The sequence below is a fragment of the Xanthomonas sp. WHRI 6108 genome (genome assembly GCF_040202385.2).
GTDB classification, from domain to species: Bacteria; Pseudomonadota; Gammaproteobacteria; order Xanthomonadales; family Xanthomonadaceae; genus Xanthomonas; species Xanthomonas arboricola.
Window position 1 is genome coordinate 1,025,192 of the sequence record NZ_CP168198.1, and the last position, 226,954, is coordinate 1,252,145.

A 226,954-nucleotide genomic window follows, 5' to 3' on the forward strand; every position below is an offset into this window, starting at 1 on the left:
CGCACTGGATGCATTGCCGGCACTGCGCGAGTGGAAGCAGGACGCCGCGCGCGAACGCCTGGAGCGCGGCTGACATGCAGATCGCGTATCGCGCCAGTCACATCATCGACGCGCATCTGGCCAAGCACGCGCTGGAGGATGCCGGTATCACCGCCTTCGTGTTTGGCGAGTCGCTCTTGGGCGGTGCCGGGGAACTGCCTGCCTTCGGCGTGCTGCAGGTCTGCGTTGCCGACCTGCACCTGAGCCAGGCACAGGCGGTACTGGCAGAGATCGGCCTGTGCGGCGAGGTCACCCGCGCGCTGTAGCGCAGCGCCTGTCGTAGGAGCGCACCCGGGCGCGACGTGGCGTTCATCGGCACAGCCACGTCGCGCCCGGGTGCGCTCCTACGCTGGTGTTATCGGCACAGCTCCGGTCGCGCCCGGGTGCGCTCCTACGATGTGCGCGCGTCATTCCGGCTGGCGCCACCCTGGCGGCGCCGCATCCGGTGCGGCCAGCGCCCGCAGGCGTTTGAACAGCACGGTAGTTTCGGCCACGTTCCAGACCCGCAGCGCGACCTCGAAGGTGTCCAGCGGCTTGGTCAGGAAGTCCTTGGCGCCCAGACCCAGGGCGCGATGGCGCGCGCTGCGGCTGGGGTCGGCGGTGAGCACGATTACCGGCAGGAAGTGGCCGGGATCGGACAGCCGCGCCAGTTGTTCCAGTAGTGCATAACCGTCGAGTTCCGGCATCTTCAGATCCAGCAGGATCAGGTCCGGCGCGAATGCCGACACCAGCCCCATCACCCGCAATGGGTCGGTGGTGGCGATGACCTGCTGGAAGCCCTCGCGCTGCAGCAGGTCTTCGAGCAGCCGCACATTGGCCGGCTCGTCGTCGACGATGAGGATGCGGGAACCCAGGATTTCGTCGCGTGTCATGCCAGCAGTCCGTCGATCACAGTGAAGAATTCCGCCACATCGAGCGGCTTGGTCAGATACGCGCGCACGCCCTGATTGCCGACGCGCGCCAGGGTAGCGGTGGTGGCATCGGCACTGATCACCACCACCGGCACGCCGGCCGTGGCCGGCTGCGCCTGCAGCTCGCGCAGCAGTTCTTCGCCGTTGCCGTCGCTCAGATGCAGGTCCAGCAGGATCAGATCCGGCATGCCGTGCTGCAGCAGCGCGCGCGCCTGCGCCAGGCTGGCCGCTTCCAGCAGCTGCCATTGCGGGCGGCGTTCGCTGAGGGTGCGGATCAGGGCCTGGTTGGAGGGGTTGTCTTCGATGCTCAGCAGCCGGCACACGCCCGTGCCCGCATTACTCGGCGGCACGATGGCGCGCGCCGGCTCGCTGCGTTGCGGTTCGCCCTGCGGCAGCGAGATCCAGAAGCGCGCGCCATCGCGGCTACTGTCCACGCCGATGCGCCCGCCCATCGCCTCGATCAGCCGCTTGCTCAGTGCCAGACCCAGGCCGGTGCCTTCCACCGCCGAGCGCTCGGCACCCAGCCGCTCGAACGGCGTGAACAGCCGCTCGATCTGTGCCGGCGTCAGGCCCGCGCCCTGGTCGGCGACCGTGATGCGCACCTGCTCGCCATCCGGCCGCGCGCTCACCTGCACCTGGCCGGCGGTGCGATTGAACTTGACCGCGTTCGACAGCAGGTTGAGCAGCACCTGGCGCAGCCGCTGTGCATCGGCGCGCACCGTCCACGGCCCGTCGATGGCGGCCGGCTGCAGCGCGATGCCGTGCTTGTCCGCGTCCGGGGCGATCAGGCCCAGCGCCTCGTGGACGGCCGCGCGCACCGAGACCGGCTCCGGGCTCAGATCCAGTTGGTCGGCTTCGATCCGCGCGATGTCCAGCAGCTCGGTGATCAGCCCCAGCAGGTGTCGGCCGGCGCCGAGAATATGCTGCAGATGACGGCGATGCCCGGGCTCGGGCAGATCCATTTCCAGCACCTGCGCATAGCCCAGGATCGCGTTGAGCGGCGTGCGCAATTCGTGGCTGCTGCGCGACAGGAATTCGGTCTTTGCGCGGTTGGCGGTTTCTGCCTCGCGCCGTGCCAGTTGCGCTTCGGCGGCACGTGCGGCGAGCAGTTCGCTGGCCTGCGCCAGGCGCTGGCCGACCTGGCCCAGCTCGTCGCCGGCGCGCGGTTGCGGCGCCAGCGGCAGGCCTTCGCCCAGCCGGTCGGCATTGGCGGCCAGCGTGCGCAGGCGTCCGGACAGTGCCGAGGCGAACCACGCCACCGCGAACACCGCGCCCAGGCCGCCCAGCATCGCCGCACTTAAAGTGATGATGAGATTGCGCTGGCGCAGCCCCTGCGCCTTGGCGGTACGTAGCTGCAATTGCGCGGTTTCGTAATTGCGCAGTTCGCGCAGTTCGGCACGCAGGATGTCGAGCTTGTACTTGCCGTCCCACAGCTGGCGGATCTCTTCTTCGCGGCTCAGATCCGGTGCCAGCAACCGGCGCCACCCCTGCATTTTTTCCGCAAACAACGGTTTGATGCGCGCAAACCGTTGCGCCTGCCCCGGGTCGGTGATGCGTTGCGACAGCCGCTCGGCCACCCGTTGCAGGCGCGGCTCGGCATCGCGGTATGGGGTAAGGAATTCATCGCGGCGCACCAGCCGATACCCGCGCACGCCGGCCGCGGTTTCGGCCAATAGTGCGTGTGCTTCGTACAGATCGCTCAACACCTCCAGCGTCTGCCGCACATCGTTTTCGGCGGCGATGTTCTGCCGCTCCACGCTGTAGATCGCCATCAGGGCCACCGCCAGCAGCAGCAGGGGCAGGGTCACCACCGCCAGGCTCTTGCGGGTGATCGGCCAATCGTTCCAACGCACCGCCATTGCATTCATAGCGCGAGTCCGGCTTGGACCGCGTACACCGCGGCCTGGGTGCGATCTTTTACCTCAAGTTTCTGCAGGATTCGCTCCACATGCACTTTGACCGTGCCGGGAGAAATCCCCAGTTCAGCTGCCAGCGTCGCATTGGTGAGGCCGCGCGGCAGCAGGGACAGCACCTGTTTCTCGCGCTTGCTGAGCGCGGTGAGGCGGTCGTCCTGCACCGGCTTGCGCCGACGCGTGGCGAGCGGTTTGGCCGGTTCGGCCACCATCGCCGGCAGCAGCAATGCGAAGGCCTGCAGCGCCTGCACATCGTCGTTGCCGGGGGCGGGACGGTTGTCGTTCCAGGCCACGCACAGCATGCCCAGGGTGCTGCCCAGCGCCTGGATCGGCACCTTGGCCTCGCGGATATCGGCCGGGCGCGGTGGCATCAGCCAGGCCGCTTCATGACTGTCGCCGGCTGCGCTGGCACCGGGCGGCAATGCGCGGCCGCGGCTGGCCAGCACCTGCGCGCGTGGCCCACGCTGTGCCAGCACCGCGCCATGTTCCAGGCCCAGCAACAGCAGCACCCGGCCCAGTACCGCGTCGCAGGCCTGTTCCGGCGTCTGTGCCTGACGCAGCGCCACCGCGACCTCCCAGAGCGCCTGCCAGCGTGCGCTGTCGGATGCTTCGCGGCGTAGCGTCAGGCGCCAATCGCCAGCATTGGTAGGGGTTTCCATGAGTTCGCTCTAGGCCGATCAGCATATTTGAGTATATGCCAGTCGGCAGAATTGTTGGGCCCGCTTGGTTTCGATACTGCGCTTGCCCGATGCGGCAACCCCCTCAACCACACGGAGATTTCCCATGCGTCGCACTCTGTTCTCTCTGGTTCTGGCTCTGGCTGCCACCCCGGCGCTGGCTGGCGGCGTGATGCACTACACCGACAAGGCCACGTTGCCGGCCGGCGGCGAAGAACGCGAAGTCGCCGCGCTGTTCGACACCTGGAACGCGGCACTGGCTACCGGCAATCCGGACAAGGTGGCCGATCTGTATGCCCCGGATGGTGTGCTGCTGCCGACCGTGTCCAACGAGGTCCGCGCCTCGCGCGAGCAGATCGAAAAATACTTCGAGATGTTCCTGACCAAGAAGCCGCAGGGCGTCGTCAACTACCGCACCGTGCGTGTGCTCGATGACGACAGCGCGGTGGATGCGGGTGTCTACACCTTCACGCTGACCGACAAGGACGGCAAGAAAACCGACGTGCAGGCGCGCTACACCTTCGTGTACGAGAAGCGCGACGGCAAGTGGCTGATCATCAATCACCACAGCTCGGCGATGCCGGAAGTGGACACCGCCACCGCCTCGGTGACCAGGAAGTAACGCCGCATTGACCGTAGTGGCTTGAAAGCCGCTACGGCCGGCGCCATCCAGCAGGCAATCCTCACGATTGCGGAGTTGCACCATGCTGGGAATCGGCGCTTTCAAACAACGCATGCCACGTCCGGGCGAGGCCTTGCCCGGACGCGCGCAGGCACTACCGCTCCACAACACCCACCTGATCAACGGCCATCCGTTGCGCGGGGAGTTCACCGGCCTGGCCCAGGTGCAGTTCGGGCTCGGCTGCTTCTGGGGCGCAGAACGCAAGTTCTGGAATCTGCCAGGGGTGTACACCACGGCGGTGGGTTACGCCGGCGGCGAGACACCCAACGCCACCTACGGCGAAGTGTGTTCCGGGCAGACCGGCCATACCGAAGCGGTGTTGGTGGTGTACGACGAAGCGTCGGTGTCGTTCGCACAGTTGCTGCGCACGTTCTGGGAAAGCCACGACCCCACCCAGGGCATGCAGCAGGGCAACGACGTCGGCACGCAATACCGCTCGGCGATCTATTGCACGACACAGGCGCAATACGACGCTGCGCTTGCCAGCCGCGATGCGTACCAGCAGCAACTGGACGCCGCCGGGTATGGCGCGATCACCACGGAGATCCGTTTCCCGGCGCCCACGTTCTACTACGCCGAAGACGATCACCAGCAATATCTCGCCAAGCATCCCAATGGCTATTGCGGGCTTGGCGGAACGGGAGTGAGCTGCCCGATCGGGCTGGATGCCTGACGGAAAGGCGGGCCGGATTGAAGCGCTGTCATCCACGTGATCGTGGCGGCGTGCCGATGGCCGACAGTGACCGGCAGCGTCATCACGATCAGGCAGCGCATGGGAGTGCATGCCAGGCAACTTGAATGGCTACGCCGGAGACGGCGTGGCCATCTTTTTTTGCGACGCGCGCAAGCTGCGCCGGCACCGCCGCGGGTGGCCGAGCGGCGAACCGGCCCAGCGGATCATTGCGGTCAATCACGACCGCCAATCGGTGCGATGGATCGGTGCGGCGACCCACTGCATCCAGTCAGTGCAGCCAATGCGCCAGGCGTGCCTGAATCCACCGGATCAGACGAACTCGCCGGCGAACATGCCGCGCAGCTGGGCGAGCATGTCGGTGCGTTCCGGATGCAGCAGTCGCATGCAGGCAAGCGCGAAGCCGACCGGGCTGGTGCCGGGTGCGGTGATCACGCCGTCGGCGGTCACCACCTTTTCGTGCCGGTATTGCGCAGCACCGGCATACGGCACCACGTGTTCCTGCAGGAAGGCCAGCGCGTTGCTGGTGTGCGCGCGCTGGTCGAGCAGGCCGGCATAGGCCAGGGCGATGGTGGCGCCGCAGATCGCCGCGACCGGGCGCTGGTGCTGCACGCGCTCGACCAGCAGGCCGCTCAGGCCGGGGATTTCGCCGGCCTGCCAACGCTCGCTGCCGGGCAGGATCCAGAGATCGGCATCCAGCGGCGCCAGATCGGAGAGGGCGAAGTCCGGGGTGATGCGCAGCCCGCCGATCGACTGCACCGGCTGACCATCGATGCTGGCGATGGCGACCTGGTCGCCGAACCATTCGCGCGCCGCCGGCAGGACAACGCCAATTTCCCAATCGGCCACGCCGTCGACCATCACCACTGCAATGTTTGCCATTGTCCGCTACGCCAGTTGAGGAACCCGGATTCTAGGCAGTGCGGGTTGCGCGGGTGTAAGCGACGTGTGGAGAACGACGCCGAACCGCGCGCCGATCAGGCGCGCGCATGGCAGCTTGGTGGCGGCTGTGCGGGCGTCGATGCGTCCACAAGCTCGACGGTGACTGGAAAGTACGGCGGCCCAGGCCGGCCGCAGTTTCCAATGCCAGCATCGCGAGGGCCTTGCCTTACGCGTCGTGGCTGCATTGTGTGCTGCGCAGCCAGATTGCAAAAACCAAAACGCCCACAGCCACCAGGCTGCAGGCGTTGGTATTGCGACCCGCGGTGCTGCAATCAGCCGGCGAGCTTGTCGGTGATGGTCTTGCGCAGTGCCTGCAGATCCTTGGCGAAGGCATCGATGCCGCTGGCCAGCTTTTCGGTGGCCATCGGGTCGGCCGCCAGATCGGTGGCGAAGCTGTCGCTGTCGATCGGGGTGATCTGCGCGTTGTCGGCCTGCGCAGGCGAGAGCTTGCGCGGCAGTTCGCCGTGTTCGGCGTCGAGCTTTTCCAGCAGCTCCGGCGAGATGGTCAGCCGGTCGCAACCGGCCAGGGCCTCGATCTGCGCGGTGGAGCGGAACGAGGCGCCCATCACCACGGTGGACGAGCCGCGCTGCTTGAACTCGTTGTAGACCGTGCGCACGAACACCACGCCCGGATCTTCGTCGATGCTGGCCGGGGTCTGCCCCTGGGCGACGTAGTAGTCCAGGATCCGGCCGACGAACGGCGAGATCAGGAACACGCCGGCTTCCGCACAGGCCAGCGCCTGCGAGCGGTTGAAGATCAGGGTCAGATTGCAGTCGATGCCTTCGCGCTGCAGCTGGCGCGCAGCCTCGATGCCTTCCCAGGTGGCCGCGATCTTGATCAGGATCTTGTCCTTGGACACGCCACGCTCGGCGTACATCGCGATGAACTTGCGCGCCTTGGCGATGGTCGCCTCGGTGTCGTGCGCCAGGTCGGCATCGACCTCGGTGGAGACGCGGCCGGGGACCAGCTCGGCCAGCCTGACGCCGACGCCGATAGTGAGGCGGTCGGCCACTTCGTTGACGGTGCTGGTGCGGTCTTCGCCGCCGTGTTCGCGGCCCCAGGCCAGTTCGCGCTCGATCAGGTCGGCATACACCGGCAGATCCAATGCCTTTTTGACCAGGGTGGGATTGGTGGTGCAGTCGACCGGCTTCAGGCGCTTGATGGCGTCGTAGTCGCCGGTGTCGGCAACGACGACAGACAGGTCACGCAACTGGGCAAGCTTGGAGGGAGCAGTCATGCGGGTTCTCTCGAATCGTGGAACGGGTCGTGGATAGGACGCAGCGCGCTACGGTAGCGCGCCTGGCGTGGGAAGTCAGGCGCCGGCCAGGGCATGTTGATCGTGCACGGCGCTGACACGCAGACGCAGGTCGCGCCCGTCGGGCGTGCGCCAGTCGATGCTCTGACCGACCGACAGGCCAAGCAGCGCACTGCCGACCGGCGCCAGCACCGAGATGCGGCCGTGCTGCACATCGGCTTCGTGCGGATATACAAGGGTGAGCGTATGTCGTTCGCCATGCAGCTCATCTTCGCAATCGATGCGGGAGTGCATGGTGACGACATCGCCGGGAATCTGGTCGGGCGGCACGACGCGTGCACGGCCCAGTTCGTCACTCAGCGCGGTGGCGGCCGGGTGCTTGTTGAAAGCGGGGGAATCGAGCAGGGCCTCGAGCCGGGCGAGGTCGTGGCTGGAAACCAGGATGGACGGCGGCAAGCCGCTGTGGTGCTGCGAAGTCATGGCAATCTCCTTGACGATGACGGCCCGCCAACATGGCAAGCCTCACTGCCCAGATGAGGGCGCCGCTGCCCGATCGCAATGCATGGCGAGATGGTGCAGTGCCCCGGATGGGTCGCGCAATGCGGGCGCGGCACTACCAGTTGCGGGCCGTGGCCATAGAACCACCCAAGCACGGCAGTGTTGCAGCGCTCAGGTGCACGCCTTCACTCAGCTACAAGTGGCTGACTTGAAGTTTCCCGTCCGAGTCCACCACGTGCCAATGACACCACAACCGCCAGGTGCTTCCAGAGACATCGCGCCATAACCACCCACCAAACAAAAAACGACGCTTGCGCGTCGTTTATGTCCAAGAAAAGGTGAAAAAAAACACGTCAAGCAACCGCAGCCATGAAACGATTTCCCGATTCCCGATTCCCGATTCCCGATTCCCGAATCCCGAATCCCGAATCCCGAATCCCGAATCCCGAATCCCGAATCCTCAGGCCGCAACCGCCTTGGGCCCAGTCGCCGGCTGGTCCAGAGTAAACAGGCTCTCCGGCAGCTCCTTGAACAACTGCGCCAGCTGCTCCAGGAACGCGGTCATGGCCGAGCTGCGGCGCCAGGCCATGGCGATGCGGCGGCTGGGCTGCTTGTCTTCGCGGAAACGGATCAGGCGGATGTTCTCCGAGCGTGCAACCGGCGGCTTGACCGCCAGCAGCGGCAGCAAGGTCACGCCGACGTTGGCAGCCACCATCTGGCGCAGCGTCTCCAGGCTGGTGGCCTGAAATTCGGATTTTTCCAGGGCGCCAGCAAGATGGCAGACATCCAGCGCCTGCTCACGCAGGCAGTGGCCATCTTCCAGCAGCAACAGCCGCTGCTCGGACAGATCGTCCAGCGTCATGCTGTCGTGGCGCGACAGCGGATGGCCTTCCGGCACCGCCAGCACGAAGGGTTCCTCGAACAGGAATTCGGCATGCAGCTGCTCATCCTGCAACGGCAGTGCGAGCAGCGCCGCATCCAGCCGGCCTTCGCGCAGCTGGTGCACCAGCTGATCGCTTTTTTCCTCGATCAGCAGCAGTTCCAGGCGCGGGAATCGCTCGCGGATCCGCGGCACCACATGCGGCAACAGATACGGCGCCAGGGTGGGAAAGATACCCAGCCGCACGGTGCCGGCTTCCGGATCCTGGCTGCGCCGCGCGGCTTCCTTCATCTGTTCCACTTCGGCCACGATGCCGCGTGCGCGCATCGCCGCTTCGCGGCCCGCCGGGGTCAGCATCACCTTGCGCGGCGCACGTTCCACCAGCGGCACGCCGAGTTCGTCTTCGAGTTTCTTGATCTGTGTGGACAGCGTCGGTTGACTGACGAAGCAGGCCGTCGCAGCACGGCCGAAATGCTTGTGGTCGGCCAGGGCGACCAGATATTTCAGGTCACGCAGATTCATGTGCAACAGCCCTCATTGCGGTGACGGGGTACGACTGGAGCTTAGCGCCCGGGCTGGCCGGGCGCTGGCTTGAGTGCGCTTATGCTGCCTGGGCGACGTTGTCGGCGCTGACCGGTGCACTGGAGCGGATCAGGTAATCGAACGCGCTCAACGCAGCCTTGGAACCTTCGCCCATCGCGATCACGATCTGCTTGTACGGCACCGTGGTGGCGTCGCCGGCAGCGAATACGCCCGGAACGTTGGTCTGGCCACGGTCGTCGACGATGATCTCGCCGCGTGGCGACAATGCCACCGAGCCCTTGAGGAATTCGGTGTTGGGCAGCAGGCCGATCTGCACGAACACGCCTTCCAGATCCACGTGCTGGATGTCGCCGCCGGTGCGATCCTTGTAGACCAGGCCGGTGACCTTCTGGCCATCGCCCAGCACTTCGGTGGTCTGCGCGCTGGTGATGATGCGCACGTTGTGCAGGCTGCGCAGCTTGCGTTGCAGCACTTCGTCGGCGCGCAGCTTGTCGTCGAACTCCACCAGTGTGACATGCGCCACGATACCGGCCAGATCGATCGCGGCCTCGACGCCCGAATTGCCGCCGCCGATCACCGCCACGCGCTTGCCCTTGAACAGCGGGCCATCGCAATGCGGGCAATAGGCTACGCCCTTGTTCTTGTATTGCTCTTCGCCTGGCACGTTCATCTGCCTCCAGCGCGCGCCGGTGGACAGGATCACGGTCTTGCTCTTGAGCGAGGCGCCATTGGCCAGCTTGATCTCGATCAGGCCATCGGCACCGGCCGGAATCAGCTGCTCGGCGCGCTGCAGGTTCATGATGTCCACGTCGTACTGGCGCACATGCTGCTCGAGCGCGGCGGCCATCTTCGGGCCTTCGGTTTCCGGCACCGAGATGAAGTTTTCGATCGACATGGTGTCCAGCACCTGGCCACCGAAACGCTCCGCTGCCACGCCGGTGCGGATGCCCTTGCGCGCGGCGTAGACGGCGGCTGCCGAACCGGCCGGGCCACCGCCGACCACCAGCACCTCGAAGGCGTCCTTGGCGGCGATCTTGGCGGCGTCGCGCTTTGCGGCATTGGTGTCGAGCTTGGCGACGATCTGCTCCAGCGTCATGCGGCCCTGGTCGAACAGCTCGCCGTTCAAGTAGACGGTGGGCACCGACATGATCTGGCGGGTTTCGACCTCGTCCTGGAACCACGCGCCGTCGATGGCCACATGCTTGATGCGCGGGTTGAGCACGGCGGCAAGATTCAGCGCCTGCACCACGTCAGGGCAGTTCTGGCACGACAGCGAGAAATAGGTTTCGAACTGGTAGTCGCCATCCAGGTGCTGCACCTGCTCGATCAGCTCGGCGGCGGCCTTGGACGGGTGACCGCCCACCTGCAGCAGCGCCAGCACCAGCGAGGTGAACTCATGGCCCATCGGCAGGCCGGCAAAGCGCAGCGAGATGTCCTGGCCCGGCGTGGTCAGCGCGAACGAGGGCTTGCGCTGGTTGTCATCGCGGTGGATGTCCAGGCTGATCTTGTCCGACAGCAGCACCAGATCCTCCAGCAGGTCGAGCATTTCGCGCGAGCCGGCGCTTTCGTCGATCGAGGCATTGATCTGGATCGGACGGGTAACCCGTTCCAGGTAGGCGGTCAGCTGGGTCTTGAGGTTGGCATCCAACATGGAGAACTCCTGGGAATGGGCAAGGGGAGGGCGTGGCGTCGCTGCGCCGAGGCAGGTCGCCGGGGAGGAAGGGGATGAACCGCAGCCGGCGCGATGTCGGGAATGCGTGCTGGCGATGGCTGGCGGGCAGCCCGGCACCGGCTCCGGTTCACCCCCGGCCCTGTGCTGGGCCGGAGATGCTCCGGCCTCAACCACAGGCCGGAGGTGTCAGTCGGTTTAGATCTTGCCGACCAGGTCCAGCGACGGAGCCAGGGTCTTGGCGCCTTCCTTCCACTTCGCCGGGCAGACCTGGCCCGGGTTGTTGGCGACGAACTGGGCAGCAGTCAGCTTGCGCAGCGTCTCGGTGACGTCGCGGGCGATCGCGTTGTCGTGGATCTCGAGGGTCTTGATCACGCCTTCCGGATTGATGATGAAGGTGCCACGCAGGGCCAGGCCTTCTTCTTCGATGTGCACGCCGAACGCACGGGTCAGCTTGTGGGTCGGATCGCCGATCAGCGGGAACTGCGCCTTGCCCACGGCCGGCGAGGTTTCGTGCCACACCTTGTGCGAGAAGTGCGTATCGGTGGTGACGATGTAGACCTCGGCGCCTGCCTTCTGGAACGCGGCATAGTTGTCGGCGGCGTCTTCCACTTCGGTCGGGCAGTTGAAGGTGAAGGCGGCCGGCATGAAGATCAGCACCGACCACTTGCCCTTCAGGCTGGCCTCGGTGACTTCGATGAAGTTGCCGTTGTGGTACGCATTCGTCTTGAACGGCTGGACCTGAGTGTTGATAAGAGACATTGAGTTTCCTCGTGCGATGAAGGGGGCGGGGGATGGAACAGTCGCCATGGTAGGTAGGATCGATAGATTTCTCAAATCGATTGATGGAATTGTATAGATAGGCTGTGGCTATCGAGTTTGCAGACGGCGTCTGCCGCTGCAGGGGCCGATTCCATCTCCGATAATGGTCAGCCGATGTTGCGCATGAGTGAATGATCCGTATGAGTGAGGACCCAGCCGGTCTTGCCGCCGAGCAGTTGCTGCGGCGTGCGGTCGAGCGGATCGAGCGCTGTGATGCCGAGCCGCTGCTGCTGCACGCGCTGGGCCGCGACCGCGCCTGGCTGTTCGCGCATGGCCGCGATCCGGTCGAGCCGTCGGTCGCGCAGGCATTCGCGGCTTTGGTGCAGCGGCGCCAGGCCGGCGAACCGGTGGCGTACCTGACCGGCACGCGGGGGTTCTGGACGCTGGATCTGGCGGTCTCCACCGCCACGCTGATCCCGCGCGCCGACACCGAGGTGCTGGTCGAGCTGGCACTTGAGCGACTGGACGCCCGGCCGGGCCGCCGCGTTGCCGATCTGGGTACCGGCAGCGGCGCGATCGCGCTGGCCATCGCCAGCGAGCGGCCGCAGGCACAGGTGATCGCCACCGATGCCAGCGCGGCGGCGCTGGCGGTTGCCCGGCGCAATGCCGACAACCACCGCTTGCGCAATGTCGAATGCCGGCAAGGCAACTGGTTTGCGCCGCTGGCCGGCGAGCGCTTCGACCTGATCGCCAGCAACCCGCCGTATGTCGCCGCGCAGGATCCGCATCTGGGCGAAGGCGACCTGCGCTACGAGCCGGCCAGTGCGCTGGCTTCCGGCCCCGATGGCCTGGACGACATCCGCCTGATCGTCGCCGATGCGCCTGCGCATTTGCTGCCGGGCGGCTGGCTGCTGCTCGAACACGGCTGGGACCAGGGCGCGGCGGTGGCCGGGCTGCTGCAGGCGCGTGGCTTCGACGCGGTGGCCACGCATCAGGACCTGGAGCAGCGTGACCGGGTGACGTCGGGGCGCTGGTCGCCCGCTGCGGGCTAGCGCGGCGGGCCACGGAGCGGTCGCCAGGTGGAGGGGGGACGGCGCGCTCGGAGCTGAAACAGGACATGCCGCTTCCGGGCACCGACCGCGCCCGTCCGACGCTGCGTGCAGGAGCCTGGCTCCGTCGCTCCACTCCTTCGCGCTTCGCCGTGCGCCCGCTCTGGCTCGATCGCATGGGGCGCCCGCGTGTGTAGACCGGGTGCCGATACACTAGCGGTTTCCCGCAGGACCGACGCATGCGCACGCTCTATCCCGAGATCACGCCGTACGACCACGGCACCCTCCAGGTCGACGACCGCCATACGCTGTATTTCGAGCAGTGCGGCAATCCGCAGGGCAAGCCGGTGGTGATGCTGCACGGCGGCCCCGGCGGCGGTTGCAATGACAAGATGCGGCGCTTCCATGACCCGGCCAAGTACCGCATCGTGCTGTTCGACCAGCGCGGCGCAGGCCGTTCCACCCCGCATGCCGATCTGGTGGACAACACCACCTGGGACCTGGTTGCCGATATCGAGCGCCTGCGCGAACACCTGGGCATCGCGCGCTGGCAGGTGTTCGGTGGCAGCTGGGGCTCGACCCTGGCGCTGGCCTATGCGCAGACCCATCCGCAGCAGGTCACCGAGCTGGTGCTGCGCGGCATCTTCCTGCTGCGCCGTTTCGAGCTGGAATGGTTCTATCAGCAGGGCGCCAGCCGGCTGTTTCCGGATGCCTGGGAGCACTACGTCAACGCGATTCCAGTGGTGGAGCGCGCCGATCTGATCTCCGCCTTCCATCGCCGCCTGACCAGCGACGACGAAGCCACGCGTCTGGCCGCGGCCAAGGCGTGGAGCGTGTGGGAAGGTGCCACCAGCTTCCTGCATGTGGACGCCGACTTCGTCACCGGACACGAGGACGCGCACTTCGCCCTGGCGTTCGCGCGCATCGAGAACCACTACTTCGTCAACGGCGGTTTCTTCGAGGTCGAAGACCAGCTGCTGCGCGACGCGCACCGCATCGCCGACATCCCCGGCGTGATCGTGCACGGCCGTTACGACGTGGTGTGCCCGCTGCAAAGCGCCTGGGACCTGCACAAGGTCTGGCCGAAGGCACAGCTGCAGATCAGCCCGGCATCGGGGCATTCGGCCTTCGAGCCGGAAAATGTCGATGCGCTGGTGCGCGCCACCGACGGGTTCGCCTGAGCGCAACCGCGAGCGTGCACGGGAAGCTGCAGCAGCGCTCGCGCGCCAGCGGTAGGAGCGCACCCGGGCGCGACGTAGGGTAACGGGACGGCCTGTCGCGCCCGGGTGCGCTCCTACGAGGCAACCGTCGTCACCGAGGCTGCGGATCAGCGCGGCCGCCGCATGCTCCGTAGGAGTCAGTGCGGCAGCAGTGCCTGCGCCAGCGGCGGCAGGATGCGTGCCAGGCGTTGTGCCCACGCCTGTTGCCCGGCGGCATCGGCAATCAGGTCCTGGCGCAGTTCCAGCTCCACATGCAGCAGTCCGCGGCCTTCGCCGTAGACCGGAATCGCATAGTCGCTGGTGTCGCTGACCGCGTAGGGCTGGTTGTCGCCAACCACCAGATCCGGCTCGTCGCGCAAGGCCTGCAGCAGGCGGTGCGCCAGCCGCGTGTCGCGGTTGTACAGCACGCCGGCATGCCAGGGCCGTGCATTGCCGGCCATGATCGGCGTGAAGCTGTGCATCGACACCAGCACGGTGGGTTGCCCGCGCTGTGCGCGTGCATCCAGTTCCGCCGCAATGCGCGCGTGGTACGGCGCAAAGATCGCATCGATGCGCTGCTGCCGATCGTCGGCCGACAGCTGCAGGTTGCCCGGAACCGAGGTGCCGTCGCTGACCTCGGGCATCAGCGTGGCCGAAGCATGCGGGCGATTGCAGTCGATCACCAGGCGCGAATAGGTCTGCGCGATGGCGACCGCATCCAGCGCATCGGCCAGCAGGCGGGTGACCTCGGCAATGCCGATATCCCAGCCGATATGGCGGTTCAGTTCCTGCTGCGGCAGGCCCAGATTGTCCAGCCGCGCCGGCACGCGCTGACCGGCGTGGTCGGCGATCAGCAGCCACGGCGAGGCGGCCTGCGGGTTGTGCACGCTGAACGGTGCGGGATCGTCGGCACCGAGCAGGCGGGCAGCGGTCGCTTCAGCCACGCGGGGTGCCGTCCAGTGCGTGATCGACCAGATACAGCCCGGCCCACAGCTTGGGATCCATCTGATAGCCCTCGGCCATCTTCTGCACCAGCCAGGCGCCGACCTGCGCGCGCGGGATCTCGTGCACGGTGATGTCTTCGCTGGCATCGCCGCCGCCGGCGCCGACCTTGCGCAGCCCGGTGGCGCGCACGAAGGCGATCTTCTCGCTGCTGGCGCCGGCAGAGGTCGGGCCGATCATCAGCACTTCGGCGTGCTCGGCGGTCCAGCCGGTTTCTTCTTCCAGTTCGCGAATGGCCGACAGCTCGATCGACTCGTCGGCATGCACGTCGCCGACCAGGCCGGCCGGCATTTCGATGGTGCGGGCCTGCAGCGGCACGCGGAACTGTTCGACGAACAACATTGCATCGTCCGGGGTCACCGCCACGATGATCGCGGCCAGGCCGCCGGCGTGCACGCGTTCGGAATATTCCCAGGTGCCGCGCACGACCATGCGCTGGTACTTGCCTTCGTAGACCACGGTGGGCGGGGTGTCGTGTCGGTTCATGGATGCAGGCCTTGTTCCAGGGAAACGGGAGTGCGCGGTGACGGCGCGCCGCCGCAGGCGGCCAGCAACCGGCGCCGGGTGAGCGGGCCGAAGCGCAGGCTCTCGCACAATCCAGCCAGCATGTCGGTATCGGCTTGCGCGCGCGTGAAACCGGCATCGGTCAGCGCCAGCGGCGCATCAAGTGCGATGGTGGTGAGCTGACGCCACAGCAGCGCATGCTCGCGTTGCTCGCGCAGGCGCGCGGCCATCTGCGCCGCGCCGCGCAGGCGCAGGAACGGGATCTCGTCGATGCGCTCCAGCAAGGCATCCAGGCTGCCGAAATGCGCCAGCAGGACCGCCGCCGATTTGGCGCCGATGCCGGTGACGCCGGGAATGTTGTCGATCGCATCGCCGCACAGCGCCAGGTAGTCGGCGATCTGATGGGCGTGCACGCCGTGGCGCGCCTTGACCCCGTCCATGCCCCAACGCAGGTTGCGCGCGTAATCCCACTGCTCGTCGTGTTCGAGCAGCAGCTGCGACAGATCCTTGTCGGCCGACACGATCACCCCGCGCAGGCCGTGCGCACGCACGCTGTGCAAGGCGCTGCCGATCAGGTCGTCGGCCTCGTAATCGCGGTGCGCCAGCACGCTCAGGCCCAATGCCGCGCACAGCGCCTTGCAATGCGCGAACTGGCGCCGCAACGCATCCGGTGCCGGGGTGCGATTGCCCTTGTAGGCCGGGTAGAGCGCATGCCGAAAACAGCTGTCCAGCGCCTCGTCGAAGGCGATGGTGATGTGTTGTGGATCCTCGCGTTCGAGCAGGTCGAGCAGGAAGCGCGCAAAGCCGTGCACGGCGTTGGTCGGCCAGCCTTGCGCATCCTGGAATTCGTCCGGGATCGAATGCCAGGCGCGGAACACGTACAGGCTGGCATCGACCAGATACAGCGGGGTCGGGCGGCTGATCGCTGCCGGCGCGCCTGCAAGCACGGGGGCGTGCGTGGTCACGGGGTCCAGTCGCGCAGCAGCGCACGCGGGTCCGGGCGTTCGCGCTCTGGCACCTGCAGGCGCGGGGTGCCGATATGGATGAAACCGGCGATGCGCTCGTTCTGCTCCAGGCCCAGATAGCCGGTCACCGCCGGGTCGTAGGCCATCCATGCGGTCAGCCACTGCGCACCGAAGCCATGCGCCTGCGCGGCCTGCAGCAGCGCAAAACACACGCAGCCGGCGGTGAGCAGCTGTTCCTGCTCGGGCACCTTGTGCCCGGGGCGCAGCGCGGCGATCACCACGATCACCAGCGGCGCATCGTTGAAACGGTTGCGGTCTTTTTCGACCGCGGCGGGCGGCGTGAGCGGATCGGCGGCCAGGCTGCGCTCGGCCAGGAAATCGCCCAGTGCCTGGCGGGCATCGCCGCTGATGCGCAAGAAGCGGAACGGCACCAGCTTGCCGTGGTCGGGCACGCGCACTGCCGAGGTGAGCATGCGCAGCAGGGTGTCTTCATCCGGGCCGGGTTCGCCCAGCTGTTTGGAGGGGACCGAGCGGCGCGCGTCCAGCGCCTGGAGCGAATACGGTGCGTGCATAATTCCGGGTCGAGGCGAGGATGCAGGCAATTATAGACGGGCCCTTCCCAACGCCCGCCGCATCATGGGTGGCGGGCCGATGCCGGCCCGGTCGTGACATCCCTTCCATGTTCGTCCTGTGCGCCGCCCGATGACCCAGTTCGTATCCACCCCCGTGCTCCCCAGCCGCAATCCGCAGCTGCTCGATCAGGTACGCGAGATCGTGCTGGTGCCGCTGGCCGATGCATTTGTCCAATTCCAGGACACATTGGCCGAGGCGCTGTTCCGGCTGGCGGCCGATGCCGGCCCGGCCCAGAACGACTTCCTGGAAGCGATCCAGGCGGTGCGGCAGCAGCGCGAGCCGATCACCGCGCGTTTCCGCGGGCATCTGGCCAAGGCCTGGCAGGGGCTGGAATCCGGGCGGCCGTTGTCGGCCGATCGCAGCCTGGGGCGCGGTGCGGCCGGGCTGACCCTGCTGCCCGAGCAGGACCTGGAGGTGCGCCTTGCGGTGCGCAACCTGGCCGGCGCGCTGCAGCACCAGTGGCGCACGGAGCTGATGCGGCTCAATCGCTATCTGGGCTTCATTGCCGGCGGGCTGCGTATCGACGGCGACAGCAATCCGTTCGGGCCGGAGCATCTGGGCGTGGCCCTGTACGAGGCCTTTCAGGGGGTGACGCTGGCGCCCAAGGCGCATCTGGCGGTGATCAAGGTCTGCGAGCAGCACCTGATGGAACGCGTCGGCCAGCGCTACGGCGCGCTGGAACAGGCGCTGGCGCAGGTGGCGCGCTTGCGCGAGTTGCCGCAGCCGCGCAGCCGGCGGCGCGGCATTCCGCGCCAGGACGAAGGCGCCGGCGAGCAGGCCGCCGAGACGCCGGACTGGATCGCACGCTTCTTCGCCGACTGGTCGGGCGGGCAGGGCGCGTTGGCTGGCGTCGAGGCGATCGACGTGCATCTGCGCAGCGGCCGCGAGCTGTTGCCGGCCGGCCTGCACCATTTGCTGCAGCATGCACGCCGCCAACGCGAACCCGATGGCGACACACCCGCACCTGCCGGGCAGCGCCTGCTGTCGCCGCGCGAGGTGGTGTCGGCGCTGTCGCTGCTGCAGACCATGCCTGCGGCCGGCTTCGATGCCATCGACGGCACCGATTCGGGCCTGGCATGTGGCCTGCGGCAGCAGGTCAGGCGCGCCGCCGCCGCGCTTGGGGTAGATCCGGCCACCACCTGCCTCAACCCCGACGACGAGGACGCGCTGGATCTGGTGGCCCTGTTGTTCGCCGCGATCCTGGTGCAGAGCCATCTGTCGGATGCGCAGCGCAGCCTGCTCGGCCAGTTGCTGGTGCCGATGGCCAAGCTGGCGATGCTGGACGGCCACCTGTTCGTGCGCGACGGCCATCCCGCACGCCGCCTGCTCAACCTGTTGGTCGACGCCTGCGATGGCAATGCCGGCGAAACCGCGGCAGAGCAGGCCTTGCTCGGCCAGGTGCAGGCGGTGATCGACACGGTGGTGCGCGATTTCGACGAGCATCCGGGGCTGTTTCTGACGCTGGAGGCCGAGTTCGGCGCCAGCTACGAACAATATCGGCGCCGGGTGGAAATCGCCGAGCGCCGTGCCAGCGAATTGCAGCGCGCCGAAGAACGCCGCGAAGCCGCACGCAGCATTGCCGCGCAGGCGCTGGCAGAGCGCCTGGCGCGCGGGCCGCTGCCGCCGCTGGTCGAGCACTTCCTCGGCCGCGTCTGGCAGCCGTATGTGCAACAGGTGGCGTTGCGTTGCGACGGCACCGGCCAGGCCTTGGACGCGGCCGTGGCCCTGGGCGATGCGGTGTTGGCGCAACTGGGTGCTGCGCCTGGTGACGCCGCGCTGGAGCCGCAGCGTGCGCAGCTGCTGCAGGCTTTCGCGCTGGCCGGCCTGGCGCAACGCGACGCCGAGCTGGCCCTGCAGGAACTGCAGCGCGCGCTGCTGTCCACGTCATCGGTGCCGGCTGCTGGAGCGCCGGATCCCGCCCTGTTTGCGCCGACCTTGAGCGCGCTGCGCCCCAGCCCCGGTCCGGCCGAGCCGGTCGGCGAGCCGCTGACGCCGATGCTGGATGTCACTGCGCAGGTGGAATTCGATCGTGTCACCGCCGATTTCTTCCGCGGCATGGCGCTCGGCACCTGCCTGGAGTTCGTCGACCGGCACGGCCGTGTGCAGGCCGGCAGGTTGTGCTGGATCAGCCCGATTTCCGGGCGGCTGATGTTCGTCAACCGGCGCGGCGGGCGGCTGTGCGTGTCCTCGCCGGAGGAACTGGCGATGATGGTGTGGCTGGACCGCCTGCGTCTGCATCGCGACGAGGACGCGTTCTACAGCGCGATGCAGGATGTCGTCGATGCGCTGGACCGGCCGCACATGCTGAAGGCTTAACCCCCGCAGGCGGTTAATACGCGCTGGCAAGCGCCACCGCAGCGATGCACGCTAGGATGTCCGACTGACACGCAAACCCTGGGCGGTCACGACTAAAGTGCGAATTGCGTCACACTTAACAAACGAGCGAAACGCCTACCATGCGGTGGCGGAATTTGGGGCCGCGTCTGTTTTCTTTCGTTTGAATATTTTCACGCCTGCAGGGGCGGGGAGCCTTTGCGCATGACTTTTCAGCCCAGTCCGTCGGGACATCCGGGCCGTGACCAACGCTTGCTCGAACAGGCGCACGCCGTGTTCGTGCCCGCACTCGCGCAGGTTTTTGCCGCTGCAGTCGCACACTTTGACGATGTGCTGTTCGATCGCGCCGAATCCGCGGGCACATCGCAGTTGTTGTTTCTCGACGGCATGCGCGAGTTGCGCCGCAAGCGCGACGAAGTGGCCACGCGGTTCCGCCAGCAGCTGGACGACGGCTGGCAGGCGTTGTTGCTGGGCGAGCCGCTGTCGGCCGAGGTGGTCCTGGCAGGCGACATCGGCACCGGCCCGCTGAGTCTGGTGCCCGAACACGTGCTCGAATCGCGGCTGGCGGTGCGCAACCTGGCCACGGTGCTGCTGCGCGACTTCAAGCAGGTGCTGGCGCGGGTGGACCGCCGCCTGGGCTGGATCGCCGGCGGCCTGGAACTGGTGGCCGACACCAACCCGCTCGGTCCGGAACATCTGGGCGTGGCGATCCACGAAGCTTTCGCCACCTGCGACCTGGCGCCGGAAGTGCGCCTAGTGCTGATCAAGCTGTGCGAGCGCGACCTGGCCGAGCCGATCGGCAAGCTGTATGCGCGCCTGGACGAGACGCTGGCCAAGGCCGGGGTCATGCCGGAAATCTCCCAGCCCAAGCGCCCGCCGCCGCGCGTGCAGCCGCGTGGCGACACGCCCGAAGAGCGTGCCCAGGCCGAGGCCCAGGGCGCGGCTGCCGACATCGGCGGCGACGACCAGAGCGACCAGTACGCACCGGCCTGGGCCAACCGCTTCCTGGACCGCTGGGCGCACAGCCGCGGCCGCATGCAGGCCGCCGCCCAGCGTGGCCAGGCCGGTGGCGGCGCTGCCGGCGGCATGGATGGCGGTGAGGCCGATCACCCCGGCGGCAGCCAGGGCATGTTGCTGGAAGCGTTGCACGAACTGCTGCAGCAGACCCGCAGCGTGCGCGACAACACCGCCTCTGCCGCATCGGTGGCGGTGGGCCAGCAACGCCCGCTGAGCCAGCGCGAGATGATGTCGGTGCTGTCGCTGCTGCAGGCCACGCCGAGCGCGACGCTGCAGGCGGCCATCGGCGACGACACCGAGTCGCTGGCGCAGCGGCTGAAGAACGAAGTGCTGTCCAGCGCCACGCGGCTGGGCGTGGACCCGGCGACCGCGCGCCTGGACCCGATGGACGAGGATGCGATCGACCTGGTCGGCATGCTGTTCGACGTGATGCTGGACGAGCGCGATCTGGAAAACCGTTCGCGCGAAATGATCGGCCGGCTGGTGGTGCCCTTCGTCAAGGTCGCGCTGCTGGACCGCAAGATGTTCGTGCAGAAGACCCATCCCGCGCGGCGCCTGCTCAATTCGCTGGCCGAGGCCTGCGAAGGCAACACCGGCGACAGCGCTGCCGAGCGTGTGCTGATGGGCAAGGTCGAGGAAATCGTCGACCGCCTGGTGGCCGAATTCAACGAGAACCTGGCGATCTTCCTGACCCTGGAAGAGGAATTCCGCGATTTCCTATCGCAGCATCGGCGCCGGGTGGAAATTGCCGAGCGGCGCGCCACCGAAACCCAGCGCGGCCAGGAAAAGCTCGAGCTGGCACGCAGCCGCGCGCTGTCGGAGTTGGAACAGCGCACGCAGGCCGGCACGCCGCTGCCCAGGGCCGTGGAGGATTTCCTGCGTCAGCCGTGGCTGCACCATCTGACCATGGCGATCCTGCGCGACGGTGAGGAAGGTCCGGGCACCGTCGAGGCACTGGCCCTGGCCGATGGCGTGCTGGAAGAACTGGCCGAGGCACGTCGCCACATCGTCGGCAAGCCGTGGCTGCAGGTCTGGCAGCCGGCCCTGCATCGCGTATTTGCCAGCGTCGGCCTGCATGGCGATGCGGTGGTGGTGGCGATCACCGCATTGCACGACACCTTGCAGGCCATCGCCGAAGCGCGCCCGGAGCTGGAAAAGGCCTTGCCGGAACTGCCGCAGGTCAACCTGCCGCCGCCGGCTGCCGAAAGCGTCAGCGTGGTGCTGGGGGCCGAGGCGGTGGCGCAGAGCATCGACAGCGCCGATGCCGAGCGTTTCCGTGCGATGGATATCGGCACCTGGCTGGATTTCGTCGACAAGGACGGCAAGGTGCAGGCGGGCAAGCTGTCGTGGGTGAGCCCGATCTCGCAGCGGCTGCTGTTCGTCAATCGCCGCGGCGTACGCTTCTGCGTCGCCTCGCCGGAAGAACTGGCGGTGATGGTGCGCCTGGGCCGGCTGCGCGAACACATCAACGACGGCGCTTTCGACAGCGCCATGCAGGGCGTCATCGACCGCCTGGATCCGTTGCACAACAGCACCGTGCACTAGCGGGTGCCGCGCGATGCGCTTGCCGCATCGCGGTACGCTCAGGCCCGCGCCGGGCCGATAAAGTCCAGCGCCGCTTCGATGACCGAGGCATGGTCGACCATGCGGTTGTGCCCCAGGCCTTCGGTGGTCAGCAATTGCGCCTGCGGCCACAGCGCCGCAAAACGCGCGCCTTCGTCCCAGGGCGTCTCGCGGTCGCGGCGGTCATGGATGATCAGGGCCGGGCGCTGGAAACGCGGCAGATGCGGGGACGCATCGAAATCGGCAAAGCGTTTGCCGGTGATCGCATGCAGCAGGTTCTCGAACGGAACGAAGGTCTTGGCCGCGATGCCAAAGGCGCGGAACTGGCGACGTGCGGTCTCGGCCGGGGCCAGCAATGGCGCGATCAGCACGTAGCGCGCCGGCTGCCAGGCCGCTTCATCGGCGAACACGACCGATGCCGAACCCAGCGAATGACCGATGAAGGCCGCCGGCCGGCCGAAGCGCCGCCCGATCCGGCGCAGCACCTCGACAAAGTGCGGCATGTAGCTGATGCGCCCACCGCTCAAGCCGTGCCCGGCCTGGTCGAAGGCCACCACCGCGTAGCCCAGCGCCTGCAGCCGTGGCACCCAGGCGGCAAAGCGCAGGCCATAGCTGGACCAGCCGTGGGAGAGCAGCACATACGGTTGCTGCGCCGGATCGCCCCAGACATACACCGCGATCTCGATGCCATCGATGGACAGGCTGTCGCGGCCCACGTCGGACAGCGTCGCCAGGGTGGATGCGGCATGCCGGCGCGATGCCGCATCCGGCGTCACGAAGCGGCGCGCCAGCAGGCGGCCGGTCGGCCCGGGAGCCAGGCGGCTGGCCGACCCGAACAACGTGCGGGTCAGGCGCATGCGCCAGCGGGAGAATGCCTTGGCCATGAAAAAACTCACTGGGAGGGGCTGCATCCGGCGCCGATCTTGACGCTGGCAAGATGCGGGGGCGAGTCTGCACCTTCAATCTTGTCAGCGTCAAGATTCCCTGCTCCAATGACATCCCGATTTGCGAAGCCGCCATGTCCCACGTGCCGAAGTCAGCCACGTATCACCACGGCGATCTGCCCGCCGCCCTGCGCCGCGCGGCCTGGGAGATCGTCGGCGAATCGGGTCCGCGCGGGCTGAGCCTGCGCGAGTGCGCCCGCCGTGCGGGCGTTTCGCATGCCGCACCGGCACATCACTTTGGCTCGCTGGAAGGCCTGGTGGTGGAACTGGTCGCAGATGGTTACGAATGCATGGTCGAGTGGATCGTGCAGGCCCAGCGCGAGGTCGACCCACTGCTGGGTGGCGGCCTGGGCTACATCCGGTTCGCCATCGCCTACCCGCAGCAGTTTCGCCTGATGCAGAGCCTGGAGCCGCAGCGACGCAGCCTGCCGCGCCTGCTGGCAGCCACCGATGCGGCAATGGCCTGCCTGCGCGATGCCCTGCATGCGGCCTGGCTGGCCCGGCACGGCAGTGCGCCGGATGCGCACCTGCTGCATCAACGGGTGTTGCTGGCCTGGAGCGCGGCGCATGGTTATGCGTGTCTGGCCATCGACCACCGCACCGAAGCGGTGGCGCTGGCGCCGCCCGAACAGTTGCTCGCCCCGATGCTGCCGGCCTTGCTGACGCCCTGAGCGTGGCTGCTGCGCTCTGCTAGCATCGCCGCGACGACAGGCGCGCGAGCGGAGCAAGCCATGGCTGTGCAGGTGCTGGTGCTGAAAGAACACGCGGCAGGCGAGCGCCGTGTCGCCGCCACGCCGGAAACGGTCAGGAAACTGGTCGCGCTCGGCGCCAGCGTGTGGATCGAGCCCGGCGCCGGCTGTGCCAGCAGCATGGCCGACGCCGCGTATCTGCAGGCCGGGGCGCAGCTCGCCACGGCAGACACGCTGGCGCAGGCCGAAGTGCTGCTGAGCGTGCAGGCACCGCCCACCGAACTGCTGCAGCAATGCAGGCCCCACGCCGTGCTGATCGGCATGCTGGCGCCGGACGCCGACCCGGCACGTGCGCAGGCGATCGCCACCGCTGCGCTGGTCGCGTTTCCGCTGGAGCGCCTGCCGCGCACCACACGTGCGCAATCGATGGACGTCTTGAGTTCGCAAGCCGGTATGGCCGGCTACAAGGCCGTGCTGATCGCCGCGCAGCTGGCGCCGCGTTTCTTTCCGATGCTGACCACCGCCGCCGGCACCATGCGCCCGTGCAAGGTGCTAGTGATCGGTGCGGGCGTGGCCGGGCTGCAGGCGATCGCCACCGCCAGGCGGCTGGGCGCGCAGGTCGAAGGCTTCGATGTGCGCCCGGAAACGCGCGAGCAGATCGCCTCGCTGGGCGCGCGCTTCCTGGATCTGGGCGTGAGCGCGGCCGGCGAGGGCGGTTATGCGCGCCAGCTCACCGACGATGAACGCGCCGAACAGCAACGCCGGCTGGCCGAACACCTCAAAGGCGTGGACGTGGTGGTCTGCACCGCCGCCGTGCCCGGCCGGCCGGCGCCGAAGATCCTGAGCACGGAGATGCTGCACGGCATGCGCGCCGGCAGCGTGATCGTCGATCTGGCCGCGGAAACCGGCGGCAATTGCGCTGCCACCCGGCCCGGCGATACCTATGAGCGCGACGGCGTGGTGATCGCCGGGCCGCTCAACCTGGCCAGCCAGGGCGCGGTGCACGCCAGCGAGATGTTTGCGCGCAACGTCTACGCGTTCGCCGCATTGCTGATCAAGGATGGCGCGCTGTCGTTCGACTGGGACGACGAACTGCTGGCCAAGACACGCTGGTCGGCGCCAGCGACTGCGTAGCCCCGCCGAGCCCATGCGCCTTGCGCACTGGCGGGTAGGAGCGCGCTGGCGCGCGATGGCGCTTTATCGGTAACGCTCCGTCGCGCGATGGCGCTTGTCTGTAATGCTCCATCGCGCGCCAGCGCGCTCCTACGGGGGCTGCGCGCATGTTCGTCTGTGACCGGGATGCCGCCCGTGCGCTGGCGTGCTGCATCCGCCGCTGCAGCGCTGCGTCAATCGTCGGTGGGCGGATGCTCGTGCAGCCAGGTGCTGCGTTCGGCCGGGCTCATCTTCTGCCAGCGTTGCTGCAGCTCATTGCGTTGTTGCTGGTTGAGCGTGCGCATGCGTTCGAATAGGGCCTTGGCCTCGCGGCGTTGCTCAGGGCTCATGTTGCGGAAGCGGTCCATGCCGGCCTTGGCCTGTTTGCGCTGCTCCGGGGTCATGTCCAGCCAGCGGCGCGCATGGCGATACATGCGCGGGCGTTCTTCCGGCACATCGTTCCAGCGTTCGCGCAGCGCATCGATCAGCACCTGCCGCTGCTGCTGGGTGAGCTTGTCCCACTCGGGCATCGGCGTGTCTGCCTCGCGCGGTCCGGGTCCTCGCGGGCCGGGGCCATCCGGTGGCGGCGGTCCCGGCGGTCCGGGGGAATGGGCCTGGGCCAGCAGGGACGCGCAGGGCGCGGCGCACAGCAGCAGGGTCAACAACAGGCGGGTGGTGCGGGTCATCGTGCTTATTCCATGGCCAGGGCGGTATCGGACCCCAGCCAGACGTACAGGTCCGGATTCTGGGTCAGCATGTCGTCGGTATCGGTGGTGGTGCCGGCGACCGCCTGGGTCGGGGCGCGGTCCGGCGAGGTGCGCTCGCCAGGACGCAGCTGCAGGCCGATGCCGACCGCCAGCAGGCCGGAACACGCGGTCGCCAGCAACCAGTAGCCGCGCCGGGCGCGCGTGGGAGCGGCCGCATGACGGGCCTGGCGCAGGCGCGCCAGGGTCTGCGGCGGCAGGCTGGTCAGTGCGGAGGCATGCAGCTGGCGCAGGTGCGCATCCAGCTGGGCCGGGTCGTGGGAGCGGTTCACAGGAAATCCTCGAACTGTTTTTGCAACGCGTCGCGCGCACGCGACAGGTGGGTTTTGACCGAGCCTTCCGAGCAGCCCATCGCCTTGGCGGTGGTGGCCACGTCCAGGTCTTCCAGCACGCGCAGCGTGAACGCTTCGCGCTGGCGCGCAGGCAGGTTGCGCAAGGCCTCGACCAGCCGTTGGTAGGCCTGTTGATGCTGTTGTTCGTCCACCGGGCCGGTGCCGGGGTCGGCCCAGTCGATGGTGCCCTCGTCGTCGGCGCGTTCGGCCGGCGCCCAGAACTTCAGGCGAAAGCTGCGCCTGCGCTGCAGGTCGATGATGCGGCTGCGCAGGATGCTCCAGAACAGCGGCGTCCATTCGGCGGCCGGGCGCTCGCGGTAGCCGAGCAGCTTCACCATGGCGTCCTGCACGGCGTCCAGCGCATCTTCGCGGTGACGCAGGCCGGCCTCGGCAAAGCGGAACGCACGCGGGCCGATGCCGGCCAGGAAGGCGTCCAGCGAAACCGGCACGGTGGCGGCCGGTGCGGCAGGTTGCGGATCGAAAGGGGTTCCCACCAGCACAGCGTAGCTTCCGCGGAGACGATACGACGTCAACGGGCGAGTGCTGATTCGGTTGACACGCGCCCGGGCGCGCACGGCGTGGGTATGATCGGCGGGCCGCACCGGCCAGTGGAGCGAACGACGATGAGCGACGGATTCGTAGCGCTGTACATCTTCATGCTGGCGGCCATTGCCGGCCACGTGATCATCTCGCGGGTGCCGGTGATCCTGCATACCCCGCTGATGTCCGGCTCCAACTTCATCCACGGCATCGTGCTGATCGGTGCGATGGTGGTGCTGGGGCATGCCGATACCACGCTGGAAAAGGCGCTGGGATTTGTCGCGGTGATGCTGGGTGCGGGCAATGCGGCCGGTGGTTACGTGGTGACCGAGCGGATGCTGGACATGTTCAAGTCCAGCAAGAAGCCGTCGGGCGGGGACGCGCCATGAACGTCTCCACTGCCGAGCTGCTGGCATGGCTGGTGAAGTCCAGCTATCTGGTCGCGGCGACCTTGTTCCTGCTCGGGCTGCAGCGCATGGCGTCGCCGCTGACCGCGCGCAGCGGCATCCGCTGGGCCGGGCTGGGCATGCTGATCGCCACGGTGGCGACATTCTTCCTGCCCGAGCTGCATAACGTGCCGCTGATCCTGGCCGCGCTGGCGATCGGAACCGGGGTGGCGTGGTGGTCGGCCAGGAAGGTCGCCATCACCGACATGCCGCAGATGGTGGCCTTGTACAACGGCATGGGCGGCGGCTCGGCGGCGGCGATCGGGGCGGTGGAGTTGCTGCGCTTTGCCTTCTTCGCCAACCGCGACACCACCCACTGGAGCGCCCAGGCGATCGCCGAACTGGCGGCGCGGCGGCCGGACACCACCACGGTGGTGCTGGCGGTGGTGGGCTCGGCGATCGGCGCAGTGTCGCTGTCCGGGTCGATCGTGGCCTGGGCCAAGTTGGATGGCCGGCTCGACCGTCGGGTGACCTTTGCGGGCCAGCAGGCCTTCAATCTGCTGGTGGCGCTGGCGGTGCTGGTGCTCGGCATCTGGGCGGCCAGCAGCCTGCAGCCGCTGGCGATCATCGCCTTCTTCGTGGTGGCGCTGGCGCTGGGCGTGTTGATGACGCTGCCGATCGGCGGTGCCGACATGCCGGTGGTGATCTCGCTGTACAACGCATTCACCGGCCTGGCGGTGGCTTTCGAAGGCTATGTGCTGGGCAACGAGGCGCTGATCATCGCCGGCATGATGGTCGGCGCGGCCGGCATCCTGCTGACGCGCCTGATGGCCAAGGCGATGAACCGGCCGATCAGCGGCGTGCTGTTTTCCAACTTCGGCGGCGGCGGGCAGGCGCAGGAGATCGCCGGAGCGCAGAAGCCGATCGAGGCCGGCGACGTGGCGGCGATGATGGCGTTCGCCGAGCGGGTGGTGATCGTGCCCGGCTACGGCATGGCGGTGGCACAGGCGCAGCACAAGATCTGGGAGCTGGCGCAGCGGCTGATCGCGCGCGGGGTCAAGGTGAAGTTCGCAATCCACCCGGTCGCCGGGCGCATGCCCGGGCACATGAACGTGCTGCTGGCCGAAGCCGGCGTGCCCTACGACCTGATCGCCGACATGGACGACATCAACCCCGAGTTCGCCAGCACCGACGTGTCGCTGGTGATCGGCGCCAACGACGTGGTCAACCCGGTGGCCAGGACCGACCCGGCCAGCCCGATCTACGGCATGCCGATCCTGGACGTGGTCAATTCGAAGAACACGGTAGTGATCAAGCGCGGCAAGGGCACCGGCTTTGCCGGCATCGAGAATGCGCTGTTCTACGCCGACAACACCCGCATGCTGTACGGCGATGGCGCGGAAGCGGCCGGCGCGCTGGTCAGCGAGCTGAAGGCGCTGGACGGGGGCGGGCACTGAGGTGTCGTGCGGCTGACTTGGCGGATGAATTTGCGAAGCCACTTGGTCGAGGGGGCGGTGTTTTCGCTGCCAGTTCCTTGCAGCTGAGCCGCAGATCGGCTGCTTCACGAACGCTCTATCCGCACCATCCGGCCAGTCTTATCAGCCAGCCCGAAACAAGCCACCGAGCTTTTGAGTCACAGCAGTGCTTAGTGACAGTCAAACGCTCGGCTCTTCGAGTGCGCGGTGCCCTTACCGCTTGCGGGACACGCCGTGAATCCGTCCGTGGAGGCTCCTTGGCGGCATCCATGCCGCCAAGGGTCCCGCAACCGGCAAGGACACCGCACCAGGAAGTTGGTCGGTGGTCAGTTGCAAAACTGCTTTCGGTTGCGTTTTGCATTGGGACACTGAAAAGTTTGTAGGTTGCCTTGTTGAGCCGCTGCCGGTTACTCGGCTTGCGCTTGGGAAGCCGATCAAACGCACGGTGATCCGGACAACGCACACCATGCATTGCTTGCACCAGCGCACCGACCATCTCGCTTGGTCCTTGCCCGCCCATCGTCGCGGGACCTTACGCGGCATGGATGCCGCGTAAGAGCCTACATGGACGTACTTGCGGCGTGTCCTGCGATGGTGGGCCGGCAAGGGCCCTGCAGCAAACTCGCAGCGTCGAGGGCCCCGCAGCCAAGCCGCAGAGCTCCCCGGAAATCGCTGCGTCAGGAAAATAAAGCGCCAGCGCTAAGCAGGAGCGGCGTGGCTTGAGCTGTGCACATGAAGTATCAGCTTTAACGGATGCCTGTTGGCAGCCGTTGCGAACGCGTCCGACTCAGCGCGCCGCCCACCACGCCAGGACCAGCGCGGCGGCATAGCACAGCAGGTCGAAGCCGTTGTTGGCCAGTTGCAGCAGGGTCCAGGCCAGCCCGGTGCCCATCTTCTGTGCCGAGGTCCACGGGTCCAGGCCCAGTGCGCCACCCAGCTGCGCCGAGGCGATGCCCCAGTTGGCGCCGACGATGATCAGCGCGGTCGCCACGACCGCGATGCCGATGCGCAAGGGACCGGCGCCCAGCGTGCCCAGGCGCAGCATCCAGACGATTTCCAGCGCCACCAGCACCGCCATCCAGCCGGCCTGGTTGCCCAGCGCGAGCGCGATGAGCATCCAGGCGATCAGGGCGGTGACGCATCCCAGCAGCAGGAGCGGGGGCCAGAGCCAGTGGGCGGTTCTGGCGGACGCGGTGGTAGGCGGCATTGGAGCTCCTGACAGTGCGCACATGATAAAGCGCGCGATGTACTTTGCGCGGTGATGGACGCGCCGATGGAATGCAGCGTCGTCGCCGGCTCCATCCCGCAACGGCAGCGGCCTTGCCGTGGTCGGCTAGAATGGCGGACTTGCGCGCATCCGCCGCGGCCCCATATCCAGCCCATGTACTCCCGTAGCAGCGAACCCGTCCAGTTCGAACGCGATTGCGATGCCGTCATGGTGCCGCAGGGCGATTCGGTGACCCTGCCCGCAGGCAGTTACGGCTATATCACCCAGGCGCTGGGTGGCAGCTATACGGTCTTTGTCGAAGGCAACCTGTTCCGCATTGCCGGCAAGGATGGCGATGCGATCGGCAAGGAGGCCCCGCCGGGGCTGGAATTGCCCGCCGATGCCAGCGACGAAGAGGTGGAGGCACTGGTGTGGCAGCAGTTGCGCACCTGTTTCGACCCCGAGATCCCGTTCAACATCGTCGATCTGGGCCTGGTCTACGAGGCGGTGGTCAGCCATCGCGAGGAAGACGATCAGCGCCGGGTGGACGTCAAGATGACCCTCACCGCGCCTGGTTGCGGCATGGGCGAGATCCTAGTCGACGACGTGCGCAGCAAGGTGGAGATGATCCCGACCATTGCCGAGGCCGACGTCGAGCTGGTCTTCGACCCGCCGTGGGGCCGGCATATGATGTCCGAAGCAGCCCGTCTCGAGACCGGCATGCTCTGATCGTCAGGCGCCATGTCCAAGAGGTGGCGCCGCGTCCTTTCGCCCGCCATACAGGAATCTTCCGGTGTCCGTGTCCTTCGCTTCCACCCGTTCCCCGTCGCCGCGCAGTGCCGACGAGCTGTCCGTGATCCTGGCCGCGCCCGGCTTCGGGCTGCATTTCACCGACCACATGGTCGCCATTTCCTGGACCAACGAGCTCGGTTGGCACGACGCGCAGGTACGCGCGTATGGCCCGCTGCAGCTGGATCCGGCCGCCTCGGTGCTGCATTACGGCCAGGAAATCTTCGAAGGCATCAAGGCCTACCGGCATGCCGACGGCTCGATCTGGACCTTTCGCCCGCAGGCTAATGGCGAGCGGCTGCAGCGCTCGGCGCGGCGGCTGGCGCTGCCGGAACTGCCGGTGGACCTGTTCGTCGAATCGCTGCGCCAGCTGGTGGCGGTGGATGCGAGCTGGGTGCCGTCGGCCCCGGAAACCAGCCTGTACTTCCGCCCGTTCATGATTGCCGACGAGGCGTTCCTGGGCGTGCGTGCGGCGCACAAGGCCTCGTACTACGTCATCGCAAGTCCCGCCGGTCCGTATTTCGCCAAGGGCGTGGCACCGGTGTCGATCTGGTTGTCCACCGAGTACGCACGTGCGGCCAAGGGCGGCACCGGTGCGGCCAAGTGCGGCGGTAACTATGCCGCCTCGCTGCTGCCGCAGCAGAAGGCCTATGCGCAAGGCTGCTCGCAGGTGCTGTTCCTGGACCCGGTGGAAGGCAAATACATCGAAGAACTGGGCGGCATGAACGTGTTCCTGGTCTACAAGGACGGCACGCTGGTGACGCCGGAACTGTCCGGCAGCATCCTGGAAGGCATCACCCGCGACAGCATCCTGCAACTGGCCCGCGATCGCGGCATGCAGGTGATCGAGCGCAAGGTCGCCATCGACGAGTGGAAGCAGGGCGTGGCGTCGGGCGAGATCACCGAGGTGTTCGCCTGCGGCACCGCTGCCGTGGTCACCCCGATCGGCGAGCTGAAGGGCGATGGCTTTGCGGTCGGCGATCTCTCCGCACCGGCCGGCGAGGTGACCATGTCGCTGCGCCAGGAGCTGACCGACATCCAGTACGGGCGCGTCCCGGACCGCCACGGTTGGCTGGTGCGTCTGTCCTGAGCCAGCGCATCGCGTCAAAAAAGGCCTCTGCGCGGTCGCGCAGGGGCCTTTTTTTTGGGAAGCGCAGCAGGTGTGTGCCAATTCATGTCCCGATGTGTCGTCAACTGGCTGAACGGTGCCGTACGGTGTCACAAATCTGATATTTAATTTTTCGAAAGTGCGAACTTCTTATTGTCCAGTCTGGTTGTAGTGCGGTAGGTTCGCTGAACGGATCGATAACAGGGGATCGGTCCGGAACCTCGGTGCTGACCTATGGAAGGCGGCACCGGCTACCACCGCTACGGCGGTTCTCTTTGATCTAGAAGGGAATTCGATGTCGAACGAGTCTTTCCGCAAGCGCCCCCGCGCACTGACCATCCTGAGCGCAGCTGCGCTGACCTCGTTGTTGCTGGCAACCCCGGCCTTTGCCGGCGAGGTGTATCTGGATGGCCTGGCCACCGCCCAAACCCACCAGAAATTCATCGTGACCTATAAGGACGGCAGCACCGCGCTGGCCAGTCCAACCGCGCTGAGCACCTCGCTGCGCACCGCCGCGCGCGCTGTTCCGGCCAAGGCCGGCAAGGCGTTGGGCCTGAACTCGGTGCGCCGCCTGGCGCTGGGACCGGAGCTGGTCAAGGCCGACCGTGCACTCGACCGTGCCGAAGCCGAGACCCTGATGCGCCAGCTGGCCTCCGACCCCAACGTGCAGAGCGTGGAAGTCGACCAGATCCTGCACGCCACGCTGACCCCGAACGACACCCGCCTGTCCGAGCAGTGGGCCTTCGGCACCACCAATGCCGGCCTCAATATCCGCCCGGCCTGGGACAAGGCCACCGGCGCCAATGTGGTGGTGGCGGTGATCGACACCGGCATCACCACCCATGCCGATCTCAACGCCAACATCCTGCCGGGCTACGACTTCATCAGCGATGCCGCCACGGCGCGCGATGGCAACGGGCGCGACAGCAATCCCGCCGACGAAGGCGACTGGTACGCCGCCAATGAATGCGGCTCCGGTATTCCCGCCGCCAACTCCAGCTGGCATGGCACCCATGTGGCCGGCACGGTGGCCGCAGTGACCAACAACACCACCGGCGTGGCGGGGACCGCCTACAACGCCAAGGTCGTGCCGGTGCGCGTACTCGGCAAGTGCGGCGGCTCGCTGTCGGATATCGCCGACGCCATCATCTGGGCCTCCGGCGGCAGCGTCAGCGGCGTGCCGGCCAACGCCAATCCGGCCGAAGTGATCAACATGTCGCTCGGCGGCGGCGGTACCTGCTCGACCACCATGCAGAATGCGATCAGCGGTGCGGTCTCGCGCGGCACCACGGTGGTGGTGGCGGCAGGCAACGATTCTGCCAACGTGTCCGGTTCGCTGCCGGCCAACTGCGCCAACGTGATCGCGGTGGCAGCCACCACCTCGGCCGGCGCCAAGGCCAGCTATTCCAACTTCGGCACCGGGATCGACGTGTCGGCGCCGGGCTCGGCGATCCTGTCCACGCTCAACAGCGGCACCACCACCCCGGGCAGCGCCAGCTACGCGTCCTACAACGGTACCTCGATGGCGGCGCCGCATGTGGCCGGCGTGGTCGCGCTGGTGCAGTCGGTCGCGCCGAGCGCACTTACGCCGGCCGCCGTGGAAACCCTGTTGAAGAACACCGCGCGTGCGCTGCCGGGCGCCTGCTCGGGCGGCTGCGGCGCCGGCATCGTCAATGCCGATGCGGCGGTGACTGCCGCCATCAGTGGCAGCAATGGCGGCGGCGGTGGCGGCACCGGCAACACCCTGACCAACGGCACGCCGGTCACCGGACTGGGCGCGGCCACGGGTGCGGAGCTGAACTACACCATCGCAGTGCCGGCCGGTAGCGGCACGCTGACCGTGGCGATCAGCGGCGGCAGCGGCGATGCAGACCTGTACGTGCGTGCCGGCAGTGCGCCGACCGACACCACCTACACCTGCCGTCCGTACCGCAGCGGCAATGCCGAGACCTGCAGCATCAGCGCGCCGTCTGGCACTTACTACGTGCGCCTCAAGGCGTACAGCACGTTCTCCGGCGTGACCTTGCGCGCCAGCTACTGAGGCACGTCGGCACTGCCTGGCCCCGGCCAGGCAGTGCCGATCCGCTCCGCTGCAGCGGATCCGCTTCACCCCATCAGCGACCTATTGCCACGTCTGCCGCATCGGCAGGCGCCGGCGGTGTGTTGCCGCTCGACCGGAATGGACATCGGTCAGTCGTCTCGCCGGGCGCCCGCGCCCGTGCACTGCCTGACCCGATCCGCAGCACGTGGAACCGGTTCGGCCATCTCGCCGCAATTGCGGTACCTCTCAATTAAGGAACGATCGATGTCCAATGTGTCGCAACGTCGTGCGCCCACGCGCGCGCTGGTGGTTCTAGGTGTGTCCGCGCTGACTTCGCTGCTGGCAGTGCCGGCGTTTGCTGGTCAGGTCAATCTTTCCGGGCTGGATTCGCAGCCCACCTTGGACCGCTTCATCGTCAAGTACCGGGACGGTTCCAGCGCCGCGGTGAGCCCGACCTCGCTGCGCGCATCGCTCAATTCGGTCGCCACCGCCGTGCCGGCGCGCGCTGGCCGCGCGCTGGGCCTGAATCACGTGCGTCGCACCGCGCTGGGGTCGGAAGTGCTCAAGACCGACCGTGGCCTGGACCGTGCCGAGGCCGAGACGCTGATGCGCCGGATCGCCGCCGACCCGAGCGTGGAGTACGTGGAAGTCGATCAGATCATGTACCCGACGCTGACCCCCAACGACACCCGTCTGTCCGAGCAGTGGGGTTTCGGCACCACCGCCTCGAGCATCAACGTGCGTCCGGCCTGGGATACCGCTACCGGCACCGGCGTGGTGGTGGCAGTGATCGACACCGGCATCACCAGCCACCCGGACCTCAACGCCAACGTGCTGCCGGGCTACGACTTCATCAGCGACGCGGCGCGTGCGCGCGACAACAATGGCCGCGACAACAACCCGGCCGACCAGGGCGACTGGCGCGCAGCCAACCAATGCGGCTCCGGCGTGGCAGCGGCCAACTCCAGCTGGCACGGGACCCATGTGGCCGGCACAATTGCCGCGGTCACCAACAACAGCACCGGCGTGGCGGGGACCGCGTTCAATGCGCGCATCGTGCCGGTGCGTGCGCTGGGCCTGTGCGGCGGCACCACCTCCGACATTGCCGACGCAATCGTGTGGGCATCCGGCGGCACCGTCTCCGGCGTGCCGGCCAATGCCAATCCGGCCGAAGTGATCAACATGTCGCTGGGCGGCAACGGCACCTGCTCGAGCACCTACCAGAACGCCATCAATGGCGCGGTGTCGCGCGGCACCACGGTGGTGGTGGCGGCCGGCAACAGCAATGCCAACGTGGCCAACTTCACCCCGGCCAGCTGCGCCAACGTGATCTCGGTGGCGTCGATCACCTCGGCCGGCGCGCGTTCGAGCTTCTCCAACTTCGGCAGCACCATCGACATCTCCGGCCCGGGCTCGGCGATCCTGTCCACGCTCAACAGCGGCACCACCACGCCGGGCAGCGCCAGCTACGCCTCCTACAACGGTACGTCGATGGCGGCACCGCACGTGGCCGGCGTGGTGGCGCTGGTGCAGTCGGTGGCCAGTCGTCCGCTGACCCCGGCGGCGGTGGAAACGCTGTTGAAGAACACCGCGCGTCCGCTGCCGGGCGCCTGCTCGGGCGGCTGCGGTGCCGGCATCGTCAACGCGGCCGGTGCGGTCAGCCAGACCCCGTAAGACGCCTCGCGGTGCCAGCGGCCGAGCCGTTGGCACCGCTGCGGTCTGCGTGATGCGGTGTGTCTGCAGCACGCTCGATACCCCCATTGCCCCGCCAAAGTGCGGGGCAATGGCGTTTTGGGGGCAGCGCTGGAGGGTGGGACGGCGCGGTCCTGGCCGCCGCCGGCATCTGCCTCTCGAGCGGCCACCTTAACCAACCCGGTGGTTCGCCACGCCTGGCCAGCGATACCGGCTCAGGTCCGCGCATACCCGGTCGATAGCGTGGGCAGGTGGGCAGCGACGCCAGTCGGCGCGCCTCACCACGATGCAAGGGCGGCACAGATGTGCCCTCGTTTGCACCACGACATCCCGGGGAGGGGTCGATCCATGCGTTATTTACCGTTCAAGGGGCTGCGCCATGTCGCGCTGGCCTGTGCACTGCTATGCGGCACTGCGCCTGCATTCGCTGGCGACGTCAGCCTGCAGGGGCTGGGGTCGGCATCGGCCCATCAGCGTTTCATCGTCAGCTACAAGGACAGCAGCGTCGGCAACCGTGGGCGCCTGAGTGGCTCGTTACGCGAGATCGCCCGTGCGGTGCCGGCGCGGCGCGGGCGAGCGCTCGGCCTGTCGTCGTCGCGCTGGCTTGGAGTCGGGCCGCAATTGCTGGTGGCCGATCGCGCGCTGGACCGGGTCGATGCGGAAACCCTGATGCGTCGTCTGGCGGCCGACCCGGCGGTCAAGCGCGTGGAAGTGGACATGCTGCTGCGCCCGATGCTGGTGCCCAACGACAGCCGCCTGTCCGAGCAATGGGCGCTGGGGACCACCAGCGCCGGCATCAACGTGCGCCCGGCCTGGGACAAGACCACCGGCAAGGGCGCGGTGGTGGCGGTGATCGATACCGGCGTGACCGCGCATCCGGAGCTGTCGGCCAATGTGCTGGCCGGCTATGACTTCATCAGCGATGCCTTCATCGCCCGCGACGGCAACGCGCGCGACACCGATGCCGCCGATCCGGGCGACTGGGCCGCGGCCAACGAGTGCGGCAGCGGCGCAAGCGCGTCCAGTTCCAGCTGGCATGGCACCCATGTGGCCGGCATCGTCGCGGCCGCCGCCAACAATGGCGCCGGCACTGCGGGCGTGGCGTTCAATGCAAAGGTGCTGCCGGTGCGCGTGCTGGGCCGTTGCGGCGGCTACCTGTCCGACATCGCCGATGCGATCGTGTGGGCCTCCGGCGGCACGGTGTCCGGCGTGCCGGCCAATCCGACCCCGGCCAGGGTGATCAACCTGTCGCTGGGCGGCATCGGTTCCTGTTCCACCACCTTGAGCAATGCGATCGCCAGCGCGGTGTCGCGCGGCACCAGCGTGGTGGTGGCTGCCGGCAACAGCAATATCGACGTATCCAAAAGCGTGCCGGCCAATTGCCCGAACGTGATCGCGGTGGCGGCGACCACCTCGGCCGGGGCCAAAGCCAGCTTTTCCAACTTCGGCCAGGGCGTGGATATCGCCGCGCCGGGGCAGGCGATTCTGTCCACGCTCAACAGCGGCAGCACGGCGGTGGGCACCCCAGGTTACGCGGTCTACAGCGGCACCTCGATGGCGGCGCCGCATGTGGCTGGCGTGGTGGCATTGATGCAGTCGGTGGCGCTCAATCCGCTCAGTGCGGCCAGCGTCGAAGCGATGCTCAAGAGCACGGCGCGTGCATTGCCGGTGGCGTGTCCGCAGGGGTGTGGGGCAGGGTTGGTCAACGCCGATGGTGCGGTGGCTGCGGTGATCGCCTCGACCACCCTGACCAGCAATGCAGCACGCAACGGCCTGGCCGCAGCCACCGGTGGCTCGCTGTATTACCAGGTCAACGTGCCCGCAGGCACGCGCAGCCTGCGGGTGGCGCTCAGCGGTGGTAGCGGCAATGCCGACCTGTCGCTGCGTGCCGGCGCATTGCCGAGCGATACCGCCTACAACTGCCGCACTGCGGTGGTGGGCAATGCCGACAGCTGCACGCTGAGCGCGCCCGCGCCAGGGGTGTATTACGTGCGGCTCAAGGCCACGCTGGCGTTCTCGGCGGTCATGCTGGTGGCCACGTACTGAGCGTGCCCGGAGTCCTGCGCCGGTGGGGTGCAGGACTTCGGTCTTGCTTGGGGCGTGATCTTGCATCGGCCATGTGACGCCGGCGAACCCATCACGCCGCAGCGGAGGTGCGTGATCGCTGCCGCGAACCGGAGCCACCTTTGGATTTCCAGATGCCGGCTTGCGTCAGCCGGCCACGCGGCGCGGTGTCTCGCTGCGGCTAGTCGCAAACACTGCAGGGCCGCGCCTGCAATGCGGCAACGATGCCATCGCCCGGCAATTCCAGCAGCAAGCCGCGTTGCCCGGCGTTGATCCACAGCGACGGGGCATCCAGTGCACTGGCTTCGATCACGACCGGCGCCTGGCGTTGCTGCCCCAGCGGGCTGATGCCGCCGACCTTGTAGCCGGTGCGACGCTCGGCATCGGCCACCTCCATCATGCGCGCCGACTTGCCGTTGCAGGCACTGGCCAGTTTCTTCAGCGACACCCGGCGATCGCACGGGATCACCACGCACACCGCCTGGTCGTCGACCCAGGCCATCAATGTTTTCAGCACCGTGTGCGGCGCCAGTCCCAGGGCGTTCGCCGCCTGCACGCCCTTCGCGTCGGCATCGGCCTGGTAGGCGTAGGGGTGCAACACATAGGCCACGCCGGCGGCATCCAATGCCCTGGTCGCGCGGGTGGCCTTGCTCATGGCGTCAGAGCGATTCGAAGCGGTTGGCGGCGACGTTCTTGCGCACCTTTTCCGGATTCCAGATGCGCCCGTTCATGGCGATGTACACGCCCGCCGGCAGCGACTGCACCGCGCCGACCGCGCAGCCGATGTTGAACTCGGCATCGGAGCCGCGAAAGCGCGCCGGATTGAGCGCGCCGGTCATCACGATGGTCTTGTCTGCGATCGACTGCAGCACCTTGCCGGTTTCCACCATCGAGTCGGTGCCGTGGGTGATCAGCACGTGGCGGGTCGGCTGGGCGGCAATGGTGGCGCGCACAAGTTCGCGGTCGGCGTCGGTGATGTGCAGCGAATCCTTGCGGATGATCGGAATCACCGAGAAGCGGAAGGTCACGCCCAGCTCCTTGAGGATCTGGCCGATCTGCGGGTCGCCGATCTGGTAGTCCGATTTGTCGTCGAAGTAGATCTTGTCGATCGTGCCACCGGTGGTGACGATCAGGAGGTCTTCCATTGCTGCGGGTCCTTCAAACGGGCGCGGTGCAGGCCGCGCGAGGGCCGTCATGATACGACCCCGGCGCGGGTGCTGCCCAAGCGGGTCAACGTGGAGGGCGCTTGCGGCCGAAGCGCGCCGCCATGCCGGGGCCGCCCACCAATGCCACCACCAGCAGGGCCAGCAGTACTTCCAGCCAGGCCAGCCCACGTGCCTGCGGCTGGCTCCAGGCCGCCATCACGCCGTGACTGAACCAGCCTAGCGCAAACACGCCAGCCCAGAAACGCGCACGTGCGCTGCGCAGCGCCAGCGCGGCCATCAGCGCCGGCGGCAGTGCGAACACCAGCAGCGCCGCGGTGCGGTGGCGGTCGTCGTGAAACCAGCTCACGAACAGCACCGTCAGCGCGATCAGCGCGGCAGTCAGCAGCCAGTGCGTGGCACGCACGCTCATGGGCTGGCCAGGCGCCGGGCGATATCGGCCACCCGGCGACCCAGCGCACGCGCCAGCAGCGCTTCGTCCTCGCTCGGTTGCGGGTCGCCGCCGGCGCCGGAGACATGGCTGGCGCCATAGGGCGTGCCGCCGCTGGTGGTATGGCTGAGCGCCGGCTCGGTGAACGGGATGCCGACGATCAGGCAGCCGTGGTGCAGCAGCGGCAGGTGCATCGACAGCAAGGTGGATTCCTGGCCGCCGTGCATCGAGGCGGTGGAGGTGAACACGCCTGCCGGCTTGCCGGCCAGGATGCCGCTGGCCCACTCGGCGCCCAGGCCGTCGAGGAAATGCTTCATCGGCGCGGCCATGTTGCCGAAGCGGGTCGGGCTGCCCAGCAGCAAGCCGCTGCACTCGGCCAGATCGGCCTTGTCCACATACGGCGCGCCCTCGTCCGGCACCGGCGGGGCGCTGGTCTGGGTCACCGCCGCTACCGGCGGTACCGTGCGCAGCCGCGCGCCCATGCCCGGCACTTCGCCGATGCCGCGCGCGATCTGCCGCGCCAGCCGCGCCACCGAACCGCCACGGCTGTAATACAGCACCAGAATCTCCGCCATCGCGCATCTACCGCCTGTGTGAGTTGCCGCAGTATCGGCCAAGCCACCGCCTGCCTGCACGCCGCAGTTGCGGCAAGGCCGCGATGACGGCGCATCGGGTACCCTTGCGCGATGTTGCGCGTGAACAAAATCCACCAATGGAAAGAACGGCTGCGCGACCGCGCGCGGACGGTCAGCTTCGGGCGCTTCCTGTGGCGCCGCTTTCTCGACGACCGCCTGTTCCAGGCGGCCGCCTCGCTCGCCTACACCACGGTGTTCGCACTGGTGCCGCTGGCGATCGTGGTGTTCGGGGTGCTGTCGGCGTTCCCGGCCTTCAACGAGTGGAAGGACGCGCTGACCGACTTCATCTTCAACAACTTCGTGCCCGGCGCGGCGCGCTCGGTGCAGAACTACCTCAATCGTTCGCTGGAGGATCTGGGCAAGTTCACCGTGGCCGGTATGGTCGCGCTGGTGGCCTCGCTGCTGATCACCCTGCATAGCATCGAGCAGACCTTCAACAGCATCTGGCGGGTCGCCGCCGCACGCCCGAAGGTGACGCGCTTCCTGATCTACTGGACGGTGCTGACCCTTGGCACGATGCTGGCCGCCGCCTCGATGGCGATGGCCGCCTACGTGTTCGCGCTGCCGCTGTTCCGCACCACCGAAGGCCAGTGGCTGGCCGAATTCGCCTGGCGGCTGGCGCCGATGGCGGTGGAATTCGTCTGCATCGTGCTGATCTACCGCGTGGTGCCGCAGCATGGGGTACGCCTGCGGCATGCGCTGCCGGGCGCGTTGCTGGCGGTGATCCTGATGGAAATCGTCAAATGGGGCTTCGGCTTCTATCTGGGCAATTTCCAGACCTACCAGCGCATTTACGGCGCGCTGTCGGCGCTGCCGATCCTGCTGTTGTGGATCTACCTGAGCTGGGTTTCGGTGCTGCTGGGCGCCTCGCTGGCCTCCTCGATGGCGGCATTCCGCTACCAGCCCGAAGCGATGCGGCTGCCGCCGGGTTTCGAGATCTATGGCCTGCTGCGCCTGCTCGGCCGCTTCCGCCAGGCACGCATCCACGGCAACGGCCTGGATGAAGACCGCATCCTGGCGCTGGAGCCGATGCTCACCGACACGCTGATGCAGGAGTTGCTGTGCGAACTCAAACGCATCCGCCTGCTGCGCCGCGACGAGCGCGGCCAATGGCTGCTGGCACGCGACCTGGACGTGGTGCCGCTGGCCGAACTCTACGAAAGCTGCCAGCTGCGCGTGCCGATCGAAGACCGCCCCCTGCCGTGCCGCGACGATGCCTACGGCCAGGCCGCTGCCGCTGCGCTGGAACAACTGCGCCAACCCTTGCGCAGCGTGCTGGCGCAACCGGTCGGCGACCTCTACACCCACCTTCCCGGAGACCTCCCATGACCGTGCGCCTTGTGCGCGGCGCCTGTGCGCTGCTGTTGCCGCTGTTGCTGCTGACCGCCTGCAAGCCCACCGGCGAGGGCACGCCCGCCGCCGGCGGTGCAGCGCCGGCGACCACCGCACAGACGCCGCAAAAGCCGGCCGCTCCCGCCGACCCGGCCAGCCCAACCGACACCTCGGTGGTGCAGCAGACCGCCGAGATGCCCAAGCTGTCGCTGCCGACCGTGACCGGCGAGGCCTACGACCTGGCCGCGCATCGCGGCAAGTGGGTGGTGGTCAATTTCTGGGCCACCTGGTGCGCGCCGTGCCTGAAGGAGATGCCCGAGTTGTCGGCGCTGCACACCATGCGCGACACCGTCGAAGTGGTGGGCCTGGCCTATGAAGACATCAGCAGCGCCGACATGCAGGCGTTCCTCAAGGACCACCCGGTGTCATACCCGATCGCCATCCTCGACCCGTACCAGCCGCCGCAGGACTTCGCCACGCCGCGCGGCTTGCCGATGACGTATCTGATCGGGCCGGACGGCAAGGTGGCCAAGCAGTTCCTCGGCCCGGTGACCGCACGCGACATCGAGACGGCGGTGGGCATCACCGGCAAGGCCGGCTGATGCAGGCGGCGCGCTTTATCGTCACCGGCGTGGTGCAGGGCGTGTGGTTCCGGGCCTCCACCCGCGAGCGCGCGGTTGCGCTGGGCCTGCGAGGGCATGCGCGCAACCAGCCCGACGGCAGCGTGGAAGTGGTCGCCGCCGGGCCAGACGCCGCGCTGGATGCGCTGGAAACCTGGTTATGGCAAGGCCCGCCGGCGGCCAGCGTGGCGGCGGTGACCCGCACGCCCTGCGCGCCGCCGCCGACTGAAGAATTTGTAACTGGCTGAGTCGCCGCCAGCCGGGCAGGCCAACAGACTTGCGATGCGTCGCCGATAACCTTGTCAGCGCGATCAGGCGTGCAGGGGGAATATATGGCCGCTCCATCTCAAGATCACACCGACGGGCAGGAACTGCCTACCCGCAACCGTCGCCTGGCGCAGCTGGCGCCATGGCTGTACCTGGGCGTCCTGTCGGGCAGTGGCTGGCTGCTGTTTCTGCAGCCGCAGACCCGCGTGCTGCAGCCGGGGCAGGCGGCCACCAGCTGGCTGCTGGCCTGGATCTTCGGTGGCATCGTGATCGCTGCGGTGCTGTGGAGCCTGAAGCTCGCACGTCACGGCCTGGGCGCGTCCGCTGCCAGCTATCCGCTGTCGGCGCGTCTGCCCGATTCCTGGGCCGACGCCTACGCAGCCCTGTTGCGCCCGGCCCCCGCGGTGCCGCTGTCGGCCTCCAGGCCGGATCCCGCCGGCACCCAACGCGGCGCAGCCTGGCACCGTTTCGGCGGCGGCATGCTCAACGTGGAGAATTTCGATCCCAACGACGCCACCCGCGCGCCCTGGGACACCCTCGATGCCCAGGCCTGCATCGCGCGTCTGGACGATCTCCGTCCGGCCTGGCAGAACGCCACCGCCAACCGCGCGCTGCAACAGGAGCGTCGCTATTGGCTGGACGTGGTGCTGTCGCTGCTCGACCACGGCGTGATGCGCCCGCTGCAGGACGGCTACCTGCCCGACACCGCCACGCTGCGCACCGAACGTTTCCTGCTCGGCGCCGATGCCGGCCCGATCGTCCTGGCCGAAGTGCCGGCGCTGTTCGCACGCCGCCTGGCGCTGGCGATCGAGACCATGCCGGCCCCGCAGCGCGAGGCCGCCGGCGTCCAGTGGCGTCTGCTGCAGCAATTGCACGGCCTGGTTGCCGAGAGCCGCATGCTGGACGAGCGCTCGCAGGTCATCCAGGTGCTGGCGTGGAACCCGGATGTGGACCTGGACCAGGTCGAAGTGGCCTACATCCTGGCCGCCGAGTACCGCCAGGGCATGCGCGACTGGTTGCGCCGCGCCGCGCTGGTGCGTCTGCCCGACAGTGCGCTACGCCTGGACGAAGTGCTGCTGTCGTCCTGCAGCCCGCTCGGTGCGCAGGCCGACGACGTCGACTACATCGAAGCGATGCGCCCGCTGCACCGCGGTTTCATGCAGCTGTTCAGTCAGCGCCTGAGCCAGTTGGTGCTGCAGGCCGAGCAGGCCGAACGCCAGGCCGGCCTGTATCCCTTGCCGCGCGCCACCGCGGCCAGCGACGAGATCTCTCAGGACTGGCCGGCGTAATCGTCGATCGGTTCCAGCACGCCGTAACGTTCCTTGTGCGGCTTGCCGTCCAGTGGCGGCAGCTGCAGCGTGTCATCGGGCACCGCGGTGTCCGGGAGCCGATCCAGCAGATTGCGGATCAGGCTCAACCGGCCGCGCTTCTGGTCGTTGAAATCCACCAGCGTCCACGGCGCGTCCGGCGTATGCGTCACCTCGAGCATGCGCTCACGCGCGGCGGTGTAGTCCTCGTACTTGCTGCGTGACTGCAGGTCCACCGGCGACAGCTTCCAGCCCTTGAGCGGATCTTCCTGGCGTTCGGCAAAGCGCTGTTCCTGCTCGGCCTGATCCACGCACAGCCAATACTTGAACAGTAGGATGCCGTCGTCGACCAACAGTTGTTCGAAGCGCGGCGCCTGCTCCAGGAACGCGTCGTATTGCGCGTCGGTGCAATAGCCCATCACCCGTTCCACGCCGGCGCGGTTGTACCAGCTGCGATCCATCAGCACCAACTCGCCGGCCGCTGGCAGGTGCGCCACATAGCGCTGGAAATACCATTGCGTGCTTTCGCGATCGTTGGGTGTCGGCAACGCCACCACCCGGCACTGGCGCGGGTTCAGATGGCTGGCGATGGCCTGGATCACACCGCCTTTGCCGGCGGTGTCGCGGCCTTCCACCAGTACCAGCGCGCGCTGGTTGGTATGCCGCAGCCAGCGCGCCATGTTGACCAGTTCCAGCTGCAGCGGTGCCAGCAACTTCTTGTAGGCCTTGCGTTTCAGGTGCGACATGCGCGTTCCAACAGCGATGGAGCGCGCAGGCTATTCGCCCAGACGTGGACGCAGTGTCGCCAGATTGCAGGGCTTGGTCCGCGCATCCAGCTGCGCACGCACGATCTTTTCCCAGGCCGTGCGGCAGGCCGAGGTGGAGCCGGGCAGGCAGAACACGAAACTGTGATTGGCCAGCCCCGCAAACGCGCGCGACTGCAGTGAGGAGGTGCCGATTTCGTCGACACTGACCGCGCGGAACAACTCGCCGAAACCGGGCATGGTCTTGTCCAGCAACGGGGTAATTGCCTCCGGCGTGCTGTCACGGCCGGTAAAGCCGGTGCCGCCAGTGATCAGGATGCCGTCGACCTGCGCATCGGCGATCCACGCAGAGACGATCGCGCGCATGCGGTAGCGATCGTCCGGACACAGGGCGCGCTCGTGCAGCACGTGACCGTCGTGAGTGAGGGCATCGACCAGATAGTCGCCGGAGCGATCATCGGCCAGCGTGCGGCTGTCGGACACCGTCAGCACGCACAGGTGCAAGGGAATGAAGTCGGGATTGGAAGGCATGCCCCAAGCCTAGCGAGCCGGAACGACCGGGTACAGCACCACGGCGTGAAGCCGCACAACATTGATTGCCAGCGGGGTTCGCTGACACTGGCAATTAGCAACTGACAGTTCGTGGCAAATCGACCAGTCGCTCTCCCTGCGGGCGAGAAGGCGCATCTTGCGCGCCACTGGTGTGCGTTCCGCCGAGCGCCCACGCGGCAAGATTGGACGCCGGTCTCCCGCCGGGAGGAGGGGGTGGGGTGAGGGTACGGCGAAGCAAGATGCCTGTCGGTACTCGCTTCAGCGAGGGCGGCAGCGCGGCCGGGGATCGGCTCCTCGGCTCGGCAGACATCCTGTCTGACTCGCCGCCGCGGCACATCCCTGTGCCGCTCTCCGCCAATCCCCGGCCACGCTGCCGCTCTGCACGTTGTTTCCATGACATGAAAAGGTCTCGAAGAAACTCAATGACGCTTTCAAGCACCTCTCCCGCAGGGGCGAGGAGGGACAGCTGGGCGCGCGTGCCTTGGAGCGCCCGCGCCGCAAGCGCGGGCCGGGGCACGGACGCGCGGGTTTGGGTGGGGTGCGGCGGAAGACAGCCATCTAGCTTGAAAAGGCAAGCAGCCCGCTAGTCACCCAACCAACCATGTTGGCGCGCGAGTGCTTGCATCAGGTCCGCGAACCCGTCGGCAAACCCATCCATATCGAACACGCCCGACTCGCGCCGACGCTCCGCCACCTGCGCACGCAGCGCACTCAATGCCGCTGGGTCAGTCGCCAACGCCACCGCCTTCGCAACGAACGCGGCGTCATCGGCCACATTCATCTCATCCAGGCCCAGATGATGATTCAGGCTGCCGGCCACGCGCGCGGCAAATGTCTCGCCGGGCGTGGTCAACACCGGGCAACCCGCCCATAAGGCATCCGATGCGGTGGTATGCGCGTTGTACGGATGCGTATCCAGGAACAGGTCCGCATGCCGGTAGCGCGCCAGATACTGCGCGTGCGGCAGCTTCGGCATGAACACCAGGCGCTGCGCAGCCACGCCTTGCGTCTGCGCCACCGCACGCAGGCGTGCGTCGGCCTCGCCCGGTCCGGACAACAGCCACAGCACGCTGCCCGGCACCGCACGCAACACCGCCAGCATGCGCGCCATGCTGCGGGGATTGAGCTTGTAGCTGTTGTTGAAGCAGCACAGCACTACGCCATGCTCGGGCAAACCGCACTGCGCCCGCGACGGCGGCTCGGCTACCACGCGCGAGGTGTCCGACGGCTGAAACGCACCGTTCAGGCGCAACACGCGCTCGCCATAGAACGGCTGCAGCGCCGGCGGCAGCGCAAACGCATCGCCCAGCACATAGTCCATCCACGGCGCGCCCGATGTGCCCGGATACGCCAGCCAGTTGAGCTGCAGCGGCGCCGGCCGCAGTGCGAACACTTCCGGGCGCCCGCCACCGCCCCAGCCGCGCAGGTCGAACAGCAGATCGATGCCCTGGTCGCGGATGTGCTGCGCGGTGGCCAGGTGCCCGAGCGCGGTGACATCGTGCAGCGTGGTGGCTTGCGCCAGGCGCGCGCGGATCTCGCTGCGGTCGTCATGGCTGGTGGCGAACAGATGCGGTTGTAGCGCCGGCTGCCGGCGCTTCAGCGCTTCGAACAGCGCGACCGTCAGCAAGCCGGTGGGATGCGCACCAAACCCGTTGGAAACGAAGCCGAGCCGCAACCCGCCCTGGCTGCGCATGGCAGTCGGCGGTAACGGGCGCAGCATCGCAGCGACTGCCTGGGCGCGCGTCCGTGCACACGCCAGCTGTTCGGCAGCGCTGGCGTCCTCGCTCAGGAAGGCGAACGGTTCCACCGCGGCAGCGCCCTGGGCCACGGCACTGCGCACCTGCGCAGCAAGCGCATCCAGTTCGCGCCAATCGCACAGGCGGCGTCGCCAGTTGAGCAGTTGCGCAGCGATATATGGCTCGTCGGGCAGCAACTGGTGCGCACGCGTATACGCGGCCGCGGCCGCTTCGGCCTGGCCTGCATCTTCCAATGCGTGCCCCAGCCACAGCGCGATGCCCGGATGTTGCGGCACCAGGTCCGATGCCTGCTGCAACAACGCTGCCGCCTCGGCATGTCGTTGCTGTGTCCAGCGCACCCGGCCAAGCCGCGCCAACGCTTCCGGATGGCCCGGCTGCAGTGCAAGCGCGCGTTGTACCGCGGCCTCGCCTGCAACGATTGCGCCCATGCCGAGCTCGGCATCGGCCAGCATCAGCCAGGCGATGAAGTCGCCCGGCTGGCGTCGCACCGCCTCGCGCAGCTGCAGCAGCTCGCGCGGGACCTGCGCACTCACGGGCTGTCGCTCAACCGTGCCAGTTCGTCGGCCTGATGCTCGTGCAGCAGTCGTGCGATCAGTGCATCCAGATCGCCTTCGATGATGTTGGGCAGGTCGTACAGCGTCAGGCCTTCCACGCGGTGGTCGGTGATGCGGCCCTGCGGGAAGCTGTAAGTGCGGATGCGCTGGCTGCGGTCGCCGCTGCCGACCTGCAACTTGCGCGTCTGCGCTTCGGCGGCGGCCGCCTTGCTGCGTTCGGCTTCCACCAATTGCGCCTTCAGCCGCTTCATCGCCTTGTCGCGGTTGGCGTGCTGGCTGCGTTCGGTCTGGCATTCCACCACCACGCCACTGGGCACATGGGTGATGCGGATCGCCGACTCGGTCTTGTTGACGTGCTGGCCGCCGGCACCGGACGAGCGGAAGGTGTCCACCTTCAGGTCGGCCGGGTTGATCACGATCTCTTCCACATCGTCGGCTTCGGGAATGATCGCCACCGTCGCCGCCGAGGTGTGGATGCGGCCCTGCGACTCGGTCGCCGGCACGCGCTGCACGCGGTGGGTGCCGGACTCGAACTTCAGCCGCGAATACGCGCCGCGTCCGACCACCCGTGCCACCACTTCCTTGTAGCCGCCGTGCTCGCCGGGGCTGTCGGATTCGATTTCCACCTTCCAGCCCTGGCGCTCGGCATAGCGCGCGTACATGCGGAACAGGTCGCCGGCAAAGATCGCCGCCTCGTCGCCGCCGGTACCGGCGCGCACTTCCAGGAACAGGTTGCCGTCATCGCGCGGGTCGCGCGGCACCAGCAGCAAGGCCAGTTGCGCATCCAGTTCTTCTAGGCGCGCCTGTGCGGCGGCGATCTCCTCTTCGGCCAGCTCGCGCATCTCCGGATCGTTGCGCATCGCTTCGGCCGCGCTCAGGTCGGCCTTGGCGCGCGCTTCGTCTTCCAGGGCCACGGCCACCGGCTCCAGCTGCGACAGTTCGCGCGACAGCGCGCGGAACCTGTCGTTGTTGTTGACCACATCGGGGTCGGAGAGCAGGTGCTGCAGTTCTTCGCGGCGCTCGGCCAGCGCTTCGAGCTTACGGCGCAGGGTCGGCGTCATCGGTCCTCACGATCGGGGTGGCTACAGGGGGATGTCGATAACCCGGCTTTTCCGGGAACAGCCGGTCGGCCGCGTTGGTCAAGTCCAGGTCGTTGTTGAGCGCGGCATCGCGCAGCGCGGCGGTGGGCGGATGCAGCAGCCGGTTGGTCAGCGCGTGCGCCAGCTGCTCCAGTACTTCGTCGGCCGGCTTGCCGTTATGCAATTGCTGGCGTGCCTTGGCCAGTAGTTCGTCGCGGGTGCTGTCGCCGAACGCGCGCAAGCGCTTGAGCGGCGCCTGGCGCGCGTTGGCCTGCAAGGTCTCGACATACCGTGCCACCTGCAGGTCGATGATGGCTTCGGCCTGGTCGGCGGCTTCACGGCGGCCGCGGCGGTTGTCTTCCACCGCGCGTTCCAGGTCGTCAACGGTGTACAGGTAGGCGTCGCCGAGTTCGGCCACCGAGGCTTCGATGTCGCGCGGCACCGCCAGGTCGAACAGCAGCATCGGCTTGCGCTTGCGCGCGCGCAGTGCCTGTTCCACCTGCACCCGCGTCACGATCGGCTCGCGCGCGGCAGTGGCCGAGAACACCACGTCGGCTTCGGCCAGATGGCGGTCCAGATCGGTCAGCGGCAGCGCGTAACCGCCGTGCTGGCTGGCCAGCGTCTGCGCATGCGCAAGCGTGCGGTTGGCGATCAACAAGCGGCGCACGCGGCCTTCGCTCAGATGCTTGGCCGCCAGCTCGATGGTTTCGCCCGCGCCGATCAGCAGCACGGTGGATTCATTGAGCCGCGCGAAGGATTCCTGCGCCAGTCGTACCGCAGTGGAGGCCACCGACACCGGGTTGGCACCGACGCGGGTATCGGTGCGCGCCCGCTTGGCGACCGAGAAGGTCTGCTGAAACAGGCGGTCCAGCCCGCTACCCAGCGCGCCATGTGCACGGGCCACTGCCCAGGCATCCTTGACCTGGCCCAGGATCTGCGGCTCGCCCAGCACCATCGAGTCCAGCCCGGTGGCGACGCGGAACAGGTGGCGCACCGCCGCTTCCTCCTGATGCTGATAGAGGTAACCACTCAAGCCCGGCGCATGGGTTTCCAGCCAGCTCACCAGGCTGTGCGGGTCGTCGGACATCGCATACAGCTCGGTGCGGTTGCAGGTGGACAGCAGCGCGGCCTCGCGTACCTGCGGCAACGCGCGCAGGGATTCGAGCGCGCGCGGCAACGCGTCACCTGCGAACGCCGCGCGTTCGCGCAGGTCCACAGGTGCGGTCTGGTGATTCAGTCCGAGCACCCACAACGTCATTGTTCAGTTGCTTGCGATAAGCTGGCGGCCATTCAGGGCCCCATTTTACGGCCCGGTTGCCCCCGATGCCTGTACCGATTCGCATCCTGTGTGTTCTTTTGCTGGTCGCAGTCTCCGCCAGCGCCACTGCAGCACCCAAGAAAGCACCGCCCGCGCCGCCGCCCGGTCGCGCTGGCACCACCTCGCTGGAGCCGGTGCTCGCCGGCGAATTCGCCTTGCAGGCCGGGCAGTTGGACGATGCCGCCCGCGCCTACCTGGACGCCGCCAAGGCCGAGGCCGGCGATGCCGGGCTGGCCGAACGCGCCGCCCGCATCGCGATGCTGGCCAACGACGACCCGCGTGCGATCGAGGCCCTGGCGCTGTGGCGCTCACGCGCACCCTCGTCGATGTCCATGCGCAGTACCGAAGCCTCGCTGGCCTTGCGCCGCAACGACCTGCGTACCGCCCGCCGTGATCTGCTCGGCCTGCTCAAGGAGCCAGACCCGCGCGGCTGGCGCTTCGCCCTGATCGCCCTGGCCAATGGCGGGCGCGAGCCGGAAGCCTCCGCCGACGTGCTCGAGGACCTGGTCAAGGCCGGCGCCATCCCCAATCAGATCGAAGCCTGGCAGGAATTCGGCCGGCTCGCCCTGCGCATGGAGCGCCCGGCGCTGGCCAAGCGCATCGTCGACGAAGTGGTGCGCCGCTTCCCCGAAGAGCCGCGCGTGGCCTTGTTGCACGCCACCCAGCTGCAGCAGGAAGGCAAGAACGACGAAGCGCTGGCACTGCTGAAGAATGTCGAGCCGCAGGCGGTCAAGGATTCCGAGCTGCGTGGCGCGCTGGCATTTGCCTACGACGCCATGGGGCAGACCGAAGCCGCCGCACGGGTGTTGTCGACCGGGCCGCAGGACACCCAGACCTACGGGCTGCGTGCCTCCATGCTGGCCAAGGAAAAGGATCGCACTGCGCTCGAGGCGCTGTACGGCGAGCTCAAGAGCAATGCCGCCAAGCCCGACCCCGACCGCCGCCTGCTGCTCGGCAAGATCGCCGAATTCCTCAAGCGCTACGACGAGGCGGTGGAATGGTATCGCGGCGTGCCCGGCGGCCCGCAGCTGAGCGAAGCGCGCCTGCGCGCCGCCAGCGCCCTGTACGAACTGGGCCGCAAGCCCGAGGCGCTCGCCGAAGCGCGCGCATTGCAGAGCGATGCCAGCGCCGACGACGACGCGCGTCGCGACGCCTACGTGCTCGAAGCCGAGCTGCACCAGCGCGCCGACGACGCAGCGGGCGAACTGGATGCCTTCGAGCGCGGCCTGGCCGCCTACCCGGACGACGGCGCGCTGCTGTACGCCCGCGGCCTGGCCTGGGAGCGCCGTGACGACGTCGCGCGTGCCGAGGCAGATCTGCGCAAGATCCTGGTGGCCGAACCGGAAAACGTGGCGGCGCTGAACGCGCTGGGCTACACCCTGGCCGACCGCACCACCCGCTACAAGGAAGCGCTGGCGCTGATCGACCGCGCCCGCACCGCCGACCCGGACAACCCGGCCATCGTCGACAGCTACGGCTGGGTGCTGTATCGCATGGGCCGCACCAAGGAAGCCCTGGTGCAACTGCGCCGTGCCTGGGCGCTGGTCAAGGACCCGGAAATCGCCGCGCACGTGGGCGAGGTGCTGTGGGTCAGCGGCAAGCAGGACGAAGCGCGGCGCTACTTCGATGAGGCGCGGCGTCTGGATCCGGACAACCGCGCGCTGCAACGCGCCGTGGAAAAATTCGGACTATGAGCGGGACGATCCGAACACTGGCCCTGAGCGGGCTGGTGCTGGTCGGGCTGTCGGCCTGCGTTAGCGTGCCGCGCGGGCAGGGCGGTGGCGCCGCAGTGGTCGCGCAGGTTTCCGAGGGTGCGCGTCAGGCCGAAGCCGCACGCCAGGCCTGGCTGCAGGCGCATCCGGTCTGGTCGTTCCAGGGCCGGGTGGCGATCAGCAAGGGCAGCAATGGTGGTAGTGGCCGCATCGACTGGCAGCAGGACGGTGCGCAGTATCGCGTGCAGCTCAGTGCGCCGGTAACCCGGCAGAGCTGGGTGCTCACCGGCGACACCGCCAGCGGCGCCGGACGCCTGGAAGGGCTGGACGGTGGCCCGCGCAGCGGTCCGGATGCCGAGCAGGTGCTGCTGGAAGCGACCGGGTGGACCATCCCGGTCAACCAGATGCCGGACTGGGTGCGCGCGCTGCGCATCGCCGACGCGGGTGCCGAACGCGCCGATCTGGATGCGGCCGGGCGGCCGCGTACCGTGCAGCAGGATGGCTGGACGATCGACTTTCTCGCCTGGGCGCCGGCCGGCGCCGGGCAACCCGAGCTGCCGCAGCGCATCGAAGCCCGCGACGGCGAGGCCAAGGTGCGCCTGTTGGTCGATCAATGGACGGTATCGCCCTGATGTCCGCGGTGGAGACGGGCTGGTCGGCGTGGCCTGCGCCGGCCAAGCTCAACCTGTTCCTGCAGATTGTCGGGCGCCGCGCCGATGGCTACCACCTGCTGCAGACCGTGTTCCGGCTGCTGGACTGGGGGGACACCATTCATCTTCGTGTGCGCAACGACGGGCTGATCCGGCGCATCGGCGACAGCCTGCCCGGCGTGGCGGAAGCCGATGACCTGGTCATCCGGGCCGCGCGCCTGCTGCAATCCAGCGCGGGCACGCAGGCCGGCGCCGACATCCGGGTTGACAAGCGCATCCCCGCCGGCGGCGGCTTCGGCGGCGGCTCGTCGGATGCCGCCACCGTGCTGGTTGCGCTGAATGCCTTGTGGGGCCTGGGCTTGCCGGTCCAGACGCTGGCCGAGTTGGGGCTGCGGTTGGGCGCCGACGTACCGGTGTTCGTGCGCGGTCACAATGCCTGGGCCGAGGGTGTCGGCGAGCGACTGACCCCGATCGGTCTCCCGGCGGCGTCCTACGTGCTGGTCGATCCGGGAATTCACGTGCCCACCCCGGTCTTATTTCAATCACGGGAATTGACGCGGGATGCTGCGCCCGTGAAAATAGCGGACTTCGCTTCGGGTTCCCTGCTCGACAATGCGTTCGAGCCGGTCCTGCGGCGCCGTGAACCCGCCATCGAGGCAGTGTTCCAGGCGCTGTCCAGGATCGGGACGCCGCGTTTGACCGGGTCGGGGAGCGGGTGTTTCGTCGAATTCGCCACGCGCGCTGCTGCAGAGCAGGCCATGGCGCAGTTGCCGGACAACCTGAGGGCGTGGGTCGTGGAAGGTGCAGCGCACTCGCCACTGCTCAACGCGCTGGACGCGAGACAGGTTTGATGCAGGGGCGTCGCCAAGAGGCCCAAGGCACCAGGTTTTGATCCTGGCATTCGTAGGTTCGAATCCTACCGCCCCTGCCAGTTGTTGATGCAGGTCCCTCTGCAACAGTCGTACATGCAGGTCCCCTGCAACAGCCGTATATGCAGGTCCCTCTGCAACAGCCCGCACATCCATGTGCGGGGATTGAACAAGAAGCCCGGCATTTGGTCGGCTTTGTCCAGCTCCATCATCGCCCGCACGCTCTTTGCCGCCGCCCGAGAGATCCCATGCAAGACCAACGTAACCTGCTGGTGTTCTCCGGCAATGCCAACAAGCCGCTTGCCCTGAGCATCTGCAAGGAGCTCGGCGTTCGCATGGGCAAGGCGCTGGTCACGCGCTTCTCCGATGGCGAGGTACAGGTCGAGATCGAAGAAAGCGTGCGCCGGCAGGAAGTGTTCGTGATCCAGCCGACCTGCGCGCCGAGCGCGGAAAACCTGATGGAGTTGCTGGTGCTGATCGACGCGCTCAAGCGCGCCAGCGCCGCGTCGGTGACCGCGGTCATCCCGTACTTCGGCTACTCGCGCCAGGACCGCCGCATGCGCTCCTCGCGCGTGCCGATCACCGCCAAGGTCGCCGCCAAGATGATCTGCGCAATGGAGGCCGACCGCGTGTTGACGGTCGATCTGCACGCCGACCAGATCCAGGGCTTCTTCGACGTGCCGGTCGATAACGTCTATGCCTCGCCGCTGCTGCTGGCCGACATCTGGCGCGCCTACGGCACCGACAACCTGATCGTGGTATCGCCGGACGTGGGCGGCGTGGTGCGCGCGCGCGCCGTCGCCAAGCGCCTGGACGATGCGGATCTGGCCATCATCGACAAGCGCCGTCCGCGCGCCAACGTCGCCACGGTGATGAACATCATCGGCGATGTGCAGGGCAAGACCTGCGTGCTGGTCGACGATCTGGTCGACACCGCCGGTACCCTGTGCGCCGCCGCTGCAGCGCTGAAGCAGCGCGGCGCGCTCAAGGTGGTGGCCTACATCACCCACCCGGTGCTGTCCGGCCCGGCAGTGGACAACATCAACAATTCGCAGCTCGACGAGCTGGTGGTCACCGACACGATTCCGCTGAACGAAGCTGCGCGCACCTGCGCCAAGATTCGTCAGCTGAGCGTGGCCGAACTGCTGGCCGAGACCATTCGCCGCATCGCCTTCGGCGAGTCGGTGAGTTCGCTCTACGTCGACTGATGCCGCATTCGGTGCCCGGAGTTCCGGGTGCCGGTACCACGTCTCGCCTGGTCGCGGGTGAGACGCTTCATCGCCGCGAGGCGGTATTCCAATCTAGGTAGTGAAACAACATGGCAAAGACTCACGAAATCAAGGTCGAGCGCCGCGCGAACGAGGGGAAGGGTGCGAGCCGCCGCCTACGTCACGCTGGCGTCATTCCGGCCATCGTTTACGGTGGCGAACTCGAGCCGGTCAGCATCCAGCTCAACCATGAGCAGATCTGGCTTGCCCAGCAGAACGAGTGGTTCTACTCGTCGATCCTCGACCTGAACCTCAATGGCGACGTGCAGCAGGTGCTGCTGCGTGACATGCAGCGCCATCCGTTCAAGCAGCTGATCATCCACATCGACTTCCAGCGCGTCAGCGCCAACGAGAAGCTCAGCGCCGCCGTGCCGCTGCACTTCATCAACGAAGCGGCCTCGCCGGCCGGTAAGTCCAGCGAAGTGGTCGTGACCCACGAACTCAACGAAGTTCAGGTGGTCTGCCTGCCGAAGGATCTGCCGGAGTTCATTGAAGTGGACCTCGGTGCCCTGGAAGTGGGCAACGTGATCCACTTGTCCGAGATCAAGCTGCCGGCCGGTGTGGAAATTCCGGAGCTGAAGCTGGGCAAGGAGCACGACGTGGCGGTGGTTGCTGCCAAGCACGTGCGGATCGAGGAAGAAGACGCTGCCGGTGAAGAAGGCAGCGAAGGCGCCGAGACCAAGTAAGCCGTCGGCCGATCCCTCGCACTGCGCGGGATCGGCTGCGGTCACTGGCATGTCTGCACTCCGCCTGATTGTCGGACTCGGGAATCCCGGTCCGGAACACGCGCAAACCCGGCACAACGCCGGGTTTCGTTTCGTCGATGCCCTCGTCGAACGCCATGGCGTGCGCTGGGGGCTGGACGCCAAGTTGTTCGGCGAGACCGCAAAGGTCGAGATCGCCGGGCAATCGGTCTGGCTGCTCAAGCCGGCCACCTTCATGAATCTCAGCGGCAAATCGATCACCGCCGCGTTGCGGTTCTGGAAGATCGAGCCGGAGCAACTGCTCGTTGCACACGACGAACTGGATCTTGCGCCGGGCATCGCGCGGCTCAAGTTCGATGGCGGTCACGGCGGCCAGAACGGCCTGCGCGACACCATTCGCCTGCTGGGGCACGGTAAATTCCATCGCTTGCGGATCGGCATCGGCCATCCCGGCCACAAGGACCGCGTGGTGCCTTGGGTGTTGGGACGGGCAGGGCGCGACGACGACGCGGCAATCGGCGCTGCGGTGGACGCGGCCATCGATGTCCTGCCGCTGGCACTGCAAGGTAATTTCAACGAGGCGATGAAGCGCCTGCATACCAGCAGGGATGCGTGATTGGGGATTGGGGATTTGCAGCCGTGCGGCATGGCGAATCTCCAATCCCGAATCCCAAATCCCGGATGTGACCCATGGGTATCAAATGCGGCATCGTCGGCCTGCCCAACGTCGGCAAGTCGACCCTGTTCAATGCGCTGACCAAGGCGGGCATCGCTGCGGCCAATTTTCCGTTCTGCACCATCGAGCCGAACGTCGGCATCGTGCCGGTGCCGGATCCGCGCCTCAATCAACTGGCTGAGATCGTCAAGCCGCAGAAACTGATTCCGACCGCGGTTGAGTTCGTCGATATCGCCGGCCTGGTGGCGGGTGCGGCCAGCGGTGAAGGGCTGGGCAACAAGTTCCTGGCGCATATCCGCGAAGTCGATGCGATCACCCACGTGGTGCGCTGCTTTGAAAACGACGACGTCATCCATGTGAACAACAAGGTCGACCCGATCAGCGATATCGAAACCATCGATACCGAACTGGCATTGGCCGATCTGGACAGCGTGGAAAAGGCGCTCAACCGTGCCGAGCGCAGCGCCAAGGGCGGCGACAAGGATGCTGCGGCGCGCAAGCCGGTGCTGGCCAAGTTGCAGGCCGCGCTGTCCGATGGCAAGGCGGGGCGTGCAGCCGGTCTGGACGATGATGAAAAGGCGCTGGTGCGCGACCTGTTCCTGTTGACGCTCAAGCCGGTGATGTACATCGCCAACGTGCTAGAGGACGGTTTCGAGAACAATCCGCACCTGGACGCGGTGCGTCGGCATGCGTTGGCCGAAGGTGCGGAAGTGGTGCCGGTCTCGGCAGCGATCGAGGAAGAGCTGTCGCAGCTCGACGACGAGGACCGCGACACCTTCCTGGCCGATCTGGGTCTGGACGAGCCGGGTCTGAATCGCGTCATCCGTGCCGCCTACAAGCTACTTGGCCTGCAGACCTACTTCACTGCCGGCGTCAAGGAAGTGCGTGCGTGGACGGTCAGGGCTGGCTCGACCGCGCCGCAGGCGGCAGCGGTGATCCATACCGATTTCGAGAAGGGCTTCATCCGTGCCGAGACGATCGGTTTCGACGACTTCATCAAGCACCGCGGCGAAGCCGGTGCGCGCGATGCCGGGCGCCTGCGCCTGGAAGGCAAGGAATACCGCGTGCAGGAAGGCGACGTGCTGCACTTCCGCTTCAACGTCTGACCGGTTGCGCGCGACCCCGGTAGTCGCGCGTCTTCGGTAGTGATGATCTGCTCAAAATTTTTGTTGACACCGCATGCATCCCACAACAAAATAACGGGCTGCTTCACCCCGAACCGAATTCGCCTCATCGCGCACCGGTCCGGTAGTAAAAGCTGGAGGGATACCCAAGCGGCCAACGGGGGCAGACTGTAAATCTGCTGGCTTACGCCTTCGGTGGTTCGAATCCACCTCCCTCCACCAGTTTCATGTTGTGGCATGCAGTTCCCGGCGCGGGAGTAGTTCAACGGTAGAACCTCAGCCTTCCAAGCTGATGGTGCGGGTTCGATTCCCGTCTCCCGCTCCATTGAACGCAAATGCATGGCATAATACAAAACTCGCTCACGTAGCTCAGTCGGTAGAGCACCTCCTTGGTAAGGAGGAGGTCGAAGGTTCGATTCCTTTCGTGAGCACCACTACTCAATCGTCTTCAACTCCAAACGATTACCGAGACACGCACCCATGGCAAAAGCTAAATTTGAGCGCACCAAGCCGCACGTGAACGTCGGCACCATCGGTCACGTCGACCATGGCAAGACCACGTTGACAGCCGCGCTGACCAAGATCGGTGCTGAGCGTTTCGGTGGCGAGTTCAAGGCGTACGACGCGATCGACGCGGCGCCGGAAGAGAAGGCGCGCGGCATCACGATTTCGACCGCTCACGTCGAATACGAGTCCCCGACCCGTCACTATGCGCACGTCGATTGCCCCGGCCACGCCGACTACGTCAAGAACATGATCACCGGTGCGGCACAGATGGATGGCGCGATCCTGGTGTGTTCGGCTGCTGACGGCCCGATGCCGCAGACCCGCGAGCACATCCTGCTCTCGCGTCAGGTTGGCGTGCCGCACATCGTGGTGTTCCTGAACAAGGCCGACATGGTCGACGACGCCGAGCTGCTCGAGCTGGTCGAGATGGAAGTGCGCGAGCTGCTCAGCAAGTACGACTTCCCGGGCGATGACACCCCGATCATCCACGGTTCGGCGCGTCTGGCGCTGGACGGCGACCAGAGCGACATCGGCGTGCCGGCGATCCTGAAGCTGGTCGAGGCGCTGGATTCGTTCATTCCGGAGCCGACCCGCGACGTCGACCGTCCGTTCCTGATGCCGGTCGAAGACGTGTTCTCGATCTCCGGCCGCGGCACCGTGGTGACCGGTCGTATCGAGCGCGGCATCATCAAGGTCGGCGACGAAATCGAAATCGTCGGCATCCGCGACACCCAGAAGACCACCGTCACCGGTGTGGAAATGTTCCGCAAGCTGCTGGACCAGGGCCAGGCAGGCGACAACGCCGGTCTGCTGCTGCGCGGCACCAAGCGTGACGACGTCGAGCGCGGCCAGGTGCTGTGCAAGCCGGGTTCGATCAAGCCGCATACCGAGTTCGAAGCCGAAGTCTACGTGCTGTCCAAGGACGAGGGTGGCCGTCATACCCCGTTCTTCAAGGGCTACCGTCCGCAGTTCTACTTCCGCACCACCGACATCACTGGCGCCTGCCAGCTGCCGGAAGGCGTGGAGATGGTGATGCCGGGCGACAACGTGAAGATGGTCGTGACCCTGATCAACCCGGTCGCGATGGACGAAGGTCTGCGCTTCGCCATCCGTGAAGGCGGTCGTACCGTCGGCGCCGGCGTGGTTGCCAAGATCATCAAGTAAGTGCCTGCATCCAGTCGCCTCGCGGCGGCTGGTGCCAAACGAATGGCGGGCCGGCTGAACCGCGGTCCGCCTTCGTTGTCTTAGGGTTTGCGGTAAACGAGTACATACGCCAGTAGCTCAATTGGCAGAGCAGCGGTCTCCAAAACCGCAGGTTGGGGGTTCGAGTCCCTCCTGGCGTGCCACTCCTCTTTCCGGCCCAGCGATTCGGGTCAGATCGGTAACTAGAGCCGGATGAATAGCAAAATCGAGCCTTCCAAAAGCGCGTCTGCTGCCAGCGCTGACATCGTGAAATACGTCATCTCCGCGCTCCTGGTGATCGCGGGGTTGTTTGTGTGGTTCTGGTTTTCTGCGCCCGAGCGCGCCACCCAGTTTGGTGCCTGGACGCCGCAGTTGCGTGCGCTGGCAGTGATCGTGGGGCTGGTGGCTGGCGCATTCGTGTTTTTGGGCACCGGCAAGGGCCGGGAAACCCGTGAATTCATGTCCGAATCCAGGTTCGAGTTGCGCAAGGTGGTCTGGCCGACGCGTCAGGAAGCCATCCGCACCACCTGGGTCGTGATTGTCGTTGTGATCATTCTGAGTTTGCTGTTGGGCGGCTTCGACTTTGTCATCCAGAAGCTCACGCAGTGGTTCCTGGCTCGTTGAGGAGAATCAAGCAGTGAAGCGTTGGTATGTCGTTCACGCCTATTCAGGCTTTGAAAAATCTGTTGCGCAGGCATTGCGTGACCGTATCGCCCGTGCCGAGATGGAAGACCGTTTTGGCGACGTCTTGGTGCCGACCGAAGAGGTCATCGAAATGCGCGCCGGCCAGAAGCGTCGGTCCGAGCGCAAGTTCTTCCCCGGCTACGTGCTGGTGCAGATCGAGACCCACGAAGAGGCCGGTATCCCGCGCATCGACAATGAAAGCTGGCACTTGGTGAAGGAAACTTCCAAGGTGATGGGGTTCATTGGCGGCACCGCCGACCGTCCGCTGCCGATTCGCGACGAAGAGGCCGATGCGATCCTGCAGCGTGTGCAGGACGGCGTCGAGAAGCCGCGTCCGAAGGTGCTGTTCGAGCCGGGTCAGATGGTGCGCGTCACCGATGGTCCGTTCAACGACTTCAATGGCGTTGTGGAAGAGGTCAATTACGAGAAGAGCAGGCTGCGGGTTGCCGTGCTCATCTTCGGTCGCTCCACGCCGGTCGAGCTCGAGTTCGGCCAGGTCGAGAAGGGCTGACGCCGGCCGGGCGCCGTCTAGGCGCCCGCCTTGAATGCTGCTATAGTGCGCGGCTCGCTGACCTGGCGAACCGCCGGGAACCAATGGCTGCCGCATGGCAGCCATCTGCGTGTGGTCAGAAACGTGAAGCCGGGACACGTGATTTCCCGGTCCGATGGGGAGCCTGCAGTCAAGGCGCTAGCACCCGGAGAGTATCGAAATGGCAAAGAAGATAACTGCTTACATCAAGTTGCAGGTCAAGGCCGGTCAGGCCAATCCTGCGCCGCCGGTCGGCCCTGCCCTGGGTCAGCGCGGTCTGAACATCATGGAATTCTGCAAGGCGTTCAACGCAGCGACGTCCAAGTTGGAGCCGGGTCTGCCGACGCCGGTGGTCATCACCGCGTACTCCGACCGTACCTTCACCTTCATCACCAAGAGCACCCCGGCCAGCGTGCTGCTCAAGAAGGCTGCAGGCGTGAGCTCCGGCTCCAAGCGCCCCAACACCGACAAGGTGGGCAAGGTGACGCGCAAGCAGCTTGAAGAAATCGCCAAGGTCAAGGAAGCCGATCTGACGGCAGCCGAGCTGGAAGCGGCAGTGCGCACGATTGCGGGTTCTGCCCGCAGCATGGGTTTGACGGTGGAGGGCTAAGACATGGCACAGAGCAAGCGCGTTAAGGCCATTGCGGCCGCTGTCGTTCCGGGCAAGACCTATGCCTTCGAAGACGCAATCAAGATCCTGAAGACCGTGACCAAGGCCAAGTTCGTCGAGTCGATCGACGTTGCCGTGCGCCTGGGCGTGGACGCCAAGAAGTCCGACCAGCAGGTGCGCGGTTCCACCGTGCTGCCGGCCGGTACCGGCAAGAGCGTGCGCGTTGCGGTGTTCGCACCGGCCGGTGCCAAGGCTGACGAAGCCCTGGCCGCTGGTGCCGAGGCGGTGGGCATGGACGACCTGGCCGAGAAGATGCAGGCCGGCGATCTGAGCTACGACGTGGTCATCGCCACCCCGGACGCGATGCGCGTCGTCGGTAAGCTCGGCACCCTGCTGGGCCCGCGCGGCCTGATGCCCAACCCGAAGGTCGGCACCGTGTCGGCCAACCCGGGCGAAGCGGTCAAGAATGCCAAGTCGGGTCAGGTGCGTTACCGCACCGACAAGGCCGGCATCATCCACTGCACCATCGGCAAGGCCAGCTTCGATGACGAAGCGCTGAAGTCGAACCTGCAAGCGTTGTTGCTGGACCTGATCAAGGCCAAGCCGGCTACCTCGAAGGGGACCTACCTGCAGAAGGTGTCGGTCAGCTCGACGATGGGCCCTGGCGTGACGGTCGACCAGTCCAGCCTTGCGCTGAAGTGAGTTGAGGGGTCGGGCCTGTCATGGGTCTGACCCGTCTGTGTAGTACAGCATCGTTTTTCCGGCCCGGGTCACCGTGTGCTGGGAGTCCGTTCCCTCCTTTGGGGTAACGGACATTTTGAAGGCGATCGCCGGCATGTCCGGCGGTAGCCGTCAAAGACCGCAGGCGCGGTCAGCGCAGATCGACGACGGGCATGGATGCTCGCTTTGGCAAGGAGTCGCCGTCGATGCAGCGGGATCGCTTAATCAGGTTCGCAAGAGCCGGCCGGCGTAGATGGTGTCGCCCTTCTGGAGCTTTCTGGTTTACGCGCGTCTGGGACATCCCGGATCGAGCCCACTCCAGGTCTAGAACGGCCACCAAAGGAACATCGGTCGATGTTCCCGGCTTCCAGGAAGGAGGCTGCCCTGGACCGCAACCGGCAGGAGCCGCGAGCGGAGTAGTTTGAAGCTGGGATTGGAGATTCGGTATTGGGGATTGGCAGAAGCGGCTTCATCAGCTCTGGCGAATCCCGAATCGCTAATCCCGAATCCCGGCTTTAACGGAGGAGTGCAATGGCTCTCAATCTGTCTCAGAAGCAAGAAGTAGTCGCCGAGCTGGCAGACATCGCCGCCAAGGCTCACTCCTTGATCGCCGCCGAATACGCTGGCATCACGGTCTCCCAGATGACCGCGATGCGCAAGCAGGCCCGCGAAACCGGCGTGTTCTTGAAAGTTGTCAAGAACACCCTGGCTGCGCGCGCCGTTGAAGGTACTGATTTCGCTGTCGTCGCTGACAAGCTGGTCGGTCCTTTGCTGTATGCGTTTTCGATGGAGGAGCCCGGCGCTGCCGGTCGCCTGATCAAGGAATTCGCCAAGGGCAACGACAAGTTGCAGGCCAAGGTCGTGTCCATCGGCGGGGAACTGTTCCCGGCTGGCCACGTCGACGTGTTGGCTTCGCTGCCGACCCGCGATCAGGCCCTGGCCATGCTGGCCCGCGTGCTGTCCGAACCGGCTGCCATGTTTGCCCGTGCCGTCAAGGCCGTGGGCGACAAGCAGGGTGGTGGCGACGAAGCCGCCGCGCCGGTCGCCGAGACTGCCGAAGCTTGATGTCCTAGCGTTCGCTAGAACCCCAATCCAGAAAATCATTTAAAGGTAATCACAATGTCCCTTACCAACGAACAGATCGTCGACGCCATCGCCGAGAAGTCCCTGATGGAAGTGATGGAGCTGGTCAAGGCCATCGAAGAAAAGTTCGGCGTCTCCGCCGCCGCTCCGGTCGCTGCTGCTGCAGCTGGCCCGGCTGCCGTGGTCGAAGAGCAGACCGAGTTCAACGTGGTGCTGACCAACTGCGGCGCCAACAAGGTCGGCGTCATCAAGGCCGTCCGCGCCGTGACCGGCCTGGGTCTGAAGGAAGCCAAGGATCTGACCGAAGCCGGTGGCATGCTGAAGGAAGGCGCGTCGAAGGACGAAGCCGAGAAGATCAAGAAGGAACTGACCGAAGCTGGCGCGACTGTCGAAATCAAGTAAGCAGTCCCTTGCATCGCCAGCGTTTCACGGTGATGCACTGAAGGCTGGGAGCGTAAAGCTCCCGGCCTTTGGCCGTTGATGGAAAGCCGGGATTTGAGAGGCGGAATTCGGGATTCGAAGGCAATCTTCGCGCATCCCCAATCACGCGATTCCCAATCCCCGCTTCACCGAGTTGGTAGTTGGAAGTAGCGGGAGAAGGCGTGCTGGTGCCGGCAATACCAGCGACTTCCAACTGACAATTTTGTTATTTCAGGGCCGCCGCGACGCGGCCCCCGCAGCCTAGGGTGAAGACTCATGACGTCTTATTCGTTCACCGAAAAAAAGCGTATCCGCAAGGACTTTGGCAAGCAGCGCTCGATTCTCGAAGTGCCGTTCCTGCTTGCCATCCAGGTCGATTCCTACCGCGAATTCCTGCAGGAAGACGTGGAGCCGAACAAGCGTAAGGACCTCGGTCTGCACGCGGCATTGAAGTCGGTGTTCCCGATTTCCAGCTACAGCGGCAATGCCGCGCTGGAATACGTGGGCTATAAGTTGGGTCAGCCGGTGTTTGACGAGCGTGAATGCCGTCAGCGTGGCATGAGCTATGGCGCGCCGCTGCGCGTGACCGTGCGCCTGGTGATCTACGACCGCGAGTCGTCGACCAAGGCCATCAAGTACGTGAAGGAGCAGGAGGTCTATCTGGGCGAAATCCCGCTGATGACCGACAACGGTACCTTCATCGTCAACGGCACCGAGCGCGTCATCGTCTCGCAGCTGCACCGCTCGCCGGGTGTGTTCTTCGACCACGACCGTGGCAAGACCCACAGCTCGGGCAAGCTGCTGTACAGCGCCCGCATCATTCCGTACCGCGGTTCCTGGCTGGACTTCGAGTTCGACCCGAAGGACGCGCTGTTTACCCGTATCGACCGTCGCCGCAAGCTGCCGGTGTCGATCCTGCTGCGCGCGCTCGGCTACAGCAACGAAGAGATGCTGGCCGAGTTCTTCGAGATCAATACGTTCCACATCAATCCGGACGAAGGCGTGCAGCTGGAGCTGGTGCCGGAGCGTCTGCGTGGCGAAACGCTGAACTTCGACCTGGCCGATGGCGACAAGGTCATCGTGGAAGCGGGCAAGCGCATCACCGCCCGTCACGTCAAGCAGCTCGAAGCCGCCGGCGTCGCCGCGCTGGCCGTGCCGGACGACTATCTGCTCACCCGCATCCTGTCGCACGACGTGGTCGATGGCTCCACCGGCGAACTGCTGGCCAATGCCAACGACGAGATCACCGAAGACCAGCTGGCAGCGTTCCGCAAGGCCGGCGTCGATGCGGTCGGCACCCTGTGGGTGAACGATCTGGACCGCGGTCCGTACCTGTCCAACACCCTGCGGATCGATCCGACCAAGACCCAGCTCGAAGCGCTGGTCGAGATCTATCGCATGATGCGTCCGGGCGAGCCGCCGACCAAGGAAGCCGCACAGAACCTGTTCCACAACCTGTTCTTCACCTTCGAGCGCTACGACCTGTCCACGGTCGGCCGCATGAAGTTCAACCGTCGCGTCGGCCGCAAGGACGTGCTGGGCGAGTCGGTGCTGTACGACAAGAAGTACTTTGCCGAGCGCAACGACGAAGAATCCAAGCGCCTGGTCGCCGAGCACACCGACACCTCCGACATCCTGGAAGTGATCAAGGTGCTCACCGAGATCCGCAACGGTCGCGGCGTGGTCGATGACATCGATCACCTGGGCAACCGTCGCGTGCGTTCGGTCGGCGAAATGGCCGAGAACGTGTTCCGCGTGGGCCTGGTCCGCGTCGAGCGCGCGGTCAAGGAACGCCTGTCGATGGCCGAGTCCGAGGGCCTGACCCCGCAGGAACTGATCAACGCCAAGCCGGTGGCTGCCGCGATCAAGGAATTCTTCGGTTCCTCGCAGCTGTCGCAGTTCATGGATCAGAACAACCCGCTGTCGGAAGTCACGCACAAGCGTCGCGTCTCCGCGCTGGGCCCGGGCGGCCTGACCCGCGAGCGCGCCGGCTTCGAAGTGCGCGACGTGCATCCGACCCATTACGGCCGCGTCTGCACCATCGAAACCCCGGAAGGCCCGAACATCGGCCTGATCAACTCGCTGGCCGTGTTCGCCCGCACCAACCAGTACGGCTTCCTCGAGACGCCGTACCGCAAGGTGCTGGACGGCAAGGTCTCCGACGACGTCGAGTACCTGTCGGCGATCGAGGAAAACGAGTACGTGATCGCCCAGGCGAACGCGCTGACCGACGCCAAGAACATGCTCACCGAGCAGTTCGTGCCGTGCCGGTTCCAGGGCGAGTCGCTGCTCAAGCCGCCGGCCGAAGTGCACTTCATGGACGTCTCGCCGATGCAGACCGTGTCGGTCGCCGCGGCGCTGGTGCCGTTCCTGGAGCACGACGACGCCAACCGCGCACTGATGGGCGCCAACATGCAGCGCCAGGCCGTGCCGACGCTGCGTTCGCAGAAGCCGTTGGTCGGTACCGGTATCGAGCGTGCGGTTGCGCGCGACTCGGGTGTGACCGTCAATGCCTTGCGTGGTGGCGTGATCGAGCAGATCGACGCGGCCCGCATCGTGGTCAAGGTCAACGAGGCAGAAATCGGCGGCGGCACCGATGCCGGCGTGGATATCTACAACCTGATCAAGTACACCCGCTCCAACCAGAACACCTGCATCAACCAGCGTCCGCTGGTGAACGTGGGTGACGTGATCGCACGCGGCGACGTGCTGGCCGACGGCCCGTCCACCGACATCGGTGAGCTGGCGCTGGGTCAGAACATGCTGATCGCGTTCATGCCGTGGAACGGCTACAACTTCGAAGACTCCATCCTGCTCTCCGAGCGCGTGGTGGAAGAAGATCGTTACACCACGATCCACATCGAAGAACTGACCTGCGTTGCGCGCGACACCAAGCTGGGGCCGGAGGAAATTTCCGCCGACATCCCGAACGTGTCCGAGCAGGCCCTGAACCGTCTGGACGAGAGCGGCGTGGTGTACATCGGTGCGGAAGTGCGCGCCGGCGACATCATGGTCGGCAAGGTCACGCCGAAGGGCGAGAGCCAGCTGACGCCGGAAGAAAAGCTGCTGCGTGCGATCTTCGGTGAGAAGGCGTCCGACGTGAAGGACAGCTCGCTGCGCGTGCCCCCGGGCATGGACGGCACCGTCATCGACGTGCAGGTCTTCACCCGCGACGGCATCGAGAAGGACAAGCGTGCGCGTCAGATCGAAGAGTCCGAAATCAAGCGCGTCAAGAAGGACTTCGACGACCAGTTCCGCATCCTGGAAGCGGCCATCTACGCACGTCTGCGTTCGCAGATCGTGGGCAAGGTCGCCAACGGTGGTCCGAACCTGAAGAAGGGCGACAACGTCACCGACGCGTATCTGGACGGGCTGAAGAAGTCCGATTGGTTCCAGCTGCGCATGAAGGACGAAGACGCTGCAGACGCCATCGAGCGTGCGCAGAAGCAGATCCAGGCGCACGAAAAGGAATTCGAGGCACGCTTCGCCGACAAGCGCGGCAAGATCACCCAGGGCGACGACCTCGCACCGGGCGTGCTGAAGATGGTCAAGGTGTTCCTGGCAGTGAAGCGCCGCATCCAGCCGGGTGACAAGATGGCAGGCCGCCACGGCAACAAGGGTGTGGTCTCCAACGTCGTGCCGGTCGAGGACATGCCGTACATGGCCACCGGCGAGCCGGTCGACATCGTGCTGAACCCGCTCGGCGTGCCGTCGCGTATGAACATCGGCCAGATTCTGGAAGTGCATCTGGGCTGGGCCGCCAAGGGCCTGGGTCGCAAGATCCAGCGCATGCTGGAAGCCCAGGCCGCGGTCAGCGAACTGCGCAAGTTCCTGGACGACATCTACAACCACGACAGCGCGATCAATGCACAGCGCGTGGACCTGTCGCAGTTCAGCGATGAGGAGTTGCTCAACCTGGGCAAGAACCTGGTCGATGGTGTGCCGATGGCCACCCCGGTGTTCGACGGTGCCAGCGAAGCGGAGATCAAGCGCATGCTGGAACTGGCCGAACTGCCGCAGAGCGGTCAGACCCAGTTGTACGACGGTCGTACCGGCGAAGCGTTCGATCGCAAGACCACGGTCGGCTACATGCACTACCTGAAGTTGAACCACCTGGTCGACGACAAGATGCATGCACGCTCGACCGGTCCGTACTCGCTCGTCACCCAGCAGCCGCTGGGCGGCAAGGCGCAGTTCGGTGGTCAGCGCTTCGGTGAGATGGAAGTCTGGGCGCTGGAAGCCTACGGCGCGGCCTACACCCTGCAGGAAATGCTGACGGTGAAGTCCGACGACGTGCAGGGCCGCAACCAGATGTACAAGAACATCGTCGATGGTGAGCACGAGATGGTCGCGGGCATGCCGGAATCCTTCAACGTGTTGGTGAAGGAAATCCGCTCGCTGGCGATCAACATGGAACTGGAAGAGTGATCGAGCTGGATCCTGGCGCCGCGACGCGGCGCTGGGATCCGGAACGTAAGGCCCTCGGTTTCATCTCAGCTACGAAATTCCTCCGACCCGGAGATATCAAATGAAAGACCTGCTCAACCTCTTCAATCAACAGCGCCAGACGCTGGATTTCGACGCGATCAAGATCGCGCTGGCATCGCCTGACCTGATCCGTTCGTGGTCCTACGGCGAAGTGAAGAAGCCCGAAACCATCAACTACCGTACCTTCAAGCCCGAGCGTGACGGCCTGTTCTGCGCCGCCATCTTCGGACCGATCAAGGACTACGAGTGCCTGTGCGGCAAGTACAAGCGCATGAAGCACCGCGGTGTGGTCTGCGAAAAGTGCGGCACCGAAGTCACCCTGGCCAAGGTGCGTCGCGAGCGCATGGGTCACATCGACCTGGCCTCGCCGGTCGCGCACATCTGGTTCCTCAAGTCGCTGCCCTCGCGCATCGGCCTGATGCTGGACATGACCCTGCGTGACATCGAGCGCGTGCTGTACTTCGAAGCCTACGTGGTCACCGAGCCGGGCCTGACCCCGCTCGAGCGCCGCCAGCTGCTGACCGAAGAGCAGTACCTGACCGCACGCCAGGAGTACAACGACGACTTCGACGCCGCCATGGGCGCCGAGGCCGTGTACGAGCTGCTGCGCACGATCGACCTGCAGTCGGAAATGACCCGCCTGCGCGAGGAAATCGCCAGCACCGGTTCGGAAACCAAGCTCAAGCGCCTCACCAAGCGCATCAAGCTGATCGAAGCCTTCCTGGAATCGGGCAACCGTCCGGAGTGGATGGTCATGACCGTGCTGCCGGTGCTGCCGCCGGATCTGCGTCCGCTGGTGCCGCTGGATGGTGGCCGCTTCGCAACCTCGGATCTGAACGATCTGTACCGCCGCGTGATCAACCGCAACAACCGTCTGCGTCGTCTGCTCGAGCTCAATGCGCCGGACATCATCGTGCGCAACGAGAAGCGCATGCTGCAGGAATCGGTCGATGCGCTGCTGGACAACGGCCGTCGCGGCCGTGCCATCACCGGCACCAACAAGCGTCCGCTGAAGTCGCTGGCCGACATGATCAAGGGCAAGCAGGGCCGGTTCCGTCAGAACCTGCTCGGCAAGCGCGTGGACTACTCCGGCCGTTCGGTCATCACCGTCGGTCCGTACCTCAAGCTGCACCAGTGCGGCCTGCCGAAGAAGATGGCGCTGGAGCTGTTCAAGCCGTTCGTGTTCGCCAAGCTGCAGCGTCGCGGCCTGGCCACCACCATCAAGGCGGCCAAGAAGCTGGTCGAGCGCGAAGAAGCCGAAGTCTGGGACATCCTGGAAGAGGTGATCCGCGAGCATCCGGTGCTGCTGAACCGTGCGCCGACCCTGCACCGTCTGGGCATCCAGGCGTTCGAACCGGTGTTGATCGAAGGCAAGGCCATCCAGCTGCATCCGCTGGTGTGTACTGCATTCAACGCCGACTTCGACGGTGACCAGATGGCCGTCCACGTGCCGCTCTCGCTGGAAGCCCAGCTGGAAGCGCGTGCGCTGATGATGTCCACCAACAACATCCTGTCGCCGGCCAACGGCGAGCCGATCATCGTGCCGTCGCAGGACGTGGTGTTGGGCCTGTACTACATGAGCCGCGCCCTGGAGAACAAGAAGGGCGAGGGCATGGTGTTCGCCAACACCAGCGAAGTGAAGCGCGCCTACGACAACCGCGTGGTGGAACTGCACGCCAAGGTCAAGGTCCGCATCACCCAGGTGGACGTGGAAGCTGACGGCAAGCGCAGCAGCGGCACCTCGATCGTGGACACCACGGTCGGTCGGGCGCTGCTGAGCGAAATCCTGCCCGAAGGCCTGCCGTTCCAGCTGGCCAACACCGAGATGACCAAGAAGAACATCTCGCGTCTGATCAACTCCAGCTATCGTCTGCTGGGCTTGAAGGACACCGTCGTGTTCGCCGACAAGCTGATGTACACCGGCTATGCCTACGCAACCCGCGCAGGTGTGTCGATCGGTATCGACGACATGCTGATCCCGGACGAGAAGAAGGGCATCCTCACCGAGGCCGAAGCCGAAGTGCTGGAAATCCAGGAGCAGTACCAGTCCGGTCTGGTCACCGCCGGCGAGCGCTACAACAAGGTCGTGGACATCTGGTCGCGTACCAGCGAGCGCATCGCCAAGGCGATGATGGACACCATCGGTACCGAAAAGGTCGAAAACGCCAAGGGCGAGACCATCGACCAGAAGTCGATGAACTCGCTGTACATCATGGCCGACTCCGGTGCGCGTGGTAGCCAGGCCCAGATCCGTCAGCTGGCCGGCATGCGCGGCCTGATGGCGCGTCCGGATGGCTCGATCATCGAGACGCCGATCAAGGCGAACTTCCGCGAAGGCCTGAACGTGCAGGAGTACTTCAACTCCACCCACGGTGCCCGTAAGGGTCTGGCCGATACCGCGCTCAAGACCGCGAACTCGGGTTATCTGACCCGTCGTCTGGTCGACGTGGCGCAGGACGTGGTGATCACCGAAGTCGATTGCGGCACCACCGAAGGGTTGACCATGACCCCGATCGTGGAAGGCGGCGACGTGGTGGAGCCGTTGAGGGAGCGCGTGCTGGGCCGTGTGGTGGCCGAGGACGTCTACCTGCCGGGCAACGACGAAGAGCCGATCGTCACCCGCAACACGCTGCTGGACGAAGCCTGGGTTGCCAAGCTGGAAGACGCCAGCGTGCAGTCGGTGAAGGTGCGTTCGACCATCAGCTGCGAGTCCTCGTTCGGCGTGTGCGCACGTTGCTACGGTCGCGATCTTGCACGCGGTCACCAGGTCAACATCGGTGAAGCGGTCGGCGTCATCGCCGCCCAGTCGATCGGCGAGCCGGGTACCCAGCTGACCATGCGTACGTTCCACATCGGTGGTGCGGCATCGCGTGCGGCGGCAGTGGACAACATCACCGTCAAGACCACCGGTTCGGTGAAGTTCAACAACCTCAAGTCGGTGGCGCACGCCAGCGGCGCGTTGGTCGCTGTCTCGCGTTCGGGCGAACTGTCCGTGCTCGACGGCCACGGCCGCGAGCGCGAGCGTTACAAGCTGCCGTACGGCGCCACCATCACCGCCAAGGACGGTGATGCGGTCAAGGCCGGACAGAGCGTGGCGAACTGGGATCCGCATAACCACCCGATCGTGTCGGAAGTGGCCGGCTTCATCCGCTTCATCGACTTCGTCGACGGCGTCACTGTCATCGAGAAGACCGACGAACTGACCGGTCTGGCCTCGCGCGAAATCACCGACCCGAAGCGTCGCGGTGCACATGCCAAGGAACTGCGCCCGATCGTGCGCATCGTCGATGGCAAGGGCAACGACCTGACCATCCCGAATACGGATCTGCCCGCCCAGTACCTGTTGCCGCCGCGCTCCATTGTCAACCTGCAGGACGGCGCCGCCGTCGGCGTGGGCGACGTGGTTGCCAAGATCCCGCAGGAAGCGTCCAAGACCCGCGACATCACCGGTGGTCTGCCGCGTGTTGCCGACCTGTTCGAAGCACGCAAGCCGAAGGATCCTGCGATCCTGGCCGAGCGCTCGGGCATCATCAGCTTCGGTAAGGACACCAAGGGCAAGCAGCGCCTGATCATCAAGGACACCGACGGGTCGGAACACGAAGAGCTGATCCCGAAGTACCGCCAGATCATCGTGTTCGAAGGCGAGCATGTGACCAAGGGCGAGACCGTGGTGGACGGCGAGCCGAGCCCGCAGGACATCCTGCGTCTGCTGGGTGTCGAGCCGCTGGCTGCGTACCTGGTCAAGGAAATCCAGGACGTGTACCGCCTGCAGGGCGTGAAGATCAACGACAAGCACATCGAGGTGATCACGCGCCAGATGCTGCGCAAGGTCGAGATCGTCGACCAGGGCACCAGCAAGTTCCTCAACGGCGAGCAGGTCGAGCGCCAGCGCGTCATCGAGGAAAATGCACGCCTGGTCAAGCGCAACGAACTGCCGGCCAAGTACGATCCGGTGCTGCTGGGTATCACCAAGGCCTCGCTGGCCACCGAGTCGTTCATCTCGGCGGCCTCGTTCCAGGAGACCACCCGCGTGTTGACCGAGGCTGCCGTGCGCGGCACCCGCGACAACCTGCGCGGTCTGAAGGAAAACGTGATCGTGGGTCGTCTGATCCCGGCCGGTACCGGCCTGGCGTACCACGCCGGACGTCGCAAGTCGTCGGGTCTGACCGACTCGGAAATGGAAACGCTGTCGGGCAAGCCGGCGGTGGCCGAACCGGTCGCAGCCGTGGCCGACGCTGGCGCGGACGAGGAGTAAGCGCTCCGACGGCGGTCGCAAGACCGCCGTAAGCCAAGCGAAAAGGAGGGCAGGAGGCCCTCCGTTTTCCGGCCTTGGATGGGCCAGCAGGGTTAGAATTCCGTGAAGTTGACGGAGTTTCGTCCTGCCAGCTATACTTCCCTGTCTCGGCGGGCCGTTTTTCGGCCTGCCTTTGTTTTCGTGCAAGGCCGTCTCGGCCTCTCAATCAGAAGAATCAACTGATGACGACGATCAATCAGCTGGTCCGCAAGCCTCGGCAAGCGACCACCTACAAGAGTGCCTCCCCGGCACTGGACAAGTGTCCGCAGCGCCGTGGCGTCTGCACACGCGTCTATACCACTACCCCGAAGAAGCCGAACTCGGCCCTGCGTAAGGTTGCCAAAGTGCGCCTGACGAACCAGGAAGAGGTCATCAGCTACATCGGTGGTGAAGGCCACAACCTGCAGGAGCACTCCGTGGTCCTGATTCGTGGTGGCCGCGTCAAGGATCTTCCCGGTGTGCGTTATCACACCGTCCGTGGTTCGCTGGACGCCGCCGGCGTCGCAAAGCGCCGTCAAGGTCGTTCCAAGTACGGCGCCAAGCGCCCGAAGAGCTAAGGAAACACTCCAATGTCCCGTAAAGGTTCTACTCCGCAGCGCACCGTCCTGCCTGATCCAAAGCATGGCAGCGAAACCATTGCCCGCTTCATCAATATGGTGATGCAAAGTGGCAAGAAGTCGGTTGCTGAGAAAATTGTCTATGGCGCGATGGACGTCATTGGCGAAAAGAATCCGAATGCCGTCGAGCTGGTGCAGAAAGCACTGGACAACGTGGCCCCGGCTGTCGAAGTTAAATCGCGTCGCGTCGGTGGTGCTACCTATCAGGTGCCCGTCGAAGTGCGCTCCTCCCGTCGCATGGCGCTGGCAATGCGCTGGTTGATCGACTCCGCGCGCAAGCGTGGCGAGAACACCATGCCGCGCAAGCTGGCTGCAGAACTGTTGGACGCCTCGGAAAGCCGCGGCGGCGCGATCAAGAAGCGCGAAGAGACGCACCGTATGGCGGAGGCGAACAAGGCGTTCGCACATTACCGCTGGTGACCTCGTGGGCCTTGGTAACGGGGCCCTTCAGCACCATCTGAGTGCTGTTTGCGACGCGTTACGCGCCGCATCCAATCCGAAGGCCGCCGAAAGGCGGCGTTCGGCCATCCGAAATCCAAGAAATTGAGAGGCTCCCCGTGGCCCGCACCACCCCTATCGAGCGTTACCGCAACTTCGGCATCATGGCCCACATCGATGCCGGCAAGACCACCACTTCCGAGCGCATCCTGTTCTACACCGGTGTCAGTCACAAGATCGGCGAAGTCCATGACGGCGCTGCAGTGATGGACTGGATGGAGCAGGAGCAGGAGCGTGGTATCACCATCACCTCCGCTGCGACCACTGCGTTCTGGTCGGGCATGGACAAGTCCATGCCGCAGCACCGCTTCAACATCATCGACACCCCCGGGCACGTTGACTTCACCATCGAAGTGGAGCGCTCCTTGCGCGTGCTCGACGGTGCGGTGTTCGTGCTGTGCGCCGTCGGTGGCGTGCAGCCGCAGTCCGAGACCGTGTGGCGCCAGGCCAACAAGTACTCGGTGCCGCGCATGGCCTTCGTCAACAAGATGGACCGTACCGGTGCCAACTTTGACAAGGTCGTCGAGCAGCTGAAGGCCCGTCTGGGTGCCTACGCCGTGCCGATGCAGGTGCCGATCGGCGCCGAAGACGGCTTCGAGGGCGTGGTCGACCTGCTCAAGATGAAGGCGATCCATTGGGATACCGCATCGCAGGGCACCACCTTCGAATACCGCGACATCCCGGCCGATCTGGTCGAGATCGCGACCGAGGCGCGTTCGTTCATGGTCGAGGCGGCTGCAGAAGCCAGCGAAGACCTGATGGACAAGTACCTCAACGAAGGCGACCTGAGCGAAGAAGAGATCCTGGTGGGTCTGCGCGAGCGCACCCTGAAGGTCGAAATCGTGCCGGTGTTCTGCGGTTCGGCGTTCAAGAACAAGGGCGTGCAGGCCATGCTCGACGGCGTCGTGCACCTGTTGCCGTCGCCGGCCGACCGTCCGCCGGTCCAGGGTATCGATGAGGACGAGAAGGAAGACACCCGTCCGGCCACCGATACCGCGCCGTTCTCGGCGTTGGCGTTCAAGATCATGACCGACCCGTTCGTGGGCTCGCTGACGTTCTTCCGTGTCTACTCGGGCACGTTGAACTCCGGCGACCAGGTCTACAACCCGGTCAAGTCGAAGAAAGAGCGCGTGGGCCGCATCCTGCAGATGCACTCCAACAATCGCGAAGAGATCAAGGAAGTGCGCGCTGGTGACATCGCCGCTGCCGTGGGTCTGAAGGACGTCACCACCGGCGACACGCTGTGTGCGCAGGACAAGGTCATCACCCTGGAGCGCATGGTGTTCCCGGAGCCGGTGATCTCGATGGCGGTGGAGCCCAAGACCAAGTCGGACCAGGAAAAGATGGGCATGGCCCTGGGCCGTCTGGCGCAGGAAGATCCCTCGTTCCGCGTCAAGACCGACGAGGAATCCGGCCAGACCATCATCTCGGGCATGGGCGAGTTGCACCTGGACATCATCGTTGACCGTATGCGTCGCGAGTTCAATGTCGAGGCCAACGTCGGCAAGCCGCAGGTGGCCTACCGCGAAACCATCCGCAAGTCCGACGTCAAGTCCGACTACAAGCATGCCAAGCAGTCCGGTGGTAAGGGTCAGTACGGTCACGTGGTGATCGAGCTGTCGCCGATGACCGAGGAAGATCGCAAGAGCGACAACGTCAAGGACGATTTCCTCTTCATCAACGACATCACCGGCGGCATCATCCCGAAGGAATTCATCCCCTCGGTCGAAAAGGGTCTGCGCGAGACGATCACCAGTGGTCCGATCGCCGGCTTCCCGGTGGTGGGCGTGAAGGTCAAGCTGGTGTTCGGCTCGTACCACGACGTCGACTCCTCGGAAATGGCGTTCAAGCTGGCCGCGTCGATGGCGTTCAAGCAGGGCTTTGCGAAAGCCAGCCCGGTGTTGCTGGAGCCGATCATGAAGGTCGAAATCGTCAGCCCGGAGGATTACCTGGGTGACGTGATGGGCGACGTGAGCCGCCGTCGTGGCGTGTTGCAGGGTCAGGACGACAGCCCGTCGGGCAAGATCATCAACGCGATGATTCCGCTCGGTGAAATGTTCGGCTACGCGACCTCGCTGCGCTCGATGAGCCAGGGCCGCGCGACGTTCTCGATGGAATTCGACCACTACGAAGAGGCACCGGCCAACATCGCCGACGCCGTCACCAAGAAGGGCTGAGTTCGCTCAGCCGCTTCTCACAAATTTTTCAATTAGAGGTAGTTAGTCATGGCAAAAGCGAAATTTGAGCGCACCAAGCCGCACGTGAACGTCGGCACCATCGGTCACGTTGACCATGGCAAGACCACGTTGACAGCCGCGCTGACCAAGATCGGTGCTGAGCGTTTCGGTGGCGAGTTCAAGGCGTATGACGCGATCGACGCGGCGCCGGAAGAGAAGGCGCGCGGCATCACGATTTCGACCGCCCACGTCGAATACGAGTCCCCGACCCGTCACTACGCGCACGTCGATTGCCCCGGCCACGCCGACTACGTCAAGAACATGATCACCGGTGCGGCGCAGATGGACGGCGCGATCCTGGTGTGTTCGGCTGCTGACGGCCCGATGCCGCAGACCCGTGAGCACATCCTGCTCTCGCGTCAGGTCGGCGTGCCGCACATCGTGGTGTTCCTGAACAAGGCCGACATGGTCGACGACGCCGAGCTGCTCGAGCTGGTCGAGATGGAAGTGCGCGAGCTGCTCAGCAAGTACGACTTCCCGGGCGATGACACCCCGATCATCCATGGTTCGGCGCGTCTGGCGCTGGACGGCGACCAGAGCGACATCGGCGTGCCGGCGATCCTGAAGCTGGTCGAGGCGCTGGATTCGTTCATTCCGGAGCCGACCCGCGACGTCGACCGTCCGTTCCTGATGCCGGTCGAAGACGTGTTCTCGATCTCCGGCCGCGGCACCGTGGTGACCGGTCGTATCGAGCGCGGCATCATCAAGGTCGGCGACGAAATCGAAATCGTCGGCATCCGCGACACCCAGAAGACCACCGTCACCGGCGTGGAAATGTTCCGCAAGCTGCTGGACCAGGGCCAGGCAGGCGACAACGCCGGTCTGCTGCTGCGCGGCACCAAGCGTGACGACGTCGAGCGCGGCCAGGTGCTGTGCAAGCCGGGTTCGATCAAGCCGCACACCGAGTTCGAAGCCGAAGTCTATGTGCTGTCCAAGGATGAGGGTGGTCGTCATACCCCGTTCTTCAAGGGCTATCGTCCGCAGTTCTACTTCCGCACCACCGACATCACTGGCGCCTGCCAGCTGCCGGAAGGCGTGGAGATGGTGATGCCGGGCGACAACGTGAAGATGGTCGTGACCCTGATCAACCCGGTCGCGATGGACGAAGGTCTGCGCTTCGCCATCCGTGAAGGCGGTCGTACCGTCGGCGCCGGTGTGGTTGCCAAGATCATCAAGTAAGTGCCTGCAATCCAGCGGCATTAGTCGCTGGATCTGCAAGAAGGAGGGTCGGCGCAAGCCGGCCCTTTTTTTGGTCCGGGGTCAGGGTTCGCAAACGTCCTTATAGGGCAGGGTGCTTGCGCGACCACAATCACGCCGCTATAATGCGCGGCTCGGTGTCCCTGGGTAGGGCGCTGAGTTACAGCGAAAAGAACGGCAGGATGCCGCTCGTGTTCGCCAGACCGGGAAGGTCGCGTCGCATGGAGCACTCAACAACTCACATGTTGTTGACCGTGCTCTTGTTGCGCACTATACTTTTCCGTCTGGGCAGGCCGGTTTACCGGTCTGCCTCAGTTTTTGGGCGGAGGAAATGCCCTCGCCAGCAGGATGCGCGGCGATTTCATCTACGTCAGGAATATCGGGGCAGGTATCCCAGAGGCCTTGCCCGTCGCTCTTTTAACGAAGGAAGCTTCCGTCATGTCGGAACAAAAGATCCGGATTCGGTTGAAGGCGTTCGATCATCGTTTGATCGACCGTTCGGCCAGCGAGATCGTCGAAACGGCTAAGCGGACCGGCGCGCAAGTGCGTGGCCCGATCCCGTTGCCGACCAAGATCGAACGTTACACCATCCTCGTATCCCCGCATGCCGACAAGGATGCGCGTGACCAGTACGAAACCCGCACGCACAAGCGTGTGCTCGATATCGTCGACCCGAACGACAAGACCGTGGACGCGCTGATGAAGCTCGAACTCGCGGCTGGCGTCGACGTACAGATCAAGTTGACCTGAGGACTACGACCATGACGAAGAAATATTCGTTGGGCTTCGTGGGCCGCAAGGCTGGCATGAGCCGCGTCTTCACTGAAGACGGCCGCTCGGTGCCGGTTACGCTGATCGAAGCAACTCCGAACCGCATCGCGCAGATCAAGACCGTTGAAACCGACGGTTACAGCGCAGTGCAGATTACCGTTGGCGCGCGTCGCGCCGCACTGGTCAACAAGCCGGCCGCTGGTCACTTCGCCAAGGCGAAGGTGGAAGCGGGTCGCGGCTTGTGGGAATTCCGCGTTGACGATGCGCAGCTCGGCGATTTCGCCGTCGGCGGCGAAATCAAGGCGGACATCTTCGAGGTCGGCCAGAAGGTCGACGTCCAGGGCGTCACCAAGGGTAAGGGTTTCCAGGGCACCATCAAGCGCTACAACTTCCGTATGGGCGATGCAACTCACGGTAACTCGCTGTCGCATCGCGCGCCGGGTTCGTTGGGTCAGCGCCAGACCCCGGGTCGCGTTTTCCCGGGTAAGAAGATGTCGGGCCACATGGGCGCCGTGCAGCAAAGCACGCAGAACCTGGAAGTGGTCAAGGTCGACGTCGAGCGTGGTCTGATTGCTATCCGCGGCGCCGTGCCTGGCGCAGCTGGTGGCGACGTGATCGTCCGTCCGGCGAGCAAGGCATAAGGAGAGATGACGATGGAACTCGTTATCACGGGTAGCAACAACAAGGTCTCGGTCTCCGATGCCGTGTTCGGTCGCGAATTCAGCGAAGATCTGGTTCACCAGGTCGTCGTCGCTTATCGCAATGCCGGCCGCGCTGGTACCAAGGCTCAGAAGACGCGTTCGGAAGTTGCGGGCACGACCAAGAAGTCGAAGAAGCAGAAGGGCGGCGGTGCGCGTCATGGCGCGCTGACGGCTCCGATCTTCATCGGCGGCGGCGTGACCTTTGCGGCCAAGCCGCGCAGCTTCGAACAGAAAGTCAACCGCAAGATGTACCGTGCGGCCATCTGCGCGATCTTCTCTGAGCTTAATCGCCAGGGTCGCCTGATGATCGTCGATGCGTTCGACGTCGAAACCACCAAGACCCAGGGTCTGATCGAGAAGCTGAAGGGACTGGACGTGGGCAAGCGCCCGCTGATCGTCACCGAGGAAGCGTCCGAGCACCTGTATCTGTCCGCCCGCAATCTGCCTTATGTGCAGGTGCGTGATGTGCAGGGTCTGGATCCGGTCGCTCTGGTCGGGGCCGATACGGTCGTGATCACCGCCGATGCGGTCAAGAAGGTCGAGGAGTGGCTGGCATGAGCAGCAACGAAAAAATCTTCAGCGTGCTGCGTGCTCCGCGAGTCTCCGAAAAGACCGCGCGCCTGCAGGAAATCTCCAACCAGTATGTCTTCGAAGTTTCGAACGAAGCCACCAAGGCCGATGTAAAGGCCGCGGTTGAGCAGCTGTTCGACGTCAAGGTCAAAGCGGTCAACGTGGTCAACGTCAAGGGCAAGAGCAAGTCCTTCCGTAACCGTGCTGGCAGCCGTGGCAATTGGCGCAAGGCGTACGTCCGCCTGGTTGATGGTCAGTCCATCGACGTAACGGCCAAGGCCTGAGGTCCATCCCATGCCATTGATGAAGTTCAAACCCACCTCTCCCGGCCGTCGTTCCGCCGTGCGCGTGGTCACCCCCGATCTGCACAAGGGCGCACCGCACGCGGCGCTGCTCGACTCGCAGAGCAAGTCCGGTGGTCGTAACCACCATGGCCGCATCACCGTGCGTCACGTCGGTGGTGGTCACAAGCAGCACTACCGCATCATCGACTTCAAGCGCAACAAGGAAGGTATTCCGGCGCGTGTGGAGCGGATCGAATACGATCCGAACCGTACCGCTCATATCGCCCTGCTGTGCTACGTCGACGGCGAGCGCCGCTACATCATCGCCCCCAAGGGCCTGAAGGCTGGCGACCAGGTCATTGCCGGTGCCAATGCACCGATCAAGACCGGCAACACGCTGCCGCTGCGCAACATCCCGGTCGGTACGACGGTCCACGGTATCGAGCTGAAGCCGGGTAAGGGCGCTCAGATCGCACGTGCTGCCGGTGCAGCCGTCCAGCTGGTCGCTCGCGAAGGCATCTATGCCACGCTGCGTCTGCGCTCGGGCGAAATGCGCAAGGTGCCGGTCGAGTGCCGCGCCACCATCGGCGAAGTCGGCAACGACGAGCACAACCTCGAGAAGCTGGGCAAGGCTGGCGCCAAGCGCTGGCGCGGTGTTCGCCCGACCGTTCGCGGTGCGGCCATGAACCCGGTCGATCACCCGCACGGTGGTGGTGAGGCCAAGGCTGGCCAGGGTAATCCGCATCCGGTCACCCCGTGGGGTGTTCCGACCAAGGGTTACAAGACGCGCAAGAACAAGCGCACCCAGCAATTCATCGTCCGCGATCGTAGGGGCTAATCGACCATGGCACGTTCACTTAAGAAGGGCCCGTTCGTCGATCACCACCTTGCAAAGAAGGTGGAGTCCGCTGCGGGTAGCAAGAAGCCGATCAAGACCTGGTCGCGCCGTTCGATGATCCTGCCGGAAATGGTAGGCATCACCATCGCCGTGCATAACGGCAAGAACCACATTCCGGTGCTCGTCAACGAGAATATGGTCGGCCACAAGCTCGGCGAATTTGCCGTCACCCGGACCTTCAAGGGTCACGGTGGCGACAAGAAGTCGAGCAGGTAAGGAGAGATGACGATGGAAGCGAAAGCAATCCTGCGCACCGCGCGCATCTCCCCGCAGAAGGCCCGCCTGGTCGCTGACCAGGTGCGTGGACTGTCCGCCGAACGTGCGGTCAATCTGCTGAAGTTCTCGGACAAGAAGGCTGCGCACCTGATCAAGAAGGTTGTGGAGTCGGCTATTGCCAATGCCGAGAACAATCAGGGCGCGGATGTCGACGAGCTGAAGGTCAAGACCATCATGGTTGATGAAGGTCCCTCCCTGAAGCGTTTCATGGCGCGGGCGAAAGGCCGCGGTACCCGCATCCTCAAGCGCACCAGTCACATCACTGTGATTGTCGGCGCCGCCAAGTAAGCGGAAAGGAAAAGACCATGGGTCATAAAGTTCATCCGACTGGAATTCGCCTTGGCATCGCCAAGGACTGGAATTCCAAGTGGTACGCAAGCAAGGCCGACTTCGCCGCCTACCTGGCAGCCGACCTGAAAGTGCGTGAAATGCTGCGCAAGAAGCTCGCGCAGGCAGGTATCAGCAAGATCTTGATCGAGCGCCCTGCCAAAACCGCCCGCGTGACGATCCACACCGCCCGTCCGGGCGTGGTGATCGGCAAGCGTGGCGAGGACATCGAAAAGCTGCGTAAGGAAGTGAGCGCGATGATGGGTGTTCCTGCCCACATCAACGTCACCGAAGTGCGCAAGCCGGAGCTGGATGCGCAGCTGGTCGCCGAGTCGATCGCGCAGCAGCTTGAGCGTCGCATCATGTTCCGCCGCGCAATGAAGCGCTCGGTCGGCAACGCGATGCGCTTGGGTGCCCTGGGCATCAAGGTCAATGTGGCTGGCCGCCTCAACGGTGCAGAAATTGCCCGTTCGGAGTGGTACCGCGAAGGCCGCGTGCCGCTGCACACGCTACGTGCCGACATCGATTACGGTTTTGCCGAGGCGTCCACGACGTACGGCATCATCGGCATCAAGGTCTGGATCTATAAGGGTGAGGTCTTCGACTTCTCCCAGGTTGGCCAGGAGAAGCAGGACGACAGCCCGCGCAACGATCGTAACGATCGCGGCGACCGTGGTGACCGTCCTTCGCGCCCGGCTCGTGAAGCGAGGTAACGGCAATGTTGCAACCCAAGCGAACCAAATATCGCAAGATGCACAAGGGCCGTAACGACGGCCTGGCATGGAGCGGAAACGCCGTCAGCTTCGGCGAGTACGGCCTCAAGGCAACCGCGCACGGTCAGCTGACCGCGCGTCAGATTGAAGCAGCACGTCGTACGATCAGCCGCCACGTCAAGAAGGGCGGCAAGATGTGGATTCGTGTGTTCCCCGACAAGCCGATCACCAAGAAGCCGATCGAAGTCCGCATGGGCTCCGGTAAGGGCAACGTGGAGTACTGGGTCGCGCAGATTCAGCCGGGCCGCATGATCTATGAAATCGAGGGTATTCCCGAGGATATCGCACGTGAGGCGTTCCGCCTTGCCGCCGCGAAATTGTCGGTGACCACCACTTTCGTGACCCGGACGGTGCGCTGATGGATATCAAACAACTCCGCGAGAAGTCGGCTGACGAACTGAAGGCCCACCTGACCGATCTGCGTAAGGAGCAGTTCTCGCTCCGTATGCAGCAGGTCACCGGCCAGCTGCCGAAGACCCACGATACCCGCCGGGTGCGCCGCGAGATTGCTCGCGTCAAGTACCTGCTCGGCAGCACCAAGTAAGGACGGCCGCGATGAGCGACAACAACGAAAAGCAAGCGCTGCGCACGGTCGAAGGCCGTGTCGTCAGCAACAAGATGGACAAGACGGTCACCGTGTTGGTGGAGCGCCAGGTCAAGCACCCGTTGTACGGTAAGTACATCAAGCGCTCGTCCAAGCTCCACGCACACGACGCCGACAATGCCTGCAACGAAGGCGATGTCGTGCGTGTGACCGAGATTGCTCCAATGTCCAAGACCAAGAACTGGCGGGTGGTCGAAATCGTCACCCGTTCGGCCGAATAAGGGAGATCTGAATCATGATCCAGATGCAGAGCTACCTCGATGTCGCCGACAATTCGGGTGCCAAGGAAGTGATGTGCATCAAGGTGCTGGGCGGCTCCAAGCGCCGTTACGCACACATTGGCGACATCATCAAGGTGACCGTCAAGGACGCCATTCCGCGCGGTAAGGTCAAGAAGGGCGAAGTCTACGACGCCGTCGTGGTGCGTACCCGCAAGGGTGTGCGCCGTCCCGACGGTTCGCTGATCCGCTTCGATGGCAACGCCGCTGTGCTGTTGAACAATAAGCAGGAGCCGATCGGGACCCGCATCTTCGGGCCGGTGACGCGCGAGCTGCGTTCCGAGAAGTTCATGAAGATCGTCTCGCTCGCTCCCGAAGTGCTGTGAGCGGAGGACATATACATGGCTAACCGTATCAAGAAGGGCGACCAGGTCGTCATCAACACCGGCAAGGACAAGGGTAAGCAGGGTGAAGTTGTGCGTGTGGATGGCGATCGCGTGATCGTCTCCAATGCCAACGTCATCAAGCGCCACACCAAGCCGAACCCGCAGGCGGGTGTCGCCGGCGGCGTGGTCGAGCGTGAAGCGTCGATCCATATCTCCAACGTCAATATCGTCAACCCGGCAACGGGCAAGGGCGAGCGCGTTGGCTTCAAGGTGCTGGAGGATGGACGCAAATTGCGTGTGTTCCGCTCCAGCGGTGAGGCGCTCGACGCCTGAGGAATGCGATCATGAACACTCGTCTCGAAAAGTTTTACAAGGAAAACGTGGTGCCGGCCCTGATGAAGGAATTCGGCTACACCAATCCGATGGAAGTGCCGAAGCTGGTCAAGGTCACGCTCAACATGGGCGTGGGCGAGGCGGCTACCAACAAGAAGATTCTGGAAAATGCGGTCGCCGACATGTCCAAGATCTCCGGTCAGAAGCCGGTGGTCACCAAGTCGCGCGTTTCGGTCGCATCGTTCAAGATTCGTGACGGTTGGCCGATCGGCTGCAAGACCACGTTGCGTCGCGCCAAGATGTACGAGTTTCTGGATCGTCTGATCAACATCTCGCTGCCGCGCGTGCGCGACTTCCGTGGTGTTTCGGGTCGCTCCTTTGACGGTCGTGGCAACTTCAACATGGGTGTGAAGGAACAGATCATCTTCCCGGAAATCGACTTCGACGCCGTCGACGCGATCCGCGGTATGGATATCGCCATCACCACCACCGCCAAGACGGATGCGGAAGCGAAGGCGCTGCTGGCAGCGTTCAAGTTCCCGTTCCGTAACTGACCGTCGAGGACATCCGAAATGGCAAAGACCTCCATGATCCACCGCGACATCAAGCGTGCAAAGCTGGCGAAGAAATTCGCCGGCAAGCGTGATGCGCTGAAGAAGATCCTCTCCAGCCAGGATGCGTCCTACGAAGAGAAGATCGACGCGTCGACCAAGTTGCAGAAGCTGCCGCGCGATTCGTCGCCGAGCCGCCACCGCAACCGTTGCGAGTTGTCCGGTCGTCCGCGCGGTGTCTACCGCAAGTTCGGTCTGGGTCGCAACATGCTGCGCAAAGCCACCATGAACGGCGACGTTCCGGGCCTGCGCAAGGCAAGCTGGTAACAGCATTGCCGGTCGCTCGCGGCCGGCTTGAGCAGGATGGCTCTGTTCAACATGGGAGTCCGACGCAAGTCGGGCTCTTTTGTCGTATACTTCCGCTTCTGTCTTGCCCGCACGGGCCTGGCATGGCGTAAAGGGTCCTGGCCCATCCCCAGGAAAACACAAGATTTTCGCGAAAGCGGATATCGGTGCACTCAAAGGTACTCATATGAGCATGACTGATCCCATCGCCGACCTGCTGGTACGCATCAAGAATGCGGCCGCGGTTGGTAAGCAGACGGTGAAATTGCCGTCGTCCAAGATCAAGGTCGCGATCGCCCAGGTCCTGAAGGACGAGGGTTACATCACCGACCTGCGCGTGACAGCGACCGAGAACAACAAGTCGGAGCTGGAAATCGTGCTGAAGTATTTCGAAGGCCGTCCGGTCATCGAGACCCTGAAGCGTTTCTCGCGCTCGGGTCTGCGCCAGTACCGCGGCAAGACCGAGCTGCCCAAGGTCCTGGGTGGCCTGGGTATCGCCATCATTTCCACGTCGAAGGGCATCATGACCGATGCGCAGGCTCGCGAAGCCGGCGTTGGTGGTGAAGTCCTGTGCTTCGTGGCCTAAGGGAAGGAATCGATCATGTCCCGTGTAGCCAAGAAGCCTGTCTCCCTTCCGAAGGGTGTTGAACTCAAGGTCCAGCCCGAGCTGGTCAGCGTCAAGGGCCCGAAGGGCACCCTGACCCTGCCGAAGCCGGTTGGCGTCGAAATCGCCGTTGACGGCGACGTTGCCACGCTGTCGGCCAACGAGCCGTCGCAGATCGCCATCACCGGCACCGTGCGCGCCATCCTTGCCAATATGGTCAAGGGCGTGTCCGAAGGCTTCGAGCGCAAGCTCGAGCTGGTGGGCGTCGGTTACCGTGCCGCCATGCAGGGCAAGGACCTGAGCCTGGCGCTCGGCTTCTCGCACCCGCTGGTGTTCGTGGCGCCGGAAGGCATCACGCTGTCGACCCCGACCCAGACCGAAATCGTGGTCCAGGGCGCCGACAAGCAGCGCGTCGGCGAAGTTGCCGCCAAGATTCGCGGTTTCCGTCCGCCGGAGCCCTACAAGGGCAAGGGTGTGAAGTACGCCGGTGAAGTCATCATTCGCAAGGAAGCCAAGAAGGCTTAATGGCGAGTCCCTCGCAAGAGCCCGCACATCCCTGTGCGGACTTTTGATAGGAGCACGCTTTCCCTTCAGCTTCCGTAGGATAAATATCATGAGCATCAACAAGAACATCGCCCGTCTGCGTCGCGCCAAGTCCACCCGTTCGCACATCCGTGAACTGGGCGTCGCTCGCCTGTCGGTGCTGCGCACCGGCCAGCATCTGTATGCGCAGGTCTTCACCGCCGACGGCTCCAAGGTGATCGCTGCGGCGAACACCCTGCAGGCCGACGTCAAGGAAGGCCTGAAGAACGGCAAGAACAGCGATGCGGCCGTCAAGGTCGGCAAGCTGATCGCCGAGCGCGCCAAGGCTGCGGGCATCGAGAAGGTCGCATTTGACCGCTCGGGCTATCGCTACCATGGCCGTATCAAGGCGCTGGCCGACGCAGCTCGCGAAGGCGGCCTGCAGTTCTAAGCACTGCTGCGGATGTGGCCATCGGCCACATCCGCGTTACCGCCGGCAGGGGAGATGCCGGACCGTCCCGTTCTTTTGCAACGGTGCCGGGAACACAGCGTGACTTCACAACCATAAGCGGCTTCGAGCCGTACATACCCAATCAATCAAGGAATCAAGATGGCAGAAGAACGTGCACCGCGGGGTCGTGATCGCGACCGTAACCGCGAAGAGAAAGTCGACGATGGCATGATCGAAAAGCTGGTCGCGGTCAATCGCGTCAGCAAGACGGTCAAGGGCGGTCGCCAGTTCACCTTCACCGCATTGACCGTCGTCGGCGATGGTCTGGGCAAGGTCGGTTTCGGTTATGGCAAGGCGCGCGAAGTGCCGGTCGCCATCCAGAAGTCGATGGAGCAGGCGCGCAAGAACCTGGCCACTGTGGATCTGAACAACGGTACCTTGTGGCATGCCGTCAAGTCCGGCCACGGCGCAGCACGCGTCTACATGCAGCCGGCGTCGGAAGGTACGGGCGTCATCGCCGGCGGTGCCATGCGCGCCGTGCTGGAAGCGGTCGGCGTCAAGAACGTGCTGGCCAAGGCGGTTGGTTCGCGTAATCCGATCAACCTGGTCCGTGCAACCCTGAAGGGTCTGTCGGAAGTGCAGTCGCCGGCCCGTGTTGCGGCCAAGCGCGGCAAGAAGGTGGAGGAGCTCAACCATGGCTAAGGACACCAACAAGACCGTGAAGGTGCGCCTGGTGCGTGGCCTGCGTGGAACCCAGTCGCGTCACCGCCTGTCGGTGCGTGCGTTGGGCCTGAATAAGCTCAACGATGTGCGTGAACTGAAGGACAGCCCGCAGGTTCGCGGTCTGATCAATACCGTTCACTACCTCGTCAAGGTTGAGGACTAATCCCATGACTTTGCATCTCAATGACCTCAAGCCCGCCGACGGCGCCCGTACCGAGCGCACCCGCGTCGGTCGTGGCATCGGCTCCGGCCTCGGCAAGACCTGCGGCCGCGGCCACAAGGGTTCGTTCGCTCGCAAGGGCGGCGGCAAGATCAAGGCCGGCTTCGAAGGCGGCCAGACGCCGATGCAGCGCCGTCTGCCGAAGATCGGCTTCCGTTCCAAGATGGCGCGTGACAGTGCCGAAGTGTTGTCCTACCAGCTGGACAAGCTGGAAGCCGGTGAGATCGACTTTGCAGCGCTGCGTGCGGCCAATCTGGTCCCGAGCCGCGCCAAGAAGGCGAAGATCGTGCTGAAGGGCGAGCTGAGCAAGAAGTTCGTGCTGAAGGGTGTCGCCGCAAGTGCGGGCGCCAAGGCAGCAATCGAAGCTGCCGGCGGCAGCGTAGAGGAGTAATCGGCAGATGGCGCAGGCTGGCATTGGTAACCTCGGTGGCGGGCTCGGCAAGTTCACGGAACTTCGCCAGCGGCTACTGTTCGTCCTCGGGGCATTGATCGTCTATCGCATTGGCTGCTATGTGCCGGTGCCGGGCGTGAATCCCGATGCCATGCTTTCGTTGATGCAGGCGCAGGGCGGCGGCATCGTGGACATGTTCAACATGTTCTCGGGCGGCGCCCTGCACCGTTTCAGTATTTTTGCGTTGAACGTGATGCCGTATATCTCGGCATCGATCGTGATCCAGTTGGCCACGCACATCTTTCCCGCCCTCAAGGCGATGCAGAAGGAAGGCGAATCCGGTCGACGCAAGATCACCCAGTATTCGCGCATCGGTGCGGTGTTGCTGGCGGTGGTGCAGGGCGGCAGTATCGCGCTGGCACTGCAGAACCAGACCGCGCCTGGTGGCGCTCCGGTGGTGTACGCGCCGGGCATGGGCTTTGTGCTCACCGCAGTGATTGCGCTGACTGCCGGCACCATCTTCCTGATGTGGGTGGGCGAGCAGGTCACCGAGCGTGGCATCGGTAACGGCGTGTCGCTGATCATCTTTGCCGGCATCGTTGCAGGCCTTCCGTCGGCGGCGATCCAGACCGTCGAGGCCTTCCGCGAAGGCAATCTAAGCTTCATCTCGCTGCTGCTGATCGTCATCACCATTCTGGCGTTTACGCTGTTCGTGGTGTTCGTCGAGCGCGGGCAGCGGCGTATCACGGTCAATTACGCACGCCGCCAGGGCGGCCGCAATGCGTACATGAACCAGACCTCGTTCCTGCCGTTGAAGCTCAACATGGCAGGCGTGATTCCGCCGATCTTCGCCTCCAGCATCCTGGCCTTCCCGGCCACGCTGTCCATGTGGTCGGGTCAGGCGGCGTCTGGCAGCGGTGTGGGTTCGTGGCTGCAGAAGATCGCCAATGCGCTCGGGCCCGGCGAGCCGGTGCACATGCTGGTGTTCGCTGCGCTGATCATCGGCTTTGCGTTCTTCTATACCGCGCTGGTGTTCAACTCGCAGGAAACCGCCGACAACCTCAAGAAGTCTGGCGCCCTGATTCCCGGTATCCGTCCGGGCAAGGCGACAGCTGACTATGTGGACGGCGTGCTGACCCGGCTGACCGCAGCGGGTTCGTTGTACCTGGTGATCGTCTGCCTGCTGCCGGAAATCATGCGCACCCAGCTGGGCACCTCGTTCCACTTCGGTGGTACGTCGTTGCTGATCGCCGTGGTGGTGGTGATGGACTTCATCGCGCAGATCCAGGCCCATCTGATGTCGCATCAGTATGAGAGCCTGCTGAAGAAGGCCAACCTCAAGGGTGGCTCGCGCGGCGGTCTGGCGCGCAGTTAAGTGGTACACTAGATCTTCATTGCGTGAAGACGGCCTGGTTCCCGGGCCACGATCTTCCGATCAGAAGGGCGGCTCGCGCGACGTCTCGCGCGCGGGTGTGACGAGGTGGTCCTGTGCGGGAGTAGTACAGGCGATTCGGAGAAGTTTTCTGGATCAACATCGTCCGGCGCCGGAGCGAGGGCACACTCCCCACGCCGGGTCCATGGAACTTTTGGTTCCACGGGCTTCAAAGCAATCCGAGGCCTTGCTACAATTCCGAGTTCACTTTTGATCCATCCTGCCGGATGGCGCCTGGGCGCTGTCGGGCCATCACTCAGTTGGAGAATCGCGTCATGGCGCGTATTGCAGGCGTCAACCTGCCAGCCCAGAAGCACGTCTGGGTCGGGTTGCAAAGCATCTACGGCATCGGCCGTACCCGTTCGAAGAAGCTCTGCGAATCCGCAGGCGTTACCTCGACCACGAAGATTCGTGATCTGTCCGAACCCGAAATCGAGCGCCTGCGCGCCGAGGTCGGCAAGTATGTCGTCGAAGGCGACCTGCGCCGCGAAATCGGTATCGCGATCAAGCGACTGATGGACCTGGGCTGCTATCGCGGTCTGCGTCATCGCCGTGGTCTCCCGCTGCGTGGTCAGCGCACCCGTACCAACGCCCGCACCCGCAAGGGTCCGCGCAAGGCGATCAGGAAGTAAGGGATAGATCATGGCAAAGCCAGCAGAAAAGAAAACGAAGAAGAAGATCAAGCGCGTCATCACTGACGGCGTCGCTCACGTCCACGCTTCGTTCAACAACACCATCGTCACCATCACCGATCGCCAGGGCAATGCACTGTCGTGGGCCACGTCCGGCGGCGCCGGTTTCCGTGGTTCGCGCAAGTCGACCCCGTTCGCCGCTCAGGTTGCCGCCGAAAAGGCTGGCCGCGCTGCGCTCGACTACGGCGTGAAGTCGCTGGAAGTGCGTATCAAGGGTCCGGGTCCGGGCCGTGAGTCGGCCGTGCGTTCGTTGAACAACGTGGGCTACAAGATCACCAACATCATCGACGTGACGCCAATCCCGCACAACGGGTGCCGTCCGCCGAAGAAGCGTCGCGTCTAAAGGGAGCGATAAGAAATGGCTCGTTATATCGGTCCTACCTGTAAGCTCGCCCGCCGCGAAGGCGTCGATCTTTCCCTCAAGAGCCCGGCGCGCGCGCTGGACTCCAAGTGCAAGCTTGAGCAGAAGCCCGGCCAACACGGCGCGGCTCGCAAAGGCAAGCTCTCCGACTATGCCACCCAGCTGCGCGAAAAGCAGAAGGTCAAGCGCATCTACGGTTTGCTGGAGCGTCAGTTCCGCAACTACTACAAGAAGGCCTCGACCAAGAAGGGCAACACCGGCGAGAACCTGCTGCAGTTGCTGGAAACCCGTCTGGACAACGTCTGCTACCGCATGGGCTTTGCCGTCACCCGTCCGGCCGCGCGCCAGCTGGTGTCGCACCGTGGCGTGCTGGTCAATGGCAAGTCGGTGAATCTGGCTTCGTACCAGATCAAGGCTGGCGATGCGATCACGCTGTCGGAAAAGGCACAGAAGCAGCTTCGCGTGCAGGAAGCCCTGACCGTGGCTGAGCAGCACGACATGACGCCGTCGTGGGTCGAAGTCGATTCGAAGAAGTTCAGCGGCGTGTTCAAGGCCGTTCCGGATCGCGCTGACCTGCCTTCGGATATCAACGAAGCGCTGATCGTCGAGTTGTATTCGAAGTAATTCACATTGGAGAGCCTCCGGCACCGCCGGAGGTTCGCAGGAGACCCCGCAACATGACGGTTACCGCCAACCAGGTTCTGCGCCCCCGTGGTCCGCAGATCGAACGTCTTACCGACAATCGCGCAAAGGTCGTGATCGAGCCCTTGGAGCGCGGTTACGGGCACACGCTGGGCAATGCCCTGCGTCGTGTGCTGTTGTCGTCGATCCCGGGTTTTGCGATCACCGAGGTCGAGATCGACGGCGTGCTGCACGAGTACACCACGGTCGAAGGGCTGCAGGAAGACGTGCTTGACGTCCTGCTCAACCTGAAAGACGTGGCGATTCGTATGCATAGTGGCGACAGCGCGACGCTGTCGTTGTCCAAGCAGGGTCCGGGCACGGTCACTGCGGCCGACATCAGGACCGACCACAACGTCGAGATCATCAACGGCGACCACGTGATCTGCCACCTGACCAAGGACACGGCGCTGAACATGCGCCTGAAGATCGAGCGTGGTTTCGGCTATCAGCCGGCTGCCGCGCGTCGTCGTCCGGACGAAGAGACCCGCACCATCGGTCGTCTGATGCTGGATGCGTCGTTCTCGCCGGTGCGTCGCGTTGCCTATGCCGTGGAAGCTGCGCGCGTTGAACAGCGCACCGACCTCGACAAGCTGGTGATCGATATCGAAACCAACGGCACGATCGATGCCGAGGAAGCCGTGCGCACCGCCGCCGACATCCTCAGCGATCAGCTGTCGGTGTTCGGCGATTTCACCCACCGCGATCGCGGTGCGGCCAAGCCGGCTGCCAGCGGCGTGGATCCGGTGCTGCTGCGCCCGATCGACGACCTCGAGCTGACCGTGCGTTCGGCCAACTGCCTGAAGGCCGAGAGCATCTACTACATCGGTGATCTGATCCAGAAGACCGAAGTGGAGCTGCTCAAGACCCCGAACCTCGGCAAGAAGTCGCTGACCGAAATCAAGGAAGTGCTGGCACAGCGCGGCCTTGCACTGGGCATGAAGCTGGAGAATTGGCCGCCGGCCGGTGTCGCCCAGCACGGCATGCTTGGTTAATGCATCACCGCATGGGCGTCTTCGGGCGCCCATGCTGTTTTTTTACATCGACGGGCCAAAGCCCGCGGTGACATCCGGTCAAAGGACGGCCGGCTCGGACCAACCGCAGTCCATTCAACAGCGCCAGGATGGCGACAGCGTCTCTCAAGCAGTCTCAACATTCCTTAGGAAATCACACTCATGCGTCACCAGAAATCCGGTCGTAAATTCAACCGTACCAGCGCGCACCGCGAAGCCATGTTCCGCAATATGGCCGCGTCGCTGTTCAAGCACGAGCTGATCAAGACCACCTTGCCGAAGGCCAAGGAACTGCGTCGCGTCGCCGAGCCGCTGATCACCATCGGCAAGGTCGATGGCGTTGCCAATCGTCGTCTGGCGTTCGCTCGCCTGCGCGACAAGGAAGCAGTGGGCAAGCTGTTCGTCGAACTGGGCCCGCGTTACGCGACCCGTCCCGGCGGCTACCTGCGCATCCTGAAGGCTGGCTTCCGTGCCGGTGACAATGCGCCGATGGCGTATGTCGAGCTGGTCGACCGTCCGGTCGTCGCCGAGGAAGTGGCCGAGTAATCGGTTCGCCCTTCGCAAAGATTCTCGAAAAGCCCGGCTGGCGCCGGGCTTTTTTATTGCCTGTGCCGGACCATGGCGGTCGGTCTTGGTATGGGTGTTTCGGCAACAGCGCAGCGATGTGCATGCCTCAACCAGGATCAAGTTCACCGCCGCAAAGGAGGCCGTCTCCGGGCGGTGTCGAGGGTCTGCAGGCCGACACATGACTGGCGACATGCATGGCTACACCGGGCCTGCTGCCGGGCGACCTGCCCGATGCAGGCATCCGTGGTCACCGCGGCAGCGATGGCTGATAATCGGGCATTCGATCCTAGGCAAGCGGTAGCGATGAATCCATTTCGTTGGGGTTTCCGGGCGCAGTTCTTGCTGGGCTTTCTTGCCTGCGCAGGATTGCTTGCCTATGCGATCTACGTACAGCTGCATCTTGGGCTGGAGCCATGCCCGCTATGCATCTTCCAGCGGATCGCGTTTGCGGCGCTGGCGCTGTTGTTTCTGCTGGGCGCGTTGCATGGGCCGCGCGCAGCGGGCACGCGCAAGCTCTATGGCGTGCTGAGCTTCATCGCTGCCGGCGTCGGCATGGGCATCGCGGCGCGGCATGTCTGGGTGCAGATCCGGCCCAAGGACATGATGTCCTCGTGCGGGCCGCCGTTGAGCTTCCTGAGCGAGACGATGGGGCCGTTCGAAGTGTTCCGCACCGTGCTGACCGGCACCGGCGACTGCGGCAATATCGATTGGCGCTTTCTGGGCCTGAGCATGCCGATGTGGAGCATGCTGTGGTTCGTGGGCCTGGCGCTGTGGGCGCTGTACGCCGGCTTCAGGCAGCGTGGTCCGCGCAAACTGTTCTGATCGTTTCGTTCCGGCGCTAGCCGGCGCCCGAGATTTCTGGAGTTCACGATGTCCGCTTCCCCTCATTCGTCCGTCAACCAGGCAGAGCAGTGGTCGCCGCAGAGCTGGCGGCAGCGTCCGGCGTTGCAGATGCCGGTCTACCCGGACGCCGTTGCGTTGGAACACACGCTGGGCGAGTTGCGGCAGCTGCCGCCGCTGGTGACCTCCTGGGAAATCTTTGCGCTCAAGCGCCAGCTGGCGGAGGCGCAAGAAGGCAAGCGCTTCCTGCTGCAGGGCGGCGATTGCGCCGAGAACTTCAGCGATTGCGAATCGGGCACGATCTCCAATCGCCTGAAGGTGCTGCTGCAAATGAGCCTGGTGCTGGTGCATGGCCTGCACCTGCCGGTGGTGCGGGTAGGGCGCTTTGCGGGGCAGTACGCCAAGCCGCGTTCGGCCGACACCGAAACCCGCGACGGGGTGACCTTGCCGAGCTACCGCGGCGATGTGATCAACGCGCCAGCCTTCACCGAAGCGGCGCGCGTGCCGGATCCGCAGCGCATGATCACCGCGCATTCGCGCTCGGCGATGACGATGAATTTCGTGCGCGCTCTGATCGACGGCGGCTTTGCCGACCTGCACCATCCCGAATACTGGAATCTGGACTGGGTGGGGTATTCGCCGCTGGCGGCGGACTACCAGAAGATGGTGGCATCGATCGGCGATGCGGTGCGCTTTATGGAGACCCTGTCCGGCGCTGAGGTCTACAACCTCAATCGCATCGACTTCTACACCTCGCACGAGGCGCTGTTGCTGCCGTACGAGGAAGGCCTGACCCGGCAGGTGCCGCGCCAGTGGGGCTGGTTCAACCTGAGCACGCATTACCCGTGGATCGGCATGCGTACTGCTGCGCTGGATGGCGCGCATGTGGAATACCTGCGTGGCGTGCGTAACCCGATCGCGATCAAGGTGGGGCCATCGGTGCAGCCGGATCAGCTGTTGCGTCTGATCGACGTGCTCAATCCCGAAGACGAACCCGGCCGCCTGAGCTTCATCCATCGCATGGGTGCGGCGCAGATCGCCGCGAAGTTGCCGCCGCTGCTGGAGGCGGTCAAGCGCGATGGACGTCGGGTGTTGTGGGTGTGCGATGCGATGCACGGCAATACCGAAAGCACCGGAAATGGCTATAAAACACGGCGTTTCGACAATATCCGCAGCGAGGTCGAGTTGTCCTTCGATCTGCATGCGGCCGCCGGGACGCGGCTGGGCGGGGTGCATTTGGAACTGACCGGCGAAGACGTCACCGAATGCACCGGTGGCGCGCGCGAGTTGACCGAGCGCGATCTGGAGCGCGCCTACCGCTCCAGCGTGGATCCGCGGCTGAACTACGAGCAGTCGCTGGAAATCGCAATGGCGATCGTGCGCAAGCAACAGCAGGTGGCGTCGCAACCGCTGGGCGCGTGATGTCACCGTACGCATGACGTGATGCTCATGCCGCGTGCGGCATGATGCTGCAGCCATCCCTCTTTCCCCCCCCACAGGAGGAACGGTTTGACTGCCGATTGGAACGTCATCCGCGAATACGCAATCCCGCTTGGTGCCGCGCTGCTGGCGGGCATCGTCACCTGGTCGTTGATGCTGTGGCTGTTTCGCCGCATGCAGGGCCGCGACTATCGCCGCGCACGCATCATTCGCGTTGTCACGCTGCCGGCTGCCTTCATCCTGCCGCTGCTGTTCTTGCGTATCGCCACGGAAGCAACGCCGCTGGAGGGTAAGGGACTCGCGGCACTGCAAAGTTTGCTACATGTGGGAATCGTCGGCTGCATTACCTGGCTGCTTGTACGCGCGGTAGCAGCCGGCGAGGCGGCAATCCTGCGCAGCAACCCGATCGAGGTGTCCGACAACCTCACCGCACGACGCATCCAGACCCAGACACGCGTGCTGAGCCGGGTGGTGATGGGCGCGGTGATCCTGCTCGGCATCTCGGTGGTGTTGCTTGGTTTCGAGCAGGTACGCCAGATCGGCAAGACGCTGCTGGCCTCGGCCGGCATCATCGGCCTGGTGGCCGGTATCGCGGCCAAGCCGGTGTTCGGCAACCTGATCGCCGGCCTGCAGATCGCCCTGACCCAGCCGATCCGGCTGGACGATGTGGTGATCGTGGAAGGCGAATGGGGCCGCATCGAGGAGATCGGTAGCTCGTATGTGGTGGTGCGGATTTGGGACGAGCGGCGGATGGTGGTGCCGTTGACCTGGTGGATCGAGCACCCGTTCCAGAACTGGACGCGCAGCAGCGCCGACCTGCTCGGTACCGCATTCCTGTGGCTGGACTACCGCACCCCGATCGCGGCGGTGCGCGCCGAGCTGGAGCGCATCTGCAAGAGCGAGCCGCTGTGGGATGGACGCGTGTGCGTGACCCAGGTGACCGAAACCAGCGAGAGCACGATCCAGGTACGCCTGCTGGTGAGCGCACGCAACTCCGGCGATGCGTTCGATCTGCGCTGCATCAGCCGCGAGCGCATGATCGACTTCCTGACCCGCGAGCACCCGTACGCACTGCCCAGGATCCGCGCCGAAATTGCCGCGCAGGAAAAGCCGCCCCTGCGCGCCGCCGCGCCGATCGCCCAGGAGAGCGTGCGCTCGCCCGGTGCCGAAGACGGTGAGCCTGCGACTACGGTATAGCTGCAGGCGCGGCCGCCGGTGCGCTGGGCGCAGTCGGCGAGTAGCGGGGCGCAACACGCGCCTTGCTGCGTTGTTCGTAGGCGTAGGCCAGTTCGATCAGGCGCGGCTCGCTCCAGGCGCTGCCCATGAACAACAAGCCCAGCGGCAGGCCCTGGGTCTGTCCCATCGGCACGCTCAGGCTGGGATAACCGGCCACCGCGGCCGCACCGTAGCCGGCTCCGGGAAAGGTATCGCCCTTGACCAGGTCGGTGACCCAGGCAGCGCCGGTGGTCGGCACGATCAGCGCGTCCAGGCGATTGGCCTGCAGCGCGGCGTCGATGCCGTCCGGCCCGGCCAGCCGTTTGGCAGTGGCGCGGGCTGTGAGATAGGCGGCATCGTTCAGTCCGGCCGCGGCCTGCGCCTGCTCGAACAGCTCCTGCCCGAAGTAGGGCATCTCGCGCTGCGCGTGGCTGCGATTGAAGGCGATCATTTGCTCCAGGCTCGACACCGGCGCGGCGTGGCTGCGCAGATACGCGTTCAGGCCGGCCTTGAATTCGACCAACAAGACCGTTTGCTCGGCGGCGTCCCACTGGCCCTCGGTCGCCAGGCTGGTTTCGATCACGGTGGCGCCAGCGGCGCGCAGGGTCTGCACCGCGCGTTCCAACGCGGCGGCAATCGCCGGATCTTCGCGCAAGGGATTGCGCAGCAGGCCCAGGCGGGCGCCGCGCAGGCCATCGGGCCTGAGATGCGCCAGATAGTCCGGTGTGGACGTCGGTGCAGTGCGCGCCGCCGGATCCTGCGGGTCGGGTGCGGCAATCGCCTGCAGCACCGCCGCCGCATCGGCGACGCTGCGCGTCATCGGGCCGGCGGTGTCCTGGGAGGCCGAGATCGGAATGATGCCGTCGCGGCTGACTAGGCCCACGGTCGGTTTGAGCCCGACCAGGCCGTTCACCGAGGCCGGGCAGGTGATGCTGCCGTCGGTTTCGGTGCCGATGCCGACCGTGGCCAGGCTGGCGGCGATCGCCGCGCCGGTGCCGGCACTGGAGCCGCAGGGATTGCGATCCAGGGCGTACGGATTGCGGGTCAGCCCGCCGCGTGCGCTCCAGCCGGAGCTGGACTTGGTGGAGCGGAAGTTGGCCCACTCGCTCAGGTTGGTCTTGCCCAGGATCACCGCGCCAGCGGCGCGCAGGCGCTGCACCAGAAACGCATCGCGGCCGGGCCTGAAATCGGCCAATGCCAGCGAGCCGGCGCTGTTGACCATCGGCAGCGCATCGATGTTGTCCTTGAGCAGTACCGGAATGCCATGCAGGGGCCCGCGCACATGGCCGGCGCGGCGTTCGGCGTCCAATGCACGTGCGTCGGCTTCGGCCTGCGGGTTGAGTTCGATCACCGAATTGAGAGCGGGCCCGGCGCGATCGATGGTGGCGACACGCTGCAGGTACGCGCGGGTCAGGTCCAGGCTGCTGATCGTGCCGGACGCCATGCGTGCCTGCAGGCTGACGATGTCGGCGTCGATCAGATCGTCTTGCCTGGCAGTGGCTGCGTTGGCACCGACCGGGGTCAGGCTTTCGGTATGCGCACAGCCGCACAGCGCAAGCAGCAGCGCGAAGGACAAGGTGGTGGATCGCATTGGCGGTGTTCCCCGGGGACTGTTCGCAGGCTAACGGCGCTGCGGCGGGGTGACAATGTGTATGACATGCCCGCAGACGGGCAGGGGGCCTCAGCGGCGCCGGCGCTTGATCAGATCGCGTGCCAGCACGCCGACCACGATCAGATTGATCGCCAGCACGCCCCAGGCGGTCCAGCCGGGATGGCGAACGATGGCGTAGATATCGAACGGCAGGTAGATGGCCGCCGACAGGCAGCCCAGCAGCGACGCCCAGGCCTTGGCACGCCACAGACCCCAGGCTTCCACCACGTGCAGCAGGCCATAGGCCAGCATTGCGGCAGCAGCCAGATGGACGGCGTCGGGACTGATGGTCTTGAGCAACGACGGCAGTGCGCCGTGGTCGGGATCCAGGTTGAAGCGGCGGATCAGTGTGCTGACCGCGTTCTGCAGCGGGAGCGGGCCCAGAATTTCCAGGCCCGTCGCCGCCAACAGCGCAAGCGTCCCCTTGACCGCCTCTAGCAAGGCGATCACATGCAGCCCCGGATGCGCACGCGGATCCGGGCTGTAGGGCGTGTTGCTCACGAAGATGGACGTCCCGTGTTTAGCCGGAACGGCCAGCGCGCTTGCGGTCGCTTTCGGTGAGGAACTTCTTGCGCAGGCGGATTTCCTTCGGGGTGACTTCCACCAGCTCGTCGTCCTCGATGAAGTCCAGTGCCTGCTCCAGCGTGTACTTGATCGCCGGGGTCAGCTTGATCGCATCGTCCTTGCCCGAGGCGCGCATGTTGGTCAGCGGCTTGGTCTTGATCGCGTTGACGGTCAGGTCGTTGTCCTTGGAGTGGATACCCACCAGCTGACCTTCGTACACGTTGTCGCCTTCGGCAGCGAACAGGCGGCCACGCTCTTCCAACGGCCCCAGTGCATAGGCCGGGGTGGCGCCCGCAGCGTTGGCAATCATCACGCCGTTCTGGCGCTTGGCGATCGCGCCCTGTTCCTTCGGACCGTAATGGTCGAACACATGGAACAGCAGGCCCGAGCCCTGGGTCAGGGTGCGGAACTCGTTCTGGAAGCCGATCAGGCCACGCGCCGGGATCATGTAGTCCAGGCGCACGCGGCCCTTGCCGTCCGGCTCCATGTTCTTCAGCTGGCCCTTGCGGGTGCCCAGCTTTTCCATCACGCCGCCCTGGTGCTGTTCTTCGATGTCCACCACCAGCTGTTCGATCGGCTCCATCTGCTTGCCGTCGATTTCCTTGATGATGACTTCCGGGCGCGACACGGCCAGCTCGTAGCCTTCACGACGCATGTTCTCGATCAGCACCGACAGGTGCAGTTCGCCACGGCCGGAAACCAGGAACTTGTCGGCGTCGGAGCCTTCCTCGACCTTCAGTGCCACGTTGTGCACCTTCTCGCGGTCCAGACGGTCGCGCAGCTGGCGGCTGGTCAGGAACTTGCCGCCGGACAGGTCCTTGTTGCCGGCGAACGGCGAGTTGTTGACCTGGAAGGTCATCGAGATGGTGGGCTCGTCCACGGTCAGCGCCGGTAGCGCTTCCGGGGCGTCGAGCGCACACACGGTGTCGGAAATGGTCAGCTCGGCCACGCCGGAGATGGCGACGATGTCGCCGGCCTCGGCGGTGTCCTGCTCGATGCGCTCCAGGCCGAGGAAGCCCAGCACCTGCAGCACCTTGCCCTGGCGCTTCTTGCCTTCGCGGTCGATCACGCTGACCGGCATGTTCTTCTTCAGCACGCCGCGCTGGATGCGGCCGATGCCGATCACGCCGACGAAGTTGTTGTAGTCCAGCTGGCTGATGCGCATCTGGAACGGGCCGTCCGGATCCACGTCCGGTGCCGACACGTGCTGCATGATCGCTTCGTACAGCGGGGTCATGTCGCCATCGCGCACGCTCGAATCCAGGCTGGCGTAGCCGTTCAGGGCGGAGGTGTAGACGATCGGGAAGTCCAGCTGCTCGTCGGTTGCGCCGAGCTTGTCGAACAGGTCGAACACCTGGTCGATGACCCAGTCCGGGCGTGCGCCGGGACGGTCGATCTTGTTGACCACGACGATCGGCTTGAAGCCCATCGCGAACGCCTTCTGGGTGACGAAGCGGGTCTGCGGCATCGGGCCGTCCATCGCATCGACCAGGATCAGCACCGAGTCCACCATCGACAGCACGCGCTCGACTTCGCCACCGAAGTCGGCGTGTCCCGGGGTGTCGACGATGTTGATGCGGTTGCCGTTCCAGGTGATGGCCGTGTTCTTGGCCAGGATCGTGATGCCACGCTCCTTTTCCTGGTCGTTGCTGTCCATCACGCGCTCAGCCAGCACGGTGCGTTCGGACAGGGTGCCGGACTGCTTCAGCAGGCAGTCGACGAGGGTGGTCTTGCCATGGTCAACGTGCGCGACGATGGCGATATTGCGGAGTTTTTCGATAGACATGCGGAAAGGGCCCCTGTCTGGCGCCAGTCTTGAGATGAGGTAAGCCCGACATTATAGCGGTTTCGTTGCCGCACCGTTGCGTTCGGCCGCTGAGCGGTCCAAAACGCCCATTCAGCTAGCCCGGACACCCCGACGATGGTCCAACCTGCACGGCCGCCTGCACGGCCGGGTGTATTCTAATGGGCTGTCATACACCCTGAAACCTGCAAGGATTTCCATGTCCCTGATTGCCCATTTCGACACCACTCGCGGCCCGATCGTGGTCGAGCTGTTCGCCGACAAGGCCCCGCTGACCGTTGCCAACTTCGTCAACCTGGTCCAGCGCGGCTTCTACGATGGCCTGAGCTTCCACCGCGTCATCGCCGACTTCATGATCCAGGGCGGCTGCCCGGAAGGCTCCGGCCGCGGCGGCCCGGGCTACCGTTTCGAGGATGAAGCCAACAACGGCGTCGGCCACGAGCGCGGCGTGCTGTCCATGGCCAATGCCGGCCCCAACACCAACGGCAGCCAGTTCTTCATCACCCACACCGCCACCCCGTGGCTGGACGGCAAGCACACCGTGTTCGGCAAGGTCACCCAGGGCCTGGACGTGGTCGATGCCGTCGCCCAGGGCGATGTAATCAACAAGGTGACGATCGAAGGCGATACCGACGCCGTGCTGGCCGCCAAGGCCGACCGTGTCGCGGAGTGGAACAAGATCCTCGCCGCCTGATGTCTTTCCCCCGAACGGCCGCCCGGTGCGGCCGTTCGTCTGTCACTGCGCGCCGCCAGGCCCTGCGCCACGCCAGCGTGCACCTCCACCCATGTTTTTTAGCAGAGGAAACTCCCCATGAAAGCACCTGTTCGTGTTGCCGTGACCGGCGCTGCCGGCCAGATCGGCTATGCCCTGCTGTTCCGCATCGCCTCCGGCGAAATGCTGGGCAAGGATCAGCCGGTGATCCTGCAATTGCTGGAACTGTCCAATGAAAAGGCCCAGGCCGCGCTCAAGGGCGTGATCATGGAGCTGGAAGATTGCGCATTCCCGCTGCTGGCCGGCGTGGTCGGCACCGACGACGCCGAAGTGGCGTTCAAGGACATCGACGTCGCCCTGCTGGTCGGTGCGCGTCCGCGCGGCCCGGGCATGGAGCGCAAGGACCTGCTGCTGGAAAACGCCAAGATCTTCACCGCGCAGGGCGCGGCGTTGAACAAGGTCGCCAAGCGTGACGTCAAGGTGCTGGTGGTCGGCAACCCGGCCAACACCAATGCCTACATCGCGATGAAGTCGGCGCCGGATCTGAACCCGAAGAATTTCACCGCCATGCTGCGTCTGGACCACAACCGTGCGCTCAGCCAGCTGTCGCAGAAGCTCGGCAAGCCGGTCGGCGGCATCGAGAAGCTGGTGGTCTGGGGCAACCACAGCCCGACCATGTACCCGGATTACCGTTTCGCCACCGCCGATGGCGCGTCCATCGGCGATGCGATCAACGACCAGGAATGGAACGCGTCCACCTTCATCCCGACCGTGGGCAAGCGCGGCGCGGCGATCATCGAAGCGCGCGGCCTGTCCTCGGCTGCGTCGGCCGCCAATGCCGCCATCGATCACGTGCGTGACTGGGTGCTGGGCAGCAACGGCAAGTGGGTGACGATGGGCGTGCCGTCCGACGGCTCCTACGGCATCCCGGAAGGCGTGATCTTCGGCTTCCCGGTGACCACCGCCAACGGCGAGTACACCCTGGTCAAGGATCTGCCGATCGACGACTTCAGCCAGAAGTACATCGACAAGACCCTGGCCGAGCTGGAAGAAGAGCGCAGCGGCGTGTCGCATCTGCTGGGCTGAGTTTCTCGCCTTGCTGTTGTAACGAAAACGCCGGGCAATGCCCGGCGTTTTTTATGTGGCGCTTGTGCGATGCTCCCGGCTCAGGCCAGGCCTTCGGCCTGCAATGCGGCCTGCACATCGGCATCGTCCAGCATGCGCTGCACGAATGCATCTACCGCGCTCAGGCCACTGAGATCCACGCCCACCTTCTGCGCCCATCGCAGCGTCACGAACAGGTACGCATCGGCGCCGGTGTGGGTGTCGCCTGCCAGCCAGTTGCGTCCCTGCAGATGCGTGTCGACACGTTCGTACAAGCTGCGCAGCTTGCTGCGTGCGTCGTCATGGCTGCGCGCGATCAGCGCGTCGTCCTGCAGATAGGCGGTGCTGCCGAAGATCGGCTTGAAGGCCGGATGCACATCCGCATTGGCGAAGGCGATCCAGCGATTGATCTCCGCACGGCTGCGCGCGGTGCCATCGCCGGACAGACCGGTGAGCGGCGCGATGTCGGCGATGTAGTTGAGGATGGCGGCGTTCTGGGTCAGTGCCCAGTCGTCGACGACCAACAGCGGCACGGCACCGGCCGGGTTGAGGCGCAGATATTCGGGGGATTTCATCGTGGCGGCGTCAACCACCTGCAGATCGAAGGGCAGCCCCGACCAGCGCAGCACGATGTGATCTGCCAGCGAACATGCGCCCGGCTTGGTGTACAGCTTCATGAGAATTTCCGCACAAGAACGAAGACGCAAGCTTAGCGGCAACGCGTGAGTGCGTGGGCAGCGTCAGGATGCGGTGCGCGGGCGCAGCTTCTGTACGCGGTAGAACGTGTGGTCGCCGATGGTGGCCACCTGGTAGGCATTACGCCAGCTCGGGCTTGCGATCGCGCTTGCGGCAAAGTGACTGGCGCCCGGCACGATTTCCTTGCGTTGCCCCACCGGCAGCGCCCAGTTGCGCTCTGCAGCCAGTGCCACATCCAGCGCCTTGTTCCAGGCATCGTCGTTTTTCAGCTGCGTCCCCGGAGCCACGATGGTGGGCGCGAACTGCTTGCGTGCAGTGACCACCTGACACATCGAGTCGCCCCACAAGCCGCTGTCCAGCCGACGCAACGCAACTTCGGCGACGGCTTGCTGGCCGCGCAAGGTCTGATCACGCGCTTCCAGGTACACGGTGGTGCTCAAGCACAACGAATCTGCAGCCGGCTGCGGCAACAACTGCGACAGCCAAAGTATCCAAACCAGTTTCATATAACTCCTTGCTCCGTATGGGCCGATCCGCAGAGCATCCAAGGTGGATGCACCAGTACAGAGGGCTTGGCGTCATGGGGAGGCGACCTGCCACGGGTCGCCCGGTCTCCGGCGAAAGAAGATCTACAGGAGGTGCCCGCCAAATGCGGCGGGTCAAAAAGTTGGCGCAAGGTAGGCGTCGATCACAGAATCGCGGCTGAATAGGCGGGGTTGACGGGTGTGATTGCTTGCTGCATCTGCGGCTTGGTTCGATGACACCAGCGCGACGCATCCGTCGTGTGCGTCGCATCGCGCTGGCGACAGCGGATGCCGCAACGGATCTCGATACGGTGCGCGTGCGCTGTTGCGCACCTGCGCAATGGCTCGAGACGTGCAACGCGTTGCACTTAGGCTACGCATGCAATGCGATCTGCAGTCTGCGCTACACGTCATCGTCACTGAGGGATGTGCTTGCGTATCGCCGCTTCCTACTGCAGCGGGGATGTGTCGAGATGCGAACGCGGGGTGCATAAAGGAGCTTTCAGTGCATGGTGCTTGATGCTGTCCGGATCATGCATCGAGCGCTCGCATGTGCATCGTAGAACGCGGTGTTGTAATCACTAGAGGAGGCGTCCGAGGTGCTCGATGCGCGTTGATGGTGGCGAGTGAACACGAAGCGCCACGACGGTATTGGCCCTCGCATCGCATCACCAAGTCGCGCGACAGGCTTGCATATGCATCGTGCACAAATGCGTCAGCGGAATTTTAAACGGCTTGTAGTGGCTGCGACGATATGCAGCCGAGAGCGTCAAAATCATCGATCACGATTCCTTCGACGGTATCGGTGGCACAGCGGCGTTGGCCATGCGGCAATCGCAGTGCGCGCTTGCTAACGCTGTTGCTATTCGCAGTGCACATGTTCGAACGCATCAGGCGTGTTGAATCACACGCATCAAGTTCAACATGGTGCGAAACAATCTCATGCAGACATGCAGACATGCAGACATGCAGACATGCAGACATGCAGACATGCAGACATGCAGGCGAGCCGGTACGCAACTGCGCCAGATACGGTGCCAATTTGGTGAGCGTCGGCAATGCCAGGGCCAGTGCTGCGATGACCGCCAAGGGCAGCAACTGATCGCGCCGCCACTTCAGCACAGCTAGTGGCGATGCAGTCGTGGCAGCCGTATGCGCGTAAGGCTGCAATGCGTTGCGTAACCACCATGCCGACAGCACGGCAATACTGCTGACCAAAGCGACCACCATCAACGCAGTCGACGCGGCGGCAGGCGTGCCGCCTTCAGAACCAGGCCGATCGCGGCGCTGACCAAGAGCGCGGCCAGCCCACTGCCGATCGGACGCAGCGCACTGACGCCGCGCGTGCCACGCCAGGACCAGTGGCCCAATCCCAGCAAGGTGTTCTGTGCGACGTCGCCTACTGCATGAGCGGCGCGGAAGGGCAGGCTGAGCAGCGATACGCTGATCAGGCGGACATCGGCGGGATGTGGATGCGATGCAGCGATGTAGTCGGCGTCGCGGGCATCCCGGTTTATCGCCGCGCTGCAGGAAAAAGAATGGACTGCGCTCCACCGATCAGCGGCGTTCACGGGGTTGGGCGCCAGGTCGATGGCAGCGTCAGCGCCTGCATCGATCCGGCGCATATGGATTCCGGCGCCGGCATCTCATGGGTGAACCGGTTATCGCTTCATCACCGCCGCCACCGGCGTTGACGTCGCGCCAGCCCCACTCCATGACGCTCGCAAAGAGGTTGGTGCGGGTATCGCGCTCAGGCTGCTGTGACGTTCAGCGCATTGCGGCAACGCGTGTTACAACTTCGCCGCCAGTCGGCAGGCCTGATCGATCGCACGCTTGGCGTCCAGTTCGGCGGCGACATCCGCACCGCCGATCAGATGCGGTTGCTGCCCGTTGGCCTGCAGCGCGGCCAGCAGGTCGCGGCGCGGTTCCTGCCCGGCGCAGACTACTACCGTGCCGACATCGAGCACTTGTTCGGCGCCGTCCACGCGGATCCGCAGCCCGGCGTCGTTCACGCCCAGATATTCCACGCCGCCCAGCATCTTGACCCCCTTGGCCTTGAGTGTGGCGCGGTGGATCCAGCCGGTGGTCTTGCCCAGGCGTGCGCCGGGTCTGCCGGGGCTGCGCTGCAGCAGCCAGACCTGGCGGGCCGGGCGCTCGGGTTGCGGCCTAGCCAATGCCCCAGCCGTTTCGAAGCTGGGGTCCACGCCCCATTCGGCCATCCAGCGTGCAGGGTCCAGCGACGGCGATGGCCCTGTGTGCACGAGAAATTCGCCGACATCGAAGCCAATCCCGCCGGCCCCGATGATCGCGACCTTGTCGGCAGCGACATGGCGGCCCAGCACCACGTCGAGATAGCTCACGACCATCGGGTGATCGGCGCCGGGGAAATCCACCTTGCGCGGCTCGATGCCGGTGGCCAGCACAATCTCGTCGAAGTCTTTCAGGTCTGCCGCTTCTACATGGGTATTCAGGCGCAGCTGCACCCCGGTCGCGTCGATGCGGTGACCGAAGTAGCGCAGCGTCTCGTTGAATTCTTCCTTGCCCGGGATGCGCCTGGCGACATTGAATTGCCCACCAATTGCATCGCCCGCATCGAACAAGGTGACGCGATGACCGCGCTCGGCGGCCACTGTCGCGCAAGCCAGACCGGCCGGGCCGGCACCGACCACCGCAATGCGCCTGGGGTTGGGGGTCGGTGCGTAGATCAGTTCGGTTTCGTGCGCTGCGCGCGGGTTGACCAGGCAGCTTGCCAGCTTGTTGTCGAACACATGATCCAGGCAGGCCTGATTGCAGGCGATGCAGGTATTGATGGCGTGCGACTGGCCGGTGCGTGCCTTGTTGGCCCACTGCGGGTCGGCCAGCAGCGGGCGCGCCAGCGACACCATGTCGGCGGCGCCGTCGGCCAGGATGCGCTCGGCCACTTCGGGCATGTTGATGCGGTTGGTGGCCACCACCGGAATACGCAGGTGCGGCCTGAGCTTGGCGGTCACACCGGCAAATGCGGCGCGCGGTACCGAGGTGGCGATGGTCGGGATGCGTGCCTCGTGCCAGCCGATACCGGAATTGATGATGGTTGCGCCGGCCGCTTCGATCGCCTGCGCCTGCGTCAGGATGTCCTGCCACTGGTTGCCGCCTTCGACCAGGTCCACCAGCGACAGCCGGTAGATGATGATGAAGTCCGGCCCGCACGCCTCGCGGATGCGTCGCACGATCTCCACCGCAAAGCGCATGCGCTTGGTCGCATCGCCACCCCAGGCATCGTTGCGCTGGTTGGTGCGCGCGGCGGTGAATTCGTTGATCAGATAGCCTTCCGATCCCATTACCTCCACGCCGTCGTAGCCGGCGTCGCGCGCCAGCCGCGCCGCACGCGCGTAAGCGGCGACCTGACGATCCACCGCACGTGCCGATAGCGCGCGTGGGGTGAACGGGTTGATCGGCGCCTTGAGCCTGGACGGTGCCACCGACAGGGGGTGATAGGCGTAGCGCCCGGCATGCAGCAGCTGCAGGCAGATCTTGGCGCCGTGCGCATGCACCGCCCGGGTGACCTGACGATGCGGGCGCACCTCCCACGGCCACGACAGCTTGCCGCCGAACGGCTTGAGCCAGCCCACCACGTTCGGCGAAAAGCCGCCGGTGACGATCAAGCCGACCCCGCCGGCAGCGCGCTCGGCGAAATACGCGGCCAGTTTGGGGAAATCGCGCGCCCGGTCTTCCAGACCGGTGTGCATCGAGCCCATCAGGACGCGGTTACGCAGTTGCGTGAAGCCCAGATCGAGCGGTGCGAACAGGTGCGGGTAGGACGAGACGGATGGGCCGGTGGCGGGCGACATGGTGTGGATACGCTGGCGTACGGAGTGCGCACGATGCAGGCAAACGGGCCTGGCGGCAAGTCTTGACCCGCTCATACGGCGCAATCGGGAGTTTCGGGGGGGAGGGCGGTACGGTTGGCCTGCACATCGGGCCGTATCTCAGTGGAGGTGCCCATGTCTGCCAAGCGCAACCAATGGCGCGAAGAAGACGTCCCTGCTGGCCCGCTGGCTGGCTGAGGCTCGAGCCGCACTTGCCGACTTCTTGATCAGTGCTGTCAGCTGGGCGGCCGCGCTCCAGCGCTGCGCGGGTCGCGGGGGCGAGTCTCTGTCGAGCGGGGCCGCCCCGCCCGCGCCGCTGCCGCGGAACAGATCGCCTCGCATTACAGGAAACGCCTCTGCGATCGGGCCTGCGCCCCAGCAGCGAGGCGGACCGCACGATCAGGGTGCCCCTCCCGCCTTGCCGCTGGGTCACGTGCGCGCGCTGGGGCCGTGCTGCCTTCTTCCTCTGCGAGCCAACGGCCCGTGCCCGCTGCGGCAGCCGGACTCAAGCGGTAACGGCGATCACCTCACCAACCCGCCAGTACCAGCTTGCCGATCGTGCTGCCGCTTTCCAGCCGTCGGTGCGCCTCGCGCAATTGCTGCGCATTGATCGGCGACAGCGTTTCAGTATGGGTGGTGCGCAGCTCGCCCGCATCGATCAGGCTGGCGGCACGGTTGAGGATGCGGTGTTGCTCGACCATGTCCTCGGTTGCGTAGCGGGCACGGGTGAACATCAGCTCCCAGTGGATGCCGATGCACTTGGCTTTGTAGGGATCGCCGATCGACAGCGGGCCGCGCGGCTCCACGATCAAGCCCACATGCCCCTGCGGTGCCAGGATCTCGCCCAGTTGCTCCCAGTAGCGGTCGGTGTCGGCCAGGTTGAGTGCGGCGTCCACGCTCTGCATTCCCAAGGCCTGCAACTGCGGCTGCAGCGGCTGGTGATGGTCGATCACATGCTGGGCGCCCATCTGCCGCACCCATTCGATGGTTTCCGGCCGAGAGGCGGTGGCGATCACGCTGAAACCGGCATGCCGCGCCAACTGTATGGCGATCGATCCCACGCCGCCCGCGCCACCGATGATCAACACGTGCTTGCCGCGATTGCGCGCGCCGTCGAAAGAGAACGGCATGCGCTGGAACAGCAGCTCCCAGGCGGTCAACGTGGTCAGCGGCAGTGCCGCGGCCTGGGCGAAGCTGAGTGAGGTGGGCTTGCAGCCGGCGATGCGCGCATCGACCAATTGGTATTGCGCGTTGCTGCCCGGGCGGCCGATGTCGCCCGCGTAATACACCTCGTCGCCCACTGCGAACGCGGTGACCTCGGGGCCTACCGCTTCGACGACGCCAGCCGCGTCGTAGCCCAGGATCTTCGGCGCATCCAGCGTCTGTGGCTTGGGTGCACGCACCTTGGTGTCGACCGGATTGACCGAGATCGCCTCGACGCGAACCAATAAGTCATACCCCGAAGGGGCCGACGGGTCCGGAAGTTCCATGTCAAGCAGTGCGGCGGGATCGTCGATCGGAAGATGACGGGTGATGACGACAGCTTTCATCGGGTCGCTCCATGTGGGGAGTTCAGGGTGCGTTGTGAAGCCGTCGCGCCGCAACCACCGACCCCACAATTCAGCTCGGACGGGGCCTGGCGTTCACCAATGTGGTTTTCGCATCACTGTGCAGCCCGCCGGAAAGGTGGATCCGCCAGCGTATTCAACTGGCTTAATTGGGCTGCGGTTCATGCAGGTCAGATGTGCAAACTGAGTGCGCGGTCCTTCCCTTCATGAAACTGTATACGTAGTATTGAAAGGGATCGCCGGCCCTGGTGATTGCTTTCACATGTTATATGACCGTTAACGCGATCTTCACTGAAGCCGGCTTAATCTGCGCCCCGATGGCTCTGGATGTGACGAGCATCTTTACCAAGAACAACGCCTCTATCGGTTTTATCTCCCAAAGAAGGAGCTGTATACACATGAACAAGAAAATTCTCACTGCCGCGTTGCTCGGCGGTCTGGCGGTTGCCCAGGCTGCTTCCGCGCAGGAGTTCGATGACCGTTGGTACCTGACCGGTAGCGCTGGCTTCAACTTCCAGGACAGCGATCGTCTGACCAATGATGCCCCGTTCGTCACCCTGGGTCTGGGCAAGTTCGTCAGCCCGAACTGGTCGATCGACGGCGAGCTGAACTATCAGAACCCGAACTTCGATGCCAACCAGGATCAGAACTGGAGCCAGTACGGCATCTCGTTCGACCTGCGTCGCCACTTCATCCAGGAAGGCCGCGGCTGGAACCCCTACCTGCTGTTCGGTCTGGGCTACCAGCGTTCGGAAGAAGAATTCGACGCGACCCCGAACCCGGTTTCGCCGGGCCAGCAGAAGGACGGCAACTTTGCCGCCAAGGCTGGTGTCGGTCTGCAGACCACCTTCGACAAGCGCGTCGCCGTGCGTGCCGAGTTGGCCTACCGCGCTGACTTCAACGACCAGAGCGTTGCTGCTCCGCAGGAAGACTGGTTCGGCGACGTGCTGGCTTCGGTCGGCGTCGTGATCCCGTTGGGACCGGCTCCGTCGACCGCTCCGCCGCCGGCTCCGGCTCCGGTTGCTCCGAGCTGCGCAGACCTGGATGACGACGGTGACGGCGTCAACAACTGCGACGACAAGTGCCCGGCTTCGCAGCCTGGCCAGACCATCGGTCCGGACGGTTGCCCGGTGCCTGTGTCGATCGATCTGAAGGGCGTGAACTTCGACTTCAACAAGTCGACCCTGCGTCCGGACGCCGTCTCGATCCTGAGCGAAGCGACCGAGATCCTGAAGCGTTACCCCGACCTGAAGGTTGAGGTTGCTGGTCACACCGACTCGAAGGGTACCGACGAGTACAACCAGAAGCTGTCCGAGCGTCGTGCGACCACCGTGTACGACTACCTGACCAAGAACGGCGTTGATGCGTCGCGTCTGGTTGGTCCGATCGGCTACGGCGAGAGCCGTCCGATTGCTCCGAACACCAACCCGGATGGTTCCGACAATCCGGAGGGCCGTGCGAAGAACCGTCGTACCGAGCTGAACGTCCAGAACTAATTGGACCGCTAGCTGTTGCATACAAAACCCGGCCTTGCGCCGGGTTTTGTCTTTGTGGGGACCGCAAAACCTGCGCCTGGACGGTGCAAATCCTGTCTGCGTTGCCATCCAGGCACGTTTCCGGTTGAAACGGCGTTCATCGCTGCCTACACTCGCCGCGTCAACACCACACTCATAATTGGAAGAACCCGATGCTGCGTACCGCTACGGCTGGATTGCTCTGTCTCGCCTTGATTCCCGCCGCCTACGCCGCTCCGAACTGCGCCGGCAGCACGGTGTCCCAGCCGCTGCCGTTGCCCGCCACCGTCATTGCGCCGGCGGCCGCCGAGTTCTACACCCGTAGCGTGCAGCTGGGCATGCCCACCGGCGTGCTGGCACAGCCTTACACCACCGAGCAGTCGGTGGACCGCGTGCTGCTGCGTCTGCGCGTGGAAGGCTGCCAGGATCTGGCTAAGGTCATTCCGCCCGGCGGCACCGTCAATCCGAACGATCCGGCCGCCTACAAGGCCACCACCGCGTTCGACAACACGCCGTGGCGCTTTGACATGAGCCAGAACGGCAAGCGCATGACCGCCGAAGAATTCGATGCCTGGATGAAGGCGCGCGGCGTGCGTGTGGTCAAGGCACGCCCGGTGGCTGCGCCGGCTCCGGCTGCTGCCGCAACCGCAACGCCTGCGGCCGACGCCAAGTCGGTCGAAAACAAGTAAGCAACGCGGTCGGGACGGCATGACCCGGCGGCCTGCGCCGGCGACGTCCCGGCAGCGCACGCGTGGTCCGGCGGGCGCGTCGCGCGCCTCCGGTACGACCACGGCGACCACCGCGCCACGCCACGGGCTGGCGCGCGTGCTGTCCAAACTGGGCGTGTGTTCGCGTACCGAAGCGGCGCGCTGGATCGCCGATGGGCGGGTCAGCGTGGCCGCGCGCGTAATACGCGATCCCGAATATCCGATCCGCGCCGATCAGCACTCCACCATCCGTGTCGACGCACAGCCATTGGCCGGCCCGGCGCGTTGCTATCTGATGCTCAACAAGCCGCGTGGCGTGGTCACCACCGCGCGCGACGAGCAGGGCAGGGACACGGTGTATCGCTGCTTTGATGGTGCCGGCTTGCCGTGGATCGCCCCGGTCGGGCGCCTGGACAAGGCCAGCGAAGGCCTGCTGCTCTTCAGCAACGATCCGCAATGGGCGGCCACGGTGACCGACCCGATGACCGGGCCGGACAAGACCTATCACGTGCAGATCGATTGCCGCCCGAGCGCTGCGCAACTGGCGCAGCTGCAGGCCGGTGTGGTCGATCCCGATCCGGACGGCGAGGGCGTACTGCTGCGCGCCAAGCGGGTCGGCGTGCTGCGCGAAGGCGAGCGCAATGCGTGGCTGGAGATCGTGCTGGACGAAGGCCGCAATCGGCAGATCCGCCGCTTGTTGGCTGCGGTGGAGATCGGCGTGCTGCGGCTGGTGCGGGTGGCGATCGGCTCGCTGGCGATGGGCGAGCTGGGCAAGGGTGCTTGGCGGATGCTCAGCCCAGCGGAAGTCAGTGCGCTGACGGCGGCTCCCGCCAGCGCGCCAGACGCGCGCTGAGCAAGGCGCTCACCACCTCGACGGCGCGGGCGTCGCCGGCACCGTTGGCATCGTGGCGTCGGCCCTTGGCGTGATTGCAGCCGGCGCAGGCCAGGGCGAGATTGCGCGCTGCATTGGCATCGTCGCCGACCAGCGCACACAGGGCCGCCGCCGCGCGACGGCCGAACCAGGCCTGCGGGACCACATGTTCCAGCGTGGTGTGCCCGAGCGGTTCGCCATCGGCGCGCAGTTGCAGGCGCCGACGGCAATGCAGGCAGCGGGTTCCCCAGGTGCCATCCAACAGCTGCGCCTGGGTATCGGTCTGCGCCGCGAGCAGCAGCCGTTGGCGCAGCACCGAGCGCATCAGTGCTGGATGACGTCCAGTTCGCGGCCGATCTTGATGAACGCGTCGATCGCCTGATCCAGCTGCTCGCGGGTGTGCGCGGCGCTGATCTGGGTACGGATACGCGCCTGGCCCTTGGGCACAACCGGGAAGAAGAAGCCGATCGCGTAGATGCCTTCTTCCAGCAGCCGTTCGGCGAATTTTTGCGCCAGCGGTGCGTCGTAGAGCATTACCGGGCTGATCGGGTGCACGCCGGGCTTGAGGTCGAAGCCGGCAGCGGTCATGCGCTCGCGGAAGTAGCGGGTGTTGTCGACCAGCTGCGTGCGCAGCTCGCCGGCGGCTTCCAGCATCTGGAAGGCCTTGATGCCGGCAGCCACCACATGCGGCGGCAGCGAGTTGGAAAACAGGTATGGGCGCGAGCGCTGGCGCAGCAGTTCGATGACTTCGCGCTTGGCGGTGGTGAAGCCGCCCAGGGCGCCGCCCATCGCCTTGCCCAGCGTGCCGGTGATGATGTCGATCTGGTCCAGCACGCCCTTAACCTCGGCCGAGCCGCGGCCGCTGGCGCCGAGAAAGCCGGTGGCATGGCATTCGTCGATATGCACCAGCGCGTTGTATTTGCGGGCCAGCGCGGTGATCTCGTCCAGCGGGGCGATGAAGCCGTCCATCGAGAACACGCCGTCGCTGGTGATCAGCTTGGTCTTGCAGCCGGCGGCATCGGCGGCCTGCAGCTGCGCTTCCAGATCGGCCATGTCGCAGTTGGCGTAGCGGAAGCGCTTGGCCTTGCACAGGCGCACGCCGTCGATGATGGAGGCGTGGTTGAGCGCGTCGGAAATGATCGCGTCCGCTTCGCCGAGCAGCGGTTCGAACAGGCCGCCGTTGGCATCGAAACAGGCGGCGTAGAGGATGGTGTCCTCGGTGCCGAAGAAATCGGCGATGGTGCGCTCGAGCTGCTTGTGCAGGTCCTGGGTGCCACAGATGAAGCGCACCGAGGCCATGCCGAAGCCGTGCGTATCCAGCGCGTCCTTAGCGGCCTGGATGATGTCCGGGTGGTCGGCCAGGCCCAGATAGTTGTTGGCGCAGAAGTTGAGCACGCTGCGGCCATCGGCCAGGGTGATCCGCGCCGACTGCGGGCCGGTGATGATGCGCTCGGACTTGAACAGGCCCTGGGACTGGATGGTTTCCAGTTCGGCGGCGTAATGGGCAGTCAGTGCAGCAGGAGCGTTGGTCATGGCGGTCGCAGTGGCAAGAGACGCATGATTTTAACGATCACGGTGGCATACCACTACGTCATGCAAAATCGGCATAAGGTGCGGCCTTGATGTCATTTCACCGCCTGCGTGCCGCTGCGCAGCATGGCATGCTTGCTGTTCAGCTGCGCCCCAACGGTTTGGAGATTGCTGTGACCCACCCCCGCTTCCGTCTTGTATCGACCGTGTTGTGCAGCCTGCTGGTCCTGGCCGGCCCGGCAGGCGCGCGCGATATCGGCCTGCTCAATGTCAGTTACGACCCCACCCGCGAGTTCTATCGCGACTACAACAGCGCCTTCGCCGCGAACTGGAAGCAGCAGCATCCGCAGGACACCGTCACGGTGGAGACCTCGCATGGCGGCTCCGGCAAACAGGCAAGGGCGGTGATCGACGGCATCGAAGCCGATGTGGTCACTTTGGCGCTGGCCTACGACGTCGATGCGATCGCCGAGAAGGCCAAGCTGATCGACAGCGACTGGGAAAAGCGCCTGCCCGACAACAGCGCGCCGTACACCTCGACGATCGTGTTCCTGGTGCGCAAGGGCAACCCGAAGAACATCCACGATTGGCCGGACCTGCTGCGCTCCGGCGTGGCGGTGGTGACGCCCAACCCCAAGACCTCCGGTGGCGCGCGCTGGAATTACCTGGCCGCCTGGGCCTACGCCGACCATATCTTCAAGGGCGACCGCGAGCGCATCTTGCGCTACATGCAGGCGCTGTTCCGCAACGTGCCGGTGCTCGATACCGGTGCGCGCGGCGCCACCACCACGTTCGTGCAGCGTGGCATCGGCGATGTGCTGCTGGCCTGGGAAAACGAGGCGCTGCTGGCGCGCGAAGAGCTGGGCAAGGACAAGTTCGAGATCGTGGTGCCCAAGCTGTCGATCCTGGCCGAGCCGTCGGTGGCGCTGGTCGACAAGAATGTCGACAAGCACGGCACCCGCGAGGTGGCCGAGGCCTATCTGCGTTACCTGTATGCGCCGGAAGGGCAGAAGCTGGCGGCCAAGCATTTCTATCGGCCGCGCCATCCGGAATTTGCCGACCCTGCCGACCTGGCACGGTTCCCGGACATCAAGCTGGTGACCATCCAGGAAGCGTTCGGGTCGTGGGACAAGGCGCAGCAGGAACACTTCGCCGACGGTGGCGTGTTCGATCAGATCCAGGCAAAAAAGTAGGCGATGCCGATGTCGGTTGCACCCCACCCAGCGCCGTCACCGCGCCGACGCGTGATGCCGGGGCTGGGCTTGAGTCTTGGAATCACGCTGACCTGGCTGGGATTGATCGTGCTGATCCCGCTGCTGGGCATCTTCATCAAGACCAGCGGGCTGGGCTGGGATGGGCTGTGGCGGGTGTGGAGCGAGCCGCGTGTGCTGTCGGCGCTGCGGGTGAGCTTCGGCACCGCGTTCGCGGCCGGCGCTTTCAATGCGGTGATGGGCACCTGGGTGGCGTGGGTGTTCGTGCGCTACAGCTTCCCCGGCAAACGTTTCTTCGATGCGGTGATCGACCTGCCGTTCGCATTGCCGACCGCGGTGGCCGGCATCGCGCTGACCGCGTTGTACGGCGGCAACGGTTGGGTCGGTCGCTGGCTGGAGGCGATCGGCATCAAGGTGGCCTACACGCAGTTGGGCATCGTGCTGGCGCTGGTGTTCGTCGGGTTGCCGTTCGTGGTACGGGTGGTGCAGCCGGTGCTGGCCGAGAGCGAGCGCGAGCTGGAAGCGGCCGCGGCCACGCTGGGCGCATCGCGCTGGCAGACAGTGTGGCGAGTGGTGCTGCCTGGGCTCTGGCCGGCAGTCCTGACCGGGTTTGCGCTGGCCTTCGCGCGTGGTGTGGGTGAGTACGGCTCGGTGATCTTCATCGCCGGCAACCTGCCCAATTCGACCGAGATCGCGCCGCTGCTGATCACCATCCGGCTGGAGGAATTCGACTATGCCGGCGCCACCGCGATTGCCGCGGCGATGCTGCTGCTGTCGTTCGTGATCCTGCTGGTGGTCAATACGCTGCAGGCACGCCTGCTGCGCTATCAACGGAGGACTGCATGAACGATGCTGTTTCGCCGCTGCCTGCCATGTTGCACACCCGCCAGATGACCGAACAGGCCCGCCGCATCACCGATTCGGCCACCAACGAGCCGCGTTGGGTGCAGTGGTTGATGATTGCGGGGGCGCTGCTGTTCCTGCTGGCGTTCCTGCTGCTGCCGCTGGTGCTGGTGTTTGCCGAGGCGCTGCGCGGCGGCTGGGAAACCTTTCTGCGCGCGATCGTCGACCCGGATGCATTGTCGGCGATCAAGCTGACCCTGATCGTCACTGCCATCGTGCTGCCGCTGAACCTGGTGTTCGGCGTGGCGGCGGCGTGGGCGGTCAGCAAGCACCAATTCCCCGGCAAGCGCTTGCTGATCAGCCTGATCGACCTGCCGTTCTCGGTGTCGCCGGTGGTGGCGGGCCTGATCTTCGTGCTGATCTTCGGCCGCAGCGGCTGGGCGTGGCCGTTGATCGACGAAGGCTGGCGACTGCAGTTGCCGTTTTTTGGCGAGTTGCTGATCCAGTTGCCGCGCATCGTGTTTGCGTTGCCCGGCATCGTGCTGGCGACGACCTTCGTTACCTTTCCTTTCATCGCGCGCGAGCTGATGCCGTTGATGGAGCAGCAGGGCAGCGATGAAGAACTGGCCGCCTTGAGCCTGGGCGCGAACGGCTGGCAGATGTTCTGGCGGGTGACCCTGCCGAACATCCGCTGGGGCCTGCTGTACGGCGTGTTGCTGTGCGCAGCGCGTGCGATGGGCGAGTTCGGTGCGGTGTCGGTGGTGTCCGGGCATATCCGCGGGCGCACCAATACACTGCCCCTACATGTGGAAATTCTCTACAACGAATACGCCTATAGCGCCGCGTTTGCGTGTGCCTCGTTGCTGGCACTGACCGCGCTGCTGACGCTGGCGCTGAAGACGTACCTGGAATGGCGGCACGGCGATTCGCTCGCCGCCAACCACCGACATTGAGGTGAACATGGGCATCCGCATCCACCGCCTGCGCAAGCAGTTCGATACGTTCACCGCGCTGGACGACATCACCCTGGACGTGCGTCAGGGCGAGTTGCTGGCCTTGCTGGGGCCGTCCGGTTCGGGCAAGACCACCCTGCTGCGGATCATGGCCGGGTTGGAGCATGCCGATGGCGGGCAGGTGCTGTTCGGCGACGAAGACGCCACCCGCATGAGCGTGCAGTCGCGCCGGGTCGGTTTCGTGTTCCAGCACTACGCGCTGTTCAAGCATATGGACGTGTTCGAGAACATCGCGTTCGGCCTGCGGGTGCGGCGCGGCAACGAGCGCTGGGCCGAAGCGCGTATCCGCGCACGGGTGGAGGAGCTGCTGGCGCTGGTGCAGTTGCAGGGCCTGGAGCAGCGCTATCCCACCCAGCTGTCCGGTGGCCAGCGGCAGCGTGTGGCCTTGGCGCGTGCATTGGCGATCGAGCCGCGCGTACTGCTGCTGGACGAGCCGTTCGGTGCGCTGGATGCGCAGGTGCGCCGCGATCTGCGCCGCTGGCTGCGCGAACTGCACGAGCGGACCGGCCTGACCACGGTGTTCGTCACCCATGACCAGGAAGAAGCGCTGGAGCTGGCCGACCGGGTGGCGATCCTCAACCGTGGCCGCATCGAGCAGCTCGACACGCCGGCGATGATCTACGACAAGCCGGCTTCGCCGTTCGTGTATTCGTTCGTGGGGGCGGTGAACCGTATTCCCGGCGTGCTGGCGCAAGGCCAGATTCAGGTTGCCGGGCATGCCTTGCCGGCAGCCAATGCCGCGCTGGCTGCCGGCCCGGTCGAGGTTTACGTGCGGCCGGAAGATCTGGTGCCGGACGACGCTGGCTGGCCGGCCACGGTGGCCTGGTCGCAGCGTAGCGGGGCGCGTCTGCGCCTGCGTGCAACGCTGGAGCCGGCAGGCAATGAGGTGGAGGTGGAGCTGCCGGCATCGGCGGGCAGCTTTCAGCCCGGGCAGCAGCTGCGGCTGGCCGCGCGGCATTACGGCGTGTTTCCGGTCTGATCTAAGCCGGGATTCGGGATTGGGGATTCGCAGAAGCGAAGCGAATCCCTGCTAATCCCCAATCTCCACTCCCGGCCCATCAAGATTCCGCGCCGGCGGTCGATGAGACAGAACGCTGACCGGCGTCATCTGCGCTCGAGCGTGTGCGCTGGGTCAAGCGAGCGCGACGTGTATGTTGCGCTGCAATGACGGTTGGACTAAGAAGTCATGGCAGTCCCGCCTTGCGCAATCTGACCGCCCATCGTTCCAGGAGATGTTCATGAAGCCGTCCTCGCTCGCGTGTTGTCTGTCGTTGCTGCTGCTCGGTGTGGTGCCGTTGGCACAGGCGCAGGACGAACAAGCCCCCGCTTCTCCCTTCAGCGGCACCTTTGCGGTGACCAGCGACTATCTGTTCCGCGGTATTTCACAGACCAATGAAGAGCCCGCCTTCCAGGCCGGACTCACCTACAAAACGCCGTTCGGTCTGTACATCGGCACCTGGACGTCCAATGTCGACTACGGTGCCGGCGATCCGGACTGGGAAGTGGATGGCTTTGTCGGCTACAACACCGATCTGGGCACCAATTTCAATTTCGATGTGATGGTCAATCGTTACCAGTACCTGGGAGCGGGTGCGTCCAATTACGCCGAGTTGATCACCAAGACCACGTTTCTGAAAACCTATAGCCTCACCGTTGCCTACACCAACGATCTCTACGGCACCAAGACCGATGGCTACTACTACGCGCTGGATGCCAACTGGTCGCTGCCCTACGACTTCACCTTCGGCGCGCATGCGGGGCACAGCGTCTATACCTCGTCGCTGAGTCAGGTGGACCACGACTACAACGACTTCGGCGTGAATGTCGGCAAGGCCTTCGGTCCGCTGGGCCTGAGCGTGGGCTATTACGACACCAGCGAGGCGGCGGAATTCGGCTTCGGTCGGCAGAATTCGCAGAACCATCTGGTCGCGACTGCCACGGTCACCTGGCCGTGATGCCGTGATGGCAATCGCTTGAACAGCGGCTCTAACGGCTCGGCCGTGCAGTGGTAGTGGTGCGGCGGCAACAAGAGTTGATGCCCGGGTTCTTCAGTGTCTACAGTTGAAGGACACCGAGGTTCAAATCTCGTTTGTTTTGTTTTTGAGTGATGCATCGTGCGGATAGATCACTTGCGGAGCGGTTGATCTGCTGCCTGGCTGCAGGGCCCTTGCCCACCCACCATCGCGGGACACGCCGCAAGTACGTCCCTGTAGGCTCTTACGCGGCATCCATGCCGCGTAAGGTCCCGCGATGGTGAGCGGGCAAGGACCAGTCGAGATGGTCGGTCGTTGAAGCAGTCGCCGATGCGATAGCTCAATCGTAGAGCGGTTGATCTGCTGCCTGGCTGCAGGGCCCTTGCCCACCCACCATCGCGGGACACGCCGCAAGTACGTCCCTGTAGGCTCTTACGCGGCATCCATGCCGCGTAAGGTCCCGCGACGGTGAGCGGGCAAGAACTAGTCGAGATGGTCGGTGCGCACGGTAGGAGCAGTGCTTGGTGCGCGCTGTTCGACAATGGTGTGCAGGCTCAATATCCAATGTAGGTTGGGCGAAGCGTTTTCTTATGCGGTCACAGACTATTTCTCTGGTGCGGTGTCCTTGCCGGTTGCGGAACCCTTGGCGGCATGGGTGGATGCCGCCAAGGCGCCTGCAGGGATGGATCCACCGCGTGTCCCGCGAGCGGCAAAGGCGCCGCGCCCTCAATCAGTGAGTTTTGCCTGCTGCGTAGCCAGTGCTCTGAAGATGGACATGCAAAAGGCGCCTTGCGGCGCCTTTTGCGTTGAAGCGTATTGGCCGATCAGTTCCAGCTCAACACGACCTTGCCGGCCTTGCCTTCTTCCATCAGGTCGAAGCCCTTCTGGAAATCGTCGATCGGCAATTGGTGGGTCAGCACCTTGTGTAGCGGGAAACCCGACAACACCAGTTGCGTCATCTTGTACCAGGTCTCGTACATCTTGCGGCCGTAGATGCCCTGCACGGTGAGGCCCTTGAAAATGATCTTGTCCCAGTCGCAACCGGCGCCGCGCGGCATGATGCCGAGCATGGCGATCTTGCCGCCGTGGTACATGCAGTCGAGCATGTCGTTGAAGGCGCGCGGGTTGCCGCTCATTTCCAGGCCCACGTCGAAGCCTTCCATGTGCAGGTCGGCCATGACCTCCTTGAGCGAGGTCTTGGACACGTTGACCACGCGCGTGGCGCCCATGTCGGCCGCCAGCTTGAGGCGGAAGTCGTTGACGTCGGTGACCACCACGTTGCGCGCACCAATGTGCTTGCAGATGCCGGCGGCAATGATGCCGATCGGGCCGGCGCCGGTGATCAGCACGTCCTCGCCGATCACATCGAATTCCAGCGCGCAGTGCGCGGCGTTGCCGTAAGGGTCGAAGAACGCGGCCAGCTCCGAGGGAATCTGGTCGGGGATCGGCCACAGGTTGCTGGCCGGCATCACCATGTACTCGGCGAAGGCGCCGTTGACATTGACGCCGATGCCGACCGTGTTGGGGCACAGGTGCGGGCGGCCGCCACGGCAGTTGCGGCAATGCCCACAGACGATGTGGCCTTCGGCCGACACGCGTTGGCCGACCTGGTAGCCGGTCACCGCTGAACCGAGCTCGGCCACGCGGCCGACGAACTCATGGCCGATGGTCAGGCCGGGCTTGATGGTGCGCTGGCTCCACTCGTCCCACAGGTAGATATGCAGGTCGGTGCCGCAGATTGCGGTCTTTTCCAGCTTGATCAGCACCTCGTTGGGGCCGGGGCTGGGAACGGCGACCTGTTCCAGCCAGATGCCCTTGTTTGCTTCGCGCTTGACCAGCGCCTTCATCGTCTGCGCCATCTGGCGGGACCTGCTGAGTGAAAGTAAGACGGCGATTATATGCGGCGGGAGGTCGCGGCCATGCGGCGGTGCGGGAAGTGAGTGATGTCGGCTGACCCGGTTCATGGCGGGGTAGGGCCGGTGCCGTCCGTTTCCCCTCGGGAGAAGGTGGCGCGCAGCGCCGGATGAAGGGGCGCCTCAGAGATTTGTCGCCGCCTGCGATGGCAAGCGCGTCGCCACGCGTCGCCAGGATGAATGATCGGCGTCACCCTCACTCTCACCCTCAACGCCCCCGCTCCGCGCCCCTGCCCGCACCCGCGGCGGGACGCTCCAAAGCACGCGCGCCTGGGTGCGCAAGCCGTGTCTTCTCGCCCGAGAAGAGGGGCGGCGGCGACTCAGAACTTCACGTCCAGACTCATGAAATACTGCCGCGGTGCGCCGACCACCATGGTTTGATTGTAGCCATCCGGATCGGAGGCGACATAGCCGTTGGTACCGGTGCTGGCGAAATAGCGCTTGTCGGTGAGGTTGGTGATGTTGAGCGCCAACGCCACATCGGCCACCCCGCCCACGCGACCGAAGTCGTAGCGCGCGCCGGCATTGAACAGCCAGTACGAAGGCACCTGCGAATCGTTGAGGAAGGTGATGTAGCGCTTGTCGACGTACTTGCCGTCCAGATCCAGGCGCAGGTTGCCGAGCTGGTAACTGGCGCTGGAGGAGAACATCAACGCGGGGATGCCGACCACGTCCTTGCCGGAGGTGGCGACCACGCCGTTGTTGAGGTAATCGTCCTGGTAGCGCGAGCGGTTCCACGACAGCGAGTTCAACCAGCTCAGGCCCTCCACCGGGCGCCACATCAAGGCCAGATCGGCACCCGCGCTATGCACGGCGCCGACGTTGCTCAGGATCGCCGCGCAGGTCTGCACGGCGGTACACGGCGAGGTGGTCAACAAGCGGTTGGAGAACTTGGTGAAATAGGCATCGGCCGACAGCTGGAACTGCGCATCCTGCACGCGGTAACCCACCTGCACGGTCTGTGATTCTTCCGGTTCCAGCGTGGAACGGCTGCGGTCGAACGCCGCCTGCGAGGTGCCGAACGGAGTGAAGCCGAACGCGGCGATGTTCTTGCTGTAGGAGGCGTACAGGTCCTGGCGCTCGTCCAGCTTGTAGTTCACGCCGACCTGCGGCAGGAAGTTGTCTTCGGCACGGATGCGGCCCTGTGCCAGTGCGGTGGTCGGCACCAGCGATTGCGCGCGCGTGGTGGTGCTGAGCGCCTTTGCGCCGTAGTTGAGGGTCAGCCGATCGTCGAGCAGGCGCACGGTGTCCTGCAGGTACAACATGCGGGTCTGGGTGGTGTAGCGCTGCAGGAAATCGCGACGGAACGGGGTCTGCGCTTCATACACGTTGTACAGCGAGGTATAGCCCTCGTTGCCGAGCGCGAAGTAGTTGCGCTGCTGCGTGGTGCGTGCGTTTTCCGCCCACAGGCCCACTTCCAGATCGTGGTTGCCCCACGACCATTTCAAGGCGCTGGTGCCGCCGAAACGATCCAGGCCGTAGTCGGTGGTGCGCATCGACAGCGGCACCTGCGCAGAGGTGCGTACATACGGCGTCACCCATTGACCTTCGCCACGATTGCCGTGGTAGTAGCCGGTGGCATCCAGGGTGGCGTCGCCGAACACGAACGTGCCCGACAGCCCGGCCAGGTTGTCGCGGCGCAGGCCGCCGCCCGCGTAGTAGCTGGCATCGAGCCAGCTGTAATCGTCGGGCAGCCCGGCCAGCGATTGCGGATAGCCGTTGGCCACGCCGCTGGTGGCGCCGGTGTTCTGATACGCACGCGCCATCTGCACGGCGGTGGCCCAATCCGGCTGCAGGTAGTCGTAGTCCCAGCCCAGTGCGCGCTGGCTGGTCAACGACAGGTCCATGTAGTCGTATTCCTTGCGCCGCGAGGTGTCCACGAACAGGCTCAGACGGTTGCCGTCGCCCCACTGGTAGACGGTCTTGAGGTTGGCCTGCTCGGACTGCTGGTCGCCGAAGCCCTTCCATTTGTCGGTGCTGGCATTGGCATAGGACAGGTACGCCGACAAGCCGTTGCGATCGCCGGTGTCGCCGCGCACAAAGGTGCGGCGCGTGGCATCGCTGCCGACCGTCTGCACCAGGCGCAAACCCGGCGTGCTCTGCGGGTCGGCCGAGTAGAACTGCATCGTGCCGCCGAGGTTGGTGTTGGACGCGGTGCCCAGCGCACCGGCGCCTTGCGCGATTTCCACCGAGCCGAGGTTTTCCGAGATGATGGCGCGGGTGATGTGCAGGCCGTTGGTGACGTCGTAGCTCATGTTGCCGAGCGGAATGCCATCGAGCGTGTAACCCAGCCGGCTCTGATCGAAGCCGTGCAGGGTGACCTGCGTGGACCACTCGTAGGTGCCGAACGGATCGGCCGACTGGAACTGCACGCCCGGCAGTTTTTCCACTGCCTTGAAGGCGCTGCTGCCCGGTGTCAGCTGCTCGATGTCCTGCCGGCTGATGCGCTGGACCTGGCGGGTGCTGCCTTGCGACACCACGTTGATCGCGTCCAGCTGGGTGGCGTTGGTGGCGGCATCGGCCACGCTGGCCGGGGCATCGGCTACCGGCGCATCTGCACCGGCAACCGGATCGGCCGCCGGTGTGGCAGCAGAGGCGATGGCGGGGAGCAGCGCGGCCAGGGCAAGCGCCAGCGGAGTGACATGAAAACGGCGAGCGGAAGTCATGGGGGAATCCTGTTCGAGCACGGCTGAGGGCAACGCACGGTGCAGGACCGGCGTTTCGCGACGCAGGGTGTCAACGACGTATGAAACATTGATGACGGTGGCTGTCGCAAAACTGTCGTGCTTGCCCGCTATACGTGTCGTACCCAGCCGCACTGCGCGGCGATGTACACGTATTTCCTGCAGGTTCCGTAGCCATGACGTCCTCCCCCTCGCGCCGCGATTTCCTCAAGCGCGTCGCCGCGCTGACCGCCGCCGGCGCCATGCCGTCCTCGATCGGCCGCGCACTCGCGCTGCCGGCCAACTCGCGCACCGGCACGCTGCGCGACATCGAACACGTGGTGATCCTGATGCAGGAAAACCGCTCCTTCGATCATTACTTCGGTGCGCTGCGCGGCGTGCGCGGCTTCGGCGATCCGCGCCCGTTGCAGCTGCGCGACGGTCACCCGGTATGGAGCCAGCCGGCCGCCGATGGTCGTCGCCTGCTGCCGTTCGCCTTCGATTCGCAAGACACCTGTGCGCCGTTGATCAAGAGCCTGGATCACTCGTGGAAAGCCGGCCACGGGCAGGACCCGGCGCGCTGGGCCGAGTACGACGCCTGGGTGCCGTACAAGGGCGAATTGACGATGGGATATTTCCAGCGTCACGACATCCCGTACTACCACGCACTGGCCGATGCGTTCACCATTTGCGATGGCTATTTCTGTTCGCTGCACGGGCCGACCAATCCCAATCGCATGTACCTGTTCACCGGCACCAGCGGCCCGAGCGTGGGCAATCTCGGCGCGCAGGCGGTGACCAATGCCGACGACGGCAACTGGACCGCCGACATGGCGCGCGACAAGCCCGGCTACGCTGCGATGGACTGGACCACCTATGCGCAGCGCCTGCAGGCCGCAGGCGTGGACTGGCGCGTATACCAGGAGTACGACAACTTCGGCTGCAACTCGCTGGCATATTTTTCGCACTACCGCGATCTGCACCCAAGCGACGAACGCTATCGACGCGCACGTGCCTGCGTGCCCGGGTCCACTGCAGACAATGCCGCCACCACGCAGGCCGATCATCTGGTCGCCGCAATCGCCGCCGACGTGCAGGCCGATCGCTTGCCGCAGGTGTCCTGGATCGTGCCGCCCACCGCGTACTGCGAGCATCCGGAAGCGCCGCCGGCCTATGGCGAATCGCTGGTGGCGCGCCTGATCGATGCGCTCACCGCCAATCCGCAGGTGTGGGCGAAGACCGCGCTGATCATCAACTACGACGAGAACGATGGCTTCTTCGATCACGTTCCCGCAGCGCTGCCGGCTTTGGATGCGCGCATGGGGCGCAGCAATGTCGATACGCGCGGGGAGGTCTACGAAGGTGTGCCGATGGGGCTGGGCATCCGCGTGCCGATGCTGGTGATCTCGCCCTGGACGCGTGGCGGCTGGGTCAATTCGCAGGTGTTCGATCACACCTCGGTGCTGCGCTTGCTGGAACGCCGCTTCGGTGTGGCCGAACCCAACATCAGCCCGTGGCGTCGCGCGGTCAGTGGCGATCTGACCAGCGTGTTCGATTTCCGCAAGCCGGACGATTCGGCACTGCGCGCATTGCCGTCGGTCGACGACTACCGCGCGCGCACCGCCGCGGTGCGCAACAAGCCGCTACCGGTGCCGCCGGCCAAGGCCGGCATGCCGCGGCAGGAGCCGGGACAACGTCCGGCGCGCGCGTTGCCGTATGCCTTGCAGGTGCATGCGCGCGAGCAGGGCGACGGCGGCGTGCAGCTGCAGTTCGTCAACAGCGGCGCTGCGGCAGCCGCGTTCAACGTCTACACCAGCGCTGCGAGTGGGGGCCCGTGGTACTACACCGTATTGCCCGGCACCCGCCTCGACGATGTGCCGGTCGGCGCTGCGCACAACGGTACCTATGCGCTGAGCGTGCATGGACCCAATGGCTTCCTGCGCGAATTCGCCGGCGACCTCGCTGCGGCCGGGACGCAATCGGCTGCGCCATGGTTGGAGGCGCGGCAGGACGGCGAGGCGCTGGTGCTGGACATCGGCAATGCCGGGCAGCAGCCGTGCACGCTGCAACTGCGCGCGCTGGACTACGCAGACCCGACCGCGCGCGCGCTGCACCTGGCTGCAGGTCAGCGCCAGACCGTGCGTCTGGCGCTTGCTGCCAGCGATCACTGGTACGACGTTGTGCTGGAACAGCCGGGCGCGGCATTCCGCCGCCGCCTGGCCGGGCATCTGGAGACCGGCAGGCCCAGCCGCAGCGATCCGGCATTCGGGCGCGCCTGAGCTGGCGCCGGGGGCGCACCGGTGATGGACGCGCAGGGGAGGCGGGTTGTTCTGGCCTCGACGGCAACCCAGCGTCGGTGGGCTACAACGGGATCTTCGATCCGGCGATGACCCGCACGATCGCCGTGGATAGCCGGTATTTGCGCTGGGTCATGCCGGAGTCGCCCCGCATCGCAGCTGTTGCCGGAATTCGGCGTGTGCTGACGCGGGCGGCCGGCGCCGCAGCGGGAGGGGTTATCATGCGCTCCCGTTTCGCTGCGGCGAGCCGGCCCCTTCCCCAAGGAATCCCTCGCGCATGCGCATCCTGCTTGCCCGTCACGGCGAGACGCCGTGGAACGCCGAAGGCCGTTACCAGGGCCAGATCGATATCCCGCTGTCGCCGGTCGGCGAAGGCCAGGCCGCTGCCCTCGGCGCGCGTCTGCAATCGTTGGAGATCACCCGCGCGGTGGCATCGCCGCTGTCGCGTGCGCAGGCCACCGCCAGGCTGGCGCTGGGCAGCAACCGCGAAAGCCTGCTGCAGACCGATGCGGACCTGCAGGAAATCGCCCACGGCGAATGGGAAGGCCTGCTGGCCAGCGAGATCAACGACAAGGATCCGGCACGTCTGCGCGCCTGGCGCGACGAGCCCGATACCGTGCTGATGCCCGGCGGCGAGTCCCTGCGGCAGGTGCTGGACCGCAGCTGGCGCGGCCTGGCGCGCGCGGCCGAAGGCCTGGGCGCGGCCGATACCTTGCTGGTGGTCGCGCACGATGCGGTCAACCGCGTGATCCTGTGCAAGATCCTGGGCCTGCCGCTGTCCCGGCTGTGGACCTTTCGCCAGGCACCGACCACGCTCAACCTGCTCGAAGGCGAGGACGTGGATCACCTGGAAGTGGTGCGGCTCAACGACTGCGCGCACCACACGCCGTTTTTTGGTGAAGCCAAGCATCGGGCGCTGTAAGACAACGCCCGGCACGGACGCTGGATGAGACCGTGGCCTGTGATATCGGCACAATTGCCAGGTGGCCCAGGGCGCTTCGCTACGCTGTTTTTGGCAGCGTGTCCGGCCTGTCGGCGCTGGGAGCGTTCTCCGACTTCATTCCCGCGCCTTTCCTGTCCGGTCGGGCCTGGATAGCGCCGATGGTGCTGCTGGGAAGCGGTCTGACGGTATCGATCGTCGCGCCGGCCTATCGCATCGGCGGGTGGAAGGCGGTCGTTGGCAAGCAGCTTTTCAACACCGTGCTGGCGCTCTGCCTGGCGCCGCCGCTCTTGGGATTGCTGTGCTGGCTGGTGCTGGCCAGAGGTGGGCCCTGGGTCTACACCCGCATCGCCGGCGTCGATTTCGAAGAGACGCATGTGATGCAGACCGCCGCCATGCCCGGCGCGCGAGCGTGCAAATACCGGTTGAGTGGCGGGCCGCTCGCGCATCGTTTTCCGGGCCATCTGTGCATCGACGAAGCGCAATATCGGCGTCATCCCGAGCAGCGCGTCTCGGTGCTGTTGCGCGGTCAACGCTCCGTGTTGGGCATGCGCATTGCGTCCATTTCCGATGTCCCCTGACTGCGGGCGACAGCGCTCCTCCAGTTGCTGGCTGAGGCGCGCGCACCCTGTCGGCCCATGCGACGGTGCGCGATCTGCCGGCGTGCCTGGTGATATGCGCTGCGCGCCGGCAAACGGCGATAATGCGCTTCTTCTCGCGCAGCCCTGACCGTGAACGCAACCGACTCCCTCTCCGACTGGCTCGCCTACATCGAGCAGCAGCATCCGCAGAACATCGCCATGGGCCTGGAGCGCGTGCGCGAGGTCGCTGTGCGGTTGCAGATTGAAGCGCCAGCAAGGCATGTCATTGTCGTAGGCGGCACCAATGGCAAAGGCTCCACCGTGGCCTTTATCGAGGCGATCGCGCAGGCCGCCGGCTGGAAGGTGGGCAGCTACACCTCGCCGCATCTGCTGCGCTACAACGAGCGCGTGCGCATCGACGGCAACGAGGCCGGCGACGCGCAACTGGTGGACGCCTTTGCCGCCGTCGAGGCGGCGCGTGGCCAGACCGCGCTGACGTATTTCGAATACGGCACGCTGGCGGCGCTGTGGCTGCTGCAGCGCTCCGGGCTGGACCTGGCGGTGCTGGAAATCGGCCTGGGCGGGCGCCTGGACGCGGTCAACATCATTGATTCGGATGTGGCGGTGATTACCACCGTGGATATCGACCACACCGATTGGCTGGGCGAAGACCGCGAGGCGATCGGCACCGAGAAGGCCGGCATCATCCGCGCCTGGAAGCCGGTGGTGCTGGGCGAAATCGACCCGCCGTCGAGCGTGTTGCGGCGGGCCTACCAGTTGGGCGCCAATGCGATCCGCGCCGGCAGCGACTATTTCTTCGAGCCGATCGAGGCGCAGCACCCGGACGCGCCGCAGTGGCGCTGGCGCGATGTTGCGGTGACCCTGGAGCTGCCGATGCCGGCCTTGCAGGCGCCGGCGCAACTGGCCAACGCCGCCGCGGCGATCGCCGCGTTGCAGGCCTTGCCGGTGGAACTGCCCGATGCCGCCTGGGCGCAGGGCATTGCCAATGCACGGGTGGCCGGGCGCCTGCAGCGCAGCGACATCGATGGCGTGCAGGTGCTGCTGGATGTCGGCCATAACCCGCAGGCCGCGCGCGCGCTGGCCGATGCGCTGGGCGCGCAGGCGCACACCGGCCGCACCCATGCGATCTACGCCGCACTGGCGGACAAGGATGTGCTGGGCGTGGTGGAGGCGGTGGGCGCGCAGGTCGACCATTGGGCCCTGGCCGGGCTGGACGGTGCGCGGGGGCAGTCGGCGCAGGCCTTGCAGGCCCGTCTGCAGGGCAGTGCCGCAGCGCAGGCGGCCTGCCACGGCGATGTGGCGGGCGCACTGCGCGCGGTGCTGGCGCAGGCCTCACCGGGCGATCGGGTGCTGGTGTTCGGCTCGTTTCATACCGTTGCCGACGCCCTAAGCGCACTTCGTTCAGTCCACCCGGGTCGGTAGCCCGGCCGCGGCCTTATAATCGCCGCGGCACCCCGCCACGCCGCCTCTCGTCTCTCTACGTGGATACTGCTCTGAAACAGCGACTGATTGGCGCCATCGTTCTGGTGGCGCTTGCCGTGATCTTCCTGCCGATGCTGGTCAAGGGCCCTGCGCCGTCGAGCGGCGTGGCCGATGTGCCGCTGGAGGCGCCTGCCGCACCGGCCAATGGCCAGTTCGAAACCCGCGAATTGCCGCTGGTCACCCCGGGCGATGCGCCTGCCGGTGGCGCGCTGGGCATGCGCGGCGCCGCCTCGGCGCCGGCTGCGGTGCAGGACAACCCGGACGCGGCCGATCTGGCCAACCCGTCCAGCGCGCCGTCGGCGCCTGAGGTGGCGGCCGGCAACTACGCGGTCAACTTCGGCGCCTACGCCACCAGCGCCGACGCCGACGCGGTGCTGGCGCGGCTCAAGCAGGCGCAGCTGCCCGGCTTCAGCGAAAAGACCCAGATCAACGGCCGCCCGGCCTGGCGCGTGCGCGTGGGGCCGTATGTCGACCAGGCGCAGGCCGAATCGGCGCGCCTGCAGGCGGTAAAGGTGCGCAGCGACGTCAACGCCCAGGTGGTGACGCTGGATGCCAATGCCGCCGCGCCAGCGCCTGCAGCCAGTACACCGACGCCGGCCCCGGCCGCAAAACCCAGCAGCAGCGTGGCCGCCGCCAGCACCGCCGCACCGACCAAGACCGAAAGCCTGCCGCCAGAACCGGCCAAGCCGGTGGCCGCCGCGCCCAAGCCGGCCGAAGCGCCCAAGCCCGCTCCGGTCAAGCCGGAGGTGGCGAAAACGGAGCCGGCCAAGCCCGAGCCGACCAAGCCGGCCGTCGCGGCGCCCGCCGCGCCGGCAGCGCCTGCGGCCAGTTCGGTCGGCTTTGCGGTGCAGCTGGGCGCCTTCGGGCGCGCCGAAGACGCCGACGCCTTGCGCGACCGCGTGCGCGCCGCCGGTTTCAGTGCCTTCGTCGAACAGGTGCGGACCGACAAGGGCGCGCTTAACCGCGTGCGGGTCGGCCCGGTGGCCAACCGTGGCGATGCCGAACAGTTGCGTGCGCAGGTGGCGGCCAAGGTCGGCATTTCCGGCATGGTGCGTCCGCATCCGTAAACGACTGCGCCGCCAACCGGCGGGCGCGGTACATGCCGGAGATCGGCATGACGGTTGGTTCGCTACGCGCAGTGCGGCTCGTCCGCAGCCCGCCCGATCGCCGCTTGCGTGGTATCGCCAGCGGCGAGCGGATTTCCTGATCGCCTCACACCCATGGAGGGGAGCGCAATGAACACCGAGCCAGGTTGGACCAGCGGCGCGCGCGTCGCGCGGAGAAGTGGGTAATGATCGACATGGTGCTGGGCGTCATCATCCTGGTGTCGGCCCTGTTGGGCCTGCTGCGCGGATTTGTCGCCATCGTGGTCGGCACGCTGTCGTGGTTGCTGGCCGGCTGGGCGACATTCCAGTTCGGCGGCCCGGCCGCACGCTGGATCGCCGACGGCAAGCATCCGTCGGCCACCGAATCGTTTGGCGGCTACGCGATGGTGTTCGTGGGCGTGCTGATCACCGTGGCAGTGATCGGCATGGTGATCCGTGCCGGGGTGGATGCGGTGCGCCTGGGCGGGATGGACCGCATGCTCGGGTTCGGCCTGGGTCTGGTGCGCGGCGGTTTTCTGGCCAGCGTGCTGGTGCTGCTGATGAGCTTCACGCCGCTGCCGCGCGAGCCGTCCTGGCGCCAGTCGATGCTGATGCCGATGCTGTCGCCGGGCGCGAGCTGGATGCGGGCGCAACTGCCGGCCTGGCGGATGCCGTCGATGGACATGCCATCGATGGAACTCGGCAACTTGCCAACGGAGTTGGGGAAGTTGCCCTCGGCAGGCGATAATACGGACCTGGGCAAGGCGCTGTCCGGGTCCGGTCTGAGCGACACCATCACGCGTGCGCTCGGGCAACCCGGTAAAGCCGCCAGCGACGGACGCGATCCGGCGCAGGCGATGCCGGCCAATATCGATCCGGCGCAGGTTCGCGGCGGAGAAAGCGACCCGGCTCGGGTCGAGTCCCAAGGCCAGGCACGGCCCCCTTCACAGTAACGGCGCAAGCCGTAGCGGAGAACGCGCACCATGTGTGGCATCGTCGGTATTGTCGGCAACCAGAACGTCGCCGGGCAGCTCTATGACGGCCTGACCGTCCTGCAGCATCGTGGGCAGGACGCCGCAGGCATCGCCACCGCAGACGGCACGCGCCTGCGTGTGCAAAAGGCCAACGGGCTGGTACGCGACGTCTTCGACGAAAAGAAGATGGCGGTGCTGGAAGGCCGGGTCGGCATCGCGCATTGCCGCTACCCGACCGCAGGCTCGGAAGGCATGGACGAGGCGCAGCCGTTCTACGTCAACTCGCCCTACGGTATCGCGCTGGCGCACAACGGCAACCTGATCAACACCGAGGCCTTGCGCCAGCAGGTCTTCGAAGCCGACCGCCGCAACATCAACACCGATTCGGACAGCGAAGTGCTGCTGAACGTGTTCGCCTACGAGCTGGACGCGCAGCGCATGCTCACCCCCGAGGCGGCGATCCGCGCGGTGGCCGGCGTGCACCGCCGTTGCAAGGGCGGCTATGCGGTGGTCAGCGTGGTGCTGGGCCTGGGCCTGGTGGCCTTCCGCGACCCGCATGGCATCCGTCCGCTGGTGCTGGGCAAGCGCGAGCATGCCGAAGGCACCGAATACATCGTCTCCTCCGAATCGGCCGCGCTGGACATCCTCGGCTACCAGCGCGTGCGCGACGTGCGCCCCGGCGAGGCGATGGTGATCACCGCGCGCGGCGAGCTGTTTTCGGAAGTCTGCGCTGCGCCGACCGTCAACGCGCCGTGCATCTTCGAGTACGTGTACTTCGCGCGTCCCGACTCGATGATCGACAACATCTCGGTGCACAAGGCGCGCATGCGCATGGGCCTGAAGCTGGGCGAGAAGATCCTGCGGCTGCGCCCGGACCACGATATCGACACCATCATTCCGATCCCGGACACCTCGCGCGATGTGGCGCTGGAGATGTCCAACGTGCTCGGGGTGAAGTACCGCGAGGGCTTCGTCAAGAATCGCTACGTGGGCCGGACCTTCATCATGCCGGGGCAGGGCGAGCGGCAGAAATCGGTGCGGCGCAAGCTCAATCCGATCCACCTGGAGTTCCGCAACCGCGTGGTGCTGCTGGTCGACGATTCGATCGTGCGCGGCACCACCAGCCGGCAGATCGTGCAGATGGCGCGCGATGCCGGTGCGCGCAAGGTGTATCTGGCCTCGGCCGCGCCGCCGGTGCGTTATCCCAATATCTACGGCATCGACATGCCGGCCGCCGAAGAACTCATCGCGCATGGCCGCAGCGAGCTGGAAATCCAGGAATTTTTGGGCTGCGACTGGCTGATCTACCAGGATCTGGAAGACCTGGAAGTGGCCGTGCGCGAAGGCAACCCGGACATCCAGCAGTTCGATTCCTCGTGCTTCAACGGCGAGTACATCACCGGCATCGAACCGGGCTATTTCGAACGCATCCAGCAATTGCGCTCGGACGATGCCAAGAAGCGTCGCCGCGCGTGAGGCTGTGCGGTAGCGCTGCAGCTCGGCACTACCCAGACATGGCCTAGCGCCGCGGTGCCACGCAGGAGTACCTGCGTGGCGATCGCGCGATTTGATTGCTGCCGATCGACAGGCGGGTGCGCTGCGCTGGTTCGATAGTGGAGCCAACCGCTGGTTGTTCGCAGACCGCATCTGCGACGGCTGCGTGGGGTCTTGATCGCCGCTGCAGATCGAAGCGCGCCAGTTGTCGATCTGGCGGCTACCGCAACGATGGAGTGATGGACACGATGGATCTTCTGCAAGCCGCATACGCCTGCCTGCAAGCGGCCGATCCGCTGGAGAAGGTCGCGTTGACGCAGCGACATGCGGCCGCGTTCCGCGCCGGTGCGTTGCCGTTGCCACCGCCGCAGGCGGCGCCTCCGGAGCCGATCCGCATGCCTGGCCGACCTGCAAGGCCGGTGCTGGTGCATCCGCGCGAGGTGCCGCGGCGCGGGCTGGGCAACCCGGAAGGCCGCGCCGCCTTTATCCACGCCATCGCGCATATCGAGCTCAACGCCATCGACCTGGCCTGGGATGCGGTGTATCGCTTCCGTGGTTTGCCGGCGGCGTTCTATGCCGACTGGGTTGGCGTGGCCGACGACGAATCGCGCCACTTCATGCTGCTGCGCGCGCGATTGCATGCGCACGACCACGACTACGGCGACTTCGCCGCGCACAACGGCCTGTGGGAAATGTGCGAGAAAACCGCACATGACGGCCTGGCACGCATGGCGCTGGTGCCGCGCGTGCTGGAAGCGCGCGGGCTGGATGTGACACCGGCGATGATCGTCAAGCTGCGCTCGCTCGGCGATACCGCCACTGCCGAGGTGCTGGACACCATCCTGCGCGAAGAGGTGGCGCATGTGGCGGCCGGCTCGCGCTGGTACCGCTGGTATTGCGCGCAGGCCGGCATCGAGCCGCGCGCGCGCTTCAAGGCGCTGCTGCACGAGTACGCCGGTGGTTACCTGCATGGCCCGTTCAATCTGCAGGCGCGGCTGCTTGCCGGCTTCGATGAGGACGAACTGGCCGATCTGGTGGAGCAGGCGGGCTGAGCCGCCGGTGGTGAATGCGCGGGCGGGCTGCAGTGCGCGATCTGTTGATCGCCATTTGCGGAGCAGATATCGAGTTGGCTCGCACCGACGCCACGCTGGGTGAGGCGCCTTGCAGCCTCGCTCATGAAGTACCGAGCGCATTGCGCGGCAGAGCGATCGCAGCGCACTGGGGCGATGCGCATCGCATCCCTTCGTCGTGACGTCGTGCCCCGCGCCGGCTACCGCCAAACGCGACAGGCCACCTGCGCGGTAACGCGCCTTCGATCACCGGACTGTGCGCTGCGTCCTGCCGCGCAGCTGCCGGAATCGCATCCATTCAACGGCAGACATCACAAAACTGTAATTTTCTTTTGTAACAACTTGCAATCGGCACGGCCCGGCGCGCCTTAATGGCGTCCCGGGGCAGGGGCCCGGTGTTTCACATCCGTTACTTCCATGTCTAAGGAGAGAGAGACGATGAAGTCGAAGTCGATGTGCACCACGGTGGGTCTGATCGCCATGTGTCTGGCCGGTTCGGCCGCCGCTGCCGGCAAGCCGCTGTATCAATCCGGCCCTGCGCTGAGCCGCAGCGCAAGCGCCACCGCCGCTGCCGAACCCTCGTTGCAGCGCCTGCTCAGCGCACCGTCCACCGCCAACGCGCAGGTGGTCCAGCTCGACGCCGGTGCCGTCACCGCTTCGGAAAAGCTGCTGGAACTGCAGCTGGACGGCCAGACCATCACCGCCACCCAGGCCAAGGTCGATGCGTTGGAAGGCGGCGATAGCGTGTGGTACGGCAATCTTGGCCCGCGCGCCGGCACCCGCGCACGTACGCTGTCGGGCGTGGATCCGCTGAACTCGGCCATCCTGGTGCGCAGCGGCGATACGGTCACCGGCACCATCCGTTACGCCGGCAAGCTGTATCGGCTGCGGCCGCTCGCCGATGGCCGCCACGTGCTGGTGCAGGTGGAAGAAAGCCGCCTGCCGCAGGAACACCCGGCCGAATACAGCCTGCTGCCGAAGATCGACATGCCCAGCGACGGGCGCGTCACCGCGGCCGCCGCATCGTCGGGCAGCCCGGCGACCATCCGCGTGCTGGTAGTGGCCACCAATCAGGCGGTGACCGCCTACGGCGGCAACATGCAGTCGCTGGTGCAACTGGCAGTGGCCGAGGCCAACCAGGGCTACATCAACAGCAATGTCGGCATCACCTTGCAGCTGGCGCGTTACGAGACCACCAGCTACAGCGAAACCGGCAATTTCACCACCGACCTGCAGCGCTTCCGCGTAACCAACGACGGTTACATGGACAGCATCCACACCAGCCGCAACACCTATACCGCCGACGTGGGCGTGATCGTGTTGAACAACAGCAGTTACTGCGGCCTGGCATCGGGCATCGGCTCCACCGCAGCGACCGCGTTTGCCTCGGTGTACTGGGATTGCGCCACCGGCTATTACAGCTTCGCGCATGAAATCGGCCATCTGCAGAGCGCCCGTCACGACGCCACCAACGACCCCAGCACCTCGCCATATGCCTACGGGCACGGTTATCGCTACGGCAACAGCTGGCGCACCATCATGGCCTACGACTGCAGCAGCAGCTGCCCGCGCCTGAACTACTGGTCCAACCCCAACATCAGCTACAACGGCGTGCCCATGGGCAACGCCAGCACCGCCGACAATCAGCGCGTGCTGGTCAACACCAAGGCCACCATCGCCGGCTTCCGCTGAGTACCAAGCCGATCGTTCCGTCGTCGGGCCCGGCACGCAGGTGCCGGGCCTTTGCCGCTACACGCAGGCGCAGTGATCGCGCAGACTAGAGGCACTGCCGGCAGCTGCCGGCGTGTCCTGCGAAGCGGAGCACCCATGTCCAAGTCCCTGCGTTATGCGGCGCTGTGCCTGGTCGCGCTGGCAGTTGCCGGCTGCAAACAGCAACCTGCCGACCCGGCCCCTGCGCCACCCAAACCGGCGGTGTCCGCGCCGGCAGCCACGACCGCCAACGATGCCCGCGCCCGCGCGCTGGATGTGCTGGAAACCCGCCTGCAGAACGACCATTTCTATCCGGACAACTGCATCAGCATCGTCGACGAAGACGACGCTGAGCCCGCAGCGGATGCGTTCGACTTCGCAGTGCGCGAGCGGCATGGAAACGAGTGCCCCGGCGATCCGCAGACCAACCCGGTGCGCGATCGGTTCCGCGTGCAGGCCGATGGCACGGTGCTCTGGTACGACATAGTCAATGGCGACTTTGTCGACTACGCCGAGCATGCGCGCAGCATGCAGTGATGCGTCTGGAGACTGCATGGACCGCGCGGTTACGTATCAGCAGGCTGGCGCGATCAGGCGTGCCGACAACGCGTCAAGCTGCATTCCAGCACGGGTGAACAGCACACCGAGGGCGCGCAGGCATGATCTCGAAACCACGGCGCTCACCTCCATGTGCCCATCGCGGTCTGTCGCTTGCAAACGGGTGCCAGGCGAGCGGCCTGCGCCGAGCTGGCCGCTCGCTAGCTGCTGACAGCCACGTTAAAGCGGCAACTGCTCCAGCGACACGCCGTCGGCATCCACATGCAACACCGAGCCTTGTTCGTACCAGTCGCCCAGCACGATGCGTGTGCAGGTCTGGCCGCCGGCCTGCAGGGTGTGGATTGCAGGGCGATGGGTGTGACCATGGATCAGGCGATCCAGGCCATACCGCACGAAGGTGGCCTCCACCTCGGCCGGGGTGACATCGGTGACGGTCTCGAAGCGCGATTGGTCGCCCTGCTTGAGTTCTGCATGACGCGCCTGGCTGGCAGCGCGCGCCTGCTGCGCGAAGGCCACCCGCGCGGCCAGCGGCTGCGCCAGGAACTGCGCCTGAAAGACCGGATCGCGCGTTTGCGCACGGAACGCCTGGTAGGCGGTGTCGTCGGTGCACAGCAGATCGCCATGCATCAGCAAGGTCGGATGCCCGTACAGATCGACCACGGTGGGGTCGGGCAGGATGCGGAAGCCCGCGCGTTGCGCATACGCCTCGCCGACCAGGAAGTCGCGGTTGCCCGGCATGAAGAACACCGGCACGCCGCTATCGGCCACCGCATGCAGCGCCACGGCCACCGCATCGGCAGCGGTCGATGGCGTGTCATCGCCGATCCAGGCTTCGAACAGATCGCCAAGGATGTAGAGCGCGTCGCTACCGGGCACCTGCGTGCGCAGGAAGTCCAGAAACAGCTCGGTGATCGCCGGCCGGGCCGGATCCAGATGCAGGTCGGAAATGAACAGGGTCGTCATCGCGCCATTGTACGGCGGGAGCGCGGGACGGGAATCGGGAATGGGGAATCGGTGGAGCGCTGCATCGCGGAGCGAGTGCCGGGTGAACGGCTGGCTGCGGCAACGAGAGGATCGCTGGCCTGGTCGGGCCAACGCAGCGATGACAGGGCTTGCTCCTTACCCCAACAACACCGGCAATCCCCACAGCGACAGGCTGGCCAGCAGCACGCCGATCGCAGTGGCAGCGAGGACATCGCTGGGATAGTGCAGGCCCAGCACCACGCGCGATAGCGCCACGCCGGCCGAGAACGGCACCAGCAGGGGCGCCAGCCACGGGTAGTAGGCCAGTGCCACGATGCTGAAGGACACCGCGTGCAAGGTGTGGCCGGACGGAAAACTGAACTCGTCCAGCGGCGCCACCCAGGCGCGGATGCGCACGTCGGCCGCGTACGGGCGTGGCCGACGCGTCCAGCGCTTGAGCGATTTGTACAAGGTCAGCGCGAGCACGCCGGTGGCGGCCATGTGCGCAGATGCGCGCACGCCGTCCATGCCGTCGAGCAGCACCAGCAAACCCATCAGGCTGTACCAGAACACCCCATCGCCGAGCCGGCTGATGGTGGCGAATGCGCGCCGCACCGGGTGGCGACGGCACCAGTGGTTGGCGCGCCGGCACCAGCGCGCTTCGTGACCGCGCAGAAGTTCAAGCCGCGTTGCCGACATAACGCCCCCGTGCCGCAGTGATGCCCATCAGCAAGGCCTCGAAGTCGGAGACCACGTTGTCCGGATGCAGTTTCTTCATCGCCTGTGCGGCCGCCGCACCCTGGCGCTGGCGCATCGCATCGTCGTTGGTGAGTGCGACGGCCGCCTGGATGAACGCCTCGTCGTTCTCCACTGCCGCACCGCTGTGGCCGCTGCGCAGATACTCGCGTGCGGCGCCGTAGTCGAAGGCCACGGTGGCCACACCACTGGCCATCGCCTCCAGGGTCACGTTGCCGAAGGTCTCGCTGCGGCTGGGGAACAGGAACAGATCGCCGCTGGCGAAGTGGCGCGCCAGCGCCTCGCCGCGCTGGATGCCGCAGAAGATGAAGTCCGGATTCTCGTGCGCGATTTTTTCGCGTGCCGGGCCATCGCCCACCCAGACGAAGCGCGCCTTCGGGCGGATCTGCTGCAGCTTGCGGAAGGCGCGAATCGCCAGCGGCAGGTTCTTCTCGTTGGCGATACGTCCGACATAGATCGCGGCGAAGCCTTCGCCCTCGATGCCCCATTCGGCACGCAAGGCCGGATCGCGCCGGGCCGGATCGAACTGCTGGCTGTCCACCGCGCGTGCCAGCAACTGCACGCGCTGGAAGCCGCCGTCGCGCAGGAACTGCTGCAGCTCGCGCGTGGGCACCAGGGTGGCCTCGGCCTGATTGTGGAAGCGGCGCATCCAGCGCAGCGCAGTGCCCTGCAGCCAGGCGGCACCGTAGTCGGGCAGGTACTCGTCAAAGCGGGTATGGAAGCCGGTGGCGACCGGAATACCGAGCCGGCGTGCGGCACGCATCGCCGACCAGCCCAACGGGCCTTCCGTGGCCACATAGACCGCATCCGGTTGCGTGATTTGCCAATGACGAACGAGGCGTTGGGTTGCCGGCAACCCGAATTTCAGGCCCGGGTAGCGCGGCAGCGATGCGCCGCGCACCAGCAGGGCGGTGGCCGCATCGGTATCGCCGCTCTGCCGTGGACGCACCACGTCCACCTGGTGTCCGCGTGCGCGCAGGCCGGTTTCCAGCCCGTGCACGGTCAGCGCAACACCGTTGACTTCGGGGGGATAGGTTTCGGTAACGATCGCGTAGCGCATGCCCGTTCTCCGGTTTTCGCTAGCTTCCGGGAGGGCGATGGCATGGATGTTGCGCGGATAAGTCGCGGTGGTGACAAGTGCGACGGGATTAGGAATTCGGGATTAGAGATTCGCAAAAGCGGTCTTCACGCATCTGGGCGAATACGCGATACATCACGTGCCGCGGTCAACGAATCCCGAATCCCGAATCCCAAATCCCGCCTGAGGCCGCAGGCCTCAGGTCACAAACGGTTTGAACGCGATCCCCAGCCCGGCCATGCTCTCGACTTCGCCGATCAGGTCGGCGCGCAGCAGCGGGCGCGAGTCGATCCAGCTTTGCGACAGGATCAACGACAGGCGGGTGTCATCGGCGGTGAGTTCCAGGGTCGGAATCGGGTCCGATTCGTGGGCGCGATGCAGCAGCACCGCCAGCCGCAGCAGCGCGGCCTTGCGTCGGGTGGGCAGCAGCAGGCGGTCCGGCAGCGCATCGAACGCGGTCTTGGGCACGTTGCGCCGGTGCGTGCGCACCAGCGATGCCAGCACCTGCTGCTCCTGGCGCGAGAAACCGGCGATGTCCGAGTGCTCCAGGATGTAGCTGCCGTGCACGTGATACTGGCTGTGCGCGATGATCAGGCCCAGCTCGTGCAGGCGCGCAGCGCGGCGCAACACCTGCGCGTCGTCGCCATCCAGTTGCCAGGATTCGCAGACCTGGTCGAACAGCCGGCAGGCAGTGGCTTCCACGCGCTGCGCCTGCACTTCGTCGATGCCGTAGCGCTGCACCAGCGAAGCCACCGAGCTGTCGCGCGGGTCGTTCTCGCCGCCGCGGCCGAGCATGTCGTAGAGGATGCCTTCGCGCATCGCCGCCTTGCTGACCATCAGCTTCTCCAGCCCCAGGGCCTGGAACGCCGCTTCCAGCACCAGGATGCCGCCGGCGATGATTGGCCGCCGCTCGGCGGCCAGGCCGGGCAACTGGATATCCTCGATGCGCTTGGCCTTGAGCAGTTCATCGCGCAGCGCCGGCAGCGCCTCGGCGGTGATTGCGCCCTTGGTGAGCTTCATCGCCGCACAGATCTCGCCGATGGCCTTGTGCGTGCCGGACGAGCCGATCGCCTCGTGCCAGCCCAGCGCCTTGTACTGATTGGCGAACTGCTGGAATTCGGTGCCGATCTCGGTCAGTGCATCCTTCCATTTCTTCTTCGACAGCTTGCCGCCGGGAAAGAAGCGGCGCGTGCTGGCGATGCAGCCGGCCTGCAGGGACTCGCGTTCCAGGGTCTGGAATCCGCGGCCGATGATGAACTCGGTCGAGCCGCCGCCGATGTCGATCACCAGCCGGCGTTGATCGGGCTTGGGCGGTTGCGCATGCGCAACGCCGAGATAGATCAGGCGCGCTTCCTCGCGTCCGCTGACGACTTCGATCGCATGCCCGAGCGCGGTTTCGGCCGGCATCAGGAACGCCTGCGGCGAGCGCAGCTGACGCACCGTGTTGGTGGCCAGCGCGCGTACGCGCAACGACGGCACTTCCCGGATACGCTGGCCGAAGCGCGCCAGGCATTCGAGCGCGCGCTGGCGCGCTTCGTTGGAGAGGCCACCCTTGCCATCCAGGCCGTCGGCCATGCGCACGGTTTCGCGCAGGCGATCGACCACGCGCAGCTGACCCATCAGGTAGCGCGCAATGACCATGTGGAAGCTGTTGGATCCTAGGTCGATGGCGGCGAGGAAATCGCCATCGCGCAGGGGCGGGATCGTGGGGGAGGGCATTGGCATGGGCGCATGGTAGCCGATGGGCCGTTGGCCCCGTGAGGGGCCGTGCCCGCGCCGCTTTCAGATCCGCTCGAGCAAAGTCATCTGGGCCGAATGGGCCGGCTCGCCAGGGCCCGGTAGGCGTTTGTGATAGACGCCGTCGGCATCCAGCTCCCAGGCGTTGACGTTGTCGTCCAGGTAGTTCTGCAGCACTTCGCGGTAGACGCGCTTGGCCAGATCCGGGTCCAGGATCGGGAAGCAGGTCTCCACGCGCCGCAGCAGGTTGCGCTCCAGCCAATCGGCGCTCGCGCAATACAACTCTGCCGCGCCATCGTTGCCGAACCAGTACACGCGGCTATGTTCCAGAAAACGCCCCACGATCGAGCGCACGCGGATATTGTCGGACACGCCGGGAACGCCCGGGCGCAGCGTGCAGGCGCCGCGCACGATCAGGTCGATCTGCACACCGGCTTGCGAGGCGGTATACAGCGCACGCACGACCTGCGGCTCGTTGAGGGCATTCATCTTGGCGATGATGCGGCCCGGGCGGCCGTTGCGGGCCAGCCGCGTTTCGCGCTCGATCCGCTTCAGCACGCCGGCGTGCAGGGTGAAGGGCGACTGCAGCAACTGCTCCAGCTTCATGCGCGGGGCCAGCCCGGACAATTGCTGGAACAGCATGTGCACGTCGTTGCCGATTTCCACATCCGCGGTGATCAGGCTGATGTCGGTATACAGGCGCGCGGTGCCGCTGTGGTAGTTGCCGGTGCCCAGATGCACATAGCGTTTGAGCTTGCGTCCCTCGCGGCGCACGATCAGCAGCATCTTGGCGTGCGTCTTGAAGCCGACCACGCCGTACACCACCTGCACGCCGGCTTCCTGCAGCTTGTCGGCCAGGCCCAGGTTGGCCTCTTCGTCGAAGCGCGCGCGCAGCTCCACCACCACGGTGACGTCCTTGCCGTTGCGCGCGGCAAGGATCAGCGCATCGACGATCAGCGAGTCCTTGCCGGTGCGGTACAGCGTCTGCTTGATCGCCAGCACGTTCGGGTCGACCGCAGCCTGGCGGATCACGTCCAGCACCGCGGTGAACGCATCGAAGGGGTGATGCAGCAGCACATCGCCCTTGCTGACGATCTCGAAGATGCCGTCGTTGTCGCGCAGGGTGCGCGGATTGAACAACGGATACTTCAGTTCGGGGCGCTGCACCAGATCGTAGACCTGGGTGACGCGGCTCAGGTTGACCGGCCCGACGATGCGGTACACCGCGTTTTCGTTCAGGCCGAAGTTCTGCAGCAGGGTGCGCATGATCGGCGCCGGGCAGTCGTGCGCGATCTCCAGGCGCACCGCCGGGCGATAGCCACGGGTGACCAGCTCGTCGCGCAAGGCCAGCGCCAGGTTCTCGACTTCTTCCTCGTCCACCACCAGCTCGGAGTTGCGGGTGACGCGGAACTGATACGAGCCCTTGACCTGCATGCCGGGGAACAGCTCGTCGACGAACTCGGACAGCACCGAGGACAGGAACACGAAGCTCTGCGCGCCCTCCGGCGACAGGCTCGCCGGCAGCTGGATGATGCGCGGCAACGAGCGCGGCGCACGCACGATGGCCAGATGACCGGCGCGCCCGAACGCGTCCTGGCCCTCCAGCACCACCACGATGTTCAAGGTCTTGTTGAGGATCTTCGGAAACGGATGCGCCGGGTCCAGCCCCAGCGGCGACAGCACCGGCATGATCTCGTTGCGGAAGTACGCCCGCAGCCAGCGCTTCTGACGCGAGGTCCAGGCCGTGCGGCTGAGCACGGCCACGCCGGCATCTTCCATCGCCGGGCGCAGCACTTCATTCCATGCGTGGTACTGCTGTTCGACCAGCTTGGCGGCGCGGTCGTGCACCGCGTTGAGGATGGCGGTCGGGCTCAGGCCATCCGGTGCCGGCGGCAGGCCGAACTCCTGCGCATGCCGCACGGTGGCGGCGCGGATCTCGAAGAATTCATCCAGGTTGGTGCAGGAAATGCACAGGAACCGCAGCCGTTCCAGCAATGGCACCTGCTCGTCCAACGCCTGTGCCAGCACCCGGAAATTGAAGTCCAGCTGCGACAGTTCCCGGTTGATGTACAGCGCCGGATCGCGCAACGGATCGGTGGCGATGTCCTCGGAAGGTGTGACGTCGTGCAGTTCTTTGGCGTGGCCCATTGGAATCGGTCATCAAGACGGAGATGGTGTGCGGCGTGGCAGCGCGCCAGAGGCAGCGCAGGCGATGTGGCGCGTCATGCGCGCGTGCATCGCACCGCGGTGCGGCGCGCACCTCTTACATATCACGCCGAACGTGACAGTGGCAGGGACTGATCGCGCTGCACGACGCGCGCAGCGACAAAATGGCATGAGAATTCGCTCCCGCGTCCGACTTCGCTTTCGATTTCCAGACGCGCCTGGTGCAGTCCCAGGATGTGCTTGACGATCGACAGCCCCAGCCCGGTGCCGCCGCTCTCGCGCGAGCGGCTGCTGGAGACGCGATAGAAGCGCTCGGTGATGCGCGGCAGATGCGAGGCGGGAATGCCGTAGCCGGTGTCGCGCACCGCCAGGGCAGCGCCATCGCCTTCGCGCACGAAGCGGATCGTCACCGTGCCGCCGCCGGGCGTGTAGCGCACCGCGTTGGTGACCAGGTTGGAGAAGGCGCTATGCAATTCCTTGTTGGAGCCGAGCAGGTCCACGCCGGCCTCGTCGAACACTTCCACGGTGTGGCGGCCCTGGCTGTGCGCTTCGGCCTCGCGGCGCAGCGTCGACAGCATCGGCGCCATCGCCACGTGTTCCTCGCCGAGTTCTTCCTGCGATTCCAGCCGCGACAGCGTCAGCAGGTCTTCGACCAGCTGCGCCATGCGCTGCGACTGCTTGCGCATCTCGGCCAGCATCGGGCCCGAATCGGGAAAGTCTTCCGGATCGAGCATGTCCAGGTAGCCGTGTACTACCGTCAATGGCGTGCGCAGCTCGTGCGAGACGTTGGCCACGAAGTCGCGGCGCACCTGCTCCAGCCGCAGCAGCTTGCTGACATCGCGCGCCACCAGCAGCCAGTAATCGTCGGAATAGGGGATCAGGCGCAGGTTCAGGCGCAGGTCCGGATCCACCGGCGAGGCGGCGTCGAGCATGGGCTCGGCGTTGCGGCCGGCGGCCAGCCAGTGCGCCAGCGGCAACGGCTGCAACCGCTCCACCACCGACACGCCCATGTCGCCCGGATGATGCAGCCCCAGCAGTCCGCCCGCGGCCCGGTTGAACCACTGCACGCGCTGGCTGTTGCGATCCACCACCACCACCGCATCCGGCAGCGCCTGCGCGGCGGCGCGGTAGGTGCGCAGCATCTCGATCAGGCGACGCTTGCGCCCGCGCATTTCGGCCTGGCTGCGATAGAGCAGGCGATCCAGCTCGTTCCAGGCGCCGATCCCGGCGGCGGGCTCGGCACGCTGGCGCGCGGTCAGGCGCTGCAGCACCTGGCGCAGCCGCCAGTAATGCCAGGCCAGCACCCCCAGCGCGGTCAGCGTCAACGCCATCCACACATGCTCGATCAGCACGCCGACCAGCACGGCAGCGCCCAGCAACAGAGCGAGAGTGCCGAGCGTCTTGAGCCAGGCGGAACGGATATGTTGAGGCATGGAAGGCGTTACCACGGAGCGTCAGGTGGGCGTGCGAGCCAGCCCAGCGGCAGGGCCGACCGGCTGTGCGGCAACCACTAGGTTGCCGAAGAGAAACGGTAGCCCGAGCCACGCACGGTCTGCACCATGTTTTCCAGGCCGAACGGTTCCAGCGTCTTGCGCAGGCGGCGGATGTGCACGTCGATGGTGCGTTCTTCCACATACACGCTGCCGCCCCAGACATGATCCAGCAGCTGGGTGCGGGTATACACGCGCTCGGGATGTGTCATGAAAAAGTGCAGCAGGCGGTATTCGGTCGGGCCGATCGGCACCGGCGCATCGCCGGCAAACACCCGGTGCGCGGCACCGTCGATGCGCAGGCGGCCCACGGCCACGCTGCCGTCCTCGTCGTCCTCGCGGGTGCGGCGCATCACCGCACGGATGCGCGCCAGCAGCTCGCGCGCCGAGAACGGCTTGACCACGTAATCGTCGACCCCGGCTTCCAGGCCACCGACGCGGTCGTTCTCTTCGCCGCGCGCGGTCAGCATGATGATCGGAATCTCGCGGGTCAGCTGTTCCTTGCGCCAGCGCCGTGCCAGATCCAGCCCGCTGGTGCCTGGCAACATCCAGTCCAGCAGGATCAGGTCCGGCACGCGGTCGGCGATGGCGGTCTGCGCCTCGCGGGCATCGCCGGCATGGATGGGTTCGAACTCGCCTTTGCGCAGCGCGAACGCCACCATGTCGCGAATCGCGGGTTCGTCGTCGACGATCAGAATGCGTTTTTGCACGCGGGGCTTACCGTCTGGCTTTAGGTTGATCGCCAGTAGACTACGGTTTTGTGACTCTAATGTGACATGCCTGAGGGCTGCCGCCGTGGTCAAAGCGGCCTGTGCCACTGGCAGGCGCGGTGCTGAACCCCTCGGCACACACCTAAATGACCGCTGCGCCAACCGTCACATGCGCTAGCGCGTCGACAGATCCGGGTCGCGGATGCCTTGCCGGCGCAGCTCCAGCACGGTCGGCGTGATCGCCGCGATGCGTGCGTCCACACGCGCCCGTGTCACATAGTCGAGATCTTTCTTCTTCAGCGCTTCCAGCTGGATCAGCGCCTGTTCCGGGCGTCCGTTCAAGTACGCAGCTTCGGCATAGGCCTCGCTGGCGCGCAGATGGTCGCCGGACAGCTCGCAGGCGCGCGCGTAGGTCTGTTGCAACAGGGGATCTTCGCTGCTGCGATGCAGGAGCGGCTCCAGCACCTGGCGCGCGCGCTGGCCGGACTCCTTGCTGGCCTGCTCGTTGAGCGCGCCGGCATAGGTCAGCGCCACCGCGCGGTTGTTCGGCAGTTGCTTGAGCAGCGCGTCGAAACGCGCATTGGCTACCTCGCGCTGGCCCACCCGCGCCTGCGCCTCGCTCAGCCCCAGCGTCAGCCACAGGTTGTCGGGGTGCGTTTCCAGCAGGCTGGTCAGTTCGGCCACCGGTTCACTGGGCCGGCCGCCGCTGTTGCGCAGGCGTGCCAGCGCCAGCCCGTAGCGCTGCGCATCGGTCAGGCCGTGCTTGGCACTGCGGCGCAGGGTCTCGTATTCGCGGATGGCCGCATCCGGCGTGGTGGCGCTGAGCACGCGCAGGCGTTCCTTGGCCCAGTCGAAGTTCTGCTGGTCGCCGCTGCGGCTCAGCGCATCCACCGGCAGCCGCAGCGCATACGGCAGCAGTGCGTTGCCGTTGCGGCTCAGCGGTTCGGACAGCGACGGGTCGGCCGGGTCCACCCGTTCCTGGCGCGTGCCGCCCGGCACCGAGGTGGTCAGCACCACGGTGTTCTTCTTCATCTGCTCGGCGCGCGCCTTGGCCTCGCTGATGCGGGTGACCGTGACCGGGTGGGTCTGCAGAAAGTCCGGCGCGCTGTAGCCGCCTTCGTTGGCGCGCATCGCCACCGACATGCGCTCGAAGAAGCCGGCCATCGCATCCACGTCGTAGCCGCTGCGCACCAGCGTGCGGATGCCCAGCCGGTCGGCCTCGGATTCGTTGGAGCGGGTGTAGTCGATCTGGCGCTGCTGCATCAGCCCCATCGCACTGGTGATGCCGGCCATGGTGGCATCGCCCTTGGAATTGCCGCCGGCCTGTTGCGCGGCGACCACCGCCGCCAGCATGCCGAGCAGGATCGGGATCTGGTCGCGCTGCGCCCGTTCCACCCCGCGCAGCACATGCTGCTGGGTGACGTGGGCGATTTCGTGCGACAGCACCGCTGCCACCTCGTCCTCGCGCTCGGCGGTCAACACCAGCCCGGCATTGACCGCAATATAGCCGCCCAGCGTGGCGAAGGCGTTGATCTGGCGGTCGCGCAGCATGAAAAACGTGAATGGCTGCTGCGGCTGGTCGCTGTTGGCGCCGAGCCGGGTGCCCATGGTCTGCAGCCAGTCGGTGATCAGCGGGTCGTCCAGCACGTAGTCGTAATTGCGCAACTCGGCCAGCATCATCTTGCCGTACTCGGCCTGGCGCGCCGGGGTCAGCAGCTCGCCGGCAGACGAGCCGATGTCGGGCAGGCGGTTTTCCTGCGCGGGTGCCACCCCGATGGCAACGGCCAGCGTGAGGGCGGTGGCGAGCGGTAGCAGGCGCAAGTGGAACTCCCAGGTGGTGCGCGGAGCATGCGGGCAGCACGGCGCGATGGCGTGAATCAGCGGTTAATCCACAGTGTTGCGGTGACGACATGGAAATTCCAGTCGCCCGGTACCATTGTCAGACCTCAGACCAACCACGGAGTTTCCCGTGAGCCAAGATACCAACGTGCAGGACGCGGCCAGCGGCCCGCAGATCACCCTGTATTCCTCCGCGATCTGCCCGTACTGCGTGGCGGCCAAGAACTTCCTCAAGAGCAAGGGCCGGACCTGGACCGAGGTGCGCATCGACCTGGACCCGGCCGAGCGCAACAAGATGGTTGCGCTGGCCAAGCGCACCAGCGTGCCGCAGATCTTTGTCGGCGACGTCCATGTGGGCGGCTACGACGACATGATGGCGATGCACCGGGCCGGCAAGCTCGAGCCCTTGCTGGCCGGCAACACAGGCGGCCAGTCATGAGCGAGACCGGCAGCGGCAGCGACGACCGGCTGCGCGAGTTCACCGAATTCCGCCAGCGCATGAACCAGCGCATCCTGGCCGAGCCCAACCAGGTGGTGCGCCGGTTCTTTGCGCTGGACACCCAGACCTACCAGGCGGGCGCGCTGGATGTGAAGACCAAGGAACTGCTCGGCCTGGTCGCCTCGATGGTGCTGCGCTGCGACGACTGCATCAGCTACCACGTCGCCCAGTGCAAGGAGGCCGGCGTGACCCGCGAGGAATTCTTCGAAACCTTCTCGGTCGGCCTGGTGGTCGGCGGCTCCATCGTCATCCCGCATCTGCGTCGCGCGGTGGACTTCCTCGACCAGCTCGACGGCGGCGCCCCGGCACCGGAGCAGCACGCGCACGGGTGATTGGGGCGGGAGTGGTGATTCGGGATTCGGATTCGTAACGGCGGGCGAGGGCACGTGCCGCCTGTTGTTGGCGGCTTTGCGTTGAGGTGGTCCCATTTGGGAACCGGCCGCTGGCTGGGACGGCAGGTGCTTTCAGACAGCTGCACCGAAGTTGTGCCTGCAGGCGGTGGTACGCGCGGCCGTTCGCTGCACCGAATGGCCGCTGTGTGCATCCGGGGGCTCTTAGACCAAGGTCGGTTTGGGCGCCTTCACCGGCATCGGGCATAATTGCCTGTGAAACCTCCTTGCGCCGCTCTGCCGGGTATTGCGGCTGGCGCTCCCCCCTTCAAGTTCGGAAACCCAACGTTATGACGCAGACAATCACGGTCATCCGCGGCGACGGTATCGGCCCGGAGATCATGGATGCCACGCTGTTCGTGCTCGACGCGCTGCAGGCTGGCCTGACCTACGAGTACGCCGACGCTGGCCTGGTCGCGCTGGAAAAGCACGGCGATCTGCTGCCCGAGTCCACCCTGGCCTCGATCACCAAGAACAAGGTGGCCCTGAAAAGCCCGCTGACCACCCCGGTCGGCGAGGGCTTCAGCTCGATCAACGTCGCCATGCGTCGCAAGTTCGACCTGTACGCCAACGTGCGTCCGGCCAAGTCGTTCCCCAACACCAAGTCGCGTTTCGCCGATGGCGTGGACCTGATCACGGTGCGTGAGAACACCGAAGGCGCCTACCTGAGCGAAGGCCAGACCGTGTCCGAAGACGGCGAGACCGCGTTCTCCGGCGCCCGCGTCACCCGCAAGGGCTCCGAGCGCATCGTGCGCTACGCCTTCGACCTGGCGCGCGCCACCGGCCGCAAGAAGGTCACCGCGGTGCACAAGGCCAACATCATCAAGTCGACCTCGGGCCTGTTCCTGAAGGTGGCACGCGATGTGGCCACGCAGTACCCGGAAATCGAATTCCAGGAAATGATCGTCGACAACACCTGCATGCAGCTGGTGATGCGTCCTGAGCAGTTCGACATCATCGTGACCACCAACCTGTTCGGCGACATCATCTCCGATCTGTGCGCCGGTCTGGTCGGCGGCCTGGGCCTGGCCCCGGGCGCCAACATCGGTGTGGACGCGGCGATCTTCGAAGCCGTGCACGGCTCGGCGCCGGACATCGCAGGGCAGGGCAAGGCCAACCCGTGCGCGCTGCTGCTGGGTGCTGCGCAGATGCTGGACCACATCGGTCAGCCGCAGAACGCCGAGCGCCTGCGCGAAGCGATCGTGGCCACCCTGGAAGCCAAGGATTCGCTGACCCCCGACCTGGGCGGCACCGGCAACACCATGGGCTTTGCCAAGGCCATCGCCAGCCGCCTCTGAGCGACGCGGCGACAGCAAAAAAAAGGGCGTCCAGGCGCCCTTTTTTTGCGTTGAGTCCAGGGATTGGGTGGAATCGCTCTTACGAATCCCAATCCCGACGCTCGATTCCCCGCTCAATTCCGCGACTGCAACTTCGACAGCAAGCGCAGGAACTCGATGTACAACCACACCAGCGTCACCATCAGGCCGAACGCGCCATACCACTCCATGTGCTTGGGAGCGCCCTGTTCGACACCGCTTTCGATGAAGTCGAAGTCCAGCACCAGGTTCAGTGCAGCCACCACCACCACGAACAGGCTGAAACCGATGCCGATCAGGCCCGAGTCGTGGATGAAAGGGATGCGCACGCCGAACAGGCCCAGCACGATGGTCGCCAGATACACCAGCGCAATGCCGCCGGTGGCTGCCACCACGCCCAGCTTGAAGTTCTCGGTGGCCTTGATCATGCCGCTGCGATAGGCAAACAGCAGCGCGAACATGGTGCCGAAGGTCAGCAGGACCGCCTGGAACACGATGCCGTTGAAACGCGCCTCGTAGACTGCCGAGATCGCGCCCAGGAAGAAGCCTTCCACCAGCGCGTACAGCGGCGCAGTGACTGGGGCCCAGGTCGGCTTGAAGCTGGTCGCCAGCGCGAACACCAGCCCGCCGATCGCGCCGGCGATCATGTACAGCCGCGCGGCAGGCAACGGAGCGCCATCGGCCCCGATCGACTGCGACCAGGCGAAGGCGGCGGTGACCACTGCCATCAGCAACAGCAGGCCGGTCTTGTTGACGGTGCCGTTGAGCGTCATCGCCTGACCATCGCGGGTGACTACCGAGCCGGAACCGAGGTCGAGGAAGGTGGATTCCCGAAGGGCGGGATTGCCGCTACGCATGCGTGTTCTCCATGAAATGTAGATGCCTGCCGACTTGGCGAGCGATGCCGCGAGGATACCGGATCGTCCGATTTACACAGAGTGATTGACAGCAAGCCCAATCATTCCCAAAATAGCCGACCTTTCCAGCCTTCGGGATTGAAAGGTCCCGCCGGGGTATAGCGCAGTCTGGTAGCGCGCCTGCTTTGGGAGCAGGATGTCGGGGGTTCGAATCCCTCTACCCCGACCATTCCGAGCTCTTGACGGCGTGGGAATGCGAAGTTCGGTCCGGGCGCCCGTAGCTCAACCGGATAGAGCACCGGCCTTCTAAGCCGGCGGTTACAGGTTCGAGTCCTGTCGGGCGCGCCATCGGCGGTGCGGTAGGAAGTAGGTTTCAGTGGTGGCTGTAGCTCAGCTGGTTAGAGTACTGGATTGTGATTCCAGATGTCGGGGGTTCGAGTCCCCTCAGCCACCCCACTGATTGCAGGAAAAGTTGGACCCGATGCATCGCGGGGTGTTGCAACGACGCAAAAACGCGCATACAATGTGCGACCAGTTTCAGGGCCGTTAGCTCAGTTGGTAGAGCAGTTGACTCTTAATCAATAGGTCCAAGGTTCGAATCCTTGACGGCCCACCAAACAAAAGCACTTAGGCATCCGCCTAGGTGCTTTTCTTTTTGTGCTGAGGAAAAGATGACGCAAGGAATCGGCTGCAGCTTCGCCGTCGTCTCGGTCGGCGGCCGCGGCAACGCAGTGCCGATCTCGGCCCAGCGCGATGTCTGGCCGGCGTCAGGTGCGCAATCGCCGCCGACCGTCGCCCGGATGAGCGGATGCCAATGAGGTCTGAGGTGTCCGGAGCATTGCGGCATTCGATCCTGGGCCAGGTTGGCGTCTTCGCGATCGTCGGTCCTCCGCTCGGCGGGCTGCTGGGCCTGGTGCTGTTGACCCAGTTCGACCTGCTGACCGCGTTGTTGATCGTTGCCTGGTCCTACGGCCTGGTGTTGCCGGTGATTGCCTGCGCCGCGGCGGGATGGCTGTGTGCGCGCATCTGTGCTTGGCGGTACCGTGGGCGCCGGCCCAACCTGCTGGTCCACGTTGGCAGCGGTGCGTTGAGCGGTCTGCTTTCGACCGGGGTGATCGTGCTGCTGCTGGCGATCATCGGCGGCTGGTCGATGATGTCCGACCGCACGGTCATGCTGACGCTGCTGCAGTGTGGTCTGGCGGCAGGTGGCGCCTGCGCCGTGCTTGTCTGGCTGATGTGGTCGCGCCTGGCAGTGTCGCCTCGCGCGAGGTGACGGGCCGCCAGGCAACGTCCATCGGCACGCGCAGGAAGAGGTTCTTTGCTGCACTGGACGGCGCTGACGGCCCCGAAGCGGTGCGCTACGCCGGATCGGCGATGGGCAACTACGGCCGTGCCCGCTTACGGCGCTGCGCTCTGCTGCATGCGTGGGAACGCCAGCGTAAAGCATGCGCCCTGGCCGGGCGCCGATGTCACCTCGACAAAGCCGCCTGCCTGACGGACCGCGCTGTACACCTGCGCCAGCCCCAGGCCGGCGCCTTTGTCGGCATCCTTGGTGGTGAAGTACGCTTCGAACAGGTGCGCCTGCACGTGCGCATCCATGCCATGCCCGTTGTCGGCCACGGCGATGGTGACGTAGCGCCCGGCCGGCCTGGCCAGGCTGGCCTGTTCTTCAGCGACCACGGCGTCGCCGGTCTCCACGCGAATGACGCCACCACCCTGGCAGGCATCGCGGGAGTTGATCACCAGGTTCAGGATGGCGCGTTCCACCGTGTGGCGATCCACCATTGCGCAGCATCCACCTTCGGTGGTGCGCAGCTGCAATTGCAGATCCGCGCCGACCACCTGTTCGAGCAGGGGGCCGAGCTGTTCGGTCAAGGCAGCCAGGTCCACCGATTCCGGGCTGTACGGATATTGCCGCGAAAACCCGACCAGGCGCTGTGCCATGACCGAGCCATGTTGAAGCGCCGCGTCGGCCACGCTCAACAGCTTGGCATCGTGCGCATCGATCCTGGCGCGCTGTACCACCAGTTCGATGGCCGAGGTTGCCGCCTGCAGCACGTTGTTCAAATCGTGCACCACGCCGGCCAGCAGTTGTCCTACCGCTTCGCCCTTTTGCGCCTGCTCGGAAATCTTTTCGGCAGCGCTCTGTGCGGCGCGCGCAATGTCCAGGTCGCCTTCGATGCGCTCTTGCAGGTCGCGCAGGCTGTGCAGTTCGCTCGACAGCGAATGTTCGCGCGCGCGCGCCATGCGCAGCACGCCGCTGGAAAACGCGCGCTCTGCGGCCAGGGTCGAATCCAGTGTGCGAAACGCGGTCTCCAGCGCGCGGCGGTCGGAAATGTTCCTGCTCACCGCCAGGATTGCTTCGACCTTGCCAAGCGCATCGAACAGCGGGCTGGTGACGACCTGCCAGATCTGGCGCACGCCGGCGAAGTTCACGCCGGCGGCCTCGAATTCCTGGATCGAACCGGCACGGGAGCCGGCGATGGCCGCATCCACCAGCCCGGCTGCCTCCGCTGGCCACAGGTCGCGCCACTTCCGCGCGATCAGTTGATCCTGATGACTGGCGCCAAGCTCGGTCAGGCCATTGACGTTGATGGCCGTAATCCGCCCATCGAGGTCGATCTCCTTGATGCAGTCGCGGGACAGGGCCACGATCTGCCGATACCGATCTCTCATCGCGATGACTGCCTCTACTGGTGTTAACGGAATTTTAGCGAACCTAGGCTTTACCCAGCGCTAGCGGGGCGGAAGGTACGCCGCCAGGCCGGGTGGCATGATGAATGCATTTACCTTTAGTGTGTCGGATTCAGGGCCGCCTTGCATCGTGCTGCCCGTGCGGGCGGCAGGCACGCAAGCCGGCTCCTGTTTCTACCAGCCGCATCGCCCTCGCGATGCTTTTTCTTTCCCGGCATCCCTGCAACAATGGCCGGGCTGGCAGCATCGCGAAAGTGGCGGAATTGGTAGACGCACCAGATTTAGGTTCTGACGCCGCAAGGCGTGGGGGTTCGAGTCCCCCCTTTCGCACCAATGCAGTGCGGCCGTGCGTGTTCCGGCCGCTTCCCGCCGCAGGCCTGGGGGCTTTCCATTGCGCGGCGCAGTGACGCGTATTCCGCTGGCAGCGGCCGCCGTTATCGGCGAAACTACAAGGCTCGGCGGCTTTCTCGCCATCCGTCAACCCGCATCTTCCATCTCGTGCCGACGCTTGTGCAGTCGGTGGCAGGAGTCAACATGCAAGCATCGATCGAATCCACCGGCAATCTGGAACGCCGCCTGACCTTCACCCTGCCGCAGGAGCGCCTGGAGACGCATGTCGGTGGCCGCCTGCGCGAACTTGCGCGGACCACGCGCATCAAGGGTTTCCGCCCGGGCAAGGTACCCACCAAGGTCATCGAGCAGCGCTTCGGTCAGCAGGTGCGTGCCGAGGCGATGGAAGGCCTGCTGCGTGAGACCTTCGATTCGGCAGTGCGCGAGCATTCGCTGCGTCTGGCCGGCAACCCGCGTATCGACCAGGGCGAGAGCGATTTCGACTTCGTCGCCACCTTCGAAGTGGTGCCGGATTTCGGCGATATCGACGTGGCCAAGCTGTCGGTGGTGCGTCATACCGCCGAAGTGACCGATGCCGACATCGATCAGATGATCGAGAACCTGCGTTTGCAGCGCCGCACCTGGAACCCGGTCGAGCGCGGCGCGCAGGTCGGTGACCTGGTGGCACTGGAGACCTGGTCGCAGGCCGGCGACGAGCGTCTGCCCGCCGAAGGCGTGGAGACCGGCAGCAGCGTGCTGGGCTCGGGCGTGATGTTCGACCAGATCGAAAAGGGCCTGGAAGGCCTGGCCAAGGGCGAGGACAAGACCCTGACCATCGACTTCCCGGCCGAGTGGCGCGTGCCGCAGCTGGCCGGCAAGACCGTGCAGGTGCACGTCAAGGCGGTCGAGGTCTCCGAGCCGGTGCTGCCGGTGGTGGACAAGGAATTCATCAAGAGCTTCGGCGTGAAGAGTGGCGATGCCGAGCAGTTCCGCGCCGACATCCGCACCAACCTGGAGCGCGAGCTCAAGGGCGCGCTGATGAACCGCCTGCGTCGCGAAGTGGGCGAGCAGCTGATCGCCGCCTATGCGCACGTGGAAATGCCGCCGCGTCTGGTCGAGAACGAAGCCCGTTCGATGCTGGCGCAGCAGGTCGAGCAGGTCCGTCGCAGCGGCCGCAACCCGGGCGAGATCCCGGCCGATGCCCACCAGGGTTTCATGGACGCGGCTGCCAAGCGCGTGCTGGTCGGTCTGCTGGTGGGCGAGGTGGCACGTCGCAACGAGCTGCGCCTGGAATCCAAGCGCGTCAGCGAAACGCTGCGTCTGATCGCCTCGACCTACGAAGAGCCGGAGCAGGTCATTGAGATGTACCGCAACGACCCCCAATTGATGAGTGGACTGCAGAGCCGTGTCATGGAAGAGCAGGTGATCGACTGGATCGCCGAGCGCGCCCAGCACACCGAGCAGTCGCTGTCGTTCCAGGACGCCATTCGGGTCTAAGGTAAGCGACCGCGTGACACCAACCCGCATCCCGATGGCTGGGATGCGGATGTCAAACCCGGGCATCGGCGCAAGCCGCTGCCACTACAGGAAGACTGATGAGCATTGTGACCAAAGCCCTGAACCTGGTGCCGATGGTGGTCGAACAGACCAGCCGCGGCGAGCGTGCGTATGACATCTACTCGCGTCTGCTGAAGGAGCGTCTGATCTTCCTGGTCGGTCCGATCGACGACCACATGGCCAACGTGATCGTGGCCCAGCTGCTGTTCCTGGAAGCGGACAACCCGGAAAAGGACATCAGCATCTACATCAATTCGCCGGGTGGCGTGGTCACCGCCGGCATGGCGATCTACGACACCATGCAGTACATCAAGCCGGACGTGAGCACCATCTGCGTCGGCCAGGCCGCCTCGATGGGCGCGCTGTTGCTGGCATCGGGTGCGGCCGGTAAGCGCTATGCGCTGCCGAACTCGCGCGTGATGATCCACCAGCCGCTGGGCGGCTTCCAGGGCCAGGCCACTGATATCGACATCCATGCGCGTGAGATCCTGACCCTGCGTTCGCGTCTGAACGAGATCCTGGCCAAGCACACCGGCCAATCCCTGGAGACGATTGCGCGCGATACCGAGCGCGACAACTTCAAGAGTGCGGTCGATGCGCAGGCCTATGGCCTAGTCGACCAGGTGCTGGAACGCCGTCCGGAAGAGTCGATCCAGCCGTCTTGATCGCCAGATTGCTGAAATTGCAGGAAAAACCGGCAGGGTCGGGCTGGGCGGATGTCCTCCCGACCCTGTGCTATTCTCGAAATCGAACCCCCGTGCATCGGGTGGGGTAACTGGGTAACAGAAGCATGAGCGAAGACCGCCAAGGTCGTTCCGGCGACAGCAACAAGATTCTCTACTGCTCGTTCTGCGGTAAGAGTCAGCATGAAGTCCGCAAGCTGATTGCCGGTCCCAGCGTATTCATCTGCGATGAGTGCGTTGAGCTGTGCAACGACATCATCCGCGAGGAACTCGAAGAGAAGGCGCAGTCGGCACGCTCCAGTCTGCCCAAGCCGCGCGAGATTCTCGAGGTGCTGGATCAATACGTGATCGGGCAGTTGCGCGCCAAGCGCACGCTCGCCGTGGCGGTGTACAACCACTACAAGCGTATCGAGAGCCGCAGCAAGAACGATGACGTCGAGCTGGCGAAATCCAACATCCTGCTGGTCGGTCCGACCGGCTCGGGCAAGACGCTGCTGGCCGAAACGCTAGCGCGCCTGCTCAATGTGCCGTTCACGATCGCCGATGCCACCACGCTGACCGAAGCCGGCTATGTCGGCGAGGACGTGGAAAACATCATCCAGAAGCTGCTGCAGAAGTGCGATTACGACGTCGAGAAGGCCCAGCAGGGCATCGTCTACATCGACGAAATCGACAAGATCTCGCGCAAGAGCGAGAACCCGTCGATTACCCGCGACGTGTCCGGCGAAGGCGTGCAGCAGGCGCTGCTGAAGCTGATCGAAGGCACGGTGGCCTCGGTGCCGCCGCAGGGCGGTCGCAAGCATCCGCAGCAGGAATTCCTGCAGGTCGACACCAAGAACATCCTGTTCATCTGCGGCGGCGCGTTCGCCGGGCTGGACAAGGTGATCCAGCAGCGTTCCAACGATGCTGGCGGTATCGGCTTCGGCGCCAAGGTCAAGAGCAGTGAGCGCAAGCAGGAAGTCGGCAAGATCCTGGCCGAGGTCGAGCCGGAAGATCTGATCAAGTTCGGCCTGATCCCCGAGTTCGTCGGCCGCCTGCCGGTGGTCGCCACGCTCGAGGAACTGGACGAGCCGGCGCTGATCAAGATCCTGACCGAGCCCAAGAACGCCATCACCAAGCAGTTCAAGAAGCTGTTCGACATGGAAGGCGTGGAGCTGGAGTTCCGCCCCGATGCGCTGTCGGCGATCGCCAAGAAGGCGCTCAAGCGCAAGACCGGCGCGCGTGGTCTGCGCACCATCGTCGAATCGGTGCTGCTGGACACGATGTACGAGCTGCCCTCGCAGGAAAATGTCAGCAAGGTGGTGGTGGACGAGTCGGTGATCGAGCACAAATCCGAGCCGTATCTGATCTACCAGGCGCAACCGGCGCCGGCCAAGGCCGCGTCCGGCGACTGAGGCCTGGATGCCGTCGCGCCGGGCCCCGGCCTCGCTCGCGGATAAAGGGTTTCCGAACGCTACTTGCAACACCTGGCCGATGGCCCCATAACGGGGCCATCGGCTTTTTTTACGCCCCAAAACCCCCATTCTTGCGGAGCGCCCCATGGCCCAGTCCCAACCAGAAGTTCTCGATCTGCCGGTGTTGCCGCTGCGCGACGTGGTGGTGTTTCCGCACATGGTGATTCCGCTGTTCGTCGGCCGTGACAAGTCGATGCGCGCGCTGGAAAAAGCCATGGAGGCGGACAAGCGCATCCTGCTGGTTGCACAGAAGTCGGCCGAAACCGACGACCCGACCGCCAGCGACCTCTATACCGTCGGCACGCTCGCGCAGGTGCTGCAGCTGCTCAAGTTGCCCGACGGCACCATCAAGGTGCTGGTCGAAGGTCTGTCGCGGGTCACCGTCGACAAGGTCGTCGAGCTGGATGGCGCACTGCAGGGCCAGGGCATCGAGATCGAAGCCAGCGACGCGCGTGAGCCGCGCGAAGTGGAGGCCATCGCGCGTTCGCTGATGTCGCTGTTCGAGCAGTACGTCAAGACCAACCGCAAGCTGCCGCCGGAGCTGCTGCAGACCCTGGCCGGCATCGACGAGCCGGGGCGTCTGGCCGACACCATCGCCGCGCACATTGGCGTGCGCCTGGCCGACAAGCAGCGCCTGCTGGAAATCACCGAAATCGGCGAGCGGCTGGAGCTGCTTGTCGGGCTGGTGGACGGCGAGATCGACGTGCAGCAGCTGGAAAAGCGCATCCGCGGCCGCGTCAAGTCGCAGATGGAAAAGAGCCAGCGCGAGTACTACCTCAACGAGCAGATGAAGGCGATCCAGAAGGAGCTGGGCGATCTGGACGATGCGCCGGGCGAGCTGGAGGAACTGGCGCGCAAGATCGCCGAGGCGGGCATGCCCAAGCCGGTCGAGACCAAGGCCAAGGCCGAGCTCAACAAGCTCAAGCAGATGTCGCCGATGTCCGCCGAGGCGGCCGTGGTGCGCAACTATCTGGACTGGCTGCTGGGCGTGCCGTGGAAGAAGCGCACCAAGGTCCGCAAGGACCTGAAGGTCGCAGAGGACACTCTGGACGCCGATCACTACGGCCTGGACAAGGTCAAGGAACGCATCCTCGAGTATCTGGCGGTGCAGTCGCGCGTGAAGCAGATGAAGGGCCCGATCCTGTGCCTGGTCGGGCCGCCGGGCGTGGGCAAGACCTCGCTCGGGCAGTCGATCGCCAAGGCGACCAACCGCAAGTTCGTGCGCATGAGCCTGGGCGGTATCCGCGACGAGGCCGAGATCCGTGGCCATCGCCGGACCTATGTCGGTTCGATGCCCGGCCGCCTGGTGCAGAACCTCAACAAGGTCGGCAGCAAGAACCCGCTGTTCCTGTTGGACGAGATCGACAAGATGTCGATGGACTTCCGTGGCGACCCGTCCTCGGCGCTGCTGGAGGTGCTCGACCCCGAGCAAAACAACTCCTTCAACGACCATTACCTGGAAGTGGACCTGGACCTGTCGGAGGTGATGTTCGTCGCCACCTCCAACTCGCTCAACATTCCCGGTCCGTTGCTGGACCGCATGGAAGTTATCCGCATCCCCGGCTACACCGAGGATGAGAAGCTCAACATCGCCATGCGTTACTTGGTGCCCAAGCAGATCAAGGCCAACGGCCTGAAGCCGGAAGAGATCGAGATCGGCAGCGATGCGATCCAGGACATCGTGCGTTACTACACGCGCGAATCGGGCGTGCGTAACCTCGAGCGCGAAGTCGCCAAGATCTGCCGCAAGGTGGTCAAGGAAATCGCGCTTGCCGGCCCGCAGCCGGATGCCAAGAAGGTGGTCGCCAAGAAGGGCAAGCCCAAGGCCCTGGTCACGGTCAACGCGAAGAACCTCGACAAGTATCTGGGCGTGCGTCGCTTCGATTTTGGCCGTGCCGAAGAAGAGAACGAAATCGGCCTGGTGACCGGTCTGGCCTGGACCGAAGTCGGCGGCGAGCTGCTGCAGGTCGAGTCCACCCTGGTGCCGGGCAAAGGCAACCTGATCCTGACCGGTCAGCTTGGCAACGTCATGAAGGAATCGGCATCGGCCGCCTTGTCGGTGGTGCGTTCGCGCGCCGAGCGACTCGGCATCGACGTGGATTTCCTGCAGAAGCAGGACGTGCACGTGCATGTGCCCGATGGCGCGACACCGAAGGATGGCCCTAGCGCCGGCATCGCGATGGTGACCTCGCTGGTGTCGGTGTTGACCAAGGTGCCGATCCGCGCCGATGTGGCGATGACCGGCGAGATCACCTTGCGTGGTCGCGTGTCGGCGATCGGCGGCCTGAAGGAGAAGTTGCTGGCAGCGTTGCGCGGGGGCATCCGCACCGTGCTGATTCCCGACGAGAACCGCAAGGATCTTGCCGACATCCCGGCCAACGTCACGCGCGATCTGAAGATCGTGCCGGTCAAGTGGATCGACGAAGTGCTGGATCTCGCGTTGGAACGTCCGTTGGCACCGAAGAAGGCGGGCAAGGAAAAGGCCCGCAAGACGGCTTCGCGGGTTGCGGTCCGCGGCAAGTCGCGCACTACTCCCGGTACCCGCGTCAAGCACTAAAACTGCTTGTCTAAACCCAGGCAAAACAAGCCAAAACCCGCGTCGTTATTGGGTTTTGGCTTGCGTGCGGTTGGGGGCGCTGGTATAAATGCACGACTCGTGGGCGCGGCAAATTGTGATGCGTCATGCGATACCACTTGTGTCGGGTTCTTCGCTAACGGCAAGAGCGCCGATTGTCGATTCCGCGGCATCTGCCGCAAAGGGAGTTTCAAGAATGAATAAAACCGAATTGATCGATGGCGTTGCCGCTGCCGCTGACATCTCCAAGGCTGAGGCCGGCCGTGCTGTTGACGCGGTTGTGAGCGAAATCACCAAGGCGCTGAAGAAGGGCGATGCCGTCACCCTCGTCGGCTTCGGCACCTTCCAGGTCCGCGCGCGCGCTGAGCGTACCGGCCGCAATCCGAAGACCGGCGACAGCATCAAGATCGCTGCTTCGAAGAATCCTGCATTCAAGGCTGGCAAAGCCCTGAAGGATGCAGTAAACTAATCGACTCGCTAGGGTGCTTAGCTCAGCGGTAGAGCGTCTCCCTTACACGGAGAGGGTCGGGGGTTCGAAACCCTCAGCACCCACCATTAAGCACCAGGCAAATGTTTCAAGCGCGGAGCGGTAGTTCAGCTGGTTAGAATGCTGGCCTGTCACGCCGGAGGTCGCGGGTTCGAGTCCCGTCCGCTCCGCCAGTTATACCGAAGCCCCTGAGCGATTGGGGGCTTCGTTTTCTCCACCGGATTCGCATTGCGGAAATGGTGGAGAAGCAGCAGTCCAAGTTTAAAGCGGAGCGGTAGTTCAGCTGGTTAGAATGCTGGCCTGTCACGCCGGAGGTCGCGGGTTCGAGTCCCGTCCGCTCCGCCAGTTATACAAAGCCCTCGGCTCCGTGCCGGGGGCTTTTTTTTTGGCCGCTATGGCGGCAATTGCGCGCCGAAAGCCATGTCGGATCCGGTGCGGTGCGGGATTGGGCTGGGTGCCCGGCGTCAGGCGCGTTACACTGCGCGGCTCGCCCACAGGCCGTGATTTGCCAATGCTGCAGAAACTTCGCGACAAGACGTCAGGCTGGATCGCTACCGCCATCCTGGGGTTGCTGATGATTCCGTTCCTGTTCGTCATCGACAACAGCTATCTTGGCGGCATTGGCGCCAATAACGTGGCCAAGGTGCAGGCACCGCCGACATGGTGGAAATCGGCGCCGTCGTGGTGGCCGGTCTCGCTGCTGTGGCAGCACCATGAAATCAGTACGCAGGATTTCCGCGCCCGCTTCGAGCAGGCGCGCATGCAGGAGCGGCAGCGCCAGGGCGAGAATTTCGATCCGCGCACGTTCGAATCCCGCGAAAACAAATTGCAGGTGCTCGACCAGTTGGTCGACGAGCAAGTTGTGCGTCTGGGTGCCGAAGATGCCGGCATCGTGATCGGCGATGCGACGGTGCGCGATTACATCGCCGGCATTCAGGCGTTCCAGGTCGACGGCAAATTCAGCCCCGACCAGTACCGCGCTGCACTTGCGCAGGGCACGCCGCCGCGCACGCCGGCGCAGTTCGATGCGTTGGTGCGCGACAGCCTGCAGCAGTCGGTGATTCCGCAGGCGATCGCCGAGTCGGGCTTTGCGACCAAGGCCGAGTTCGAGCGTTTGCTCAAGCTGATGGGCGAAACGCGCGACGTGCAACTGGCGATGCTGCCGCCACCGGCCGCCGATACCGCGCCGGTCAGCGATGCACAGATCAAGCAGTGGTACGACGGGCATACCCAGGATTTCCGTCAGCCGGAGACGGTGACGATCGAGTATGTCGAACTCGATGCCGCCAAGTTGCCGCCGGCAACCGCCGCTGACGAGGCGATGCTGCGCAAGCGCTACGACGAAGAGAAGGCGCGTTTTGTCGAGCCGGATCAGCGTCTGGCGTCGCACATCCTGATCACCGCCGGTAGCGATCCTGCTGCGCAGAAAGCCGCCGAGGAAAAAGCGGCCAAGCTGGCTGCGGAAGCCAAGCAGCCCGGTGCCGATTTCGCCGCATTGGCCAAGGCCAATTCGCAGGACCCCGGTTCCAAGGGCGCCGGTGGCGATCTTGGCTGGGTCGAGAAGGGCACGATGGTCAAGCCGTTTGAAGATGCCCTGTTCTCGATGAAGGCTGGCGAGGTGGTCGGCCCGATCAAGAGCGAGTTCGGTTACCACGTGATCCAGCTGCGCGAGGTCAAGGGCGGCCAGGGCAAGTCGTTCGAGCAGGTGCGCGATCAGCTTGCCGCCGAGCAGCTCAAGGCCGATGCCGACAAGGCGTTTACGGATGTGAGCGGCAAGCTGGTGGATCAGGTCTACAAGAATCCCACCGCGCTGGAGCCGGCAGCCAAGCAGGTCGGTCTGCCGGTGCAGACGCTGGGTCCGTTCTCGCGCGCCGATGCGAGCGGTATTGCGGCCAATCCGGCGGTGCTGCGTTCGGCATTCTCCGAAACGCTGGTGCAGGACGGCACGGTGAGCGATCCGATCACCATTGGGCCGAACCACAGCGTGGTGTTGCGTGTGACCAACCACACCGCCGAGGCGGCCCAGCCGTTGGACAAGGTGCGCGAGAAGGTGATCGCCGCCGTCCGCGCGGACCGCACCGAGAAGGCCGCCGCAGCGGCTGCCGACGCGTTGCTGGCACGTGTGCAGAAAGGCGAGACCCTGCAGGCGCTGGCCGCCAGCGAGAAGTTGCAGGTGCAGCCGATCCCGGGCTTGCCGCGCACCGCGCCGATTCCGACGCCGGCGGCAAACCGCGCTATCTTCAGCGCGCCGCGTCCGGCCGACGGCAAGCCGTCGGTGGGCAAGGTGGAGCTGGATGGCGGGCGCTTTGCGGTGTTCGTCATCAGCAAGGCGACTCCGGGCGACCTGAAGCAGATGCCGGCCGAGCAGCAGACCATGCTGCGCGAGCAGCTGAGCCAGATCGACGGCAACAATGCGGCGCAGGCGTACGTCAAGGAAATGCGCAAGCGCTACAAGATCCAGATCGAAGAGGTGCAGCTGTAACCGCTGCTGTTCGACTGGTGGAGAAAGAGCCCGGGGAACCGGGCTTTTTCTTTGGCCGATGCCGTCGTGGGCAGGTGCCAGCGTTCGTGTGGGGTATCCCGCCGCTGGCGCTGCGGCGAGTCTGTGGTCGCGTGGACCAGGCACTGGATGCCCGCAGCAACTGGCACAGGCACTGCGATGGCCCGCCGCAACTGATCTGACGTCGTGCGTATTGCCATCCGTTTGGGATAGGTCTGCCGGGGTTGCGGATTTCGCGCGTCATGGTTGCAAGGGTGCGGTCGCAAAGACGTGCGTCATTTAGCGCGCTGATCTTGCCAGGCCAATCTGCCAGGCCAGAAAAGCCAGTGTCGGGTTGCGCGTTTGGTGCGCCTACGGGTGGCTGCCTGTCGGTTGACGGCAGACGCTGCAAGCGCGCTCAATCAACTGCGATGTCGGTCGGCTTGCAACGATAGCGGGCCAATCGGCTGCGAGTACGCCCGTTTCCGATTCCACCCGTGTCCGATTCCATACGGCGTCGCTAGCAGCGCACGCAAAAGGTAAGTGTCAGGCGCTCTCTTCTACGCCTGCGCAGCGCGGCGCTCAATTTTCCCATGCGCAACGTCAGGGAAAAGCATGCCGCTGTAGCGTCAGCGGCGCCGGACGCAGGCGGCTTAGGTCAGGGTGTGTCTTCGAACGACAACACCATGCCGGGCTTCAGCACGGCACGCTTGTCCAGGCCATTGCTGGTCAGCAGTGTCGTGACGGTCACGCCGTAGCGGCGTGCGATGGCCCACGCGGATTCGCCGTTGCGGACCGTATGCGTGGTGCGCGCCTGTGGCCTGGAGGCATCCGTCGTCGCGGCGGCAACGACCGTGGGAGCGGCAGCGCTGTTGTCGGCAATGCCGCCCGTGTCGGCAGATGCGACCACGGCACCTGTCGCACCTGGCTGCGCAGGGGCGATCGGGGCGAGCACATGCACGCCCCGCGGTGCGGCGCGCGCGCTGGCCAGCGCCGGATTCAGCCGGGCCAGTAGCTGCGGTTCGATATCGCGTTGTCCGGCAAAGGCGTTGAGGCTGGTGCCGGCCGGCAATGCATGTTCGGTGAGTACCGGTACCGGGCGGTCGAGCGAGGTCAGCAGATTGCCCTGCTGCTGCGCATGGTCCAGCACACAGGCGAGCGCGTGCAGCTTTTCCACGTACTCGTAGGTGACCTTGGACATGCCGGGCAATTCGGACGGGCGAGCGTTCTGCGCGTTCATGCCGGCCGTGCGCATGGCCTGCAGCACGCGATACTCGCCCGCGTTGTAGGCCATCAGCGCCAGGCGCCAATCGCCGCCGAACATGCCATACAGCGTCTTGAGATAACGCACCGCCGCGGTGGTGGAGTCCACTGCCGAGAGGCGTCCGTCGTATTGCGCGCCAACCGGCACATGGTGGTTGCGCGCAGTGGTAGCGATGAACTGCCAGAGGCCGGCGGGGCCACTACCGTTGCGGGCGCCCGGGCGGTAACCGCTCTCGACGAACGGAATCAGCGCAAATTCGGTCGGCATGTCGGCTTCGCGCAATTCATCGACCACGTAGCCGAACAGCGGCAAGACATCCTGTGCGTCGTCTGCCAGACGGGCCGGCGCGCGCGAGAAATGTTGTTCCCAGCGGGTGTCGCTATGTTCGCTGTCGCAGCCAGGATCGGCGCGACCGTCCAGGAACGACGAAAAGATCTCCCGACCGTTGCGCACCTGGGGTGTGGCGGTCTGGGCGATCGAGCTCTCTGCGGGTTTGGAGCGGCTTGCGTCGTTGGACGATGCGGCTGCGGGTGCGATGACCGCCGATGCAGTCAGCACTGCCAGAAGCAGGCACCTCATGCGCGAAATTCGTCTTTCCAGCGCCGAAGTTCGGCGAAAACGTCAACTTCAGAGGAGATTGCCCCACCTACGCGAGATACCACGGCAGCGCGGATTTCGGGACTGCTGGTGCGTAAGAACGGATTGGTGGCCAGTTCACTCTTGAGCGAAATCGGCAGGGTAGGACGGGCTGCATGACGCATGGCCTGGGCTTCCTGTTGACGGCGCTGCAAGGCAGCGTTGGTGGGATCGACGTGCAGCGCAAAAGCCGCATTGGCCAAGGTGTATTCATGGCCGCAACACACGAGCGTTTCGCCAGGCAGGGAGGCCAGGCGCTGTAGCGCGTCGAACATCTGAGGAGCGGTACCTTCGAACATCCGCCCACAGCCTAGGCTGAACAGGGTATCACCGCTGAACAGATGGCGGTCAGTGACGAAGGCGATATGGCTGCGGGTATGGCCGGGCACTTCCAGCACATCGAAGCTGTTTCCAAGCAGGCTCAAGCGATCACCCTGGCCCACCCGGTGGGCGTCTGCCGGGATGCGTTCGTCGGCCGGACCGTACAGCGCAAGGTCCGGCCAACGCTGCTGCAGCGCTGCCACGCCGCCAATGTGGTCGGCATGGTGGTGGGTCAGCAGGACGGCGCTGGGGCTGAAGCCTTCGCGCTCTGCGGCGGCGAACACCGGCTCGGCCTGGCCCGGATCGACGATGACTGCGCGGCCATCGCTGGCGACCAGCGCCCAGATGTAGTTGTCGTCGAATGCGGGCAGGGCGGTCAGTCGCATAGAATTGGGACCATGCCTGCCACGCCATTCTCCCGTCAAGCTGGCGTCTCATCCTGGTTTGAAACAGGTGCAGGGCGCAGCCTGCTCCTGCTGGAGCGCAAATTGGCGCTTGCGGCGTTGCAAACGCGTCCCTCGCAGCCCTGGTTGTGGCTGACGCCGACGCCCGAGCTGCCGCCGCGCGAGCTGCTGCAAGGGCGCGGGCTGCGGCTGACTCGCAGCGCTGGCCGCTTTGCGGGCGATGCGCGTTGCGCCATGCCGTTTCCGTTGCCGACCGAAAGCCTGCAGGCCATCGTGGTGCAGCATGCGGTGGTGGGCGGCGCGGCGGAATTCCTGGCCGAATGCGAGCGGTTGCTGATGCCGGGCGGGCGGCTATGGCTGTTCACGCTCAATCCGCTGAGCCCGTACCGCTTTCGCTGGGCGCGGCGCGGTCCGGTGGCGCTGCGGCCGGATCGCTGGCGGCTGCTGGCGCAGCGTGCGGGGCTGCAATGCGTGGAGACCGAGCGCTACCTGGGGCCGATCTGGCGCACCGGGCGTGGCGTTACCGGCACCGATCGCGCACCCTGGCGCGCGGTGTATCTGCTCGAAGTGGAAAAGCGCGCCGCCGCTTCGATCGGGCCGACCCCGATCGCGATGCCCTCGCGCTGGCCGCAGCCTGTAGCCACGATCTGACGACCGACCACTTTCCAAACACCAGAAGCTGATGAAATCCATTGAAGTGCATACCGACGGCTCCTGCCTCGGCAATCCCGGGCCGGGCGGTTGGGCGGCCCTGTTGCGTTACAACGGCCGCGAGAAGGAATTGTCCGGCGGCGAAGCAACATCCACCAACAACCGCATGGAGTTGATGGCGGCAATCATGGCGCTGGAAACGCTCACCGAGCCATGCCAGATCGTGCTGCATACCGACTCGCAATACGTACGCCAGGGCATTACCGAGTGGATGTCCGGCTGGGTGCGCCGCGGTTGGAAAACCGCCGGCGGCGACCCGGTCAAGAACCGTGAACTGTGGGAGCGCCTGCATGCAGCCACGCAACGCCACAGCATCGATTGGCGCTGGGTGAAAGGCCACAATGGTGACCCGGACAACGAGCGCGTCGACGTGCTCGCCCGCAATCAGGCCATCGCCCAACGCGGTGGCAGCGCAACCGCGTAAGCAATCAGCAAGAGGATTCATGCGTCAGATCATTCTCGATACCGAAACCACCGGCCTGGAATGGCGCAAGGGCAACCGCGTCGTCGAAATCGGTGCGGTGGAGCTGCTGGAGCGGCGCCCGAGCGGCAACAACTTCCATCGCTACCTGAAGCCCGATTGCGATTTCGAGCCGGGTGCGCAGGAAGTGACCGGGTTGACGCTGGAGTTCCTGGCCGACAAGCCGCTGTTTGCCGATGTGGTCGAGGAGTTCCTGGCCTACATCGACGGCGCGGAGCTGATCATCCACAACGCCGCGTTCGATCTGGGCTTCCTGGACAACGAGCTGTCGCTGCTGGGCGACAACTACGGCCGTATCGTCGAGCGCGCCACCGTGGTGGATACCCTGATGATGGCGCGCGAGCGCTATCCCGGGCAGCGCAACTCCCTGGATGCCTTGTGCAAGCGCCTGGGCGTGGACAACTCGCATCGCCAGTTGCATGGCGCCTTGCTCGATGCGCAGATCCTGGCCGATGTGTACATCGCGCTGACCTCGGGCCAGGAAGAGATCGGCTTTGCCAGCGCCGATACCGGCCAGCGCAGCGAGCATGGCGAGGGCATGATCACCTTCGATCCGGCGTTGCTGTTGCCGCGCGCGCGGGTGGTGGTGACCGCGTCGGAGTCGCAGGCGCACGAGGCGCGCCTGGCGTACCTGCGCAAGAAGGCCGGACGCGCGTTGTGGGATGCGCCGGTTGAAGAGGTGGCTGCTGCCGGGTAGTGCGGCTGTCGGCAACGCGTGTCCGGCTGTCGCGCGGCGTGGCGGCGAATGGCGTGCCCGGAGTAGCTACCGGGCGGGTTCGATGCCCGAGCTTGGCTCTGCCAACAAAACGATGTCTCTCTGGTCTAGTGCGGAGCGGGATGATGTTGCTCTTCGCTGCAGGCCGGTGATCTGCGGCCTGGCTGCAGGGCCCTTGCCCGCCAACCATCGCAGGACACGCCGCAAGTACGTCCCTGTAGGCTCTTACGCGGCATCCATGCCGCGTAAGGTCCCGCGACGGTGGGCGGGCAAGGACCTGTCAAGATGATCGGTGTGCATGGTATTCAACTAGGCAGCCGACTCACGCTCTGGTGCAGTGCTCTCGACGCCTCCGGGATCCTTGGCGGCCTGGATGCCGCCAGGGAGTCTTCAGGGCTAGATTGACGGCGTGGTCCGCAGGCGGTGAGGACAACGCACCCTTGACCGACCAGGCGCTTGTCTGCCTTCAACCAGATGCGGGCCAACAACACCCTTGCTCACACCGCCAGCCGGGCGCTCGCTAGGTCTTGTTGGCCGCTTTTAGTAGCTGCGCACCAGGATCGCAGTGATGTTGTCCGAGCCGCCGCCATCGAGTGCGGCGGCGACCAGGCATTCGACACATTCCTGCGCGCTGCAATCGGCCTGCGACAGGGTCGCGGCGATCGCGGCATCATCGACTTCTTCGGTAAGGCCGTCGCTGCACAGCAGCAGCTGCATGCCGGATTTGAGTTCGCCCTGCATGGTGGCGACATTGAGGTGGACCGGATCGGTGACGCCCAGCGCCTGGGTCACCACGTTGCGATGCGGATGCGCGCGTGCCTGCTCGCTGGTCAGCGTGCCCTGGGCGATCAGTTCCTGCACATAGCTATGGTCCTGGCTCAGCTGCGCCAGCCGGCCGTCGCGCCACAGATATGCGCGGCTGTCGCCGACCCAGGCCACTTCGAAGCGCTGGCCCAGCACGCGCGCGGCGACGACGGTGGTGCCCATCGGCAAGGTGTCGTTGCAGCGACGCGAGGTCTTGATGATCTCTTCGTCGGCGATGCGTACCGCCTGGGCCAGCGGGGTGCCGGCGCGCACCTCGCGCACGATGGTTTCGCGCGCCAGGGCGCTGGCCACCTCGCCACAGGCATGCCCACCCATACCATCGGCCACCAGCCACAGCCCCAGTTCGCTGTCGCCGTAGTACGTGTCCTCGTTGAGGTCACGGCGCAGGCCGACATGGGTAAGGTGTCCGAATTCGAGCATGGGGGCGGGTCGCCAAGGAAGGAGGTGCGTGACCATCATCGCGGCGCGGCCGGCCCGCAGCAACACGCCGATCGCCGGTGCCGCAGGGCGGGTTCACGCCCGGACCTTCGATCGTGCCGGCGATGCCGGCCCGGGCCGCTTGTAGCTGGGCGCCGGTGCCCGTATGATGCACGGCCCCGGGACACTGGGGACCATCTGGAGAGGTGGCAGAGCGGTTGAATGTACCTGACTCGAAATCAGGCAGGCGTTTATAGCGCCTCGGGGGTTCGAATCCCCCCCTCTCCGCCAGATTCGCATCAGCCCCCGCAAGGGGGCTTTTGTTTATGTGTCGCCGCCGCGCGCTGCTGCGCTGGCTACAATCCGCCCGATATCCGTTGGAGGCCTGTCATGTCCGAGATCCTGGTGCCCGTGTCCTTTGGTGAGCTGCTCGACAAGATCGCGATCCTGCAGATCAAGTCCGAGCGCATGAGCGACCCCGGCAAGCTGGCCAACGTGCGCAGCGAGCTGTCCGCGCTGGAGACCAGCTGGATGGCGCATCCGGCCGCCGGCCACGACATCGTGCGTCTGCGTGCGGCGCTCAAGGCCGTCAACGAGCGGCTGTGGGTGATCGAGGACGACATCCGGCTCAAGGAGCAGGCGCAGACCTTCGATGACGGCTTCGTGCAGCTGGCGCGCAGCGTCTATATCGAAAACGACGAACGCGCGCGCATCAAGAAAGAGATCAACCTGGCGCTGGGTTCGTCGTACGTGGAAGAGAAGTCGTACCAGGACTACCGCGCTAGCGGTGTCTGAGAGCCGCTGATTGCAGGTCTGCGTAACCGACTCACGTGGTGGTCGGTGGGTGCGCGGCGCTTTCTGGTGCGCCGCCACACTTCGAGTCGGCCGGCACCGCGGTGATTGGCTGCCGCGCACGTGAGCCGGCGGTGTTTGGCTCTTGTTTCCTGGCTGTCCTGGGCGTCTGCACCGCGGCGCAGCGCGCAGCTGCGCAGCGATTGAACGCCTGTTCGAGTGCCGATCCGACGCCGATTCTCAGCGCGGATGATCGCTGCGATAACGCTCGAATGCGGCGATCGCATCGTCCACGGTGATCAGCGCCATCACCTGGTCGAACTCGATCTTGGTGCCCCATTTCAGCTGGTCGGCCGGCTTGCCCAGGTATTTGCGGGCGGCTGCGTCATAACGGTCCACGCAGTAGCGCACATCCGAATACGGGCCGCTGCGCAGCGGGTTGCTGGCCGCATGCAGGCCGAGCACCTTGGTGCCCATCGCGTTGGCGATGTGCATCGGTCCGGAATCGGGGGTGACCACCAGCTCTGCGCGGGCGAGCAGGGCGGGGAGTTGTTTGAGCGTGTCCTTGCCGACCAGGTCCAGCACCGGCGTGCGCGCGGCCGCGACGATGGCATCGGCGGTGCTGCGTTCCAGCTCGCTGCGGCCGCCGCACAGCACGACCCGCCAGCCTTGCGCTGCGGCATGGTCGGCCAGCGCGGCATGGCGGTCGGGATACCAGTTGCGGCGTGCGTGGCTGGAGCACGGCGAAATCATCAGCACCGGGCGACCATCGTCGTCCCATTGCGCGCGTGCCCAGCGATGCGCCTCGTCGGGAACCGGCAACTCCCAGCGCACCTGGGTCTGGGTCAGGCCGAGTGGCTGGGCGAAGCTGCCGATGGCGTCGAGCACGTGGATGCCGGGGCGGTCGGCGATGCGCTCGTTGACGAACAGGCCGTGCAGGTCCTTGGAACGGCTGCGGTCATAGCCGATCCGCCGCCGCGCCGGCACGAAGGCCGACAGCACATTGGCGCGCAAGGCCACCTGCATCTGCAGCAGCGCATCGAAGCGACCCGATGGCGCCAGCGAGCGGCGTAGCGCGCGCATGCCGGCCACGCCGGTGCGCTTGTCGTAGGCATGGAACTGCACGCCAGGCAGGCCGTCGAGCAATTTCAGCCCGGCCTTGTCGATGATCCAGTGCAGCTGGCTTGCCGGAAATCCCGCCTGCAGGGTGCGCACCAGCGGCACCACATGGGTGACGTCACCCAGGGCGGACAGGCGCAGCAGGCATAACGAGGCGGGCGTAGAAGCCATGGTGTTGTTAGACTCGATAGATGGTTTCTTTCGACGCCACTGAAGCGCTGGCGCCGTACCGCGAAGGCCGCGGCTATGGCGCCATTCTGTTCGACCGCGAACGGCTGCGGCAAGCCGATGCCGGGCTGTTTTCGCCGCAACGCTGGGGTGACAGGGCACGGCCGGTCGACGAAGGCGGGCGGGGTGGGGCGTGGTTCGTGGATGCGCCGTTCGGTCACAGCGTGTTGCGGCAGTACCTGCGCGGCGGCATGGCCGCGCGCGTGAGCCGCGATCACTATCTGTGGAAGGGCGCCGGGCGCACGCGCAGCTTTGCCGAGTTCCGGCTGATGCGCGAACTGCTCAAGCGCAAGTTGCCGGTGCCGCGCCCGTTGGCGGCTTGCTACTTGCGCGAGGGGCTGAGTTATCGCGCTGCATTGTTGATGGAACGCCTGGAGAACGTGCGCTCGCTCGCCGAGCATGCGCAGGTCGCCGGTCGCGGTGCGCCGTGGGAAGAAACCGGGCGGCTGATCGCGCGCTTTCATCGCGCCGGCCTGGATCATGCCGATCTCAACGCGCACAACATCCTGTTCGATGCCGGCGGGCATGGTTGGTTGATCGATTTCGACCGCGGCGTATTGCGCATTCCGGCCACGCGCTGGCGCGAACGCAATCTCAAGCGCCTGCATCGCTCGCTGCTGAAATTGCGCGGCAACCGCAGCCGAGAAGAGGTCGACAAGGATTACGAGCGCCTGCACCGCGCGTACGAGCTGGCCTGGGCCCGGGGCTACTGATGAACTGGGCATTGCGGGTGCAAGGGGTCGGCAATGCGTCGGCGGTGGCGCTCGGTTCACCGATGGCCACCATCGAGCGCGCCGGCGCGCCGTGGCTGACCATCGATTGCGGCAGCGAAGGGCTGACTACCTACCAGGCCCAGTACGGTCATCTGCCGCAGGCGGTCTTCATCACCCATGTGCACCTGGACCACGTCGGCGGGCTGGAACGGCTGTTCGTGGACAGCTATTTCTCCGAACGCCGCGGCCGCACGCGCCTGTACGTGCCGGCGCCGGTGGTGCCGTTGCTGCAGCGGCGGATCGCCGACTACCCGAACGTGCTGGCCGAGGGCGGCGCGAACTTCTGGGATGCCTTCCAGCTGGTGCCGGTCGGCGACGCGTTCTGGCACGACGGAGTGCGGCTGGAAGTGTTCCCGGCGCGCCACCACTGGCCGGAGACCGCCTATGGGCTGCGGCTGAAGGGGGCGCTGGTCTGGAGCGGCGACACCCGGCCGATCCCGGAAATGCTGGCCCGGTATGCCGATGACAGCGAGCTCATCGCGCATGACTGCGGCGTTCACGGCAACCCGTCGCATACTGGGGTGGACGATTTGGAGCGGGAATACCCGCAGGACCTGTTGAGCCGCATGCTGCTGTACCACTACGCCAGCGACGCCGACGGCGACGTGCTCCGCGCACGCGGCCATCGCGTGGCCGTGCCTGGTCAACATCTGCCGCTGGCGCAGCCGACTGCCGCCATGGTGCCCTGATGGGCGCCCTGCTGTTGCCGAACCTGGCCGCCGCGCCGATGCAGGACCGCTATGGCCGGCCGCTACGCGACCTGCGTCTGTCGGTCATCGAGGCCTGCAATTTCCGCTGCGGTTACTGCATGCCGGCCGATCGCGTGCCCGACGACTACGGATTCGATGCGCAGCAGCGCCTGAGCTTCGATCAGTTGGAAACGCTGGTGCGTGCCTTCGTCTCGGTCGGCGTCACCAAGGTACGCCTGACCGGTGGTGAGCCGCTGTTGCGTCGTGATCTGCCCAGCCTAATTGCGCGCCTGACCACGATCGAGGGCATCGAGGATCTGGCGCTGACCACCAACGGCACCTTGCTCGCCCGTCAGGCGGTGGCGCTGCGCCAGGCCGGGCTGCGCCGGATCACGGTGAGCATGGATGCGCTGGATCCGGAGCTGTTCAGACGCATGAGTGGCAACCGTGGCGAGATCGCGCAGGTACTGGCCGGTATCGCCGCTGCCGAGCAGGCCGGCTTCCAGCGCCTGAAGATCAACTGCGTGGTGCAGCGCGGCATCAACGAAGATCAGGTGCTGCCCCTGGTGGAGCACTTCCGTGGCAGCGGCCATGTGCTGCGCTTCATCGAGTTCATGGATGTGGGCAGTTGCAATGGCTGGACCGCCGATGCGGTGGTGACCTCCGCGCAACTGCACGCGCGCATCCACGCGCGCTGGCCATTGCTGCCGCTGGATGCCAATTACACCGGCGAAGTGGCGCAGCGGCATGCATTTGCCGATGGCGCCGGCGAGGTGGGCTTTGTCAGTTCGGTCAGCGTGCCGTTCTGCGGCGATTGCCAGCGCGCACGCGTGTCGGCCGACGGGCAGTTGTACACCTGCCTGTTCGCCAGCCAGGGCCATGACCTCAAGCCGGCCCTGGCCGAGGGCGAGCATGGATTGTCCGAGCATCTGCGTGCGCGCTGGAGCATACGTGGCGACCGCTACAGCGAGGTGCGCGCATCGACACCGCGCCGTGGCAAGCCGGTGGAGATGTTCCTGATCGGCGGGTAAGGCACTGCTGTTCCATCCAGGCGCCCCGTTCACCGAGAATGTCGCATCCTGAGCGCCTGTCATCGTGTCGTTTCCCATGCCTGCAAAATCCCGTTCCGCATGCCTGACCCACCTGGACGATTCCGGGCTGCCCACGATGGTGGATGTCTCGGACAAGGCGGTCACCGCGCGCAGCGCCACCGCGCAAAGCCGGGTGCGTTTTCCGGCCGCCGTCGCCGCGCAGTTGCGCGCCAACGGCTTGCGCAGCGCCAAGGGCGGCATCGTGGAAACCGCGGTGATCGCCGGCACCATGGCGGTCAAACGCACGCACGAGTTGATTCCCTTCTGCCATCCGTTGCCGATCGATGCCTGCCGGTTCGAGATCGACTGGGCGGGCGAGCAGCTGCTGGACATCCGTTGCACGGTGCGCTGCGTGCATCGCACCGGTGTGGAAATGGAAGCGCTCACCGGCGCCAGCGTGGCGGCCCTGACGGTCTACGACATGTGCAAGGCGTTGTCGCACAGCATGAGCATCGGCCCGACCAGGTTGGTGTCCAAACGTGGTGGCAAGCGCGATATCGGAGCAAGCCAATGAGCACGACAGTGACAGTGCTGTATTTCGCCAGCCTGCGTGAGGCAGCAGGCATTGCCAGCGAGCAGGTGCAATCGCAGGCGCAGGACCTGCGCGCGCTCTATGCCGAACTCGATACGCGCCATGGCCTGCGCTGGACACCGGCGCAGCTGCGCGTGGCAGTGGATGGCGCGTTTGCGCGCTGGGAAGACGGCGTGCGCGATGGCAGTGAAATCGTGTTTATTCCGCCGGTGTCGGGAGGTTGAGCATGAGCGAGCAGACTTCCGCCCTCTTTGCGCTTTCCGAGGTGCCTTTGCTGGTCGACAGCTTGCGCGCTGCGCTGGAACACCCGCATGCCGGCGCATTCGCCAGTTTCGAAGGCTGGGTACGCAACCACAATGAGGGCCGCAGCGTGGCCGGGCTGCGTTACGAGGCCTACGCCGCGCTGGCGCAGGCCGAAGGCCAGCGCGTGCTCGACGAGGCAATGAGTCGGTTTGCCATCGTCAACGCCTACTGCGTGCACCGCGTGGGCGAGCTGCGTATCGGCGACATGGCAGTGTGGGTCGGCGTCAGCGCGGCGCATCGCGGCGCCGCATTCGATGCCTGCCGCTTCATCATCGACGAGGTCAAGGCGCGCGTGCCGATCTGGAAGCACGAGCATTACCTGGAAGGCGATGCCGGCTGGCTGCATCCGGAATCGCAGACGCAGTAGCGCGCTCGCAGGCCACGCGCTGCGGGAACATCAAAAGATCAGGTTGGTGTTCCGCCGGTTGAGCGCGCCGGAAAGCGCCTGACGCTGCGCGTATTTCCGAGCCGTCGCCACGGCGCTGCAAATCACTGGCCAGCTTTGAGCATGGCCGCAAGGCGCCGGGTCGCAGTGGCGGCTGCACACCGTCTGCATTACGCGCCGAGTGCGTGCGGCATCTGTCGATGCGCCATCAGTCTGGGTTGGGGTGGTGTCCCCGCCGGTTGACCTCGGCGCCCGCATCAATCGATACCGTTGCTGCCTTCCGGCCCTGGCGGGATTTTCGATCTAGCGTCGCGAGGGACCGACGGGGCCACCATAAGACGTGGGTCACTGGCGTGACCCTGGATCCATGCAATCGTGTTGCTGGATCATGAAACTGGCGGAGAGAGGGGGATTCGAACCCCCGAAGCGCGGTTTAGACGCTTACACACTTTCCAGGCGTGCTCCTTCAACCACTCGGACACCTCTCCGTACCTGCCGTGCGACCGGGTCGTCGGCAGGAGCGGGATTCTAGCCGCCGCGGGCGCCATTAACAAGGTAAAGGATCTGCCGGTCGGGCGTGACGATGCCAGCGCAGGTGTCTGGCCGGCCCCCGACGCTGTCCGGCAGTCCTCCGGCGGGTGGCAACGCCGGGGGCACCACGGCCGCTGAACGAACCACTTGACGCGCCATGGCACAATATCGGTTCAGAGGAAGCTGGTTGCCCGATGTCTTATCTTGTTCTCGCCCGCAAGTGGCGCCCGAAGCGTTTTGCCGAACTCGTAGGCCAGGAACACGTGGTTCGCGCGCTCAGTAACGCGCTCGACAGTGGGCGTGTGCACCACGCATTCCTGTTCACCGGCACCCGCGGCGTGGGCAAGACCACGATTGCGCGCATTTTCGCCAAATCGCTGAATTGCGAGACCGGCACCAGTGCCGATCCGTGCGGCCAGTGCCCGGCCTGCCTGGATATCGATGCCGGCCGCTATATCGACCTGCTGGAAATCGACGCCGCGTCCAACACCGGCGTGGACGATGTGCGCGAGGTGATCGAAAACGCCCAGTACATGCCCTCGCGCGGCAAGTTCAAGGTCTATCTGATCGACGAAGTGCACATGCTCTCCAAGGCGGCGTTCAATGCGCTGCTGAAGACGCTGGAAGAGCCGCCCGAGCACGTGAAGTTCCTGCTGGCCACCACCGACCCGCAGAAGCTGCCGGTGACCGTGCTGTCGCGCTGCCTGCAGTTCAATCTCAAGCGGCTGGACGAAGACCAGATCCAGGGCCAGATGACCCGGATCCTGGCCGCCGAGCAGATCGAATCGGATCCATCGGCGATCGTGCAGCTGTCCAAGGCCGCCGACGGCTCGCTGCGCGACGGCCTGTCGCTGCTCGACCAGGCCATTGCCTATGCCGGCGGCGCGCTGCGCGAGGACGTGGTGCGCACCATGCTCGGCACGGTCGATCGCACCCAGGTCGGCGCGATGCTGCAGTCGCTGGCCGACGGCGATGGCGCGCGCCTGATGCAGGTGGTCGCCGCGCTGGCCGAGTTCTCGCCCGACTGGAGCGGCGTGCTGGAGGCGCTGGCCGAGGCCTTGCACCGCATCCAGGTGCAGCAGTTGGTGCCGTCGGTGGCATTCGTCGGCGATGGCATCGACCCGACTGCCTATGCCGCGCAGCTGCGGCCGGAAGTGGTGCAGCTGTGGTACCAGATGGCGCTCAACGGCCGTCGCGATCTGTATCTGGCGCCCAGTCCGCGCGCCGGTTTCGAGATGGCGGTGCTGCGCATGCTGGCCTTCCGCCCAGCGGCGGCAGTGCCGGCTGGCGGCAGTGACGATGGACGTGGTGCCAATGCCGGCGGTCATGCGCGTTCTACGGCAACTGGCGTGCAGGCCGCCGCACCGGTGGCAGCCGTGCCCGCACCCGCAGCGATGGCGAAACCGGCCGACCTGGAGGCCGCGCCTGCTGCCGTGGCTGCGGTCGCCGCACCGGCGCCGGTCGCTGCTGCGCCCGCGCCTGTCGTGGTGCTGCCCGCTGCGCAAGCATCGACCGATAGCCGCCCATCGACAGCTCCCACGCGCAGCGACGACACGCCGCCCTGGGCGATGGACGATGCGCCGGTGCGTGCCAACACTGCCCCCGTCACTGCGGCGGCGCCCGTGCTGGCGCCGGAGGCGGCAATGGCGCCACCCGCAGCAGGCGATACGGTGTTGCCGGCTGCGGCCGCGCCCGAAGCGGCGATGGCAGTTGCCGCAGCGGCTGAGGTACCTGCATCTGCAGCGGCGGTGATGTCGAGGCCATCGGTTGCCGCACCCTCCATATCGGCACCGGCACCGGCAACCGATCCGTCGGTCCTGCTCGACAACGGCCATATCGCCGACGCCGAGCAATGGCTGGATCTGGTCACCCGCAGCGGCTTGAACGGTCCCTCGCGACAGCTCGCCGCCAATGCGGCCTTCATCGGCCATCGCGACGGCGTGTTGCGCCTGGCGCTGGCACCGGGCTTCGAATATCTCAATTCCGAGCGTTCCATCGCCAACCTTGCGCAGGCACTCGCGCCCGAGTTGGGAAATACGCCGCGCATCGTCATCGAGACCGGCAACGCCGATGTCGAGACCCTGCACGAGCGGGCCAGCCGCCAGAAAGGCGAGCGCCAGAGCGCGGCCGAAACAGCGTTCATGAACGACCCGAACGTGCAGCAGCTGATTCAGCAGCAAGGCGCGCGGGTCGTCCCCGATTCCATCCGCCCTTACGACGAGTAACGACACATGCGTGGGAACATTGCCCAATTGATGCAGCAGGCGCAGAAGATGCAGGAAAACCTGCAGCGCGCCCAGGAAGAACTGGCCAAGCTGGAAGTCACCGGCACCGCCGGCGGCGGCATGGTCAGCGTGACGCTGACCGGCGCCAAGGAGTGCCGCAAGGTCCGCATCGACCCGAGCATCCTCTCCGACCAGGAAATGGCCGAGGACCTGATCGCCGCCGCCTTCAACGACGCCTCCAACAAGATCGACGCCGAATCCAAGGACCGCATGGGCTCGGCCACTGCCGGCATGCAGCTGCCGCCGGGCATGAAGTTGCCGTTCTGAGCGAGGGGATTCGGGAGTCGGGATTGGGGATTGGCTGGAAGCGAGATCCGCTTCTGCATTTGCGAATCCCAAATCTCCAATTCCCAATCCCGGCCACCCAATGTCCTCTCTTCTCGAACAACTGATCGAGGCCTTCCGGGTATTGCCGGGTGTGGGCCAGAAATCGGCCCAGCGCATGGCCTACCACGTGCTTGAACGCGAGCGCGAGGGTGGCCGCCGCCTGGCCGCGGCGCTGGCCAATGCGGTGGAAAAGGTTGGCCATTGCGTGCAATGCCGCGACTTCACCGAGGCGGAGATCTGCGCGATCTGTGCCAGCAGTAGCCGCGACCGGCAGCAGCTGTGCGTGGTGGAATCGCCGGCCGATCGTTTGGCGATCGAACATGCCACCGGCTACCGCGGGCTGTACTTCATCCTGCAGGGCCGGCTGTCGCCGCTGGACGGCATCGGCCCGCGCGAGCTGGGCCTGGACTGGCTCGGCGAGCGTCTGGCCACCGGCGAGGTCACCGAGATGATCATCGCCACCAATGCCACCGTGGAAGGCGAGGCAACCGCGCATTACCTGGCGCAGCTTGCCCGCCAGCATGCGGTGCGCCCGAGCCGGCTCGCGCAGGGCATGCCGTTGGGCGGCGAGCTGGAATACGTCGATCGCGGCACCTTGTCGCATGCCTTTGGCACCCGGGGTGAGGTGCTTTGAGGGCGGGGATTAGGGAGGCGGGATTGGGGATTGGCAAAAGCAAAACATCACAAGCGCGCGGTAAGCTCTTGCCAATCCCTCATGACCAATCCCCAATCCCCACCCATGACCGACACCATCTTCGGCAAGATCATTCGTCGCGAAATCCCGGCCAACATCGTCTGTGAAGACGACGAGGTGCTGGGCTTTCAGGACATCGCACCGCAGGCGCCGGTGCATGTGCTGTTCATTCCCAAGCAGCATGCGATTCCCACGCTGGACGATGTGCCGCCGGAGCAGGCGCTGTTGGTGGGCAGGCTCGCACTCGCTGCAGCGTCGTATGCACGCGAGCAGGGGCTGGCGCAGGACGGCTATCGCATCGTGATGAACTGCCGCGAGCATGCCGGCCAGACGGTGTTCCACATCCATCTGCATCTGCTGGCCGGCGCGCCGCTGGGACGGTTCGGCACGCCCTGACCTGGTTACACGATCGAGCGCATCAGCGCCTGTTCGAGCAGCCGTATCGCATAAACAAAAACGCCGCTCCCTGCGAGCGGCGTTTTTGCGTGTCACTGACTCAGCGGTCGATTACCACCAGCCGCGGCCCCAGCCCCAGCCGCCGCCCCAGCGCGGGCCCCACGGGTCGCCCCACGGGCCGTACGGGTAGGCCGGCACCACATCCACCTCGCGCACGACCGGCCACAGGTAGACCACGTCGGCATTCACCTTTGGCAGCTTGTAGTCGTACTCGCCGATCTTGGTGGTTTCGTAGCCTTCGATCTTGCCGATGAAGGTCACTTCGCGGCCGGGCTCGAACACGGCCGGGTCGTAGAAGCCCGAGCGGCAAGCCAGGAAGCGGCCATCGCTGGCGTCCACGGCGTTGCGGTCCGGACGGCCACTGGCATTGAGCGGACGCGAGATCAGCTCGAAGCAGGTCTGGCCCTGCCCGGGCTTGGTCTGGATGATCTTGCCGCCCCAGCGCACCGACGTGCCGACCTGGGCGCTGGCGGTGGAATCGCTCGGACTGACCGTAGGGAACTGACCCTGCAGCGGCTTGGGCGCGGTGGCGCAGGCGGCGAGCCCGAGCGCGGCGACAATGGGAAGAAGAAAGCGGGTACTCATGAGGAAGCTCCGGTTCGCGGGCGATGCTGCTGCAGATCTTTGAGGAGTGAGGCGCTGTCCGAATCAGCGCCAGCGTAGCGCGCGGCGGCGAAACGTTGGCTGAGTGCCAACAATGCCGGATTCGGGTGTGAACGGGCGACACGTTGCGCCCAGGCGATGGCCGGTTCGTGCGGTTCGCGGGCCAGGCCGAGCTTGTCGTAGCGGCGGCCCAGGCGATGCCAGGCGCGCAGCAGCGGGTCGCGTTCACGCTCGCCGCGCGCCAGCAGCCAACCCATCCACGCCAGCGCGCTGACCGCAAACACGCCGAAGATGGCGGCCAGCTGCGAGCTGTCCAGGCGATCGATGCCGAAGGGTTGCAGCAGCCGTTGCTGGCGGTCGGCGTCGAAGGACAGCACCAGATCGTTCCAGCCGCGGCGCAGCAGGTCGCTGACCTGGCCCAGGCTGGCCCACATGCCGAGCTGGGCGAAATTGTCGCCCGCGCCGACCTGCACGCGGTCTTCCAGCGTGTCGTAGATGCGTTCCGGCGCCACTGCGGCGGTGGGGTCCACCCGCACCCAGCCGCGCCCGGCCAGCCAGACTTCGGTCCAGGCATGCGCATCCATGCGCCGCACCACCCAGTAATTGCCGAAGCCGTTGTAGGTGCCGCCGGCATACCCGGTGACCACGCGCGCCGGGATGCCGGCCGCGCGCATCAGCACCACGAACGAAGAGCTGAAGTGCTCGCAGAACCCGGCCTTCTGCTGGAACAGGAATTCGTCGACGCTGTTGCGGCCGAGCAGTGGGGTATCCAGGGTGTAGGCGAAGTCGCGGGTGATCCACTGCAGCGCGCGCTGCACCACGGCATCGTCGTTGCTGCCGGCTTCCGCGCGCCATTGCCGTGCCAGCGCGAGCGTGCGTGGATTGAAGCCCGGCGGCAGGGCGAGGGCGCGCTTGCGCAACTGGTCGGGCAGGTCGGTGTCGAAGCGTGCCGGTGGCGCCGATTGCAGCTCCCAGCGGGTCAACGCACTCAATGGCCGCTGCGCGAACAGTTCGTAGTCGGGTGACAGCTCGGCATTGGCCACCGCCTGCGTGGGCAGGTCCAACGACACCAGCTGGCGACGATCGGTGGGCTCGTAGTCCAGGCGATAGCGATAGCGCTGAGGCCCGGCGGTGACCGAGGCGGGTTGGCCGCGGCCGGTCCAGCGCGCGCGCTGCCAGGTCCGGCCATCGAAGTCCCACATCACCGGCCCGCGCCAGTAGCGTTGTTGCGGTGGTGGCGCGTTGCCGGTGAACTGCACGCGCAGCGCCGGGCTGTCGTCGGCCATCAGGTCGATCCATTCGCCCGGCGACATGTTGTCCGACAGGCCGGGCCGCGACAGCGCGCGCTCGGGAACGCCCCACAGCGGCGAGCTCAGGCGCGGCAGCAGCCAGAACGTGGCCAGGGCCAGCGGCACGCCGATGGCGACCAGCTTGCCGATGCCGCGCAACTGCATCCGCAGCGCAGGCGTGGCGGTGCGGTGTTCCTCGTCGGCCAGCCGCTGCATGCTCAGCAGCGCGCTCACCACCGCCAGCAGCGCCAGCCCCATCGTCGCCGGCCCCTGGTCGAGCAGAAACGCCGCGAACGGGGCGAACAACGCAAAGCCGAGCAGGCTGCGCGCATCGCGCAAGGTGCGCAGCTCGGAGGCCTTGATCGCCAGCATCGCGGCCAGCACCGCGCAGCCGGTGTCGCGGCCGAAGCGCATGCCGATCTGCCAATACACCGCGCCCAGCATTGCCACCACCAGCAACAGCCGCACCGGTGCCATCACGGTGCCGCGCCAGCTCAGCACCCCGACCAGCACGGCGGCCACGGCAATGGTGCCGGCGAGCAGGCCGGGCAGCTGCAACAGCAACGGCGCCAGCGCCAGCCAGCTGGTGACCAGCACCCAGGCGCGACTGGCCTGGGTGATCGGGACGGACGGCTCAGTCATGGGGAAGCAGGGCCAGGGCGCGCAGACACAGGTGATGGTGGGCCGGACCTTGTGCAGGCCCCAGCGGCGGTTGGCCCGGCAATAGCAAGCGGTAGCGCCGCCCGTCGCGCTCGGCCAGGTTGACCCAGCGGGCAAGCCGCGCGATGCGGCGCTCGTACGGCAACGCGTTGAGCGTGCGCCAGTCCAGCGTGACTTCGATGCCCAGCGGCTGCTCGTATTCGCGCACCAGCAGGCTGTCGCGGCGTGCCGAGTGCTTCCAGGAAATCGTGCGTGGCGCATCGCCGGCGCGATACGGGCGCAGTTGGTGCAGCTCCTCGCCTTGCGGGTGCAGGCGGGTCTGGTTGGGCGAACCGGCGCCCTCGGGCAATGCCGGCCCCTGTTCCTCGGGCCTGGGATAGGCCAGCAGCGGTGTCTCCGGCCAGACCCACGACCAGGCGCGCACCAGCCCCAGTGGCTGGGTGCTGGACAGGCGGATGCGTTCGATGTCCTGCCAGCCGCGCCGCTCGGTGGGCACCGGCAGGTCGACCTCGGCCATGTCGTGCTCGAGCAACGCACAGAAACCGCTGCTGTCCAGATGATCCAGGCGCAGCCCACGCCGTGCGCGGCTGTCGCGACGCGCCAGCGACACCCGCATGCGCAACGGTTCGCCGGCGACCACCGGTTCGGCCGACACCGCCTCGACGCGCAGTGCCGACAACTGCAGGTGCGCCATGATGCTGCTGGCAATCCCGGCGGTGGCCAGCAACAGCGCCAGCAGCAGGGCCGGGTTGTTGTTGTAGTTCAAGGCGCCCAGCAGCATCGCCAGCAGCAAGGCGGTGACGAACAGCCCGAAGCGCGTCGGCAGCACGTAGATGCGCCGCCGATCCAGCACGATCGGCAACGCCTCCGCGCCCCGCGGACGCGCCAGCAGGCTGAGTCGGCGACCGATGCCGCGCACGTGCGCACGCACCTGGGTCAGTCCACCGGCACGCTGTGCAGCAGCGCCTTGGCCAGCGCCGGCCCGGACGAGGATTCGGCCTCCGGCACCAGCCGGTGCCCGGCCACCGCCACGAACAACGCCTGCACGTCTTCCGGCAGCACGTGCTCGCGCCCGAGCAGCAGCGCGTAGGCCTTGGCCGCGCGCAGCAGCGCGATGCCGGCGCGCGGCGACAGCCCCACGCGCACCCCGGCGTGCTGGCGGCTGCGCAGCAGCAAGGCCTGCACATAGCCGATCAGCGCATCGCTGGTATGGATCTGGCCCACCACCGTGCGCAGCGCCACCACGTCGGCGTCGCTGAGCTGCGGTGCGGCCTGGGCGATCAGCTCGCGTCGATCCACGCCCGACAGCAACGCGCGCTCGGCGTCGGCGCTGGGGTAGCCCAGGCTGAGCCGCAGCAGGAAGCGATCCAGTTGCGAGTCCGGCAGCGGAAAGGTGCCGGACAGATCGACCGGGTTCTGCGTGGCGATCACGAAGAACGGCTCCGGCAACGCATGGGTGACGCCGTCGAGCGTGACCTGCTGTTCGGCCATGGCCTCCAGCAGCGAGCTTTGCGTACGCGGCGGGGCGCGATTGATTTCGTCGGCCAGCAGCACGTTGGTGAACACCGGGCCGGGATGGAACTGGAACTGGCGCGAGGCGGCGTCGTAGACCGATACGCCCAGCACGTCTGCCGGCAGCAGGTCGGAGGTGAACTGCACGCGCTGGAAGCCCAGCCCCAGGCTGGAGGCCATCGCGTGGGCGAGGGTGGTCTTGCCCAGGCCGGGCAGGTCTTCGATCAGCAGATGGCCGCCGGACAGCAGTGCCACGAACGCCAGGCGCACTTCCTGCGCCTTGCCCAGCAGCAGCGAATTGACCTGGTCCTGTGCGCGCCGCAGCGATTGGCGCAGCGCATCGGTTAGCATTTCCGTGGAACGCAGCGGTGTCGACATCACAATTCCGTAGGTGGAAGAAGAGTGCACAGGGCAATGCAAGGGGACCAACGCGCACATCGCACCTTCGTGATCCTGTGGACACTGGCGACGGCCGTCAAGCTGTTGATCGCCGCGCGGCTGCCGCTGTTCGTCGACGAGGCGTTCTACTGGCAGGAAGGCCAGCATCTGGCCGCCGCGTATTCGGATCTGCCGGGCATGACCGCCTGGCTGGCGCGGCTGGGCGTGGAACTGGGCGGGCATCATCTGCTGGCCCTGCGCCTGCCGTTTCTGGCCATTGCCGCGCTGATTCCCTGGTTGATCGCGCATATCGCCACGCGCTGGTTCGGCTCCACGCTGGGCTGGCAGGCCGGCAGCCTGACCCTGCTGATGCCGCTGTCGGCCACGCTCGGCATCCTGGCGGTGCCGGATGTGCCGATGGCGCTGGCGGCGGTGCTGTGCATGGATGCCGGCGCGCGGCTGCTGCGCGAGGTCGATGCCACCAGTGCGCTCGAGCTCGCCATCGGCCTGGTGATCGGCGCGCTCAGTCATTACCGCTTTGCCGGGGTGATCGGGGTGGGCTGCATCGCGCTGCTGTGCATTCCGCAGGGGCGCGCGGTCATGCGCGACCCGCGCATCTGGATGGCGCTGACGGTAGGCGCGGTGAGCTGGCTGCCGCTGCTGTTCTGGAATACCGAGCATGACGAGGCCGGGCTGCGCTTCCAGCTGGTCGACCGGCATCCATGGCGCTTTCAGATCACCGGGCTGTGGTTCTTGCTGATACAGGCGGTGCTGGTGACCCCGCTGCTGGCCTGGGCGATGCTCAAGGTCGGCCTGGCCGGCACGCGCGCCGGTGGCGGTTCGCGTGCGCAATGGCGGTATTTCGGCCTGCTGGGCGGGATTTCGACCGTGGCGATCTTCGTGCTCGGCTTCTTCAGCGATGCCGAGCGGATCAGCTTCCACTGGCCGCTGCCGGGCTACCTGGCCTTGCTGGTGGCGGTGCCGGTGATCCTGATGCGTTGGCCGCATACGCTGCGTCGCGCGGCCTGGGCGATTGCGCTGCTCGGCACCCTGGGTGCGTACGGCTATTACCTGGCCGTGTCGGTGCCCTCGATTCGCGCGCATGCGGCCGGCGAAAAATACTATCCGCGCAACTTTGCCGGGTGGAAGGACCTGGCGCGCGCGGTCGAGCTCCGGCTCGCGCAGATGCCGCCGGGCACGCGCGTGCTGGCGGAAAACTTCAAGGTCGGTGCCGAGCTGGGCTTTCAACTGCACGATGCCAACGTGGAAGTGCTGCGCGCGGAGTTGAACGACAAGCACGGACGCAGCGCGCAGTTGCAGCAGTGGGGACTGCTCAGCGATGGCACGCGCGCCGGGCCGCGGCTGCTGGTGCTCTCGCCCAGCGATCAGCGTTATCGCGACCTGTTGAAGCGCTATCACGACATCTGCGAGATGGTCGGGCCGCTGCCGCCGCCCACGGTTGTGTCCACCGATCACGGCTACCAGCGCTTCCTGCTGTTCGCGCTGTCGGCGCAACGCCAGCCCGGGCCGTGCATCGCCCCGGCGATGGCCTGGATCGACACGCCGCTGCCGGACGTGCGCGTGTCCGGGCAGGTACAGGTGCGCGGCTGGGCATTCAAGGACGGCGTCGGGCTGTCGCAGGTGGAACTGCTGCTGGACGGGCGCCCGGTCGCGCAGGCCGAGTACGGCACGCCGCTGGATGTGCGCCCGTATTGGAAGATCTCCACCGACCCGCAGCACCCCAACGTCGGTTTCAACGCCACCTTCGACACGCATGCGCTGCCGCCGGGCACGCATTGGCTGGGACTGCGCCTGCATGGCCACGACGGCAGCGTCGAGGACTGGTGGGAACAGCCCATCACCGTTTCCGCACCTTAGATCACGCAATGACCGACACCATGACTGTTGTCCCTCCCGTGCCTGGGCCCGGGATCCGAATCGCCGTGCTGGTGCCCTGCCATAACGAGGCGGCGACGGTCGCCTCGGTGGTCGCTGCGTTTGCCGCTGCCTTGCCGGGCGCGGCGATCCATGTGCTGGACAACAATTCCAGCGATGCCACCGCGACGATCGCCGCGGCGGCCGGCGCGCAGGTGTGCCGCGTGGCGCTGCAGGGCAAGGGCAATGTGGTGCGGCGTGGATTTGCCGATGTGGAAGCGGACATCTATGTGCTGGTCGATGGCGATGCCACGTACGACGCGGCCGCCGCACCGGCGCTGGTGCGCAAGCTGATCGACGAAGGCCTGGACATGGTGGTCGGCGCGCGCCGCGATCAGCAGCAGGCTGCGTATCGGCCCGGTCATCGCGTCGGCAACGTGTTGCTGACGCGGTGCGCGGGGCTGCTGTTCGGACGCAGTTTCGACGACATGCTGTCCGGCTATCGGGTGTTCTCGCGGCGCTACGTCAAATCCTTCGCTGCGCATGCGCAGGGATTCGAAACCGAAACCGAACTGGCCGTGCATGCATTGCAGCTGCGCATGCCGGTGGCCGAGGTCGAAACCGCCTACGGTGTGCGCCCGGAGGGCTCGCAAAGCAAGTTGAATACCTGGCGCGATGGCTGGCGCATCCTCACCACTATTGCCAAGTTGTTCAAGGCCGAGCGGCCGTTGTTGTTCTTCTCCATCGGCTTTGTGCTTAGCGCCACGTTGTCGATCGTGCTGGCGATTCCGTTGTTCGAAACCTATTTCCAGACCGGACTGGTGCCGCGGTTTCCCACGGCGATCCTGTGCGTGGCGCTGATGCTGCTGGGTTTCCTGCTGCTGGCGTGCGGGCTGATCCTGGACACGGTCACGCGCGGACGCGTCGAGGCCAAGCATCTGGCGTATCTGGCTGAGCCGGGCGTCGCCACTCTTGTGGCGCCGCGTGCGCCTGGAGCTACCCGCTGATGGCAGCCATCGCGACATCGACGCCGGTGGGCCGGCGGCAGCGGCTGTTGGGCTGGGCCGATCGCCATTTCGGCTTTCATTCGCCACGCCAGATCGCCGCGGCGGTGACGGCGGTCGTGCTGCTGGGCGCGCTGCTCTCGCTTGGGCTTGGCCAGGACGCCAACTGGGACCTGCGCAACTACCACCTCTATATCGGCGATGCCTGGGCGCACGACCGGCTGGGCGTGGATCTGGCGCCGGCGCAGATGCAGAGTTACTTCAGCCCATTGCTCGATGTGCTGCATGCCTGGTTGATGCTGCAGCTTCCCGGGCCGGTGGCCGGGCTGCTGCTGGGCGGCTTGCATGCGCTGGTGTTCGTTCCGGTGGCGGCAGTGGCATGGCGCGTATTGGCCGGGCAAACGCGGCGCGCGCAGTGGGCACCGCTGCTTGCAGTGGCCGGCATGTGCAGCGCGGTGTTTCTGTCCGAGCTCGGCGGCACCATGGGCGACACCGCCAGCGCGATCCCGGTGCTGGCGGCGCTGGCGCTGGTGTTGTCGGCGCAGGCGCGGGCGCGGCAGGGCGCGCATGCGGTGCATCGATGGGCCATCGCCGGCGCACTGATCGGCCTGGCCGTCTCGCTCAAGCTCACCAATGCGCTCTACGGGTTGGCGCTGGTGCCGGCGGTCCTGTGCGATGGCGGGCGCCTGCGCTCCCGCGTGCTGGGCCTTGGCGTGCTTTCCGGCGTTGCGGCGCTGGTGTTGGTGCTGGTGGCCGGGCCCTGGTATTGGCAGGTCTGGCAGCACCTGGGCAATCCGCTGTTTCCGCAGTTCAACGGAGTCTTCAAATCGCCGCTGGCGCAGCCGGTGTCGATCGCCGATGTGCGGTGGTTGCCGCGCAATCTCGGCGAGCAGCTGATCTGGCCGCTGCTGTTTACCTTCAAGCCGCAGCGGATCGGCGATCTCGGTCTGGTGCAGGCCGGTTGGGCGGTGCTGTATGCGGTGACGCTGGTCGCTGCAGGGCGCTGGTTGCTGCGTCGGCCGGTGCGGCAGGTCGGGCTGGATCGCTCGGCCGTGGTCCTGCTGGTGTTCTTCGGCGTTGCGTACGCGCTGTGGCAGGCCATTTTCAGCATCCATCGCTATCTGGTGGTGCTGGAGCTGCTTGCGCCGTTGGTGCTCTGGATCGTGTGCCGGCACGCATTTGCCACATACGCCGATCGCAAGGCGGCCTGGTTGATCGGGCTATGCGCCCTGGTTGCGGTGGTCGGGTGGAAGGATTGGGGGCATGAAGCCTGGGCACGCGACAGCTTCCAGGTGCAGCAGCCGGCGATGGGCGAACCTGCCGCCTCCACGGTGTTGCTGGTCGGCGACGAGCCGCAATCCTGGCGGGTGCCGCTGCTTCCGCGGCAGGCGCGTTATATCGGTGTGGCGACGAATATCGCCGAGACCGACCAGTACCGGCAGCGCGTGCGCACGCTGATTGCCGAGCGGCCGCAGCTCTACGCCGTGCTGGGCGCGGCGCGCGACAAGCAGCAGCTGCGGATCGACCGGATGAATCGCTGGGCGCAGCAACTGGGCTGGAGCGTGCAACCGCAATGCACGCGCCTACGCTGGTTGATCGCGCGCGGACTGCGTGCCGAACTGGATGCATCGCAGCCGGGCCGCTGCGTACTCCACGTTGCCAAGGGCAGGGCGCTGGACATCGCCGCCGGCGACCGTGCCGTGCGCGAGGCCGCGCAGCAGCGCCTGGCCGCGTACGGGCTGACGCTGGACCCTGCGCGCTGCCGCACGCTGTCCTCGCATGTGGGGCAGGCTGATTATCCGTATCAGTTCTGTGAGCTGACTCGGCCCGGTTAGGGCTGCGTGCCTGGTGCAGGGATTGGGGATTGGGGATTCGAGATTCGAGATCGGGGAGTTTTGCTCGTGCCCGATCTTTTCCATGCGTGCGCGGCCTTCACTCCTGGTCGCACGGCAATTCTTACGGAATCTCGAACCCCGCCTGCCGCAGCAGCCGTGCTAGCGCGATCAGCGGCAGACCGACCAGGGCAGTGGGGTCCTGCGAGCGAATGGCGTCGAACAGGCTGATCCCGAAGCCCTCGCACTTGAAGCTGCCGGCGCAATCCAGCGCTGGCTCGGCGGCCAGGTAGCGGTCGATTTCGGCGGGCATCAGCGGGCGCAGCTGCACCTCGGTCAGGTCCAGCGCGTGCGCAGTGCGGCCAGGGCCGACCAGACTCACTGCCGTATGGAAGCGCACCACGCGGCCGGACATCGCGGTCAGCTGCGCATGCGCCCGCTCCAGCGTGCCTGGTTTGCCCAGGGCCAAGCCATCCAGGTCGGCGACCTGGTCCGAACCGATCACCCAGGCGTCGGGCGCCTGCGCCGCCACCGCTGCTGCCTTTTCGGCAGCCAGCCGGCTGGCCAGCGCGTCCGGGCGCTCCCCAGGCTGCGCCTGTTCGTCGACCTCCGGCCGGGCGGTGGTGAAGTCCAGGCGCAGCCGGCCGAGCAGCTCGCGTCGATAGACAGAGGTGGAGGCAAGAATCAGGCGTGGCATCATGGGGCGCTGCACAGGACGGGCAGGGAAGTCTGCCAGCGTTGGCGCCTTGCGAGGCGCGTGAATAGGGGTATTTGACAGAGCGTCGGCGGGTCTTTAACATTCTGCGGCTTATGTCCGCGAACGTACCCGAAATGCTGGATGCTTGGCGGATGGTCGTAGCGCGCAGGCGCTTCGATGGCCGCATCCCGCTCTCTGCGATGACCCGCCTGCAAGGGAGCTTGGTCGATACCGAGGGCGAGTGTGTCTATTCGCTCCAATTCGATCATGACGACCTGTTGAAGGTCGCCTATGTCGAACTCAGTGTCGATGTCGAGCTTCCGCTGGCCTGCCAGCGCAGCCTGCAGCGTTTTCTGTATCCGGTGCAAATCAGACAGCGTCTTGGTTTGATCCGTGACGAAGCCGACGAAGCTGCGTTGCCGGCCGAGTACGAGGCCTTGCTGGTGCCGGAAGATGGCATGCTGCGGGCCGCGGATCTGGTCGAGGACGAACTGGTGCTGTCGATACCGGTGGTGCCGATGGCGCCGGGTAGCGAAGCCGTCGAGGCCGAGTGGGTTCCGACCCAGGAAGAGCAAGACAAGGCCAGTCCGTTCGCGGCACTGGCAGCGTTCAAAAAACAGTAACCGCCGCTGTGAAGGGCGGAAAGACAGGTCGGCGCGGGCGTGAAGCGTCCTGTTCGACTCGACAGACAAGTTATCGAACTTAAGTTGGAGCAATCCCATGGCTGTGCAGAAATCCCGAGTTACCCCGTCGCGTCGCGGCCAGCGTCGTTCGCACGATGCCCTGACCGCCAAGCAGCTGTCGACCGATCCGACCAGCGGCGAGATCCATCTGCGCCACCACATCACCGCTGACGGTTACTACCGTGGCAAGAAGGTGATTGCGACCAAGTCGTCGGCCGTCCAAGAAGATTGATTCGTGGCACCCGGCGCGTTCGACGCTGCCGGGTGACCCTCGCTTCTTCCGGAGCCGCCGACCACCGCGGCTCTTGCAACAGGGAACAGTATGAGCAAGCGGATCTATTCCAGAATCGCGGGCACGGGTAGCTATTTGCCCGAAAAGGTGTTGACCAACGACGACATGTCCAAGATCGTCGACACCAGCGATGAATGGATCTTCTCGCGCACTGGTATCCGTGAGCGTCACATCGTCGCCGACGACCAGACCACCAGCGACCTGGCGTATTTCGCCTCGCTGAAGGCGATGGAAGCGGCCGGCGTCACCGCCGATGAGCTCGATCTGATCGTCGTCGGCACCACCACGCCGGACTTGATCTTCCCGTCCACTGCCTGCCTGTTGCAGGCGCGGCTGGGCAATGTCGGGTGCGGCGCGATGGACGTCAACGCCGCCTGCTCGGGCTTTGTCTACGCGCTCAGCGTGGCCGACAAGTTCGTGCGCAGCGGCGACGCCAAGACCGTGCTGGTGGTGGGCGCAGAAACCCTGACCCGTATCGTCGACTGGACCGACCGCACCACCTGCGTGCTGTTCGGCGATGGCGCTGGCGCGGTCGTGCTCAAGGCCGACGAAGACACCGGCATCCTCAGCACCCATCTGCATGCCGATGGCAGCAAGAAAGAGCTGCTGTGGGATCCGGTCGGCGTGTCGGTGGGCTTCGGCGAAGGCAAGAACGGCGGCGGCGCCTTGCTGATGAAGGGCAACGACGTGTTCAAGTACGCGGTCAAGGCGCTGGATTCGGTGGTCGACGAGACCCTGGCCGCCAATGGCTACGACAAGCACGACCTGGACTGGCTGATCCCGCACCAGGCCAACCTGCGCATCATCGAAGCCACCGCCAAGCGGCTGGATCTGCCGATGGAGCAGGTGGTGGTCACCGTGGATCGCCACGGCAATACCTCCTCGGCCTCGGTGCCGCTGGCACTGGACGAAGCGGTACGCTCCGGCCGCGTGCAGCGGGGTCAATTGCTGCTGCTGGAAGCGTTCGGTGGTGGATTTACCTGGGGCTCGGCGCTGCTGCGCTACTGAGTTCCGCAGGCAGCGCCGTGTCCGCCGGCGATGCCTGACAGCGTCAGGGACGGACCCGTTATGGCAGAACCCATCGTCATCGCCGGACAGCGCGTCTGGCTGAAGCAGTACCGCCGTGACAGCCGGGCGGTCTCGCTCGGAGCACTCAACTTCGTCGCCCGCCGCTGGGGCCTGGACGCCTTGCGTCCACCGCCGCACCGTGGCGGCGATGCCGCGCGCGATCTGGAAGCGCGCCGGCTCGGCGAACTGCAGGCGCAAGCGGTGAATGTGCCGCGCGTGGTCGGTTGCGGGCAGGCGGCCCTGGTGCTCAGCGACAACGGCCGTTCCTTTGCCAGCTGCCTGCGCGAGGCCGACGCGCCCGAGCGCGACCGCCTGATCGCGCTGGCAGTGGCCGCCATTGCCGCTGCCCATCGCGATGGCGCGTACTTCGGCCAGCCACTTCCGCGCAACATGACCTTCGACGGGCAGGCGGTCGGCTTCATCGATTTCGAAGAAGACCCGCTGGAAGTGATGGACCTGGCCCAGGCCCAGGCGCGCGACTGGCTGGTGTTCGGCTACGGCGTGGCCAAGTATTACCGCGGCCGCCGCGAGGTGCTGCAGCGGTTGATGACGGGCGCCTTCGATGCGGCCGGCCCGGCGGTGGCGGCGCATGCGCATGTGGTGACCGGGCGCCTGCAGCGGTTTGCGCAGCTCACCGGTCGCCTGGGGCGCTCGGCCGGGGCGCTGGCGCGCGCCATTTTAGCCATTCACGCGGCGACCTCCCTGGCCGTGGTGCTGGTGCTGGTGATGTGCGTGGACTGGCTCGCCGATGGCGAAATGGACCTGCTCAACGCCTTGCTGTAAGTGTGCCGGCGGTCGCGCCGGACGGGCCTTGCATACGCGGCAGTACAGACGCCGGGGCGATTTCGCACGTATCATCCCGGCTCGATTTTTGTAGGCAGCAACGCGTGACCGAATCCACTCTCGCCTTCGTGTTCCCCGGCCAGGGCTCGCAGTCCCTGGGCATGCTGGCTGAACTGTCCGAGCTGCATCCGCAGATCCGCGAAACCTTCGCCGAAGCCTCCGAAGGCGCCGGCGTCGACCTGTGGGCGCTGTCCCAGGGCGGCCCGGAAGAGATGCTCAACCGCACCGAATACACCCAGCCGGCCTTGCTGGCCGCCGGCGTGGCGGTGTGGCGGCTGTGGAATGCGCAGCGCGGGCAGCGCCCGGCGGTCCTGGCCGGGCACAGCCTGGGCGAATACACCGCGCTGGTCGCTGCCGGCGCGCTGTCGCTGCACGACGGCGCGCACCTGGTGCGGCTGCGCGGCCAGTTCATGCAGGCCGCCGCGCCGGCCGGTGTCGGTGCGATGGCGGCGGTGCTGGGCGCCGAGGATGCGCTGGTGCTGGAGGTCTGTGCCGAGGCGGCAGGCAGCCAGGTGGTGGTGCCGGCCAATTTCAACTCGCCCGGTCAGATCGTGATCGGCGGCGATGCGGCGGCGGTGGATCGCGCGCTGGCCCTGCTGGCCGAGCGCGGCGTGCGCAAGGCGGTCAAACTGGCGGTGAGCGTGCCCTCGCATACCCCGTTGATGCGCGATGCCGCCAACCAGCTCGCCGAAGCGATGGCCGGGCTGAGCTGGCACGCGCCGCAGACTCCGGTGGTGCAGAACGTCGATGCGCGCGTGCACACCGGCAGCGATGCGATCCGCCAGGCGCTGGCCGAGCAGCTGTACCTGCCGGTGCAGTGGACCGGCTGCGTGCAGGCGCTGGCCGCCCAGGGCATCACCCGGGTCGCCGAATGCGGCCCCGGCAAGGTGCTGAGCGGGCTGATCAAGCGCATCGACAAGAGCCTGGACGCCCGTCCGCTGGCCACGCCTGGCGATTACGCCGGCGCGCTCGAGGCGTGGACGCACTGATTCGACGCACCTGCCGGCGCTGCCGGCAGCCCTCATCGTTCGCGGCTGCGGTCGCGAGCTCCCCACTCGAGGAACAGCATTCATGAGCAAGCCTCTGCAGGGCGAGATCGCCCTCGTCACCGGTGCCAGTCGCGGCATCGGCGCGGCCATCGCCGACACGCTGGCCGCCCAGGGCGCCACCGTGATCGGTACCGCGACCTCGGCCTCCGGCGCTGCGGCGATCGGCGCGCGCCTGGCTGCCCAGGGCGGCCACGGCCGTGAGCTCAACGTCACCGACGCTGCGGCGGTCGATGGCCTGATCGATGCGATCGGCAAGGAGTTCGGCGCGATCTCGATCCTGGTCAACAATGCCGGCATCACCCGCGACAACCTGTTGATGCGGATGAAGGACGACGACTGGCAGGCGATCATCGACACCAACCTGACCAGCGTGTTCCGCACCTCCAAGGCGGTGATGCGCGGCATGATGAAGGCGCGCAAGGGCCGCATCGTCAACATCGCCTCGGTGGTGGGCGTGACCGGCAACCCCGGCCAGACCAACTACGCTGCGGCCAAGGCCGGCATCATCGCGTTCTCCAAGTCGCTGGCCAAGGAAATCGGCTCGCGCGGGGTCACCGTGAATGTGGTGGCGCCCGGCTTCATCGATACCGACATGACCAAGGCGCTGCCGGAGGAGGCCAAGGCCGCCCTGCTGCAGCAGATCGCGCTCGGGCATCTGGGCGCGCCGGAAGACATCGCCAACGCGGTGGCGTTCCTGGCCGGCCCGAGCGCCGGTTACATCACCGGTGAGACCCTGCACGTCAACGGCGGCATGTACATGCCGTGAGCGTGCGGCGCCGGGAGGCGCTAAGTGGCTGATCGGCCGGGACTTGTGATGCAATGCAAGGCTCGGTCGCTTCCACTACACTATCCAACGCGGCCATCGCAGCCCGATGGCGTTTTTTTCGTACCACCACTACTCCATCTGGAGCGATATCCCCAATGAGCACCATCGAAGAACGCGTCAAGAAAATCGTCGTCGAACAACTCGGCGTCAAGGAAGAGGAAGTCACCACCAGCGCATCGTTCGTCGATGACCTGGGTGCCGACTCGCTGGACACCGTCGAGCTGGTGATGGCGCTGGAAGAAGAGTTCGAGTGCGAGATCCCGGACGAAGAGGCTGAGAAGATCACCTCGGTCCAGCAGGCGATCGACTACGTCAAGGCTCACGTCAAGAGCTGATGCGTTGTTCCTGACGGCGGTGGCGTGCGTCAAGCCGCTGCTGCGTCAGACATTCCATGGGGCCGCTGATGCGGCCCTGTGTTTTTCAAGCGTCATCCGCAAACTGCAAGCACCGTCCGTTCCGCGGTGAGGAGATCTGCAATGAGTCGTCGTGTTGTCGTTACCGGCATGGGCATGGTGTCGCCGCTAGGCAATGATCTGGCCACCAGCTGGGATGGAATCATCCACGGGCGCTCAGGCATCGGCCCGATCACGCAGATCGATGCCTCGCAGTTCACCACCAAGATCGCCGGCGAGATCAAGAATTTCGACCCCACGCTTTTTGTGTCCGCCAAGGACGTCAAGAAGATGGATTCGTTCATCCATTACGGTGTCGGTGCCTCGTTCATGGCGCTGGACGACTCCGGCCTGGAAATCGACGAAAGCAATGCCGAACGCGTTGGCGCCATTCTCGGCTCCGGCATCGGCGGGCTGCTCGGTATCGAAGAGCAGACCATCAAATTCCATGAGGGCGGCGCGCGCAAGATTTCGCCGTTCTATGTGCCCAGCACCATCATCAACATGCTGCCGGGCCAGGTGAGCCTGATCAAGGGCCTGAAAGGCCCGACCTTCTCGGCCGTATCGGCCTGCGCCACTTCCAACCATTCGATCGGCACCGCGATGCGCATGATCCAGCACGGCGACGCCGATGTGATGCTGGCCGGCGGCGCCGAGCGCGGCTCCTCGCCGAGTTCGGTGGGCGGCTTCTGCGCGATGAAGGCCATGTCCACCCGCAACGACGACCCGACCGGCGCCTCGCGTCCGTGGGACAAGCAGCGCGACGGCTTCGTGCTGGGCGACGGTGCCGGCGTGCTGGTGCTGGAAGAGTACGAACACGCCAAGGCGCGTGGCGCACGTATCTATGCAGAACTGGTCGGCTTCGGCGCCAGCTCCGACGCCTTCCACATGACTGCGCCCAGCGAAGACGGCGAAGGCGCGGCGCGCAGCATGGCTGCGGCGATGCGCGATGCCAAGCTCAATCCCGAGCAGATCGGCTACCTCAACGCGCACGGCACCTCCACGCCGCTGGGCGATCTGGCCGAAACCCTGGCGATGAAGCGCGCGCTGGGCGACCACGCCTACAAGACCATGGTCAGCTCGACCAAGTCGATGACCGGCCACCTGCTCGGCGCGGCCGGCGGCGTGGAAGCGATCTTCTCGGTGATGGCGCTGCATACCGGCATCATTCCGCCGACCATCAATCTGGAAGAGCCCAGCGAAGGCTGCGATCTGGATTACGTGCCGAACGTGGCGCGCGAGGTGCAGGTGGATGCGGTGATGTCCAACGGCTTCGGCTTTGGCGGCACCAACGGCACGCTGGTGTTCAAGCGCGTCTGACGTCCCGGCGTTGGTGTACCGCGAACAATGCTTCGCGGTATACGCCGCACGCAGGTTACGGCGGTCGGGCAGGGCGCGTGTACGCGGCCGAACGTCGCTCCGCGAGCTGATCCTTCTCTTCATGTGTGCCCTGCCTCTCTCGCAGGGCGGCGCCTCTTAGCACCCCACGCCCAACCGGCCGATGACGCTCACCAGACCCCTGCACGCCGACATCGACCTGCTGGCGCTGCATCGGCTGGCGCCGCAGCGGTATCCGGCACTGCTCGAATCCACCGCCTCCGGCACCGCGCACGGTCGCTGGGATGTGCTGCTGCTTGCAGACGGCGCACGCCTGCGGCTGGATGCCGATGGGCGCACGCGCGACGGCGATGGACGCGTGCTGGACGGCGGCTTTCTGCAGGCACTGGATGCCGCCTGGCAAGCCGAGCGCGTGCCGCACGATGCGACCAGCCCCTGGCCGTTTCGCGGCGGCTGGGCGGTATTGCTGGACTACGAACTGGCCGCGCAGGTCGAACCGATTCTGCAGTTGCCCACGCGCAGCGATGGCCTGCCGAGCGCACTGGCCTTGCGTGCGCCTGCCGCGGTGCTGCGCGACCGGGTGCAAGGCCGCTGCATCGCGCTGGCCGAGCCGGGCCGCGAGGATCTGCTGACCCGCATCGTCGAGGACATCGCCGCCTGCGCCGCATTGCCACCATTGCCCGGCTGGGTCGGGCCACTGGCTGTCGACGAGGACGCGCCGGAGCGCTTCACCGATGCAGTGGAGCGCGTACTCGATTATCTGCGCGCCGGCGATGTGTTCCAGGCCAATATCTCGCGCGCCTGGCATGCGAGGTTTGCCGCGGCGGTCGATCCGGCGGCGTTGCATGCGCGCCTGCGCGCGGCCAATCCCGCCCCGTTTGCCGGCCTGTTCGTCGCGGCAGGACGTGCGGTGGTGAGTTCCTCGCCGGAGCGGCTGGTGTCGGTGCAGGGCGATGTGGTGCAGACGCGCCCGATCGCCGGCACCCGCGCGCGCTTTGCCGGCGACGACGATGCCGCACGCATCCGCGAGCTGGTCGGCCATCCGAAGGAGCGCGCCGAGCACGTCATGCTGATCGACTTGGAGCGCAACGACCTGGGACGCATCTGCGCGCCCGGCACGGTGGAGGTGGACGAGCTGATGGGCGTGGAAAGCTACGCGCACGTGCACCACATCGTCAGCAATGTACGCGGCCGTCTGCGCGCCGACGTCACTCCGGGCGAGGCGATCGCCGCGGTGTTTCCCGGTGGCACCATCACCGGTTGCCCGAAGGTGCGCTGTATGCAGATCATCGCCGAGCTCGAACGCACCGCGCGGGGTGCCTATACCGGCGCATTCGGCTGGCTCAATCGCGACGGCGACATGGATCTGAATATCCTGATCCGCACCGCCGAGGTGGCCGGGGAGCAGGTGCATTTCCGCACCGGCGCCGGGATCGTGGTGGATTCGGACCCGCAGCGCGAACTGGACGAGACCCGCGCCAAGGCGCGCGGCGTGCTGCGCGCCTTGGACCAGGCATGAGCGCTTCAACGGGACATCACCGGCGCGCGGTATCCTGCGCGGCGCTGGGGCAATGACGAGGTGCGTGTGGCGGTGACTGGCAAACGTGGATGTCTGGCTGTGCTGGGCACGGCCCTGTTGCTCGTGGCGCTGCTGGCCATTGCGGGGCTGGTGGCGTGGCGGCATTACCTGCACTTTGCCGAGACACCGGTGAGCGCGAGCGCGCCCAGCGTGGTGATTGCGCCCGGCGATTCGCTCAAGGCCACGTTGCGCAAATTGCGCGCCGCCGGCGTGGCGCAGGGCACCGATCTGGAATGGCAGTTGCTCGCGCGCCAGGTCGATGCGGCCGGCAAGCTCAAGGTGGGCGAATACGCGCTGGCGCCGGCGCTGTCGCCGCGCGAGCTGCTCGAACGCATGCGCCAGGGCCGGGTGATCCAGTACCGCTTCACCATCGTGGAAGGCTGGAACTTCCGCCAGCTGCGCGCCGCGATCGCCACCGCCACGCCGCTGCAGCAATCCATCGCTGCGCTGGACGATGCGGCGTTGATGGCGCGGCTGGGGTTCGCCAACCAGCACCCGGAAGGGCGCTTCCTGCCGGAAACCTATCTCTACCAGCGCGGCGACAGCGATCTGGACGTGCTCAAGCGTGCCCACCTGGCCATGGACAAGGCGCTGGCGCAGGCCTGGGAGCAGCGCACGCCGGATCTGCCGCTCGGCTCGCCGGAACAGGCGTTGATCCTGGCCTCGATCATCGAAAAGGAAACCGCGCTGGGCTCGGAGCGCCCGTTGATTGCCGGCGTGTTCCTGCGCCGCCTGCAGCTGGGCATGAAGCTGCAGACCGACCCCACCGTGATCTACGGCATCGGCAGCAGCTACGACGGCAATATCCGCCGCCGCGACCTGACCACCGATACGCCGTACAACACCTACACCCGTAGCGGCCTGACCCCGACGCCGATCGCCATGCCCGGCCGTGAGGCCTTGCTGGCGGCGGTGCGTCCGGCGCCGGGGAATGCCCTGTACTTCGTGGCGGTCGGCGATGGCACCGGCGCGCATGCGTTCTCGGCCACCCTGGCCGAACACAATGCCGCGGTGGCGCGTTACCTGCAGCGCCGTCGCCTGCCGCAACCGGAGTCCACTCCATGACCACTGCGTTTTCACCCTGGCAGCAGCGCGCCTACGACCAGACGCTGGCGGCACTGGACGCCGGCCGGCTCGGGCACGGCCTGCTGATCTGCGGGCCGGATGGTCTGGGCAAGCGTGCGGTGGCGCTGGCGCTGGCCGAGCATGTGCTGGCCAGTTCGCCGGACCCGGCGCTGGCGCAGCGCAGCCGGCAGCTGATCGCGGCCGGAACCCACCCGGACCTGCAGCTGATCTCGTTCATTCCCAACCGCACCGGCGACAAGCTGCGCACCGAGATCGTGATCGAGCAGGTACGCGAGATTTCGCAAAAGCTGTCGCTGACCCCGCAATACGGCATTGCCCAGATCGTGATCGTCGACCCGGCCGATGCGATCAATCGCGCCGCCTGCAACGCCTTGCTCAAGACGCTGGAAGAACCCTCGCCGGGGCGCTACCTGTGGTTGATCAGCGCGCAGCCGGCGCGCCTGCCGGCGACCATCCGCAGCCGCTGCCAGCGTCTGGAATTCAAGCTGCCGCCCGCGCACGAGGCGCTGGCCTGGCTGCTGTCGCAAGGTGTCGACGAACGGGCTGCACAGGAAGCGCTGGATGCCGCACGCGGTCATCCGGGGCTTGCGGCGCAGTGGCTGCGCGAGGATGGCCTGGCGGTGCGCCGCGCGGTGGCGCAGGACCTGGAGCAGATCGCCGCCGGGCGCGCCAGCGCAGTGGATATCGCGCAGCGCTGGACCAACGACGGCCAGGCCGACCAACGTCTGCGCCACGCTGCAGACCTTGCGCTGGCACAGGCATCGGCCGGCTTGACCGATCCATCGCGGTTGCACAAGCTGGCGACCTGGTTCGACGCTGCCAATCGCACCCGCGACCTGCTGCGCACCACCGTCCGCGCCGATCTGGCGGTGACGGAATTGTTGCTGGCCTGGCGCGAGGGAGAGCGTCCGGCACGTTCTAGGGGAACTCGATGAGTGCAATGAATGCACGCCAGGGCATCTTGTCGCTGGCGTTGAAGGACAAGCCGGCGCTCTACAGCGCCTACATGCCGTTCGTGAAAGGCGGCGGCATCTTCGTGCCCACGCCCAAGCGCTACATGCTCGGCGACGAAGTCTTCCTGCTGCTGACCCTGCCGGACTCCAGCGAACGCCTGCCGGTGGCCGGCAAGGTGGTCTGGACCACCCCGGCCGGCGCGCAGGGCAACCGCGCCGCCGGCATCGGCGTGCAGTTCCCGGACGGCCCGGAAGGCGAAGGCGTGCGCAACAAGATCGAGATGTTGCTGGCGGGCCTGACGACCTCGGACAAGCCGACGCATACGATGTGAGGTCATGCGGTGTGAGGCGGGTGCGGGTGCGCGTGATCGCCGTCGTGTTGGACGCGGGGCATCGAAGCTGCGTATCGGGCGTTTGAACGGCGCCGAATCGAACGCCGCGTCATCGCTGCCAGCTAGCGCGAATGCCGCGCCCGGTCATCGGAACGCGGCGTTTTCGACCGCATCATCATCGCAGTGGATGAACCTGTTGACGATCGCCGCCGCTGCCCTATAATGTGCGGCTCGCGTCATCGGGCGGTTAGCTCAGCGGTAGAGCATTGCCTTCACACGGCAAGGGTCACAAGTTCGAACCTTGTACCGCCCACCATCGAAACCCAGCAACAGCAAGGGTTCCAGCGCGAGAAGAAAGGAGCCGGCCATGTGCCGGCTTTTTTGTTGTCCTGCAGGGGCGGGCGAAGCCATGGGCGCCTGGTTTGGCTGACGTGGTCGTGTGGACCTGGGCCGCGCCGTCAAATGGCCGTTGTCACGATATCCGTGCGAGCGAAGTACGGAGCCTGTCGACTCAGGGGTTTGTTCAAGTCGCTGACAGCCGTGTTCATCCGGTTGTGCCTGCTTGTTGCAGGCTCGGGAACGAATCGCCATCCTGCAATCCCCCGCGTTGAAGAAGGAGTGGCGATGAAGGCGCTGCTTGGAAGTGCCCTGGTTGCAATGATGCTGCTGGCGGGCTGTGCCCGTGACGTGGGCGAGCAGTACGTGGGCAAGTGGGTCAACATGAGGTCGGAGAAGAACGTGCTCAGCATCGAGCACAACGGCGAGAGCTTCATCATTCGAGACACCACGCCGGAGCTGCTGGGCGGTGGCGTCAAGACCAGGAATCATCCGGCGATCTTGAACAAGGGCGTGCTGCAGGTATCCAACGCCGATGGCACGGTCAACTACGCGATCGACCAGGCGACCGGGCACCTGAGCACGGGCGATACCGAATACACGCGGGTCAAGTGATCGCTGCGCGCTCGCTCACTAGGTGAGTGCTGGGTGGCGTGCTGGCGTGCTGCATCTGCGGCGGGATCGCATCACCAACGTCGCGCCGACCCTGTCGTGTGATCGTGTCGCATGACCGGTCGCCGCCGACCGCCAGTCTTGCGTGCTGACGACTCGCCGACCAACGTCTGCGCTTGCGGCCCGAGCGCGCAAGCCAAAGCCCGCAGCTGCATCTCAAGCAGGCGATGCCGACGCGTGCGCCTGCATCCAGCGCCACAACGTCGTGCGCGAGACGCCGAGCGCCTGGGCGGCGAGGGCGCGATTGCCGTTTGCGCGATCGAGCGCGGCGCGGACCGCTGCGGCAGTGAGTTGCATGCGCGAGGTTGCAAGATCGCTGTGCTCGGGGGCCGCCACGCTGCCGTCAATCCGCATGTCGAACAGCTCGGGTGCCCAGCGTTGCATTTGATCCAGGTCCAGGCTGTCGTGCGGTTGGGCCTTCCAGTGGATGCACAGGCGTTCGACCAGGTTGCGTAGTTCGCGCACGTTGCCCGGCCAGGTGTGCTGTTGCAGCCGCTGCAGCGCTGCTGGAGACAATGGCGACGGCAGCGCGCCGAGTTGCTGGAAGTAATGTGCCAGCAACAAGGCGATCTCGTGGGGGCGATGACGTAGCGGCGGCAGGGCGATGCGTAACGCTGCCAGGCGATAAAAAAGGTCGCGGCGGAAGCGCCCCTGTTCGACCAGGGCCTGCAATGGCTGCAGGCTGGCGGCGATGACGCGTACGTCGACGGCGACCGGCAGTGTGGCGCCGACACGCAGCACTTCGCGCTCTTCCAGCACGCGCAACAGGCGTGTCTGCAGCGGCATCGGCAGTTCGCCGATCTCGTCGAGAAACAGCGTGCCGTCCTGCGCGGCTTCGATCAGGCCGACATGGCCGCCGCGGCGTGCGCCGGTAAAGGCGCCGTCGCTGTAGCCGAACAATTCCGCTTCCAGCAGCGATTCGCTGATGGCGCCGCAGTTGATGGCGACGAAACGGCCGCGTCGTCTACTGCCGGCATGCAACTGGCGCGCGACCAGTTCCTTGCCGGTGCCGGTCTCGCCGCTGATCAATACGGTGCCCGGATGCGGGGCGTACAGCTGCACCAGCTCGCGCACCTGCGCGATTGCGGCGTCTTCGCCAAGCAATGCGTCGGTGCGCCGCACCCGGCGCGTGCCGGTGCGGCTGCCGCCGCGCTCGTTGCCGGGTGTGGTACCCAGCGCGATGGCGTGTTCGAGCGCCAGGCGGACCGAATCTGCCGAATACAGCAGCACGCCGGGCAGGCCAGCCTGCTCGGCGAAATCGATCGCCATGCCGGTGCCGACGATGACCTGGATGCCGCTGGCGCGCAGGTCGGCAATGCAGTCGCGCGCGTCTTCGGCGGTGACGAAGCGGCGGTGCTCGATGTCGAGGTCAAAGCTGTCCTGGAAGGCGCGGAACGAGGGCACGTCGGTGGCATGGGTGACCACGCCGATGCGCGGTGCGATGCGGCGTGCGCGCGCCAGCGCTTCCATCAGATCGAACCCGGTGGCCTGGATCGGCGCCAGTGGCAGTGCGAGTCGGCTACGCAGATAGGCGGCATTGGAGCCACCGGCGACCAGTACGTCGCAGTGCTCGCGGCGCAGGCGCTGGCCGATGACCTCCACCGCCTCGGCAAAACCAAGGTTGACCTGCTCGATGCGCGCGCGCTGGTCGAACTCGGGGATGACGTCGGCCAGCAGGCCGGTCAGGCGAGAGACGCTGACGGTCCAGATGACCGGTGGAGAGGGCTCCATCGGCTCGGTAAACCTGGGGCTGCGCATCGTTGGTGCCACGTTGCAAGGATGTTGCATGCTGCGCGTTGCGTTGCAGGTTTGCAACATATGTGTCGTTCTGGCCAAATCGAATCAATGACTTGGCGTTGGCATGCCATTTGCGCCTTGTCCTGCATCCCACCTCTGGAATCGCCATGACGTCCTCACCCACCGCTTCCGCCGGCACGCGCTTCCGCGCTGCGCTGGCTGCCGAATCGCCGCTGCAGGTGATCGGCGCGATCAATGCCAACCATGCGCTGCTGGCGCAGCGTGCCGGCTACCAGGCCATCTACCTGTCTGGCGGCGGTGTAGCGGCCGGTTCGCTGGGGCTGCCGGACCTGGGCATCAACACGCTGGAAGACGTGCTGATCGACGTGCGCCGCATCACCGATGTCTGCGAGCTGCCGCTGCTGGTGGACGTGGACACCGGCTTCGGGCCGAGCGCGTTCAATATCGAGCGCACCATCAAGTCGCTGATCAAGGCGGGCGCAGCCGGCTGCCATATCGAGGACCAGGTCGGCGCCAAGCGTTGCGGGCATCGGCCGGGCAAGGAGATCGTCAGCCAGGCCGAGATGGTCGACCGGGTCAAAGCGGCAGCCGATGCCAAGACCGATGCGGCGTTCTTCCTGATTGCGCGCACCGATGCGATCCAGATGGAAGGCGTGGATGCGGCGATCGAGCGCGCGATCGCCTGCGTGGAAGCCGGTGCCGACGGCATCTTTGCCGAAGCCGCGTACGACCTGGACACCTACAAGCGGTTTGTCGATGCAGTGGGCGTGCCGGTGCTGGCCAACATCACCGAATTTGGCAAGACACCGCTGTTTACGCGCGACCAGCTTGCGCAGGCCGGTGTGGCGATCCAGCTGTTTCCGCTGTCGGCATTTCGTGCGGCCAACAAGGCGGCCGAGGCGGTCTATACCGCGATCCGGCGCGATGGTCATCAGCAGGCCGTGCTGGACACCATGCAGACGCGCGAAGAGCTGTACGAGCGCATCGGCTACCACGGCTACGAGCAGCGCCTGGACGCGTTGTTTGCACGCAAAGGCGCATGATCGCGCCTTGCTGCGTGCAGGTTTGGCCACTTCATCCGTGACACCGCAACACGACACCGTTTGGGAGCGCATCGCATGAACGACACCGTCAATCCCGGCTTCAAGCCGAAGAAATCCGTCGCACTGTCCGGCACTGCTGCAGGCAACACCGCGCTGTGCACGGTGGGCCGCAGCGGCAACGATCTGCATTACCGCGGCTACGACATCCTGGATCTGGCCACCACCAGCGAGTTCGAGGAAATTGCCTACCTGCTGGTGCACGGCAAGCTGCCCAACAACGGCGAACTGCGCGGCTACAAGGCCAAGCTGCGCTCGCTGCGCGGCGTGCCGGCGGCAGTGAAAACCGCACTGGAGCAGCTGCCGCCGTCGGCGCATCCGATGGACGTGATGCGCACTGGCGTGTCGGTGCTGGGTTGCCTGCAGCCGGAGAAGGACGATCACAATCATCCTGGCGCGCGCGATATCGCCGACAAGCTGATGGCCTCGCTGGGCTCGATGCTGCTGTACTGGTACCACTACAGCCACAACGGCAAGCGCATCGAGGTGGAAACCAACGACGACTCGATCGGCGGGCACTTCCTGCATCTGTTGCACGGGTTTGCGCCGAAGGACTCGTGGGTGCGTGCGATGCACACCAGCCTGATCCTGTACGCCGAGCACGAGTTCAATGCCTCCACGTTTGCAAGCCGGGTGATCGCCGGCACCGGCAGCGACATGTACAGCGCGATCGCCGGCGGCATCGGCGCGTTGCGCGGGCCCAAGCACGGCGGCGCCAACGAAGTGGCCTTCGAGGTGCAGAAGCGCTACGACACCCCGGACGAAGCCGAGGCCGACATCAAGGCGCGTGTTGAACGCAAGGAAGTGGTGATCGGCTTCGGGCACCCGGTCTACACCGTGTCCGATCCGCGCAACAAGGTGATCAAGGACGTGGCGCGCGAACTCTCTGACGAGCAGGGCAGTCGCAAGATGTACGACATCGCCGAGCGCCTGGAGACGGTGATGTGGGACATCAAGAAGATGTTCCCCAACCTGGATTGGTTCAGTGCGGTGAGCTACCACATGATGGGCGTGCCGACGGCGATGTTTACGCCGCTGTTCGTGCTGGCGCGTACCGCTGGGTGGAGCGCGCACATCATCGAGCAGCGCATGGACGGCAAGATCATTCGTCCCTCGGCCAATTACACCGGCCCGGAAGATCAGATCTTCGTACCGCTGGATCAGCGTTCCTGAGGACGCGCCAGCGGTTGGATTAATCTGCCGATCGCCTTCGCTCAACGAAGGCGATCAGACGATGGCAACCGCAACGAGAGATGGCAGTCCCCCCACACGCCGGAAATCCTGAATCCGATTCCCGATTCCCGATTCCCGATTCCCGAATCCCGAATCCCGAATCCCGAATCCCGAATCCCGAATCCCGAATCCCGAATCCCGAAATACCCCCCGCCCGCTTCGATATCGCCAGCCATGAACAGCCAGTACCGCAAGCCCTTGCCGGGCACCTCGTTGGACTACTTCGATGCACGCGCGGCCGTGGATGCGCTGCAACCCGGCGCCTACGCAGGGCTGCCGTACACCGCACGTGTGCACGCGGAGAATCTGGTGCGGCGTGCCGAACCGCAGATGCTGGAGGCGTACCTGCGCCAGCTGATCGAGCGCAAGCGCGACCTGGATTTTCCGTGGTTTCCGGCGCGGGTGGTCTGTCACGACATTCTGGGCCAGACCGCGCTGGTCGACCTGGCCGGGCTGCGCGATGCGATCGCCGAACAGGGTGGCGACCCGGCGCAGGTCAACCCGGTGGTGCCGGTGCAGTTGATCGTCGATCACTCGCTGGCGGTGGAATACGCCGGTTTCGACAAGCAGGCCTTCGCCAAGAATCGCAGCGTGGAAGATCGGCGCAACGCCGACCGCTTCCATTTCATCGAGTGGACCAAGCGCGCATTCGAAAACATGGAAGTGATTCCGCCGGGCAACGGGATCATGCATCAGATCAATCTGGAGAAGATGTCGCCGGTGATCTACACGCTCGATGGCGTGGCGTTCCCCGATACCTGCGTAGGCACCGACAGTCACACCCCGCATGTGGATGCGCTGGGTGTGATCGCGGTGGGCGTGGGCGGGCTGGAAGCGGAAAACGTGATGCTGGGGCGCGCCTCGTGGATGCGGCTGCCCGACATCATCGGTGTGGAACTGCTGGGCCGGCCGGCGCCCGGCATTACCGCCACCGACATCGTGCTGGCCCTGACCGAGTTCCTGCGGCAGCAACGTGTGGTCGGTGCCTATCTGGAGTTCTACGGGGCCGGCGCCAGCGCGCTGACCATCGGCGATCGCGCGACCATCTCCAACATGACGCCGGAATTCGGCGCCACTGCGGCGATGTTCTATATCGACCAGCAGACGTTGGATTACCTGCGCCTGACCGGGCGCGAGGACGCACAAATCGCCTTGGTGGAGACCTACGCACGCCACACCGGCCTGTGGGCGGATGACCTGGTCACAGCGCAGTACGAGCGTGTGCTGCAGTTCGACCTGTCGAGCGTGGTGCGCAACATGGCCGGGCCGTCCAATCCGCACAAGCGCGTGGCCACCAGCGAGCTGGCCGAGCGCGGCATTGCCGGCGTCTGGGATGCCGTGCCGGGCCAGATGCCCGATGGCGCGGTGATCATCGCCGCGATCACTTCGTGCACCAATACCTCCAACCCGCGCAATGTCATTGCCGCCGGCTTGCTGGCGCGCAATGCGAATGCACGCGGACTGACGCGCAAACCCTGGGTGAAGAGTTCGCTGGCGCCGGGTTCCAAAGCGGTGCAGTTGTACCTGGAAGAGGCCGGGTTGCTGAGCGAGCTGGAACAGCTGGGTTTCGGCATCGTCGCGTTTGCCTGCACCACCTGTAATGGCATGAGCGGCGCGCTGGACCCTGCGATCCAGCAGGAGATCATCGAACGCGATCTGTATGCCACCGCGGTGTTGTCGGGCAACCGCAATTTCGACGGGCGCATCCATCCGTATGCGAAGCAGGCGTTCCTGGCATCGCCGCCGTTGGTGATCGCCTATGCCATCGCCGGCACGGTGCGCTTCGATATCGAAAAGGATGTGCTGGGCATCGATGCCGATGGCGTGGCGGTGACGCTCAAGGACCTGTGGCCGAGCGATGCGGAGATCGATGCGGTGGTGGCGCGCAGCGTCAAGCCGGAGCACTTCCGCAGCGTCTACGACCCGATGTTCAAGCGCAGCGTGGGGCAGGGCATCCAGGTGAGCCCGTTGTACGACTGGCGGCCGGCCAGCACCTACATCCGGCGCCCGCCGTACTGGGAAGGCGCGCTTGCCGGTGCACGCAGTTTGCAGGGCCTGCGCCCGTTGGCGGTGCTGGGCGACAACATCACCACCGACCATCTGTCGCCGTCGAATGCGATCCTGGCCGGCAGCGCGGCAGGCGAATACCTGGCGCAGATGGGCGTGCCGGAGGAAGACTTCAATTCCTACGCCACCCATCGCGGCGATCACCTTACCGCGCAGCGCGCCACCTTCGCCAACCCCAAGCTGGTCAACGAAATGGCGGTGATCGATGGACAGGTCACCGCCGGTTCGCTGACGCGGCTGGAACCGGAAGGGCAGGTACTGCGCATGTGGGAGGCGATCGAAACCTACATGATGCGCAAGCAGCCGCTGATCATCATTGCCGGTGCCGATTACGGGCAGGGCTCCTCGCGCGACTGGGCTGCCAAGGGCGTGCGTCTGGCCGGGGTGGAGGTGATCGTGGCCGAAGGCTTCGAGCGGATTCACCGCACCAACCTGATCGGCATGGGCGTGTTACCGCTGGAGTTTAAGCCGGGCACCGACCGCAAGACGCTGGGCATCGATGGCAGCGAAACCTTCGATGTGGTCGGCGAGCGCACGCCGGGCGCCACGCTGACACTGTCGATCCATCGGCGCAACGGCGAGCAGGTGCAGGTGCCGGTCACCTGCCGCCTGGACACCGCCGAGGAAGTGTCCATCTACGAGGCGGGCGGCGTGTTGCAACGGTTTGCGCAGGATTTTCTTGAGGCCTCGGCAGCGTGATGGCTTCGACGCCCGAGGACGCCAGGTCGCCCGCTTGCACCCACCCGTGCAGGCGCGCACACTTTGGCAATCTTTGCCATCAGGAGGTCGCATGGCCACGATGAATATCTCTTTGCCCGACGAGCTCAAGCAGTTCGTCGATCAGCAAGTTCAGGAGCACGCCTACGGTTCCAGCAGCGAGTACCTGCGCGAACTGATCCGCAAGCAACGTGATGTGGAACAGCTGCGTGGGTTGCTGCTAGATGGGGCCAACTCCGGGCCGGCCGTGGCAACGGAGCCTGATTTCTTCGACAAGATGCGTGAGCGCGCGCAGGCACGCGCTGCCAGCAAGTGAAGCCGGCGCGCTGGCGCCCATTGGCGCTGCGTGACGTCGACGAAGCCGCTGCGTGGTATGGCGAACAAGCCGGGCTCGCGCTGGAACTGGCGTTTGCCGACGCGCTGGAGTCGGCGGTCAAGATGCTGATGCAGCACCCGGGTGTCGGTTCCAGCCGACATGCGGTGCTGTTGAAGCTGCAGGACCTGCGGGTGTGGCCACTCAAGGGATTTCCCTATTTGATTTTCTACATCGAACGCGACACGGACATCGTCATCTGGCGTGTGCTGCAGATGCAGCGCGACATTCCTGCGTGGATGAGCGGCGACGCCTGAGCGGTTCGACGCGAGTTTTGCCTCAACTCTCCGGCAGCGCCGCAGTCAGTGCGTCTTCGCTGTGATCACGATTAACCGAGATAGACCAAGCCCATGACCCCGCTCCCCCAACTCCGCATCCCGGCCACCTACATGCGTGGCGGCACCAGCAAGGGCGTGTTCTTTCGCCTGCAGGATCTACCCGCTGCCGCGCAGCAGCCCGGGCCTGCGCGCGATGCGTTGTTGCTGCGGGTGGTCGGCAGCCCCGATCCGTATGGCAAGCAGATCGATGGCATGGGTGGGGCGACCTCCAGCACCAGCAAGAGCGTGATCGTGTCGGCCAGCACGCGTGCCGGGCACGATGTGGACTACCTGTTCGGGCAGGTGTCCATCGACAGCGCGTTCGTGGACTGGAGCGGCAACTGCGGCAACCTGTCGGCGGCGGTGGGGCCGTTTGCGATCGCCAATGGCTTGGTCGATGCCGCGCGGGTGCCGCGCGACGGCGTGGCAACGGTGCGGATCTGGCAGGCCAATATCGGCAAGACCATCGTGGCGCATGTACCGATGACCGATGGCCAGGTGCAGGAAACCGGCGACTTCGAACTGGATGGGGTGACCTTTCCCGCGGCCGAAGTGCAGCTGGAATTTCTCGACCCGGCCGACGATGCCGAAGGCGAGGGCGGGGCGATGTTCCCCACCGGCCAGCTGATCGATCAGCTGGAGATTCCCGGCCTGGGCACGATCGCCGCAACGCTGATCAATGCCGGCATCCCGACCATCTTCGTCAACGCGCGCGACCTGGGCTATACCGGTACCGAGCTGCAGGAAGCGATCAATGGCGACCCGCGTGCATTGACGATGTTCGAGACCCTGCGTGCGCACGGCGCGGTGCGGATGGGCTTGATTGCGAAGGTGGAAGACGCAGCAACGCGGCAGCACACGCCGAAGGTGGCGTTCGTGGCGCCGCCGGCCGATTACACCGCCTCCAGCGGCAAGCCGGTGCACGCTGCCGAACTCGATCTGCTGGTGCGCGCGATGTCGATGGGCAAGTTGCATCACGCCATGATGGGCACCGCCGCGGTGGCGATCGGCACCGCGGCCGCCGTGCCCGGCACCCTGGTCAATCTTGCAGCGGGCGGCGCGGCGCGTTCTGCGGTGCGCTTCGGACATCCCTCCGGGACCTTGCGCGTCGGCGCCGAGGCGCAGCTGGTGGACGGCCAGTGGCAGGTAACCAAGGCGCTGATGAGTCGTAGTGCGCGGGTGCTGATGGAAGGCTGGGTGCGCGTGCCGGTCGACGCCGCCGGGGGTGGCTGATCGCCCACTGAGACCGGGCAGGCCCCAACGCACAAATTGCATGCGCGTGTTGCATTAATTCGAACGCCTTTTCGAATTCGGAAAACTTTTTCGCACGCGCTCTGCCAAATTTGTGTAAATCGTGTTAATTCTGTTGCAACGCGGCATGCAGATCAGGCCGCTCCGCCAACCGAATTCGGAGTCTTCCCATGTCCGCCAGCCGGTCGCTCAAGATCAGCGCGCTCGCCGTTGCCGTTGCTTCCCTTCTTCCGCTCCATGCTGCTGCCCAGCAGGCGCCCGGCGACGACGGTGTCGTGCGCCTGGACGCGGTCAAGGTCACGGTCGAGCGCCGCTCGGAAGATTCCAAGGACGTACCGGTCTCGGCATCGGTGCTGCGTCCGGAGTTCCTGGATGCCATCTCCACCAGCGGCTCGGATATCCGCGTGCTCGCGGGCAAGGCGCCCAGCCTCAACATCGAATCGTCCAACGGCCGTGTGTTCCCGCGCGTGTACATCCGCGGCTACGGCAACACCGACTTCAACACCTATGCCTCGCAGCCGGTGTCGCTGATCTATGACGACGTGGTGCAGGAAAATGCATTCCTGAAGGGCTTCCCGATCTTCGATCTGGAAGGCCTGGAAGTGCTGCGCGGCCCGCAGGGCACGCTGTTCGGCCGCAACACGCCGGCCGGCGTGGTCAAGTTCAACTCGGTCAAGCCGGCCATCGGCGCCAATGACGGCTACGCCAGCCTGTCCTACGGCACCTACGGCACCATGACCCTGGAGAGCGGCCTGAGCATCGCCATGGGCGACCATTGGGCGGCGCGTCTGTCCACGCTGGGCCAGCGCCGCGACGACTGGGTGGAAAACCGCGACGGCCGCGATCTGGAAGGCTATACCGATTCGGCCGTGCGCCTGCAGCTGCTGTACCAGGCCAGCGACGATTTCAGCGCCTTGTTCAACGCGCATGCGCGTCACCTGGACGGCACCGCGCGGCTGTTCCGCGCCAACATCATCCAGCCCGGTACCAACCAGCTGGTGGACGGCTTCGACGAAGAGAAGTCCTTCATCGACGGCGCCAACAACCAGGAACTGCAGACCTACGGCGGCAGCGCCAATCTGACCTGGGACCTGGGCGACATCGCGCTGCACTCGATCACTGCCTACGAAGGCATCGGCAAGTACTACAGCCGCGGCGATATCGACGGCGGGTTCGGCGCGGTGTTCGCACCGCCGTCCGGCCCGGGCGTGATTCCGTTCCCGGTGGAAACCGCCGGCGGCATCAAGAGCCTGGACCAGTACAGCCAGGAACTGCGTGCCGAATCGCAATACGAAGGCCCGCTCAACTGGCAGGCCGGCCTGTACTACTTCCACGACGACGTGGAAGGCGAAAACTACACCTACAACACCTTCAGCGGCGGCGATCTGGCCAGCTACCAGCTGACCCGCCAGCGCAACACCTCGTGGGCGGCGTTCGGCTCGTTGAACTATGCGGCCACCGATCGCCTGAACCTGCGCGCCGGCATCCGCTACACCTACGACAAGAAGACCTTCGACGTGCTGGCGCTGGACCGCGTCACGCTGGTCGAGCCGTCCAGCGGCGAGACCGACAACTCCAAGGTCACCGGCGATCTGGCGGCCACCTTCGCCATCAACGACGACGTCAACGTGTACGCCCGTGCCGCACGCGGCTTCCGCGGCGCCAGCTTCGGCGTGCCCTCGGGCACCGCGCCGCTGACCGTGGCCGAGCCGGAGACGGTGGATTCGTTCGAGATCGGCATCAAGTCCGACCTGTTCGACAACCGCGCGCGTCTGAGCTTTGACATCTACGATTTCCGCGTCAAGAACCAGCAGCTCACCGCAGTGGGCGGGGTCTCCAACGACGTGCGCCTGCTCAACGCCGACAAGACCAAGGCGCGCGGCGCCGAGTTCGACTTCGAAGCGCTGCTCACCCAGAACCTGCGCGTCACCGCCGGCGGCGCCTACAACTGGACCCGCATTGACGACCCGACCCTGTCGGTGGGCGTGTGCCGCACCTGCACCGTGACCGACCCGCTCAATGCGGCCGGCAATGCCATCATCGACGGCAACGACCTGCCGCAGGCTGCCAAGTGGATGGCCAACGCCACCCTGCGTTACGGCATCCCGATGGGCAACGACGGCGAGCTGTTCTTCTACACCGACTGGTCCTACCGCAGCGAAGTGAACTTCTTCCTGTACGACTCCAAGGAGTTCACCGGCCAGCCGCTGGTCGAAGGCGGCGCCAAGATCGGCTACAACTGGGGTGCGGGCGCGTACGAGTTGTCGGTGTTCTGCCGCAACTGCACCAACCAGATCCGCGTGACCGGTGCGATCGACTTCAACAACCTCACCGGCTTCATCAACGACCCGCGCATCGTCGGTGCGCAGTTCCGCGCCAACTTCTGATCGGCGTCGTGGTGTAGCACTATCGAACCGCCGGCCAACATGCCGGCGGTTTTTTTATGGTCGCAGGAGTGGATGCATGCAGCGGAGATGGCGAAACATGTGGTGGATGCTGGGGCTGTGGTGTGCGTCGGCAGTGGCATGGGCGCAGACGCCTGCCGCCACTGCCGCGCAGCCGGCGCCAATGCCCACGTCTCCGTCTACGTCGACGTCCTCCGAGTTGCTGGTGGTCTCCACCGATATCGGCGACGACATCGACGATGCGTTTGCGCTCGGGCTGTTGCTGCGTAGCCCGCAGCTGCATGTGCTGGGCATCGCATCGGCCTGGGGCGACACCAGCGTGCGTGCGCAGTTGCTGCAGCGCCTGTTGCAGCAGGCCGGGCGCAGCGAGATTCCGTTGGCGGTGGGCGCACGCACCACCAGCGCGATCCCCTTCAGCCAGGCGCGCTGGGCCGCCAGGGGACAGTTGCCCGGCAAGCTGCCGGATGCGGCGGCGATGATCCTGCAGCAGGCGCGCCTGCACCCTGGCAAGGTGACCTTGCTGGTATTGGGGCCGATGACCGACGCCGCAGTGGCACAGCAGCGCGACCCGGCCGGCTTTGCCAAGCTCAAGCGTATCGTGGCGATGGGCGGGTCGGTACGCGTCGGCTACGGCAAGTCGGCCTATCGTCCGGCCAGCGCGCCGGCACCGGAGTACAACATCCTGGCCGATGTGCCGGCGGCGCAGCGGGTGTTTGCGGCCGGCGTGCCGATCGTGTTGCTGCCCTTGGACGCCACCCAGATCACGCTGGAAGAACCCGAGCGCATCGCCTTGTTTGCACACGGCGATGGGCTCACCGATGCGCTCACCCAGCTGTATTACCAGTGGCGCAATACCGACCAGCCCTGGGCCAGCGCCACGCCGACCTTGTTCGACGCAGTGCCGGTGGCCTGGCTGCTGCGCCCCGACCTGTGCCCGACCACGCCGTTGCATCTGGACGTCGATGCGCAGGGCTACACCCGCGAAGGCGCAGGCACGCCGAACGTGCAGGCCTGCCTGCGCGCGGACAAGCCGGCGTTGATCGACCTGTATATGCGCACGGTGCTGCAGTTGCGCTAGGAGTGGCTATCAAATGTGGTGAGCGCCGGCTTGGTGGCGAGCGCAGTGGTTTTATTGGCCGTACTTTGGGATGCAGTCAAAAGCCTGGTTGGTCGTGTGCGCGGTGCCCTCACCGCTCGCGGGACACGCCGCAAGTACGTCCTTGTAGGCTCGGTGGTGGCATCCATGCCGCCACACGGTCCCGCAATCGGCGAGGACACCGCACCAGAAAATGCGTCGGTTGCTTGGTTGAACGCCTGCTTGTTGCTCTGCTTGTGATGGAACGTTTGTTCGACGCACCATCCTCCGAACAATGCACGCCATGCCCTGTGTGCGCCCCTGCACACCGACCATCTCGACTGGTCCTTGCCCGCCCACCGTCGCGGGACCTTACGCGGCATGGATGCCGCGTAAGAGCCTACATGGACGTACTTGCGGCGTGTCCTGCGATGGTGGGCGGGCAAGGGCCCCGCAGCCAAGCCGCAACTCAGCGGCCTGCCATGGGCCGGTGTCAAACCATTGCGCTCACCACTGGTCGGGCGCGCCGGTGCAATCGCAGCGCTGGCCCGGTGGCGCGTCATCGCCGCCCATCGGCAAGTCCTTGCATCGCCCCATACCACCATCGTTGACGTGAACGGCATCGCTATACTTGCGTCCTCAGTCATGGGGTAGTGCGAATGGATAGCCGGGAATCAGGGATGAAGCGGTCGGGTACGCGGCGCATGTTGCTGTGGGTGGTCTTGCTGGGCGTGGCGATCGGCGCGGTGGCGTGCAAGCGCAACGAAAGCGGCCAGCTGCCTGCCGCCAGTGGCGAGGCGATCAAGGCCGACAAGCAGGCCATCACCGGTTTCGCGCTGGCGCGCGCCTATCCCGACCAGACCAGCGATGGGCTATCTCTGGCGCTGGAATTCTCGCGGCCGTTGGTGGGGACGCAGGACTTCGATGCGCTGGTGCGTTTCGAGGAAAAAGTCGGCACCGGCGACAGCAGCTGGACCCTGTCCGACGACGGCAAGACGCTGCGCTACCCGTACGTGGAAGCGGCCAAGGACTACACCGTCCTGGTCGACGCCAACCTGCTGGCCGCCGATGGCAGCCGCCTGGGCAAGCCGCTCAAGCAGAAGGTCTACACCGGCGCGCTCAAGCCGGTGGCCGGGTTCGCTTCGCAAGGCAGCGTGCTGCCGGCACGCGAGAGCCGCGGTCTGCCGGTGGTGTCGGTCAACGTGCCGGAAGTCGACGTGGAGTTCCTGCGCGTGCGCGAGAAGTCGCTGCCGGCGTTCTTCCAGCAGTTCCAGCGCGGCGGTCGTCGCGGCAGCTGGGAGCTGGAGAGCGAATATAACGACAAGCAGCCGTTGTCCAAGCTGGCCGACCCGGTCTACGTCAATCGTTTCATTCTCGGCGGCAAGCAGAACGAGCGCGTGCTGACCTACCTGCCGACGCAGGACATCAAGGAGCTGCAGGAACCGGGCCTGTACTTTGCGGTGATGAAGCGCGCCGGCAGTTTCGACAATGGTTTCGATACCGCGTTCTTCACCGTCAGCGACATCGGCCTGCACACGCGCGCCTACAAGGACAAGCTGTTCGTGCACACCGCCTCGCTGCAGAGCGGCGAGCCGATCAAGAACGTGGAAGTGCGCGTCCTCGATGCCAAGGGCGAGCTGTTCCTCAAGGGCGCCACCGACGGCAACGGCAATGCGCTGCTCAACTACACGCTCGATGCCGGCCACGTGCTGGTGGCGCGCAGCAAGACCGATATCTCGGTGCTGCCGTTCAACCAGCCGGCGCTGGACCTGAGCGAATTCGCAGTGGCCGGGCGCGAGAGCGCCTGGTTCGACGTGTTCGCCTGGGCCGGCCGCGACCTGTATCGCCCTGGCGAGACCATGCGCGTGTCGGCGATCCTGCGCGACAACGACGGCAAGCCGACCAAGCCGCAGCCGGTATTCCTGCGCCTCAAGCAGCCGGACGGCAAGACCTTCCGCGAGACCAAGCTGCAGCCGGGCGAGCAGGGCTATTTCGAATTCAGCCAGCAGATTCCGGCCGATGCGCCGACCGGCCGCTGGCAGGTGGAATTCCGCACCGATCCGGCCAGCAAGGACGCCGTGCAGGGCATGACCGTGCGCGTGGAAGAGTTCCTGCCCGAGCGCATGAAGCTGGATCTGGACAGCACCCAAAAGACCCTGAGCGCCGGCCAGCCGTTCACGCTGGTCGCCAATGCCGCGTACCTGTATGGCGCGCCGGCCGACGGCAACCGTTTCACCGCCAAGCTTGCGGTCAGCGTCGAGCAGCATCCGCTCGAGTCCTTGCCGGGCTGGTTCTTCGGCGACCCCACGCTGGAGCTGCCGCGCGATGCCAAGGACGTGATCGACACCGAGTTCGGCAGCGATGGCGTGTTGCGCGAAGACATCGCGCTGCCTGCCGAAGCCAAGCCGGTCAGCACGATTGCGGCGGTGGTCTCGGGCAGCGTGTACGAGACCGGCGGGCGCACCGTCACCCGCAGCGTCAAGCGCGTGCTGTGGCCGGCCAAGGCGCTGGTCGGCGTACGCCCCCTGTTCGACGACAAGGAGGGCACCGACGCCAACGGCACCGCGCGCTTCGAAATCACCCGCGTGGATGACGATGGCAAGCCGCAGCCGGCCAAGGGCCTGAAGGCCACGTTGGTGCGCGAGCTGCGCGACTACCACTGGAACTACACCGACGACCATTGGGATTACGACTTCACCCGCCGCTTCGAGAACAAGGACACGCGCACGCTCGACATCGCCGGCGGCAATGCCAAGCTCGAGGTTCCGGTGGAGTGGGGCGAGTACCGCCTGGACGTGTTCGACCCGTCCACCGGGCTGACCACGCGCTACCCGTTCCGCGCCGGCTGGAGCTGGAACGACGAAAACCGCGGCCTGGACGCGCGCCCGGACAAGGTCAAGCTGGCCTTGGACAAGACCGCCTATCGTGCCGGCGACACGCTCACCGTCACGCTGACCCCGCCGCATGCCGGCAAGGGCGTGCTGCTGGTGGAAAGCGACAAGCTGCTGTACGTGCAGGACATCGACGTCAAGCCGGGCAGCAGCTTCGAAATCCCGGTGACCGACGCGTGGGAACGCCACGATGTCTACGTCACCGCGCTGGTGTTCCGCGGCGGCAGTGCGCCGAGCAAGATCACCCCGGCGCGCGCGGTGGGCGTGGCGTATGTACCGATGGACCGCAAGGCGCGACGCGTGGCGGTGGGCCTGGCCGCGCCCAAGCAGATGCGCCCCGAGCAGGCGTTGCCGGTGACGGTGAGCGTGCCCGAGCTGGCCGGCAAGGCGGCGCATGTGACCATCTCGGCGGTGGACGTGGGCATCCTCAACATCACCCGCTTCCCGGTGCCCGATGCCAACGCGCAGTTCTTCGCGCAGCGTCGTCTGGGCACCGATGCCTACGACATCTATGGCCGCGTGATCGAGAGCTTCGAAGGCGCCAGCGGCAAGCTCAAGTTCGGCGGCGACATGGCGCTGGAAGCCTTGCCGCAGGCCAAGCGCCCGACCGCGCGCGTGCAGACCGTGGACCTGTTCTCCGGCTCGGTGAAGCTCGATGCCAAGGGCAATGCACGCGTGCAGCTGCCGGTGCCGGATTTCAACGGCACGCTGCGGGTGTCGGCGTTGGTGTATTCGGATACGCGGTTCGGCAACCACGCGGTGGAAACCGTGGTGCGTGCCCCGATCCTGGCCGAGGCCAGCATGCCGCGTGTGATGGCACCGGGCGACCGCAGCACGGTGACGCTGGATGTGCAGAACTTCACCGGCAAGCCGGGCGAGTTCAATGTGCGCGTGGACGGGATCGGCCCGCTGGCCATCGCCGAGGCAGCGCGCAGCGTCAAGCTTGGTGTGGATGCCAAGCAGACGCTGAGCTTCCCGCTGAGCGCCACCGAAGGCTATAGCGTGGCCAAGGTGCGCGTACGTGTGGACGGCAACGGCTTCAAGGCCGACCGCAGCTACGACCTGCCGGTGCGTGCCGGCTGGCCGCAGGTGTTGCGTGCGCAGACGCGCGTGCTCGATCCGCTGGCGCCGATCACCCTGGACAGCGGCTTTGCCGATGGCCTGATGGCCGGCTCGGTGACCGCGCGCATGGTGGTCAGCCCGCTGCCGCCGATTCCGTTCGCCAGCGCCCTGCAGGGTGCGTTGGACTATCCGTATGGCTGCGCCGAGCAGACCACCAGCAAGGGTTACGCCGCGCTCTTGCTCGACGATGCCACCGCCAGGGCACTGGGCACCAAGGGGCTGGAGGCGGCCAAGCGCCGCGAGCGCATGGAAGGCGCATTCGGTCGCCTGGCCTCGATGCAGATCGCCAGCGGGCATTTTTCGATGTGGGGCGACGACGGTTACGTCAATCCGGGCCTGACCCCATACATCGCCGAGTTCCTGCTCGACGCCAAGGACGCCGGTTTTGCGGTGCCCGACAACGTGCTGCAGAAGGCGCTCAATCGGCTCAGCGAGGACCTGCTGTCCGGTGGCAACGAGTTCTACGGGCAGGACCGCCGCGATAGCCTGAAGTTCGCCAACCAGGCCTGGTCCGGCTATGTGCTGGCACGCGTCAACCGCGCCCCGCTGGGCACGCTGCGCGCGCTCTACGACAACCAGCGCGACAAGGCGCTGACCGGCTTGTCGCTGGTGCATCTGGGCGCGGCGTTGTCGCTGCAGGGCGACACCAAGCGTGGGCAGGCGGCGATCAAGGCGGGTTTTGCCAAGGACAGCAGCGAGCGGCCGCCGTACTTCGCCGATTACGGCAGCGCGATCCGCGACGATGCCTTGATGATGGCGCTGCTGCACGAGCGTGGCTTGTCCAAGCCCGAGTACGACACCCGCGCAGTGGCATTGGGCCGCGCGCTGGATGCACGCCGCGCCACCGGCTGGCTGTGGCTGAGCACGCAGGAGCAGGTGGCGCTGGCGCGCTTGGGCAAGGCCTTGATGGTCGGGCAGGGCAAGCAGGTGTCCGGTACCTTGACTGTTGGCGGCCAGACGCAGGAGATTGCGCCGGCACGCCTGTTCGGGCGCAGTTTCGACAGCGCCGCCCTGGCGCGCGGCGTGCAGTTCGCACCGCAGGGCGAGGCACCGATGTACGCCAGCCTGGAAGTGGCCGGCATCCCGCGCAGCGCGCCGGAGCCGGACACGCGCAACCTCAGCGTGGAGCGCAGCTGGTACACCACCGACGGCAAACCGTGGACCCCGCGTGCACTGAAGGAAGGCGAAGCGCTGATCGTGCGCGTCACCATCACCGCCAACAGCGACATGCCCGACGCGCTGCTGACCGACCTGCTGCCGGCCGGCCTGGAGATCGAGAACTTCAATCTCGGCGATGCCAAGCAGTGGGCCGATGTGGTGGTGGACGGCATCGGCATCAGCGAGCGTTCCAGCGCCGCCGACGTCAAGCACGAAGAGTTCCGCGACGACCGTTACGTGGCCGCGCTGGCGCTGTCCTCGGGCAGCAAGGCGCAGCTGTATTACCTGGTGCGCGCAGTCACCCCGGGCACCTACACGGTGCCGCCATCGTTGGTGGAAGACATGTACCGCCCCGAGCTGCGCGGCGTGGGGCGCAGCACGCCAGCGACGATGACGGTGGTGCAGCCGTAGGGCGACAAGGCAGGAGCGCGCTCGCGCGCGATGGGGCGTTACCGGTAACGCCCCATCGCGCGCGAGCGCGACTCCTACGTCAGCGCTTCTTCGCTTACGGCGGCATCGCTGCGCACTGTCTTTTCGATGCGATGTAAGCGACACGCAAGGATCGTTGGGAAAGACGATCTGCGCACCGTGGCTCGTTACCTTATCGCCAACCCGCTACGCGCCGGACTGGTCGCGCGGGTCGGCGATTATCCATTCTGGGATGCAATCTGGCTGCCGTAGGAGCGCGTTTGCGCGCGATTGGGCATCACCGGGAAAGCTTCATCGCGTGCAGGCGCGCTCCTACGCCAGCGCTTCTTCGCTTACGGCGACATCGCTGCGCACTGTCTTTTCGATGCGATGCCAGCGACATGCAGGGGTCATTTTTGCTGGCTACGGTGGCGTGCTTTCTCACAGGCGCGGCATTCCCGCTGCGCGATCTCGGGATTCCATGCAGCGCTCCGATTCTTACCGTTTGCACTTGTCCGTTCTCGCCGTTGCCATTGCGGCGTGTTCGCCAGCTCCGCAGGCTTGCGCACACGAGTGGGCGGCTATTGCAGCCGATGACTTCGCTCAAACGTCTGTTGCGGCCATGACCGCGACCGCGGGCGCATCAGCGAGCGCAGCTACAACTACAGATGCACCTACAGCTAATAATGACGAGGCATCCACGCCCGAGGCTGAAGTTGCGACTGCAAGGCAACGTTCTCCATTGCCAGCAGATGCATCCGCTGATTCCATAGACCCTGCATCCCCTGCATCCCCTGCATCCCCTGCATCCCCTGCATCGGCACAAGGCGAGGCATCCACTAGCGACGCACCGGCCACCCCCACCAAAACCGGCGTGCAGACTCTTGATGCCATGCAGGTCACCGGCGTGCGCCGTGCCAATGCCGCTGCGGTGGAAAGCAAGCGCGCGGCAACTAATATCACCGATGTGATCAGCGCCACCGATGTGCGTGCCTTGCCCGACAGCACCATCGTCGAAGCGCTGCGCCGCGTGCCCGGCCTGTCGGTATTGCCGGCCACCGACAACGAGCATCCGCGCGACGAGGCCGCTACACCGGTACTTCGCGGCCTGGGCCCGTCCTACAACAACGTCACCATCGATGGGCTGACCATTGCCTCGCCCGGCACGCCGAACGGCACGCTCGGCTCGATCACCCGTGGCGTGCGTCTGGATCTGCTGCCGGCATCGATGGTCAGCGAGTTGCAGGTGGTCAAGACCTTCACGCCCGACCTGGACCCCAACGCAACGGGCGGGGCCATCAACCTCAAGACGCGCAGCGCCTTCGAAAACGGCGGCAAGCCCTTCTTCAGTGCCGAAGCCGCGCTGGGCCATGCCAACGATGTCGGCAAGCCGCGCGATCAGGACGACCCCGGCTATCGTTTGAGCGCCACTGGCAGCCGCACCTTCGGCAGCGAGCAGCAGTACGGGGTCACCCTGTCGGCCAACTACCAGACGCTGAGCAGCTACACCGAAACCCATATGACCACCGACACGGTGCATTACGGTTTCTACGACAACAATGGCGTGCTGCAGACCGGCGCCAATCTCGGCAATGGCTGGGCGGTGCCGCAGCAGGACAAGTACTGGTACGTGCAGAACCAGCGCGACCGCTATGGCGTCACCGGCAAGTTCGAAGTGCATCCCAGTGCCGCGCTGGAAGCCTATGCAACGGCCGGCTACTACTATTTCAAGGACAACATGGAGCGCAACGAGGTCATCATCGACCCGCGCAACCGTGGCCAGGTGTTCAATCAGACTGCCAGCTCCGGCAGCTATCCCGGCGGCGACATCGAGGTGGGTTACTCGAACCAGATCGTCACCACGCGCACCAAGGTCGCGCAGCTGGGCACGATCTGGCGGCCCACCGATCGGCAACAGTTCTCCGCGCGCGGCGCGTGGTCGGATGCGACCTACGACGAGCCGATCCGCATGATCAAGTACGCCACCGGCATCACCCGCGCCGCACCGGTACAGGTGGGCCAGACCGGCAGCGGTGTGACCATCAATGCCACGCCCAATTACGCATTCAACTACGACACCTCCGGCTTCGATCAGCGCTTCGGCGTGTCGCCGCAGGCCTACAACGATCTGGGCAACTACAGCCTGTCGTACTGGCGCCCGGACTACAAACGCACTGCCGCCGATCGCATCCTCACCGGCCGGCTGGATTACGGTTTCAACCAGGGCGAGAGCGATCAGGGCATCGGCTTTGCCGCGGGCGTGTCGTACACCACCGACAAACCGTCCTACGACATCTATCGCGTCGAATATCAGCCCAATACCAGTGCGCCGGCGTTTGGCCTGGCCGATGTGGCTGGCACCGGCCGGGCGCCGATGCGCTACGCCGGTCTGAACCTGATCACCATCGATCCTGACAAGGCCAATCGTGCGCTGGCTGCAACGCCGCTGAGCGCGTTCAACAGCACCGACCAGCAGGCCTTCAGCAATCAGGACAACTTCACCCATACCGAAAAGACCTTCGGCAGCTATGGCCTGGTCAGCTATCGCAGCGAGCGTTTCAATGTGCAGGGCGGCCTGCATTTCGACAGCACCAGGCTCGATACGGTCGGCCGCCAGCGGCAGCTGGATGCCGCGACCAACCGCTATGTGTATGTCGATAACCCGACCAGTGCCGATTACCACTATCTGCTGCCCTCGGCCATCATGACCTACCACCTGACCGATGCATTGGACCTGCGCGCCGGCGCAAGCCGTACGCTCGGCCGCCCGCCATACGATGCGTACGCGGCGCGCACCTCGATCGGCTTCGTCAACACGGCCGATGCCGGCAACCCGAATGCGCAAGGCGTCACCGTCACCATCGGCAACCCGGACATCAAGCCGCGCGTGTCCAATAACCTGGATCTGTCGCTGGAATGGCGCCTGCCTGGCGACTTCGATGCGTTCGCGTCCACGGCCGTGTTCGACAAGCGCATCCAGGACGAGATCTTTACGCTTTCGCGCACCGACAGCTTCACGTTCGACGGCACCACCTACGCCAACGCGCTGATCAGCACGCCGGCCAATGCCGCCAAGGCGCGTATCCGCGGGGTGGAGTTCAACGGCATCGTCAACACCCTGGCGCCGATCGCACCGTGGCTGAGTGGGGTCGGCTTCAGTGCAAATTTTGCGGTGCTCGATGGCAGCCTGGATGTGCCCTACAGCGTTGGCAGCGGCAGCAATGTGAGCCAGCGCGAGCGCAAGCTCGACAACTTGGTCGGGCAGCCCGACTACACCGCCAACGCCACGCTGTTCTACAACACCGGCGGGCTGGAGCTGCGCGCGGCCTACAATCGTCAGGGCAAGGCCTTGCGTGCGATCGTCAGCAATATCGACTGGCAGGACCTGTATTGGTCGCCGCGTTCGCAGCTGGATTTCACCGCGACCTATGCGATCAGCAAACAGCTCAGCCTGATCGGCCAGGTCAGCAACCTCACCCACAGCCGCATCACCAGCGTGACCGGCCCCGGGCAGAACCTGCTCAAGGACAGTTATTCGGTACCCACGACGTATTGGTTCGGTCTGCGCTTTACGCCGACGTTCTAGGCGCGGCGAAGCTGGCATGGCGAGCAGAGCTCGGGCAAGTGCGCGCGGTGCGTGGAAATCAGGATGTTCACCTGGCAGGGCGCCATGCTGAGTACCCGCCGCGCCTACCTGACCGACACGCAATAGTTCTGTTAATCCCTTCAATCGGAGTTGTTCGATGACCTTACGTACTGCCGCCACCGTCGCGGCCATGCTGTGCGCGGCACTGGCCACCCATGCGAGCGCGGCGCCCACCGGCGTGGCCGCAATCCAGGCCCGGCTGACCAATCCTGACGGCGGCATCGTGGTGGTGGCCCATCGCGGTTGCCATGCACCGGCACCGGAACATGGGTTCAAGGACAGCGCACCGGAGAACTCGCTGGCCGCGCTGGAGCGCTGCATCGCCATCGGTGCCGACGTGATGGAGACCGATGTGCGGCGCGCCGCCGACGGCACACTGGTGATGCTGCACGACGCCACCGTGGACCGCACCACCGACGGCACCGGCAAGCTGTCCGAGCTGACCTTGGCCGACCTGCAAAAATTGCGGCTGCGCAGCGACGAAGGTGGCGCGCAGGCGCCGCTGACCGATCAACGCGTGGTCACGCTCGAGCAGATGCTGGCCAGGTCCAAGGGCCACATCCTGCTCAACCTGGACGTCAAGGATGCGATCTACGTGCAGGTGGTCGATGCGGTTGCCCGTGCCGGCATGCAGCACCAGGTGATCGTCAAGGCCGAAGCCGGCATCGCCACGCCGCCGCTGGCGGCGATGCTGCCGTTCGACAAGGTGTATTTCTTCCCGATCCTGATCAACGCCCATGGCACTGCCGACCTGGCCGCGATCGCCACTGCGCAGACACGCAACGCGCATCCGGTCGCGTTCGAGCTGCCCAAGATGTCGGCAGCGCAATTGCCGGCGTTGGTTGCAGTGAGCAAGGCACACAAGGTGCGGCTGATGGTCAACTCGCTGTGGGAAGGCTTCATCGCCGGGTACGGCGGCGACGCCGATGCCGCGCGCGATCCTGACAAGGTGTGGGGCCGCCCGTACCGCGAAGGCGTGTCGATCATCCAGACCGATGCGCCGGAAGCCTTGCTGCGCTATCGCGCGTCGCTGGAGCAGCGGTGAGCGTCGCGTTGCATCATCGCATGCAGCTGGCCTGCGACGGGAGCGGATGTCGCCGCGCAATGTGATCCGTAGAACTGCGGCGGTGGTGTTGCCGTTATAGTCAGCGTTCGTTTGCACGCAAGGGCGTCTGCATGCCGCTCGATACATCCCTGCGCCGACTCACGCCGCATGTCGTCTGGTTGTTGGTGCTGCTGGTCGCGCTGCAGGTGCGTGATGTGGCTAAGGCCCTTGGTTTTCCAATCCCGAAAATTCCGGTGCCTTACGGCGGTGGGATTCTCGACAATCTGCTCAGCGTAGTGCTCGTGCTCGTCGCAGCGGCGTTGCTGCGTCCTGGCATGCCAGGCGAGCTCGCGGCGCGTCTGGGGTTGCGTTGGAACGGCTTACGCGGCCCGGCGCTGACGTTGCTGGCCACACTGCCGTGTTGGCTGGGGCTGTGGACGCAGTCCAGCTCGGTCGGCACCGACGATCTGCTTGGCCTGCTCTGGTTGGCGCTGCTGTTTCCGCTAGCGGAAGAAATCGTGTTTCGCGGTTTCGGTTTCGTCTTTGCCTGCCGTGCGCTGGCCTGGCGTCCGGCAGTCGCGGCGCTGGTGCAGGCGGTTGTGTTTGGCGGTGTGCATTGGCTCGGGGCCGGCGGTGGAGGTGGCGAGGCGTTGTTGATCTTCTCCATTACCGGTATCGGTGCGCTGCTGTTTGCCATCGTGGACGCGCAGGATGGCTACACGATCTGGAGCGGCTGGGTGTTGCATGTCTCGCTCAACGCGGCCTGGACGGTCTTTGCGGTCTCCGATTCGGCGGCCAGCGGCTGGCTCGGCATTGCGTTGCGCCTGTCTGCGGTATTCCTGGCGATGGGGCTGCTGCGGCTGTTCGTAAGGCCGCGTCGCTCGCCGCACGCGGACGTGGTGGGCTAGCGCAGCTGTCGTCGCGCAAGCAGGAGCGTACAGTCACGTTGATCGCTCGACGCCGCAGCTTGCCGCGCGCGATGGTGGCCGAAATGCGTTTTGCCCTGCATCCTTGGCAGGATGGATGAGCAGCAGCACGCGCAGGCAAGGATCGACCAGACGCAGGAACGCGTCGCTGGCAAGGATGGTGTTGCTCGGCGTGGCCGGCGCTGGTTGACGGGGCTACGCTGGAGCGCCGTGGCACTGTTGTCTGCGGTGTTGCTGCTGGACCTGGCCTTCCCACTGCCACTGCCCAAATCACGGGACACCTCCACGCTGGTGGTGGCACGCGATGGCACGCCGCTGCGCGCGTTCGCCGACCACAACGGGGTGTGGCGTTATCCGGCCAGCCCGCAGAGTGTGTCGCCGCTGTATCTGCAGGCGCTGCTCAATTACGAGGACCGCTGGTTCTGGCGCCATCCCGGAGTCAACCCGTGGGGCCTGTTGCGTGCCGGCGGGCAGTGGATCGGGCAGGGGCGCATCGTCTCCGGCGGCTCGACGCTGACCATGCAGGTGGCGCGCATCCTCGACCCGCATACGCGCACGCCGTGGGGCAAGGCCAAGCAGCTGCTGCGCGCGCTGCAGCTGGAAGCGCACCTGAGCAAGCGCGAGATTCTCACGCTGTATCTGGAGCGCGCGCCCTATGGCGGCACCATCGAAGGCGTGGAAGCGGCCAGCTGGGCGTATCTGGGCAAGCCGGCCAGGGCCTTGTCGCAGGCCGAAGCTGCGTTGCTGGCGGTGTTGCCGCAATCGCCCAGCCGCCTGCGCCCGGATCGCCATCCCGAAGCAGCGCAACGCTCGCGCGACAAGGTGCTCGATCGCATGGTGGAGCTGGGCGTGTGGTCGCGCGCGCAGGTGGACGATGCGCGGATCGAGCCGGTGGTGACGCGCTCGCTCAAACCGCCGTTGCATGCGGCGCTGCTCGCGCAGCGGTTGCACAGCGCGCAACCGCGCGCGGCACGCATCGTGACCACGCTGGATGTGGAGCTGCAGCGCACCCTGGAAGAACGCGTCACGACATACTTTTCGCAGCTGCCCGAGCGCACCTCCGCGGCATTGCTGGTGGTGGACAACGCCACCATGGAAGCGCGCGCATACGTGGGCTCGGCCAGCTTCGGCGATCGCAAGCGGCTGGGGCATGTGGACATGGTGCAGGCCTGGCGCTCGCCCGGTTCCACACTCAAGCCGTTCCTGTACGGCATGGCGTTGGACGATGGGTTGATCCACTCCGAAAGCCTGTTGGTGGATGCGCCGCAGAGTTTTGGCAGCTACCGGCCCGGCAATTTCGATGCGGCCTTCAATGGGCCGGTGAGCGCGGCGACGGCGTTGCGGTTGTCGCTGAACGTGCCGGCGGTGGACCTGCTCGACCGGATCGGCCCGGCACGGTTTGCTGCGCGGCTGTCCAATGCCGGGATCGAGCTGCGCTTTGCGCACGGCAGCGTGCCCAATCTGGCGTTGATACTGGGCGGTACCGGCGCGCAATTGCAGGAACTGGTCGGTGCATTTGCGGCGCTCAATCGTGGCGGCATCGCCGGGCGCGTGCGCTATACGCCGGACGATCCGCGCATCGAACGTCGGCTGATGTCGCCGGGTGCGGCCTGGATCGTGCGCGAGATCCTGCAAAGCAATCCACGCCCCGGGTACGGCAGCGGCACCTTCGACACCGCCACGCGCCCGGGCGTGGCCTGGAAGACCGGCACCAGCTACGGCTACCGCGATGCTTGGGCGATCGGCGGCACGCGTCGCTACACGGTCGGGGTGTGGGTGGGGCGTCCGGACGGTACGCCGCTGCCGGGCCAGTACGGCGCCGTCACCGCACTGCCGCTGATGTTCGAAGTCATCGATGCCTTGCCGCGCAGCGCCGGCGATAGCGCGCCGGTGCCGATGCCGGCCACCGTGCAGGCGCTGGACATCTGCTGGCCGCTCGGCGGCGCGGCCGATCAGACACCACCGGCGCAATGCGCACGCCGCGCCGACGCCTACGTGCTCGATGGCGCAGTGCCACCCACCTTTGCCGAGCGCGATGCGCGGCTATGGCAAAGCGGGCAGCTGCATTTCGATGTGGATGCGCGCAGTGGCCAGCGGCTGTCGCAGGAGTGCAGTCAGGCGCATGAACGCGTGCCGCATGCAGTGGCGCGCTGGCCGGCATTGGTCTCACCCTGGCTCAGCACCGCCGAGCGCAATGCTGCGCAAGTGCCGCCACTTGCGGCGGACTGTCTGCCGGATGGGCGCATGACCGGTGGCGGCGTGCTGCGTATCGACGGGCTGAGCGATCGCGCCACGCTGGCGCGTGCCAACGCCACCTCGCGTCCGGTGCGCCTGCAACTGCGTGCCCTGGGCAGCGACGCGCGCATCGACTGGCTGCTGGATGGCCGCTGGATCGCACAGACCAACGGACGCCAGGGATTTCAGCGCGAATTTGCCGAGGTCGGCACGCATACGCTCACCGCAATGGCCAGCGATGGTGCCTGGACGCAGATGCGCTTTCGCGTATTGCGCTGACCGCGCACGTGCTGCGCCCGGCCAGCGTGCACACACCCGTAGGAGCGCACCTGGGCGCGATGGGGCGTCACATGGGATGCCACGTCGCGCCCGGGTGCGCTCCTACCGCCGCAGGCAACCACACAGCATCCTGCGGCATAGAAAACAGACAGGGCGCTCGAGGCGCCCTGTTTGCTTAAATCATCGAGTCGATTTCAACTCTCAACGTCACTGTGAATGTCGATACCGATCATCGCTCGCAACGCATCGCTGCATTGCAGTCACTCGGCTCACTCGCCGATCCAGCCTTCCAGCAGGTCGGCGAATTCGTCGGCGTGCTCTTCTTCCTGGGCCAGGATGTCTTCCAGGATGCGCTTGGTGGTGGTGTCCTTGTCGCCGATGAAATCGATCATCTCGCGGTAGCTGTCGATGGCGATGCGCTCGGCGATCAGGTTTTCCTTGACCATGTCGCGCAGGTCGCTGCCTTCCTTGTATTCGGCATGCGAGCGCTTGGTCAGCGTGTCCGGATTGAGGTCCGGTTCGCCGCCCAGCTGCACGATGCGCTCGGCGAGCCTGTGTGCGTGCGCCTGTTCCTGCTGCGCATGCTCCAGGAACTCGCCCTTGACCGCGTCGGCAAGCATGCCCTTGGCCATGAAATAGTGGCGGTAATACCGCAGGGTGCACACGTATTCGGTGGCCAGTGCGGTGTTGAGCAGCTCGATCACCGCCTCGCGGTCGGCGTGGTAGCTCTCGGTGATGGCACCGTCTTCGATGCTCTGGCGTGCGCGGCTGCGCAAGGTGGCGGTATCGGTGATGCCGTCGGGGAGTTGCTTGGCTGGCTGGTTAGACATGGCTGGCCGGTTTCCTTCTGAGTGGTTGGGGGGAATCAATGCATCAATCGGGCAGGTGCTGCAGTACGTAATCGGCGGCGGACACCTTGAATTCGCCGGGTTCTTCGACGAACAAGGCCTTGACCACGGCGTCGTCGGCATACAGTGCGTAGCGGCGCGAGCGCAGGCCCATGCCCGAGCCGCTGGCGTCGATCTCCAGGCCCAGCGCGCGGGCCAGTTCGGCGTTGCCGTCGGGCAGCAGGTGCAGGCCGTCGGGGATCAGCTGGCTGCGGCCCCAGGCCTGCATCACGAACGGGTCGTTGACCGCGGTGCACAGCACCTCGATGCCGCGTTTGCGGAATGCGTCGAAGTGCTCCACATAGCCCGGCAGGTGCTTGGCCGAGCAGGTCGGGGTAAAGGCGCCCGGCACCGCGAACAGCAGCACCTTGCGGCCGGCGAACAGGCTGTGGGTGTCCACCGCCTCGATGCCCTCGCGCAGGCGCTTGAGCACGACTTCGGGAATGCGGTCACCAACGTGGATAGTCATGGGGCTGGGCTCCTGCGGCTGAACGAAGTCTAGAAAGGAGCGAGGGAAAAGCGCGTCAACGCGCTTGAAATCCGCAGCGGCACGCCTATCTGACGCACATGGCCGGCGCAACGGCGCACGCCGCGGCAGCCGGCCCTCACCCAACCTTTTGGAGGCTCGCAATGAACATCGTTCGTTATCCCCAGTGGCCCACCCATGCGCTGCAGAACGAGATCAAGCACGTGTTCGACCGTTTCTTCGAGCAGAACGGCGACACCGACGAATCGGCAGTGGTGACCGCGCAGTGGGTGCCGCGCGTGGACATCAAGGAAGAGGCCAACCATTTCGTGCTGTACGCAGACCTGCCGGGCATCGACCCCGGCCAGATCGAGGTGCAGATGGACAAGGGCATCCTGTCGATCAAGGGCGAGCGCAAGGGCGAGTCCAGCACCGAGACCGAGCGCTTCTCGCGCATCGAGCGCCGCTACGGCAGCTTCCACCGCCGCTTCGCGCTGCCCGACAGTGCCGACCCCGACGGCATCACCGCGACCGGGCACAACGGTGTGCTGGAAATCCGCATCCCCAAGCGCCCGGCGGCCACCCCGCGCCGCATCCAGGTCGGCAACGGCCAGGACCCAGCCGGCAATACGGTGCAGTAAGGCAGCAAAACCTGGAGCGGAGCGGCATGCTTCGCTTCCCGGCGGCAACCGCACCGTAGAATAGGTGCGGTTGCCCGCCCGGCTGCGATATGACTGGCTCGTGGCCTCGGCTGCGGGCCGTTTTTTTCAGAGGTGATTAGATGGAATTCAAGGATTACTACGCAACGCTGGGCGTGGAGCCCAGCGCGGGCGATGCGGAGATCAAGACCGCCTACCGCCGGCTGGCGCGCAAGTACCACCCCGACGTCAGCAAGGAGGCCGGCGCCGAAGACAAGTTCAAGGCGATCAACGAAGCCTACGAGGCGCTGCGCGACCCGGCCAAGCGCAAGGCCTACGACCAGCTCAAGGCGCAGGGCTTCCGCCCGGGCGACGAGTTCCAGGCCCCGCCCAGCTACGGTGGTGGGCAGGGTTACGACTACGAGGAAGTGTTCGGCAACGGCGGCGCCGGTGGCGGCTTCAGCGATTTCTTCGAAAGCCTGTTCGCCGGCCAGCGCGGCGGCCGTCCGCGTGGTCCGGGCGCCGGCCCTGGTGCAGGCGCGGGTCCGCAGGCGCGCGGCGACACCCGCGCCAAGCTGGCAGTGCCGTTGGAAGCGGTGTATGCGGGCGACAGCGTGCGCATCACCATCAACGGCAAGCAGCTGGATGTGCGCGTGCCCAAGGGCGTGCAGCCTGGCCAGGTGATCCGCCTGAGCGGGCAGGGCAACGGCGGCGGCAACCTGCTGCTGGAGATCGAATACGCCGCGCACCCGCAGTTCGAGGTGGACGGGCGCAACATCCTGTACACCCTGCAGGTCATGCCCTGGCAGGCGGCACTGGGCACCACCATCAGCGTGCCGACCCTGGGCGGGTCGGTGGAGTTGAAGGTGCCGGCCGACTCGGACGCCGGGCGCAAGCTGCGCCTGCGCGGCCGTGGCCTGCCGGGCGCCACGCCGGGCGACCAGATCGTGGAGCTGGAAATCCTGGCCCCGGCCCCCACCGACGATGCGCAGAAGAAGGCCTACCGCAACCTGGCCAAGGCGTTCGGCGAATCGGTGTAGGCCGCGTGGGTCGAGCGGGAAATGGGTGAGGGTTCGGCAGGCAGGTGGTGCGCCAGTGGACGTCGATTTGCGGCGTTGAATCGCCGCCGTCCCCTCATCTGGCGCTTTGCGCCACCTTCTCCGGGTGGGAGAAGGGAGCAGCCGACATTTTCGAGGGAGGGATCGCGGTAGGGGTTCGGCGGACGAGCGGTGCACCAGTCAGCGTCGATCTGCGGCATTGGATCTCTGCCGTCCCCTCATCCGGCGCTTTGCGCTACCTTCTCCCGATGGGAGAAGGGACCAATTGCCTCTCCTGTGGTGAGGGATTGAGGGCGGGGCAGCATGCACGCGATGCAGCGGTGAACGACCTTCTGCGACGTTGTTGAATCCAGTTGCCCCCTGTGCAACGTAGTACGCGTTGCACAGCACAACAGCAACGCGTCACCGGATCGCACATCGCAACAGCATCGCCGGGCGCACCGCCTGGCCTGCTACCGAAAGCGCGGCCGGCGCACTACACTCGCCGCGCACACTAGGGGAAACACATGGCACGCATTCTGATCGTCGACGACTCGCCGTCGCAGCTGCTGGGGATTCAGCGCATCGTCGAGAAGCTGGGGCACGAAACCATCACCGCAACCGATGGTGCCGCCGGCGTGGAAGCGGCCAAGTCCTCGTTGCCGGATCTGGTGCTGATGGATGTGGTGATGCCCAACCTCAACGGCTTCCAGGCCACGCGCACGCTCAAGCGCGAGCCGACCACCCAGCACATCCCGGTGATCCTGGTGACCACCAAGGACCAGGACACCGATCGCATGTGGGGCATGCGCCAGGGCGCACGCGCCTACATCACCAAGCCGTTTTCCGAAGACGAGTTGCTGGAAGTGATGGAGCGCGTGTTCAACCAGAAAGACGAACCGCCGACCGTCTAAGCGCGCCGGCGAGGTGCGGCCGGGGCGCGGGTTCGCTCCGCAGTGCGATCAGCCGACGCGTTGACCGCGGCCGGTGCGATCGACGAAGGCCTGCGCACGGGGCCGCGTTCGACCGTGTTGGGCAGTGCCAGCCCGCCACCCGGGGCTGATGCCACAACCAACTGCGCGACCTTGCCATCTGCACGTGGATGCTCTCAGGCCGTCGACGGCATCCCGCACGATCGCCTGCAGGCGGCAGGTTGCTTGCATGCCGGTCCGGTTGTGTTGCTTGCCAGGCCACGCGCGTCTGATGCACGTCGTCCTCCAGGCGCGGCGCTGCGGCGCGACATGCGGACGCCCAGCGCAAGGCGGCCCGAAGGCGAGCGCGCTTCCGGCGCACGCGTATCAACAACTGACTGGCAGCGCATCCGTTGCGCAGCCTGGCCGTGGTCCTGCTTGATCCAGCTTCGCGCAGCGTGGAATCGGCAGACCGGCTGGCGCCGCGCGCCCGCTTGCATCACGCGGCCACCGGCAGCAACGCGTATCGAAGGCCGCTCGCCTCCGGCCTTGCCTGCTCCCAACGCCAAGGTCATCACATGCGCGTCTTTCCGGCCCCCGGGACCGCGTCGACACGCGCCTGGACCGGACCGGGCCCTGCTGTCGCCCGATGCGTCGCCGCCCGATCCACCCCAGCGGCTAAACCGGGATGCGTCAATCGGGGCCTTTCAAAACGGTCGGTCTGCCCCATCTAGTAGAATCATCGAATCACACAACACGGCGGCACTGCGGGACTGGCCCGCACAGCCCCTCGATCATGGAGCGTGCATGGCCTGGAACACACCCGGCAACAAGGGCGGAGACGGCCCGGACCCCAACCGTCGCAGGTCCTGGGGCCCGCGCGGTGGTGGCAACGGTGGTGGCTGGGGCAATCTGCCCGCCCCGTTGAAGGAGCTGTTCGATGGCGGCGTGGGGCGCTGGATTCTGGTCGCGGTGGTGCTGATGGTGCTGTTCTCCAGCTTCCAGCTCATCGGCGAGCAGCAGCGTGGCGTGGTGCTGCGCTTCGGCCAGTTCTCGCGCATCCTGCAGCCCGGCCCGAACTTCAAGCTGCCCTGGCCGGTCGAGTCGGTGCGCAAGGTCAACGCCACCGAGATCAAGACCTTCAGCAACCAGGTGCCGGTGCTGACGCGCGACGAGAACATCGTCAACGTCTCGCTCAACGTGCAGTACCAGATCAGCGACCCGCGCAAGTACCTGTTCGGTTCGCGCAATGCCGACCTGGTGCTGGAGCAGGCCGCGCAAAGCGCCGTGCGTGAGCAGGTGGGTCGTTCCGACCTCAATACCGTGCTCAACAATCGTGGCCCGCTGGCCATCGCCTCCAAGGACCGCCTGCAGGCGGCACTGGATGCCTACAACACGGGTCTGTCCGTCACCGGCGTGACCCTGCCGGACGCGCGTCCGCCGGAAGAAGTGAAGCCGGCCTTCGACGAGGTCAACGGCGCCCAGCAGGTGCGCGAGCGCCTGATCAACGAAGCCCAGGCCTACGCCGCCAAGGTGGTGCCCGAGGCACGCGGCCAGGGTGCGCGCACCCGGACCGGCGCCGAAGGCTACAAGCAGGCGGTGATCTCCAAGGCCGAGGGCGACGCCGATCGCTTCACGCTGTTGCAGGAGCAGTACGCCAACGCCCCCGAGGTCACGCGCAAGCGCCTGTGGCTGGAAACTGTGCAGAAGGTGCTGTCGGAGAACCGCAAGGTGATCGGCAGCGATGGCCGCCAGGTCATCTATGTGCCGCTGCCGGCCGACGCCAGCAAGTCCGCCAGCAAC

The 226,954-nt window shown here is 65.8% G+C and carries 208 protein-coding genes, 16 tRNA genes, 1 other RNA gene and 3 pseudogenes (2 of these 228 cut by a window edge); 165 read left to right on the top strand and 63 right to left on the bottom strand.

All coding sequences use genetic code 11. The annotated features are described in order from the left end of the window. Together ABQ039_RS04325 and ABQ039_RS04330 are read left to right on the top strand one after the other, a co-directional pair. Window positions 1-73 carry the final stretch of a glutathione S-transferase family protein gene (locus ABQ039_RS04325; protein WP_024938257.1) on the top strand. Its footprint begins 569 nt before the window's first position, so 73 of the gene's 642 nt are visible here — the last part of the coding sequence; its start codon lies beyond the left edge, outside the window; the stop codon is at window positions 71-73. 1 nt (window position 74) lies between these two features. Beyond that, on the top strand, window positions 75-305 hold the full coding sequence (locus ABQ039_RS04330) for a DUF2007 domain-containing protein (RefSeq protein ID WP_016900736.1): 231 nt from the start codon (window positions 75-77) through the stop codon (window positions 303-305). A 141-nt stretch (window positions 306-446) separates the two neighbouring features. Here the strand turns inward: ABQ039_RS04330 and ABQ039_RS04335 are convergent, their stop codons facing one another. The 3 genes from ABQ039_RS04335 to ABQ039_RS04345 are packed head-to-tail and all read right to left on the bottom strand — an operon-like array spanning window position 447 to window position 3,522. Next, entirely contained in the window at window positions 447-911 is a 465-nt protein-coding gene (locus ABQ039_RS04335) for a response regulator (protein ID WP_024938256.1), read from the bottom strand. Next, window positions 908-2,818, bottom strand: coding sequence for an ATP-binding protein (locus tag ABQ039_RS04340; protein WP_349778208.1), 1,911 nt, complete (start codon window positions 2,816-2,818; stop codon window positions 908-910). Before ABQ039_RS04340 ends, ABQ039_RS04335 begins: the two co-directional genes overlap by 4 nt. Further along, window positions 2,815-3,522 carry a response regulator transcription factor gene (locus ABQ039_RS04345; protein WP_039523694.1) on the bottom strand — a complete coding sequence of 236 codons (708 nt, stop codon included), beginning with the start codon at window positions 3,520-3,522 and terminating at the stop codon, window positions 2,815-2,817. The genes ABQ039_RS04340 and ABQ039_RS04345 overlap by 4 nt, the downstream gene beginning before the upstream one ends. Window positions 3,523-3,646: 124 nt before the next feature. On the opposite strand from ABQ039_RS04345, the gene ABQ039_RS04350 reads away from it, so the two are divergent. Together ABQ039_RS04350 and msrA are read left to right on the top strand one after the other, a co-directional pair. Beyond that, window positions 3,647-4,162 carry an SgcJ/EcaC family oxidoreductase gene (locus ABQ039_RS04350; protein WP_024938253.1) on the top strand — a complete coding sequence of 172 codons (516 nt, stop codon included), beginning with the start codon at window positions 3,647-3,649 and terminating at the stop codon, window positions 4,160-4,162. Between the two features lie 82 nt (window positions 4,163-4,244). After that, window positions 4,245-4,895 (top strand): peptide-methionine (S)-S-oxide reductase MsrA, encoded by a 651-nt coding sequence (gene msrA / locus ABQ039_RS04355; protein WP_102252716.1) that lies wholly within the window; start codon window positions 4,245-4,247, stop codon window positions 4,893-4,895. Between the two features lie 330 nt (window positions 4,896-5,225). Here the strand turns inward: msrA and ABQ039_RS04360 are convergent, their stop codons facing one another. The 6 genes from ABQ039_RS04360 to ahpC form a co-directional block, all read right to left on the bottom strand. Then, window positions 5,226-5,795 carry a type 1 glutamine amidotransferase family protein gene (locus tag ABQ039_RS04360; protein WP_016900730.1) on the bottom strand — a complete coding sequence of 190 codons (570 nt, stop codon included), beginning with the start codon at window positions 5,793-5,795 and terminating at the stop codon, window positions 5,226-5,228. 332 nt (window positions 5,796-6,127) lie between these two features. Then, window positions 6,128-7,093, bottom strand: a complete 966-nt coding sequence (gene tal / locus ABQ039_RS04365) for a transaldolase (RefSeq protein ID WP_039530548.1) — start codon at window positions 7,091-7,093, stop codon at window positions 6,128-6,130. Window positions 7,094-7,168: 75 nt separating this feature from the next. After that, entirely contained in the window at window positions 7,169-7,591 is a 423-nt protein-coding gene (rnk, locus tag ABQ039_RS04370; protein ID WP_016900728.1) for a nucleoside diphosphate kinase regulator, read from the bottom strand. A 478-nt stretch (window positions 7,592-8,069) separates the two neighbouring features. Beyond that, window positions 8,070-9,011, bottom strand: a complete 942-nt coding sequence (locus tag ABQ039_RS04375) for a LysR substrate-binding domain-containing protein (RefSeq protein ID WP_024940621.1) — start codon at window positions 9,009-9,011, stop codon at window positions 8,070-8,072. Window positions 9,012-9,090: 79 nt separating this feature from the next. Next, a complete protein-coding gene (ahpF, locus tag ABQ039_RS04380) occupies window positions 9,091-10,683 on the bottom strand; it encodes an alkyl hydroperoxide reductase subunit F (RefSeq protein WP_054591345.1) in 1,593 nt (530 codons plus the stop codon). Between the two features lie 216 nt (window positions 10,684-10,899). Then, window positions 10,900-11,463, bottom strand: coding sequence for an alkyl hydroperoxide reductase subunit C (gene ahpC / locus ABQ039_RS04385; RefSeq protein WP_184610364.1), 564 nt, complete (start codon window positions 11,461-11,463; stop codon window positions 10,900-10,902). Between the two features lie 200 nt (window positions 11,464-11,663). Between ahpC and prmC the strand changes: the two genes are divergently transcribed. Together prmC and pip are read left to right on the top strand one after the other, a co-directional pair. Then, entirely contained in the window at window positions 11,664-12,515 is an 852-nt protein-coding gene (gene prmC, locus ABQ039_RS04390) for a peptide chain release factor N(5)-glutamine methyltransferase (RefSeq protein ID WP_184610366.1), read from the top strand. Between the two features lie 236 nt (window positions 12,516-12,751). Beyond that, a complete protein-coding gene (gene pip, locus ABQ039_RS04395; RefSeq protein ID WP_184381346.1) occupies window positions 12,752-13,693 on the top strand; it encodes a prolyl aminopeptidase in 942 nt (313 codons plus the stop codon). Window positions 13,694-13,869: 176 nt separating this feature from the next. On the opposite strand, the gene ABQ039_RS04400 is transcribed toward pip, so the two are convergent. The 4 genes from ABQ039_RS04400 to ABQ039_RS04415 are packed head-to-tail and all read right to left on the bottom strand — an operon-like array spanning window position 13,870 to window position 16,754. Further along, window positions 13,870-14,655, bottom strand: a complete 786-nt coding sequence (locus ABQ039_RS04400) for an N-formylglutamate amidohydrolase (RefSeq protein ID WP_184610368.1) — start codon at window positions 14,653-14,655, stop codon at window positions 13,870-13,872. Then, window positions 14,648-15,199 carry an NUDIX hydrolase gene (locus ABQ039_RS04405; protein WP_005988855.1) on the bottom strand — a complete coding sequence of 184 codons (552 nt, stop codon included), beginning with the start codon at window positions 15,197-15,199 and terminating at the stop codon, window positions 14,648-14,650. The genes ABQ039_RS04400 and ABQ039_RS04405 overlap by 8 nt, the downstream gene beginning before the upstream one ends. Then, window positions 15,196-16,182: a 5'-3' exonuclease H3TH domain-containing protein gene (locus ABQ039_RS04410; protein WP_184610370.1), complete on the bottom strand. Its 987-nt coding sequence runs from the start codon at window positions 16,180-16,182 to the stop codon at window positions 15,196-15,198. The genes ABQ039_RS04405 and ABQ039_RS04410 overlap by 4 nt, the downstream gene beginning before the upstream one ends. After that, complete coding sequence (locus ABQ039_RS04415) at window positions 16,179-16,754, bottom strand: nitroreductase (protein ID WP_039514249.1); 576 nt, start codon at window positions 16,752-16,754, stop codon at window positions 16,179-16,181. Before ABQ039_RS04415 ends, ABQ039_RS04410 begins: the two co-directional genes overlap by 4 nt. Before the next feature lie 130 nt (window positions 16,755-16,884). Here ABQ039_RS04415 and ABQ039_RS04420 point away from each other — a divergent pair, with 130 nt between their 5' ends. Next, window positions 16,885-19,131, top strand: coding sequence for a DUF1631 domain-containing protein (locus ABQ039_RS04420; protein WP_184610372.1), 2,247 nt, complete (start codon window positions 16,885-16,887; stop codon window positions 19,129-19,131). Window positions 19,132-19,353: 222 nt separating this feature from the next. Then, window positions 19,354-21,711: a DUF1631 domain-containing protein gene (locus tag ABQ039_RS04425; RefSeq protein ID WP_054591339.1), complete on the top strand. Its 2,358-nt coding sequence runs from the start codon at window positions 19,354-19,356 to the stop codon at window positions 21,709-21,711. A 38-nt stretch (window positions 21,712-21,749) separates the two neighbouring features. On the opposite strand, the gene ABQ039_RS04430 is transcribed toward ABQ039_RS04425, so the two are convergent. Further along, window positions 21,750-22,613: an alpha/beta hydrolase gene (locus ABQ039_RS04430; RefSeq protein WP_046345788.1), complete on the bottom strand. Its 864-nt coding sequence runs from the start codon at window positions 22,611-22,613 to the stop codon at window positions 21,750-21,752. Between the two features lie 134 nt (window positions 22,614-22,747). On the opposite strand from ABQ039_RS04430, the gene ABQ039_RS04435 reads away from it, so the two are divergent. Both ABQ039_RS04435 and ABQ039_RS04440 read left to right on the top strand, forming a co-directional pair. Continuing rightward, window positions 22,748-23,344: a TetR/AcrR family transcriptional regulator gene (locus ABQ039_RS04435; protein WP_104593914.1), complete on the top strand. Its 597-nt coding sequence runs from the start codon at window positions 22,748-22,750 to the stop codon at window positions 23,342-23,344. Window positions 23,345-23,404: 60 nt separating this feature from the next. Then, complete coding sequence (locus ABQ039_RS04440) at window positions 23,405-24,496, top strand: NAD(P) transhydrogenase subunit alpha (protein ID WP_349778209.1); 1,092 nt, start codon at window positions 23,405-23,407, stop codon at window positions 24,494-24,496. 212 nt (window positions 24,497-24,708) lie between these two features. On the opposite strand, the gene ABQ039_RS04445 is transcribed toward ABQ039_RS04440, so the two are convergent. The 3 genes from ABQ039_RS04445 to ABQ039_RS04455 are packed head-to-tail and all read right to left on the bottom strand — an operon-like array spanning window position 24,709 to window position 26,110. Further along, on the bottom strand, window positions 24,709-25,200 hold the full coding sequence (locus tag ABQ039_RS04445) for a DUF3106 domain-containing protein (RefSeq protein WP_046345791.1): 492 nt from the start codon (window positions 25,198-25,200) through the stop codon (window positions 24,709-24,711). 5 nt (window positions 25,201-25,205) lie between these two features. Then, window positions 25,206-25,550, bottom strand: coding sequence for a hypothetical protein (locus tag ABQ039_RS04450; RefSeq protein ID WP_349778210.1), 345 nt, complete (start codon window positions 25,548-25,550; stop codon window positions 25,206-25,208). Next, the gene (locus ABQ039_RS04455; protein WP_046345793.1) at window positions 25,547-26,110 is read right to left on the bottom strand and encodes an RNA polymerase sigma factor; all 564 of its coding nucleotides are present in this window, start codon (window positions 26,108-26,110) and stop codon (window positions 25,547-25,549) included. The genes ABQ039_RS04450 and ABQ039_RS04455 overlap by 4 nt, the downstream gene beginning before the upstream one ends. A 123-nt stretch (window positions 26,111-26,233) precedes the next feature. Here ABQ039_RS04455 and ABQ039_RS04460 point away from each other — a divergent pair, with 123 nt between their 5' ends. Both ABQ039_RS04460 and ABQ039_RS04465 read left to right on the top strand, forming a co-directional pair. After that, the gene (locus tag ABQ039_RS04460) at window positions 26,234-26,539 is read left to right on the top strand and encodes an NAD(P) transhydrogenase subunit alpha (RefSeq protein WP_046346232.1); all 306 of its coding nucleotides are present in this window, start codon (window positions 26,234-26,236) and stop codon (window positions 26,537-26,539) included. Then, window positions 26,536-27,993 (top strand): NAD(P)(+) transhydrogenase (Re/Si-specific) subunit beta, encoded by a 1,458-nt coding sequence (locus ABQ039_RS04465; RefSeq protein ID WP_016900711.1) that lies wholly within the window; start codon window positions 26,536-26,538, stop codon window positions 27,991-27,993. The genes ABQ039_RS04460 and ABQ039_RS04465 overlap by 4 nt, the downstream gene beginning before the upstream one ends. An 805-nt stretch (window positions 27,994-28,798) precedes the next feature. On the opposite strand, the gene ABQ039_RS04470 is transcribed toward ABQ039_RS04465, so the two are convergent. Then, complete coding sequence (locus tag ABQ039_RS04470) at window positions 28,799-29,218, bottom strand: hypothetical protein (RefSeq protein ID WP_024940819.1); 420 nt, start codon at window positions 29,216-29,218, stop codon at window positions 28,799-28,801. Window positions 29,219-29,392: 174 nt separating this feature from the next. On the opposite strand from ABQ039_RS04470, the gene sufT reads away from it, so the two are divergent. The 5 genes from sufT to ABQ039_RS04495 all read left to right on the top strand — a co-directional run bounded on the left by sufT (window position 29,393) and on the right by ABQ039_RS04495 (window position 36,894). Further along, window positions 29,393-29,947 (top strand): putative Fe-S cluster assembly protein SufT, encoded by a 555-nt coding sequence (sufT, locus tag ABQ039_RS04475; RefSeq protein ID WP_016900709.1) that lies wholly within the window; start codon window positions 29,393-29,395, stop codon window positions 29,945-29,947. A 64-nt stretch (window positions 29,948-30,011) separates the two neighbouring features. Beyond that, a complete protein-coding gene (locus tag ABQ039_RS04480) occupies window positions 30,012-31,097 on the top strand; it encodes a branched-chain amino acid aminotransferase (RefSeq protein WP_039523741.1) in 1,086 nt (361 codons plus the stop codon). Window positions 31,098-31,410: 313 nt separating this feature from the next. After that, the gene (locus tag ABQ039_RS04485; protein WP_024938591.1) at window positions 31,411-33,156 is read left to right on the top strand and encodes a S8 family peptidase; all 1,746 of its coding nucleotides are present in this window, start codon (window positions 31,411-31,413) and stop codon (window positions 33,154-33,156) included. Window positions 33,157-33,420: 264 nt separating this feature from the next. Next, the gene (locus ABQ039_RS04490; protein ID WP_024938590.1) at window positions 33,421-34,830 is read left to right on the top strand and encodes a S8 family peptidase; all 1,410 of its coding nucleotides are present in this window, start codon (window positions 33,421-33,423) and stop codon (window positions 34,828-34,830) included. A gap of 366 nt (window positions 34,831-35,196) precedes the next feature. Then, entirely contained in the window at window positions 35,197-36,894 is a 1,698-nt protein-coding gene (locus ABQ039_RS04495) for a S8 family peptidase (protein WP_349778211.1), read from the top strand. 199 nt (window positions 36,895-37,093) lie between these two features. Here the strand turns inward: ABQ039_RS04495 and ybaK are convergent, their stop codons facing one another. The 4 genes from ybaK to wrbA all read right to left on the bottom strand — a co-directional run bounded on the left by ybaK (window position 37,094) and on the right by wrbA (window position 39,140). Further along, entirely contained in the window at window positions 37,094-37,567 is a 474-nt protein-coding gene (ybaK, locus tag ABQ039_RS04500; RefSeq protein ID WP_046345796.1) for a Cys-tRNA(Pro) deacylase, read from the bottom strand. A 4-nt stretch (window positions 37,568-37,571) separates the two neighbouring features. Continuing rightward, window positions 37,572-38,057, bottom strand: coding sequence for an asparaginase domain-containing protein (locus ABQ039_RS04505; RefSeq protein WP_016900703.1), 486 nt, complete (start codon window positions 38,055-38,057; stop codon window positions 37,572-37,574). An 85-nt stretch (window positions 38,058-38,142) separates the two neighbouring features. Beyond that, complete coding sequence (locus ABQ039_RS04510) at window positions 38,143-38,487, bottom strand: DUF2069 domain-containing protein (RefSeq protein ID WP_047128204.1); 345 nt, start codon at window positions 38,485-38,487, stop codon at window positions 38,143-38,145. Further along, window positions 38,484-39,140 (bottom strand): NAD(P)H:quinone oxidoreductase, encoded by a 657-nt coding sequence (gene wrbA / locus ABQ039_RS04515; RefSeq protein WP_172454310.1) that lies wholly within the window; start codon window positions 39,138-39,140, stop codon window positions 38,484-38,486. The genes ABQ039_RS04510 and wrbA overlap by 4 nt, the downstream gene beginning before the upstream one ends. 51 nt (window positions 39,141-39,191) lie before the next feature. On the opposite strand from wrbA, the gene ABQ039_RS04520 reads away from it, so the two are divergent. The 4 genes from ABQ039_RS04520 to ABQ039_RS04535 all read left to right on the top strand — a co-directional run bounded on the left by ABQ039_RS04520 (window position 39,192) and on the right by ABQ039_RS04535 (window position 42,648). Further along, window positions 39,192-40,469, top strand: coding sequence for a YihY family inner membrane protein (locus tag ABQ039_RS04520; protein WP_024938585.1), 1,278 nt, complete (start codon window positions 39,192-39,194; stop codon window positions 40,467-40,469). After that, window positions 40,466-41,074, top strand: coding sequence for a TlpA disulfide reductase family protein (locus tag ABQ039_RS04525; protein ID WP_024938584.1), 609 nt, complete (start codon window positions 40,466-40,468; stop codon window positions 41,072-41,074). Before ABQ039_RS04520 ends, ABQ039_RS04525 begins: the two co-directional genes overlap by 4 nt. Further along, the gene (locus ABQ039_RS04530) at window positions 41,074-41,340 is read left to right on the top strand and encodes an acylphosphatase (RefSeq protein WP_054591328.1); all 267 of its coding nucleotides are present in this window, start codon (window positions 41,074-41,076) and stop codon (window positions 41,338-41,340) included. The genes ABQ039_RS04525 and ABQ039_RS04530 overlap by 1 nt, the downstream gene beginning before the upstream one ends. An 84-nt stretch (window positions 41,341-41,424) precedes the next feature. Next, window positions 41,425-42,648, top strand: coding sequence for a hypothetical protein (locus ABQ039_RS04535; RefSeq protein WP_126966979.1), 1,224 nt, complete (start codon window positions 41,425-41,427; stop codon window positions 42,646-42,648). Here the strand turns inward: ABQ039_RS04535 and ppk2 are convergent. The 5 genes from ppk2 to hemA form a co-directional block, all read right to left on the bottom strand. Continuing rightward, on the bottom strand, window positions 42,630-43,412 hold the full coding sequence (gene ppk2 / locus ABQ039_RS04540; RefSeq protein ID WP_024938581.1) for a polyphosphate kinase 2: 783 nt from the start codon (window positions 43,410-43,412) through the stop codon (window positions 42,630-42,632). The genes ABQ039_RS04535 and ppk2 overlap by 19 nt on opposite strands. Window positions 43,413-43,442: 30 nt before the next feature. Then, on the bottom strand, window positions 43,443-43,961 hold the full coding sequence (gene moaB, locus ABQ039_RS04545) for a molybdenum cofactor biosynthesis protein B (RefSeq protein WP_024938580.1): 519 nt from the start codon (window positions 43,959-43,961) through the stop codon (window positions 43,443-43,445). 604 nt (window positions 43,962-44,565) lie between these two features. Beyond that, complete coding sequence (locus tag ABQ039_RS04550; protein WP_349778212.1) at window positions 44,566-46,272, bottom strand: tetratricopeptide repeat protein; 1,707 nt, start codon at window positions 46,270-46,272, stop codon at window positions 44,566-44,568. After that, window positions 46,269-47,354, bottom strand: a complete 1,086-nt coding sequence (gene prfA / locus ABQ039_RS04555; RefSeq protein ID WP_046345802.1) for a peptide chain release factor 1 — start codon at window positions 47,352-47,354, stop codon at window positions 46,269-46,271. Before prfA ends, ABQ039_RS04550 begins: the two co-directional genes overlap by 4 nt. Then, window positions 47,332-48,630 (bottom strand): glutamyl-tRNA reductase, encoded by a 1,299-nt coding sequence (gene hemA / locus ABQ039_RS04560; protein WP_054591840.1) that lies wholly within the window; start codon window positions 48,628-48,630, stop codon window positions 47,332-47,334. Before hemA ends, prfA begins: the two co-directional genes overlap by 23 nt. 65 nt (window positions 48,631-48,695) lie before the next feature. On the opposite strand from hemA, the gene ABQ039_RS04565 reads away from it, so the two are divergent. The 55 genes from ABQ039_RS04565 (at window position 48,696) to ABQ039_RS04835 (ending at window position 92,930) form a co-directional block, all read left to right on the top strand. Next, window positions 48,696-50,384: a tetratricopeptide repeat protein gene (locus ABQ039_RS04565; RefSeq protein ID WP_349778213.1), complete on the top strand. Its 1,689-nt coding sequence runs from the start codon at window positions 48,696-48,698 to the stop codon at window positions 50,382-50,384. Beyond that, window positions 50,381-51,034 carry a lipoprotein insertase outer membrane protein LolB gene (gene lolB, locus ABQ039_RS04570; RefSeq protein WP_349778214.1) on the top strand — a complete coding sequence of 218 codons (654 nt, stop codon included), beginning with the start codon at window positions 50,381-50,383 and terminating at the stop codon, window positions 51,032-51,034. The genes ABQ039_RS04565 and lolB overlap by 4 nt, the downstream gene beginning before the upstream one ends. Then, the gene (gene ispE / locus ABQ039_RS04575) at window positions 51,016-51,903 is read left to right on the top strand and encodes a 4-(cytidine 5'-diphospho)-2-C-methyl-D-erythritol kinase (protein ID WP_154831527.1); all 888 of its coding nucleotides are present in this window, start codon (window positions 51,016-51,018) and stop codon (window positions 51,901-51,903) included. Before lolB ends, ispE begins: the two co-directional genes overlap by 19 nt. Before the next feature lie 3 nt (window positions 51,904-51,906). Next, window positions 51,907-51,983 (top strand) — tRNA-Gln (locus tag ABQ039_RS04580). A gap of 186 nt (window positions 51,984-52,169) precedes the next feature. Then, window positions 52,170-53,129, top strand: a complete 960-nt coding sequence (locus tag ABQ039_RS04585; protein WP_002811729.1) for a ribose-phosphate diphosphokinase — start codon at window positions 52,170-52,172, stop codon at window positions 53,127-53,129. A gap of 110 nt (window positions 53,130-53,239) precedes the next feature. Then, the gene (locus ABQ039_RS04590; protein ID WP_016900688.1) at window positions 53,240-53,875 is read left to right on the top strand and encodes a 50S ribosomal protein L25/general stress protein Ctc; all 636 of its coding nucleotides are present in this window, start codon (window positions 53,240-53,242) and stop codon (window positions 53,873-53,875) included. A gap of 49 nt (window positions 53,876-53,924) precedes the next feature. After that, window positions 53,925-54,509 (top strand): aminoacyl-tRNA hydrolase, encoded by a 585-nt coding sequence (gene pth, locus ABQ039_RS04595; protein WP_065031994.1) that lies wholly within the window; start codon window positions 53,925-53,927, stop codon window positions 54,507-54,509. A gap of 74 nt (window positions 54,510-54,583) precedes the next feature. Then, a complete protein-coding gene (gene ychF / locus ABQ039_RS04600) occupies window positions 54,584-55,675 on the top strand; it encodes a redox-regulated ATPase YchF (RefSeq protein ID WP_054591844.1) in 1,092 nt (363 codons plus the stop codon). Between the two features lie 154 nt (window positions 55,676-55,829). Further along, window positions 55,830-55,915: transfer RNA gene (locus ABQ039_RS04605), tRNA-Tyr, on the top strand. Between the two features lie 29 nt (window positions 55,916-55,944). Then, a tRNA-Gly gene (locus ABQ039_RS04610) sits at window positions 55,945-56,018 on the top strand. 33 nt (window positions 56,019-56,051) lie between these two features. Beyond that, window positions 56,052-56,127, top strand: a tRNA-Thr gene (locus ABQ039_RS04615). 46 nt (window positions 56,128-56,173) lie between these two features. Next, window positions 56,174-57,364: an elongation factor Tu gene (gene tuf, locus ABQ039_RS04620; RefSeq protein ID WP_003486726.1), complete on the top strand. Its 1,191-nt coding sequence runs from the start codon at window positions 56,174-56,176 to the stop codon at window positions 57,362-57,364. Between the two features lie 106 nt (window positions 57,365-57,470). Beyond that, a tRNA-Trp gene (locus ABQ039_RS04625) sits at window positions 57,471-57,546 on the top strand. 49 nt (window positions 57,547-57,595) lie between these two features. Further along, window positions 57,596-58,006 (top strand): preprotein translocase subunit SecE, encoded by a 411-nt coding sequence (gene secE, locus ABQ039_RS04630; protein WP_016900684.1) that lies wholly within the window; start codon window positions 57,596-57,598, stop codon window positions 58,004-58,006. Window positions 58,007-58,019: 13 nt separating this feature from the next. Beyond that, window positions 58,020-58,577, top strand: coding sequence for a transcription termination/antitermination protein NusG (nusG, locus tag ABQ039_RS04635; protein WP_047128216.1), 558 nt, complete (start codon window positions 58,020-58,022; stop codon window positions 58,575-58,577). 199 nt (window positions 58,578-58,776) lie between these two features. Then, a complete protein-coding gene (gene rplK, locus ABQ039_RS04640) occupies window positions 58,777-59,205 on the top strand; it encodes a 50S ribosomal protein L11 (protein ID WP_046345810.1) in 429 nt (142 codons plus the stop codon). A gap of 3 nt (window positions 59,206-59,208) precedes the next feature. Then, window positions 59,209-59,907, top strand: coding sequence for a 50S ribosomal protein L1 (rplA, locus tag ABQ039_RS04645; protein ID WP_016900681.1), 699 nt, complete (start codon window positions 59,209-59,211; stop codon window positions 59,905-59,907). 549 nt (window positions 59,908-60,456) lie between these two features. Continuing rightward, window positions 60,457-60,990 carry a 50S ribosomal protein L10 gene (gene rplJ, locus ABQ039_RS04650; protein WP_016900680.1) on the top strand — a complete coding sequence of 178 codons (534 nt, stop codon included), beginning with the start codon at window positions 60,457-60,459 and terminating at the stop codon, window positions 60,988-60,990. 54 nt (window positions 60,991-61,044) lie between these two features. Continuing rightward, a complete protein-coding gene (gene rplL / locus ABQ039_RS04655) occupies window positions 61,045-61,410 on the top strand; it encodes a 50S ribosomal protein L7/L12 (protein ID WP_008574194.1) in 366 nt (121 codons plus the stop codon). A 294-nt stretch (window positions 61,411-61,704) separates the two neighbouring features. After that, window positions 61,705-65,856, top strand: coding sequence for a DNA-directed RNA polymerase subunit beta (rpoB, locus tag ABQ039_RS04660; RefSeq protein WP_024938570.1), 4,152 nt, complete (start codon window positions 61,705-61,707; stop codon window positions 65,854-65,856). 100 nt (window positions 65,857-65,956) lie between these two features. Next, the gene (gene rpoC / locus ABQ039_RS04665; RefSeq protein ID WP_184612104.1) at window positions 65,957-70,171 is read left to right on the top strand and encodes a DNA-directed RNA polymerase subunit beta'; all 4,215 of its coding nucleotides are present in this window, start codon (window positions 65,957-65,959) and stop codon (window positions 70,169-70,171) included. Between the two features lie 221 nt (window positions 70,172-70,392). Then, window positions 70,393-70,767 (top strand): 30S ribosomal protein S12, encoded by a 375-nt coding sequence (gene rpsL, locus ABQ039_RS04670; RefSeq protein WP_002811712.1) that lies wholly within the window; start codon window positions 70,393-70,395, stop codon window positions 70,765-70,767. 12 nt (window positions 70,768-70,779) lie between these two features. Next, window positions 70,780-71,247 carry a 30S ribosomal protein S7 gene (gene rpsG, locus ABQ039_RS04675; protein WP_005993356.1) on the top strand — a complete coding sequence of 156 codons (468 nt, stop codon included), beginning with the start codon at window positions 70,780-70,782 and terminating at the stop codon, window positions 71,245-71,247. 137 nt (window positions 71,248-71,384) lie between these two features. Then, entirely contained in the window at window positions 71,385-73,502 is a 2,118-nt protein-coding gene (gene fusA / locus ABQ039_RS04680) for an elongation factor G (protein WP_046345811.1), read from the top strand. A 48-nt stretch (window positions 73,503-73,550) separates the two neighbouring features. Next, entirely contained in the window at window positions 73,551-74,741 is a 1,191-nt protein-coding gene (gene tuf / locus ABQ039_RS04685; protein ID WP_003486726.1) for an elongation factor Tu, read from the top strand. Window positions 74,742-75,197: 456 nt separating this feature from the next. After that, window positions 75,198-75,509, top strand: coding sequence for a 30S ribosomal protein S10 (gene rpsJ / locus ABQ039_RS04690; RefSeq protein ID WP_003486723.1), 312 nt, complete (start codon window positions 75,198-75,200; stop codon window positions 75,507-75,509). An 11-nt stretch (window positions 75,510-75,520) separates the two neighbouring features. Next, window positions 75,521-76,171, top strand: a complete 651-nt coding sequence (gene rplC, locus ABQ039_RS04695) for a 50S ribosomal protein L3 (protein ID WP_184455121.1) — start codon at window positions 75,521-75,523, stop codon at window positions 76,169-76,171. 12 nt (window positions 76,172-76,183) lie between these two features. Continuing rightward, window positions 76,184-76,789 carry a 50S ribosomal protein L4 gene (gene rplD, locus ABQ039_RS04700; protein WP_024938567.1) on the top strand — a complete coding sequence of 202 codons (606 nt, stop codon included), beginning with the start codon at window positions 76,184-76,186 and terminating at the stop codon, window positions 76,787-76,789. Continuing rightward, a complete protein-coding gene (gene rplW / locus ABQ039_RS04705) occupies window positions 76,786-77,085 on the top strand; it encodes a 50S ribosomal protein L23 (RefSeq protein ID WP_002811694.1) in 300 nt (99 codons plus the stop codon). Before rplD ends, rplW begins: the two co-directional genes overlap by 4 nt. A gap of 10 nt (window positions 77,086-77,095) precedes the next feature. Then, the gene (rplB, locus tag ABQ039_RS04710; protein WP_003486715.1) at window positions 77,096-77,923 is read left to right on the top strand and encodes a 50S ribosomal protein L2; all 828 of its coding nucleotides are present in this window, start codon (window positions 77,096-77,098) and stop codon (window positions 77,921-77,923) included. 6 nt (window positions 77,924-77,929) lie between these two features. Then, window positions 77,930-78,199, top strand: coding sequence for a 30S ribosomal protein S19 (gene rpsS / locus ABQ039_RS04715; protein WP_005993369.1), 270 nt, complete (start codon window positions 77,930-77,932; stop codon window positions 78,197-78,199). 12 nt (window positions 78,200-78,211) lie between these two features. After that, complete coding sequence (rplV, locus tag ABQ039_RS04720; RefSeq protein ID WP_002811686.1) at window positions 78,212-78,547, top strand: 50S ribosomal protein L22; 336 nt, start codon at window positions 78,212-78,214, stop codon at window positions 78,545-78,547. A gap of 17 nt (window positions 78,548-78,564) precedes the next feature. Next, complete coding sequence (rpsC, locus tag ABQ039_RS04725) at window positions 78,565-79,299, top strand: 30S ribosomal protein S3 (RefSeq protein WP_024938565.1); 735 nt, start codon at window positions 78,565-78,567, stop codon at window positions 79,297-79,299. A gap of 5 nt (window positions 79,300-79,304) precedes the next feature. Next, window positions 79,305-79,718 (top strand): 50S ribosomal protein L16, encoded by a 414-nt coding sequence (gene rplP / locus ABQ039_RS04730; protein ID WP_011036127.1) that lies wholly within the window; start codon window positions 79,305-79,307, stop codon window positions 79,716-79,718. Beyond that, entirely contained in the window at window positions 79,718-79,903 is a 186-nt protein-coding gene (rpmC, locus tag ABQ039_RS04735; protein WP_006450638.1) for a 50S ribosomal protein L29, read from the top strand. The genes rplP and rpmC overlap by 1 nt, the downstream gene beginning before the upstream one ends. An 11-nt stretch (window positions 79,904-79,914) precedes the next feature. After that, window positions 79,915-80,184 carry a 30S ribosomal protein S17 gene (rpsQ, locus tag ABQ039_RS04740; protein WP_016900663.1) on the top strand — a complete coding sequence of 90 codons (270 nt, stop codon included), beginning with the start codon at window positions 79,915-79,917 and terminating at the stop codon, window positions 80,182-80,184. A gap of 14 nt (window positions 80,185-80,198) precedes the next feature. Then, on the top strand, window positions 80,199-80,567 hold the full coding sequence (gene rplN / locus ABQ039_RS04745; protein ID WP_003486699.1) for a 50S ribosomal protein L14: 369 nt from the start codon (window positions 80,199-80,201) through the stop codon (window positions 80,565-80,567). Between the two features lie 15 nt (window positions 80,568-80,582). Beyond that, window positions 80,583-80,900 (top strand): 50S ribosomal protein L24, encoded by a 318-nt coding sequence (gene rplX, locus ABQ039_RS04750; RefSeq protein ID WP_003486696.1) that lies wholly within the window; start codon window positions 80,583-80,585, stop codon window positions 80,898-80,900. A gap of 11 nt (window positions 80,901-80,911) precedes the next feature. Further along, window positions 80,912-81,454 carry a 50S ribosomal protein L5 gene (gene rplE / locus ABQ039_RS04755; RefSeq protein ID WP_010371090.1) on the top strand — a complete coding sequence of 181 codons (543 nt, stop codon included), beginning with the start codon at window positions 80,912-80,914 and terminating at the stop codon, window positions 81,452-81,454. Between the two features lie 18 nt (window positions 81,455-81,472). Continuing rightward, window positions 81,473-81,778 carry a 30S ribosomal protein S14 gene (gene rpsN, locus ABQ039_RS04760; RefSeq protein WP_005917137.1) on the top strand — a complete coding sequence of 102 codons (306 nt, stop codon included), beginning with the start codon at window positions 81,473-81,475 and terminating at the stop codon, window positions 81,776-81,778. Between the two features lie 205 nt (window positions 81,779-81,983). Continuing rightward, window positions 81,984-82,382: a 30S ribosomal protein S8 gene (rpsH, locus tag ABQ039_RS04765; protein ID WP_010371096.1), complete on the top strand. Its 399-nt coding sequence runs from the start codon at window positions 81,984-81,986 to the stop codon at window positions 82,380-82,382. 15 nt (window positions 82,383-82,397) lie between these two features. Beyond that, window positions 82,398-82,925: a 50S ribosomal protein L6 gene (gene rplF, locus ABQ039_RS04770; RefSeq protein WP_024938564.1), complete on the top strand. Its 528-nt coding sequence runs from the start codon at window positions 82,398-82,400 to the stop codon at window positions 82,923-82,925. Between the two features lie 88 nt (window positions 82,926-83,013). After that, window positions 83,014-83,373 carry a 50S ribosomal protein L18 gene (rplR, locus tag ABQ039_RS04775; protein ID WP_016900655.1) on the top strand — a complete coding sequence of 120 codons (360 nt, stop codon included), beginning with the start codon at window positions 83,014-83,016 and terminating at the stop codon, window positions 83,371-83,373. A 159-nt stretch (window positions 83,374-83,532) separates the two neighbouring features. Next, entirely contained in the window at window positions 83,533-84,075 is a 543-nt protein-coding gene (rpsE, locus tag ABQ039_RS04780) for a 30S ribosomal protein S5 (RefSeq protein WP_003486682.1), read from the top strand. Then, window positions 84,068-84,259, top strand: a complete 192-nt coding sequence (gene rpmD / locus ABQ039_RS04785; RefSeq protein ID WP_024938563.1) for a 50S ribosomal protein L30 — start codon at window positions 84,068-84,070, stop codon at window positions 84,257-84,259. Before rpsE ends, rpmD begins: the two co-directional genes overlap by 8 nt. 4 nt (window positions 84,260-84,263) lie before the next feature. Further along, on the top strand, window positions 84,264-84,707 hold the full coding sequence (rplO, locus tag ABQ039_RS04790) for a 50S ribosomal protein L15 (RefSeq protein WP_016900650.1): 444 nt from the start codon (window positions 84,264-84,266) through the stop codon (window positions 84,705-84,707). A 7-nt stretch (window positions 84,708-84,714) separates the two neighbouring features. Next, window positions 84,715-86,082 carry a preprotein translocase subunit SecY gene (secY, locus tag ABQ039_RS04795; RefSeq protein WP_016900648.1) on the top strand — a complete coding sequence of 456 codons (1,368 nt, stop codon included), beginning with the start codon at window positions 84,715-84,717 and terminating at the stop codon, window positions 86,080-86,082. A gap of 332 nt (window positions 86,083-86,414) precedes the next feature. Continuing rightward, on the top strand, window positions 86,415-86,771 hold the full coding sequence (gene rpsM, locus ABQ039_RS04800) for a 30S ribosomal protein S13 (RefSeq protein ID WP_003486672.1): 357 nt from the start codon (window positions 86,415-86,417) through the stop codon (window positions 86,769-86,771). A 10-nt stretch (window positions 86,772-86,781) separates the two neighbouring features. Beyond that, complete coding sequence (gene rpsK, locus ABQ039_RS04805; RefSeq protein ID WP_003486671.1) at window positions 86,782-87,174, top strand: 30S ribosomal protein S11; 393 nt, start codon at window positions 86,782-86,784, stop codon at window positions 87,172-87,174. A 15-nt stretch (window positions 87,175-87,189) separates the two neighbouring features. Then, window positions 87,190-87,816, top strand: a complete 627-nt coding sequence (gene rpsD / locus ABQ039_RS04810; RefSeq protein ID WP_024938562.1) for a 30S ribosomal protein S4 — start codon at window positions 87,190-87,192, stop codon at window positions 87,814-87,816. A gap of 53 nt (window positions 87,817-87,869) precedes the next feature. Beyond that, entirely contained in the window at window positions 87,870-88,868 is a 999-nt protein-coding gene (locus ABQ039_RS04815) for a DNA-directed RNA polymerase subunit alpha (protein ID WP_002811635.1), read from the top strand. 180 nt (window positions 88,869-89,048) lie between these two features. Next, window positions 89,049-89,432 carry a 50S ribosomal protein L17 gene (gene rplQ, locus ABQ039_RS04820; RefSeq protein WP_003486665.1) on the top strand — a complete coding sequence of 128 codons (384 nt, stop codon included), beginning with the start codon at window positions 89,049-89,051 and terminating at the stop codon, window positions 89,430-89,432. A 324-nt stretch (window positions 89,433-89,756) separates the two neighbouring features. Beyond that, window positions 89,757-90,275, top strand: a complete 519-nt coding sequence (locus ABQ039_RS04825) for a disulfide bond formation protein B (RefSeq protein WP_024938561.1) — start codon at window positions 89,757-89,759, stop codon at window positions 90,273-90,275. A gap of 48 nt (window positions 90,276-90,323) precedes the next feature. Next, on the top strand, window positions 90,324-91,715 hold the full coding sequence (locus ABQ039_RS04830) for a class II 3-deoxy-7-phosphoheptulonate synthase (protein ID WP_184611212.1): 1,392 nt from the start codon (window positions 90,324-90,326) through the stop codon (window positions 91,713-91,715). Between the two features lie 87 nt (window positions 91,716-91,802). Continuing rightward, on the top strand, window positions 91,803-92,930 hold the full coding sequence (locus ABQ039_RS04835) for a mechanosensitive ion channel family protein (protein ID WP_039523792.1): 1,128 nt from the start codon (window positions 91,803-91,805) through the stop codon (window positions 92,928-92,930). Here ABQ039_RS04835 and ABQ039_RS04840 read toward each other — a convergent pair. From ABQ039_RS04840 to typA, 3 genes are all read right to left on the bottom strand, one after another. After that, window positions 92,920-94,524: an amidase gene (locus ABQ039_RS04840; RefSeq protein ID WP_184517746.1), complete on the bottom strand. Its 1,605-nt coding sequence runs from the start codon at window positions 94,522-94,524 to the stop codon at window positions 92,920-92,922. The genes ABQ039_RS04835 and ABQ039_RS04840 overlap by 11 nt on opposite strands. A 105-nt stretch (window positions 94,525-94,629) precedes the next feature. Beyond that, complete coding sequence (locus ABQ039_RS04845) at window positions 94,630-95,049, bottom strand: DUF2127 domain-containing protein (protein ID WP_026064834.1); 420 nt, start codon at window positions 95,047-95,049, stop codon at window positions 94,630-94,632. 70 nt (window positions 95,050-95,119) lie between these two features. Further along, window positions 95,120-96,949 (bottom strand): translational GTPase TypA, encoded by a 1,830-nt coding sequence (gene typA / locus ABQ039_RS04850; protein WP_016904579.1) that lies wholly within the window; start codon window positions 96,947-96,949, stop codon window positions 95,120-95,122. A gap of 217 nt (window positions 96,950-97,166) precedes the next feature. Here typA and ABQ039_RS04855 point away from each other — a divergent pair, with 217 nt between their 5' ends. Beyond that, window positions 97,167-97,661, top strand: a complete 495-nt coding sequence (locus ABQ039_RS04855) for a peptidylprolyl isomerase (protein ID WP_016904578.1) — start codon at window positions 97,167-97,169, stop codon at window positions 97,659-97,661. 117 nt (window positions 97,662-97,778) lie between these two features. Further along, on the top strand, window positions 97,779-98,765 hold the full coding sequence (locus ABQ039_RS04860) for a malate dehydrogenase (RefSeq protein WP_024938556.1): 987 nt from the start codon (window positions 97,779-97,781) through the stop codon (window positions 98,763-98,765). An 80-nt stretch (window positions 98,766-98,845) separates the two neighbouring features. Here ABQ039_RS04860 and ABQ039_RS04865 read toward each other — a convergent pair whose 3' ends face one another. From ABQ039_RS04865 to ABQ039_RS04885, 5 genes and pseudogenes are all read right to left on the bottom strand, one after another. Then, window positions 98,846-99,460 carry a glutathione S-transferase family protein gene (locus ABQ039_RS04865; protein ID WP_184611210.1) on the bottom strand — a complete coding sequence of 205 codons (615 nt, stop codon included), beginning with the start codon at window positions 99,458-99,460 and terminating at the stop codon, window positions 98,846-98,848. A 63-nt stretch (window positions 99,461-99,523) separates the two neighbouring features. After that, entirely contained in the window at window positions 99,524-99,985 is a 462-nt protein-coding gene (locus ABQ039_RS04870; protein ID WP_016905076.1) for a cell wall hydrolase, read from the bottom strand. Between the two features lie 1,023 nt (window positions 99,986-101,008). Beyond that, window positions 101,009-101,469, bottom strand: a pseudogene (locus tag ABQ039_RS04875) (MFS transporter); the annotation flags it as partial. 324 nt (window positions 101,470-101,793) lie between these two features. Continuing rightward, window positions 101,794-103,833: an NADPH-dependent 2,4-dienoyl-CoA reductase gene (locus ABQ039_RS04880; protein ID WP_184611206.1), complete on the bottom strand. Its 2,040-nt coding sequence runs from the start codon at window positions 103,831-103,833 to the stop codon at window positions 101,794-101,796. A gap of 545 nt (window positions 103,834-104,378) precedes the next feature. Then, entirely contained in the window at window positions 104,379-105,401 is a 1,023-nt protein-coding gene (locus tag ABQ039_RS04885; RefSeq protein WP_349778215.1) for a zinc-binding alcohol dehydrogenase family protein, read from the bottom strand. 416 nt (window positions 105,402-105,817) lie between these two features. Between ABQ039_RS04885 and ABQ039_RS04890 the strand changes: the two genes are divergently transcribed. The 3 genes from ABQ039_RS04890 to ABQ039_RS04900 all read left to right on the top strand — a co-directional run bounded on the left by ABQ039_RS04890 (window position 105,818) and on the right by ABQ039_RS04900 (window position 108,493). Next, window positions 105,818-106,915, top strand: a complete 1,098-nt coding sequence (locus tag ABQ039_RS04890; protein WP_024938552.1) for an OmpA family protein — start codon at window positions 105,818-105,820, stop codon at window positions 106,913-106,915. Window positions 106,916-107,106: 191 nt separating this feature from the next. After that, entirely contained in the window at window positions 107,107-107,622 is a 516-nt protein-coding gene (locus ABQ039_RS04895; protein ID WP_024938551.1) for a hypothetical protein, read from the top strand. 19 nt (window positions 107,623-107,641) lie between these two features. Further along, window positions 107,642-108,493: a pseudouridine synthase gene (locus ABQ039_RS04900; protein WP_349778216.1), complete on the top strand. Its 852-nt coding sequence runs from the start codon at window positions 107,642-107,644 to the stop codon at window positions 108,491-108,493. Here the strand turns inward: ABQ039_RS04900 and ABQ039_RS04905 are convergent. Both ABQ039_RS04905 and kbl read right to left on the bottom strand, forming a co-directional pair. Next, window positions 108,447-108,836, bottom strand: coding sequence for an HNH endonuclease (locus tag ABQ039_RS04905; RefSeq protein ID WP_167708514.1), 390 nt, complete (start codon window positions 108,834-108,836; stop codon window positions 108,447-108,449). The genes ABQ039_RS04900 and ABQ039_RS04905 overlap by 47 nt on opposite strands. After that, entirely contained in the window at window positions 108,836-110,044 is a 1,209-nt protein-coding gene (gene kbl / locus ABQ039_RS04910; RefSeq protein WP_046345819.1) for a glycine C-acetyltransferase, read from the bottom strand. Before kbl ends, ABQ039_RS04905 begins: the two co-directional genes overlap by 1 nt. An 89-nt stretch (window positions 110,045-110,133) precedes the next feature. Between kbl and ABQ039_RS04915 the strand changes: the two genes are divergently transcribed. From ABQ039_RS04915 to ABQ039_RS04935, 5 genes are all read left to right on the top strand, one after another. Continuing rightward, complete coding sequence (locus ABQ039_RS04915; RefSeq protein ID WP_024938547.1) at window positions 110,134-111,234, top strand: sulfate ABC transporter substrate-binding protein; 1,101 nt, start codon at window positions 110,134-110,136, stop codon at window positions 111,232-111,234. Window positions 111,235-111,237: 3 nt separating this feature from the next. Further along, window positions 111,238-112,098: a sulfate ABC transporter permease subunit CysT gene (gene cysT, locus ABQ039_RS04920; protein ID WP_039513378.1), complete on the top strand. Its 861-nt coding sequence runs from the start codon at window positions 111,238-111,240 to the stop codon at window positions 112,096-112,098. Then, window positions 112,095-113,048 (top strand): sulfate ABC transporter permease subunit CysW, encoded by a 954-nt coding sequence (gene cysW / locus ABQ039_RS04925; RefSeq protein ID WP_024938545.1) that lies wholly within the window; start codon window positions 112,095-112,097, stop codon window positions 113,046-113,048. Before cysT ends, cysW begins: the two co-directional genes overlap by 4 nt. A 7-nt stretch (window positions 113,049-113,055) precedes the next feature. Next, complete coding sequence (locus ABQ039_RS04930; protein WP_016902217.1) at window positions 113,056-114,087, top strand: sulfate/molybdate ABC transporter ATP-binding protein; 1,032 nt, start codon at window positions 113,056-113,058, stop codon at window positions 114,085-114,087. A 259-nt stretch (window positions 114,088-114,346) separates the two neighbouring features. Next, entirely contained in the window at window positions 114,347-115,063 is a 717-nt protein-coding gene (locus tag ABQ039_RS04935) for a TorF family putative porin (protein ID WP_024938543.1), read from the top strand. An 842-nt stretch (window positions 115,064-115,905) separates the two neighbouring features. On the opposite strand, the gene tdh is transcribed toward ABQ039_RS04935, so the two are convergent. Together tdh and ABQ039_RS04945 are read right to left on the bottom strand one after the other, a co-directional pair. Continuing rightward, window positions 115,906-116,940: an L-threonine 3-dehydrogenase gene (gene tdh / locus ABQ039_RS04940; RefSeq protein ID WP_172641694.1), complete on the bottom strand. Its 1,035-nt coding sequence runs from the start codon at window positions 116,938-116,940 to the stop codon at window positions 115,906-115,908. A gap of 374 nt (window positions 116,941-117,314) precedes the next feature. Then, window positions 117,315-119,660 carry a TonB-dependent receptor domain-containing protein gene (locus ABQ039_RS04945; protein WP_349778576.1) on the bottom strand — a complete coding sequence of 782 codons (2,346 nt, stop codon included), beginning with the start codon at window positions 119,658-119,660 and terminating at the stop codon, window positions 117,315-117,317. A gap of 194 nt (window positions 119,661-119,854) precedes the next feature. Between ABQ039_RS04945 and ABQ039_RS04950 the strand changes: the two genes are divergently transcribed. From ABQ039_RS04950 to ABQ039_RS05000, 11 genes and pseudogenes are all read left to right on the top strand, one after another. Further along, window positions 119,855-121,936, top strand: a complete 2,082-nt coding sequence (locus ABQ039_RS04950; RefSeq protein ID WP_349778577.1) for a phosphocholine-specific phospholipase C — start codon at window positions 119,855-119,857, stop codon at window positions 121,934-121,936. A gap of 3 nt (window positions 121,937-121,939) precedes the next feature. Continuing rightward, a pseudogene (locus ABQ039_RS04955) lies at window positions 121,940-122,140 on the top strand (S46 family peptidase); the annotation flags it as partial. Between the two features lie 91 nt (window positions 122,141-122,231). Beyond that, window positions 122,232-122,876 (top strand): histidine phosphatase family protein, encoded by a 645-nt coding sequence (locus ABQ039_RS04960; protein ID WP_016902223.1) that lies wholly within the window; start codon window positions 122,232-122,234, stop codon window positions 122,874-122,876. Between the two features lie 53 nt (window positions 122,877-122,929). Beyond that, on the top strand, window positions 122,930-123,475 hold the full coding sequence (locus tag ABQ039_RS04965) for a hypothetical protein (protein ID WP_374057857.1): 546 nt from the start codon (window positions 122,930-122,932) through the stop codon (window positions 123,473-123,475). Between the two features lie 150 nt (window positions 123,476-123,625). Beyond that, a complete protein-coding gene (folC, locus tag ABQ039_RS04970) occupies window positions 123,626-124,918 on the top strand; it encodes a bifunctional tetrahydrofolate synthase/dihydrofolate synthase (protein WP_102255757.1) in 1,293 nt (430 codons plus the stop codon). A gap of 59 nt (window positions 124,919-124,977) precedes the next feature. Beyond that, complete coding sequence (locus ABQ039_RS04975) at window positions 124,978-126,045, top strand: SPOR domain-containing protein (protein WP_349778578.1); 1,068 nt, start codon at window positions 124,978-124,980, stop codon at window positions 126,043-126,045. Between the two features lie 224 nt (window positions 126,046-126,269). After that, a complete protein-coding gene (locus ABQ039_RS04980) occupies window positions 126,270-127,016 on the top strand; it encodes a CvpA family protein (RefSeq protein WP_016902227.1) in 747 nt (248 codons plus the stop codon). A gap of 30 nt (window positions 127,017-127,046) precedes the next feature. Further along, window positions 127,047-128,513, top strand: a complete 1,467-nt coding sequence (purF, locus tag ABQ039_RS04985; RefSeq protein ID WP_016902228.1) for an amidophosphoribosyltransferase — start codon at window positions 127,047-127,049, stop codon at window positions 128,511-128,513. 266 nt (window positions 128,514-128,779) lie between these two features. Next, window positions 128,780-129,583 carry a ferritin-like domain-containing protein gene (locus ABQ039_RS04990; protein WP_167708522.1) on the top strand — a complete coding sequence of 268 codons (804 nt, stop codon included), beginning with the start codon at window positions 128,780-128,782 and terminating at the stop codon, window positions 129,581-129,583. A 456-nt stretch (window positions 129,584-130,039) separates the two neighbouring features. Next, window positions 130,040-131,293, top strand: a complete 1,254-nt coding sequence (locus ABQ039_RS04995) for a zinc-dependent metalloprotease (RefSeq protein WP_349778579.1) — start codon at window positions 130,040-130,042, stop codon at window positions 131,291-131,293. 135 nt (window positions 131,294-131,428) lie between these two features. Beyond that, a complete protein-coding gene (locus tag ABQ039_RS05000; protein ID WP_102255759.1) occupies window positions 131,429-131,848 on the top strand; it encodes a hypothetical protein in 420 nt (139 codons plus the stop codon). 240 nt (window positions 131,849-132,088) lie between these two features. Here the strand turns inward: ABQ039_RS05000 and lpxH are convergent, their stop codons facing one another. The 8 genes from lpxH to ABQ039_RS05040 all read right to left on the bottom strand — a co-directional run bounded on the left by lpxH (window position 132,089) and on the right by ABQ039_RS05040 (window position 142,650). After that, window positions 132,089-132,832, bottom strand: a complete 744-nt coding sequence (gene lpxH / locus ABQ039_RS05005; protein WP_016902232.1) for a UDP-2,3-diacylglucosamine diphosphatase — start codon at window positions 132,830-132,832, stop codon at window positions 132,089-132,091. Between the two features lie 156 nt (window positions 132,833-132,988). Then, window positions 132,989-133,531: a phosphatase PAP2 family protein gene (locus ABQ039_RS05010; RefSeq protein WP_024938413.1), complete on the bottom strand. Its 543-nt coding sequence runs from the start codon at window positions 133,529-133,531 to the stop codon at window positions 132,989-132,991. Beyond that, the gene (locus tag ABQ039_RS05015) at window positions 133,512-134,648 is read right to left on the bottom strand and encodes a glycosyltransferase family 1 protein (RefSeq protein WP_047128239.1); all 1,137 of its coding nucleotides are present in this window, start codon (window positions 134,646-134,648) and stop codon (window positions 133,512-133,514) included. The genes ABQ039_RS05010 and ABQ039_RS05015 overlap by 20 nt, the downstream gene beginning before the upstream one ends. 216 nt (window positions 134,649-134,864) lie before the next feature. Next, window positions 134,865-136,385 carry an exopolyphosphatase gene (ppx, locus tag ABQ039_RS05020; RefSeq protein WP_024938415.1) on the bottom strand — a complete coding sequence of 507 codons (1,521 nt, stop codon included), beginning with the start codon at window positions 136,383-136,385 and terminating at the stop codon, window positions 134,865-134,867. A gap of 63 nt (window positions 136,386-136,448) precedes the next feature. Next, entirely contained in the window at window positions 136,449-138,551 is a 2,103-nt protein-coding gene (gene ppk1, locus ABQ039_RS05025) for a polyphosphate kinase 1 (protein ID WP_024938416.1), read from the bottom strand. Window positions 138,552-138,673: 122 nt separating this feature from the next. Beyond that, complete coding sequence (gene phoR / locus ABQ039_RS05030) at window positions 138,674-140,002, bottom strand: phosphate regulon sensor histidine kinase PhoR (RefSeq protein WP_016902237.1); 1,329 nt, start codon at window positions 140,000-140,002, stop codon at window positions 138,674-138,676. Window positions 140,003-140,079: 77 nt separating this feature from the next. Next, window positions 140,080-140,769 (bottom strand): phosphate regulon transcriptional regulator PhoB, encoded by a 690-nt coding sequence (gene phoB / locus ABQ039_RS05035; protein WP_002806631.1) that lies wholly within the window; start codon window positions 140,767-140,769, stop codon window positions 140,080-140,082. Between the two features lie 174 nt (window positions 140,770-140,943). Beyond that, window positions 140,944-142,650, bottom strand: coding sequence for a M48 family metalloprotease (locus ABQ039_RS05040; protein WP_081008497.1), 1,707 nt, complete (start codon window positions 142,648-142,650; stop codon window positions 140,944-140,946). An 88-nt stretch (window positions 142,651-142,738) separates the two neighbouring features. On the opposite strand from ABQ039_RS05040, the gene grxC reads away from it, so the two are divergent. The 3 genes from grxC (at window position 142,739) to ABQ039_RS05055 (ending at window position 144,794) form a co-directional block, all read left to right on the top strand. Continuing rightward, on the top strand, window positions 142,739-143,047 hold the full coding sequence (gene grxC, locus ABQ039_RS05045) for a glutaredoxin 3 (protein ID WP_349778580.1): 309 nt from the start codon (window positions 142,739-142,741) through the stop codon (window positions 143,045-143,047). Beyond that, a complete protein-coding gene (locus tag ABQ039_RS05050) occupies window positions 143,044-143,439 on the top strand; it encodes a carboxymuconolactone decarboxylase family protein (RefSeq protein ID WP_046345833.1) in 396 nt (131 codons plus the stop codon). The genes grxC and ABQ039_RS05050 overlap by 4 nt, the downstream gene beginning before the upstream one ends. A 347-nt stretch (window positions 143,440-143,786) precedes the next feature. Then, window positions 143,787-144,794, top strand: a complete 1,008-nt coding sequence (locus ABQ039_RS05055; RefSeq protein ID WP_005998180.1) for an isocitrate dehydrogenase — start codon at window positions 143,787-143,789, stop codon at window positions 144,792-144,794. A gap of 113 nt (window positions 144,795-144,907) precedes the next feature. Here the strand turns inward: ABQ039_RS05055 and ABQ039_RS05060 are convergent, their stop codons facing one another. Beyond that, window positions 144,908-145,669 (bottom strand): Bax inhibitor-1/YccA family protein, encoded by a 762-nt coding sequence (locus ABQ039_RS05060; RefSeq protein ID WP_016902241.1) that lies wholly within the window; start codon window positions 145,667-145,669, stop codon window positions 144,908-144,910. A 152-nt stretch (window positions 145,670-145,821) separates the two neighbouring features. On the opposite strand from ABQ039_RS05060, the gene ABQ039_RS05065 reads away from it, so the two are divergent. The 5 genes from ABQ039_RS05065 (at window position 145,822) to ABQ039_RS05085 (ending at window position 146,942) form a co-directional block, all read left to right on the top strand. Beyond that, a tRNA-Pro gene (locus ABQ039_RS05065) sits at window positions 145,822-145,898 on the top strand. Between the two features lie 42 nt (window positions 145,899-145,940). Next, window positions 145,941-146,017, top strand: a tRNA-Arg gene (locus ABQ039_RS05070). A gap of 31 nt (window positions 146,018-146,048) precedes the next feature. Continuing rightward, a tRNA-His gene (locus ABQ039_RS05075) sits at window positions 146,049-146,125 on the top strand. An 84-nt stretch (window positions 146,126-146,209) separates the two neighbouring features. Beyond that, window positions 146,210-146,285 (top strand) — tRNA-Lys (locus ABQ039_RS05080). A 198-nt stretch (window positions 146,286-146,483) separates the two neighbouring features. Continuing rightward, window positions 146,484-146,942 (top strand): hypothetical protein, encoded by a 459-nt coding sequence (locus ABQ039_RS05085; protein WP_374057842.1) that lies wholly within the window; start codon window positions 146,484-146,486, stop codon window positions 146,940-146,942. Between the two features lie 125 nt (window positions 146,943-147,067). On the opposite strand, the gene ABQ039_RS05090 is transcribed toward ABQ039_RS05085, so the two are convergent. Continuing rightward, complete coding sequence (locus ABQ039_RS05090) at window positions 147,068-148,345, bottom strand: sensor histidine kinase (protein ID WP_184611190.1); 1,278 nt, start codon at window positions 148,343-148,345, stop codon at window positions 147,068-147,070. A gap of 266 nt (window positions 148,346-148,611) precedes the next feature. On the opposite strand from ABQ039_RS05090, the gene ABQ039_RS05095 reads away from it, so the two are divergent. The 10 genes from ABQ039_RS05095 to ABQ039_RS05140 all read left to right on the top strand — a co-directional run bounded on the left by ABQ039_RS05095 (window position 148,612) and on the right by ABQ039_RS05140 (window position 157,931). Then, window positions 148,612-148,696: transfer RNA gene (locus ABQ039_RS05095), tRNA-Leu, on the top strand. 201 nt (window positions 148,697-148,897) lie between these two features. Then, window positions 148,898-150,190 carry a trigger factor gene (gene tig, locus ABQ039_RS05100; protein ID WP_024938422.1) on the top strand — a complete coding sequence of 431 codons (1,293 nt, stop codon included), beginning with the start codon at window positions 148,898-148,900 and terminating at the stop codon, window positions 150,188-150,190. A gap of 98 nt (window positions 150,191-150,288) precedes the next feature. Continuing rightward, window positions 150,289-150,915, top strand: a complete 627-nt coding sequence (gene clpP / locus ABQ039_RS05105) for an ATP-dependent Clp endopeptidase proteolytic subunit ClpP (RefSeq protein WP_002806026.1) — start codon at window positions 150,289-150,291, stop codon at window positions 150,913-150,915. 125 nt (window positions 150,916-151,040) lie between these two features. Next, a complete protein-coding gene (gene clpX, locus ABQ039_RS05110; RefSeq protein WP_003483788.1) occupies window positions 151,041-152,327 on the top strand; it encodes an ATP-dependent Clp protease ATP-binding subunit ClpX in 1,287 nt (428 codons plus the stop codon). Window positions 152,328-152,472: 145 nt separating this feature from the next. Then, a complete protein-coding gene (lon, locus tag ABQ039_RS05115; RefSeq protein ID WP_016904733.1) occupies window positions 152,473-154,944 on the top strand; it encodes an endopeptidase La in 2,472 nt (823 codons plus the stop codon). A 214-nt stretch (window positions 154,945-155,158) separates the two neighbouring features. After that, entirely contained in the window at window positions 155,159-155,431 is a 273-nt protein-coding gene (locus tag ABQ039_RS05120) for an HU family DNA-binding protein (protein ID WP_024938423.1), read from the top strand. 11 nt (window positions 155,432-155,442) lie between these two features. Next, window positions 155,443-155,517: transfer RNA gene (locus ABQ039_RS05125), tRNA-Val, on the top strand. A 28-nt stretch (window positions 155,518-155,545) separates the two neighbouring features. After that, a tRNA-Asp gene (locus ABQ039_RS05130) sits at window positions 155,546-155,622 on the top strand. 95 nt (window positions 155,623-155,717) lie between these two features. After that, window positions 155,718-155,794, top strand: a tRNA-Asp gene (locus tag ABQ039_RS05135). Window positions 155,795-155,960: 166 nt separating this feature from the next. Beyond that, window positions 155,961-157,931, top strand: a complete 1,971-nt coding sequence (locus tag ABQ039_RS05140) for a peptidyl-prolyl cis-trans isomerase (protein WP_184611188.1) — start codon at window positions 155,961-155,963, stop codon at window positions 157,929-157,931. A gap of 655 nt (window positions 157,932-158,586) precedes the next feature. On the opposite strand, the gene ABQ039_RS05145 is transcribed toward ABQ039_RS05140, so the two are convergent. Together ABQ039_RS05145 and gloB are read right to left on the bottom strand one after the other, a co-directional pair. Then, complete coding sequence (locus ABQ039_RS05145) at window positions 158,587-159,771, bottom strand: lytic transglycosylase domain-containing protein (RefSeq protein ID WP_184611186.1); 1,185 nt, start codon at window positions 159,769-159,771, stop codon at window positions 158,587-158,589. After that, the gene (gene gloB, locus ABQ039_RS05150) at window positions 159,768-160,535 is read right to left on the bottom strand and encodes a hydroxyacylglutathione hydrolase (RefSeq protein ID WP_154831544.1); all 768 of its coding nucleotides are present in this window, start codon (window positions 160,533-160,535) and stop codon (window positions 159,768-159,770) included. The genes ABQ039_RS05145 and gloB overlap by 4 nt, the downstream gene beginning before the upstream one ends. A gap of 12 nt (window positions 160,536-160,547) precedes the next feature. Here gloB and ABQ039_RS05155 point away from each other — a divergent pair, with 12 nt between their 5' ends. Genes ABQ039_RS05155 through dnaQ form a run of 3 tightly spaced genes read left to right on the top strand, consistent with a single transcriptional unit; the run spans window position 160,548 to window position 162,442 of the window. Then, window positions 160,548-161,204, top strand: coding sequence for a hypothetical protein (locus ABQ039_RS05155; RefSeq protein WP_024938427.1), 657 nt, complete (start codon window positions 160,548-160,550; stop codon window positions 161,202-161,204). 31 nt (window positions 161,205-161,235) lie between these two features. Further along, entirely contained in the window at window positions 161,236-161,688 is a 453-nt protein-coding gene (gene rnhA / locus ABQ039_RS05160; protein ID WP_024938428.1) for a ribonuclease HI, read from the top strand. Window positions 161,689-161,707: 19 nt separating this feature from the next. Then, window positions 161,708-162,442: a DNA polymerase III subunit epsilon gene (gene dnaQ, locus ABQ039_RS05165; RefSeq protein ID WP_024938429.1), complete on the top strand. Its 735-nt coding sequence runs from the start codon at window positions 161,708-161,710 to the stop codon at window positions 162,440-162,442. Between the two features lie 558 nt (window positions 162,443-163,000). Here dnaQ and ABQ039_RS05170 read toward each other — a convergent pair. Next, entirely contained in the window at window positions 163,001-163,705 is a 705-nt protein-coding gene (locus tag ABQ039_RS05170; protein WP_024938430.1) for a PP2C family serine/threonine-protein phosphatase, read from the bottom strand. A gap of 197 nt (window positions 163,706-163,902) precedes the next feature. Between ABQ039_RS05170 and ABQ039_RS05175 the strand changes: the two genes are divergently transcribed. Both ABQ039_RS05175 and ABQ039_RS05180 read left to right on the top strand, forming a co-directional pair. After that, window positions 163,903-163,993 (top strand) — tRNA-Ser (locus ABQ039_RS05175). Between the two features lie 99 nt (window positions 163,994-164,092). Beyond that, complete coding sequence (locus tag ABQ039_RS05180; protein WP_349778581.1) at window positions 164,093-164,497, top strand: DUF6165 family protein; 405 nt, start codon at window positions 164,093-164,095, stop codon at window positions 164,495-164,497. Window positions 164,498-164,734: 237 nt separating this feature from the next. On the opposite strand, the gene ABQ039_RS05185 is transcribed toward ABQ039_RS05180, so the two are convergent. After that, complete coding sequence (locus tag ABQ039_RS05185; RefSeq protein ID WP_349778582.1) at window positions 164,735-165,784, bottom strand: glycosyltransferase family 9 protein; 1,050 nt, start codon at window positions 165,782-165,784, stop codon at window positions 164,735-164,737. 20 nt (window positions 165,785-165,804) lie between these two features. Between ABQ039_RS05185 and ABQ039_RS05190 the strand changes: the two genes are divergently transcribed. From ABQ039_RS05190 to ABQ039_RS05215, 6 genes are all read left to right on the top strand, one after another. Then, the gene (locus tag ABQ039_RS05190) at window positions 165,805-166,554 is read left to right on the top strand and encodes a 3-deoxy-D-manno-octulosonic acid kinase (RefSeq protein WP_349778583.1); all 750 of its coding nucleotides are present in this window, start codon (window positions 165,805-165,807) and stop codon (window positions 166,552-166,554) included. Beyond that, entirely contained in the window at window positions 166,554-167,303 is a 750-nt protein-coding gene (locus ABQ039_RS05195; protein WP_349778584.1) for an MBL fold metallo-hydrolase, read from the top strand. The genes ABQ039_RS05190 and ABQ039_RS05195 overlap by 1 nt, the downstream gene beginning before the upstream one ends. Continuing rightward, window positions 167,303-168,334 (top strand): GTP 3',8-cyclase MoaA, encoded by a 1,032-nt coding sequence (gene moaA, locus ABQ039_RS05200; protein ID WP_349778585.1) that lies wholly within the window; start codon window positions 167,303-167,305, stop codon window positions 168,332-168,334. Before ABQ039_RS05195 ends, moaA begins: the two co-directional genes overlap by 1 nt. 76 nt (window positions 168,335-168,410) lie before the next feature. Beyond that, entirely contained in the window at window positions 168,411-168,908 is a 498-nt protein-coding gene (gene moaC / locus ABQ039_RS05205; protein ID WP_349778586.1) for a cyclic pyranopterin monophosphate synthase MoaC, read from the top strand. After that, entirely contained in the window at window positions 168,905-169,150 is a 246-nt protein-coding gene (locus ABQ039_RS05210; RefSeq protein ID WP_024938437.1) for a MoaD/ThiS family protein, read from the top strand. The genes moaC and ABQ039_RS05210 overlap by 4 nt, the downstream gene beginning before the upstream one ends. Continuing rightward, a complete protein-coding gene (locus tag ABQ039_RS05215) occupies window positions 169,147-169,596 on the top strand; it encodes a molybdenum cofactor biosynthesis protein MoaE (RefSeq protein ID WP_054590834.1) in 450 nt (149 codons plus the stop codon). Before ABQ039_RS05210 ends, ABQ039_RS05215 begins: the two co-directional genes overlap by 4 nt. A gap of 247 nt (window positions 169,597-169,843) precedes the next feature. On the opposite strand, the gene ffs is transcribed toward ABQ039_RS05215, so the two are convergent. Beyond that, window positions 169,844-169,940: signal recognition particle sRNA small type (gene ffs, locus ABQ039_RS05220), an RNA gene on the bottom strand. 69 nt (window positions 169,941-170,009) lie between these two features. Then, window positions 170,010-170,102: transfer RNA gene (locus ABQ039_RS05225), tRNA-Ser, on the bottom strand. A gap of 237 nt (window positions 170,103-170,339) precedes the next feature. Here ABQ039_RS05225 and dnaX point away from each other — a divergent pair. The 4 genes from dnaX (at window position 170,340) to ABQ039_RS05245 (ending at window position 173,847) form a co-directional block, all read left to right on the top strand. Further along, window positions 170,340-172,370: a DNA polymerase III subunit gamma/tau gene (gene dnaX / locus ABQ039_RS05230; protein WP_184611178.1), complete on the top strand. Its 2,031-nt coding sequence runs from the start codon at window positions 170,340-170,342 to the stop codon at window positions 172,368-172,370. Between the two features lie 6 nt (window positions 172,371-172,376). Then, a complete protein-coding gene (locus ABQ039_RS05235) occupies window positions 172,377-172,697 on the top strand; it encodes a YbaB/EbfC family nucleoid-associated protein (protein WP_005913896.1) in 321 nt (106 codons plus the stop codon). A 100-nt stretch (window positions 172,698-172,797) separates the two neighbouring features. Further along, on the top strand, window positions 172,798-173,391 hold the full coding sequence (recR, locus tag ABQ039_RS05240) for a recombination mediator RecR (protein ID WP_184611176.1): 594 nt from the start codon (window positions 172,798-172,800) through the stop codon (window positions 173,389-173,391). A gap of 105 nt (window positions 173,392-173,496) precedes the next feature. Continuing rightward, window positions 173,497-173,847 (top strand): histidine triad nucleotide-binding protein, encoded by a 351-nt coding sequence (locus ABQ039_RS05245; protein WP_349778587.1) that lies wholly within the window; start codon window positions 173,497-173,499, stop codon window positions 173,845-173,847. 111 nt (window positions 173,848-173,958) lie between these two features. Here the strand turns inward: ABQ039_RS05245 and ABQ039_RS05250 are convergent, their stop codons facing one another. The 4 genes from ABQ039_RS05250 to ABQ039_RS05265 are packed head-to-tail and all read right to left on the bottom strand — an operon-like array spanning window position 173,959 to window position 178,349. After that, window positions 173,959-174,492, bottom strand: coding sequence for a Slp family lipoprotein (locus ABQ039_RS05250; protein ID WP_016902527.1), 534 nt, complete (start codon window positions 174,490-174,492; stop codon window positions 173,959-173,961). Continuing rightward, entirely contained in the window at window positions 174,489-176,441 is a 1,953-nt protein-coding gene (locus ABQ039_RS05255) for a DUF3488 and transglutaminase-like domain-containing protein (RefSeq protein WP_184611174.1), read from the bottom strand. Before ABQ039_RS05255 ends, ABQ039_RS05250 begins: the two co-directional genes overlap by 4 nt. Next, window positions 176,434-177,390, bottom strand: coding sequence for a DUF58 domain-containing protein (locus ABQ039_RS05260; RefSeq protein ID WP_039515942.1), 957 nt, complete (start codon window positions 177,388-177,390; stop codon window positions 176,434-176,436). The genes ABQ039_RS05255 and ABQ039_RS05260 overlap by 8 nt, the downstream gene beginning before the upstream one ends. 5 nt (window positions 177,391-177,395) lie before the next feature. After that, on the bottom strand, window positions 177,396-178,349 hold the full coding sequence (locus tag ABQ039_RS05265) for a MoxR family ATPase (RefSeq protein ID WP_016902524.1): 954 nt from the start codon (window positions 178,347-178,349) through the stop codon (window positions 177,396-177,398). Window positions 178,350-178,385: 36 nt separating this feature from the next. On the opposite strand from ABQ039_RS05265, the gene ABQ039_RS05270 reads away from it, so the two are divergent. From ABQ039_RS05270 to ABQ039_RS05280, 3 genes are read left to right on the top strand one after another with little or no spacing between them, the layout of a single operon-like run. Next, complete coding sequence (locus tag ABQ039_RS05270; RefSeq protein WP_184611172.1) at window positions 178,386-180,227, top strand: glycosyltransferase family 39 protein; 1,842 nt, start codon at window positions 178,386-178,388, stop codon at window positions 180,225-180,227. 8 nt (window positions 180,228-180,235) lie between these two features. Beyond that, window positions 180,236-181,231: a glycosyltransferase gene (locus ABQ039_RS05275; protein ID WP_184611170.1), complete on the top strand. Its 996-nt coding sequence runs from the start codon at window positions 180,236-180,238 to the stop codon at window positions 181,229-181,231. Continuing rightward, on the top strand, window positions 181,231-183,063 hold the full coding sequence (locus ABQ039_RS05280) for a hypothetical protein (protein WP_184611168.1): 1,833 nt from the start codon (window positions 181,231-181,233) through the stop codon (window positions 183,061-183,063). The genes ABQ039_RS05275 and ABQ039_RS05280 overlap by 1 nt, the downstream gene beginning before the upstream one ends. Before the next feature lie 121 nt (window positions 183,064-183,184). Here the strand turns inward: ABQ039_RS05280 and ABQ039_RS05285 are convergent, their stop codons facing one another. Next, window positions 183,185-183,760, bottom strand: a complete 576-nt coding sequence (locus ABQ039_RS05285) for a nucleoside triphosphate pyrophosphatase (RefSeq protein ID WP_104576230.1) — start codon at window positions 183,758-183,760, stop codon at window positions 183,185-183,187. A gap of 110 nt (window positions 183,761-183,870) precedes the next feature. Between ABQ039_RS05285 and ABQ039_RS05290 the strand changes: the two genes are divergently transcribed. The 14 genes from ABQ039_RS05290 to ABQ039_RS05355 all read left to right on the top strand — a co-directional run bounded on the left by ABQ039_RS05290 (window position 183,871) and on the right by ABQ039_RS05355 (window position 195,149). Further along, entirely contained in the window at window positions 183,871-184,380 is a 510-nt protein-coding gene (locus tag ABQ039_RS05290) for a YceD family protein (protein ID WP_046341941.1), read from the top strand. Window positions 184,381-184,477: 97 nt separating this feature from the next. Next, window positions 184,478-184,672, top strand: a complete 195-nt coding sequence (gene rpmF / locus ABQ039_RS05295) for a 50S ribosomal protein L32 (RefSeq protein WP_003483870.1) — start codon at window positions 184,478-184,480, stop codon at window positions 184,670-184,672. Window positions 184,673-184,762: 90 nt separating this feature from the next. Next, window positions 184,763-185,740 (top strand): beta-ketoacyl-ACP synthase III, encoded by a 978-nt coding sequence (locus ABQ039_RS05300; RefSeq protein WP_024938452.1) that lies wholly within the window; start codon window positions 184,763-184,765, stop codon window positions 185,738-185,740. Window positions 185,741-185,800: 60 nt separating this feature from the next. Then, window positions 185,801-186,583: a hypothetical protein gene (locus tag ABQ039_RS05305; RefSeq protein WP_016902517.1), complete on the top strand. Its 783-nt coding sequence runs from the start codon at window positions 185,801-185,803 to the stop codon at window positions 186,581-186,583. A gap of 104 nt (window positions 186,584-186,687) precedes the next feature. Beyond that, the gene (gene fabD, locus ABQ039_RS05310; protein ID WP_184611166.1) at window positions 186,688-187,632 is read left to right on the top strand and encodes an ACP S-malonyltransferase; all 945 of its coding nucleotides are present in this window, start codon (window positions 186,688-186,690) and stop codon (window positions 187,630-187,632) included. Window positions 187,633-187,714: 82 nt separating this feature from the next. Then, a complete protein-coding gene (gene fabG, locus ABQ039_RS05315) occupies window positions 187,715-188,458 on the top strand; it encodes a 3-oxoacyl-ACP reductase FabG (RefSeq protein WP_016902515.1) in 744 nt (247 codons plus the stop codon). A 155-nt stretch (window positions 188,459-188,613) separates the two neighbouring features. Further along, entirely contained in the window at window positions 188,614-188,853 is a 240-nt protein-coding gene (gene acpP / locus ABQ039_RS05320) for an acyl carrier protein (protein WP_002814322.1), read from the top strand. Window positions 188,854-188,994: 141 nt separating this feature from the next. Then, window positions 188,995-190,230, top strand: coding sequence for a beta-ketoacyl-ACP synthase II (gene fabF / locus ABQ039_RS05325; RefSeq protein WP_024938455.1), 1,236 nt, complete (start codon window positions 188,995-188,997; stop codon window positions 190,228-190,230). Between the two features lie 181 nt (window positions 190,231-190,411). Further along, window positions 190,412-191,767: an aminodeoxychorismate synthase component I gene (locus ABQ039_RS05330; protein ID WP_104593985.1), complete on the top strand. Its 1,356-nt coding sequence runs from the start codon at window positions 190,412-190,414 to the stop codon at window positions 191,765-191,767. 60 nt (window positions 191,768-191,827) lie between these two features. Beyond that, on the top strand, window positions 191,828-192,892 hold the full coding sequence (gene mltG / locus ABQ039_RS05335) for an endolytic transglycosylase MltG (protein WP_184611164.1): 1,065 nt from the start codon (window positions 191,828-191,830) through the stop codon (window positions 192,890-192,892). Beyond that, window positions 192,889-193,848, top strand: a complete 960-nt coding sequence (locus ABQ039_RS05340; RefSeq protein WP_039523908.1) for a DNA polymerase III subunit delta' — start codon at window positions 192,889-192,891, stop codon at window positions 193,846-193,848. Before mltG ends, ABQ039_RS05340 begins: the two co-directional genes overlap by 4 nt. After that, window positions 193,845-194,198 (top strand): PilZ domain-containing protein, encoded by a 354-nt coding sequence (locus ABQ039_RS05345; protein ID WP_024938459.1) that lies wholly within the window; start codon window positions 193,845-193,847, stop codon window positions 194,196-194,198. The genes ABQ039_RS05340 and ABQ039_RS05345 overlap by 4 nt, the downstream gene beginning before the upstream one ends. Window positions 194,199-194,439: 241 nt before the next feature. After that, window positions 194,440-194,514 (top strand) — tRNA-Val (locus ABQ039_RS05350). Between the two features lie 308 nt (window positions 194,515-194,822). Beyond that, entirely contained in the window at window positions 194,823-195,149 is a 327-nt protein-coding gene (locus tag ABQ039_RS05355) for a hypothetical protein (protein WP_054590844.1), read from the top strand. Between the two features lie 213 nt (window positions 195,150-195,362). Here the strand turns inward: ABQ039_RS05355 and prpR are convergent, their stop codons facing one another. Beyond that, entirely contained in the window at window positions 195,363-196,964 is a 1,602-nt protein-coding gene (gene prpR / locus ABQ039_RS05360) for a propionate catabolism operon regulatory protein PrpR (RefSeq protein WP_184611162.1), read from the bottom strand. Window positions 196,965-197,110: 146 nt separating this feature from the next. Between prpR and prpB the strand changes: the two genes are divergently transcribed. The 14 genes and pseudogenes from prpB to pbpC all read left to right on the top strand — a co-directional run bounded on the left by prpB (window position 197,111) and on the right by pbpC (window position 221,212). Then, window positions 197,111-198,007 carry a methylisocitrate lyase gene (prpB, locus tag ABQ039_RS05365; protein ID WP_024938462.1) on the top strand — a complete coding sequence of 299 codons (897 nt, stop codon included), beginning with the start codon at window positions 197,111-197,113 and terminating at the stop codon, window positions 198,005-198,007. Window positions 198,008-198,082: 75 nt separating this feature from the next. Then, window positions 198,083-199,237: a 2-methylcitrate synthase gene (prpC, locus tag ABQ039_RS05370; protein WP_184611160.1), complete on the top strand. Its 1,155-nt coding sequence runs from the start codon at window positions 198,083-198,085 to the stop codon at window positions 199,235-199,237. 234 nt (window positions 199,238-199,471) lie between these two features. Continuing rightward, window positions 199,472-202,063: a Fe/S-dependent 2-methylisocitrate dehydratase AcnD gene (acnD, locus tag ABQ039_RS05375; RefSeq protein WP_349778588.1), complete on the top strand. Its 2,592-nt coding sequence runs from the start codon at window positions 199,472-199,474 to the stop codon at window positions 202,061-202,063. Between the two features lie 91 nt (window positions 202,064-202,154). Further along, on the top strand, window positions 202,155-202,397 hold the full coding sequence (locus ABQ039_RS05380; RefSeq protein ID WP_029220676.1) for a type II toxin-antitoxin system ParD family antitoxin: 243 nt from the start codon (window positions 202,155-202,157) through the stop codon (window positions 202,395-202,397). A 20-nt stretch (window positions 202,398-202,417) separates the two neighbouring features. Beyond that, window positions 202,418-202,711: a type II toxin-antitoxin system RelE/ParE family toxin gene (locus ABQ039_RS05385; RefSeq protein WP_202397434.1), complete on the top strand. Its 294-nt coding sequence runs from the start codon at window positions 202,418-202,420 to the stop codon at window positions 202,709-202,711. Between the two features lie 93 nt (window positions 202,712-202,804). Beyond that, window positions 202,805-204,004 (top strand): 2-methylaconitate cis-trans isomerase PrpF, encoded by a 1,200-nt coding sequence (gene prpF, locus ABQ039_RS05390; protein WP_046341950.1) that lies wholly within the window; start codon window positions 202,805-202,807, stop codon window positions 204,002-204,004. Window positions 204,005-204,192: 188 nt separating this feature from the next. Beyond that, window positions 204,193-206,409 (top strand): TonB-dependent receptor, encoded by a 2,217-nt coding sequence (locus ABQ039_RS05395; protein WP_039523923.1) that lies wholly within the window; start codon window positions 204,193-204,195, stop codon window positions 206,407-206,409. Window positions 206,410-206,515: 106 nt separating this feature from the next. After that, window positions 206,516-207,505: a nucleoside hydrolase gene (locus ABQ039_RS05400; RefSeq protein ID WP_184611273.1), complete on the top strand. Its 990-nt coding sequence runs from the start codon at window positions 206,516-206,518 to the stop codon at window positions 207,503-207,505. 677 nt (window positions 207,506-208,182) lie between these two features. Further along, window positions 208,183-213,084, top strand: coding sequence for an alpha-2-macroglobulin (locus tag ABQ039_RS05405; protein ID WP_184611156.1), 4,902 nt, complete (start codon window positions 208,183-208,185; stop codon window positions 213,082-213,084). A gap of 162 nt (window positions 213,085-213,246) precedes the next feature. Continuing rightward, window positions 213,247-213,354 (top strand): annotated as a pseudogene (locus ABQ039_RS05410) (transposase); the annotation flags it as partial. A gap of 208 nt (window positions 213,355-213,562) precedes the next feature. Beyond that, on the top strand, window positions 213,563-216,667 hold the full coding sequence (locus tag ABQ039_RS05415) for a TonB-dependent receptor (protein WP_349778564.1): 3,105 nt from the start codon (window positions 213,563-213,565) through the stop codon (window positions 216,665-216,667). A gap of 157 nt (window positions 216,668-216,824) precedes the next feature. Then, window positions 216,825-217,772 carry a glycerophosphodiester phosphodiesterase family protein gene (locus ABQ039_RS05420; protein ID WP_184611152.1) on the top strand — a complete coding sequence of 316 codons (948 nt, stop codon included), beginning with the start codon at window positions 216,825-216,827 and terminating at the stop codon, window positions 217,770-217,772. Window positions 217,773-217,903: 131 nt separating this feature from the next. Continuing rightward, window positions 217,904-218,680: a type II CAAX prenyl endopeptidase Rce1 family protein gene (locus ABQ039_RS05425; RefSeq protein WP_184516413.1), complete on the top strand. Its 777-nt coding sequence runs from the start codon at window positions 217,904-217,906 to the stop codon at window positions 218,678-218,680. Between the two features lie 111 nt (window positions 218,681-218,791). After that, a complete protein-coding gene (gene pbpC, locus ABQ039_RS05430) occupies window positions 218,792-221,212 on the top strand; it encodes a penicillin-binding protein 1C (protein WP_221232421.1) in 2,421 nt (806 codons plus the stop codon). A 269-nt stretch (window positions 221,213-221,481) separates the two neighbouring features. Here pbpC and ABQ039_RS05435 read toward each other — a convergent pair whose 3' ends face one another. Both ABQ039_RS05435 and ABQ039_RS05440 read right to left on the bottom strand, forming a co-directional pair. After that, window positions 221,482-222,042, bottom strand: coding sequence for a bacterioferritin (locus tag ABQ039_RS05435; protein ID WP_024938597.1), 561 nt, complete (start codon window positions 222,040-222,042; stop codon window positions 221,482-221,484). Between the two features lie 43 nt (window positions 222,043-222,085). Beyond that, a complete protein-coding gene (locus ABQ039_RS05440; RefSeq protein WP_016903926.1) occupies window positions 222,086-222,568 on the bottom strand; it encodes a peroxiredoxin in 483 nt (160 codons plus the stop codon). Between the two features lie 161 nt (window positions 222,569-222,729). Here ABQ039_RS05440 and ABQ039_RS05445 point away from each other — a divergent pair, with 161 nt between their 5' ends. The 4 genes from ABQ039_RS05445 to hflK all read left to right on the top strand — a co-directional run. Continuing rightward, window positions 222,730-223,206: an Hsp20/alpha crystallin family protein gene (locus tag ABQ039_RS05445; RefSeq protein ID WP_016903925.1), complete on the top strand. Its 477-nt coding sequence runs from the start codon at window positions 222,730-222,732 to the stop codon at window positions 223,204-223,206. A 140-nt stretch (window positions 223,207-223,346) separates the two neighbouring features. After that, window positions 223,347-224,243, top strand: a complete 897-nt coding sequence (locus tag ABQ039_RS05450) for a DnaJ C-terminal domain-containing protein (RefSeq protein ID WP_024938598.1) — start codon at window positions 223,347-223,349, stop codon at window positions 224,241-224,243. 524 nt (window positions 224,244-224,767) lie between these two features. Beyond that, a complete protein-coding gene (gene pilH / locus ABQ039_RS05455; protein WP_024938599.1) occupies window positions 224,768-225,154 on the top strand; it encodes a twitching motility response regulator PilH in 387 nt (128 codons plus the stop codon). Between the two features lie 804 nt (window positions 225,155-225,958). Then, window positions 225,959-226,954, top strand: the 5' portion of a protein-coding gene (gene hflK, locus ABQ039_RS05460) for an FtsH protease activity modulator HflK (RefSeq protein ID WP_046341957.1). The gene runs 144 nt beyond the window's last position; the window shows 996 of its 1,140 coding nt (coding positions 1-996); it begins with the start codon at window positions 225,959-225,961; its stop codon lies beyond the right edge, outside the window.

Bases quoted from the DNA above. Each gene is read 5' to 3' on its own strand.
- ABQ039_RS04330 (WP_016900736.1), top strand. From the start codon at position 75: ATGCAGATCGCGTATCGCGCCAGTCACATCATCGACGCGCATCTGGCC.
- ABQ039_RS04335 (WP_024938256.1), bottom strand. From the start codon at position 911: ATGACACGCGACGAAATCCTGGGTTCCCGCATCCTCATCGTCGACGAC.
- ABQ039_RS04340 (WP_349778208.1), bottom strand. From the start codon at position 2,818: ATGAATGCAATGGCGGTGCGTTGGAACGATTGGCCGATCACCCGCAAG.
- ABQ039_RS04345 (WP_039523694.1), bottom strand. From the start codon at position 3,522: ATGGAAACCCCTACCAATGCTGGCGATTGGCGCCTGACGCTACGCCGC.
- ABQ039_RS04350 (WP_024938253.1), top strand. From the start codon at position 3,647: ATGCGTCGCACTCTGTTCTCTCTGGTTCTGGCTCTGGCTGCCACCCCG.
- msrA (WP_102252716.1), top strand. From the start codon at position 4,245: ATGCTGGGAATCGGCGCTTTCAAACAACGCATGCCACGTCCGGGCGAG.
- ABQ039_RS04360 (WP_016900730.1), bottom strand. From the start codon at position 5,795: ATGGCAAACATTGCAGTGGTGATGGTCGACGGCGTGGCCGATTGGGAA.
- tal (WP_039530548.1), bottom strand. From the start codon at position 7,093: ATGACTGCTCCCTCCAAGCTTGCCCAGTTGCGTGACCTGTCTGTCGTC.
- rnk (WP_016900728.1), bottom strand. From the start codon at position 7,591: ATGACTTCGCAGCACCACAGCGGCTTGCCGCCGTCCATCCTGGTTTCC.
- ABQ039_RS04375 (WP_024940621.1), bottom strand. From the start codon at position 9,011: ATGAATCTGCGTGACCTGAAATATCTGGTCGCCCTGGCCGACCACAAG.
- ahpF (WP_054591345.1), bottom strand. From the start codon at position 10,683: ATGTTGGATGCCAACCTCAAGACCCAGCTGACCGCCTACCTGGAACGG.
- ahpC (WP_184610364.1), bottom strand. From the start codon at position 11,463: ATGTCTCTTATCAACACTCAGGTCCAGCCGTTCAAGACGAATGCGTAC.
- prmC (WP_184610366.1), top strand. From the start codon at position 11,664: ATGAGTGAGGACCCAGCCGGTCTTGCCGCCGAGCAGTTGCTGCGGCGT.
- pip (WP_184381346.1), top strand. From the start codon at position 12,752: ATGCGCACGCTCTATCCCGAGATCACGCCGTACGACCACGGCACCCTC.
- ABQ039_RS04405 (WP_005988855.1), bottom strand. From the start codon at position 15,199: ATGAACCGACACGACACCCCGCCCACCGTGGTCTACGAAGGCAAGTAC.
- ABQ039_RS04415 (WP_039514249.1), bottom strand. From the start codon at position 16,754: ATGCACGCACCGTATTCGCTCCAGGCGCTGGACGCGCGCCGCTCGGTC.
- ABQ039_RS04420 (WP_184610372.1), top strand. From the start codon at position 16,885: ATGACCCAGTTCGTATCCACCCCCGTGCTCCCCAGCCGCAATCCGCAG.
- ABQ039_RS04425 (WP_054591339.1), top strand. From the start codon at position 19,354: ATGACTTTTCAGCCCAGTCCGTCGGGACATCCGGGCCGTGACCAACGC.
- ABQ039_RS04430 (WP_046345788.1), bottom strand. From the start codon at position 22,613: ATGGCCAAGGCATTCTCCCGCTGGCGCATGCGCCTGACCCGCACGTTG.
- ABQ039_RS04435 (WP_104593914.1), top strand. From the start codon at position 22,748: ATGTCCCACGTGCCGAAGTCAGCCACGTATCACCACGGCGATCTGCCC.
- ABQ039_RS04440 (WP_349778209.1), top strand. From the start codon at position 23,405: ATGGCTGTGCAGGTGCTGGTGCTGAAAGAACACGCGGCAGGCGAGCGC.
- ABQ039_RS04445 (WP_046345791.1), bottom strand. From the start codon at position 25,200: ATGACCCGCACCACCCGCCTGTTGTTGACCCTGCTGCTGTGCGCCGCG.
- ABQ039_RS04460 (WP_046346232.1), top strand. From the start codon at position 26,234: ATGAGCGACGGATTCGTAGCGCTGTACATCTTCATGCTGGCGGCCATT.
- ABQ039_RS04465 (WP_016900711.1), top strand. From the start codon at position 26,536: ATGAACGTCTCCACTGCCGAGCTGCTGGCATGGCTGGTGAAGTCCAGC.
- ABQ039_RS04470 (WP_024940819.1), bottom strand. From the start codon at position 29,218: ATGCCGCCTACCACCGCGTCCGCCAGAACCGCCCACTGGCTCTGGCCC.
- sufT (WP_016900709.1), top strand. From the start codon at position 29,393: ATGTACTCCCGTAGCAGCGAACCCGTCCAGTTCGAACGCGATTGCGAT.
- ABQ039_RS04485 (WP_024938591.1), top strand. From the start codon at position 31,411: ATGTCGAACGAGTCTTTCCGCAAGCGCCCCCGCGCACTGACCATCCTG.
- ABQ039_RS04490 (WP_024938590.1), top strand. From the start codon at position 33,421: ATGTCCAATGTGTCGCAACGTCGTGCGCCCACGCGCGCGCTGGTGGTT.
- ABQ039_RS04495 (WP_349778211.1), top strand. From the start codon at position 35,197: ATGCGTTATTTACCGTTCAAGGGGCTGCGCCATGTCGCGCTGGCCTGT.
- ybaK (WP_046345796.1), bottom strand. From the start codon at position 37,567: ATGAGCAAGGCCACCCGCGCGACCAGGGCATTGGATGCCGCCGGCGTG.
- ABQ039_RS04505 (WP_016900703.1), bottom strand. From the start codon at position 38,057: ATGGAAGACCTCCTGATCGTCACCACCGGTGGCACGATCGACAAGATC.
- ABQ039_RS04510 (WP_047128204.1), bottom strand. From the start codon at position 38,487: ATGAGCGTGCGTGCCACGCACTGGCTGCTGACTGCCGCGCTGATCGCG.
- ABQ039_RS04520 (WP_024938585.1), top strand. From the start codon at position 39,192: ATGTTGCGCGTGAACAAAATCCACCAATGGAAAGAACGGCTGCGCGAC.
- ABQ039_RS04525 (WP_024938584.1), top strand. From the start codon at position 40,466: ATGACCGTGCGCCTTGTGCGCGGCGCCTGTGCGCTGCTGTTGCCGCTG.
- ABQ039_RS04530 (WP_054591328.1), top strand. From the start codon at position 41,074: ATGCAGGCGGCGCGCTTTATCGTCACCGGCGTGGTGCAGGGCGTGTGG.
- ABQ039_RS04535 (WP_126966979.1), top strand. From the start codon at position 41,425: ATGGCCGCTCCATCTCAAGATCACACCGACGGGCAGGAACTGCCTACC.
- ppk2 (WP_024938581.1), bottom strand. From the start codon at position 43,412: ATGTCGCACCTGAAACGCAAGGCCTACAAGAAGTTGCTGGCACCGCTG.
- moaB (WP_024938580.1), bottom strand. From the start codon at position 43,961: ATGCCTTCCAATCCCGACTTCATTCCCTTGCACCTGTGCGTGCTGACG.
- prfA (WP_046345802.1), bottom strand. From the start codon at position 47,354: ATGACGCCGACCCTGCGCCGTAAGCTCGAAGCGCTGGCCGAGCGCCGC.
- hemA (WP_054591840.1), bottom strand. From the start codon at position 48,630: ATGACGTTGTGGGTGCTCGGACTGAATCACCAGACCGCACCTGTGGAC.
- ABQ039_RS04565 (WP_349778213.1), top strand. From the start codon at position 48,696: ATGCCTGTACCGATTCGCATCCTGTGTGTTCTTTTGCTGGTCGCAGTC.
- lolB (WP_349778214.1), top strand. From the start codon at position 50,381: ATGAGCGGGACGATCCGAACACTGGCCCTGAGCGGGCTGGTGCTGGTC.
- ispE (WP_154831527.1), top strand. From the start codon at position 51,016: ATGGACGGTATCGCCCTGATGTCCGCGGTGGAGACGGGCTGGTCGGCG.
- ABQ039_RS04585 (WP_002811729.1), top strand. From the start codon at position 52,170: ATGCAAGACCAACGTAACCTGCTGGTGTTCTCCGGCAATGCCAACAAG.
- ABQ039_RS04590 (WP_016900688.1), top strand. From the start codon at position 53,240: ATGGCAAAGACTCACGAAATCAAGGTCGAGCGCCGCGCGAACGAGGGG.
- pth (WP_065031994.1), top strand. From the start codon at position 53,925: ATGTCTGCACTCCGCCTGATTGTCGGACTCGGGAATCCCGGTCCGGAA.
- ychF (WP_054591844.1), top strand. From the start codon at position 54,584: ATGGGTATCAAATGCGGCATCGTCGGCCTGCCCAACGTCGGCAAGTCG.
- tuf (WP_003486726.1), top strand. From the start codon at position 56,174: ATGGCAAAAGCTAAATTTGAGCGCACCAAGCCGCACGTGAACGTCGGC.
- secE (WP_016900684.1), top strand. From the start codon at position 57,596: ATGAATAGCAAAATCGAGCCTTCCAAAAGCGCGTCTGCTGCCAGCGCT.
- rplK (WP_046345810.1), top strand. From the start codon at position 58,777: ATGGCAAAGAAGATAACTGCTTACATCAAGTTGCAGGTCAAGGCCGGT.
- rplA (WP_016900681.1), top strand. From the start codon at position 59,209: ATGGCACAGAGCAAGCGCGTTAAGGCCATTGCGGCCGCTGTCGTTCCG.
- rplJ (WP_016900680.1), top strand. From the start codon at position 60,457: ATGGCTCTCAATCTGTCTCAGAAGCAAGAAGTAGTCGCCGAGCTGGCA.
- rplL (WP_008574194.1), top strand. From the start codon at position 61,045: ATGTCCCTTACCAACGAACAGATCGTCGACGCCATCGCCGAGAAGTCC.
- rpoB (WP_024938570.1), top strand. From the start codon at position 61,705: ATGACGTCTTATTCGTTCACCGAAAAAAAGCGTATCCGCAAGGACTTT.
- rpoC (WP_184612104.1), top strand. From the start codon at position 65,957: ATGAAAGACCTGCTCAACCTCTTCAATCAACAGCGCCAGACGCTGGAT.
- rpsL (WP_002811712.1), top strand. From the start codon at position 70,393: ATGACGACGATCAATCAGCTGGTCCGCAAGCCTCGGCAAGCGACCACC.
- rpsG (WP_005993356.1), top strand. From the start codon at position 70,780: ATGTCCCGTAAAGGTTCTACTCCGCAGCGCACCGTCCTGCCTGATCCA.
- tuf (WP_003486726.1), top strand. From the start codon at position 73,551: ATGGCAAAAGCGAAATTTGAGCGCACCAAGCCGCACGTGAACGTCGGC.
- rpsJ (WP_003486723.1), top strand. From the start codon at position 75,198: ATGTCGGAACAAAAGATCCGGATTCGGTTGAAGGCGTTCGATCATCGT.
- rplC (WP_184455121.1), top strand. From the start codon at position 75,521: ATGACGAAGAAATATTCGTTGGGCTTCGTGGGCCGCAAGGCTGGCATG.
- rplD (WP_024938567.1), top strand. From the start codon at position 76,184: ATGGAACTCGTTATCACGGGTAGCAACAACAAGGTCTCGGTCTCCGAT.
- rplW (WP_002811694.1), top strand. From the start codon at position 76,786: ATGAGCAGCAACGAAAAAATCTTCAGCGTGCTGCGTGCTCCGCGAGTC.
- rplB (WP_003486715.1), top strand. From the start codon at position 77,096: ATGCCATTGATGAAGTTCAAACCCACCTCTCCCGGCCGTCGTTCCGCC.
- rpsS (WP_005993369.1), top strand. From the start codon at position 77,930: ATGGCACGTTCACTTAAGAAGGGCCCGTTCGTCGATCACCACCTTGCA.
- rplV (WP_002811686.1), top strand. From the start codon at position 78,212: ATGGAAGCGAAAGCAATCCTGCGCACCGCGCGCATCTCCCCGCAGAAG.
- rpsC (WP_024938565.1), top strand. From the start codon at position 78,565: ATGGGTCATAAAGTTCATCCGACTGGAATTCGCCTTGGCATCGCCAAG.
- rplP (WP_011036127.1), top strand. From the start codon at position 79,305: ATGTTGCAACCCAAGCGAACCAAATATCGCAAGATGCACAAGGGCCGT.
- rpmC (WP_006450638.1), top strand. From the start codon at position 79,718: ATGGATATCAAACAACTCCGCGAGAAGTCGGCTGACGAACTGAAGGCC.
- rpsQ (WP_016900663.1), top strand. From the start codon at position 79,915: ATGAGCGACAACAACGAAAAGCAAGCGCTGCGCACGGTCGAAGGCCGT.
- rplN (WP_003486699.1), top strand. From the start codon at position 80,199: ATGATCCAGATGCAGAGCTACCTCGATGTCGCCGACAATTCGGGTGCC.
- rplX (WP_003486696.1), top strand. From the start codon at position 80,583: ATGGCTAACCGTATCAAGAAGGGCGACCAGGTCGTCATCAACACCGGC.
- rplE (WP_010371090.1), top strand. From the start codon at position 80,912: ATGAACACTCGTCTCGAAAAGTTTTACAAGGAAAACGTGGTGCCGGCC.
- rpsN (WP_005917137.1), top strand. From the start codon at position 81,473: ATGGCAAAGACCTCCATGATCCACCGCGACATCAAGCGTGCAAAGCTG.
- rpsH (WP_010371096.1), top strand. From the start codon at position 81,984: ATGAGCATGACTGATCCCATCGCCGACCTGCTGGTACGCATCAAGAAT.
- rplF (WP_024938564.1), top strand. From the start codon at position 82,398: ATGTCCCGTGTAGCCAAGAAGCCTGTCTCCCTTCCGAAGGGTGTTGAA.
- rplR (WP_016900655.1), top strand. From the start codon at position 83,014: ATGAGCATCAACAAGAACATCGCCCGTCTGCGTCGCGCCAAGTCCACC.
- rpsE (WP_003486682.1), top strand. From the start codon at position 83,533: ATGGCAGAAGAACGTGCACCGCGGGGTCGTGATCGCGACCGTAACCGC.
- rpmD (WP_024938563.1), top strand. From the start codon at position 84,068: ATGGCTAAGGACACCAACAAGACCGTGAAGGTGCGCCTGGTGCGTGGC.
- rplO (WP_016900650.1), top strand. From the start codon at position 84,264: ATGACTTTGCATCTCAATGACCTCAAGCCCGCCGACGGCGCCCGTACC.
- secY (WP_016900648.1), top strand. From the start codon at position 84,715: ATGGCGCAGGCTGGCATTGGTAACCTCGGTGGCGGGCTCGGCAAGTTC.
- rpsM (WP_003486672.1), top strand. From the start codon at position 86,415: ATGGCGCGTATTGCAGGCGTCAACCTGCCAGCCCAGAAGCACGTCTGG.
- rpsK (WP_003486671.1), top strand. From the start codon at position 86,782: ATGGCAAAGCCAGCAGAAAAGAAAACGAAGAAGAAGATCAAGCGCGTC.
- rpsD (WP_024938562.1), top strand. From the start codon at position 87,190: ATGGCTCGTTATATCGGTCCTACCTGTAAGCTCGCCCGCCGCGAAGGC.
- ABQ039_RS04815 (WP_002811635.1), top strand. From the start codon at position 87,870: ATGACGGTTACCGCCAACCAGGTTCTGCGCCCCCGTGGTCCGCAGATC.
- rplQ (WP_003486665.1), top strand. From the start codon at position 89,049: ATGCGTCACCAGAAATCCGGTCGTAAATTCAACCGTACCAGCGCGCAC.
- ABQ039_RS04825 (WP_024938561.1), top strand. From the start codon at position 89,757: ATGAATCCATTTCGTTGGGGTTTCCGGGCGCAGTTCTTGCTGGGCTTT.
- ABQ039_RS04830 (WP_184611212.1), top strand. From the start codon at position 90,324: ATGTCCGCTTCCCCTCATTCGTCCGTCAACCAGGCAGAGCAGTGGTCG.
- typA (WP_016904579.1), bottom strand. From the start codon at position 96,949: ATGTCTATCGAAAAACTCCGCAATATCGCCATCGTCGCGCACGTTGAC.
- ABQ039_RS04855 (WP_016904578.1), top strand. From the start codon at position 97,167: ATGTCCCTGATTGCCCATTTCGACACCACTCGCGGCCCGATCGTGGTC.
- ABQ039_RS04860 (WP_024938556.1), top strand. From the start codon at position 97,779: ATGAAAGCACCTGTTCGTGTTGCCGTGACCGGCGCTGCCGGCCAGATC.
- ABQ039_RS04865 (WP_184611210.1), bottom strand. From the start codon at position 99,460: ATGAAGCTGTACACCAAGCCGGGCGCATGTTCGCTGGCAGATCACATC.
- ABQ039_RS04870 (WP_016905076.1), bottom strand. From the start codon at position 99,985: ATGAAACTGGTTTGGATACTTTGGCTGTCGCAGTTGTTGCCGCAGCCG.
- ABQ039_RS04880 (WP_184611206.1), bottom strand. From the start codon at position 103,833: ATGTCGCCCGCCACCGGCCCATCCGTCTCGTCCTACCCGCACCTGTTC.
- ABQ039_RS04885 (WP_349778215.1), bottom strand. From the start codon at position 105,401: ATGAAAGCTGTCGTCATCACCCGTCATCTTCCGATCGACGATCCCGCC.
- ABQ039_RS04890 (WP_024938552.1), top strand. From the start codon at position 105,818: ATGAACAAGAAAATTCTCACTGCCGCGTTGCTCGGCGGTCTGGCGGTT.
- ABQ039_RS04895 (WP_024938551.1), top strand. From the start codon at position 107,107: ATGCTGCGTACCGCTACGGCTGGATTGCTCTGTCTCGCCTTGATTCCC.
- ABQ039_RS04900 (WP_349778216.1), top strand. From the start codon at position 107,642: ATGACCCGGCGGCCTGCGCCGGCGACGTCCCGGCAGCGCACGCGTGGT.
- ABQ039_RS04905 (WP_167708514.1), bottom strand. From the start codon at position 108,836: ATGCGCTCGGTGCTGCGCCAACGGCTGCTGCTCGCGGCGCAGACCGAT.
- kbl (WP_046345819.1), bottom strand. From the start codon at position 110,044: ATGACCAACGCTCCTGCTGCACTGACTGCCCATTACGCCGCCGAACTG.
- ABQ039_RS04915 (WP_024938547.1), top strand. From the start codon at position 110,134: ATGTCATTTCACCGCCTGCGTGCCGCTGCGCAGCATGGCATGCTTGCT.
- cysT (WP_039513378.1), top strand. From the start codon at position 111,238: ATGCCGATGTCGGTTGCACCCCACCCAGCGCCGTCACCGCGCCGACGC.
- cysW (WP_024938545.1), top strand. From the start codon at position 112,095: ATGAACGATGCTGTTTCGCCGCTGCCTGCCATGTTGCACACCCGCCAG.
- ABQ039_RS04930 (WP_016902217.1), top strand. From the start codon at position 113,056: ATGGGCATCCGCATCCACCGCCTGCGCAAGCAGTTCGATACGTTCACC.
- ABQ039_RS04935 (WP_024938543.1), top strand. From the start codon at position 114,347: ATGAAGCCGTCCTCGCTCGCGTGTTGTCTGTCGTTGCTGCTGCTCGGT.
- tdh (WP_172641694.1), bottom strand. From the start codon at position 116,940: ATGGCGCAGACGATGAAGGCGCTGGTCAAGCGCGAAGCAAACAAGGGC.
- ABQ039_RS04945 (WP_349778576.1), bottom strand. From the start codon at position 119,660: ATGACTTCCGCTCGCCGTTTTCATGTCACTCCGCTGGCGCTTGCCCTG.
- ABQ039_RS04950 (WP_349778577.1), top strand. From the start codon at position 119,855: ATGACGTCCTCCCCCTCGCGCCGCGATTTCCTCAAGCGCGTCGCCGCG.
- ABQ039_RS04960 (WP_016902223.1), top strand. From the start codon at position 122,232: ATGCGCATCCTGCTTGCCCGTCACGGCGAGACGCCGTGGAACGCCGAA.
- ABQ039_RS04980 (WP_016902227.1), top strand. From the start codon at position 126,270: ATGATCGACATGGTGCTGGGCGTCATCATCCTGGTGTCGGCCCTGTTG.
- purF (WP_016902228.1), top strand. From the start codon at position 127,047: ATGTGTGGCATCGTCGGTATTGTCGGCAACCAGAACGTCGCCGGGCAG.
- ABQ039_RS04990 (WP_167708522.1), top strand. From the start codon at position 128,780: ATGGATCTTCTGCAAGCCGCATACGCCTGCCTGCAAGCGGCCGATCCG.
- ABQ039_RS04995 (WP_349778579.1), top strand. From the start codon at position 130,040: ATGAAGTCGAAGTCGATGTGCACCACGGTGGGTCTGATCGCCATGTGT.
- ABQ039_RS05000 (WP_102255759.1), top strand. From the start codon at position 131,429: ATGTCCAAGTCCCTGCGTTATGCGGCGCTGTGCCTGGTCGCGCTGGCA.
- lpxH (WP_016902232.1), bottom strand. From the start codon at position 132,832: ATGACGACCCTGTTCATTTCCGACCTGCATCTGGATCCGGCCCGGCCG.
- ABQ039_RS05010 (WP_024938413.1), bottom strand. From the start codon at position 133,531: ATGTCGGCAACGCGGCTTGAACTTCTGCGCGGTCACGAAGCGCGCTGG.
- ABQ039_RS05015 (WP_047128239.1), bottom strand. From the start codon at position 134,648: ATGCGCTACGCGATCGTTACCGAAACCTATCCCCCCGAAGTCAACGGT.
- ppx (WP_024938415.1), bottom strand. From the start codon at position 136,385: ATGCCCTCCCCCACGATCCCGCCCCTGCGCGATGGCGATTTCCTCGCC.
- ppk1 (WP_024938416.1), bottom strand. From the start codon at position 138,551: ATGGGCCACGCCAAAGAACTGCACGACGTCACACCTTCCGAGGACATC.
- phoR (WP_016902237.1), bottom strand. From the start codon at position 140,002: ATGCCTCAACATATCCGTTCCGCCTGGCTCAAGACGCTCGGCACTCTC.
- ABQ039_RS05050 (WP_046345833.1), top strand. From the start codon at position 143,044: ATGAGCGAGACCGGCAGCGGCAGCGACGACCGGCTGCGCGAGTTCACC.
- ABQ039_RS05055 (WP_005998180.1), top strand. From the start codon at position 143,787: ATGACGCAGACAATCACGGTCATCCGCGGCGACGGTATCGGCCCGGAG.
- ABQ039_RS05060 (WP_016902241.1), bottom strand. From the start codon at position 145,669: ATGCGTAGCGGCAATCCCGCCCTTCGGGAATCCACCTTCCTCGACCTC.
- ABQ039_RS05085 (WP_374057842.1), top strand. From the start codon at position 146,484: ATGAGGTCTGAGGTGTCCGGAGCATTGCGGCATTCGATCCTGGGCCAG.
- ABQ039_RS05090 (WP_184611190.1), bottom strand. From the start codon at position 148,345: ATGAGAGATCGGTATCGGCAGATCGTGGCCCTGTCCCGCGACTGCATC.
- tig (WP_024938422.1), top strand. From the start codon at position 148,898: ATGCAAGCATCGATCGAATCCACCGGCAATCTGGAACGCCGCCTGACC.
- clpP (WP_002806026.1), top strand. From the start codon at position 150,289: ATGAGCATTGTGACCAAAGCCCTGAACCTGGTGCCGATGGTGGTCGAA.
- clpX (WP_003483788.1), top strand. From the start codon at position 151,041: ATGAGCGAAGACCGCCAAGGTCGTTCCGGCGACAGCAACAAGATTCTC.
- lon (WP_016904733.1), top strand. From the start codon at position 152,473: ATGGCCCAGTCCCAACCAGAAGTTCTCGATCTGCCGGTGTTGCCGCTG.
- ABQ039_RS05120 (WP_024938423.1), top strand. From the start codon at position 155,159: ATGAATAAAACCGAATTGATCGATGGCGTTGCCGCTGCCGCTGACATC.
- ABQ039_RS05140 (WP_184611188.1), top strand. From the start codon at position 155,961: ATGCTGCAGAAACTTCGCGACAAGACGTCAGGCTGGATCGCTACCGCC.
- ABQ039_RS05145 (WP_184611186.1), bottom strand. From the start codon at position 159,771: ATGAGGTGCCTGCTTCTGGCAGTGCTGACTGCATCGGCGGTCATCGCA.
- gloB (WP_154831544.1), bottom strand. From the start codon at position 160,535: ATGCGACTGACCGCCCTGCCCGCATTCGACGACAACTACATCTGGGCG.
- ABQ039_RS05155 (WP_024938427.1), top strand. From the start codon at position 160,548: ATGCCTGCCACGCCATTCTCCCGTCAAGCTGGCGTCTCATCCTGGTTT.
- rnhA (WP_024938428.1), top strand. From the start codon at position 161,236: ATGAAATCCATTGAAGTGCATACCGACGGCTCCTGCCTCGGCAATCCC.
- dnaQ (WP_024938429.1), top strand. From the start codon at position 161,708: ATGCGTCAGATCATTCTCGATACCGAAACCACCGGCCTGGAATGGCGC.
- ABQ039_RS05170 (WP_024938430.1), bottom strand. From the start codon at position 163,705: ATGCTCGAATTCGGACACCTTACCCATGTCGGCCTGCGCCGTGACCTC.
- ABQ039_RS05180 (WP_349778581.1), top strand. From the start codon at position 164,093: ATGTCCGAGATCCTGGTGCCCGTGTCCTTTGGTGAGCTGCTCGACAAG.
- ABQ039_RS05185 (WP_349778582.1), bottom strand. From the start codon at position 165,784: ATGGCTTCTACGCCCGCCTCGTTATGCCTGCTGCGCCTGTCCGCCCTG.
- ABQ039_RS05190 (WP_349778583.1), top strand. From the start codon at position 165,805: ATGGTTTCTTTCGACGCCACTGAAGCGCTGGCGCCGTACCGCGAAGGC.
- ABQ039_RS05195 (WP_349778584.1), top strand. From the start codon at position 166,554: ATGAACTGGGCATTGCGGGTGCAAGGGGTCGGCAATGCGTCGGCGGTG.
- moaA (WP_349778585.1), top strand. From the start codon at position 167,303: ATGGGCGCCCTGCTGTTGCCGAACCTGGCCGCCGCGCCGATGCAGGAC.
- moaC (WP_349778586.1), top strand. From the start codon at position 168,411: ATGCCTGCAAAATCCCGTTCCGCATGCCTGACCCACCTGGACGATTCC.
- ABQ039_RS05210 (WP_024938437.1), top strand. From the start codon at position 168,905: ATGAGCACGACAGTGACAGTGCTGTATTTCGCCAGCCTGCGTGAGGCA.
- dnaX (WP_184611178.1), top strand. From the start codon at position 170,340: ATGTCTTATCTTGTTCTCGCCCGCAAGTGGCGCCCGAAGCGTTTTGCC.
- ABQ039_RS05235 (WP_005913896.1), top strand. From the start codon at position 172,377: ATGCGTGGGAACATTGCCCAATTGATGCAGCAGGCGCAGAAGATGCAG.
- recR (WP_184611176.1), top strand. From the start codon at position 172,798: ATGTCCTCTCTTCTCGAACAACTGATCGAGGCCTTCCGGGTATTGCCG.
- ABQ039_RS05245 (WP_349778587.1), top strand. From the start codon at position 173,497: ATGACCGACACCATCTTCGGCAAGATCATTCGTCGCGAAATCCCGGCC.
- ABQ039_RS05250 (WP_016902527.1), bottom strand. From the start codon at position 174,492: ATGAGTACCCGCTTTCTTCTTCCCATTGTCGCCGCGCTCGGGCTCGCC.
- ABQ039_RS05255 (WP_184611174.1), bottom strand. From the start codon at position 176,441: ATGACTGAGCCGTCCGTCCCGATCACCCAGGCCAGTCGCGCCTGGGTG.
- ABQ039_RS05265 (WP_016902524.1), bottom strand. From the start codon at position 178,349: ATGTCGACACCGCTGCGTTCCACGGAAATGCTAACCGATGCGCTGCGC.
- ABQ039_RS05270 (WP_184611172.1), top strand. From the start codon at position 178,386: ATGCAAGGGGACCAACGCGCACATCGCACCTTCGTGATCCTGTGGACA.
- ABQ039_RS05275 (WP_184611170.1), top strand. From the start codon at position 180,236: ATGACCGACACCATGACTGTTGTCCCTCCCGTGCCTGGGCCCGGGATC.
- ABQ039_RS05280 (WP_184611168.1), top strand. From the start codon at position 181,231: ATGGCAGCCATCGCGACATCGACGCCGGTGGGCCGGCGGCAGCGGCTG.
- ABQ039_RS05285 (WP_104576230.1), bottom strand. From the start codon at position 183,760: ATGATGCCACGCCTGATTCTTGCCTCCACCTCTGTCTATCGACGCGAG.
- ABQ039_RS05290 (WP_046341941.1), top strand. From the start codon at position 183,871: ATGTCCGCGAACGTACCCGAAATGCTGGATGCTTGGCGGATGGTCGTA.
- rpmF (WP_003483870.1), top strand. From the start codon at position 184,478: ATGGCTGTGCAGAAATCCCGAGTTACCCCGTCGCGTCGCGGCCAGCGT.
- ABQ039_RS05300 (WP_024938452.1), top strand. From the start codon at position 184,763: ATGAGCAAGCGGATCTATTCCAGAATCGCGGGCACGGGTAGCTATTTG.
- ABQ039_RS05305 (WP_016902517.1), top strand. From the start codon at position 185,801: ATGGCAGAACCCATCGTCATCGCCGGACAGCGCGTCTGGCTGAAGCAG.
- fabG (WP_016902515.1), top strand. From the start codon at position 187,715: ATGAGCAAGCCTCTGCAGGGCGAGATCGCCCTCGTCACCGGTGCCAGT.
- acpP (WP_002814322.1), top strand. From the start codon at position 188,614: ATGAGCACCATCGAAGAACGCGTCAAGAAAATCGTCGTCGAACAACTC.
- fabF (WP_024938455.1), top strand. From the start codon at position 188,995: ATGAGTCGTCGTGTTGTCGTTACCGGCATGGGCATGGTGTCGCCGCTA.
- ABQ039_RS05330 (WP_104593985.1), top strand. From the start codon at position 190,412: ATGACGCTCACCAGACCCCTGCACGCCGACATCGACCTGCTGGCGCTG.
- ABQ039_RS05340 (WP_039523908.1), top strand. From the start codon at position 192,889: ATGACCACTGCGTTTTCACCCTGGCAGCAGCGCGCCTACGACCAGACG.
- ABQ039_RS05345 (WP_024938459.1), top strand. From the start codon at position 193,845: ATGAGTGCAATGAATGCACGCCAGGGCATCTTGTCGCTGGCGTTGAAG.
- ABQ039_RS05355 (WP_054590844.1), top strand. From the start codon at position 194,823: ATGAAGGCGCTGCTTGGAAGTGCCCTGGTTGCAATGATGCTGCTGGCG.
- prpR (WP_184611162.1), bottom strand. From the start codon at position 196,964: ATGCGCAGCCCCAGGTTTACCGAGCCGATGGAGCCCTCTCCACCGGTC.
- prpB (WP_024938462.1), top strand. From the start codon at position 197,111: ATGACGTCCTCACCCACCGCTTCCGCCGGCACGCGCTTCCGCGCTGCG.
- prpC (WP_184611160.1), top strand. From the start codon at position 198,083: ATGAACGACACCGTCAATCCCGGCTTCAAGCCGAAGAAATCCGTCGCA.
- acnD (WP_349778588.1), top strand. From the start codon at position 199,472: ATGAACAGCCAGTACCGCAAGCCCTTGCCGGGCACCTCGTTGGACTAC.
- ABQ039_RS05380 (WP_029220676.1), top strand. From the start codon at position 202,155: ATGGCCACGATGAATATCTCTTTGCCCGACGAGCTCAAGCAGTTCGTC.
- prpF (WP_046341950.1), top strand. From the start codon at position 202,805: ATGACCCCGCTCCCCCAACTCCGCATCCCGGCCACCTACATGCGTGGC.
- ABQ039_RS05395 (WP_039523923.1), top strand. From the start codon at position 204,193: ATGTCCGCCAGCCGGTCGCTCAAGATCAGCGCGCTCGCCGTTGCCGTT.
- ABQ039_RS05400 (WP_184611273.1), top strand. From the start codon at position 206,516: ATGCTGGGGCTGTGGTGTGCGTCGGCAGTGGCATGGGCGCAGACGCCT.
- ABQ039_RS05405 (WP_184611156.1), top strand. From the start codon at position 208,183: ATGAAGCGGTCGGGTACGCGGCGCATGTTGCTGTGGGTGGTCTTGCTG.
- ABQ039_RS05415 (WP_349778564.1), top strand. From the start codon at position 213,563: ATGCAGCGCTCCGATTCTTACCGTTTGCACTTGTCCGTTCTCGCCGTT.
- ABQ039_RS05420 (WP_184611152.1), top strand. From the start codon at position 216,825: ATGACCTTACGTACTGCCGCCACCGTCGCGGCCATGCTGTGCGCGGCA.
- ABQ039_RS05425 (WP_184516413.1), top strand. From the start codon at position 217,904: ATGCCGCTCGATACATCCCTGCGCCGACTCACGCCGCATGTCGTCTGG.
- pbpC (WP_221232421.1), top strand. From the start codon at position 218,792: ATGGATGAGCAGCAGCACGCGCAGGCAAGGATCGACCAGACGCAGGAA.
- ABQ039_RS05435 (WP_024938597.1), bottom strand. From the start codon at position 222,042: ATGTCTAACCAGCCAGCCAAGCAACTCCCCGACGGCATCACCGATACC.
- ABQ039_RS05440 (WP_016903926.1), bottom strand. From the start codon at position 222,568: ATGACTATCCACGTTGGTGACCGCATTCCCGAAGTCGTGCTCAAGCGC.
- ABQ039_RS05445 (WP_016903925.1), top strand. From the start codon at position 222,730: ATGAACATCGTTCGTTATCCCCAGTGGCCCACCCATGCGCTGCAGAAC.
- ABQ039_RS05450 (WP_024938598.1), top strand. From the start codon at position 223,347: ATGGAATTCAAGGATTACTACGCAACGCTGGGCGTGGAGCCCAGCGCG.
- pilH (WP_024938599.1), top strand. From the start codon at position 224,768: ATGGCACGCATTCTGATCGTCGACGACTCGCCGTCGCAGCTGCTGGGG.